The following is a 216123-nucleotide window of genomic DNA, read 5'->3' as shown; positions in this document are numbered from 1 at the left end:
GCCGCAACGAGTTTCTCGGGCCGGGTGCTCTTGAGCAAAAAGCCACTAGCGCCCTCCCGCAATGCGGCGATCACCATGTCGTCGGTGTCAAAGGTGGTCAGCACGATGACGGCGGTATCAGGGTGGTCGCGGGCGATCAGCGTGGTGGCTGCGATGCCGTCCAGCACCGGCATCCGGATATCCATCAGCACCACGTCAGGCCTAGTTTCGGCGACCAGGTCAACACCGGCGCGACCGTCGGCTGCTTGCCCGACAATCTCGATGTCCGGCTGCCGCCGAGCACCAACTCCAGGCCCATCCGGACCAGGTTGTCGTCATCAACTAGCGCGACTCGGATCTTGGCTTCACTCATCGTCGCGGCCCTCCCAGGGCAATCGGCCATGCACCACGAACCGGCCAGCTCGGTCGGTGCCGTGGGCTAACTTGCCGCCCGCTAACTCGACGCGCTCGGTAAGGCCCAGCAGGCCCATACCGGAGGATTCCGGTAGGTCACCTTCGTCTCCGTACGGCGCCGCATCACTGGTGATTTTGAACGCCAGACCGTATTCACGCCCTCCAGAGAGCGCGACAGCGACCGGCATGCCGGGGGCGTGTTTGCGGGCGTTGGTCAGTGCTTCTTGGACGACGCGATAGGTATGGCGGCCGGTGCTCGGGGCCATCGTGTCGACCGGTGGTCAAAGCTCATGCTCAGCGTCACGCTCGTGCCACTGGATTGCACCTCGGCGATGAGATCGGGCAGATCGGCAATTGAGTTTTGGGGTGTGTGAGCCTGACCGGGCTCATCGCTGCCACGCAAAATGCCCAGCACGTCGCGCAGCTCGCGCACCGCCTGATCGGCGTTGTCCCGCAAGAGCTGGGCTGTCTCTTTAACCTGGGCTGGGGGCAAATCATCGCGGTATGACAGTGCTCCGGCGTGCACAGCGATGAGAGAGATCCGGTGGGCCAGGGTGTCGTGCATCTCGCGAGCAATCCGTGCCCGCTCATCGGCGCGAGCCCGAGCGGCGCGACTGGCCAGTTCCTTCTCAGCACTCTCGGCCCGCTGCAGGAGAAGGTTGGCCGAGTCTCGGCGCGCGCCGATGTAGGCGCCGATACTGACCATGGCGATGTAGACGGCCAGCCCCATGACCGCCGTGGTGAGTGGAGTTGAACCCATAGCCAGCGGGTCAAGCCGATCAAAGGCTTGCCCCGCGGCCATGTAGAACGGTGCCACGATGAGAATCTCGCGCCACTGCCGTCGAGTGCCCAGCGAAACGATCGCCAGCGTCGAGATGATGCCAGCAGCCACAGAGAAGGCACTGGCCACGCTGATGAGGATGGCCACGACGACGGGCCAACGCCGACGCCAAAGGACCAGCGCCAACGAGGCCAAGCCAAGAATCGGTTCGGTGAAGGCCAACCAACCTTGAGCGGTAATTTCACCGTCTGGGCTGAGCGCAGGCCCGACTCCGACCAGCAGCACGACAAACACGAACGCTAAGAAACCAATGAGACCCAGCCGCCAGGCCTCTGCCCACCAAGGCAGGGGTTTGAACGTGGTGCGCATAACGCTGACTCTACGGCTGACATGCCACCCGAGGCGGCGTCATACCCAAAGATCAACCAAAAGGATGACCTAGGTCTAGCCGTCTGGCCGATGTGGGCGACCCCATTGACCAGAGATGGTTAATCCATGATCACCACACAGAACCTGGTTCGCCGCTATGGCGACTTCACCGCAGTCAACAATGTGAGCTTTACGGCTGAGCCGGGTCGCGTGACCGGGTTCCTCGGGCCGAACGGCGCTGGCAAGTCCACCACGATGCGTGTCCTGACTGGCCTCACCCCGGCCACCTCGGGCACCGCCACCGTGCTGGGCAAGCCCTTCAAAGAGTTGGTTAACCCCGGCCGCCACGTTGGTGTGCTGCTGGATGCCTCGGCCCAACACAACGGCCGCACTGGCCGCGAGGTGCTGATGATCAGTGCCAAGACAATGGGCCTGCCGGCCAAGCGCGTCGATCACATGATGGATGTCGTGGGCCTGACCCAAAAGGAGGGTAAGCGCCGCTTGGGCAACTACTCCTGGGTATGCGCCAGCGCCTTGGTTTGGCCAACGCACTGATGGGCGACCCGCGGGTCCTCATCTTGGATGAGCCGGCCAACGGGTTGGACCCGGCCGGTATTCGCTGGATGCGCTCGCTGCTCGGCAGTTATGCCGACCAGGGCGGCACCGTGTTGCTCTCGTCGCACTTGCTGAATGAGATCGAGCGGATCGCCGACGACATTCTGGTGATCGGCAATGGCGAGATCGTCGCCCGAGGCACCAAGGAAGAGTTGCTGCGACCGAACGGCACCGTTGGGAAAACCCCCAACAGTGATGTCCTCACCGAGGCGCTCACTTCGGCAGGTTTGGCTTTCACTGTCGCTGGCGATGGTGGCCTGCACGTGGAGGCAGAGCCGACCGACGTTGGCGTCTTGGCAGCCAACAACCGCGTCGTTCTCTCTGAATTGCGCCCCGGTGATAACCAGGGCTTGGAAGAAATGTTCCTGAACTTGACCGCAAGCAACGCCCGCACGGAGGCCGCAGCATGAGCACCCAGACCAGCACCGGAACACCCGTCGAGGCAGGCCGCGAGGCAGCAGTCGAGCTCAAGCAGAGCGACTTGGGGCCCATCAAGTCCATCCCGTTTACCTCCTTGCTTGGTGTCGAGTTCCGCAAGCAACTCGACACCCGGTCTGGTCAGTGGTTGCTGATCGCGGTTGCCGCCATCGCAGCCATCGTGATGGCCGTGACGATCTTTGTGGAGACTGGCATTGACCCAGCTGAAAGCTGGACCTGGATGACCTTCTTCAACAACACCAGTCAGCCGCTCCTGGCGCTGATCCCGATCATTGCGATCTTGGCGGCCACCTCTGAATGGTCAGCGAAGACGGCGATGACGACGTTCGCGCTGGAACCCCGCCGGGCTCGGGTCATTTGGGCCAAGATCATCAGTAGTTTCGTGATCGGTATGGGCCTGTTGACCTTCATCTTCTTGCTGGCCGCGCCGATGTCGTGGGTGGGGTCAATGGTCAACGGTGTCGACGCCAACTTCGAGATCAACAACTGGATGGTCCTTGGCTTCTTTGCCGCCATGGCGATCAGCATGCTGCTGGGCTCGGCCTTCGGTCTTGTGCTGATGAACGCGCCGGTGGCGATCGTGTCCTACTTCATCCTGCCCACGCTGTTAACCCTGGTGGGTTTCTTGATCACCTCGCTGGCCACCTTCATGAGCTGGATCGACGTCAACTCTGCGATCTTGCCGCTGATCATGGGGATGGAGCCGACGAGCGAAGAATGGCAAAAGATCGCCGTCTCCTCCGTCATCTGGATCGTCATCCCGATCGCGATTGGCTTCTGGCGCTCGATGAAGCGCGAAGTTAAGTAGCCAACTCGCTCAAGTGCCCCGTCACCACTTGGCCCACCGCTTCGGCGGTTCGGTGCCAAGAGGTGGCGGGGCCAAATCGTGCCGTGAGGTCAACGCAGGTCACGCCGTCCTGCTGAGCGGCGGTCGGGTGATCCTTGATGATTCCGGCGATCACGAGGACGGGCTTACTGCGGCTCGAGCCAACGCGATGACCTCGCCGACCACTTTGCCGTTGAAACTCTCCAGGTCGAGAGCGCCTTCGCCGGTCACGACGAGGTCAGCCCCTTCAATCGCGGCAGCCAAGTTGAGGTGTTCGGCGACCAGGGCAAAGCCTGGTTGCAGAGTTGCGCCGAGCGCCAGCAGGCCACCGCCCAGTCCTCCTGCGGCACCGGCGCCGGGCGCGTCGGTTAACCGCACGCCATACTCGCGGGCGTAGTGGTCTTGGAGTTCGGTCAGCCGGGTGGTCAGCGTGACGACGTCCTGCGCGCTGGCTCCTTTTGCGGGCCAAAGATTGCGGCGGCGTCAGTGAAGGCGGTGCTGACATCGCAGGCGGCGATGACCTCAACGCCCGCCTCGCGGGGTGTTTGCCCCAGCCCTTCCAAGACCGCGGTGACCGCACCAAAGCCCCATCGGTCATCGCCGATCCGCCCAGTCCGACAATGATTTTGCGTGCCCCACCCCGAACTGCGTCGACGATGAGTTGGCCGGTCCCGGTGCTGGTGGCGGCCAATGGGTCGTTGCCACTGGCTCCACCAGCCAGGGCCAAACCGGATGCTGCTGCTGACTCGATCACGGCGACCCCGTCATCACCCAAGCGCCAATCGGCAGTGATCATCGCTCCTTGGGCCCAGTCACTTCGCTGGTATGCGTCGCGCCACCGAGGGCTTCGACGAGCCCCTCGCCGCCATCGGCTAGGGGCATCAACACCGTGGACCAGTGGGCTTCTTGGGCGCCAGCCGCTATTGCTTCGGCTACTTCTGGGCCCGTCAGCGAGCCTCGGAACTTGTCCGGTGCGGCCAAAACAGTGCTCGGTGTCTTCATCGACATACTGGCACCGTACTTGGTCAGCCCGTCCGGGCTCGGCCGTTTCCGCTCGAGGTTTGGCTATTCGTGTTGGCAACCTCGCCAAGGTCGGCCGGGCGAAACTCAAGGTCACCGATCGCCCAGACATGGGTCAGGCGGTCTCGATCAACAGCTGGCCGGATCTGTTGGCCAATCTCGGTGAAGCCAACTTTTTCGGCGATCCTGCCTGACCCGGGGTTGTTTTCAGCGTGCAGCAGGAACACCGACTGCACGCTGGGCTCCATCAGCGCTACCTCGACCAGAGATTTCGTCACGGCTGTCGCGATGCCTTGGCCGGTGGCGTCGGTGCGCAACCAATAGCCGACCTCAAGCTGCCTTCACCTTGGCGACGCATCAGCCCACACATACCGACAATGGCGCCGTCGGGGGTGCGGATGCTCCAGTTGTACTCCTTGTCGGACTCCCACCAGTCCTCCGACAACTGCAGGAACACCAAAGCATCCGACTCGGCATAGTCCCTTGCACCCAATCCATGAAGGGCTCCAGCTCGGGCAGCGATGACTGGACTGCCCCCGCCACTGCGGCGACGTCCTCGAGTGTTGAACGCTCAAGTCGGTGTGGCTGAGCATTGCCCGGCAAAGCGAACTCAATCAACTCAGGAGGCTTGCCTTCGGAAGTCCACATATGGCGAGCATATGGTCACGCACCGACACGACCGCATACCCTGAGCAGGCAGGGCACACTCATTCAGCAAAGAAGGCAGGCAGACTGATGGGCATGAAGCGGATGAAGACCACCATGGGACTCGCGCTCACCGGGGCATTTCTCCTGACCGCATGCAACGCCGGAGCGAGCACCGATGGCGGTTCGGCCACCGGCGGCAGCGGCTCGGACGCACTCACCGTCGGCCTCTTTGCCGAGCCAGCCAGCCTGGACTTCACCACAGTGGACGGCGCCGCCATCCCGCAGGCGCTGTTGGACAACGTCTACGAGACCTTGGTGACCCTTGACCAAGAGGGCAATATCTTGCCCGCGCTCGCCGAGTCATACGAGGTCAGCGATGACGGTCTGGCCTACACCTTCCAATTGCAGCAAGGCGTGACGTTCAGCAACGGGGAAGACTTCACCGCCGCAGACGCAGTGTTTTCAATCAACCAAGTGAAGTCAGATGACTGGACCATTTCGCTCAAGTCGCAGATGGACGTGGTGGAGTCGGCAGAGGCCACCGGTGATCATGAGTTGACGGTGACGCTGAGCGAACCGAGCAACGCCTGGCTGTATTCGATGACAACACGCATCGGCGCAATGTTTGACGAAAACGGGACCGACAATCTGGCCGAAGAAGCCATCGGCACCGGCCCGTTTGTCTTTGATAGTTGGGACCGCGGCAACGAGATCGTGCTCAATCGCAACGATGACTACTGGGGCGAAGAGCCTTACTTCAACGAAGTGACGCTGCGCTATTTCAACGACGGCAACGCGGTGAACAACGCGATGCTGACCGGCTCCATTGACCTGATCGGCACGGTCCAGGCACCCGAATCGCTAGCCGAGTTTGAAGGCGACGACTTCCAGATCATTGAGGGCACCACCAACGGCGAGATTGTGCTGTCGTTTAACAATGGCCGGGCCCCGTTTGATGACCTGCGCGTGCGCCAGGCAGCCCGCTACGCCATCGATAACCAAGCGTTGATGGACACCTGCTGGGCCGGGCGAGGCGAGCTTATTGGCTCGATGGTCCCACCCACAGACCCTTGGTATGAGGACCGCACGGGCGACTATGAGTTCGACACCGAGCGGGCAGCCGCCCTGCTTGAAGACGCTGACGCCACTGGTGTTGACGTCGCTTTGCGGCTGCCTTCGCTGCCGTATGCGGTGGCGTGCGGCACCGTCGTTGAGTCCATGCTCGAAGACGCTGGCTTCAACGTCACCGTCGATGAGTTGGAGTTCCCAGCAGCCTGGGTTGAGACGGTCTTCACTGCACAGGACTACGACATGTCGATCGTCTCGCACGTCGAGCCTCGCGACCTGGGCAACGTCTTTGGCAACCCCGACTACTACACCGCTTACGGCACGCCCGAGTTGCAAGAGATCCTGGAGCGCGCCGACCGAGGCACCGTCGAAGAGCAGACCGCAGCAATGCAAGAAGCAGCAACGATGGTCTCTGAGGATGCTGCCGCTGAGTTCTTGTTCTTGCTGCCCAACTTGATGGTGGCCGAGCCTGGCATCACCGGTGTCCCGACCAACCTGATCGGTGAATCGCTTGAGTTGTCGAACCTGGCGCGCAGCGAGTGACGACCTGACGTGATCCTGTCGCTGGTCCGACGCTTCGGCGTGCTGGTCGCGAGTGTCGTGGCCAGTTCGCTGGTGGTATTTGCCTTCATGCAGGTTTTGCCTGGCAACCCCGCCCGCGTCGCCCTCGGGCTCAATGCCAGCGAGGGCGCCGTTGAGCGCATGACCACTCAGTTTGGTCTGGATCGGCCATTGCCGGTGCAGTACTGGGAGTGGGCGATCGGGATGCTGACGCTCGACCCCGGCATCGAATACATCTCAAAGGCGGCGATCGGCCCGCAGATCGCCGATCGATTGCTGATCACCTTGTGGCTGGTCGGGCTAGCGATGGCGCTTGCTGTTGCGATCGCGATCCCGCTCGGCGTCTGGATGGCGGTGCGGCATCGGCATGCCGATGGGGTTGTCCTGACCGCGGCCTCGCAGATTGGCGTGGCCATCCCGGCCTTCTTGGCCGGCATTGTCCTGATCTCGATCTTCGCCGTTCGGCTGCGCTGGGTGCCTTCCGGCGGGTGGGTCGCACCCGCTGAAGACCCAGTGCTTTTTGCCAAGTCAGTCGTGCTGCCAACGATCTCGCTAGCCCTGGTGCAGGGCTCGGTCCTGGCCAGGTATGTCCGATCCGCGGTGTTGGATGTGTTGCGTGAAGACTATTTGCGGACCGCTCGGGCGAAGGGGTTGACACCGATGCAGGCCTTGTGGCGGCACGGATCGCGCAATGCCGCGATCCCGGTCGTCACCGTGATGGGCCTGCAATTGGCAACTCTGCTTGTTGGCGCGGTCGTCATTGAACGGGTCTTTGTCATCCCCGGGTTGGGTTCGTTGCTGCTCGACTCGGTTTCCGACCGTGAACTGTTAACCGTGCAGAGCATCGTGATGGTGCTGGTCGTGGCGGTTTTGGTGATCAACTTCATCGTGGATGCCCTCTATTTGATGATTGACCCGCGGTTAAAGACTGGTGCCCGATGACACAACCTATTGAGCAGGAGATCACTCGTTCTCGGCGCCGTCCGATCAATGCCACCTTGATTGTCGGGGCGGTTTTAGTGGGCGTCATTGTGGCGATGGCTGCGGTCTCGCTGGTGTGGACGCCGCAGGCGCCGATGCGAGTGCTGAGCACTGAGGCCTATCAACGGCCCAACACGGAGTTTTGGTTGGGCACTGACCGCCTGCGACGTGATGTCTTCACTCAAATCTTGCTAGGGGCCCGCACGACCTTGCTCGTGGGCATCGTCGCCGTGGGGGTTGCAGCCCTGATCGGTGTGCCGTTGGGCATCCTGGCGGCGATGTCGCCGGGCTGGTTTGGCCAATTGATTATGCGGAGCAACGACATCTTGCTGGCCTTCCCCGCGCTGCTGTTGGCCATTATGTTTGCCGCGATTTACGGCGGATCCACCCAGTCGCCATGGTCGCGATCGGCATCGCGACCATTCCGTCGTTTGCCCGGGTGACCAGGGCCAGCGCGCTCGGCGTGCTGCGCACTGAATATGTGACTGCCGCGCGGGCCGCTGGTCGTGGGCCAGTCGCTATTGCGGTGCGGCACGTCTTGCCGAATGTGGCCAGCCTGGTGATTGTGCAGGCCTCGGTGGCCTTTGCGATCGCCATTTTGGCGGAAGCTGCCCTGGCCTATTGGGGCTCGGCACACCGACGGGTCAACCGTCGTGGGGCCGGATGCTCTATGAAGCGCAATCGACGCTGCGCTCGGCGCCGCACCTCGTGGTGATCCCCGGCATCGCGATTGCTTGGTCAGTCCTGGGCTTCAACCTGCTGGGTGATGGCTTGCGTGACTATCTCGACCCGAAGTTGGAGGACCGCTGATGAGTGTGCCGGTGCTCAGCGTCCAAGGTCTAGGGGTAGCAACGACCAGCACACCCTGCTGGCCGATGTCAGTTTCACCATTGACTCCGGCGAGCGCGTTGGCTTGATTGGCGAGTCCGGGTCCGGCAAATCTTTAACTGCCTTGGCCGTGATGGGGCTGCTCAGCGATGGGGTGCGGGCAACCGGCTCGGTCGAGCTGGGCAACGGGGGCGAAGGCAACCTGCTGGAGCGCTCTGAGCGAGAGATGGCCAAGATCCGCGGCTCGGAAATGGCGATGATCTTTCAAGAGCCGATGACTGCGCTCAACCCAACGATGCGGGTCGGTGCGCAGGTCGCTGAAGTCATGCGCATCCACGGCACCGAGCCGAGTAAGGCCGCAGCAAAATCACGAGCGGTGGAGTTGCTGGACAGCGTGGGCCTGCCTGATCCGGCCAACGTCGCGCGCTCCTATCCGCACCAGCTTTCCGGCGGCCAGCGTCAACGGGTGGTCGCGGCTATCGCCTTAGCCAATAGCCCGGACCTGCTGATTTGTGATGAGCCGACCACCGCTTTGGACGTCACTGTGCAGGCGCTAGTGCTCGACCTGATCGTCCGGCAAGTCGAAGAGCGGGATGCGGCGCTGTTGTTTATCACCCACGACCTAGCCGTCGTCGCGACCGTCTGCGAGCGAGTAGTGGTGATGTACGGCGGGCGCATCGTCGAGGCTGGGCCGGTGACCGGAGTCTTCACCGAGCCCCGACACCACCACGCAGGGCCTGTTGGCAGCTTCTGACCTGAGCATGCCTGACGGCAGTCGCCGAGAACGGCGTTCGCTGCCAACTATTGCCGGGTCCGTGCCGGGAGCAGGATATTTCCCTGATGGTTGTGTCTTCCGCAATCGCTGCGAGGCGGCCACCGAGACCTGCACCGAAGTGCCGACCTGGCATGAGCGCGGCGATGGCGCCGGGTATGCCTGCGTGCACCCGCTTGGCGCCGACTCGGCTCGTGTGCAGGGGCCACGCGATGACTGAGCCCATCCTCAAACTGACCGATGTGCGTCGTGAGTTTCGACGGCCCAGAACCTCGCTGCGCACGCCGCCGCCAGTCGTCCGCGCGGTCGGTGGTGTTGATCTCGAGGTGGCGCCAGGTGAGCGTCTCGGCATCGTTGGTGAGTCCGGCTCAGGTAAGTCGACTTTGCTCCGACTGCTGAGTGGTCTAGACCAGCCAACGTCCGGGCAGATTGAAGTGCAGGGCAGACGCGTCGATGGGCAAAGCTCACGCCAACTGAAGTGGCTGCGCGAGACCATGCAGTTGGTTTTTCAGGACCCGATGAGCTCGCTAGACCCACGAATGCGGGTGCGCGACATCATTGCCGAGCCGCTAGTTGCCGCCGGAATGAGTGCCGCAGACGAGCGAGAAGAGCGCGTAGTCACCTTGCTCGAAGCGGTCGGGCTGCCCAAAGACGCCATCGACCGCTATCCACACCAATTTTCAGGCGGGCAGCGTCAGCGCATCTCGGTGGCACGAGCCCTCGCTCCGCAGCCCAAAATCTTGGTGGCCGATGAACCCGTCAGCGCACTAGATGTCTCGGTGCGCGCTCAGGTGCTCAACTTGATCGATGATGTCGTTGAAGGCTTCGACCTCACCCTGATTTTTGTCAGCCATGACCTGTCGGTTGTTCGCCATGTCTGTGACCGAGTTGCCGTCATGCGACGCGGGGAGTTTGTCGAGGTCGCCGCCACCGAGGCGCTTTTTGCTGACCCACAACACGCATACACCAAGCAGTTGATCGCTGCGATCCCGACGCTGAGCGCGGCCCTGAGCGGCCGGACCGCGGCAGCTTTGGCCGATGAGGTTAATCAACAAGCAGGAGGCGAGAATCGTGATTGAAGACCCAGGCTGGCTGGCAGAGGCCGTTTTCACCCAACTCACGGACCGGGTGCCGGTCGATGAGCGCGAGCGCGTCAGCCTCGATCGGATTTTTGCCGAGTGGGACCTGCTCGATTCTCCCTTTAGCGAGGAGTCTGGGCCCATCCACTTCACCGGGTCTGCGCTGGTGATCGGCCCTCGCGGGGTGCTCTTGCACAAGCACCGGCGGCTGGGGATCTGGCTGCAGCCAGGCGGGCACATTGATGCCGATGAAACGCCCTGGGATGCCGCACTGCGAGAAACGGCTGAGGAAACCGGGCTGGAGTCGGAGTTTGCTGAGGTCGATAGCCAGGGCTCGCCAGTGCTGGCGCATGTGGATGTGCACGAAGGCGGACGAGGACATACCCACTTGGACCTGCGCTATGTGCTGGACGCGGGCACGGCCGACCCCAACCCGCCGCAGGGGGAGTCGCAGGAAGTCCGCTGGTTTAGCTGGGGTGAAGCGCTGGACATTGCCGACGACGGGCTACGCGGCATTTGGTAGCCCGCTTCCCCGACCTCGACGCGCAAAACCAGTGAGGTGAGTATGCAGGTAGACACCGATGGCGCTGTCGACTTCACGGCTGAGTTGGTGCGGATCCGCTCGGTGAATGACCCGGGCGCAGGCACCGCAGAGCAACAGGTCGCAGACCGAGTGGCGGAGCAAATGCGGACGTTTGGCTGGGACCCAGTGATTGACGACGTTGCGCCGGGTCGGCCCAACGTGGTCGCGGTCCTTGAAGGTGGCGCAGGCCCCGGGCGTACGTTGATGTTGGAGGGGCACACCGACGTCGTCACTGAAGGCGACCGTGGCGACTGGTCCTTCGACCCTATGCGGGCGACGTCGTTGATGGTTGGCTGCGTGGGCGTGGGTCGGCCGACATGAAGTCTGGTGTCGCCGCCATGCTCTATGCCGCGAAGGCGCTAGTCGACGCTGGGCCTTTCCGGGGCGGCTTGTGGTGGCCGCTCTGGTGGATGAGGAGGGCTTGATGCTCGGGGCCAAGCATTTTGCAGCGACCGAGTTGGCCGGATCAGTCGATGGCGCCATCTGCTGCGAGCCCGAAGAAGGTGAGATCTGCGCGGTCTCCAAGGGCGCGATTCGCCTTGCAGTGACCTTCACTGGGGCGATGGCACATGGCGCGATGCCGCAGCATGCGCGCAACCCGCTACCGGTGGTCGCTGACTATGTGAGCGCGGTGGCCGGAGTGGAAGCGCAGTTGCAGGCCGAGTTTGGCGAGCACGAGCATCTTGGTTTCGTCTATCTGACCCCAACGGTGATGCGTGCTGGCGACGCTGACCAGATCAATGTGATCCCCGGGCAGGCGTTGGCCTGCTTCGATATCCGCACGGTCCCCGGCGTTGAGCATGAGGCGTTGATCCAGCGATTGAGCGATCTGGCTGCGGTGACGGGTGCTGATGCAGGCGTCAAGGCCGCGGTGCAAGTTGTTGATAACCGGTCTGCTGTGGACACCCCGACCAGTGATCCGATGATTCAGGCGCTCGCCTCGGCACACGAGGACGTGACGGGTCAGCCGGCTGTGTATGGCGGCGTGCCGGGCGCTACCGACGGCACGATATTGACCGCTCACGCGGGCATCCCGACCGTCGTTTATGGCCCCGGTGGCAAGTGGATCGCCCACCAGGCCAATGAAATGGTCGAGGTGTCACAGATCGTCACCTGCGCACAGGTCTACGCACACGCCGCCCATCGCTATTTGCATGGAGGTTCGGCATGATTCGAGGTTCGGCATGATTTCAGGCCCCACTAATTCACTTGTCGATGTCGATGGACTGAGCGTTGGCCAATACGAGCGGACCGACGAAGGCTGGTTGACCGGCACGACGGTCATCCTCGCTGGCGACGACGGTGCAGTGGCAGGAGTCGATGTGCGTGGCGGCGGGCCAGGCACCCGCGAGACTGATGCCCTTGACCCAAAGAACTTGGTGCAACGGGCGCACGCCGTCGTCCTCTCCGGCGGTAGCGCATTTGGCTTGGCGGCCGCCGATGGCGTGATGCGTGAGCGGCACCGTGCTGGCGTCGGGATGCCGGTGGGGCCAGAAGGTAATGTGGTGCCGATTGTCCCGGCCGCGGTCATCTTTGATCTGGGTCGTGGTGGCGATTTTGCTTCGCTGCCGGATGCGGAGTTGGTGCCAAGGCAAGTGCAGCGGCGACGACTGAAACCCCTTATTGGGCTCTGTTGGCGCAGGCACGGGAGCACAGGCTGGCGGGTTGAAGGGTGGTGTTGGCTCGGCCAGTGTCACGTTGAGCGATGGGTCGACGTTGGCCGCCCTCGTGGTGGTGAACGCGGTCGGATCACCGGTCATCCCGCATACCGGAGAGTTGTGGGGTGCCCGCCATTTGTTGCCTGGCGACCTTGACGGACTCGGGCTGCCCGACGGCGTTGAGTTGGGCAGGCCCAACAAAGAGGAAGTGGAGCAGGCGGTCGCCGCTGCGCGGGCAAATCCGACGAGCGCAGTCCCGCGCACCCTGGCGACAACTATTGGGGTCGTCGCCACCGATGCAACGCTGACTAAAGCGCAAGCCGCACGACTAGCGGGCAGTGGTCACGACGGGATGGCGCGAGCGATCAACCCTATCCACACGATGTATGACGGTGACACGCTCTTTGGGTTGGCCACCGGCAAGCGCGACGAACCCAGCGCCGAGGCCTTCCACGAAATGCTCCTGGCTTCAGGGGAGTGGTGACTCGCGCAATCGTGCGAGCCATGTTGGCGGCGACCTCGGTCACGACCACAGATGGCACCTGGCGCGGCTATCGCGACGCCTTTGCGAGCGGGCTCAAGGGGTAGCTCAGCCCAGATATGCTGGTCGCGATATGACTGCTTCCGTGACCGACCATGTCCCCAGCAACCGGCCCACTGGGCGCGAGTTTGTGCTGACCGTTTCGTGCCCCGACCAGGTCGGAATCGTGCACGCTGTCTCCGGCGCCATGCTCGCCCAAGACTTGACGATCGTTGATAGCCAGCAGTTTGGCGATGATGTGGCGGGGGAGTTCCACCTGCGCATGCACTTGCGTCGAGCAGGCGAATCGGCGCTGTCGATGGCAGATTTGCAGGCAGCCTTTGAGCCGGTGGCCACTGAGTATTCGATGCACTGGGATGTCCGTGACCTAGCCGTGCCACACCGTGTCGTCATCATGGTCTCCAAAATGGGGCATTGTCTTAACGACCTGCTCTTTCGGGTGCGGACCGGCCAACTGGGGATCGAAATTGCCGCGATCGTGTCGAACCACGAAGATTTCCGTTCGCTCGCCCAGTGGCACGGCGTGGACTTCCACCACATCCCCGTCACGAAGGACACCAAGCCCGAGGCGGAAGCCAAATTGCGCAAGGTGGTCGAGCGAAGCGGTGCCGAGACGATCATCCTTGCTCGCTACATGCAGGTGCTCTCGGAGCAGATGTGCTCTGACTATTCGGGGCGCATCATCAATATCCACCACTCACTGCTGCCCAGCTTTAAGGGTGCAAAGCCCTACACCCAGGCACACGACCGCGGCGTGAAAGTGATTGGGGCCACGGCTCACTATGTGACGGCAGATCTCGACGAGGGGCCGATCATTGAGCAGGATTTCCGGCGCGTTGACCACCGGATGTCTCCGGCAGACCTGTCGCGCGTGGGCCAAGAGCAAGAGGCGGCAGCGTTGTCGCGGGCCGTTCGCTGGCACGCTGAGCAGCGGATCATCCTGCGCGGACATCGCACCATCGTTTTTGACTGATCCTGAGGGTAGGTTGATCTCACTGCGCACCGCCTGAGCAGGGTGCGCCTGGTGAAGGATTGCCCTGGTGGACTACGCGAATATGTTCCGGCTGGATGGCAAACACGCGGTCGTGATCGGCTGCGGTGGCATCGGCGCGGAAGTCGTGGCTGGGTTGGCGGCGCAAGGTGCCCGGGTCACCTGCCTTGATCAGCAGCAAAGTGTCGCAGAGTCTGCCCTGGTGTATGCCCGGGAGCAGGCTAGTTTTCAAGCGGCTCCTGAGCACGAGGCAGGCGTCGTCGATGTCACTGATCCGGACAGCCTGGCGCAGGCCGCAGAGCACGCTCATGATGTGGACATCGTGGTGCTCACAGCCGCCCGCAATGTGCGCAAGCGTCTGTTGGACTACTCGGCGGATGAGTTCGCTTCGGTCATCGATATCAACCTTGGTGGCACCTTTAACGTTGCCCGAGCCTTTGCGCCGCGGATGGCGTCACGAGGTGTGGGCTCCTTCATCGTTTTGGGCTCTATCCGCTCGGTGACTGTTGAGCCGGGTCAGGGTGGCTATGCAGCAACCAAGGCTGGCTTGTTGCAACTGATCCGCACCTTTGCCGCTGAGCTTGGGCCGCAGGGCGTCCGGTTTAACTCAGTAGCCCCCGGAGTGGTGGACACCCCGCTGACAAAGCCGATCCAAAGCGATGAGGCGTGGCAACAGGCATACGCCAATAAGAGTGCGCTGGCCCGGTGGGCGCAGCCGAGCGAAATTGTTGGTGCGGTGACCTATCTGGCCAGTGATGCGGCGAGTTTCGTCACCGGCAGTCAGATCGTGGTCGATGGCGGGTGGACCGCTATTGATGGCCGCTTCACCCCACCTACCCCGGCGAACTGAGGAGTGACATGACAAGTCACGGTGTGGCACCTGAAGACGCGCAACTCGACGGCACAGAGCGCGATGCTGAGATCCGTGCGCTCACGAAGAAGCACGTGTTTCAGTCATGGTCGGCGCAAGCGGAAGTGAATCCGACTCCGCTGGCTGGTGGTCAAGGTGCGTGGCTGTGGGATCACGCGGGCCATGAGTGGCTCGACTTTTCCTCGCAGCTGGTCAACGTCAACCTCGGATATCAACACCCCGACCTGACGGTGGCACTCAAAGAAGCCGCCGATGGCTTGGCGATGGTCTCACCGGCGATGGCTCAGAGTCGCGGGCCAAGGCTGCCGAGGCGATCGCCGGCCTGGCACCCGAGGGGATGAACAAGGTCTTCTTCACCAATGGTGGTCAGGACGCGGTTGAAAACGCCGTGAAGTTGGCCCGTGGCCGTACCGGGCGGCCCAAGGTGCTTGCGGCTTACCGCAGTTATCACGGGGCAGGGCGCTCTCGCAGACGCTGACAGGTGAGGCCCGCCGCTTGGCCGTTGAGCCAGGGGCTCCGGGGGTCGTGCATTTTTGGGGGCCGTATCTGTATCGCAGTGAGTTTGAATCGGCTACGCAGGAGCAGGAGGCCCAGCGTTCGCTACGCAATATTCGGCGAACGATCGAGGTGGAAGGCCCCGATCGAATCGCAGCGATCATCATGGAATCAGTCGTTGGCACCAACGGTGTGCTGGTGCCGCCGCCCGGTTTTTGGCCCGGTCTGCGGGAGTTGTGCGACGAGCACGGCATCATGTTGATCGTTGACGAGGTGATGGCTGGCTTTGGCCGCTGCGGTTCGTGGTTTGGCTTCCAGCGCTTCGACGTGGAGCCGGACCTGATTGTCTTCGCCAAGGGCGTGAACTCCGGTATGTCCCGCTCGGCGGGGTGATCATGACCGATGCCATTGCCGACACGTATGCGCACACCCTTTCCTGGTGGCCTCACCTATTCCGGGCACCCGTTAGCCTGCGCCACGGCCGTGGCGGCGATTGACATCATGCGGCGCGATGGGGTCGTGGAGCATGCCCGTGATGTCGGGGAAAACGTGCTCGGGCCAGCCTTAGCTGAGTTGGCGCAGCGCCATACGTGCATGGGTGAGGTGCGTGGTGTGGGTCTGATGTGGGCTGTTGAGTTCGTCAGCGATGTGGAAGCCAAGACGCCGTGGGATGCCGCGGCGATGGGGGCGCTCGTGCAGGCCTGTAAGGAGCAAGGCATGTGGCCCTTCATGGTGGCTAACCGCTTGCACATGGTGCCGCCGCTAGTGATCACCGCTGATGAGGTCCGGCAGGGAGTTGCGGCGTTGGATCGAGCGCTCGGTAGCCTGCCCTAGTGCGTCATCTGCCGATTATTGTTTTTCTGGGCCTGGGGTTTGTGTGGGGCAGCAACTTCATCTTTATGAAGTGGGCCGCTGAGGCCATTGATCCTGGTCAGATTGCCTTTTGCGGGTGCTGTTTGGGCTCGTGCCGGTCGTCATTTATGCGGCGATGACAAAGGCGATCAAACTGAGGCACGTCAAGCACATCCATCACTTTGTGGTGATGTCGCTGCTAGCGACGGCTATCTATTTGTATGCGTTCGCGGCTGGCACTTCGCTGTTGGAGTCGGGGATTGCCGGTGCTCTCAGCGGTGCCATCCCGCTGTTTAGCTTTGTCGCGGCCGTAGTGTTTTTGAAGGATGAGTCGATCAACCCGGTGCGGGTGTTTGGCGTCGTCCTTGGTTTTGCCGGGGTTGTGCTGGTCGCGCGGCCTTGGGACACCAGCACCTCGATCGACCTCGTCGGCGTCGGCTACATGATGGCCGGATCGCTGTCGGTCGGAGTGTCATTCGTCTACGCGAAGAAGTTTCTTGTCCCGTTGAAGATCGCCCCCGCCGCGCTCACGACATACCAAATGGCGTTGGGCTTGGGCTTTTGGCTCTGGTCACGAGCACCGAGGGGATGGCTGCGCTGGGGCAGGATCCCCGTGCGTTGTGGTCGCTGATCCTGGGCCTTGGTTTGTTGGGAACAGGCGTGGCCTACATCTTCTACTACTACATCGTCGACAAACTCGGCGCGATCACCGCTTCTAGTGCCACCTATATCCCCCAGTGGTGGCATTGGCCATTGGTGCGCTGCTGGTCGGTGAGCCGATTGGGTTGTTGGACGTGATGGCAGTGGGGATGATTATCGCGGGAGTTGTCGTGCTGCGAATTGGCCAAATGGGGCGCTTCGCCAAGGTGCCCCCGCCAGCTTGAAGCGATGCAGGGCCGTGGCCAGTGGTTTCGTCAGTCGGAGCGCGAAATGTTGGCTGGCGATGCCCGCGACGGGAGTTTGCCAGTGTGATGCCTGAATCAGGCGAGAGAGCGGGCGACGAGAATCGAACTCGCGTATTCAGCTTGGGAAGCTGATGTTCTACCATTGAACTACGCCCGCAGGCGCTCGAATGACGTGCTTCGAGACCGGGTCATCGTGGAGCAGGCGGAAAGAATCGAACTCCCGTATCCAACGTGGAACGTTGGCGTTCTACCACTGAACTACGCCTGCGACTGCTGCACCAAGACAATAGCCGATTCGTGGCCATTCAGCACAACCGGCGACCCGATAGTGTGGGTCTGTGCTGCTCTCTGATCGCGACATTCATGCCCAAATCAACGCTGGTCGAGTCAGCCTCGACCCGTGGGAGCCCTCAATGGTGCAACCCTCGAGCGTCGACATTCGACTGGATCGCTACTTCCGTCTGTTCGACAACCACAAATACGGCTTGATCGACCCGGCAGCTGACCAGCCAGACCTGACTCGCCTTGTTGAGGTTGAGTCCGACGACACCTTCATCTTGCATCCTGGCGAGTTTGTCTTGGGCTCGACCTATGAAGAGGTCACGCTCCCGGACGATGTTGCCGCTCGAGTGGAGGGCAAGTCTTCCTTGGGCCGACTCGGTCTGTTGACGCACGCCACGGCCGGGTTCGTGGATCCTGGCTTTACGGGGCACGTCACTTTGGAATTGAGCAATGTCGCGACGCTGCCGATCCGGCTGTACCCAGGGATGAAGATTGGGCAGTTGTGCTTTTCAATTGTCTTCGCCCAGCGATCACCCGTACGGCTCGGCCGAGAAGGGTTCGCACTACCAAGGGCAGCGCGGACCGACGGCGAGCCGATCGCATACCAACTTCTTTCAGACCAGAATCTGAGCGCCCGCTAGCAGTCGGGTGGAATGGTCACGTTGCATGACCCTCCGTTGATCGGTGGGGCGGAGTTGTAGGTCTTGGCGACGATGAGCGGGGAGTGCGCCCCTGAGAGGGTGTCATCATCACCGGCCGGATCCACTGTGTGGTCCCACGGCAGACCAACGGTAACTAAGACGCCACTGATGTTGGCGCTTTTGGAGTTTTCGCCAGCGATAAGGACCAGAGTCACGCTCCCGCCGGGTGCGAGCTCAATGGGGAATGGATAGAAAACGCCGTTGGCGGCCGCTGCCTCGAAGGCGAGGTTGAGCGTCGGGGAATTATCGGTAACGGTGACTGGATAACTAACAGTGTTGTAAAGACAAATTGTTTGCCCGGTGGTGTTCGTGACGAACGCTTCAAACACGTAGCCCTTCTTGAATACGGTGCCGCATGAATTTCCAGGCAATTTGCATGCGTCTCCTAGCGATCCGCTCGGGCCACTGCCTGACGCAGCCATGACAGGCGCGACCCTGGAGACGGGGGCACGGGAATGCTCCAAGCGGCACCGAGGACCAGGGTGCGACGAGGGGAGTCTGCTGGGGTTGGGGCCACAAGGGGGTCTTTTGGCGAAGGGGGCATGCTCACGGCGGAGAGAGGAGACGGGGGTCCTCGCTTCGGGATGCCTTGTCTCGCTTAGCAAATCAAGAAGAGGCTCTAGCGGCGATTGGTAGAGGCCGAAGAAATCACGGTGGCCATGAACAAACGCGAATGAGTAAACAATCATAAACTAGCGGAGTTGCAATCCTTGGTCGATGCTTTCGGGGAGATTCATTGGGCCGGCGAGAGGTGTGTCGGTGGCGCACTATAGGGTTGGCCACATGATCAGGCTCGAAGGCGTGACCAAGAGGTATGCAGATGGCACGGTTGCCGTCGACAACCTCAGCTTTGAAGCACCAGAGGGGAAAATCACGGTTCTGGTGGGGCCGTCGGGCTGTGGCAAGACCACATCTCTGCGGATGATCAACCGAATGATCGAGCCGACCGAGGGCAAGATCTTCGTCGACGGCAAGGACGCGTCCAGCCTGAAGCCGGCTGAGTTGCGCCGCAGCATCGGCTACGTCATTCAGCACGCGGGCCTCTTTCCGCACCGCACTGTGCTCTCCAACGTGCAGACCGTCCCCAACCTTTTGAAGTGGGACAAGAAGCGCGCCAAAGATCGTGCGATGGAGGTCCTCGAGCTTGTGGGACTAGGCGGCGACTTCGCCAAGCGCTACCCAGGTCAACTCTCGGGCGGTCAACAGCAGCGGGTTGGTGTGGCCCGTGCTCTCGCCGGGGACCCCACAGTGATGTTGATGGATGAGCCCTTTAGCGCTATCGACCCAGTCGTCCGCGAGGTGCTGCAAGACGAGTTTTTAAGCCTGCAAGAGCGGCTGGGCACCACGATCGTCATGGTCACCCACGACATTGACGAAGCCATCAAACTAGGGCACCGGATCGCCGTGTTGCGCGAAGGTGGCACGCTGGCCCAGTTTTCCTCGCCCGATGACCTGTTGGCTCACCCCAACGATGACTTCGTGGCTGGGTTCGTGGGCCGCGACCGTGGATACCGCGCCTTGAGTTTTCAACGCGCGGAGGTGCCGATTTATCCAGCTCAACCAGTCGAGCTGGGCGACCGACCTTTGCCTGACGAAGAATGGTCAATCGTCGTTGACGCAAATCGCCATCCCATCGGTTGGGTTGAGCGCGATGCAGTCGAGGGCCCCATCAGTCAGTCGGACCTGCAACTAGGTGGCACGCTCGCCGAAGAGCACGGCTCCCTGCGTGGATTCTTGGACGCCGCGCTCTCTTCCCCCAGCGGTCGAGGCGTCGTGGTCAACGAAGGTCGACTCGTTGGCACGCTTCGCCCACAAGAGGTGCTGCAGATCATCAGGAAGGCGCCACGACCCTCGGGTGACACCATCGCGGGGGATAGCGAATGAAGTTGTGGGGGGTTGACCTCGGCGAGCTCATCGAGTTGACCCTCGATCACATCTATTTGGCAGGCGTCCCGCTAATCGTGGGCTTGCTGCTGGCGATCCCGCTGGGATGGCTCGCCGTGCAGCGCAAGTGGCTCTATGGCCCGCTGCTGGCTGCGACTGGCTTGATGTACACCATCCCCTCGCTAGCCCTCTTCATTATTTTGCCCGGCATCCTTGGCACCCAGATCCTTGACCCACTCAACGTCCTCGTCGCGATGACGGTCTACACGATCGCGCTGTTGACCCGCACCGTGGCCGACGCGCTGCAATCGGTCCCCGATCACGTCAAACAAGCTGCAACAGCCATGGGTTATTCGCCGCTGCGCAGGCTCTTTGCCGTTGACCTGCCTCTCGGTGTGCCAGTGATTGCCGCCGGTATGCGGGTTGCTGCAGTGAGCAATGTGTCGATCGTCTCGGTCGCCGCCCTGGTCGGCGTCTCGCAACTCGGGATCCTGTTCACTGCCGGATTTAATCGCAACGCGATGGGGCCAATCCTCATCGGTGTCGTCGCCTGCCTGATCCTGGCCACGCTATTTGACGCCATCATTCTTAGCGTCAGCAAAGCCCTCACCCCGTGGCAGACCAGCAGGAGTGGCTCATGATCTCCTCTGTCTTTGACTGGCTGTCCAACCCGGCAAACTGGGAAGGCGATCGCGGGATTATCTCGCAAACGCTCACCCACCTCGAATATTCGCTCATTGCTTTGGTCTGCGCGGCGCTGATCGCCGTGCCGATGGGGCTCTACATCGGCCACACAGGCCGCGGCCGCGTTGTTGCGGTGAGCATCGCCGGTGGCTTTCGAGCCATCCCCAGCCTTGGCGTGCTGTTCATCGCCGTGTTGTTGCTGCTGCCCCGATTGCGCGGCGAGCTCGCCCTTTGCGCTGCCTAGCCTGATTGTCTTGGTGATCTTGGCCATCCCACCCATCTTGTCTGGTGTCTACGCCGGCATCGCTGAAGTGGATCCAGCGGCCCGCGACGCAGCCAAAGGCATGGGCATGACCGGCAGCCAGGTGCTTTGGCAAGTCGAGGTCCCCAACGCACTACCTCTGATGTTCTCGGGCATGCGTTCAGCCATGCTCCAGATCATTGCCACTGCCACCATCGCAGCCGTTGTTGGGCTGGGTGGTTTGGGGCGATTCTTGATCGACGGACAAGCGACTCGCGACTATGACGAAATGGCTGGTGGCGCACTTCTCGTGGCGGCACTAGCCCTTTTAGTCGATTTCGTGTTTGGCTTAGTCCAACGTTTCGTCGTGTCACCCGGACTGACGAAGACCGCCTAGTCCCGATCCGTTCCTCGGAAGGACCCCTCATGAAGCGCACATCTATCCTTGCTGCCACTCTGGCTGCCGGCCTCACGCTGAGCGCGTGCGGTGGAGACAGTGACCCGCTCGACGACTCTGGCGAAGAGTCGGGCAGCAGCAGCTCCGACACCATCACCATCGGCTCAGCAAGCTTCCCCGAGAACGTTTTGCTGATGGAAATCTACGCTGCAGCTCTCAGCGACGCAGGCGTTGACGTGGAAACCCGCGGCAACATCGGCCAGCGCGAGACCTACATTGCTGGGTTGGACGATGGCTCGATCGACATGATTCCCGAGTACACCGGCGCCCTGACGCTCTACTTGAACGCCGATGCCGAGGCCACCGATCCCGATGGCGTCTACGCCGAGTTGCAGGACGCGCTGCCCGAGAACCTCACCGTTCTCGAGCCGTCTGCTGCTGAAGACAAAGACTCGATTGTTGTCACAGCTGAGACTGCTTCGAGTACGACCTCACCGCCATTGGCGACCTCGAGCCAGTTGCTGGCGAATTGGTCTTGGGCGGACCGCCCGAGTTTGAAGAGCGCTTCACCGGCGTTCCTGGCCTCAACGAGGTGTACGGCCTCGAGTTCTCGGCCTTCCGTCCGCTGGCTGCTGGCTCGAACCTGACGGCACAGTCCCTGGCCAATGGCCAGATCGATGTCGCGAACATCTTCTCCACGGACCCCTCGATCTCAGAGAACGACTTCGTGGTCCTGGATGACCCGGACGCGCTGTTCGTCGCTCAGAACATCGTCCCGTTGATCACTACGGATGCTGTCAACGACGAGATCACCACGACGCTTAACGGCGTCTCCGCTGAGCTCGACACGGCGATCCTGACCGAGTTGCTTGCTCAGGTTGTCGTGGGTGGCGAAGCCCTGAGGATGTCGCTCGCGAGTTCGTCGACTCGATCGGCTGATCCGACTCAACAAATGCAAGCGGCCAGTCACCTCCCACGAGGTGACGGGCCGTTTCGCTGTCCGCGAGAGTCGCTTAGTGGCTACGACTGCTTTTGCGGTTGCACGGCTGCCAGCAGCATCTGAGCCACGTCGACAACCTCAACTTCTTCGCGGGCACCGGCGGACTGCTTTTCAGTCAAGCCGTCCGAGAGCATCACCCGGCAGAACGGGCAGCCGACGGCAATGCGATCGGCGCCAGTAGCCAGCGCTTCTTCGGTGCGGTTGACGTTGATCCGGGTGCCGAGCTTTTCTTCCATCCACATGCGTGCGCCACCGGCACCACAGCAGAACGCCTTCTCCGAGTTGCGCGGCATCTCGCGCATCTCGACACCAGGCAAGGCTCCCAGCAGTTCACGTGGAGGCGCATAGACACCGTTGTGTCGGCCCAGGTAGCACGGGTCGTGATAGGTCACGCTCTCCGCCGTGGAAGCCGGATTTTGCAGTTGAGTTTGGCCTGGACGCGACACCGGGGTCAGGCGCTTTTCGCGGACCAGTCGGTTGAGCAACTGGGTGTGGTGCAAAACCTCATAGTTGCCACCAAGCTGGGGGTATTCGTTCTTGATGGTGTTGAAACAGTGTGCACACGTGACGACGATCTTGGCCGCACCCGCTTCGTTAAGCACCTCAACGTTCTGCTGGGCCAACATCTGAAACAGGAACTCATTACCGGCGCGGCGAGCTGGGTCGCCGGTGCAGGTTTCACCATCGCCGAGCACTGCAAACTTCACGTCAGCCATGTGCAGCAACTGAGCTACAGCTCGCGTGGTCTTTTGGCACGGTCTTCGAAAGCGCCCGCACAGCCAACCCAAAACAGGTAGTCCATCTCGGCGAGGTCTTCGACATCGCCGCCCACCATTGGCACGTCGAAGTCGAGATCCTTAGCCCAATCGAGACGGGCGCGTGCCGACATACCCCACGGGTTTTGCTTGTTTTCGAGGTTCTTGAACAATCCACCTAGTTCGCTGGGGAAGGCCGACTCGATCAGCGTCTGATAGCGGCGCATGTCAACGATTGCGTCGACGTGCTCGATATCGACGGGGCACTGCTCGACGCACGCGCCACAGGTGGTGCAGGACCACAGAATGTCGGTGTCAATGACAGCGCCATCGTCGCCGACGAGGTCAATCGTGCCAGCGGCCAGCGCCTCTGCGGTGAGCACGCTGTGGTCGCCACTTTCAGCGGCCGTGCGCTGGTCCTCGGTAGCCAGCAGCCACGGGGCCTTGTCGTGGTGGTGATTGCGCAGCGCGGTGACCAGCATCTTGGGTGACAGCGGCTTTTCGGTGTGCCAGGCCGGGCACTGCTCCTGGCAGCGACCACACTCTGTGCAAGTGGAAAAGTCGAGCAGGCCCTTCCAGGTGAAGTCTTCAACCTTGCCGACGCCAAGGGCGGCGTCCTCGTCGAGCTCTTCAATTTCTTCAAAGTCGATGGGTTCGGCCTTGATCATGATGGGCTGCACCGCGCCAAGGAGGTCTGGCCCTCAGGGTGGCGCTTGAACCAGATGTTGAAGAACGCCAAGAAGCGGTGCCAGGCAACTCCCATGGTGGGGGTTAGCGCAATGGTGATCATCCAAGCCATGGAGATGAGGATCTTGGCCAAAGCGACGACGACGATGGCTGTCTCGAGGGCCCCAACGGACATGCCGCTCATCACCGAACCGAGCCATGCTGTGAGCGGGAAGTTGAGGGCGCTAGCCCACGCTTCGCCCTCAGCCTGGCCCAACGCATACTCAAGCGCGCAGCACCACGATGGCGATGCCAACGCCGAGGATGACAGCCTCCACGAAGTAGGCCTGCCAGGCGGTCGAGCCATAGAAACGACTCTTGCGGCCGGCCGAGCGGGGCTCTCCTTCTGGCGGATCCCGATGAGCACCAGAATGCCGATGATCGCGCCCCAGCCGAAGAGCTCAAAGAGCCACGCCAACGGGGTGAAGTGCGCCAACCCCCACAGGTCAAAGCGCGGGCTGAACAGCTGGCCGTAGGCGTTGACCAGAGTCAAAAGAGCAGACCGAAGGAGATCATCACGACCCAGTGGGCGACCGCGACGACTCTCTTGCGGCCCATCCGGGTGTGGCCCAGAACCTCACGGACCAGAGTGACCGTTCGGGCACCCGGCTCATCCGTGCGTCCAGGGGCGGGCTGGCCGAGCTGGAAGCGCTTTAGGAAACCGGCGATCATCTGCACGAAGAGTGCGATGGCCACCACGGTGACACCTAGGCCGACGACGATGGCGGCGATCTGTGCTGCTGTCATACCTGAATCTTACGGAGGCTGGCAAGGGTCCGCTCGCCCAGGTGCTTTCTGCGGCGCACTCGGTCTGGATTGAGCCTGCGGAATAACAAGAACTTGGGAAACGTATTACCGTCTGAGAGGCACGTCCGTACTGCGAACCCAACACACAAGGAGAAACCGTGGCTATCCACGACAACATCACGTCGGTGATTGGCAAGACCCCCTTGGTTCGACTGAACCGGATGACCGAAGGCATCGACGCTGAAGTCCTGGTGAAGCTGGAGTCGCAAAACCCGGCAGCCTCGGTGAAGGACCGGATTGGCAACGCGATCATTGACGCTGCGGTGGAGTCGGGAGACTTGCAGCCCGGCGGGACAATCGTGGAGGGCACCTCCGGCAACACCGGCATCGCGTTGGCCATGGCTGGTGCTGCCCGCGGCTACAAGGTCGTCTTGGCCATGCCGGAGACGATGAGCCTGGAGCGTCGCGCCCTCTTGCGCGCCTACGGTGCGGAATTGGTGCTAACCCCCGGCCCAGAGGGCATGAAAGGCGCTGTCGCCAAAGCTGATGAGCTTGCCGAGCAGACGGGTGCGGTGCGCGCTCGTCAGTTCGCCAACCCCGCCAACATTGCCGCTCACCGGGCCACGACCGGCCCCGAGATCTGGGAAGACACTGAAGGCAACGTCGACATCTTCGTCGCTGGCGTCGGCACCGGTGGCACCATCACCGGCGCTGGCGGCTATCTGCGCGAACAGAAGTCCGACGTGGGCCTCGTCGTCGTTGAGCCAGCCGACAGCCCCATCCTCAACGGTGGTCAACCGGGGCCGCACAAGATCCAGGGCTTGGGCGCCAACTTCGTCCCCGAAATCCTGGACACCGACCTCTACGACGAGGTCGTCGACGTCACCCTGGAAGACTCCGTCGCGACCGCTCGCGACCTGGCCACCAAGGAAGGCATCCTGGCTGGCATCTCCAGTGGCGCCAACGTGTGGGGTGCCCTGCAGATCGCCAAGCGCCCCGAAAACGCTGGCAAGACCATCGTTGTTATCGTCTGCGACTTCGGCGAGCGCTACCTGTCGACTGTTCTCTTTGAGGGCCTGACTGACTAATGCCGTTTTCGCTGCGGGGCTTCCTTCAAGGAGTCCGCGAAGACCTCGATGCCGGGTTGGCGCGTGACCCGGCGAGCACCAGCAGGCTAGAGATGGCGCTGGCCTCGCCGGGGCTGCACGCGCTCTGGGCGCATCGAGTCGCGCACCGCATCTGGCACAGCAGCGACGCTGGCAAGGTGCCCGCGCGTTTGGTGTCTCAAATGGCCCGCTCGCTGACCGGGGTAGAGATTCACCCGGCAGCCAAGATCGGCAAGCGGCTCTTTATTGATCACGGAATGGGCGTGGTCATCGGTGCGACCGCCGAAGTTGGCGATGACGTGATGATGTATCACGGGGTCACGCTGGGAGGCCGGTCAATGGAGCCGGTCAAACGGCACCCGACCATCGAAGACGGGGCCGTTCTCGGCGCTGGCGCTCGCATACCAGGGCCGGTGACGGTGGGAGCCGGTGCTCAAGTGGGCGCAAACGCCGTCGTCGTGAGGGACGTCCCGGTCTTGGCTGTGGCCGTCGGTGTGCCAGCAACAGTGCGGGTGCCTCATGAGCGGCAGTCTGCAGACCTGATGTATGCCGACCCTGCGCTCTGGATCTAAGCACGCCGCCGTCAGGGTTCGCGTAAGAGAGTCGTAGGTATAGCGAAGGCCGCACACCAATTGGGTGTGCGGCCTTCGTTTGTGCTCAGTGTGAGACTGAGATCACCTCTGGTCGTCGCCGTGGTCCAACACGTCTGAGTGCTCAGGCATGTCTGCTGGCGACGGGTGGTCCGACCCCTCCGAGGAGTGGTTGGACTCATCGGAGTTGCTGCTCAGTTTGTCTGAGGCGCTGCTGATAGCCGACTCGGCTTGCGAGGTGGCCTCGGGGGCAACCTCGGAGGCCTTGTCCTTGACGTTGGCAGCAACGGTGGCGGCGGCCTCAGAGGCCTTTTCCTTGACCTCTTCGACGCGGCTCTGGACGCGGGGGTCCGACCATGCCTTGCTGGCCTGGTCAGCAAAAGCTTCGTAACGCTCGCGACCGGCCTTAGCGCCCAGCACGTAGCCGATTCCGATGCCAACCAACAAAGTGATCTTGTGCATATCTCCTCCAGGAGAAGTAGGTACGCGGTGAGGCAGGTAGCCCCATCGGCTTGAACTTGCGGAGGGTGTGGGATTTGAACCCACGGAGGTTCCCTCGGGCGCTTTCAAGGCGCCTGCACTCGGCCGCTATGCGAACCCTCCTTTGGCACGAACGCTCGGTCCGTGGTGCGTGGACCATTGTTACATTAACCCGATCGTGGTTTCACCTGGGATTGCTGCTACGGTTATACCTGGTTGTAGTTGCAGTTCCTCGCAGTGAAGTACACGCCGTACCTTTCAGGTTTTTTGGCACGTCAACACAAACCGAGCATGACTCGGCGAGTGGGGGTTCAATATTCAGCCCACTCATCACGACCTGTGGTGAGTGTCGCAGACGTACAGCAGAAAGAGACACCCCCATGGCACAGGGAACAGTGAAGTGGTTCAACGCTGAAAAGGGCTTCGGCTTCATCGCACAGGATGGCGGTGGCCCCGACGTGTTCGTTCACTACTCGGCCATCGAGACCAACGGCTACAAGTCGTTGGACGAAGCACAGCGCGTCGAGTTCGAGGTCACGCAGAGCCCCAAGGGCCCGCAGGCCGACGCCGTTCGCCCCGTCTGAGAGCGAACTGCGACTCCTAGTTGAGTCTTAGCAGTTGAAGTAGCCCCCAAGCCTCTTGGCTTGGGGGCTACTTATTTTTGTGCCTAGCGCCTGGCTAGTTTGCTGAGCGGCTCAGCAGACCGTGCCCACGTCGACGAGTTCGTCGTCGGTGTTCAACTCTTCGGTGGTTGTTTCATCCGCCGTTGGCTCGGTGGTCGTGGGTTCGCTCGTCGTGGGCTCACTGGGGGTCGGCTCGCTCGTCGCGGTCGTCGCGGTCGTCGTGGGCTCAGGGGGAGCGATGGCCTCTTGGACCTGCTCGTGGAGGTCGTCAAAGTCAGGGTTGCTGACATTGGTGTTTTCGATCGTGAACGGCAGGCTAGTGATCTGTCCACCACCCTGCACGCGCAACACCAACTCGGCCCAGGCCGGCAATTCTTCCTGGGGGATGGAGGTATAAATGTTCTGGCCGGCAACATCGAGGATGTCGGTGTAGTTCGTCAGGATGGTGAAGGGGTTGACCTGTTCCACCAGGGCGCTGACAACACAACGTTGACGACGCATACGGCTGAAGTCGTCGGTGGTGACACGAGAGCGGGAATACCACATTGCCTCGTAGCCATCGAGGTGCTGTTCGCCCACCTCGAGCCAACCTGACTCGCTGTCCGGGACCAATTGCCCATTGACGGTCTTGCCGCCCATCGGCAGCCGCTCCTGGACGTTGATGTCGACACCGCCCATGGCGTCCACCAGGTCAGTGAAGCCCTCAAGGTTGACGACGGCGCTGTAGTCGACGGGGATGCCCAAAACTTCGCTGATGACCTCACGAGTCGCGGTCAGTCCCACATTGTCGTCAGGGTCGTCTGGATACCAGCCAGGGTTGTTGAGCTTGGCGTTTTCAGCCTCGGTCCAGATGGCGTTCATTAGGCATTCATCGCCACAGTTATAGCCGTCGGGATAGAGGTTGCTGAGCGGGTTGTCCTCTGGGATCGGCACGTTTTCGAGGTTGCGCGGGATCCCGAAGAGGACGCTGTCGCCGGTCTGCGTGTCGATGCTCGCCACCAGCATGGTGTCGGTGCGCACACCAGTGCGGCCATCGCCAGCATCAGAGCCGAGAAGAAGAACATTGACCCGGGGAGTGTCCTCCCACGGGTCATCAGCGCCTAGGTCGAGTGTCGACTGGTCGGTGTTGGCAAACATGGTGCCAACGGTGTCGGAGCTGGCATCGGCGTAGCGCAGGCCCACCGCTGTCGGGACAGCTAGGGCGAGGCACATGAGGCCCGTAAAGACCGATAGACCGGCCCGCTGGCTGCCTTGCAAGGGTTTGGGGCTGCTCACGATCGCAGTGAGCGCCACCGACCCCATCCAGATGACCATGCCGCCAGCTGCCAGCCAAGCGATCGCCTGCAGTCGTGCGGGGCGTGATCCAAGACCAGCGAGGGCTTGAATGGGGCCATTGGAGAACAGCCACCAGGCGGCCAAAAGCAGAATGCCAATAGCCATGCCCAAAAGGACGAGGCCAACGGTCCGGCGCTTGGTCATCGCTAGGCCAGCGCCCGGGAAGATCGTCCCCAACGCTGTCAGGCCATAGGCACGACGCATTTGCTCAACGCGTGAGACTGGGGGAGCTTGCTCGCGTTCCTGCTGCTCAAGCAGCTCGCGGTGCTGGCGTCGGGTTGGCGGGAAGAGGTCTCCGAACGCGTCATCAGACTCGCGGCGGTCGTCTGGACCGTCGCTTGGCGTTTGGGGCATATTCAACCTCTCGACACGTGAACAACGTCCATTCTGATGGAGCAACCTGAATGGCAGGTGGGTCTAGCGTCCCCCTGTTTGGTGAACGCTACCCCTTAAAGGTAGCCTGATCGTCGCCCGTTGGCAGTGGACAGAAGTTCACTCGAATAGGCGTGGAGGTGTCGCATAGTGGCCTAGTGCGCCCGCCTGCTAAGCGGGTTTGGGGTGATACCCCATCGAGAGTTCGAATCTCTCCACCTCCGCAGAACGTTTTGGCTAGTGCCAGGACAGTGGCTCCCGAAAGTGAGTCAGAGCCGCGACCGTTCCGAGCAATCGGATCGGTTGCGGTTCTTTGCGTTTGCGGTGAAGTGCCACCTTGGGATCATCGGGATGATCGTCGTGACAGGCTTCGTGACCATCTCCGCATTTGTCGCGGATAAGGTTGCCGTCGCGTTTCTCGATGACGACGATGCGGCTCTGGCCAGTGCGGCAGAAAGTGACCCCTGACGTGCGGATTTCACTAGTCGGTCAGTGATCCGGTAATGTTTCACGTCGTTGCCCCGGTAACGAAAAGGCGCCCGTAGCTCAACGGATAGAGCATCTGACTACGGATCAGAAGGTTGCAGGTTCGAATCCTGCCGGGCGCGCACTGTGTTGAGACAGTACAAGAACCCCCGACCTGCAGCGATGCGGTTGGGGGTTCTTGGTTTTACCAATGGCCTGCCATCGCGGGATCCGGCCATGCACGGCAACATTCCTTGGTTGCCTGACCCGTTCCCGCTTCAGCCGAATCTGCTCCGCTATCGAATCGGCGCGCTTCCGTGGCCAGCAAACACCACTGCTGGCTGGCCACGGGGATTAAAGAACAGCCAGACGATGTTGTGCCACTGAGACCCATGACGCTACTGCGCCGCAGAAGCGCTGCATTCTGTTCATCTCGATGTCTGAAGGAATAACATGTCACTTGCTTTTGAGCCCATTCGTGTTGGTCCTTGGGACCTGCCCCAACGCTTCGTCATGGCGCCCTTGACGCGTAACCGCGCTGGCGAGGGGATGGTTCCGACCGGGCTCAATGCGCAGTACTACGCTCAACGCGCGGGTGCTGGGCTGATCGTCTCTGAGGGCACCCAACCCAGCCTGGTGGGGCAGGGCTATCTGAACAGCCCCGGAATCCACACGCCAGAACAGGTGGATGGCTGGAGGTCGGTCGCCGATGCCGTGCACGCGCGGGGCGGTCGTATCGTGGTTCAGTTGATGCATGTCGGCCGCATCGCCGCCGCAGCAAACAAGCAAGGGCGCAGACTGTGGCTCCGAGCCCCATTCAGGCGCCGGGGAAGATGATCACGGCGCAAGGCCCTGTCGATCACGATGTTCCTCGGGAGATAGCCACCGACGAGCTCCCGAGCGTGCTGGATGAGTATGTGCAAGCCGCTCGAAATGCAGTTGAGGCTGGTCTTGACGGCGTGGAAGTCCACGCGGCCAACGGGTATTTGCTGCACCAGTTCCTCTCGCCCAATAGCAATGAACGCTCCGATGAGTACGGCGGCAGTCCGCAGAGGCGGGCTCGCTTTGTGGTGGAGGTTGTCTCGGCAGTTGCGCAGGCAATTGGTGCAGAACGAGTCGGCGTACGGATCTCACCTGGCCATCAGCTCAATGGCATCGCTGAAGTCGATGAAGGGGACATGGCCAGCACCTACGGCAGCCTGGTCGACCAGATTGCTGGTCTCAAACTGGCCTATCTTTCGATTCTCGCTGATCCGTCCGGACAACTTTTTGCTGATCTGAGTCAGCGTTTCTCCGGCAGTGTGATTGCCAACGACGGCTTCTCAGAAGTGACGTCGTTGATGTCGGTTGAACAGACCCTCAGCAGTGGGCATGCAGACGCTGTAGCCGTTGGTCGCCCCTACCTCGCCAACCCCGATCTGGAAGTGCGTTGGGCTCAAGGCGCCGAGTTGAATGAGCCCAACATGGATACCTTTTATGGTGGCGGGGCCGAGGGCTACACCGACTACCCCACGCTGGCGGAAGGTGCTTAATTAGTCGTTGCGCACCTAGCCAGCGCTGAATGTCGCTTCAATGTCTTCCTTGGTGAAACCAGTTTCGATTTCTGGGCGATACAACATTTCGATGATGGTCTCGTCAAGCTCCGAAAACTCCTGGACCTCGGAATATTCGCTATAGAAGATGCTGTTCGGGTGCTCGCCAGAGTCAATGGCCAGACCAAACGACTGGGTCAATTCTTCTCTGAGCAAGTGTGAACGCAGATCTTGTTCGATGCCATCGCTGCGCACTGCGATATCGGCTTTGTAGAGCTCTCCTTCTCCCTGGAACCAGAACCAGAAGAAGCCCCAATTTCCATCGACATATTCTGGGAAGTAGTTCTGAAACTCGTCCAACGGCACGAAGTAGACTTCAATGTCGGGGTCCGTGTCGACCACCTGGATATGCACCGACGGGGTTAGCGCGTTCAAATCGGCGACGACATCATCCACTGTCTGCAAATCGGCATCGGTGGGCTGTCCATTGAGGCGTATGTCAACGTCCGTGAGCCACTTCCGCACCGTCGCAGGCGAGTCTGTAAACTCTGACCCCAAAGCAACAGATACGAGGTAGTCGATCTCAGCTTGGGTATATGCCGGATCAGCCCCAGTGCGCTGCGTGTCGGCCGAGGTGGGCTCAGCGGTGGTTTCGGTGTCGGCCGAGGTGGGCTCAGCGGTGGTTTCGGTGGCAGCCGAGACCTCTGGGGTGGGGCCGTCGTTGGACGGGTCCTGCCCGTCGCTATTGGCGCACCCGGTAAACAGGACCGCGGCCGCGATTGGTGCAGCGAAGGTCTGACGGCGTTGGCTCATGATGTCCTTTGGTCCGGCGTCCAACTCACGTCACTGGGTTAGGTGGGGCTTGTCCTGCGAGAACAGCGTTCGTGTTTAGAGCAGCTAACATAGCCATGGCCGTGCGCGTTTCAACAGTGGCGGACCCGAGGTGGGGCAGCAAGACTGCGTTGTCAAGCTCGCTGAGGCCAGGGTGCACCGCTGGCTCTTCCTCAAAAACATCCAGACCAGCGCCCGCGATCTGACCGCTCTTGAGTGCTTTGAACAGGGCAGACTCGTCAACCATGGGCCCGCGCGCTGTGTTGATCAGATAGGCCGAGTCCTTCATGGCAGCCAATTGCTCGGCCCCGATCAGGTGGTGCGTGGCAGGTGAGTATGGCGCGTGCAGCGAGAGCACGTCCGACGTCGCCACCAACTCATCGAAGCCGAGCAAGGTCGCGTCCAACTCGTCCGCCAACTCAGGCTTGGGGCCGCTGCGCGAGGAATAGGCGATCTTCATGCCAAAGGCCTTGGCGCGACGGGCGGTAGCGGCGCCAATGCCGCCTAAGCCGACGATGCCCAGGGTCTTGCCCTGAAGCCCAGAGCCGAGCAGATAGAACATGCCCCACTTCCACGGCTCTTGGTTGCGGATCACGCGTTCACCCTCAGCGAGGCGTCGCGTGATCATCAGAATCAGGCCCAGGGCAATGTCTGCGGTCGCATCCGTCAGCACATCGGGGGTGTTGGTCACCACGACGCTGCGCTCTTTACAGGCGTCGACATCGACGTTGTTAAACCCGACGGCCACATTAGCGACGACCTTCAACTGAGGGCCAGCCGAGTCCAGCACTTCGGCGTCGATCTGGTCGGTCAGCAGCGACACGATCGCGTCCGCCCCCGCGACACGCCTGAGCAACTCAGCGCGCGGCATACCCGATGCGTCGTCCCAACTCACGACTTCGTGCTGCTCTTGCAAAGCAGCCAGACCATCTGCGGGTATGCGCCCGCTGACCACGACGCGGCTCATGCGGACTCCACCCAACCCTTGAGTTTGGTCAAGCCCTCGGTGATCTCGTCGGAGTTGATGCCGGAATAGGCCAAGCGGATGTAGTGCCGGTCTTCGCCGGGCTGAGGTCGACCGAAGTGTCGACGGGTGCAAAAGCTGACGCCGGTTTCGCGCAGAGCCTGACCAGCAAAGTCAGTGAGGTCAGTGATGCCCATGTTGTGCATCGTCTCTGTGACATCGGGGAAGACGTAGAACGTGGAGCGAGGCACCTCGACCGACATACCCGGCGTGCTATTAACGAAATCGCAGACCAAGTCGCGCCGGCCGCGCAGCGTGTCCAACATGTCCTGGACGGGTTGTTGAGTCCCTTGCAACGCCGCAATGCCGGCCCACTGAACATAATGCGTGGTGCAGGACTCGTCATTGGTGTTGAGCGTCGCGAAGATCTTGGCCATCGCCTTGGGGGCAACCGCGCAACCGAGACGAGAGCCGGTCATCGCAAACTTCTTGCTGAACGTATAGAGGATGACGGTGCGCTCGACCATGCCCGGAATCGCGGTGATCGAGGTGGACTCACCCTCGTAGCGCATCTCAAAATAGGCCTCGTCGGAGAGCACCCACAGGTCATGCTCAATCGCGATCTGGGCGATGGCCTCGCGCTCAGCCGCGGTGGACTCGGCGGAGATCGGATTTTGTAGGTCGTTGTAGATCAACGCCCTGGTGTTGGGCGTAATCAGCGACCGCAGTGATCCAGGTCAATGGCAAAACCATTGTCGGTCGGGACATAGCGATAGGCCTTGGCGACGCCGCCGAAATACTCGATCTGCGACTCATAGATCGGGAAGCCGGGGTTGGGGTAGAGCACCTCTTGGCCTGGATCCATCACGGTCTGGATGAACTTGGTGATCACGGGCTTGCCGCCAGTCATCACGACGACCTGCTCGGGGTCGAAATTCATGCCGCGTCGTGCGCCGATGTCTTCGGCCAAAGCAGAGCGCAGTTCGGGTATGCCAGCGCCGGGGCAGTACCCGGTCTTACCTGCGGAAATGGCCTGGTTCATCGCGTCAACGATGTGGCCACCCATCGGCAAATTGATATCGCCCAGATGGAACGGATAGACCTTGTGACCCTCGCTGGATCGGTCGGCTGCGGCCAGGGCTACCGCGAACGCGGTTTCGGTCCCTAGTTGGTCGAGACGTGCTGCGAACGGCATCGCTCACTCCTTTGTGATCGAGTTGCTTCACACCGTACGCGATCTGAGTAATACTCAGCCTGCAGGTGCGTAAAAAGCACACTGCCATCAGGGGGACTCTCTGATGTGGTGAAGCGGGGGCAGCGCTGCCTCGAAAGGAAGTGCACTCATGGCTGAAGTAGCGAAAGCGGCGGCCGGGAAAGATGACTACTACCTCGGAAGAGCAATCCATCTGGCGTCGGTAGCCGCCCTGGGTGGATTCCTGTTTGGGTTTGACACCTCGGTGATCAATGGAGCGGTCGGTGCGATTGGCACTGACTTTGAGCATCAGGGTTCTTCCTGGGCTTTATCGTCTCGTCGGCCCTGTTGGGTTGTGTTGCTGGTGCCTATCTCGCGGGTCGCATTGCCGACCGGTTTGGCCGCATCCGGGTCATGGTGCTGGCTGCAGCCCTGTTTTCGATCAGCGCCATTGGCTCTGGCCTGGCTTTTGGTGCCTGGGACCTCATCCTTTGGCGCGTTGTCGGTGGTGTCGGTGTTGGTGCCGCATCGGTGATCGCTCCGGCCTATATCGCCGAGATCGCACCAGCCTCGATCCGTGGCCGTCTTGGCTCGCTGCAGCAAATGGCCATTGTGGTCGGCATCTTCATCGCTCTCCTGAGCGACTACTTCCTGGCGAACGTCGCTGGTGGCGCCATCGAGCCGTTGTGGGGTCTACAGGCGTGGCGGTGGATGTTCATTGCTGAAATCATCCCGGCAGTTGCCTATGCTGCCTTCGCGTTGACGATCCCGGAGTCGCCACGGTTCTTGGTGGCCAACAAGCAAGACAAGCAGGCGCGGACCGTTCTCTCCAGCGTGATGAAGAGTGGCATTGACGAGCGGATGAAGGAGATCCGCCGCACGGTGATCCGCGAAGAGAAGGCTTCGTTGCGGGACATGCTGAACTCGGCGGGCAAGGTGTTGCCCATTGTCTGGATCGGCATCGCGCTGTCGGTCTTCCAGCAGTTTGTCGGCATCAACGTGATCTTCTATTACTCCGCGACGCTATGGCAGGCAGTGGGCTTCACTGAGGAAGACGCGCTCACGCAGACCGTGTTGACCTCGGTCACGAATATCGTGGTCACCATCATCGCGATCTTGTTGATCGACAAGATTGGTCGCCGATTGCTGCTGTCCATTGGCTCGGCTGGAATGGCCGTGACCTTGGGCACCATGGCATACATTTTGCTACCGCGCCCACCGAGATCGTTGACGGCGCTACGCAGCCAGTGCTGAGTGACAACGGGGCACTCATCGCCTTGATCGCAGCCAACGGCTTCGTCGTCTTTTTCGGTATGTCGTGGGGTCCCGGTGTTTGGGTGTTGTTGGGTGAGATGTTTAACAACAAGATCCGCAGCATGGCGTTGGGCATCGCGGCAGCTGCCCAATGGCTCGCCAACTTTGCTATCTCCACGTCGTTCCCCAGAATGGCAGAGGCTGGGCTGGGCTTCGCCTACGGCTTCTATACGTTCTTTGCTGTGGTGTCGTTCCTCTTTGTGCTGAAGTTTGTGCCAGAAACTAAGGGCAAGGAACTAGAAGACATGTAGCAAGAACTACGTCGGAGCGAGCGCAAGTGCCGTGACATCAACGTGAATCTGGGCGTGGCCAGCGTATTCGTGGGCCTCGTCCAGATTCACGGCGTCAAGGGTCAACGTGGCCCAGCCAACGATTCGCTGTGGGTGGCTTGGCAGCGTGGGGTAGGGGTTGTTGGTCGGAGTCCACTCGTTGATCGCGTCGTCCAAGATTTCCCAACGCTGCGCCGGGTCATCCCAACTGCCGCCGAGGACATCGCGCTCCACAGTCTCGTTCTCGGCCATGCTCATCACCAAACCGCCCTGCCCTTCAAAGCCAGGCAGCAAACCGTCGTTGTTGGCCCCGGCAATCACACCATCGCCGTCGGCATCGCCATAGTAGGGCTCTGAAGTGGCGGGTGCGGGCGTGGCCGGTGCTGATTCAGCCGGTTCTTGGGTTGGTTCATCACTCCCGCATGCCGCGAGGGCGACCAACATTAAGACGGCTGCCAGCAGAGCGGGAGTGCGCTTCATCCGTTAAACGTCCTCAGCTTTGGTTGTGCTTGGGTCCCACTTGGTGATGCCGGCGTCGGCCCAGCCTCGATCCTTAGAAGCTTCACGGGCTTCGCTCTTCCACGGGCCGGTGAGGCGATCAACATACAAGTAGCCATCAAGGTGGTCAGTCTCATGCTGAAGGCAGCGGGCAAACAAGTCTTCGCCCTCCAGGACGATCTCGTTGCCTTCGAGGTCGGTGCCGGTCACCCGAGCCTGCGGGAACCGCGCCAGCGGGAACCACTCTCCGGGGACTGACAAGCAACCTTCGCCGTCTTCTTCTTCATCCAACGGCGTCGGGGTGCCCAAACGTTCCAGGACGGGGTTAATCACCACCGCGCGCGTTCTCCTGGCCCGGGCGGGGGCAGTCGAAAACGAAAATCCGCAAGCGAACGCCGACCTGATTGGCGGCAAGACCGACCCCTTCGGCGGCGGCCATCGTGTCGAACATGTCGGCGACCAGGGTCCTGACCTCTGGGGTCACTTCCTTAACCTTCTTGGTGCGCTGGTGCAGGGCGCGGTGCCCCTGAACGGTGATGTCGCGGACTGCCATCGGTGTCGCCTTCAGTGTGGGTGGTTCTGGGTGTTAATCGGGAGTACCAGCATTTGCTGCCGCTCAATCTTAAGGCCCGTAGCGGTGGGCTCAGCCCGGGCCGTACCCTGCTCCTATGCCGTTCATTGAAATTGTTGGTTGGTTTGGGTCACTCATCTTGGTGATTTCGCTGTTGCAGACCCGTGTTTTGCGGCTGCGCATGATCAACCTGGTGGGCAGTTTGATCTTGCTTGCCTACAACGCGGCGATCATGGTGTGGCCGATGGTTGGCCTGAACACCGTGTTGGCGCTGATCAACATTTACTTCCTCTACAAGATGCTCAGCACTCGCCACGACGCCAAGGCCTACTCGGTGATCGAAGTCGGCTCGCGCGACGCATACTTTGAGCATGTTTTGTCGGTCCACGGGGATGACATCGCCGAGACAAACCCTGATTTCCGCCACGACGCGGCAGCCGATCGGCTGAGTTTCCTGGTGGTGCACGGTGACGAAACCGTTGGTGTGGTTGTTGCTGCAGACGCTGGTGGGGGCACGGCGCAGGTCTTGCTTGACTGGGTGACGCCGCGCTATCGCGACCTCACGCCGGGCGAGTTCGTCTATCGGACCTCCGAGGTCTTCACCTCGCGTGGCTTCACCCGGGTGCTCAGCCCGACGAACGTGCAGAAGCCCTACTACGACCAGGTTGGCTTCACCAAGGACGGCGATCGCTGGGCTTTGGATCTCGCTGCACCCGCACAAAACTAGTCGTGTCCTCACCCGAAACCTCATAGCTGCTCTCGGGCTCAGGGCGGGTGCCGCTCTCGCGCCATGAGTCGGGGCGCCACTCGTCTTCTAGCAGGTCAATTGCCTTGGCGTCCGGTGCCGGGAACTCCTCCGGTATGTCGTCAGCCTCGTCCTCAAACTCCGATATCGCATCGTCGGGGACGGGCGTGCCAGAACGTGTGGCTCGCTGACTTTCGTCATCTGAGTCAGTCGACGGTGCCTGCGCGTCGGCACCAAGGACGTTGGGGATTTCGCCGGTGATGTCTTCGTGTTCGTCGCTGTCGTCATAGCCGTCGTAGGGTTCGTCGTAGTCAGCCTCGTTGGCATCATCCGAGTCCTCGGCAAAGCCGTCATCCTCGTAGACGCTGGCCCGCTCTCGACGCTTTGCGGACCGGCGAGGCTTGACCGGGTGGCCCTTCGCCTGGTGCGACTGGCGGTCACTCTCGTCACGGTCATCGTCGCTGTCGTAGCCGTGATCGGGGCCAAAGATGGTGTCGACGATCGACTTGTAGGTGTTGTCGGGGTCGGGCACCCAGTTGATCTGACGCATCGCCTGCTCTTGGCCGGCCGACTCCATCGTGAAGGTGCCATAGCCCAGGATGCGGCCGGTGATCGAGCGGCCAAAGTTCATGTCGGTCACTTTGCCCAACGGCATCATCGCGACCTTGGTCGTGAACAAACCGTAGGTCAGCAGCAGGCGCTTATCGGTCGCCACAAACCACTCGTTGCGCCACTCCAGGAGTTTCCAGAGCAGGCGGCCCACCAGGAAGAGCCAACCCCACCACAGCCACAACACGGGATCGTTGAGGGCTTCTTCGATTTTGAGGCCGAGGTAGGCGAAAAGAGAAATCCGAGGACGACGGTGACGGTTGGCTCGGCCAGTTTGGCCCAGTGTTGTCGGGTCGCGACAACGATATCTTCGCCAGACAGCAGATACCTTTTCAGGATTCGGCTGCTGACCTTTGTCCCAGCCTCATCGACTGTGGACGATCCCAACATGGCTAGCTCATCAGCGCCCGGAAGAATTGAGCGATGTTCTGAACGCCGCCCCAGATGATGTCCCAAACGGCCTGCAGGATGTCTGCGGCGCGGTCCGGGTCAGTGAGCACCGCGTAGATCAAAAAGATAAAGAGCGCCCAGAGCAGGATCTGCTTGATCTTGGCTGGCATAGGGTGGCTCCTCAGGTGGTCTCACAGAACAACGTCATACTGTCAGGCAAAGGTATGTGTGCGCAGCCGCCACGCCGCAAGGCTGCGGGTGCGCGTCGAGCCGGTGACCTGACTTCACGATCATGCACCACCAGAGGCGAGGGGCCAAAGATGAAAGACGCACGCGCACAAGGGATTGCCTATGCCGTCGTGGCTATGGCGGTGATTGGCTTCTTTAGCTATTCGGATATTTCCAACGGAGGGGCTTCCACCCAAGAGGTGATGCTGCAATCGCTGGTCGTGGTCTGTGCTGGCGCACTCGGGTATGGGTGGGGCAACAAGAACGCGATCCCGGTCGTGGCGGGGGCATTGGTGGCGATCTTGCTCGCGGTCATCGCCTACTTTGCTGGGTCTGACCTCGTTTTCCGGCACGCGCTGCCGGTGGCCACGCTCAGTGTGATTGTCGGGACGTGGCTAGCTCTGCAGCAGTGGGGAAGCAGCAAGTCGGCTTAACGCCTCGGTGACTTCGGCGGTCGAGCCAGCGAAGCTAAACCGCATCATTCGATGGCCCTTGGCCGTGTCGAAATCGACGCCCGGGGTCAGCGCAACGCCGGTGGTCTCCAGCACTTCCGTGCACCACGCATTCGAGTCGTCGGTCAGGTGGCCGATGTCGCACCAGGCGTAGAAGGCACCATCGGGCGGCGCGCTACTCAGGCCCATGTCGGTCAGCGCGGCTTTGACGATCTCGCGATTGACGGCATACCGCTCTAAGTGGCTTTGCAACTCGGGCTTGGCGTCCTCACCAAAGCCGCCATCGCCGCATACTGAGTGATCGCGGGGGCGCAGATAGTCAGGTTTTGCGACAAGATTTCCATCGGCCGGCGCAGGTGCGGCGGGACGAGGGCCCATCCCAAACGCCACCCGGTCATCGAGAAGTATTTGCTGACTGACCCGATCACGACGCCAGCTTGGAAGTTTCCCAGGCGCTGCTGGCCGCACGGCCATAGGTGAGGCCGTGATAGATCTCATCGCTGATCAGCAGGCAGTCATTGGTTTCGCACCAGCGAGCAATCGCGGCCAGCTCGTCCGGGTCGATAACCGTGCCCGTCGGGTTGGAGGGGCTGGCGACGATGAGGCCCTTGGGGATTTCATCAAGGGCTTCGAGCTTCGCGACCGTCGGCTGGAAGCGGGTGTCTGCGCCACAGTCGATCTCAAGGACGTTGCAGCCCAGCGCCGAGAGGGTGTTGCGATAGGCCGGATAGCCGGGCCGAGTCATCGCAACCGTGTCGCCCGCCTCGAAGGCCGCCAGGAACAGCAGCGAAAAGGCTCCTGAAGAGCCGGTCATCACGACGACATCGTCTGCAGTGACGTCGATGTCGTACCAGTCGCGGTGGTGTTTGGCGATGGCTTCGCGCAACTCAGGGATGCCCGTCGCGTCGGTGTAACCCATGACCTGGCTATCGAGCACGGCGTGGGCTTGCTCGACGACAGCGCGAGGAGCCCCGGTTGAAGGCTGCCCCACGCACATCATCAGCGCATCGCCGTGCGAGCGTTGGCGGGCTGCCGCGGCTTTGAGCACCTCCATGACATAGAAGGGCTCGATTTCACTGCGTTGCGAAGCGTGCATCTGGTCGGTCAGACGACGCCGTAGAGGCGGTCGCCCGCGTCGCCCAGGCCAGGCACGATGTAGCCGTTTTCGTTCAGGCGTTCATCGACAGCGCCGGTGACCAGCGTGATCGGTGGGGTGATGTCTTTGACCTTTTCTTGCAGCGCCTCGAGGCCCTCGGGGGCAGCGAGCAACGTGATGACGGTGATGTCATCGGCGCCCAACTCGACGAGGTAGTGGATCGCCGCCGCGAGTGTTCCGCCCGTGGCCAGCATCGGGTCCAGAACGTAGCACTGGCGCTTGTCGAGGTCGTTGGGCAGGCGATGCGCATACGTGGTGGCCTCGAAGGTCTCCTCGTTGCGCTCCATGCCCAGGAAGCCAACCTCGGCGGTGGGCACCATGCGCATCATGCCGTCGAGCATGCCCAGACCGGCACGCAAGATCGGGACGACGAGCGGCCAGGGGGTGGCCAACTTGATGCCGGTGGCCGGGGCGACGGGAGTCTCGATTTCGCGAGGGGAGACGCGGACGTCGCGCGTGGCTTCGTAGGCAAGCAGCGTGACCAACTCATCGGTCAAACGGCGAAACGTGGGGGTGTCGGTCCCCTTATCCCGCAAATAGGTCAGTTTGTGGTTGATCAATGGGTGGTCTACAACGTGGACGCGCATACTGCGAAACTTACCGTGTGAGCGACTCCGAAACAGCCCCCGCCCCAGATTGGACCTGCCTGGTTGGGCCCAGCAGGGGTATGACGTGAGCATCGGCTCCGCTTTGCAGGTCGCCCGCCAGGCGCTCGCGTCGGGGGACGTGCCGATCGGGGCTGTAGTGGCTGGGCCGGATGGGGCCGTTGTGGGGCAGGGGCGAAATGTTCGCGAGGAAGCCCATGACCCGACCGGCCATGCCGAAATTGTGGCTCTGCGTGCGGCTGGCGAAGCCTTGGGTCGTTGGCGACTGGATGGCTGCACGTTGGTCGTCACGCTGGAGCCCTGTGTCATGTGCGCTGGGGCCATCGTGGCTGCTCGGCTCGATCGCGTCGTCTTTGGCGCTTTTGATGACAAGGCGGGCGCGACGGGGTCGGTGTGGGACCTGACCCGGGACTCAGCCGCGCTGCACCAAGTCGAGGTTGTTGGCGGCATACGGGCTGATGAGTGTGCTGCATTGCTGGCCGATTTTTTTAAGGAGCGCCGACTCAGGTAATGTCTCCCGCGGTGGCGTGTCCGAGCGGCCGAAGGTGCAACACTCGAAATGTTGTGTGGGTTTGCGCCCACCGTGGGTTCAAATCCCACCGCCACCGCCAAGTCTGAACAAGACTTTGAAAGCCCCTCATCCATTTGGGTGGGGGGCTTTCGCGTTGCTTGGGCTTCATATTTCTCGTCACGACAGGATTTCATTTAGGCGTTCAACTCGCTCCAGTTTGAGGGGCCATTGGCGTTGCCTTAAGGTATCCCGGGGGCCACGTGCGAAAACGTTCAGGCCGACCACATCAATCGTCGAATGAGATCGGGAAATACTGTGAGCGAATTAGGTCAACTCGTGCCAGCCGGACAGCCAAGCGGGACATATCGCGTCAACATCCACGGAGTGGAGCACGGGCCTTTCCCGATCCAGCATGTGCGGGACTTGGCGCGCCGCGGCGAGCTTTCGTCAGGTGACCCGGTCAGCTACGCCGGCCAGGCTTGGATCCCAGCCTCTAGCGCGCCGGGGATCTTTTCTGACAAGACGTATGTCGCTTCCATCCTGCTCTCGCTGTTCCTCGGTGGGTTTGGTGTCGACCGCTTCTATCTGGGCTACACAGGTCTGGGCGTTGCCAAGCTCTTGCTCAACTGGATGACCTTGGGGATTTGGGCATTGGTTGACTTCATCCTGATCGTGCTGCGCAAGGTGCCGGACTCGCAGGGCCGCCCACTGGCCTAGCCCGCCTAGCATTCGATCAAACGCGAAAGACCCCTCGCTCGAGGGGTCTTTCGCATTGCTTTGACAAGCCTCGCCTCACGAAGAGAAGCCTCACCACGCTGGCGAATGGGGCTCATCAGGAGGACTCTGGCTTCATGAGCGACGCACCGCACGAAGAGCATGGCAACAACGCCCGCACCTTGAACTGGCTACGTGCCGGAGTGCTGGGTGCCAACGACGGGATCATCTCCACCGCCGGATTGGTCATCGGTGTGGCTGCTGCAACCACCGACCGCACGGCGATCTTCACTGCGGGTATGGCTGGCTTGGTGGCCGGCGCGATGTCGATGGCCGTTGGTGAGTATGTCTCGGTCAGCACTCAGCGAGACAGCGAGAAAGCCCAACTAGCGTTGGAGAAGCGTGAATTGGCAGAAATGCCCGAGCAAGAACTGGTCGAGTTGGCGCAGATCTATGAAGGCAAGGGCCTGGAGCCCGAGTTAGCTCAAGAAGTAGCCGTGGCCCTGACTGAGCGCGACGCGCTCGCCGCCCATGCTGATGCCGAGTTGGGCATTGACCCGGATGAACTCACCAACCCCTGGCATGCCGCCTGGGCTTCATTGATTGCCTTCACGCTCGGCGCGCTCTTGCCGTTGCTAGCGATCGTCTTGCCGCCAGAGTCTTGGCGGGTCGGCGTCACTGGGGTCTCAGTGCTCTTAGCGCTGTTGCTGACCGGCTGGATTAGCTCAGGCTTGGGACGCTCGCCGCGAGGGCCAGCGATTGTCCGCAACGTGCTGGGTGGGTTCATCGCGATGGTCGTCACGTATGGCATCGGTGCGTTGGTTGGGACCCAGATTTAGGCCGATTGCATAGGCTGAGCGCATGAGACGACTACTCGCGGCGGCGACGCTGGTTGCCGCGTCCCTGTCTGTGACAGCCCCGCGCAAGCATCCTGCGTCGGGCCAGAGCTGACGGCGGTGCCCGATGCCGAGTCAGACGGCGAATCGTATGTCGTGTCCGGCGCTTACTTTGGTGACAACTGTTACGACACGTCAGAGCCACCAGAAGGCGAAGGCACGTTGGGCAATCCTGCCCAAGACATCGACATCTTTCTTGTTGAGCCGGGCGGCGATGACGGCCCGCTGGTAGCCAACGGTTGGGCGGATGGCGACTATGCTTTCAGCATCGTGCTCCCTGCGTCCGACATTGAGGGCACGGTGACAGTGCTGGCTAAAGCCGAAGGCATCGAGGTCTCCACGCCGCTTGTGATGAGCGAAGGGGACGGCTCGTTCATGCCGGCCGAATTGCCGCCACTGGCGTCCTTTGGTCAACCCGATCTGACCGCCAATGAGGCTGACTCTTCGATCCTGACACCGGTGCTGTGGGGCGCTGTCGGGGTTGCTGGCCTGGCCTTGGTCGTCCTCATCGTTCGGCGTCGACGAAGTAGCTAGCGGCCAAACATTTTGGCGAAAAGCCCTTACTGGTGTCAGCCTGGTGGCCCTCGCAACGCTGGGCGCGGGGGACGCCCTTCATGACCTGGTCAACATGCTGGCCGCAACCAGCCCACGTCGTATTGCCGCATTGCTTGCAGTCCACTTGACGGCACATATTCGCTCCTCGTTGATCCGCGCATACCCAATGGGGTATGTCTGTTGTTGCCACCACTATTACCCCTGGGGTATGATCGTCAAGTCGAAACACGCGGTGGACCGCGCCGTTCCCAAGCACGATCCGGCATCAGGAGAAAACATGGCTGCGCTCAACGAAGACGACATGACGCCTGTCCTCAACCGCCTGCGCCGCGCTCAGGGCCAACTCGGTGGTGTCATCAGACTCATTGAGGAAGGGCGCGACTGCAAGGACGTCGTCATGCAATTGGCTGCGGTCAACAAGGCCCTCGATAAGGCGGGCTTTGCGATCGTGTCCTCGGGGATGCGCGATTGTCTGACTGCCGAGAACGAACTCTCCGACGAAGATCTCGCGACGATGGAAAAGCTCTTTCTCAGCCTGGCTTAACCGCGAGCAATCGCCGCCGCGGCGATGGCCTCAAGGTCCTTCGTCATCGCCTTGGACGTCATCTTCATGCCCAGTTTGCCCATCGTGTTCGTGAGCACCTTTTTGAGGCCCTTTGCTCGGGTGCCTTGGAGCTGAAACTCATCGACAGGGTGGTCACCGTGCCAGCCTCGTTTGGCGTCAACTCAAAAACAGTGCGATAGGTGACGTCCCCGTTGACTGCCTCAACGACGGTCTTGCGGAAGGGTCGTTGTCCACGACCTCCATCTCCTCGCTGCCTTCCATCCCCATCATCTTGCGGGTTTCTCGCCAGCGGGTGCCCACGCCATACGCGCCATTGGTGAGCACTTCGATTTTGGTGATGTCTTCGACGACGCCAGCAAACTTGTCCAACTCAGTCAGGACATACCAAACGTTCTCGGGACGGCTGGGGATGGTGCGGGTTAAGTGCAGCGATTCGCCGGGCATGGGACAGGCTCCTGGGTTTTGCGGTTCACGGGGTAGTCACACCAGCGGCAGCGCTTAGCGATCGCGGGATTTGGCTCCCCGAAGGTTGTCGGATCGCTGATCGCAGCCAAGGCTTCGATGCCGTCCACGATTCGCGGACCCGGGCGGGCGTAAGAGGCGTTGGCATCGACGGCCCACACCTGAGGTGCTTCACCGTCCCAACTATCGAGGATGGTGCCCAACTCACCGGCCAACAATTCCTCAGTCAGCGCTACCGACGTGGGCAATTCAAAGCCGCACGGTGCGACCACGATGATCTCGGGCCGGGAGGCCACGATGGCATCCCAGGTGGTGCGCACTGATTTTTCGCCGGCGTCTCCGATCACGCTGCGGGCTCCGGCGATCTCGACCATCTCAGGCACCCAATGGCCCGGCGCAAACGGCGGATCGCTCCACTCCAGCACGGCGACGCGGGCGGCGTTGTTGGTCGGTGTGCCAGGCAGCGCGGCAAGCCGCTCACGCAACGAGGCGACCAAGTCGCTAGCCCCTGTGCGTGGCCTGTCTGCGCACCGATGCGCTCAATGCTGGCCAAGATTTCTTCGACGGTATGCGGGTCGGTCGTCAGCACTTCTGCCGTGCACCCCAAGAAGTCCAGGGCGTCATGCACTTCGCTGACATCGACGGCGCACACTGCGCAGAGGTCCTGCGTGACGATGAGATCCGCGTTGAGTTGTAGGAGCGCGTCGCGGTCGAGGTGATAGAGATCCTCACCGGCGGCCAACTTTTCACTGACAGCCGCGTCGATTTCGGCGGGGGTGGGCTGATAGCCATCACGGGCCGTCGGCAGCGAACTCGTCGAGACGATGGCCGCAGTCTCGCGAGCATGACTGGGCTCGTCGCACTCAAGGTCACGCCAACGACATCGTCACCGGCGCCCACGGCATACAAGATCTCTGTGGCTGAGGGCAGGAGGAAACGATGCGCATGTGACCTCAAGGGTCAAAGCTATTCGGTGGCTGAGGCGTCTTCGGTTGACTCAAGCTCGGGGAACTCGGTGAAGTCCTGGCCCAAGACGAGGTCAATCTCGCTGCCGGTGCGGGCGTCCTCGACGATCTCGGCGTCGGGCACCTGCTCTTGCAGGTATTCAGCAGCCTCGGCGCCACCAGTGCCGTACCGAATACGAGCGCCACCCTCAACGGTTTCGTTCTCCGGGTCATTTGCCACATTGACGACGTTGTAGCCACGTGCTTCGAGCGCATCGGAGGTGCGGCCGGCCAAGCCGGGGACGCCGGTCGAGTTATAAACGTTGACCGTGATGTCAGTTGGGCCGAAGGTCGGTCCGGCGGAGGTAGCGGCCGCAGTGTCGCCGGTGCTGTCGTCCCCACCGATCCACCCTTGGTTAAAGCTAAAGGCGATGAGCAGCGCAAGCACCAAGAACAGCAGGAGACCAGACATCACCAGCGCCGAACGGCGGCGTCGTCTGCGAGCTGCGGTGGACATGCCACCCGTGCGTACGTAAGCCATGTCTCTAGGTTATCGCTGGCTGCTCGGGGTCCAGGACGAGGACACGCCCGTGCACGACCGGTCGGCCACCAAGAGCCGCACGAAGGGCACGGTGCAAACCGTCTTCCAGGTATAAATCGCCCTTCCACTCAACAACGTGGCAAAAGATGTCGCCATAGAAGGTGGAGTCTTGAGACAGCAGGGCGCGCAGGTCGAGATTCGACTTGGTCGTGATGAGCTCTTCGAGCCGGATCATCCGCGGCGCCAGGTGAGCCCAGTCCTTGGGGTCATCGAGGTTATGGGAGGGTATGGCTTGCCCTCGCCGACGCCCTTAAAGATCACGCTCGCGACTATACGCGTTCACTGCGTGTGTCGGTGGGTTCAACTATGGTCGTGGTTGTGAGCGACGAAGCTAAGCAGACACAGATCGAAGCCATCACCCAGGGCTACACCTTTGAGGCGCCCAGCATTACCTTGGGCGCTGCCATTAAAGATGGCGAGTCGGTGCCTGAGGCGGTCGTCCGATTGCCGCTGGGCTCGATGAACCGACATGGGTTGGTGGCCGGCGCGACTGGAACCGGCAAGACGGTCACGTTGCAGTTGATGGCTGAGCAGTTGTCCGTGGCTGGCGTGCCAGTGTTCTTGGCCGACGTCAAGGGCGATTTGTCCGGCCTGGCCACCGAAAGCCCTGGCCACGCAAAGATTGATTCGCGTATGACGGGTCTCGCGCAAGAGTGGGCGGCCACCGCATACCCGGTGGAGTTTTTGAGCTTGGGCGATTCCGGTGGCGGCGTGCCGGTGCGCGCCACAGTCTCCTCGTTTGGGCCGATCCTGTTGAGCAAGGTTTTGGGGCTAAACGACACTCAAGAGTCGAGCCTGGGCCTGGTGTTCCACTACGCCGACAAGAATGGTCTGCCGCTGCTGGACCTCAAAGACCTGCAAGCCGTGGTCCAGCACCTGTTGTCTGATGAGGGCAAGGCTGATCTGAAGGGCTTGGGTGGTTTGGCTACTTCGACCGCCGGTGTGATCTTGCGTGAGTTGATCACCTTCTCCTCTCAGGGGGCTGAGAGCTTTTTGGTGAGCCAGAGTTTGATGCCGAAGATTTGTTGCGCGTTAGCGACGATGGCCTCGGCGTGATCTCCTGCCTCGAGTTGCCAACCGTGCGCGACAAGCCGGTCGTCTTTTCAACGTTCTTGATGTGGTTGTTGGCCGAGCTTTTCCAGGAGTTGCCGGAGGTCGGCGACCCTGACAAGCCCAGTTGGTCTTTTCTTTGACGAGGCGCACCTGCTCTTTAACGACGCGTCGAAGGCGTTCTTGGACGCGGTTGAGCAGGCCGTGCGACTTATCCGCTCTAAGGGTGTCGGTGTCTTCTTTGTTACCCAGACGCCGAGCGACGTGCCTGAGGGCGTGTTGGGGCAGTTGGGCAATCGGGTGCAGCACGCTCTGCGCGCCTTTACGCCAGGGGATGCCAAGGCGCTGAAGGCAACCGTGTCGACCTTCCCGATGAGTGAATACGACTTGAAGAAGCGCTAACCCAACTCGGCACTGGTGAGGCCGTGGTGACCGTGCTGTCGGAGCGCGGAGCGCCAACGCCCGTTGCGTGGACCATGCTGCGCGCGCCGCAGTCAAAGATGGGCCCTCTGATCCAGCGCTGATCGAATCAACCATTGAAGGCTCACCGCTGGCGCCGAAATACTCCGAAGCGCTGGACCGCGAGAGTGCCTACGAGAAGTTGACGACCAAGCTAGCCAAGGGCGCCGAGGCTGCCGATGCGCCTAAGGCTGATGGCGCCGACGTTGACGCCGAGTTGGAGCGGGCCGCCAAGAACGGCGATTGGGCAGAGACTGCGCCGTCGAAGCCCAAGGCTGCGCCTAAGCCGGAGAAGGATGAGCCATCCATGTTGGAGGCTGCCCTCGGCAACTCAGCGGTGAAGTCGATGCTGCGTTCAGCCGGGACCGTGTTGGGCCGCGAAATCACCCGTTCGCTGTTTGGCACCGCGCGTCGTCGCTAAGAGTCGTCGCTAAGGCGTGAGGTAGACCTGCCACGCAGAACGCCCGGCTACTCGCAAGGAGTAGCCGGGCGTTCTGGGAGGTGGAAGCTCCCTTGGGCGGAGGATGGGGATTCGAACCCCCGAGGGTTTTATCCCAACGCGATTTCCAATCGCGCGCACTAGGCCACTATGCGAATCCTCCGCAGCGAAGATTACCCGAGTGCTGCCCCGTGTCGAAATCGAGCCCTTCTCTGCAAGCCAATGCAGGCGTAGTGTTCGCGCATCATCGACGTTGAACGACGAGATCGGAGTTGAGATGCCGGGTAGCAAGGTCGCCGTCATTGGCGCAGGAGCGATGGGTGCCGCCACCGCCTGGCAGCTGACCGCGAGGGGGCATGATGTTGTCGTCTTTGAGCAGTTTGAACGACTGCACGACAGAGGCAGTTCACACGGGAGCGCACGGGTGTTTCGCCTGGCTTATCCGACCGCGCCGTGGGTTCAATTCGCGATCGAAGCGCTGACGCTGTGGCGTGATCTCGAGGGGGACGCCGGTGTGTCTTTGCTGGACCAGTTTGGTGCCCTGGACCACGGCATACCTGAATGCACGCAGTCGATTTCGGACACGCTGAGTGCGGCTGGTGTCAGCCATGAAGTGTTGTCTCAAGAGGCCGCTCAAGAGCGATTCCCTGGCATGAAGATCGATGGACAGGCGGTCTTTCACCCCAAGGTGGCGGAGTCAACGCCACCGCGACCGTTAACTCGCTGCTGACCGTGGCTGAAAGTCGGGGCGCGGACTTCAGGAGCGCGAGCCTGTTGAGCATCTGACGATCAAGTCGGACAGCGTCGTCGTGCACACCGCCAATGGTTCCGCGGAGTTTGATCGCGTGGTGGTGACCGCTGGCTCGTGGGTGCAAAAGCTGATCGGCAGCTCAGTCGACATCGGCTCCACGGTCGTGACGCAGGAGCAGCCCGCCACCTTCCAACCAACCATCGATGTCGACTGGCCAGCCTTCATCCACTACGCGCCGGGTCCGCCCAAGACGAACACGCTGATCGACCCGGTCTCGCACTACGGCCTGCCGACTCCCGAGGGTGGCTTCAAGATCGGTGAGCACCACACCGGCATCATCGTCGACCCAGATCAGCGGCCCGATGGCGCCGACCCCGCGCGGCTAGCCCGACTGCAAGAGCATGTGCAGGAGTGGTTCCCCGGCTTGGATAGCGCGTCGGCTGCCGTCGAAACCTGCCTCTACACAACAACGCCATCGACCGACTTCATCATTGAGGCGCACGGGCCAGTCATTGTCGGTGGCGGGTTTTCTGGTCACGGCTTTAAGTTCGTGCCCAGAGTCGGGGCCGCCCTCGCAGATCTCGTTGAGGGCAAGCCCGCGCCGCGGTTCCACTAGCAACACTCGCGTTGCGGCGAGCCGCTGAGTTTTAACTCCAGGGGCGACTCTGCCTAGAATGAGCGAAGGCCCCCATGTGGTGGTACCTCACTGAACTCCCCAGGGCAGGAATGCAGCAAGGGCAGGTGAGCTCTTCCAGGTACGTGGGGGGCCGCCTTATGCCCAAAAGCCGACGCGCATGGGTCTTGCTGGGTGGCGCCGGGCCTAGAGTGGCACCAATCCAATTAGTCGCCGCCACTTGGGAGCCCAACATACCCGTACCGTCTGAGCTTGGTGCTCGTCATCAGCAATTCGCCGAATCGTTCGCGGTCATCGTTGATGGCGTTGAGGATTGGGACGCGCAAACCCCAGTGGCCGAGTGGAACGCCCGTGGCGTCGTCGCTCACTTGGTTGGTTGGCTGCCCGGCGTGCTGGCTGCCTATGCCGATGTGGTCCTCAAAGATGCGCCCGACGTGCGAGTTGACCCCGCAGCGGCTTGGGACGCACGTGCCGCCGATGTGCAGCGGATTTTGATGACGCAGAGACGGCCGAGCGCACCCTAGATAAGGGACCCTTTGCAGGTCAGACGGTTGCTGAGTTGCTAGACCGGATCTACACGGCCGACCTGTTTATGCATACCTGGGATTTAGCCCGGGCGAGTGGCCAAGAGCCCAACTTGATGCTGACTATTGCGCGCAGATGTTGGCGGGCATGGAGCCGATGGCCGAGATGCTGCAGTCGTCGGGCCAATATGGCGAAAGTGTCGACGTCGCCGAAGACGCTGATGCCCAAGACAAGTTGATGGCCTTTGTCGGCCGCGATCCGCTGTTTCGCCCTGGCTCTGGCCGCGAGCGCTGAGCGAAACGGCAGCCGTTCGCAGAAATGCTCGGCGTTCGCATGTTTGGACACGCGAACACCGAGCATTAGTGCGAATCGCACTTTACCCGGGGCTGGGAGTTGGGGGGGCTGGGGGCTGGGTACCTTGGGCCTGGGGCAAAGAAGGCTAGCTAGGGCAGGAGCAGGGTCTTAATCGCCTGACGCTCATCCATGGCTGCATAACCCTCGGCGACCTGCGCCAGCGGCAGCGTCAGGTCAAAGACCTTCCCGGGGTCAATCTCGCCAGCGAGCACGTCATCCCGCAACTGCTCCAGGTATGCGCGGGCTGGGGCCACACCGCCGGCAATGTTGAGGTTGCGGCCGAACATCTTGCCAATCGGCAACTCGACATCGTGTGGCACACCGACATAGCCAACAAAGCCGCCGGGGCGAAGCACGCGGAAAGCGGTCTCCATCGACTCACGTGTGCCGACGCACTCCAACACAGCATCAGCGCCGACACTATCGGTCAATTCCTTGACCTTGGCCACGCCCTCATCGCCGCGCTCGGCGACAATATCGGTCGCGCCAAACTCGGTGGCAACCTTCTGGCGGGATTCGTGTCGAGACATCGCGATGATCCGCTCGGCACCGAGGCGCTTGGCTGCCAAAACGCCGCACAAGCCAACAGCGCCATCGCCGACAACGACGACGGTCATGCCTGGCTGCACTCGAGCGGACACGGCTGCGTGATAGCCGGTGCCCATCACGTCGCTGAGTGCCAGCATTGATGCCAGCTGGGAGTCTTCGGGCACCTCGGGAGTAGCCACGAGGGTGCCGTCGGCCAGCGGCACCCGGACATACTCACCTTGTCCGCCGTCAGCGAGGGCGCCATCGCGGTTGGGCTGACCCCACGCGCCGATGTGGTTGCAAGCCGAGGTGATGCCGGCCTGGCAATGCGGGCAGGTGTTGTCACTGATCGTGAACGGCGCAATGACGAAGTCGCCCACCTTGAGCGTCGACACCTGCGAGCCAGTCTCTTCGACGATGCCGACGAACTCGTGGCCGATCCGAGTCGGCTCCTTGATTTCGTTGATGCCACGGTAAGGCCACAGGTCAGAGCCACAGACACAACTTGCGGTCACCCGCACGATCGCATCGGTTGGGGTGTGCAGGGTCGGGTCGGGGACATCTTCGAGTCGGATGTCGCGGGTCGCGTGGAGAACTGTTGCCTTCATGGCGTCATCCTCGCATTTGGTGCTGAGTGACAAGATGGCGGGAGCGCGATTGAATTGCGCGAGAACTCATCGCAGAGAAGAGGACAGTCATGGCTTTGCACGTTGGCTCTGAAGTAGGTCGACTCCGTCAGGTGATTGTTCACCGTCCGGGTCTAGAAATGGACCGGTTGACTCCGTCGAACAAGGACCAGTACCTCTTCGACGAAATTTTGTGGCTGGAACAAGCCCAGCGCGAGCACGACGGATTCGTGAAGGTGATGGAAGACCGTGGGGTCGTCGTCCACCACTTCGACACTTTGCTGCGCGAAACCATCGCGATCCCCGAAGCACGCCAGAAGGTCATTGAGCTCTCGTTGGACAGCCGGATGGTTGGCCCGTTGGCCGCAGATGCCATGCGGGCCATGGTTGACGCGATGAGCAACGAAGAGCTGACCACCTATCTGATCGCGGGCATCACCAAGGGCGAGGTGCTGGAGCGCATCGGCAACCCGCACTCGATGTTGATCGATGGCTTGGCCGACCACGAGTCGCTGATGGCCCCGCTGCCCAATCACCTCTTTACCCGTGACACCTCCGCCTGGGTTTATGGCGGCGTCACCGTCAACTCCATGCACAAAAGGCACGTCGCCGCGAGACGGTGCACTACGAGGCGATCTACACCTACCACCCGATGTTTGCCAACGCAGGTATGTCGTGGTGGGACCACGGTCTTGAGGCTGGACCCGCGACGGCTGAGGGCGGCGACATTTTGGTGCCCGGCAACGGCATGGTGCTGATTGGTTTGTCTGAGCGCACGACAGCGCAAGGCGTTGAGCGGCTGGCCGGCAACATGCTCAAGACCGGCGAAATCGAGCAGATTATTGCGGTCGACATGCCCAAGGTTCGCTCGGCGATGCACCTCGACACCGTCATGACGATGGTCGACCAGGAGAGCTTCACCCGCTACAGCGAGTTGCCTGACCTGCGGTCGTGGACACTGCGCGCCGGCGAAGAAAAGAACGGCCAGTTGCGAGTCGACGTGCAGGCCAACCCGGCCGAGCAGATGGAGCAGGTCATCGCTCGCGGTCTGGGCCTGGACAAGTTGCGCATCCTGACCGCTGACCAAGACCCCAGCGCTGCCGCCCGTGAGCAGTGGGATGACGCTTGCAACGCTCTGGCGTTGGAGCCTGGTGTCGTCGTCGCCTACGAGCGCAACACCGTCACCAACAACTACCTGCGCGAGCAGGGCGTTGAGGTCATCGAGATCGAAGGTAGCGAGCTCGGCCGTGGCCGTGGTGGCCCCCGCTGCATGTCCTGCCCGATCGAGCGCGACCCGCTGAACTGAGCACATGCCGCCACGTCGACGGATAAAGCCCGACGAAGGGGCCAGCGCCCTGGGCCGATACGCCGCTGGCGAGCAAGACAAACAGGTGATCGCGACAGCCGTTCGCTACACCCTGGAAGAGTTGATGACCCGAGCGCCTGGCCGCTCGGTCGAGGTGCGGGTGCCGCCCTTCGGTGCTGTTCAATGCATCGAAGGGCCCACGCATACCCGAGGCACGCCGCCCAACGTTGTCGAGACCGACGCGGCGACCTGGCTGGGCTTGGTCACCGGCCAAACTGACTGGACGCAGGCTCGCGACCAGGGGCAATTCGGGCCAGCGGCAACCGCGCCGACTTAGACGACTATTTGCCCTCTTCGAGACGAAAGCCTGATCCAGTGCGCTACGGAATCTGCATCCTGCCCGAATACACCTGGTCAGAGGCCAAGCCGCTATGGCAAGAAGCGCAGGAGCGCGGCTTCGATCACGCGTGGACATACGACCACCCGGTGTGGGGCGGCCTGCCTGATTCGCCGTGGCACTCAACCGTCGCCACCCTGACGGCGGCCGCGATGGTCACCGACACCATTAAACTCGGCACCTTCGTCGCCTCACCCAACTTCCGGCACCCACCACGTTTGCCCGAGACATCATCACCCTCGATGACATCAGCGGCGGACGAATGCTGATCGGCCTCGGCGCCGGTGGTGACCGAGACTCACAAATCTTGGGGGCAACACATACCCGGGGCGAACGCACGAGGCGGTTCGCTGAGTTCACTGAACTGCTCGATCGCATCCTCACCACCGATCACGTCGACTTTGCCGGTGAGTTCTTCTCGACCGTCGATGCCCGCAACGCCCCGGGCTGCGTCCAACAGCCCCGCGTCCCCTTCGTGATGGCCGCCAACGGGCCCAAAGCGATGGCGCTCGCAGCACGCTACGGCACAGGTTGGTTGACCACAGGGCCGCCAATGGTCGGTCTCGGCGAGTCGCTCGACCTCGGTGATCGCAGCACGCAAGAGACCTGGTGGCAAGGCGTGGCTGCGTTGAGCGAGCGCTTCGGTGAAACACTAGACAAGGCCGTCGAGCAGGGCAGCCGCACGAGCGCGGATCTGCCAGATCGTCTCCTCGCCCTCGACGCAGCAGGCATCCCGGCTCTTTCCAGCCCGGACTTCTTTGCCGAGCAGGTCGGCCGGGCTGCTGACCTGGGCTTTACCGATGTGATCGTGCATTGGCCACGCAACTCCTCGCCATACCGGGCAGATCCTGACGTGCTTGACCGGATCACCCTGCAGCCCTGACGCAGGCTCGGCGTAGGCTAGAGCCGTGAGCAATAACAATCAGGTGCGACGTCCCAAACTGGTGCCCTTCTTGATCAGCGGCGGCGTGATTGGCCTCGTGCTCGGCGTCGCCTTCTCCATCTTTGGCCCAGCCTCCGGCGTCGCGTCAGCCGGTCAAGAGAACGTCATCTTTATGTTCATCGGCGCAATTGTTGGTGGATTTGTCGGGGCCCTGGCCTTCTTGGTCGCGGAGTGGACCACTCTGCGCTGAGGTTGCTCTCACGCACGTCACTGGCCCTGCGATCTATGGGACACTGAGTTAGTGGCCCGACCTGATGGACGCTTAAATCACGACCTGCTTCCGGACGAATCACTGCCCCAAGATGCCTGTGGTGTCTTTGGGGTGTGGGCGCCCGGTGATGAGGTCGCCAAACTCACCTATTTTGGCCTGTATGCGCTGCAGCACCGCGGCCAAGAGGCCGCCGGTATCGCTACCAGCGACGGCGAATCACTGCGCGTCTACAAAGACGTTGGCCTCGTAGCCCAAGTCTTTGACGAGTCCAGCCTTTCTTCGCTGCAGGGACACCTGGCTGTGGGGCACTGCCGCTACTCCACGACCGGGCGCAACTCCTGGGAGAACGCTCAGCCGACGCTCGGTGGCACCACCGATGGCACGGTCGCTCTGGCACACAACGGCAACCTGACGAACACGGCTGAGTTGCGCGACAAGCTTGGTGAATTGTTAGGCGGTGACTTCCGCTCGGCTCCCGGTGAGCTCAAGCGCGGCAACACCACCGACACCGCTGTTGTCACCGGCCTGTTGACGGCCAACCCCGAGTTGAGCCTCGAAGACGCCGCTCTGGAGGTCTTGCCCATGCTACGCGGCGCCTTCTCGCTGGTCTTTGCGACGAAACGACCGTGTACGCCGCGCGAGACCCACAGGGGGTGCGACCGTTGGTGTTGGGCCGTCTCGAGAACGGCTGGGTTGTCGCCTCCGAAAGCGCTGGCCTCGATATTGTCGGCGCTAGCTTTGTCCGCGAAGTCGAGCCGGGCGAATTGATCGCGATCGACGAAGAGGGTCTGCGCAGCAGCCGATTCGCCGAGGCTAAGCGCAAATCGTGTGTCTTTGAATATGTCTATCTGGCTCGTCCAGACACTTCGTTGGCTGGCCGCTCGGTCTATGAGTCCCGCGTCGAGATGGGCCGCCGACTGGCTCGCGAACACCCGGTCGAAGCCGACATGGTCATGCCGACGCCTGAGTCGGGCACCCCGGCAGCCATTGGTTATGCCGAAGAATCAGGCATCCCGTATGGCTCTGGCCTGGTGAAGAACGCCTATGTCGGTCGGACCTTCATCGCGCCGAATCAGACGATTCGCCAACTGGGCATCCGCCTCAAACTCAACCCGCTGCGTGAAGTCATCCGCGGCAAGCGCATCGTGGTGGTCGACGACTCGATCGTGCGCGGCAATACGCAGCGTGCCTTGGTGCGGATGCTGCGCGAAGCCGGGGCAGCCGAGATCCATGTGCGCATTTCATCCCCGCCGGTGCGCTGGCCCTGCTTCTATGGGATCGACTTTGCATCGCGGGCCGAGTTGATCGCGACTGGCCTCAACCCCGAAGAGATTCGGGCCATCTTGGGCTCTGACTCATTGGGATACATCAGCGAAAAGTCGATGGTCGAAGCCACCAACCAGCCTGCAGACAATCTGTGCACGGCCTGCTTCTCCGGGGTCTATCCAATCCCGCTGGAGTCTGAGCCTCGGCGCGGCAAAGATGTGCTGGAGTTGGAGTTCCCGCCGGCAGTTGAGCCACCGCGACCCGGCTCACCCGTCGACATCGACAATGTGCCGATTAGCGCGGGCAGTGGCGGGGCCGACGCGGTCCGACGCCCCTGACCTCGCATACCTTTGACACGAACACCCTTAGACCAGGACGGTTCCTGATGACTGACCAACCGATTACCTATGCCTCTGCTGGCGTCGACGTCGAAGCGGAGATCGCGCCGTCGATCTGATGAAGGAATCGGTGAAGCGGGCCCAACGACCTGAGGTGCTGGGCGGTCTAGGCGGCTTCGCTGGCATGTTCGATGCCTCAGCACTGAAGGGCATGGAGCGACCGGTGTTGGCCACCTCAACCGATGGCGTGGGCACTAAGGTCGCCATCGCGCAGGCCATGGGTGTGCACGACACGATCGGCATTGACCTGGTGGGCATGGTTGTCGACGACATCGTCGTGTGGCGCAGAGCCATTGTTTATGACCGACTACATCGCCTGCGGCAAGGTGGTCCCGGAGCGGATCGCGGCCGTGGTGCGGGGCATTGCCCGAGGTTGCCACCTGGCTGGCGTCGCTCTCGTCGGCGGCGAAACTGCTGAGCACCCCGGACTGCTGGACCCGGAGGAGTATGACGTGGCTGGCGCTGCGACGGGTGTCGTTGAGTATGACAAGGTGCTAGGGCCGCAGCGGGTGCGCGCAGGGGACGCTGTCATTGCGCTGGCTTCATCTGGGCTGCACTCCAACGGTTACTCACTGGTTCGCCGGGTCATCGCTGCCCAGGGGCTGAGCTGGGATGCGGAGATCCCTGAGTTTGGCCGGACTTTGGGTGAGGAGGCCCTGGTGCCAACCAGGATTTACACCAAGATGCTCCTAGACATGATCGCTACCGACGGCATCGATATCCATGCACTTTCACACGTCACCGGTGGCGGGCTAGCGGCCAACCTGGCACGTGTGCTGCCCGCTGGCCTGACAGCTTCGGTGGAGCGCAAGACATGGACCCCACCAGCCGTATTCTCTTCAGTGCAGCAGTGGGGCCAGGTGCCGCGCGAAGACCTGGAGCGAACACTCAACATGGGTGTCGGCTTCGTCGCGGTGCTGCCAGCCGAACAGGCTGACGCGGCCGTGCGGCGCAGTGAGGTCTTGGGCGTTCCAGCGTGGGTGCTGGGCGAAGTCAGCGATGGCGCACCTGAGATGACCGATGGAGAAGACGTGGTCCAGGGCGCCAAGGGTGTCGATGGCGGAGCCGTGCGCATGGTGGGCGACTACGCCTCCTAGCCACGGTCAGGCAAAATGCGACCGAGGCGCTAATTCAGCGCTTCAACCTCGGGTTCAGGGCCAACGAGGAGCACCAAACTTGTGCCATTCCCGGGCTGATAGCTGGTCTCCCAGACCAGGCCATCCCGCTCACCGCGCAAAGCGCGTCCAGGGACTGATTCCCGTGCCCGGGTGTCGGCGAGAACGATGCCCGAGGATGGGTTCTTCAGCGTCACCCGGAGGACTGCAGATGATGGGTCTTCGATCTGACTAGGGATCGAAACAGGCTCGGTGCCCTTGAGCCCCTCCACCTGCTGACCGTCAACGAGGACTTCGATCGTGGCGGGAACCTGCCCTGGTCGGCAGTTAGCGTTTTCGATCGCAGGAGTGACTGATCAATGCCGGGTTTGGCGCTACAGCGCCAGGCGTCGATTTCGACGGTGGAGGACCGTGTCAGCGCCCAGACTCCGACAGCAAGCAGGGCGATCACCAAGGCCATGATCCCGAGCGAGCGCCATGTTTGGCGACGCAAGGAAGAGGCGGTGTCGCCCTGATGCTGTTGAGGGTATGACGTCAACGGCCATCCGCGGCCCAAGAGCCGGGGGTGTCCTCATCGTCGTCATACGCGCTGTAGCGGTACTCGTCGTCGTCTTCCTCGACAGGTTCCGGAGAACTTGCCGCAACGTACGTCGGTCCGCCTTCACCCGAGCGTAGCTCGCGTTCCAGTGCGGTGAGGTCGGTCTCGGGACTGTAATACTTCAGTTTCCGAGCGACTTTCGTTTGCTTGGCTTTAGCCCGGCCGCGCCCCATGGCGTGACCCCTCGTGCGTCTGCCGGTGCAGCACCGCTAGCCCGCCTTGCGAACTAATCGCTAAGACCGACCCGCGCAGCTGGCCCGGGAATGTAATTTCTTCGTGGTCCTTACGGTACATGAGTCAAAGGGATGCCGTGGAACCGCGGCGCGGATTATCGCCGGGAAGCGGCTCGCCACCCGACGCCACCCAGTGCTGCGAGGGCGCCGCCCAGCACGAACCAGACCCAGATCGGCGTTCCTTCGCCGTCTTGGCTATTTTCCGGGACGACGGCCGCGTCACTGTTGGCCGTTGCTGGGGCCAAATCGTCGGTCGCGGTAGCCAATTCTTCATCCGCAGCGGGTGCGCTAGTCGCTGGTGCAACCTCCGTGGTCGCCTCTGCTTCGCCCTGGGCGGCGATGCCAGCGTCTTCAACTGTGTAGCCGAATGCACCCGAGATCGGATGGCCATCTTGGGACGTCACTCGCCAAACAACCTCATAGTCACCGGGAGGTGTGTCGGTGGAGATAGCCTGCACGACTTCGGTGCCGCGGACCTCAGGCGCGCCTTCGACGATGTCGTCGAGTCCACCGGTGAGGACAACTTCGGCTCCTATGTCAGCGATCTCGCCCGAGAAACTCAACGTGATCTCGCTGGGCGCGTCTGCTACCTCGGCGCCGTCGGCTGGCGTCGTGCCCAGCAGTTCGTCATGAGCGCTCGCCGGCACGGCCAATGGCGCGATGCTCAGCGCTAGGGCGGTCAGTGCGGCAGCGAGGGTCTTGCGAACAGAAATCGTCATGACCCCAGTTTAGGACTGAAGCGGCTGCGGCCATAGCGCGCGCCGCGGATAGTCTGCCTCCATGAGCGATGTATACATGACGGTGGCTGGACCGGTCACTGTGCAGACAGAGGAGAAACGCTCAGTATTTGAGGCCTGGGTGCGGCGGGTCAGCACTGAAAGCGAAGCCAAAGCCGTCATTGAAGAGGCACGGGCAACGCATCCGGGCGCAGGGCATCACTGCTGGGCCTACTTGGTCGGGCCAGGCCGCGAGATTTACCGCTCCAGCGACGACGGCGAGTCCGGGGGCACCGCTGGTCTGCCTATGCAAGAGGTCCTGCAGGAAGCCCCTACACCGATGTCGTGGCCGTGGTGACGCGCTGGTTTGGTGGGGTGCTGCTGGGCTCAGGAGGGCTGGTGCGCGCATACTCCGGGGCAGTGCGGGCGGCGTTGGATGAAGTGCAGCCATTAATCCGCGAGCGGGTGCAACTGGCCACAGCAGAGGTGGGGCATGACGTCGCTGGTCGGCTCGAGCACGATTTGCGGGCGCGTGGGATTGAGGTCCGCGATGTTGAGTACGGCGCCGGCGTTCGCTTCCAGACAGCAATCAGCCCCGCAGATCTTGAGGCAGCCAACGGATTGTTGGCGGCCATGACCGGCGGGGCGCAAGCGTGGGAGTTTGGTGAGACCGAATGGGTCGATCAGAAGCCTGACTCAGTGGGCTTGGGGTAGTACTTCGCGTACTTGCGGAACTGGTTAGCCCGGATCGCGTAGGTGTAGGCGCGACGCTTGAGGGTGTCCCGGTTGACCATGGGGTGGAAGACACCCTTGCGGGCGACTCGCTTGACCAGGGCCCTCATCTCCGGGTTGAGGTAGCGGCGCAGCAGCACCATCGGGACCACCGAATACAGGATTTCGTTGCGGACAACGACCTGCTCCATCGGGCGTTCCTCGATCAAGTCAGCGGTGATGAACTCGGCGACATTGGCGCCGGCCGCCGTCACGTAGTAGTTGTTTCGGCCGATCCGCGGGTTGACCTCAAAGAATTTACCCACGCCATCACGAGGGTCAACCTTGACGTCGAAGTTGGCGAAGCCGCGGTAGTTGACGTGCTTGAGCAGTCGCTCAGCCTGAGCCATCAGGTCCGGGTAGGGCGTGGTGATCATCGCGGCAGGGTTGCCGATCGCCAGTGGCGTGTGCTCCTGCAGCAGGACCTGTGCGGTGGCGAGCAGGGTGACTTCGCCACGCTGATCCACGTATGCAGTGATCGAGCGCATGGCGGTGTCGTCACCGGGGATGAGCTCTTGGACGACAAAACGGTTGCGGTAGCCACCGTCGCGGACCTGGTGGAAGATCTGCACGAGCTCTTCGGGGTCTCGACCTCGTAGATCTTCTTCTTGCCCTCGAAGCGCAGACCTTCAAACTCGCCACCCACGGCGGGCTTGGCGACGACCGGAAAGGTCAGGTCGACATCCTTGATTTCCCAATCGGGGCTGTCGGCATTGGCGAAGTCCTGGATCAGGGTGCGCGGGGTGGGGATGTCCAACTCGTCGCAAACCCGGCCGAACTCGATCTTGTCGGCCACGATGTCCAGCACGTCGTTGTTGATCGCGGTGACCACGAACCACTGAGACAGAAACTCTTCGTTGTCGGTGACCATCCGGGCAAAGCCATCGGAGTTGTACATCAATAGCGTCTTGCGGCCAGCAGCCTTGCGCTTCTCGCCTTGGCGTTGGATCTCGGCGAGGGTGTCTGCCCGCTCAGCCTGCTCGCCGATCTCGATGGTGTCGATGAACGAGGAGTTTTTGACCGGTCCGGCGACCACCTTGGCGATCAGCGTGGACGACATGCCGTAGCGCTCGTGGAAAGCGCGGGCCAGAGCGTACATACCGATGTCCGTCCCCAACAGGACTAAGTCAAAGTCGGGGTCGATCAGCGCGTTGCTCATATTTCTCCTGTGTGCCGGGTAAAGGACCTTCCACAACCCTACGGCAGCACGGGGGCCAGGTCTCTAGACTCTGGGTGTGAAGCGCCACACGATTACCTCTGTCGTGGCCGCCGTTCTTGTCGCGGCAGCCACCTCGGGTTGCCTGCGCCCTGAAGGTGTCGTGACCCCTGCGCCGGGGCGGCCCACTGTCGGGGAGCCCGCGTCTGGCCCAGGCGCGGAGCCGGAGCCGGAGCCATCGGCTCCAGCCTTGGACGAGGAGCTCGTCCAAGCAGAAGTGACACTGGCCGAGGCAGACGGCTTTATCAGCAGCGCCAACGCAGCCCTCGAGAGCGGTGATGATGCGCAGTGGGACACGTTGCTGTTTGTCGAGGGCGATGACTGGCACCAACAAGACGCCTGGTTTGACGGAGTGCAAGACGTCCCGATGAGCGAGCGGCGCTTTGACCTGATGAGCTCGTCAGCCGGAGATGACGGTGATTGGCGCGTCGAGTTCGTGCACCAAATCGACGGTGCTGACCGGGTGCCGGTGGTCGAGTCATATCGATTCACCCTGGGCAAAACGAGCGCGGGAGACGTGGGGATCACCGAGGTTGACGGCTTCGGTCGGGCTTATCCGCAACTCTGGGACATCGGTGCCATCGAGGTCGTCGTGGCTGACTCAACAGTGGTGCTGCATCAGGCTGACGCGGACATTAGCGATCAATTGCTGGCGGAGATCGACAAGGCGTCGGCGTTGACCCTGGAGCAATGGCCGGTGCCCGAGGTGGACACGATGGTGGTGGGGCTAGCTCCAACCGAGCAGATGACGGTGTTGTTCGGCGGCGATGACGTGGAGGCGGCGGGCTTCATGTCGCCGATTCAAACCGCCGAGCGTGAGGATGTCGGCGTGGGGCGGGTCGTGCTTGACCTGCCTTACAGCGTCAATGAACTGCGCTACTACGACCAAGTTGATGCTGGCTTGCCGTTGATGAGGCACGAGGGGCTGCACCTTGGCGCTGCAGTTGCAGACGGGCTTTTGCGGGGGCCCGAGTGGGCGATCGAGGGCTTGCCGACGTGGTGGGAAGGAGTCGATGACGAAGCAGTCGCCACCGACCTCTTCGACTATTCGGAGTACTCCAGCCGGATTAGCGGGCTCGAGCCGGCCTGGCCGCCAGCCGACGACAGCGAGTTTTTCAACGGGGACGACGAGGCTATCGATCGGTACTACACGGACTCGGCCCTCGTGTTTGCCTACATCGCGCAGACCTATGGCGAGCAAGCTGCGGTCGACCTCGGCAGCGAACTGAATGATGCTTCCGGTAGCACCGGTGAAGCGACAGAAATCGCTGTTCAGGAGTATTTGGGGATCTCTGCCGCACAACTTCAAGCTGATTGGGAAGCGTGGGCAGAAGAACTGGCCAAATAGGTCGGTGCCGGGGGTAGTGCCCACGTCCTTGCAGGGCTAGGGTTCGGGATGCAGGCGGGGCGCCAAGGGGCTCCCCGGTGTCTTGAAGGTGGGAGCAGTTCATGGAAGCAATGGAGCCGGTCTATAGCGCGGGGGTGCTGCTGACGATTGCTGCTGCAGCGGTTGCCTTCCTGCTCTTCCTAATCATCAAACTCAAGATGCACGCGTTCGTTGCCTTGGTCTTGGTCAGCTTCATCACGGCGATCGTCGCTGGCATCCCGTTGGCCGATATCCCTTCGGTCGCGGTGGGTGCCTTTGGCAGCACGCTGGGATCGGTTGCGTTGCTGGTTGGTCTGGGCGCCATGATCGGCCGCATCTTGGAAGTCACGGGTGGCGCACAGGTCTTGGCCGACACCCTGATCAGCAGGTTCGGCGAGAAGCGAGCGCCGTTTGCGCTCGGCATCGCTGCGTTGCTCTTTGGTCTGCCGATCTTTTTTGATGCAGGCCTCGTCGTCTTCTTGCCGATTATCTTCTCCGTAGCCCGCAAGTTTGGTGGCTCGGTGTTGCTCTACGGTCTGCCGACCGCTGGTGCGTTCGCTGCGATGCACGCCATCGTGCCGCCGCACCCCGGCCCGGTCACGGCTGTCACTGAGTTGGGCGGCAGCGTTGGCCTGACGCTGCTGGTTGGTCTGCCGGTGGCGTTTGTTGCTTGGTATGTCGGTGTCTACTTGGTGACTACCGCATACGCCGGCAAGGTGTTTGTCCCGATCAAGAGCCTGGTGAACGCAGCCACTGGTGGTGGCGCGGGCGGGAGTGGCGACAGCGACAGCGAAGAAGCCGAAGTCGTGCCGCCTAGCTTTGGCAGTGTGTTGGCAATCTTGCTGCTGCCCTGGTGCTGATTGCGATGAACACGACCCTGACGACATTGCGCACGACGGGTGCTGTTGCTGAAGAGGGAGGCCTCGTCGACTTCTTGATCTTGCTAGGCCAGACGCCGGTGGCCCTGCTCATCACCTTGCTGGTGGCGACTTACACCTTGGGCATCAAGGGCCGCTCGCTGGAGACGATTGAGAAGTTGCTTAACGACTCACTGGCGCCCATTTGCGCGATCATTTTGATCACTGGTGCTGGTGGCATGTTCGGTGGCGTGCTGCGTCACTCGGGTATTGGTGGGGCACTCGCAGACAGCCTGTCGGACCTGGGCTTGCCACTCGTCGTGTCGGCCTTCTTGATCGCGACGGTGCTGCGTGTGGCTCAGGGCTCGGCGACTGTCGCGCTGACGACGACGGCCGGATTGCTCTCCACGGGTGTTGCGGCAGCTGACCTCTCTGACCTCAAGATCGTCCCGCTGGTGCTGGCCATCGCCGCTGGCGCGACCGTGCTGAGCCACGTGAACGACTCCGGATTCTGGCTCGTCAGCCGATTCTTTGGGATGGATGTGAAGACGACCTTGAAGACGTGGACCGTCATTGAAACCACGTTGGGTCTGGCTGTGTTCGTGATCGCCCTCGGCCTTTGGTGGTGCTGCCATGAGTGATCAGCCGGTCACCCCGCAACGTCCCGACCCGCCTATCCACATCGTGGTGATGGGAGTGTCCGGCTGTGGCAAGAGCACGGTCGGTGTCCGAATCGCCGAGCGCCTGGGCTGGGAGTATGGCGAAGGCGATGACTTTCATCCCCGGGCCAATGTCGACAAGATGGCCAGCGGTCGACCTCTGCAAGATGAGGACCGTTGGCCCTGGCTTCACCTATTGGCTGACTGGACCAAGGAGCGAGGCGAACGCGGTGAGTCCACCGTTTTGTCGTGTTCGTCGCTCAAGTGGGCCTACCGCGACATCTTGCGCGGCGGTGGCGAGCGGACGTTCTTTGTGCACCTCGCCGGTGACAAAAACACGCTGATGGCCAGGATGGAAGGCCGTGAGCACTTCATGCCGCCCTCGCTGCTGGAGTCGCAGTTAGACGCACTAGAGCCATTGCGAGACGACGAGTTTGGGATGGTGCAGGACTTCAATAGCCCACCAGATCGGATTGCCCGTGTGGTGGCAGCGGAGTTGGATCTGAGCTAGACAAGGGTCCAAGCCGTCTAGGTATCCTTGTGCACCAGTGGTCCAGGTATTCATCAGTCGTTCAGGGGTGGGTTTTGCGGTTTCGAAGTTTGACTGCGTGTGTTTCGTTGGGTGTTTTGGGTTTGGTGGGCTGCTCGGGGGGAGGTTCGACGTCGCCTGACGTGGAGTCGTCGTCCTCAGGCGGGCGCGTGGCGGCGACCTCTGCTCCGTCAGGTTTCGAGTTGGCTGCCGTCCCGTGTGACGCGGTTGATCGTGAGCCGACGGACATGGAGGCGTCCTTGCTGCGAGAGGCTGGCCCGTTTGCTGGGGAGAAGTTCGATATCGATGCGGAAGCGGTAGCGGCCGCAGTGATGGCGCAGGATCCGAGCAGCGATGAAGAGGGGCCGAGGCGATTTCGGCGCAGATTCAGGGTGATTACGCCCAAACGACTTGCGAGATGATGCAGTTCAGCGCTGATTTGGGTGAGGCGGAGTCTGAGCCTACGGCTGGAGAGGAGCCGGAGGGGCAGTCGGTGGGGACGAACCACTTCGCGGTGGTCTTGGATGCGTCTGGGTCGATGGACGAATCTGCTGGGTCTGGTTCGCGGATGAGTGAGGCGAAGGGTGCAGTTGAAGCATTTGTGAGCGAGTTGCCGGCTCGTGCGACGGTGAGTTTGCGAGTGTATGGGCAGGGCGGTGACAACACTGACGCGGGCAAGGCAGAATCGTGCACTTCGTCCGAGGTGGTCTTTTCGGGTGACCCGAGTGACGAGGCCTTCGGGGTGGCGTTGGGTGGAGTAGAACCCGTGGGGTGGACTCCGTTAGCGAAAGGCATCGCCGATGCCCAGGGTGACATTCCCGATGGGACGACGGACGCGGTGATGTACGTCGTTTCTGATGGCCTAGAGACGTGTGGGGGTGATCCAGTGGTGGCGGCTCAGGGTGTTGCTGATTCAGGGGTGGAGCCCGTCATTAACGTGATTGGCTTCCAGGTTGATGATGCTGACCAGGCGGCGTTGCAGGCTGTTGCGGATGCTGGTGGTGGCGAGTATTCGACGGTGGAGTCTGGTGCGGAGCTCGAAGCATATTGGGCCGCTGAGAAGGATCGGTGGCGCGAGGCCTGGGTCGGGTGGCGCGATGCTGAGGTCGAGCGGTTGCAAGACACGAGGGAGGCTAAAGTCGATGAGGTGAACGACCTAGACGATGCGCTGCGGGATGAAATTAATGATCAGAAGTTTGCCGGGCCCATCGTTGTTCGGGAATTGAATGGAGAGGGCGTTTTTCAGGAGGGGGAGCGGGCCGCTGTGTTGGGGTTGCTGTCGGAGCAGACCCAGGGGCGGCTCGACTATGCGAATGAGTTCAGTGACCTTTCCTTTGTCGTGGGCGACAACTACCTCACCGATGTCACCGACGTTTATGGCTCGGCCGATAACCGGTGGATCGAGCTCTACCAGGACAGCCAGAACAACAACTCCTAACGAAGCTCTAGCCCTTCAGCGACCACGGCCCCCGCGTGGATCACGGTGCGGTCGCTGCTGCGATCCATTACGGCCGAGGCCACCGTCTCGCCAGCGATCAGGTTGAGGTGGGCTGGGTCGCCGACGGCCAGGCCAGGCCGATCGGCTCGGCCAGCCAAGCGCGGGATTGAGCGGTCCATGATGCTGGCTCCACCCATGGTGGCTACGGCTGTGCTGTGCTCAATCAACTCATCAGCACGGAATCCGCTGGTGAAAGCTGGTTGCCAGGTGCGGTCCAACATGTCCGCATTGCCATAGGGCGACCAGTAGTCGCGCTGGCCGTCTTCGCCGAGGCCCACGCGCACGCCTGCGTCGGTGAGGGCAGCCAGCGGGATAGCTGTGCCACCGGGAGCAATGGTGGCTGTTGCAATATCGGCTTCGGCCATCGCCGCCACCAGGTTGGCAACTTCAGTGTCGGTGCCTTGCCACATGCCATAGCCGTGCGAGATGAGGACGTTTCCTGCATACTCAAGGCTTTTGTGCGCTCGATGATCAGGTCGGCGCTGAATCGGCCCAAGGCGCCCGGCTCATGCAGGTGAATGTCGATCGGCTTTTGATACTTCTCGGCCAAGCCAAAAACGACGTCGAGGTGCTTGACCGGGTCGCGGTCTAGCGTGCAGGGTCAATCCCGCCGACAACATCTGCCCCGGCGCGAAGTGCCGCTTCGAGCACCTCCGCCGAGCCAGCCTCGCGGAGCAAGCCAGCCTGCGGGAACGCGATGATCTGCACGTCGGCCCGAGCCGCATGCTTCTCCCGGCCAGCGACCACGGCTTCCAGACGCTCCAACCCAGCATCGGCATCGACCTGGGCGAAACTGCGCATCCGGGTAGTGCCGCGGGCAATCATCATCGACATCGCGAGGTCAACACGTTCGGTGATGCTGACCTCGGCGTCGCGCCAGTTTTGCCGGTCGTTTTGCATCATCGTCCACACGCCAGGCCCACCGGTATGCGGCCGGAACGGCAACCCGAGGCGCGTTGAGTCGAGGTGGACGTGCACATCGGCGAATGTGGGGAGAAGGAGTCGACCATTGCCCTCGACGATCGAGTCTTGCGCATCGGATGCCCGGCCGGCGGCGGGGCGGACGGCACTGATTGACCCGTTGGTGATCTCGACATCGCTGAGGTTTCCACCCCACGGGCGGCAATTGGTGATCAACATGCTCTGAGCCTAGAGGCTGTCGTTTTGCGCGGCTCGGCAGGTGCTTGAGATCTATCGCTCTATCTGTTTGGTTTGAAAGAGGCGGTAGCTCTTTTAAGGCGCATCAACTAGAGGAGTTGGGCATGAAGCAGGCAGGGTCGAAGGCGCTCGCATGGTTGGGTCTCCATCCAGATTCGGAGGGGCCTCGCGTAACACCCGATGAGCGAAGGCAAGCAGGGGCGAACCTGCTAGCTCTAGGCTTAGGCGTACTGGCCTATTTTTTGCTGAGGGCAGAGATGCCAGCCGAAGACGGCTTTGGCGGCTACATCCCACTCATCTTGGCAGTTTCAGTCTCTGCCAATGCCGCGCTCATGGCGAGCTTCCTGCGACGCGGCACGGCCAGAGCCTGAACAACTAGCCTCAGCAGGCTAGTTATGCCGGGGGAGTGCCGCCTGCGGGCCGGGTGTTGCGCTCGGCCTCGGCTGCCGCGCTGGCAGCCTCCTCGCGGGCCCGCCGTAAGGCGTCCTGTGGGTCCTCAAGTTGCGGGCCGTCAATGTCAAACTCGTTGTCCTGTGGGTCTTGGGCTCCCAGAGAGGGGCCATCGAGCGGGTTATCGCCACCATCGCCGTCGCCGCCCAGAGCCTGACCGATGCCCTTCAGTGCCTGGGTCAACTCACTAGGGATCACCCACAACTTATTGGACTCGCCCTGGGCGATCTGCGGCAGCGTCTGCAGGTATTGGTAGGCCAACAACTTGCTGTCCGGGTTGCCCTTGTGGATCGCGTCAAAGACCTGCAAGATCGCTCGTGCTTCACCTTGAGCCTCCAGGATGGCCGACTGCGCGGTTCCTTCGGCCCGCAAGATCTGGGCCTGCTTCTCGCCTTCGGCTTCCAGAATGGACGACTGCTTCACCCCTCGGCATTCAAAATCGTCGCTCGACGGTCGCGCTCAGCGCGCATCTGCTTCTCCATCGAGTCCTGCACGCTCGAGGGCGGGTCAATGGCCTTGAGTTCAACGCGGTTAACGCGGATACCCCAGCGACCGGTGGCCTCATCAAGCACCCCGCGCAGTTGACCGTTGATCTGATCACGACTGGTCAGTGTCTGCTCAAGGTCAAGCGAGCCGATGACGTTACGCAAAGTGGTGACCGTCAACTGCTCGATGCCCTGGATGTAGTTGGCGATCTCATACGTCGCATCCTTGGGATCGGTCGGTTGGTAGTAAATGACCGTGTCGATCGAGACCACCAGGTTGTCGCTGGTGATCACCGGCTGCGGTGGGAAAGATACAACCTGTTCGCGCAGGTCAACGTTGGCTCGGGCCTTGTCGATAAAGGGCACCAAGATGTGCAGGCCAGCGTCGAGCGTGCGGCTGTAACGGCCCAATCGCTCAACGATCACGGCGGTGGCTTGCGGGACGATCCTGATGGCCTTGGCGATGGCGGTCGCAGTAAAGAGGACCAGCAGGATCAGAACGATATAGAGCGCCAGCGTCTGTGGTGACGGCATGTGGGCCTCCTAAGCCGGTGGTTCGGCGGGTGTGGGCAACGGGCGTGGTGCAACGACCGCGGTGGCTCCGTCGATGCGGATCACATCAACGATGAGTCCTACTTCTAACGCTTGGCGGGGGCTTTCCGTTCGCGCAGTCCAGGTTTCGCCGCGCAACTTCACCAGGCCATCGCGATCGGTGACGGTTTCCAGCACTTCAGCGGTGTGACCGACATTGCCGTCCGCGTTGGTGCGAGGTGCCTCGCCATCGAGTTTGAGCCGACGCAATAACACCGGGCGCAACAACACGAGCAGTACGAGCGCGGCCACGACGAAGACGACGACTTGGATAGGGAAGCCAAGCCCGATTGCTGCGCCCCCGGCAGCGGCTAGCGCTGCCACAGCCAGCATGCTGAACACCAAATCCAGCGATGCGACTTCGATCAGGCCAAGCACCAGGGCAGCGCCCACCCACCACAGCCATTGAGTCTCTTTAATCCAGTCCATGGAGTCCCTTCCCTAGGGACTCATCGTATGTCGTGCGTCACAATTTCCCGCGTCGGGGCCGAAACGGAAATCCGTGTCGGATAGAGCGTGCGGCTCACCAAAGCAAAGACTGGCTCAGTTTCGATCAGGAAGGCGTCATGGCCATACGGAGAATTGATCGTGGTGAACTCCACGCACGCGGGGAGTTTGCCAGGGCTGCGCCGTCGGCCGCGGTGAAGAGCCGGTCTGAGTCAATAGACAACACGCGCAGTTGCCCCGTGATCCGCCGCAGCGCCATCTCGACGCCGCCGCGGCCGCGACCGATGTCATGACTGTTCATCGCCTCGGTCAGGGTGAGGTAGGCGTTGGCATCAAACCGGCGCACCAACTTGCGTCCGTGGTGCTGCAAGTAGGACTGCACGGCATACCGGCCGCCGTTCAGTGGTTCTTCACCCAGTTGCGGCGCGGGACCAAATCGTTCATCCAGGTCACCCGCCGCGCGGTATGTCGTGTGCGATTTGGCGGGCCACCTCCAGGCCGTTTCGTGGTCCAGGGCCGGGGTAGTAGTCGCCGCCATTGAAGCCAGCGTCCCCGCGAATGGCGTGGATCTGCGGCGTAGCCCAGGCAATCTGGTCGGCGGTTGCCACCGCGCAGGAGGCGATGACGGCCGTGTTCTTGACCCGACCGGGATAAGACACTGCCCACTCAATCGCTCGCATGCCACCCATCGACCCACCGAAGACGGCAGCGAACGAACTGATCTTGAGCGAGTCAGCCAGCAGCGCTTCAGCGTTGACCTGGTCTCGGATGGTGATGTGCGGGAACGAACTGCCATATGGTTTGCCATCATCCGCTGATGTGCCCGGGCCGGTGCTGCCGCGGCACCCGCCAAGCACGTTGGGGGCAACGACGAACCACTCATCGGTGTCGATCGGGCAACCTGGCCCGATCAGCCCAGGCCACCAACCGGCTGTCGGCTGTCCCGGCCCGACTCACCGACGACGTGGGAGTCGCCGGTGAGGGCATGGAGGACCAAGACAGCGTTGTCGCCAGCTTTGTTGAGGCGCCCCCAGGTTTGATATGCCATCCGCACATCGCTCAGCAACTCGCCCGACTCGGTGCGCAGGTCGCCGACAATGGCGCTGCGCTTGCGCGAAGGTGCAGCGCTGGCACCAGGGTTGGGGGCGCTCGACATTAGCTGGCCGATCCAGCGTTGGCTGACCCGGCGGCGGCGAACCCCAGCTCGAGGTCGGCAATGATGTCGTCGATTGATTCCAACCCCACCGAGAGACGCACCAATCCCGGCGAAACTCCAGCCGCAGCCTGCGCCTCGGGAGTGAGTTGGGAGTGCGTGGTCGAGGCTGGGTGGATGACCAAGGAGCGAACATCGCCGATGTTGGCCACGTGGAGTGCAACTCCAACGCTGAGACAAAAGCCTTGCCAGCCTCGGCGCCGCCAGCGATCTCAAAGGTGAACACGGAGCCAGCGCCTTCTGGCAAATACCTAGCGGCCAGCTCACGCGATGGGTGGCCAGGCAACTCGGCGTAGTTGACGCTCTCGACCTGAACCTGGTGCCCGAGCCATTCGACAACCTTGCGGGCGTTTTCGACGTGGCGCTGCACACGAAGTGACAGGGTCTCGATGCCCTGAGCGATGAGGAAGGCATTGAGCGGTGAGGCGGCCGGTCCGAGGTCGCGCAGCAACTGGACTCGCGCCTTGAGGATGTAGGCCAAGTTGGCGCCGAGCACCCCGTCAGGTCCAAGATCGCGGGCATAAACCAAGCCGTGATAGCTCGGGTCCGGAGTGTTGAAGTTGGCGAAGCGCTCTTGGTGGTCGCCGAAAATAAAGTTGCCGGAGTCGACGATTGCGCCCGCGATCGCTGTGCCGTGGCCGCCGAGGAACTTCGTGGCCGAGTGCACCACGATGTCGGCGCCGTGCTCGATCGGGCGGCAAAGGTAAGGGGTGGCGATCGTGTTGTCGACGATCAACGGGACACCGACCTCATGGGCGACCGCGCTGACGGCTTCGATGTCGAGGACTTGACTGCTCGGGTAGAAATCGACTCCCCGAAGAAAGCGCGGGTCTTGTCGGTTGCGGCCGAACGCCAAGATTCTGCGTCGGTCGGGTCTTCGACGAAGGTGACCTGGATGCCGAGCTTGGGCAACGTGTGCTCAAACAGGTTCTGCGTCCCGCCATACAGGCTGGGTGAAGCGACGATGTGGTCGCCGGCTTCGGCCAGGTTGAGGACGGCCAACGTCGTCGCGGACTGGCCCGAGGCGACGAGCAAAGCGCCGAGTCCGCCTTCGAGGTCGGCAATCCGGTTTTCGACGACCTCGGTGGTGGGATTGTTGAGTCGGGTGTAGATCGGGCCCAACTCGGCCAGCGCGAAGCGGTTGGCGGCTTGCTCGGCGCTGTCGAAGACGAAGGATGTCGTCTGGAAGATGGGTAGTGCTCGTGCACCAGTGGTGGGGTCGGGGCTCTGTCCGGCGTGAATCTGGCGAGTGTCAAAAGACCAAGTCATCGATGGCTCCTGTGCATGTCAACGGTGGTGGTCGCTGGCTCACAGGGAGCGAGCCCGCGCTTGCTGTCGGCCCCCACGGGAGCGGTCGACAGCCTGGTCATCATCCGGGGCACCCCACCGCGGTGGAGGGTTGCCGCCCAGCCAGCCGGCGCTTAACGCTGAGTCTCATGACCACCTACAAGAGTCACGCTAAGCGGGCGCATGAGTGAAGTCAATGCGGCGAAGAGTGCCAAAAACCCCGCAGAAATGAAGATTCTGCGGGGTCCGAGTTAGTTTCCCGTTGGGCTACTTTGCGACCGCAGGTAACTCAAGCCGCCGATGGCCAGGGCAATCACGCCGAAGGCGATCAGGGTGCCAGCGAGGATGCCCACCAAGGGGACGGCCGGCAGAAAGGCGAAACCGAAGGCTCCGGTCGCCCACTCCAGAGCTATCGCGCCAAGGACCGCGACAAACAATGTGCATAGACCATAGGTCACGGTCAGCCATGATGTGCCTTCGGGGGCCTGAGGCGCTTCTGGCTCGACGTACGGCACCACCTCGGTGCCTGTGCCAGTCGGGTTGTTACTCATCGCTGCTCTCCCTCATCTGTCGTGATGGCGTCAATCTGGACGGTTCCGGCCGTCACATCAACGCTCAGGTCATATCCATCACCGGTGCCGATGACGAAGGTCCGGTCTACAAACACGCCGCCAGTGCTGCCATCAACGTCTTCGCCGAAGCCGCTGGCGAAGACCTCACCAGCCGAGACCGCCACGTTGACGGTGCCGGCCTGCTCGGCTGGAAGCATGATGAGGACATCTCCTGCGCTGACATCGAGCGTCGGCTCGTAACCCTCCAACTCAGAGGGGCTGAGACCGGTCAGATCGAGGACGACGTTGCCGGCGCCCGACTGGAAGGATTTTTCGCTGGGGTCACTCGGGACAAAGATCGAGTCGGCGGTGTTGACGTAGAAGCCTTCGCTGTTGAATTCAGTGACAAAGTCAGCCTCATAGCGATCAAAGCTGTAGCCGCCCATGACCGCTGGTGGTGCCACGAGTAGTCCGGTTCCGGCTACGAAACCCAGGAAGCCTGCGCGGCGCCCTTGGATGCCCAAGATGACCAGGGCGGTGCCGACAACCACTAGTCCAGCAAGTCCACCAAGCGCCAGCCCGACCAAGGGTTGAGAGGACAACGCAAGGACGATGGCTCCGGCAGCGATGACAGCGAGGCCAAGAACTGCCAGGGTGATGGGGCCACCGGGGCCCTTGCGCCGCGGCGTTCGGGGTGGAGGAGAGGAAACGGGCGAGCCGACATACCGACGTGATCCGGGGAGGGTCGGCCAGCATCTCCTCGGACGGGATCTGCCATGACATCAGTGCTGGGCGGGGGCGGCGGCGAGTAGGCCCGTTGGGAAACGGCGCCGGTTTCGGGTCGCCTTGTCCAGACGTACCAAAGAGCCCAGCCGATCACCAGTGTGACCGCGATATCCGCGAAGCTGAAATTGCTCCATCCGAAGACTCCGGTCGTGAGGCCGCCCAGCCCCACCAGCACGGTCACCACGAAGAGGAAGATCGAACTGCCGCGACCGCCGCGCAGCCCCATCTCGGCGTGGGTCTGCTCATTGCGGTCGGGGATCAAAAACCACGCCAGCAAATAGGCCAACAGGCCCAAGCCGAAGAAGATGCCCAGCAGCACTGCTCCAGCTCGGATCACGAGCGGATCCAGCCCGACTCGATGCCCCAAACCCGCGCACACCCCGCCAACCCAGCTGTCTGAGGTGCGCCGCATGTCGACACGGCGCAACTTAGTAAAGAAGTCGTCCTTGGGCCTATTGGTCTGCTCTGGGCCCGGTTCGTCGACCGATGCCTGCGAGCTTTGCGTTGTCATGCCTTCACTCTCCGGTGACACGAGGGCCCCTCGCTATGAGGGGCGACCCTGATTCAACCCTGAGTTTGCCCTGATTACCCCGAGATTGTCGGACATGGGGATATCAGGTGCGACAAGATGCAGGTATGGATAGCGCTTCGACCCCCACGTTGCAGCGGCCGCAAGAGGGCCGTTGGCTGGGTGGAGTATGCGCTGGCCTGGCTGAGCACCTGGCAATTTCAGTCGTGCTGGTGCGAACCGTGATGGTTGGCCTGGCGCTGCTGAATGGGGCCGGGGTGATCGCCTATCTCTTTCTGTGGGGATTCGCGCCGAGCGATGATTCCGAGCCCAAGACATTCGCGGGGGTACTGACACTGCTGCGATTTGGCGCGTTCCTGACCGCTGGTGGGCTCGTCGTCGCTGGGTTGGACGCGACGGGCCAGTCACCTTCCCTGGGCTGGGTCGCCGCTGGCCTTATCGCCCTCGGGGCGCTCGCCGTGTGGTCACAACTTGCGGCCAGCACCCAGGCCCCACCCAGTGGCAGTCGGTGGAGCCAAGCTTGGGTGGGGGCACGCCTGGTCTTGGGGCTCGCGATCGCTGCGGTCGGACTCATTCTGCTGGTCACGCGAGGAGATTCCTGGCGAGAATGGATCGAATTGCTGGCGGTGCTGGGTGCCGTCCTGGCGGGTTTGGCGCTCATCGCGACCCCCGCGGTGAGCAGGGTGTGGCAGCAACTTCGCACGGAGCAGGCGGCCAGAGCGCGGGAATCTGAGCGAGCCGATATCGCCGCCCACTTGCATGACTCCGTATTGCAGACACTGGCTTTGATCCAACGTAACTCGGACAACTCTGAAGTCACCAGGTTGGCGCGGGCCCAAGAGCGTGAGCTGCGGCAATGGCTGTTTGCCGGCTCTCCGCAAGAGCAATTGACGTTGGCCGCGGCACTCGCGGCAGTGGCGGGGAGGTCGAAGATCGCCACGGCATACCTCTAGAAGTTGTGGTTTCCGGGGATCGTGCGATGAGCGACGCTGGCCAGGCCGTTGTGTCTGCAATGCGCGAAGCGTTGGTGAATGCATCAGTGCATGCGGCACCGCCGATCTCGGCCTACGTCGAAATCGGCCCGCAAGGGTGTCGGCTTTCGTCCGTGACCATGGAGCCGGGTTCGAGATCGCTGAGATAGCCGAAGACCGGGGCGGCGTGAACGGGTCGATCAGGGACCGGATGGCTCGACACGGCGGAGCTGCGACATTCCGGCGCCGCGACCCGGGTATGGAAGTGGAGCTCGAGATGCCGATGGCGCGTGAGAACAGCGAGATCAGGGAGACGTCATGAGCGAGGAGTCGCAGTTCCGGGTGGTCCTCGTTGATGACCATCGCATCTTTCGGGCGGGGGTGCGAGCTGAATTAGCGCAGATGTCCCAAGACCTTGAGATCGTGGGCGAGGCTGGCAACGTCGAGGCCGCCATCGACGTCATCGCTCAGACGCAGCCCGATGTGGTCTTGCTCGATGTGCACCTGCCTGGTGGTGGCGGGCATGGCGGTGCTGACGTGTTGAAAGGCAGCGGCGGGGTGCGAAGCCTGGCCGGTCAGCCAGTGCGATTTTTGGCGCTCTCGGTCTCAGATGCCGCCGACGACGTGATCACTGTCATCCGCTCTGGCGCTCGCGGTTATGTCACCAAGACGATCAGCTCGGGCGATTTGGCGTCGGCGATCGTGCGGGTGGCCGAGGGCGATGCGGTGTTTAGCCCACGGTTGGCCGGGTTTGTTCTGGACGCCTTTGGCGCTGCGGCGGGAGAGATCGCTGAGGTCGACGAAGAATTAGATCGACTCAGCAAGCGAGAGCGCGAGGTGATGCGGTTGATCGCTCGCGGCTACCAATACAAAGAAGTGGCCAAAGAGTTGTACATCTCAGTCAAAACGGTGGAGACCCACGTGTCGGCGGTGCTGCGCAAACTGCAGTTGTCATCCCGACATGAGCTCACCGCCTGGGCGATGGACCGGCGACTTCTCTAGACCCATGGTTGCGGTCTGCGGGTCGGTAAGCGATAGTCGGAATTGGCCCGCAGAGCAACGATGCTTTGTGCGCGGCAGGGGCCGGTGACGACGAGGTTGTAGGCAGGGGTTAGTCCATGAGTTCAATTGCGTTGGCGCTCATCGGTATCGGCATGATCATCACGGGATACGTGCTGTATTCGCGGTTCTTGGCCACCAAGGTTTATGCCCTTGAGCCCGATGGAGTGACACCGTCGCACGAACTTGCGGACGGCGTTGACTTCGTCCCGACCAACAAATTTGTCCTCTGGGGTCACCACTTCACCTCCGTCGCCGGCGCGGCGCCCATTGTGGGCCCTGCCATCGCCGTGATTTGGGGTTGGCTGCCTGCTTTCTTGTGGGTCACGATCGGCACTGTCTTTTTCGCCGGCGCACACGACATGGGTGCGCTCTGGGCCTCCAGTCGCAACAAGGGGAAGTCGATGGGGGCGCTGTCTGAGCGCTACATCGGCAAGCGTGGAAGCCGCCTATTCTTGGTCGTGATCTTCCTACTGTTGCTGATGGTCAACGCAGCCTTTGCCGTGGTGATCGCTGGCTTGCTGGTCTCAACGCCGACCGCGGTGATCCCGACTTGGGGCGCCATTGCCGTGGCAATTGTGATTGGTCAAGTGCTGCGACGCGGCTGGGGCGGACTTGGCCTGGCCTCGGTGGTCGGTGTACTCGCGCTGTATGCCCTGATCTTGCTGGGAAACGCCGTCCCGATCTCGCTGCCGGACTCGACATTTGGCCTGCCAGCCAACTCGGTCTGGATCATCTTGCTCTTCCTCTATGCCGGGGTCGCTTCGGTGCTGCCGGTGTGGATGCTGCTGCAGCCGCGCGACTACATCAACGGCCTGCAACTGTTCGTCGCGCTTGGCCTGCTGTATGCCTCGGTCCTCATCGCATCGCCGACCATCGTCGCTCCAGCCATCAACCAGAATGTCCCCGAAGGCACCCCGGGCATTGTTCCGCTGCTGTTCGTGACGATTGCCTGTGGCGCCATCTCCGGATTCCACGGGATGGTCTGCTCCGGCACAAGTTCTAAGCAGTTGGACAAAGAACCTGATATTCGGTTCGTCGGTTACTTCGGGGCAGTTGGCGAAGGCTTGTTGGCCCTTGGTGCGATCCTGGCCACTACGGCAGGTTTCGCCACCCTCGAAGCGTGGCAAGCGACATACAGCGAGTTTGGTGCGGGCAGTGTTGGTGCCTTCGTGCAGGGTGGCGGCGCGATTGTCGAGAGCGGCCTGGGGCTGCCTGCCTCGTTGGCCAACACGATTTTGGCGACGACGGCCATCCTGTTCGCTGCCACCACCATGGACACCGGGGTGCGACTGCAACGCTTCGTCGTCCAAGAGATGGGTGAAGTTGCTGGCGTGAAGCTGGGCAAGGGCTCCTCGACGATTATTGCGCTGATCGTTGCCGTTGGCCTGACCTTCGGTGCTGGCTCGGACGGCTCCGGTGGCATGTTGATCTGGCCGCTGTTTGGCACGACCAACCAGTTGATGGCTGGCCTGACGCTCTCGGTTGTTGCGGTCATGGTGCTGCGACGAGGCCGTAGCGCAATGCCACTGATTATCCCGTTGGTGTTTGTGCTGAGTATGTCGGTGTTCGCTCTGTTTGTGCAGATGGGCACATTCTGGAACGACCAAAACTGGCTGCTCCTCGGCCTCGACATCGTCATTTTGGTATGCGCGGTCTGGATCATCATCGAAGCCACCTCGGCGATGCGCAGTGCTCAGGCCGATGGGCCCGATGTTGACTGGGCGCAGGAGCGGGCGCGCGAGAAGGCCCCGCGCTAGGGGCTAAGGCCTAACCGCCTGGCACGAAAAACTCCACAGCGGTGCCGTCGAGGTCCGACACGGTGATCGCTAGGTGGTCGATTCCAAGAGTTTGGGCATGACTCGAGTGAGCACCCACCTGACACAAAGTGATGGCCGCCCCGGCAAACCGGGACGGCCATCACTTCGTTAAGCGTGACTCAGAAGTTGATCATGTGCCCCGCGATGCCGTGCACTGCTTCCTTCACGGACTCACCCAAGGTCGGGTGAGCAAAGATGCTGCGTGACACCTCATCGGCCGTCAGGTCCCAACGCTGTGCCAGGTTCAAGACCGGCAGCAACTCGGTGACGTCGGGGCCAATCATGTGCGCACCGATGATCTCGTTGTGCTCGGCGTCCGCAATGACCTTGACGAAACCGACGGTCTCACCCAGGCCGGCAGCCTTGCCATTGGCAGCAAACGGGAACTTGGCGACTTTGATCTCGTGGCCGCGCTCCTTAGCCTGCTCCTCGGTGTAGCCCATTGAGGCGATCTGCGGGTGGCAGTAGGTCGCGCGCGGGATGAAGTCATATTCGATCTCCATCGTCTCAGCGTCGGCGATGGTCTCAGCAGCGACGATGCCCTGAGCCTCAGCTGTGTGGGCCAACATCAATTTGGCGGTCACATCGCCGATGGCGTAAACGCCGTCAACGTTGGTGCGGCCACGGCCATCGATCTCGATGGCGCCGCGGTCGGTCAACTCCACGCCTGCAGCCTCAAGGCCAAAGCCTTCGGTGCGCGGCTTGAAGCCAATGGCCTGCATGACCTTGTCGGTCTCCAAGACCTTGGAGTCGCCGCCATCAGCGGGGGAGACGGTGACCTTTACCTTGTCGCCGGAGTCGTCAATCGACTCGACCTTGGTGGACGTCATCAACTTCACGCCGAGCTTTTGTACTGCTTGTGCAACTCCTTGGAGACCTCGGGGTCTTCGAGCGGCACGATGCGGTCGAGGAACTCAACGATGGTGACGTCGACGCCGAAGTTTTTCATGACATACGCAAACTCCACGCCAATGGCGCCGGAGCCAGCAATGATGATGCTCTCGGGCAGTTCGTCGGTGAGGATCTGCTCTTCGTAGGTGACAACGCGGTCGGACAACTCGGTGCCCGGGATGAGGCGCGTCGTGGCGCCGGTCGCGATGATCAGATCGTCGAAGGAGAGGTCTTGGGTCCCGCCGTCGTTGAGCTCGACGCTCATGGACTTGGCATCCTTGAGGGTGCCCCAACCATCGATCTCGGTGATCTTGTTCTTCTTCATCAAGAAGTGAACACCCTTGACGATGCCAGCAGAAACCTGGCGGCTACGGGCATGTGTCGGGCCGTACGACATGGTCGCGTCGCCCTCAATGCCGAACTTCTTCTTGTCGTGGGTCAGCGTGTGCGCCAACTCGGCGTTCTTCAGAAGCGCCTTGGAAGGGATACAGCCAACGTTGAGGCAGACACCACCCCAATACTTCTTTTCCACCACAGCAACGCTCTTCCCCAGTTGGGCTGCGCGGATTGCCGCGACATACCCACCGGGGCCAGCGCCAAGGACAACAACGTCATAGTGATCGACCATGCGGCTAGTATGCCGTGTGCGGTCAAATGTGCCTAGGCGGGCTCACCAGTTGACGGAACCGAGTGGGCGAAGAGTGTCCAACTGGTAGTGGTTAAGCCCGTTGGCGGTCACCGTCCAGAGCGTGTCCCCAATGACCATGGTTCGCTCGATGCCTTCCTGGTGGGCCGAGGTCCCTAGTGGCGCTCCTTCGATGAGCGATTCGCCCTCAATCGTGAAGGAGACGCCGGTGGACATCACGGGGTAGGCGCTCTCCTCGGCAAGCGGGTCAACCATGGGGGTGTAGGTCCAGGTCGGTAAGAACGCCTGGCCGGTCTGCGGCCAATAGGTGAAGGCGTGGTGGTCTGACTCTGCCAGCGAGCTAGCGCCGGGCCACATCAGTTGATCCACGAGCTCAGGGTTTGCGAGGTTGCTGATGTCGAAGAGGGACGCCTGGAGGCCCTGCTCAATGCCTGTTGAGGGGTCCGCGTCTTGGCCGATCCCCAGGAGATGGTCGTCGCCAATGGGGTGTAGGTAGGCGGAGTAGCCATCGATCTTCAGCTCGCCGCGCACGACGGGGTCTGCCGGCTCCGATGTGTCGATCAAATAGAGCGGGTCCGTCTGGCGGAACGTCACCACCGCGGCCAAGTCAGGCGACAGGTAGCGCACCGACTTGATCTCCTCGGTGACACCTAAGTCCTCGACGCTGCCGAGGACGGTGAGGTCGGCACCGTCCCTGGCCAACGTGAAGAGGGTCGAGGACGATGCTGGGCCATCCCACTGGCCTTCGCTCGTAGTGGCCACCCGGATGATGCCCTCGCTCTCGCTGAGAGCGAATTGGTCGACGATGCGCCCTCGCACCTGGCCAGAAGCCGCATACTCAGCTGGGGCAGTGCTGCCAATATCAAAGGTATGCAGGTTGGTGGCGTAATCATTAGCCTCGCTCTGCCATTCGCTACCCGCGACAACGAGTTGGTCGGTTGAGGCATAGATCGTGCCTGGGCTAGCGACCAGCGCTACCGACGACGAGCTAGCTTCGGCCGGATTGGCTGCCTGCATGGTCGTCACCGCCACAGTCCCAAAGCCGCTGAACTGGGCTGGCCTGACAGTTTCCTCGCAATCTGCCACTGAGCCCGGCACCCATTGCGACAAGGTCGAATTGGTGATGATCTCGCGATTGGCCGTGGTCGCTCGGCGCCGATCCCACCAGGAGTCACTGTCGGGGTATTGGAAGCGCAAGGTCGGCTCAGCGCTAGTGACCAGCCGGACCGTGCCCTGGACCATCCGAGCTGACTCATATTGGCCGCTGATGGTGTGTGATCCGAGGATTTGCGGTGCGACTGGGTCCGAAACGTCCACCTGAATGATGGTGGTGCTGGGCGAGGTAGGTGCGGAGACGATAACCACGAGGGTGTCGGCATCGAGTAAGAGTTTGGTCTCCCGGGGAGGAGGTGTTCATCCAACGCAGTGCTGGAGCGCAGGCTGGCGCTCGCAGCATCGACGACCTTCAGTTGCCCATCTGCCACGGTGAAGATCGACGTCCCGTTGGTTTGGACGAGGTCGGGCTCAAGCACTCCAACTTCTTGCACGTTGGTCGTGGAGTAGGGCTGCGCTGCCTCTGCGCCACTGGCATCCGCGCCGTCCTCGGCGAACATGATGTCCTCCTGGCCCTGGTGAAGCCCCAGGCCATAGGGCCCGACCTGATCAAGGGCATTGCTGACGTAGTAGTCGAGAAGTTCGTCGCACGAAGCAAACATTGCGCCCGGCATGCTCGGGGAGTTGGGTTGCTTGGCGACAGGGGCGGCGCAGCCCAGCAGCAAAGTAAGGGCAATGCAGAGAGTCCGGCGTTGCATGATCGTCCCGTTTCATCGGCTTGCGGTGTAGGGCGATGGGACGAGCGTTAGTTGTCGACGGTTCCCTCTACTGCTGGGTTGAGGCCTCTATGAGAGGCACGATCTCCTCACTCAAGGGACGAGTCATTCCTTGAGAGAACGTGTCTGAGATATGCGATCCCTGCCGATACATCAGGACGTTTCGGAAGACTGGCTGGCAGGTGCCCCCGGGACAGACGTAGGCGTTCATGTCGACGAAAGTTGCTTTAGCCACGGCGTCGGCGGCTGGTTCTAACACCCGGTTTCCCAGAACGCGACTGTCAGAAAAGGCGCAGTCTTCATTGGGCGTGTCCAGGTTGTCAGCCACGCACTCATACACCGAGGGATAGCCGTAGTCCTCAAGGTTAGGGAACTGGGGAGTGTCCGAGAGGGCAACAATCACCGTGCCCTGGTCAGCCAATTCTTGCCAGTACGAAATCGTGCCGTCGATCACTGGCTGGGTATCGACGCTCCCATCCTCAGCGCGGGCGTTGATGGAAAGAGCGCTGGTAACCACGACATCCGGCGGGTCTGCCATCAAAATCTCGCGCACCTGATCGTTCCAGGCGCGGCACTCCACATAGTCGAGATCGTCTTTAATCAGCATCGCGTCAGCGTAAGAACAAGCCGACTTGGTGTAGGACACCAGCGACCAGTTGTTGTCGGCTGCGACCGTCTCCAGCGGCGTCCACCACTGCCCGGCCTTGGAGTCACCAAGAAGCACGACGTCTAGGTCGTCGCCGGTCGCAGTGTCGCTAGTGCAAGGGGTCGCATCAGTGCCTTCAAGAGACACGCTGCAGCCCATCGCATAGATCGCTGGCAGATCAGTGGTGACGACGGTGGGGTCAGGGGTGATGACGTCAAAGAGCGGAGAAGTGTCGACAGGCTCATCAACGGGTTGCTGAGTCGACTCAGCGTCATCGGCGGTCGACTCTGCGGGATCTATATTCGTCAAAGAGACTGGCTCATCGGGTGAGGACTCGGCCGTGCTTGAGGTGGCGGTGAGGAGGAGTAGTCCGGCGATGACGCCGATGGCGGTGAAGTTGGCGCCGAGGGAGAGGGAGAATTTTGGTGAGGCGGAAATGGTTTTGGAGTAGCGGATGGGTTTTTCGACGAGTTGGTAGCCGATCCAGGCAGGGAGGAAGGAGAACGCGACGATGGCGAGGCCTTGGTAGGGGCCTTGTTCGCCGAAGATCCATTCGCCGGTGCGTAGGAGTGGCCAGTGCCAGAGGTAGAGCGAGTAGGACAGGCCGCCGATCCAGACGAGGGGTTTGAGGCCTAGGAGGGTGACGGGGCCGGTGGGGCCGCTGGAGAATCCGCCGATGATGACCATGCTGGTGGTGATGACGGGGATCAGGGCGGCGCTGCCTGGCCAGGCTGTTTCGGTGGTGATGATGAGCATGGAGATCACGAGCCCAGCCAGGCCGGTCCAGGCGATGATAGTGGCGATGCGTGAGGGGAGAAGTTTCCAGGTGGGCGCGAGGACGGCGACGAGGGCGCCGAAACCCAACTCCCAGAGACGGGTCGTGGTGACGAAGTAGGCCTGTTCGGGGGATGTTTGGGTGTAGTAGATCGACCAGGCGAGCGAGGGCAGCACGACCAGCACTAAGAGTCCGCCAGCAAGGACGGCTCGTCTGGGGATGGGGGCGGAGCGTGATCCTGATCGTCGCTTTGCCAGTGTGGTCGCGAGGGTGGCGAGGCCGATGATCAGGAGTGGCCAGATGACATAAAACTGCTCTTCGACGGCGAGGGACCAGAAGTGTTGCAGGGGTGAGGGTTGGGCGTCTTCGGCGAGATAGTCGACCGAGCGTGAGGCGAAGACCCAGTTCACGACGTACAGGGATGATCCGACGATGTCGGTGCCGATGTTTGACCATTGGACTCGCGAGGCGAAGGCCCAGGTCGAGATTGCGGTGAAGATGAGGACCATTCCCGCGGCGGGTAGGAGGCGTTTGGCTCGGCGGGCGTAGAAACCGGGCAAGTTGACGGTGCCGGTGCGTTCGACTTCTTTGATGAGTTGGGTGGTGATGACGAAGCCAGAAACGACGAAGAACATGTCGACACCCGCGAAGCCGCCTGGCAAGAGGGTGGCGCTGGCGTGGTGGAGCAGCACGAACCCGACCGCAAGCGCCCGCAGCCCCTCAATGTCAAGCCGAAACCGGTGCTGCGGCTGCACGGGAGCTTGCTGGGCGGGGGCTGTCACGATTGGAATCTTTCCACACGTGTTCATCTCGGCGGGGTGTTCCAGATCACTCCCGAACTTGACGCGGGGGAAATCGTGGCGCATTCCTACTTCTATGCAGTCTCAACTCGTACTTATTGCTAAAGGGCGCGTCGTCCTCTGAATCTCCACTGATGCGTCATCCCCTCGCTTGCCTCATCGGCCGAGGGGTTCTTTAATGCCCACCTGTGACGACCAGCACCACCTTGAGACAAGGACATCATCGACATGAGCACGGTCACTTCAGCCGCAGCCAGCACTTCGACGCCTGAGTGCCGCCGTCGTTGAGCTCGACGCTCATGGACTTGGCATCCTTGAGGGTGCCCCAACCATCGATCTCGGTGATCTTGTTCTTCTTCATCAAGAAGTGAACACCCTTGACGATGCCAGCAGAAACCTGGCGGCTACGGGCATGTGTCGGGCCGTACGACATGGTCGCGTCGCCCTCAATGCCGAACTTCTTCTTGTCGTGGGTCAGCGTGTGCGCCAACTCGGCGTTCTTCAGAAGCGCCTTGAAGGGATACAGCCAACGTTGAGGCAGACACCACCCCAATACTTCTTTTCCACCACAGCAACGCTCTTCCCCAGTTGGGCTGCGCGGATTGCCGCGACATACCCACCGGGGCCAGCGCCAAGGACAACAACGTCATAGTGATCGGCTTCGGAGCCAGGGCCGGTGCCAGGACAGCAGGATCGGTTGGCGCGGAATTGCATACGCCAGCCGCGCGTTCTGGGTATGCCAGGCATTCGCTGGCATACGTCAACGAAGGAGAAAACGTGAGCAACATCCTTTTCGTGGTGACTGGAGCAGACCACTGGACGCTCAAGGACGGCTCGCAGCATCCCACAGGCTACTGGGCCGAAGAGTTAGTGGTGCCGTTCCGTACCTTCACCGGCAACGGTCATGAGGTCATCATCGCGACCCCAGGCGGGGTGCAGCCGGTAGTCGACGCAGGCAGCCTCGCCGCCGAGGTTAACGGAGGGCAGGAACGCGCCGACGAGCTTGAGGCCGAAATCGGACGGATCGCTCAACTCACTCAGCCACTACGGCTTGAAGACGTGGACCCCGACGCCTACGACGCGGTTTTCTACCCCGGTGGGCACGGGCCCATGGAGGACCTCAGTTCCAACGCGGCGTCCGCGCACGTGCTCACCAGCACGCTGGCCTCGCAGAAGCCGTTGGGCATTGTCTGTCACGCGCCCGCCGCGCTGCTGGCCACCGAGGACTCAGAGAACGGGTCCCCTTTCGCCGACTACCGCCTGACCGGCTTTACCAACACCGAAGAGTCGCAGGCTGGCCTGGCTGACAACGCCCCTGGCTGCTGCAGGACCGACTAGTGGCGCTTGGCGCCGATTTCCAGTCGGGTGAGGCCTGGGCCCGTACGTGGTGACCGACCGCAACCTGTACACCGGGCAAAACCCGGCGTCCTCGGGACCGCTGGCCCAAGAGATGCTGGCGGCCCTGCGCTAAGTGGATCGCTGAGCGGACGCAAAATGGTGGCGCAAACGACGATGTCGTCTGCGCCACCATTGATGTGGGTGAACAGTTGTCTACTTGACGGCTCCCATGGAAAGCCCTCGGACTAGCTGCTTCTGTGCCACCCAGCCAGCGATGACCACGGGCAGGCAGCCATGGTCGCAGCGGCGGACAGGGTGGAAAGGAACTGGCCACGACCATCAACAAAGCTGCCCAAGAACGGTGGTGCCGTCCGAGCATCAGCACTCGTCAAGATTGTCGCGAAGAAGTACTCGTTCCACGCAAAGATAAAGGAAATCAAGGCGGCAGCCGCGATACCCGGTAAGACCAGCGGAAGCACGATGCGCACGACGCCTTCGGAGTACCGCCAACTCGATCTGGCCGACCGGACCACGACACAACCATTGAGTATGAATGTCCGTGCGCCGGGCGTCGAAGAGTCTTCCTAGGGGGCCTCAGGCGGCAGTGAGCACCTTGAGCACAGGAAAGTACCGAATAGATGTGTTTTTAGTATCAATGGGCGTCCTGGGGCTGCATTGCGGTCGCGCCGACAGGCCAGCCTGGGCTGAGGTCGCGTGGTGTAGGTCACTCCCGAACTTGACGTGAGGGAAATCGTGGCGCATTCTTACCTCTATGCAGTCTCAACTCGTACTTATTGCTAAAGGGCGCGTCGTCCTCTGAATCTCCACTGACGCGTCCTCCCCTCGCTTGCCTCATCGGCCGAGGGGTTTTTAATGCCCACCTGTGACGACCAGCACCACCTTGAGACAAGGACATCATCGACATGAGCACGGTCACTTCAGCCGCAGCCAGCACTTCGACGCCATCGGCACCCCTCACGGGCGCCGAGACTCTCGTTGAAACGCTGAAGCGCGTAGGTGTCGAGCACATCTTTGGGCTGCCAGGGGCTGCATCCTTCCGCTCTACGATGCGCTCTACGAAACGCCTGGCCTGCGCCACATCCTGGTGCGCCACGAGCAGGGCGCCGGCCACGCCGCCCAGGGTATGCAGCTGCGACCGGCAAGGTCGGTGTCTGTATGGCTACCTCTGGTCCGGGCGCAACCAACCTGGTTACCCCGTTGGCCGACGCCAACATGGACTCCATTCCGATCGTGGCGATCACGGCCAACGTGCCCAGCGCTGCGATGGGTTCGGATGCTTTCCAGGAAGCCGACATTCGCTCCATCACGATGCCGGTGACGAAGCACTCCTTCTTGGTGACCGACCCCAACCAGATTGAGGCGACGATCGCCAGCGCCTTCCACTTGGCGGCAAGCGGTCGGCCAGGGCCGGTCCTGGTTGACGTCAGTAAGGACGCCTTGACCGCGTTGGTGACCGGTGATGCCCCGCTGCAGTTGGCCTTGCCGGGTTACCACCCGCGTACGACCGCCGCACCAGAAGCTGTCAGCGACGCGATCGACTTGATGCTGAAGGCGCAGCGCCCCGTGTTGTATGTCGGTGGCGGCACGGTCCGCTCTGGCGCACACCAAGAGGTGTTGAGGTTGCTGAGATCACCGGCATCCCAGTCGTCACCACCCTGATGGCTCGCGGCGCTTTCCCGGACAGCCACCCGCAGCACATGGGGATGCCCGGTATGCACGGCACGGTGACCGCGGTTGCGGCTCTGCAGCGCTCTGACCTCATCATCAGTCTCGGTGCTCGCTTTGATGACCGGGTGACTGGTGCTCGCGACTCGTTCGCGCCGCACGCTCAGGTCATCCACGCGGACATCGATCCGGCTGAGATCGGCAAAAACCGGGTCACCGCGGTTGGCCTAGTCGGCGATGCGCAAGAGACGATTCGCCAGTTGATCAACGAGTTCGCCGCGCGCAAGGCGGCTGGCGAGGCCTACGACTATTCGGACTTCGTCGAGCGTTGCAACATCATGCGTGAGCGTTACCCGCTGGGCTTCGATGAGCCCGAGGACGGCTCGCTGTCGCCGCAGTATGTGATCCAGCGGTTGGGCGAGATCGTCGGCTCGGAGGCTATCTATACCTCCGGCGTGGGCCAACACCAGATGTGGGCCAGCCAATTCATTAAGTACGAGCAGCCCAACAAGTGGATTAACTCTGGAGGCCTCGGCACGATGGGGTATGCGGTGCCAGCCGCGATGGGCGCCAAGGTCGCCTGCCCCGATCAGATTGTGTGGGCTGTCGATGGCGATGGCTGCTTCCAGATGACCAACCAAGAGTTGGCCACCTGTGCGGTCGAAGGCATCCCGATCAAAGTCGCGATTATCAACAACGCGGCACTGGGCATGGTGCGCCAGTGGCAGACGCTGTTCTACTCCGAGCGCTACAGCAGTTCGCAGTTGCCCTCGATGCAGGTGCCCGACTTTGTCACGTTGGCGCAGGCCTACGGGTGTGTCGGACTGCGCTGCGACAATCCAGAAGATGTTGACGCGACGATCGCTCGCGCAATGGAGATCAACGACCGCCCCGTGGTGGTGGACTTTCGCGTCCACCAAGATGCCATGGTGTGGCCGATGGTCCCGGCCGGCACCAGCAATGACGCGATCCAGTACGCCCGCGATTTAGCCCCGAACTTTGGAGATGACGAGTGAGCCCGCACAACAGCGCAGACCACGGGCAGTCTCCAAGCGGAGCTGCCAGCAACCAGAACAACCAACCCCGGAAGGCCTCAACGATGAGCCGTCACGCACTTTCAGTCCTGGTCGAGAACAACCCCGGCGTTCTGGCCCGAGTTTCGGTCCTCTTCGCCCGCCGCAGCTTCAACATCGACCACCTGGTGGTCGGTCCCACCGAAGACCCCAAGGTTTCCCGCATGACGATCGTGATCAACGTCGACTCTGAGCAGCTGCACAAGGTGACCAGCCAGCTCGACAAGTTGATCGAGGTCATCCACATCGAAGAGTTGGATGACGCCACCGCGATCCGCGAAAAGTTGTGGGTCATCAACGACAACGGGCCCCGGCCGGTTGGCGCGATGGCTAACTCCTGGGCTTAGGCTCAGCCGGGCTGCGCCCAAACCGCACTAAAAACGCTTCACCCCACTACCGCATACAGCGAACCACTCGAGGAGAACACCTGATTATGGCCACCATGTTTTATGACGCCGATGCCGATCTGAGTCTCATTCAGGACCGCGCTGTCGCCGTTATTGGCTACGGAAGTCAAGGCCACGCCCACGCACTGTCGCTGCGTGACTCCGGCGTTGACGTCCGCGTTGGCTTGGCCGAGGGCAGCAGCTCGCGCGCCAAGGCTGAGGCCGAGGGTCTGCGTGTTGTCACCGTCGCCGAGGCTGCCGCCGAAGCCGACCTGATCATGCTGCTGGTGCCCGACCACGTCGCGCGCCACGTCTACACCGAGTCCATTGAGCCCCACCTCGAAGAGGGCGACGCGCTCTTCTTCGGTCACGGCTTCAACATTCGCTTTGACTACATCAGGCCGCCAGCCAACGTTGACGTCTGCATGGTTGCGCCCAAGGGCCCCGGCCACTTGGTGCGCCGCGAGTATGTCGATGGCCGCGGTGTCCCCGTGCTCGTCGCCGTTGAGCAGGATGCTTCGGGACAGGCCATGAACCTGGCGCTCGCCTACGCATCCGCCATTGGTGGCCTGCGCGCTGGTGGCATCAAGACCACCTTCACCGAAGAAACCGAGACCGACCTGTTCGGTGAGCAGGCTGTGCTCTGTGGTGGCGTTTCCGAGCTCGTGATGAAGGGCTTCGAGACCCTTACCGAGGCCGGCTACCAGCCCGAGGTTGCCTACTTCGAGTGCTTGCACGAGCTCAAGCTGATCGTTGACCTGATGTACGAGGGTGGCATCGCCAAGCAGCGTTGGTCGGTCTCCGACACCGCTGAGTACGGCGACTACGTCTCTGGCCCCCGCGTCGTTGGCGACCAGGCCAAGGAGAACATGCAGGCTGTCCTCACCGACATCCAGAACGGCAAGTTCGCCCAGCGCTTCATCGATGACCAGGACGCTGGCGCCCCGGAGTTCAAGGGTCTGCGTGACAAGGGTGCTGCTCACCCGATCGAAGCCGTTGGCAAGGACCTGCGCGGCATGATGGCCTGGGTCCGCTCCGGCGACGACGACTACGTGGAGGGCTCCGCCGCACGATGAGCGATATCAAACCACGCTCGCGCGTTGTCACCGACGGTCTGGAAGCCACCGCCTCGCGCGGCATGCTTCGGGCTGTCGGGATGGGCGATGAGGACTTCGCTAAGCCCCAAATTGGGGTTGGCTCGTCCTGGAACGAGATCACCCCGTGCAACCTGCCACTGGATCGACTCGCGAAGTCGGTGAAGGAAGGCGTGCACGCTGCTCAGGGGTATCCGCTGGAGTTCGGCACGATCTCGGTGTCGGACGGCATCTCGATGGGCCACGAGGGTATGCACTTCTCGTTGGTTTCCCGCGAGGTCATTGCCGACTCCGTTGAGACCGTGATGTCCGCAGAGCGGATGGATGGCTCGGTGCTTCTGGCCGGTTGCGACAAGTCGCTGCCCGGCATGCTGATGGCTGCTGCTCGGTTGGATTTGGCTTCGGTGTTTGTCTACGCCGGGTCGATCTTGCCTGGTCAGGCCAAGTTGTCTGATGGCACCAGTCGCGAGGTCACCATCATCGATGCTTTTGAGGCTGTTGGTGCCTGCCGCAAGGGCTTGATCTCTGAGGCCGACGTCGACGCTATCGAGCGGGCTATCTGCCCAGGTGAAGGTGCCTGTGGCGGGATGTACACAGCCAACACGATGGCTGCGGCTGCTGAGGCTCTCGGGATGGCGCTGCCTGGATCGGCTGCTCCGCCCGCGACAGATCGTCGTCGCGATGGCATTGCTCGCAAGTCGGGCGTTGCTGTGGTCGAGATGCTGCGCCAAGGCATCACGGCTCGCGACATCCTGACCAAGCCGGCTTTGAAAACGCGATCGCCGTCGTGATGGCCTTGGGTGGTTCCACCAACGCGGTGCTGCACTTGCTGGCCATTGCTAACGAAGCTGAGGTCGAGCTGACCTTGGACGACTTCGCTCGCATCGGCGCGAAGGTGCCGCACCTGGCCGACGTGAAGCCATTCGGTCGTCACGTGATGACCGACGTTGACCGCATCGGTGGTATCCCGGTCGTCATGCAGGCTCTGCTCGACGCCGACCTGCTCAATGGCGATGTGCTGACGGTGACTGGCAAGACTCTCGCCGAAAACCTGACTGAGCTCAACCCGCCAAAGCTGGATGGCACGGTGTTGCGTGAAATCAGTAACCCGATCCACGCCAGCGGTGGCCTGACCATCCTGCACGGATCGTTGGCTCCTGAAGGTGCTGTGGTGAAGTCGGCCGGCTTTGACTCCGACATCTTTGAGGGCACGGCTCGTGTCTTTGAGGGCGAGCGCGCTGCCCTCGACGCCTTGGCTGACGGCACCATCGTCGCCAATGACGTTGTCGTGATCCGCCAAGAAGGCCCCCGCGGTGGCCCCGGAATGCGCGAGATGCTCGCCATCACCGGTGCGATCAAGGGCGCTGGCTTGGGCAAGGACGTTTTGCTGATCACCGACGGTCGCTTCTCTGGCGGCACGACCGGCCTTTGTGTCGGTCACATCGCGCCAGAGTCTGTTGATGGCGGGCCAATTGGCCTGGTCGAGGACGGCGACAATATCGTGCTCAACGTGGCTGATGGCACGCTGGACGTGTTGGTCGATGAGTCAGTGTTGGCTGATCGCCTGACCCGTTGGACGATGCCGCCACGGCCTGAGCGGGCTCGTCGCGGTGTGCTCTCAAGTATTGCCGCACCGTCGGCTCTGCAGCCCAAGGCGCGGTCACGCACTAGCGCGTTGCTGAAGTTCGGCTGATCTGCGAGCCTAGCTGTCGGCATACTCAAGCGTCCGTCTCACCACGGTGGTGAGGCGGACGCTTTGTCTGCGGATCAGCATCTATTGACGATGCTGGTTTGGCAGCGCACTATTCGAGGTATCTCATGCATGGCCAAGCGAAAGTGGGACAGGTGCGCGCTCAGACGCTCCGCAGGGGAACGCTCCTGGTTTGTCTGGCATTGCTTGCCGGGTGCTCCGAATCGGGGTCGAACCCGCCGTATTCCAGCGAAGATCAGCTCCTGTGGCCAGCCTTCCCTGCCGCTGACTCGATGATCGTTGCGCGCGACCAGATCGTGGCGGGCGAAGATTTGGCTTACGTCGTAAGTGTGTGTTTACCGACTGACGCCCGAGTGAAGATCACGAGCGTAGAGGTCGAGGACTCCACCAATGGCAGCCTGACCGACCATTTCGTGGTTAGTCTCGAATCGCCCAGTGACGAACTAGGTGCGGCCCTTTCTGGGGAAGAGATCCAACAGGCTCACGCCTTTGACCCACCCGAGCCACTACAGATTGAAGCTCAATGTGATCAAGAGTGGCCCAGTGATGGAGTTGTTGTTGCTGTGACGCCCGAAGATCTCGATCAGGAGGCCATACTCTCTGGGTTCCACATTGCCTGGGAGGAGGTCGGCGGTGAGGGGCGCTCGGGGGATAGCTATTTCCCGACCGCACTTGTTTCATGTCCGGTTGGCGCAGACGACACGTGTAGCGAGGACGTCCCACTGCCGAGGCCGATTGACTCCGGCTAGGCACGATTCGCAGAAACTCTCGCTGATCGCCCTTCCAAACACGCGAATCGCGACATATTGTGCGAACGGAAGCTCCTCGCCATGTGCCGATTCACTCGCCAGCGACCAGAAATTCTCGTCACACCGCAGATGAAAGGCGCATGGCCCAGACGTGAAAGAATCGGCCCATGTCTGCCTACCCGCTGCTCGACCGTGTCCTCGCCGACCCCACCGGGCTGGCTTGGGCAATCTTGGTGCGGGAAGGCCATGAGCACGCCGAGGTTATCGTCGGCGAGATCCGCGACATCGACGTGTTGACTGATATCCCTAGCGCACAGCCTGATTTGCCGGTCCTGACGCTCGTCCCGTTCCAGCAAATCCAGGAGCGGGGCTTTGACGCCCACGATGACGGCACCCCGCTGCGCGTTCTGGCTGCCACCCAGCTCGAGCGCATTCCTCGCGAAGAGGTGCACGCGCTCCTGCCAAAGATCGACGTCAACGTCACTAACGACCGCTTCAGCGTCTCGGATGAGGACTATGCGCAGATCGTCTCGCGGGTCATCGACGATGAGATCGGCAACGGTGAGGGCGCCAACTTTGTGATCCGCCGAGACATTCTTTGCGATGTCGACACCGAGCCGGCCTTGGCCGCTCTGACCTGGTTGCGCACCCTGCTGAGCGACGAGCGCGGGGCTTATTGGACCTTTGCGGTTAACACCACGGGGCACACCCTCGTTGGTGCCACCCCCGAGCGGCATGTCAGCGTGCAAGATGGCCGCGTGCGAATGAACCCGATCTCGGGCACCTTCCGGCACCCCCACGATGTCGCCGAGCTTGAGCCCAACTTCCGCGCCTTCATCAAGGACACCAAAGAGACTGAAGAGCTTTTTATGGTCGTTGACGAAGAGATGAAGATGATGGCTCAGATCTGCACCGATGGCGGCCGCATCACCGGGCCCTATCTCAAGCAGATGGCGCACCTGACGCACACCGAATATTTGCTCGACGGCCGCAGCGACGCCGACCCACGCGACGTCCTGCGGGCGACGATGTTCGCTCCGACAGTGACCGGCTCGCCGATGGAAAACGCCTGCACCGTCATCAAGCGTCACGAGCCAGCCGGCCGCGGCTATTACGCAGGCGTGCTGGCCCTGCTGGAGCGTGACGAGATGGGCGCCGAGCACCTAGACGCCCCCATCTTGATCCGCACGGCACACCTCACCGCCGATGGCCAGGTCCGAGTTAGCGCTGGTGCGACCTTGGTGCGGGACAGTGACCCGGTCTCCGAAGTGGCTGAGACGACAGCAAAAGCCAGCGGTATGTTGGCCGCCCTTGGTCTGCGCCCGCGCCGCGAACTGAAGTATGCCGTGCAGTTGCGCGACCTGGATCAGGTCACCGAGGCGCTGGAAGCCCGCAACGAGACATTGGCGCCGTTCTGGTTGTCACCGCAGGAGCCACGCCCTGACCCAGACCTGCTGGGCAAGCGCGTGCTGATTGTTGATAACGAAGACACCTGGACCCAGATGCTGGCCCACCAGGTCCGTCACTTTGGCCTGGATGCCGAAGTGCAGCGCTGGAGTGACGTGAGCCGCGAGGGCATGGATGACTTCGACCTCGTACTGTTTGGCCCCGGCCCGGGCGACCCTGGCGACGCCAGCGATGAGCGGATCACGCATACCCGAGCCTTGATGGAAGCGCGATTGAGCGAGGACCGGCCCCTGCTCGCGGTATGCCTGAGTCACCAAGTGTTGGCTGATATCGCGGGTATGACCCTGGTCAAGTTGCCCAAGCCCAATCAGGGAGTGCAGATCCCCGTCGACTTGTGGGGCGATCAGGCAAAGATTGGCTTCTACAACACGTTCGTCGCACGGCCCGGCGATGCGACGCTGCCTAGCGGGGCGCCGCTGGAGGTCGCCGTAGACCCGATCCATGATGCCGTTGTTGCGCTGCGGGGCCCCAAGACCGCCAGCTTGCAGGGGCACGCGGAGTCAGTGCTCTCGCGCGATGGGCTCACCACTTTGCATGGGTTAATCCGGCACTCAGCCTTGGGCTAGATCGCAACAGCGCTAGCGGGGGCAATTACCGCTCCGCCTTTACCGCGAAATTATCGCGGCAAGCGCTCAGTTTGGCAAGGGTTTTTAGTCGCGTGCTCATTAATGTGACCGCATCGTTTCGTGATCGTGACGTGATTGGTGCTCAAGTTGAAAACCCTGGTCACGCGTGTAGTCATAAAAGAAAGCCGCCACGGCCTGTGACGCCGAGACGGCGAATTGTGGCAGCCCTCAAGCTGACTGTAGGAGACGAATGGACTTCCTTGATTACCTAAGTCGGAGTGGGGATAACCTTTTTGAACTGTCTTTGGAGCACATCAACCTTGTGCTGATTTCCATGGGCTTGGCTATCCTCATTGGTGTCCCCTTGGGCATCACTGCGCACCGAAAAACTCGCTGGAACCCCATCATCCTGAGCGGTGCGGGCATCATGCTGACCATCCCGTCGCTGGCTTTGTTGGCTATCTTCGTGCCGATCTTTGGACTGGGTGCACCTCCAGCCATTGCTGGCCTGACCCTGTACGCCCTGTATCCCATCATCAGCAACACGGTGGCCGGTCTGCAATCAGTGAGTCCAGCCATCGTCAAGGCTTCTCGCGGTATGGGGATGGGGTCTTGGCGTCGGCTCGCCAAGGTCGAACTTCCGCTGGCCTGGCCAGTCATCATCACCGGCGTTCGGGTCTCCACCCAGGTCGTCGTCGGAATTGCCGCCATCGCCGCCATTGTTGGTGGCCCTGGCCTGGGCAACGAAATCTTCCGTGGGTTGCGCTCTCTTGGCTCCCCGGGCGCGGAGAACCTCGTCTACGGAGGCACTTTGGCCGTTGTCATCGTGGCCTACCTGTTTGACGCCGCCTTTATCTTGATCCGCCGCTTCACCACCCCGCGAGGTATTCGATGAGCACTAACTCCACTTCCGAAGTGATGATTGAGCTCGACGAGCTCACCAAGACATTCCCTGGCCAGAGCGTGCCGGCAGTCGACAAGCTGTCGTTGACCATCCAGAAGGGCGAAATCGTCGTCTTTGTTGGACCCTCAGGTTGCGGCAAGACCACCTCGATGGAGCTCATCAACCGGTTGATCGAGCCGACCTCGGGTCGGATCATCCTTGAAGGCGAAGACGTTACGGACGCCCAGGTCGATAGCCTGCGTCGCCGCATCGGGTATGTTATCCAAGAGACGGGCCTCTTTCCGCACCGCACCATCGCCCAAAACATTGCGACCGTGCCGGGCATGATCGGCTGGAAAAAGGGCCGGATGGATGAGCGGGTCGATGAGCTGCTCGGCCTGATTGGCATGGAACCAAGCCAGTATCGCGACCGATTCCCTAAGGAACTCTCTGGTGGCCAACGTCAGCGCGTGGGTGTGGCTCGCGCAATGGCAGCCGACCCGCCCGTGATGTTGATGGATGAGCCGTTCGGTGCCATCGACCCCATCACTCGTGAGCGCCTGCAAAACGAGTTTTGCGTTTGCAAGCTCAGATCCAAAAGACCGTTGTCTTCGTCACCCACGACATCGACGAGGCCATCAAGATGGGCGACAAGATTGTCGTGCTCAAGGAGCAGTCTCACATCGCGCAGTTCGCTAGCCCGGAAGAGATCTTGAGCAGCCCGGCTGATGACTATGTTTCGGACTTCATCGGTCAGGGCGCATCGCTGAAGCGTCTCAACCTGACGCGTATCCGCGACATCGAAATGGCCACCGACACACCAACCGGCACTGCGCACGAAGAGTTGTCGACCCTGCGCCAGCGACTCGCGGAGTCGCCCTGGTCAACGATGATGATCTTGGACGACCAGCGTCGCCCGCTGCGTTGGGTTGGCGCCCGGGACCTCAGTCGTGCGCATGCTGGCGAAGACATCGCCAAGTTGGGGCTGCCAGCGACGGCCACGGTTGAGCCACAGGCCACCTTGTCGGATGCGCTCAACGAGCTGATTACCTCCAACGGTGGCGTCGCCATCGTGGTGGATGGGTCGGGCGTGTTCCAGGGTGTTGTCGACATTGAGTCGATCTTGACGGCAGTCCGGACGATGCGCGAGGAGAACAGCAAGTTCTACTTGGCGCAGAAGGAGTTCACGGAGGCGATCGACTGATGGCCGTTGCTCCCGCTCCTGTCGTTGAGACAGAAGGCCAGCAGTCTCAAACACGCAAGAAGTTAGCGCTCTTTGGGACGCCGATTTTCATCATCACAGTCTTGCTCGCTACCTACCTTTGGATTAGCAGCCTGGAACTGGACAGCATTGAGATGCGCGTTCTCAACAAGGAGGTGTTGACCGAGAGCCTGATGGAACACCTCTACCTGACGGGCATCTCAACAGCCTTGGTGATTTTGATCGCGATCCCGCTGGGCATTCTGGTGACACGGCCATCCCTTAAGCGAGCGACGCCGTTCGTCTTGGGGCTGGCAAACGCCGGTCAGGCAATCCCGTCCTTTGGATTGTTGACGATTGTGGTCATCTGGTTTGGCATCGGCGTGCAAGGCGTTATTTTTGGCCTGGTCGCATACTCAACACTGCCAATTTTGCGCAACACCATGGTCGGCATCCAGCAGGTCGACAAGAGCCTGATTAAGGCTGCTCGTGGCATGGGTATGTCGAGTCGCCAAGTGTTGGCTCGCGTCGAGATGCCGCTCGCGGTGCCGGTCATGCTGGCTGGTATCCGCACCGCCCTCATTATCAACGTTGGCACCGCCACGTTGGCCACCTTTTTGGTGCTGGTGGACTCGGCTTTGTGATCTTTAACGGGATCCAGCTGAACCGTGACCCAGTGCTGGTGACGGGAGTCGTGATGGTTTCGGCCCTCGCTCTGACCGTCGACTATCTTGCCGGCGTTATTGGACGTCTGGCATCTCCCCGCGGGTTGTGATCACTATCAACTCGCACCACGAAAGGAACCATATGACCAGCAAGAAGATCACCGCACTGAGCATGGCGGCAGGACTCACCTTGACCGTGGCCGCTTGTGGTGGAGACGACGCGTCTTCGGGCGGCGGCGAAGGCTCGCTTGAGGGCGTCTCGATCACCGTTGGCTCCAAGGACTTCGACGAGCAGCTCATCTTGGGCAACATCAGCAAGATCGCTCTGGAAGAAAACGGCGCCGACGTCACCGACCAGATCAACACTGGTGGCACCGACATCACCCGCGCAGCACTGACCAGTGGTGAGATCAACACCTACTGGGAGTACAACGGCACCGCGTGGATTAGCTTCTTCGGCGAGACGGACCCGATCCCGGACCGCATCGAGCAGTACGAAGCAGTCCGGGACCGCGACCTCGAAGACGAGGAACTGGTGTGGATGCAGCCGGCCGAGTTCAACAACACCTACGGCATTGCCTTCCCGACCGAAGCGGCCGACGAGCTGGGCAACCCCACCAAAATCTCAGACCTGGGCGCTTTGATCTCAGACGACCCGGACATGGCCACCTTGTGCGTTGAGAGCGAATTCTCGACTCGCGATGACGGTCTGCCCGGCATGGAAGAGGCCTACGGCTTCGAGTTCCCCGGTGACAACGTCACCGTGCTCGACACCGCTCTGGTCTACACCCAGGCTGACCAGCGCGACCCTGCAACTTTGGTGAGGTCTTCACCAGCGATGGCCGCATTGCAGGCCTGGACCTGACCGTGTTGGAAGACGACGAAGCGTTCTTCCCGCTCTACAACCCGAGCCCGGTCTTCACCCAGGATGTCTACGACGCCAACAGCGCTGAGTTGGACGCCATCTTTGACCCGATCTCGGCAGCGCTGACTCAGGATGCCATCAACGACATGAACGCTCGCGTTTCCGTTGACCTGGAACAGCCTGAAGATGTTGCTCGTGACTTCTTGAGTCGAACGACCTGCTCGGCTGATTAGTTCTAGCTCAAACGAATGCCCCGCCAAGGTCTCTTGGCGGGGCATCGTGTTGTGGTTTTGTCGGTGAGTTCTAGCCCAAGAAGTCCAGCAAAGCCTTGTTGAACTCGTCCGGATGGGTGGCATTGACACCGTGCGGGCCGCCCTCGATCAACACCGTCTGAGCGCCATCGATCGTCGCGGCAGTGCGCTGTCCTGACCCTTCAAACGGCACGATCCCGTCGGCATCACCGTGCAACACCAGGGTCGGTACGGTGACGTCTTTGAGGTCCTCGCGGAAATCGGTGGTGCCAAACGCGTCAATGCACGCCAACGCGGCATCTTGATCCGATTGCAGGCACATCGCGATGCTGTCGTTAACGACAGCGCCGCTGGCCACCATCTCGTCTCCCGCGGTGTAAAAGTTCTGCACAAAACCAGGGAAGAACTCATCCCGGCCAGCGCTGAGCGATTCCTTCATGCCCTTGCCTGCTTCGGGGAGAAGGGCCCGTCCGGGTTGTCATCACGAGTGAGCATGAATGGCGGCACTGCTGAGGCAAAGACCACGCTGCGCAGGCGGTTTTCCCCGTGGCGTTGGATATAGCGGGCTACTTCACCGCCGCCCATTGAGAAGCCAACGAGCGAGACATCTCGCAGATCGAGCGCAACCAGCAGGCCAGCCAGATCGTCGGCCAGGGTGTCGTAGTCGTATCCCTCGGCCGGCTTGTCGGATTCACCAAAGCCACGGCGGTCATAACGAACCACGCGATAGCCAGCGTCCGTGAGTGCATCGGCTTGGGCATCCCAAGCGTGGTGTGTCAGGGGCCAACCGTGGATCAAGACGACGGGGCGACCCGCACCGCCAGAATCACTGACCTCAAGGTTGAGTGGCATCCCAAAACTGGAAATTTCAACTGTGCTCATGTCTTCCAGTCAATCAAACGGACCCCAAATCCGCAGCCCCAATCGAGCAAAGATCTCACTAAATCATTTGCCATCGGCATAGCAGTCAACGACAGCAACGCTCAGCGGGAATTCCACGGCAAAGTCGCCAAACATCAGCTGGCCGGCGGCCGTTGCTGCATCGCGCACAAGACCTGCTACCTCGTCAGCCAGTTCTACAGGGGTATGCACCACAATTTCGTCGTGCACAAAGAACACCAGGTGCGGGTGGTTGTTGAAAGGCGCAGGTGCCGCTCCAGGAGCCGCGAGTTCAGGACTCGAGTAACCGGTCACAACCAATGCGTTCAGTTGTCCGCGCAAGATCGCCATCCACGACATGGCCCATTCCGCCGCGCTGCCCTGCACCACGAAATTGCGAGTGAAGCGACCCCAACTGCGCCCGGCCGTCCGGGCGGCCGACTCTTCCGTGGGCCACACTGCGGGTTGCGGCGAAGTTCGACCCCACCAGGTCATCACCGACTCCCGGCGCTCGCCTGCGGCCGCGGCAGCAGCGACATACTCAAGAGCGGTGGGGAAGGCGCGGCGCAGGTGTGGCATCAGGTCAGCGCTGGCTCCGGTGGTGGCGCCGTACATGGCTCCCAGCAGGGCTGGTTGGCTTCTTCACGGGTGCTGAGCGCGCTGGTGGCCACGATGCCGCTGTAGAGGTCGCCACCCCGCCCCGCAGCCGCCATAGCTTCATCGCGGGCCATGCCAGCCAACACCCGAGGCTCGACCTGCGCTGCGTCCGCGACGACGAAGGTCCAGCCAGGGTCGGAAAGGACAGCACGACGGATTTGGCGGGGGATCTGCAGGGCTCCGCCGCCGGAGGTCGCCCAGCGTCCGGTGACAACGCCACCGACGACGTAATCCGGGCGGAAACGGCCACCGCGCACCCAGGTATCGCACCAGGCCCAACCATTGGCGGTCAGCAGGCGAGACAACTTCTTGTAGCGCAAGAGCGGTTCAATCGCTGGATGCTCGATGCGCTGCAACTCCCAGGACCGAGTGCTTTCGACGTCAATCCCAGCCTCGCGTAAAGCTCGCAACAACGAGACCGCGGAGTCAGGGTTGAGAGAGGACTGCCGAGGGCTTGCGCGACCTCGATCCGCACGTCCTCAAGGACGGCCGGTCGGTCGCCGAGTCGCGGGCGAGGGCCAAGCGCTTCGGTGAGGAGGGCGTCGTGCTCCTGAGCGCTCCACGGCAGCCCGGCGTGCGACATCTCGGCGGCAATCAAGGCACCAGCAGACTCAGCCGCCACCAGCATCGAAAGCCGCCCGGCCGCGGGGCTACCCAAGATCGCATCCTGTTGAGCCGCGAACTCACCCAACACGTCGACGTCAGCGAAGGCGAGGCCGCCAAAGGCGTCATCGGGAGCCGCAAAGAGGGCTTCGGGAGCGTCAAAGAGGGCTTTGGGAGGGCTAGCGGGAGTGGCCCGGTCCCAGAAGTCCTCACCGCGGCCAGCGAGGTGGCTATCGGCGGTCAGCGACGACCCGCGGATGATGCGCCGAGTCAAGCGCAAGTCGCGGCAGCGCTCAATCCGCAGGCCAGCGGCGAGGAGCGTGGGATACCAGCGGGTGGTGTCGGCCCAAACCCACCGCAAGTCCGCTGGCGAATTCACAGTATGCCGAGCGTTTAGGGTGCGGACGAGGTCCGGCAAGCCATCGCGGTTAATGACGTCAGGAGGGCCGAGCGGCTGCAGATCCTGGCCCACGAGTTGCACGCTGGCACCATCTTGAGTGGCGCTAAGCACGGCATACATGGGCGGTCTTTCGCTGGGGTGACCGGTGAAACGCACGGCGGGCAAACGAAAGCCGCAAGTGCATCAGGGGGCAGACTCGCGGCTTTCGTGAGTGGCCAGGGCGGGGTCGAACCGCCGACCTTTCGATTTTCAGTCGAACGCTCGTACCAACTGAGCTACCTGGCCAGATAGCGACAACCGCTATATTGCCTCCCGAAGAAGAACAATACAGCGGTGCATCACTGCGACCCCGACGGGACTCGAACCCGCGACCTCCGCCGTGACAGGGCGGCGCGCTAACCAACTGCGCTACGGGGCCTTGGTAGGCCTTGCGTGTGGCGTCATACCGAAGTGTTTCGCCTTGAGAAGTATGCCTTATTTCTTCTCGTATCCCCAACGGGATTCGAACCCGTGCTGCCGCCGTGAAAGGGCGGAGTCCTAGGCCGCTAGACGATGGGGACCTAGTCTCGAGAAAACCGACTTGCCGAGGCATTTCAGTCTCCCTGAGGACAGACAGGAACGATACGGCAGATTCAGCCGATCTACAAAACGGAATCTTTACGGGTTGGCCCAGGCCCGCAAATCGGGCAGGTCCCAGGTATTAATTACCCGGTCAGGGGGCAAGCCGAGACGTACTGCCCGCTCGCAGCCATACGCCTGGAAGTCGAGTTGGCCAGGGGCGTGGGCGTCCGTATCGATGGCGAACAAACACCCGGCTTCGATCGCCAAAGCTAGAAGGTCATCGGGTGGGTCGCAACGCTCGGGGCGTGAATTGATCTCGACGGCTGTGTTCGCTTCCGCGCAGGCTGCAAAGACCGCCTCCGCATCAAAGGTGCTCTGGGCTCGGGTCCCTCGAGAGCCCTCAACCAATCGCCCGGTGCAGTGCCCCAAGACGTTGGTATGCGGCAGGCGCACGGCCGCGACCAGCCGTCGGGTCATCGGGGCCGACTCCATCTTGAGTTTGAGTGGACCGAGGCAACGCGGATATCGAGTTGGTCCAGCATGGTGGCGCTTTGGTCGAGTGCGCCGTCGTCCAAGATGTCGACTTCTATGGCCTTTAGCAGGGTGAAGGCATCGCCCAGTGCTCCGTTGATGGAGTCGATGATGCCAATCTGGCGTTGCAGGCGCTCGGCAGATAGCCCATTGGCCACCTTGAGCCGGGGCGAGTGATCGGTCAGCGCAAGATAGTCGTGTCCGATCTCCATCGCCGTTGCGACCATCTCTTGGATCGGGGAGCCGCCGTCAGACCAATCCGAGTGGCTGTGTAGGTCCCCACGCAACAATTTGCGCATCGACTCCCCGCCGGTCGCCAGTGGGCCCGCAACAGTATCTTCTAGCTCGGCCAACTTGTCGGGAATGCTGCCTGCCACGGCTTGCTCGATCACGGTGGCGGTTGAGTCACCTATGCCCGGCAATTGCTTGAGCGTGCCCTTGGCGACCCGCTCGGGGACCTGATCCTCTGGCAGGCCCAGCAGGGTTGTGGCAGCCTCGCGATAAGCCTTCACGCGGTAGGTCGAAGCGTGAGAACGTTCTAGCAAGAAGGCGATCCGCCGCAGTGCGTCGACAGGTTCGATGCTCATGCTGATCATTTTACCGGCTAGCATTCCTGGCATGACTGAGCACGAGATCCAGCGCAGCCACATCACGCAAATCGCCCCAGAGACGATGTATGAGCTGTTGCGCTTGCGAGTGGACGTCTTCGTCGTCGAGCAGGAGTGCCCCTACCCCGAGCTGGACGGTCGCGACCTTGACGCAGATGCGCAGCAGTGGTGGATTGAGGCTGAGGGCGATATCGCCTCAACCGTGCGCACCCTGAGAGATAACGTTGGCACCCCGGAGCAGGGCTGGCGCATCGGTCGAGTTGCCACCCATGCCAACCACCGCGGCCAAGGGTATGCGGCTGTGCTCATGCGGGCAGCCATCGAGCATTGCTCGGATGCCCCGATCAACATCGAAGCTCAGGCTCACCTGGAGCAGTGGTATGCGAAGTTTGGCTTTGCTCGCTGCGGCGACGATTTCCTTGAAGACGGCATCCCGCACCTGCCGATGCGGCTGGAGCACGCTAACTAGTGCGGAGCAACAAAAACCAGTAGCGAGGTCGTTAGCAGGATCCCAAAAGCGATGGCCAACTCAGCGCCCATCGCGACCGCGAGGCTATGCATACCCGGGCCGCCTTTAGCCAGCTTGTCGTGGTTAATCTTGGCGTCTTTTGAAGCTCGGGCAGCCGCCGCCGCGCAACGCTACCCCGTTTGCATACTTGCGGCCGTGGTTGCCCATCAAGAGCATGGCGCCAAAGATTGCCACCTTGATGAAGAACACCAGGCCGTAGTCAGAGGTCACTAACTCTTGAAACCGATGACTCGCGCTTCTGGGATGACGACTGGTTGCTCGCCCACGCTGACTTGCACTGAGGTTGCTTCAGGGCGAGCGAAGCCAAATTGGCTGTCGGCACGGGAGATGTCGGCCGGAGCCAAGGTCAAGGTCGTGGTTGGTTCGGTCAGCATGACTTGCTCGGAGACGTCCCAGGTGCCATCGGATAGTGGCGCAGCAATCAGCAGCAATCAGCCGCAAGCCAGCTTCAGTGACTCCTGGGCCCTCGCTCGGCAATTCAACTCCCGCAGCTGTGGGCTCGGGCGTCGCGGTCGCGAGTGCCTGATCAACGGGCACGTCCGTTGCTGCCGCAGTATCGCTGGCGTCAGCGGCGTTCACTGGAAGCGGCTCCGGCGTGCCGTCGTAGATAGCGACCGCGGTCACGAGAAAAGCAGTGACCACACACGCGCCTGGCGACCCCATCGTGACCACGTTCGACAACGACCTATCTGCAGTTCAGGCTGACAAGGCGTCGTTGACGGTGGCCCATACGGCAGCCGTTCCGCCAGCCGACGTGCTAGTTAACGGAGACGTGCTTTTGCCAACATTGCGAATGGGGAATCGCTGAATCTGGTCGTCCCGGTCGACACCTATGAGGTCCAAATTGTCCCTACGGGTGAAAGTGCGCCGGTGATCTTGGGCCCACTGGACTTCCAGGTCACTGGCGGTACCCTCAACCGGGTCTTCGCGGTTGGTGACCCAGAGGCTCAAACGATGAATGTGGCCGTCCATGTCATCGAAGTCGACGAATCTGGCTCCGAGGCACCAACTGTCGTGAACACTGGCACCGGCGGTTTCTTTGGTGTCCTGCACCCAGCGAATAGCTTCTTAGCTCTGTCTTGCGTTGAGTCGGGCGCCAGCTCACCGAACCGTGCGCGGTAGCCACCGCGCACGCTCGGTCGCGCGCCGCACCCCGGCCGCCCTGATCGTGGGGTTGGCCACCGTTGGCACTATCGGCACAGGTTGGATTGGCGGGCAGGTCATGACCGGCACGCCAAGTGCAGCGGAGGCGTCCGGCCTGGCCAAGGTCCAAGGCAGCATCACCGTGTCCTCGCAGGAGCCAGTCTCGGATGCCAGCGACCTACCCGCAGCCCAGCAGGGCACTGAGGCGGCAAGTGCCACGACCCGCTTCGTGCCAACTGACGTGACTCTGCCGAGCGAGCAGACAGCGTCTGTCCACCCAGCCATGACTATTGGCGGCGAGCTAGTGGTCCCCGAAAATGCAGACGATATCGGCTGGTGGGACGGCACCGCGTATGCCGGCGACCCCTTTGGCAACACTGTGCTCGCCGGGCATGTGACGACCCCGGTGGGCCCGGCTTCTTTGGCGAACTGCTCTCGGTCAGCACTGGTGATGTGATCACGGTGAGTGACGGCGCGGCGGTCATCGACTACCAAGTCACCGAGATCAACGAAATCGACAAGGACGCGCTCGCCTCCGACACCGACACCTTCGATCAGACCGGTGAGCACCAACTGGTGATGATCAACTGCTCAGGGCTTGGCAGCCAGACCTCAACAGCTATGTCAACAACACCATGGTCGTCGCTGAGCAGGTCAGCGGCAGCTGAGCATCATCGGAGCAATATCGGCCTTCGCCTTGCCCTGACGCGAACACGAAGGTGGCGGCCCCCAAACGGAGACCGCCACCTTTTAGCGCCTACGCCGGCGCGTCGAACTAGCCGTTGTTCTTGTTGGCCTTGCTGATCTGCGGCAGCAACTGAGCCATCAGCAACGTCGACAGCGCCGAGTTGTCACTCGAGCCACCGTCGGTGTGGACGATAACCGGACGAGGTGCTGACTCAGCCAGCGCGGTGCCGACCTGCAGTCGGCGGCGAGCCAATTCATACCCGAGCACTGCGCGGTTGTCGCGGTATGCGGTGGCCAACTCTTCCTGAGCTTTGGCTTCACCCTGGGCGGTGACCAGGTTCGTGCGGGCCCGAGTCTCAATCTGGTACTTGACCTTTTGAGCCTCGGTCTCGCGCTCTTCAAGCATCTGCGCGACGTCCTTGCGGGCCTTATTCAAGGCGGCCTTAACCTCAATGATGCGAGCGTCGCGGACCTTCTTGAGCGCTCGATCTCGATCAGCAAGTTGTCGATGCGACGCTTGCGGATAAGTTCCCATTCCTGTTCGTACGCCGACAGTTCCTTGGCCACGCGCTCGCGGGTGGAGAGGTGGTTGCGGTACTGGTCGGGCAGCTGCACATCCGGGATGTTCGAGCCCATGATCTGCACGCCATACCGAGTCAGTTGCCGGTTCAAGATGTCCTGCATGTCCTTGACGTCCGAGCCGCGAAGGTCATAGGCCTGCTCGGTGCGAACCTGGCGGCTACGCTGGCGGATCGCGTCCTGCACCGCGTTGGACAGCACCAGGTCAAAGTTGCCGGCACCGATGGTCTGCACGAAGCGGATCGCGTCAATGATGCGGAATCGCAGGAAGAACTCGATCGACTTCAACGGCACGTTCTCGGCCGTGGGGCTGGAGAGCACTGGTGCCGAGTAGGGGATTTCGGTGGTGACGTCGACGACGTAGGCAACCTGAGCCCAGGGGTGCCACAGGTAGTGGCGTCCCGGAGTCAGGCCACGGCCGCTGATGGCGCCAAACTTGGTCAGCACGCCGATGGTGCCTTCCTCGATCTCGACGATCGAGGAGCGCCACCACCACAGGCCAGCGAGGGCTAGAAGCAGGATCGACACGATGATTGCGGTGACGCCCAGGCCGCCGTGGTCTGAGCTGAACAAGAAGATCGCGCTGATCAGACCCCAGACCGCGATCCAGACAAAGGTCAGCCAGCGTAGGCCCCGTGAGTCCTTGGGGATGACGACGGGGACGAGTGAGCCACCTTCGCCGCCGCGCAGCAGCGCTGCAACGTCGCCCCAACCAGCGAGGGCTTCCTTGATGGAGGACATGCCGTGGCCGTGGGCGGCTTGGGCTGGGCTAAAGGATTGCTCAGACATTCTGCTCATCCTCACGGTGCTTAGGGCTGGTCTGGGTGGCTACTTCGCCGGGGTCACCGGGCTCGGCGACCGACCTGCGAATCTCTTCCATCCGGTCTTCGCCGGGGATGTGGGAGGAGTCCTCAGACTCGGGAACAATCTCCACCTGTGTCTCTTGCGGAGCTTCTAGGAGTCGATCAATAGCGTCCTTGCGGCTAGCCACCCGGTCCTTGATGGCGTCCTTGCGCGACTGAATGTCGGCCATGTCGGCATCGGAGAAGAGCGGGGCGTCTGCGTCGCCAATCAACTGACGGGCAACCTGCAAGAAGTCGACACCATTGGTGTCGTCGCCCACCCGGACGATCTGCGGCAGCGATTCGGCCAACGACTCCAACTGGGTCAGCATGTCCTGCTGGTAGCGGTAGTCGAGGATCTCCGGCGCCAAGGCGGCGCTCATGGCGCGGATGTCGAGTGCCTGGGCTTCCAGGGTTGCTGCGTTGGCGTTAGCCGTGGACTCAGCCTCAACGAAGCGCTGAGTGGCCAAAGCATCGGCGCGGTTTGTCTCGCGCTCCAGGGCCGTGTCCATCTGCGCTTGGTAGCGCGCGATGTCGGCCTGGATCGAGGACAACGTCTCATTCAACGACGCGAGGTCCTTGTTAAGGTCACCGTCGTTTTGCTCTTTGCGCAACTGCAGTTCGTATTCGTATGTGTAGGCCTCTTTAGCGACTCGGATCATCTCCGGCGCCGCGAGGTCCATCCGGTAGCCCTGGTTGGCAGGCTCAGCGTGCGTGATGTTGGCCGTGGTCAACTGCACTGCCGGGGCAAACTGCGCGTTCAACTGCTCAAGCAGTCCCTGGGTGCTCTCACCCACGAGGTCATAAATGCCAGCGGCCTCTTGCTCATAAATCAGCGAGCGAGTGGTCTCCGAAATCGCGTTGTTTAGCTTGTCCTGGAAGCCCTGAACAGCACCCAACACGAAGACGAACTCGCGGGCGTTGATGATCCGGAACTGCAAGAACAGGTCAACCGAGGCCTGGACGCCCGACTTGGTCGGGGCCTGACGGATCGGTGCGTTAAAGGGGTATTCGCGGGTCACGTTAATGATGTAGGAGACGCGCTTCCACGGGTTGATCAGCGTGACCAGCCCGGGCCCGACCTCGGCTTCGACCTTTCAAAGCGAGAAATTAAGGCAACGCAGCCCTCGGGGACCATCACCATGCCAGCACGCCACCACATAAAGAGAGCAGCAACGATCACCAGCGCCACATAGTGCGGTCCGAAGACCGCGAACGATAGGTCAAACGGGAGGAGGACGATGCTGCCCACAATGCCAACGATCACCAAGATGACGGCGGGAAATAGCGCGCGAACTCGGGTGCCCTTGGGCATCACCATGGGGGTGATGACGTGCACCGGCCCGTTGGGCCCCTGCTCATAGTTGCTTCGGCTCAGGTGCTCAGCCGAATCCCCAATGGAGCAACTGGTCGCCTGAATCCTAGTGCCGGGCGAAGCCGCTTGATCGCGCGCCGAGGGAAAGTCTCGAGCATCAAGGTCGAACTCGTCCTCACCGCGGTTCTCATTGCGGCGCCGATTGTCCTCACCCCCGCCACTGCCTCGGTTGGCCGCGCCGCCAGCTGCCTGCTGCGCCGCTTGCCCGCCCTGCTGTGCCATCGAGCTGGCCATCTGGCGCGCGTCGGCGCCACCAGCGACCTGTCTCGCAGCATTCATAAACTGCTCTGCTCTGCTCACGTTCTCCCTGCCGATCTCGTGAATGGGGACCGTCACGACGGTCCGAAACTCGCGTTTCTCTCTGGCGAGAATCGCACACCAGGTGGACGCGGGCTAGAGCCACGCGGTTCCCTGGCATTTCCCAGACTAGGCGCGGACGTAGATCTCTTTCCGGTTCAGCGCAAAGGCGAGGGCTGCCCAGGCAAGGACAGCGAGCGCAGGCATACCCCAGGTGGCCACGGCGCCGGAAGGGAACAGCGTCACGAAGGCGTCAAAAAGACCGGAGCGGCGCAGTAAGGAATTGAGCACATGCGAGCCGAAATACACTAGCAGGGAGTTGCGACCCAGCGCTATGAGTGGCTCTAGCGCTTTCGCTTGCTGACTCTGAAGGCTGGCCCGCCCACCGCATACTCCGTCATGATCGTGCTGACCCGGGGCGAAGAATCAGGTGCCTGTGCTGACGTCGGGGGATGTGGAGCGAGGCCTGTGCGGAAACTCGCCTCGAGGCCTGGACTGATTTCTTTACCCAGATGTCGCTAGAAGATCCGTCCATCCCTGGTGACTTCGCCGAGGCCATCACGGTTGACCTCAGTAGGCACGATCCGATCACCGAACGAGACGACGGCGGGGAGTTGGTCCACGACCCCACTGCTCAGGTATGGCTCGATGAGCCAGGTCGTGGAGCACTGGTGGCCTTTAATGCGGGCGACGGCGACCTCACGAGCGATGAGACTCAGTGGGCCCTTGACCTCGTCCTGCAGGAACCCGAATTGTTTGGCCTACCCAACATCGACGGGCCGCAGGAGGTCTGGGGTCGTATTGGTATGCGGGCGACACGACCGAGTGCGCGGTCTATCCACACCCTGACCATCGGGCGATCGCTGACTATCTGACGCAGGTCAGCGGCCTATGACTGGCTGGGCGAATGGCCGTTCTCTGAGGGGCAAAGCGAGTTGTTCCATCGGGATCAGGCTTTCGTGCATACCCACTCAGGCTGAGCAGCGGACGCGGGCCTATCGTGAAGGTATGAGCGCCAATCCGGCAAAAGAGATCGAAGTTTTCGCACCACGTGAGGTGCCCCTTGGCGGCCCGCGCGCGATGAAAGTGCGCCGGACATTGCCCTCACGCGGCCGCTCGTTGATTGGGGCTTGGTGCTTCGTCGATCACTACGGCCCCGACGACGTGACCCAGGACCGGCCCGGGATGGTCGTGGCGCCACATCCACACATTGGTCTGCAGACGGTTTCGTGGCTCTTTGCTGGTGCAATTGAGCACCGCGACTCGATCGGCAGCCATGCGGTGGTGCGCCCTGGTGAACTCAACCTGATGACGGCTGGCTTTGGGATTAGCCACTCAGAAGTCTCGACTCCCGAGACCACCGTGTTGCATGGCGTGCAGTTGTGGGTGGCTCTGCCCAAAGGCCGAGCGCAGATGAACCCCGACTTCGCCCGGTATGCCGCCAGTCCTGTTCCGGTCGCCGGTGGCCAGGTCACTGTGTTCCTGGGGGAGTTGTCGTGGCTCGACGAGGACGCAGCCACGCATACTCAGTCTTCTCCGGTGCCCACCCAGACGCCCTTGCTGGGAGCTCAGATTGACCTTGACGCAGGAGCCTCGTTGCACCTCACGAGCGACGCGGCGTTTGAGCACGGAGTGCTGGTCGACACCGGCTCGGTGACTGTCAACGGGCAAGTTGTGCAGGCCGGTGAGCTTGCGTTCTTGCCATCTGGTGCCGACAGCATGGTCATTGACACGCCAGAGAAGGCTCGGATTTTGGTATTGGGCGGACCACCCTTTGGCGAAGAAATACTCATGTGGTGGAACTTCGTCGGGCGCTCCCAGAGTGAGATCGAGCAAGCCAGGGCGCGATGGGAAAAGGAATCCAATGGTGTTGCGCCGCAACGCTTTGGCCAAGTTCGGGGAGGCATGGAGCGCATACCGGCCCCCGCATTACCGGGAGTAAATCTCAAACCCCGTAAGTAGTTGACCGGCGCAAAGCCTAGAAATGGCCAAAAACGGAGCGCACACTGGGAGTTTCCCCGAAAATCGTGCACCCGTTTTAAGGAAGTCCCTCCCATGCGCAGAATCGCTACCGCCGCAAGCCTCGTGACGGCACTCGTTTTCGGCGCAGGTTCGGCCTGGGCAACACCGATGGACATCGCACAGCGGCCAGTCCAAGACGACCTCGTTACGGATGAGCAAGACCGTCGCCAATCTGTCACGTTGACCGAAATCAGCGAGCCAGCCAGCGTCATTGACGGCGGCGACTCTGCGACGACGCACGAACATACCGAGTCTGAAGGCGCCCACCTGCAGGGCGGTGCCGCGATTGACACTGAAGTCGCGATCGTCGGAGTCACCTGGCCCGGTGCCGAAGCCGGCCACGTCCTGGTGCGTAGCCGCACCGGGGATGCGTGGTCGCCCTGGCAAGAAGGGAAGCAAGCACCGCGCCAGTTGCCACTGGCGGTGATGAGCCTGAGTTGCCTGGGGCCGTGGAAGTCACCACCGGAACCGAGGGCGCCATCATGATCGGGGTCGATGAGGTTGAGTTTGATGTTGTTGGTCCCAACGTCCCGGTTGTGCTGGATGTCTGGGAAGTCGCCAGTCGGCCTGAGGACCTGACCGACGTTCCGCGCGTTGATGGCAAATCAGCGCAGAGCACGGAGGCCATCACGCCTGAGGCCGTCACCCAGGCCTACGGTGTCAATGGCCCCGTCATCGGCACTCGCCAAGACTGGGGCGCAGATGAGTCCATTCGTGAATTCAGTCCGAACTACACCGAGTCGGGCCTGGGCGTGACGATCCACCACACGGCTGGCTCAAACTCCTACACCTCAGGGCAGGTCCCAGCCATCTTGCGCGGAATCTACGACTTCCATGCACAGAGTCGTGGCTGGGGTGATGTCGGCTACAACCTGCTGGTCGACAAGCACGGGCGTGCCTGGGAGGGGCGCCGCGGTGGCGCCAACGAGGGCTTGCGAACCGCCCACGCCAATGGGATGAACTATGCGACAGCAGGTATCTCGATCCTGGGTGACTACAGCGTCAGCCAGGTGCCCAGTTCGGGCTTTGAAGCGATGGCAGCCGTGACCGCTTGGCGATTGGACGTCAACGACCTCGCGGCCCAAGACACCTTCCGTTACGAAAACACTTTGAAGGCTGGACTCGCACGCTGCCAATTGTTCACCGGCACCGCGATGTCAATAGCACCTCATGCCCTGGCAATTACTTCGCCAACAGACTGGGGAATTCACCGATCGGGTGGAGTCTTATCAGACCCGCAACCTGATCGCTGTGCAGAAGTACGCAGGCGAGAGTCGGTATGAGACGGCTGGGGACCTTGCTGAAGCTTCACACCCCTTCGGTGCGGAGACGGTCTATGTTGCCAGTGGGAATTCAATCCCGGATGTGCTCGCGCTGGGGCCCCTAGCCGCGGTTAACGACGATGCCGTGTTGTTAGTGAAGCCAACTGGTATCCCCTCTAGCGTGCAGCGGAGGCTAGCGGAACTGGATCCGCAGCGGGTCGTCGTCGTGGGCGGCACGTCGGCGGTCAGCCCAGGTGTGCAGCGTTGGCTCGGGGATCAGGGCTACGACGTGAGTCGCATCTCAGGCGAAACCCGGTATGAGACTGCTCGGGCTCTGACTGGTGAGTTCGATCAGGTCAGCACTCTGTATTTGGCATCGGGACAAGAACCCGCCGATGCCCTTGCCGGTGGAGCGGCTGCTGCAGCCAACAACGATGCAGTGCTACTCGTGAACGGGGCCACTGACCTCGACGTCGAGACGACAACGGAGATCGCTCGGCTTTCGCCCGAGCGAATCGTGTTTGGGCGGATCAACGCACATCACCGATGCCTACCGAGACCAGGTTCGCTTGGCCATGCCAGGCACGGCTAACTCGCGAATTGGCGGCGATGATCGGTTCGAAACATCAGCCATGCTGGCTCGGGCAACCTGGACGGGGGCGCTGGAAGTGCGTTGATCGTGGATGGCGGCGCGTCCATCGATGCAGTCGCTGGAACGCAACTCGCGGACTATCAAAACGCTCCAGTTTTGCTAGCAAGGCCGACCTGTATGCCGGCGCCAGTCCGCATCGCGACGTCCGTGCTCGACACAAACCTGAGCACGGTTCTTGGCGGCGGGATGAGCCACTCAGCAGGCACGACCCGCTGCTGATCTGTTGAGAGTGTCTGCCCTCGCGCCTAGGGTCTAAATAGCACTCAACGAGATCAGGGGAGTCTTGTCGTCTGACGAAGGCCACGGAGGCGGCGCGCTCTCAAGCGTGCGCCCCAGCCTCCGTCGCGCCCGATCGGGTGGAGGCCTGCTACTCAGTGTGTTTGTGCTGATCGCAGTCACCACGGCGATCATCACAGGAACCGTCGGGTATTCGCTGGCGGCGGCGACGGTGTCCGCTCGCCAAGCCATTGTTGAGGTTTAGAGCCCAACAGAAGCCGGGTTGCAGGTGCTGACCCGTCAGCAGCAGGACGCGCCGGCCCAGGACGCTGCTGCGAGGCAGTTGTTTGAGCAAGCGTTTGCGCCTGCGGAAGTCATCGTCCAACGTTCGCTCCTCAGCGATCCGCGACCAGTGGACGGTCGCGAAGAGCGGCTCGTGGTGATCGCCGACGACACGGTGGTGCCAGGGAGGCTGGCCTCGTGGATGTTGTCGACGGCGCGTGGCCAGCGGTGGGCTCAATGCCGATACAGGGCGCACTGCACGTCGAAGCCGCTGCAGTTTGGGGCCTTACCCAGGGTGATGAGATTTCCGTCGATGGGCAAGACGTGCAGATTTCGGCCCTCTGGCGACCGACAGACCCGGCAGCTGCCTATTGGTTTGACGACCCGCTGGCAAGGGCCGGTCAGGCTGACGGAGAAGTTGGGCCATTGATCGTTGCCACTGAGGAGATAGCCGCTTTCAGCGATCCACCCTTTGTGCGCTGGACGATTCAGCCAGACGCGGATGCTCTGCAGCCTGATGATCTGGCTCCGATCGCCTCAGCGGCACAAACCTTGCGCTCAACCCTGAAGTCGAGTGACGTGGAACTGCGCGGAGTTCAGGTCGACGGCGATTTGGCACCGACAGCCGCGGCGGCCGCCCAGAATCTTGCCATCGCCCGAGCTCTTGGAGTGGTGCCGCTCCTCTTGCTCTTTGGGGTCTGCCTGATTGCTCTGGTGCAGCTGGCCAGGTTGTTGGTGGTCTCCAGGACCAGTCAGTTTGGGTTGTTCTTGGCCCGGGGCGCGGCTCGCCGTCAGGTGATTGGCTGGTCCGTGCTGGAAGCCCTGGCTCTCTCGGTAACGGGCGGCGGTGTCGGCGTGGTTGCAGCCGGCCTCGTCCTCGCCGTGTCAGTTCCTCAGGCTCAGTTGACCCAGTGATCGTTATCGCCGTGGGCGCGCTCACCGGTGTGGCTGTGGTCGCTGTGCTGACGGCCGTATCGGTCACCCATGTCCGCCAACTGGCCACCCGCCAGCGCTCTGATCTATCAGGGCGCCGTCGTGGTGGCGGCTGGCGTGGTTGTTGTCGCCGTCCTCGGGCTGGCCGGGCTCTCGTGGTGGCAATTGCAGCGCTATGGGTCTCCCTTGATCCGGGACGCGCAGGGAGTTGAGCACGGACTTGTTGGCGGGCTCGGCGCCGACATTCTTATTGACCGCTTGCGCGGTGATTGCACTGGCGGCCCTGGGCCCGCTTTCTCGACTGGGTCAAACAGTGGCGCGGCGTCATGGGTTAGCCGGTCACCTGGCTGCAACGCAAGTATCCCGTCAGTTGTCAGTCTATGCCGTGCCAGTCGTGTTGATCGTCCTGTCGATGGGCACGGCGACCGTCGCTGGAATGTATGCCGCCACGTCGAGCGACCTGCGGGCCAGCGTCGCCGACTTGGGCAAGGATCCGATGTCCGCGTCGTGCTGGAGCAAACGGGTGCGGACGAGAGAGACCGCCGCGCGATTTCGGAGGTCTCTGGGGTTGAGGCCGTTTCGCCAGTGTGGGTGGCAGACACTCAAGTTGGAGCCACCGATGCCCAGGCCATCGTGGCGCCGATGGCTCGCTGGGGAGCCGTGACCGACGTGCCCAACGGCGCGGCAGACCCGGCCGAGTTGGCCGACGTGCTTAGCCCTGGCCCAGCCGAAGGAATCCCGCTGCCGACTGGCGCCGAAACGGTGCAGGTTGATGTTGACTGGCAGGTGGTCATGCCACCGGCAGCGGCAGAGGCCATCGAGAGTGAGTTTGCGTCGTTGTATGAAGGGTTGTCGCAGCAAGCAGGGGTGCCAGCGGATGAGGCGCTCGCGATAGCACTGGAGGGTTTGGCGGCCAGGAGGGTGGGTTTGAGTTGACCCTCGCCCTCAGAGACACGGCTTCGGGACGAATCTCTACCTTCGATGCGGGCTCTACCACCAGCGCTTTTCGGTTGACGCCGAGACTCCCGAGGACGTGCAGATCGACATAACCCCACAGTCCACCTCCGTGGTGCTTGAGTTGCTGCCTGACACCGCATACGAAGTTGTGGCGCTCGATGTGTCGACACCGATCGTTTTCACCGGGTCAGCGGATCCTGTCACCTCCAGCGCGGACATCACGATGAATGCTAGTGACGAGGCCATTTCATTGACTCGGGCTGCGGATGACTGGGCTCAGACGTCTGAATCAGAGGACATCTTGGTCGAGCAGTCTGAAAGCGGCCTGCTCATCGACGTAGTCGACGCACCGAGCCTCTCGGGGGCTGATGGCCGCGTGGACTCATCCCTTGCCGCCTTCGATCCCGGAGGCCAGGTGCCTGTTGCCCTCAGCACCGAATTAGCGCAAGCGAACAGCCTCAGTGTTGGCTCGCGTGTCGACCTTGAGTCCTTTGGCGCGGTGGTCGGTGCTGAAGTTGTGCAGATCGTCGATGCTGTGCCTGGCTTCTCAAGCCCCCGCCTCATCGTGGCCGACTCTGCGGCGCTGAGTGTGGCGCTTTATGCCGAAGGCGCCACACCGCCTGCTGCAGATGAGGTCTGGGTTTCGTCTGCGCAGCCAACGCAGACGGCGGCCGAAATGCCGCGCTGCCGGGCATTGTGTCTGCTGAGCCAGGCCAGGCGCTCGAAGTGACCGACCCGGCTAGGGCGGTTCGGCTGGTGTTTTGGGCTGCCTCAGTCGGAGCAGTTCTGCTTGCGGGTATCGGTGTTGCGGCCGTTGCCGTGAGCAATGTTGCCGCTCGGCGCGCAGAGGTGGCTGTGCTCCGAGCGCTCGGCATGACTCCGCGAGCCCAGGCCCGATCAAGGCTCACTGAACTGGTGGGTGTGCTGGTCGCTGCCACGGTGTTTGGTGGATTGGCCGGTTGGGCGGTGTCGCTGTTGGTCGTGCCAGATTTAGCGCGGTCAACAATTCCTCAGGGCGTAGCGAGTATCCCGGCGACCCTGGCTTTGACGGTGGGGCCGTGGCTGGCCGTGCTGGGCCTGATGGTTGCCATCCTTGTGCTCGTCGGGTCTGTCTTGGTGGCGCGCGTGCGAGCCCAGGCCCTGGACGCGGACTACCGGGAGGAAGTCCGATGACGCACCGACTGCGCCGGGCCCCCGGGGCTGCCACGCTGGCCCTCAAGCAAGTGCGCAAAGATCCCGGAGTTTCGCTGCTTCTTGCTGTCTTAGTGCTGGTGATGGCTTTGCTGGCAACAATTGCGCCCCGGCTATTGACCGAGATGAATGCCCGTCAGGCCGATTATTCGATTAACCGTCTCAGCGTCACTCAGCGAGACCTCAGCAGCACAACCCCGCTGGCCTTTTCACGGTATTTCGTGGACGGCAGCGGAGCGCGGTTTCCTGGGCCGGAGGTGACGTGGGAGGCGCTGTCGGCAGGTTTGAAGCACATCGTGTCGGACAACCCGAGCCTTTGCGCTCGTTGCTGCAGCCAGCCGGGTTCTACGTCGACGTCGGCAGCCCGACTGTTGTGCCAAACGACCCAGCGAGCGACATCGCCGAGATCACGTTGCACTATCGCGTCGATCCGCAGATCAAAAACCTTGTCACGCTGGTCGAAGGAGATTGGCCGACCCCACCATCCCCGTCTTTGATGGCGATGGCAGGGTGAACGCTGAAGCGGAGATCTTGCTGAGCCAAGATGCAGCAGAGCAGTTGGAGTGGGAGGTCGGTGAAGTGCGAGCCGGAGCGGTCCCGACCCGGCTTAGCGGCACCTATCAGGTCAATGACGAGACGGACTCGCACTGGGCACATAGCGATTACGCCACAGAATTATCTGTCCTTGATGATCTTGACAAGGGTCTGCTGGCCAACGCCGCGGCTTATCTGGCACCCGGCAATCCGGGCGTGACTGAGCCTGGAGACGCCCGTTTGCTCAACGCCTGGTATCCGCTCAACGCGTCAAGCATCGCTGGGGACGATGTCGCGACGCTGACCGCGCAACTGTCCGGTTTTACGGCTGGCTCAGTGCCGCTCGTCGCCGCGGACAGCGCGGATGCTGTTGCCGTCGAAGAACCAGTCAACTTTGAAGCTCAGTTTTCGACTGAATTGTTCAACACCCTGGAAGCGTTGAGCGGCCAGCAGCGTGCGACCGCCTCCATCGCGGCCGTCGTCGCGGCTGGACCCATCGAGTCGCCGTCGCTGTCCTTGCTTTGGGCGCCCAACTCATCGTGACGCGTCGATCCAACACACTGGCCCTTGCCTCGGCACGTGGCGGCTCGGTGCTGCAGATCCGAGGGTTGCTAGCCCTCGAAGGCCTCCTGATTGGTTTGCCCGCGGCCCTGATCGGGTATGCGGCGGCGGGTCTCATCGTCGGGCCGCTCAACCGTGGCCGTGGGGCAGCATCGCTGTCGTGCTGATCATTGGACTGACCCCGGCTTGTGCCTTGGGCCTGGTTTCGACACCCGGCTCGCTCAATGCGGCTCGCTCAGACCTGGGTGGTCAGCGCAGCAAAAAGCGACGTCTGCTGGAAGCGTCGATCTTCGCCGTCGCAGCGATAGCACTCTGGCGCCTGTTGACGCGTGGCCCGGCCACCGATGGCGTTGGAGTTGACCCACTCATCGCCGCGACGCCGGCACTGCTGCCCTTGCGATTGCGCTCCTCACCCTGCGCTTGATGCCGGTGCCATTGCGGGCTCTGACGCGGAGGCTGCATACCCGCACCGGGCTGGCTCCGTTTGTCGGCGTGGCACGGGCAGTGCGCGACTCCGCAGGTGGGCTCCTGCCGATTGTTGTCGTCGTTCTTGGCGTCTCGGTGGCCACACTCAGCACCATGTTGGCTTCGACGATTGACCAAGGCGCTCAAGAGTCTGCTTGGAACGATGCCGGAGCGCAGATCAGGATAAGCGGGCCTAGCATCACCGACGACGTCGTTGAGGACTTGTCTGCTGTCCCTGGTGTGGCTGCTGTGGCCCGGGTGGCCCAGACCCGCACTGAATTTGAGTCAGAAGGCCGACAAACGCCAGTCACTGTTTACGTCGTTGACGATTCGCTGCAGGCAGTTCAGGAATCGGCCCCACTGGTGACTCCACTCCCAGGTGCGCTGTACTCCGGCGGTGATTCCATGCCGTTGATGGCAGGCGGCAGTCTTGAAGCTGCGGGCTCAGCGCTCCTGCCCAACGACACCTCAGCTCAGATTGTTGGCTCGATTGACCGGCTTCCTGGCGTGCGAACCGACTCGCAGTTTTTGGTGACGACCAGGTCCGCCTGGGAAGCGAGCGATCGAGATGTGCCAACTGGCAATGTTGCGTTGGTGGCCATCAATGAAGGCGCCGATCCAGCAGCAGTGAGGGCGGCCGTCAGTGGCGTCTTGCCGAATTCGCTGGTCGACACCCCTCAGGCGGATTTGCAGGTGTTGTTGGAGGCTCCAGCCACTTCTGGCCTGACTATAGTGCTGATCGCTGCCTCAGCACTGACCACCGCTCTGACTGCAGTGGCCATCGTCCTTGGCCAGGCCCTGGGCGCCCGCAGCCGAGTGCGACTGTTGGCAATCTTGCGAACGATGGGAGCCAGCCGAAGCCAGGTCCGCTCGCTGGCCAGCTGGGAAGCAGCGCCAGGCATCGTGGCGGCCTTCCTGACCGGCGGCTTGCTCGGCGCCTGTATCCCTGGTTGTTGCTCCAAGCCCTTGATCTGCGCACTCCACCGGTGGGGCCTGGCAGCCCGGTCTAGCGGTGAACCCGCTGTGGCTCGCGCTGGTCGTGCTTTGGGTGTTGGCATCTCTCGCGATCGCCGTAGCGCTTTCCACCGCGGTCGCTGCCCGCACTGATCTTGCCCAACACCTGCGCCTTGGCGAGGAAAGGTAGTCCTATGACTCTGCAAACGGAGCAGTCTGCTCCCCAACAACGCTCCGAGCCAGACATCGTGTGCGAAGACCTGGTGCGGATTTACTCCACGGAGGGCATTGAGGTGCAGGCCTTGCAGGGGCTCAATCTGCAGGTGGACGCGGGTGACTTGGTGGCCCTCGTTGGGGCATCCGGCTCGGGCAAGTCGACGCTGCTCAACATCCTGTCGGGCCTCGATGCGCCGACTGGTGGCCGGGCTCAAGTGGCCGGAGTCGACCTGGGCGCGATGACGCGCAAGCAACGAGTCGCATACCGCAGGAGCAGCGTGGGGTTTGTCTGGCAGCAGACTTCGCGCAACCTGCTGCCCTTCCTGACCGCAGCCGAGAATATTGCCCTGCCGATGCTGATCGCATCGCGCAAAGGTCGCAGCGAGCGGGTGGATGAGTTGCTTGACTTGTTGGAGATCAGTGACGTGCGTGACCGGTGGCCGCGTGAAATGTCGGGGGTCAGCAACAGCGGGTGGCGATCGCCACGGCGCTGGCAAATGACCCAACCGTGCTGTTGGCCGATGAGCCAACGGGGAGTTGGACGACGAGATGTCGGCCAAGGTGCTGGGCGCCATGGCGCAGACATCGGCGACCTTGGGCGTGACGGTTTTGATCGTCACGCACGATCCCACGGTGGCCGACCATGTGGGGCGCACAGTGCAGATTCGCGACGGGCGCACCTCAACCGAGGTGATCCGCCGAGAAGAGCTGGACGATGAGGGCCAGGGTCGAGTGATAGCCGAGGAGTTCACGGTGATCGACCGGGCCGGCCGTCTGCAGTTGCCCGACTCCCACGTCCAGAGCTTGGGGTTGCAGGACCGGGTTCGACTGGAGTTGGAGCCTGATCACGTGGGCATCTGGCCGGATGGGACGCATGACCTGGTGGGCGAAGGGAAGAAACATGAGCGCGGAGTATGCCCTGGCCGGGCGCGGATTGCACCGACAGTTCGGCAGCGGAGCCAACGAGGTGCACGCTTTGGCCGGTGTCGATTTCGAGGCCAAACCAGGCGCGTTGACGGTGGTGCGCGGCCCCTCGGGGTCGGGAAAGACGACGTTGCTCAATCTCCTGGGCGGGCTTGATCGGCCAACGAGCGGTCAGGCGGTGCTGGGCGATGGGAGAGTGCTGTCGGATCTGTCTGAATCAGAGGTTTTGGCTATTCGACGAGAGTCGATTGGTTATGTCTTTCAATCGTTTGGCCTTATCCCGGTGCTTTCTGCAACAGAGAACATCGAAGTGCCGTTGCGGTTGCTGGATACCCCGGCAAAGGAGCGCGACGAGCGAGTCGCGGAGGTGTTGGATCTGGTGGGGTTGGGGCGCCATGGCCATCAACGGCCCTATGAGCTATCGGGTGGTCAGCAGCAGCGTGTCGGCATTGCGCGTGCCTTGGTGTCCCGTCCCCGGATTGTTATTGCTGATGAGCCAACGGGACAACTGGATTCGACGACGGCAGCCACGATCATGGATCTGCTGACCCAACTCACGCACCAAGAGTCCATCGCTGCGATTGTCGCCACGCACGACACATTGCTGATCGACCGGGCAGACGAGGTTATTGAACTGCATCAAGGCGAGCGGGTGAGCGGCTAATCGGCTTGGTCGAGACCAACTGCGGTCACCTCAACGTGTCCGCCGTGGCGCCAGACAAAGTGGAGCGCCGGTGGCCGATCCTCATCGCTGCGGTCATAGCGCTTGAGAGTCACTGACGAAGTCATCATGGCCTTGGCCATAGGAATGAGCCCGCCAGACGCATGCGTTTTGGCCAGCACAATCACGCCATTGGAAAAGCAGATACGAGCGACCGACGGGGCAGGGGAGCTGCGGATCGCTCGCACTGGGACCTGGCGCCGAATGACATCGCGCAACCTCACCTCAAGCAACTCGATGAGTTTGTCGGCGATTTCGGCATCAACAGCAGCAAACAAGTGGTCGATTTCGGTTTGATCGGTGGCAGCAAGACTCGGATCCGGCTTGGGAACCGGGGTTGGCTTACCGCCAGGTTTGGCCGCCTGCTTGCTCTCGGGCGCAGGCTGATCGGCATTGCCCCGACGGTTGCGTGACACGCCTAGGGCAATCACAGCCAGGGCCACTACACCCAGCAGCACCCACTCCATACGCTCCAGTGTCGCTGTTCGAGTGGAATATCGCAGTAGTTCTGAACGCTGCCCTTGATATGACGATTCCAAACATTGTTCTAAACAACGGCGTCGAGATCCCCCAGGTTGGGTTGGGAGTTTTCCAGATCCCCGACGATGAGACCCAGGTCGCGGTTGAGTCCGCGCTTGAGGCTGGCTACCGCCACATTGACACGGCTGCGGGCTACCAAAACGAGGCTGGCGTTGGTGCCGCGCTCAAGGCCAGCGGCTTGCCAGAATCGGATGTCTTCGTCACCACCAAGTTGCGCAATGGCGAGCAGGGCTTTGAAAAGACCCTGCAGGCCTTTGAGAACAGCCGCCGCGAGTTGGGCGTCGACGTGATCGACCTCTACCTGATCCACTGGCCCGTCCCCGCCTGGGGCAAGGCCGCGGACACCTGGAAGGCGATGGAGAAGTTGTATGCCGAGGGCGCAGTCCGCGCGATCGGCATCTCCAACTTCCTGCCCGACCACGTCGAAGATCTGATGAAGGGCGTGGAAGTCACCCCGGCGGTCAACCAGTTCGAGTTGCACCCCAGCTTCCAGCAGCCAGGCACCCAGGCTGCCTCGACCAAGCACGGCATTGCCGTTGAGGCCTACGCGCCGATTGGCCAGGCCAAGGACTTGTCGTTGCCCGCTATCAAAGAAATCGCTGCTGCACACGGCGTCTCCGAGGGCCAGGTCGTGCTGCGCTGGCACCTGCAGAACGGCACCATCATCATCCCGAAGTCGGTCACCCCAGAGCGCATCCGCTCCAACATTGATCTGTTCGGCTTTGAGTTGTCGGCGGACCAGATGGCCACGATCACCGGCTTGGACACCGACGAGCGGATGTTCCCGGACCCGCAGACCGCAGACTTCACCATGATGTGATCGCGTCCGCTCTGGTCCATGCCATAGTGCGGTGATGGACCAGAGCATCAGCCCTCTACGCTTGCTGGGGGACTGGACATTTGAGCGCACCGTTGTCGACCAAGCCGCAGATATTCATGGCACGGTCGTCGGCACCATGACCCCCAAAAGCACCCCGATGGTCACGTCGATTGGCGTGAGGTCGGGGTGCTTTTGTGGAATGGCCAGCAGCACGAGATACACCGAAATCTGCGGATTGTGCGCGGTGATCATGGTGCTTGGGACGTCACTTTCGACGATGGTCGCCCGTTCCACCCGTGGCTGCCAGGTGAGTATCTCGATCACCCTTGCCGGGATGACCGCTATCGGGGTTCAATCGACATCGCTGCAGACGCGGAGCCCGTCACGCAATGGTCGGTGATCTGGGAGGTCCGCGGACCGCAAAAAGACCACCGCTATGAAACGAAGGTCCGACGTGACGCAGACATCTAAGCCCGAAGAGTTGGCCGACGTGATCGTCTGGGAGAACGTCGAGATCCCCTGCTTGATGGGGCCGTGCTGGCGGCACGAATATGGCTACCAGAGTCGGCCCTGCGCAGCCCCGTTCCCGCGATCCTCGAGTACCTTCCCTACCGCAAACGCGACGGCACAGCAGTCCGCGACGAACTGACATACCCTATTTCGCAGCACGCGGGTATGCGGGGGTGCGGGTCGACATGCGTGGCAACGGCGAGTCGACGGGCCTGATGCTTGATGAGTATTTAGCTCAAGAGCAAGATGATGCCCTCGAAGTTATCGACTGGATTGCGGCTCAGCCCTGGTGCACCGGCGCCCTCGGGATGATGGGCATCTCGTGGGGCGGCTTCAACTCTTTGCAGTTGGCCGCGCTGCGCCCAGAGCCGTTAAAAGCAATCATCACCTTGTGCTCCACCGATGACCGGTTCGCCGACGACGTGCATTACAAGGGTGGCGTCTTGATGAACGAAAACCTGGGCTGGGCGGCCACCATGCTGTCGTTCAGCGCTGCCGTGCCCGACCCGGCCCTAGTGCCCGACGCCAAGGATCGCTGGATAGAGCGGCTGGAGTCGATGCCGCTGTTGGCGAAGAACTGGATGGAGCATCAGACCCGCGACGACTATTGGCGACACGGCTCGGTCTGCGAGGACTACAACGACATCGAGATTCCGGTCTTCGCCGTTGGCGGTTGGGGTGACTCCTACAAAAACACCATTGCGCGCCTGATGGAGCACCTGACCGGGCCACGCCAAGCGCTTGTTGGCCCCTGGATTCACAAGTACCCGCATTTCGCGGTGCCGGGGCCGGCTGTGGGCTTTTGCAAGAGGCGCTGGCCTGGTGGGATCGCTGGCTTGCGGACGGGCTTAACGAAAACGGTGACGGCGAGCGTCAACCAACGGAGTCAGCAGGCCGCTATTACATCCAAGAATCCGTGCCGCCAGCGCCGATGCACGCCTACCGGCCAGGGCGTTGGGTGCAGACGAGTTCCTGGCCAAGCGCTGATGTGCACGCCACGAACTTCAGCCTGGGGGACCGAGGGCAGTTGAGTAGCAAACTTGATCCGCTAACGGAGCAGGTGCCGGTTTGCACACCACTGACCGCAGGGGTGGGGCAGGGCGAATATTGCGCGATCTGGACCGGCCCGGACCTACCCACCGACCAGCGGGCAGACGAAGCCTTCGCCGCAAACTGGACCACCGATCCCTAGCTGAGGCCATCGACATCTTGGGCCAGCCACAGGTTGACCTGACTGTCGCTAGCGCGACCAACGCTGGCCAGGTCACGGTGCGTTTGAGCGATGTCCGGCCCGATGGTGGGAGTGCCTTAATCACCTACGGCGTGCTCAATCTGCGACTGCGCGATGACCCAGCCCGGTTGAGCCCAGTGCAGCCTGGGGAGCCGATGGAGATCACCGTGGGCCTCGATATGACGGGGTATCGACTCGGCGTCGGCCACCGCCTTCGGGTGTCGATATCGTCGGCCAACTTTCCGTTGTTGACACCGCCACCGGTCCGCTCGGACCTGCAGGTTCTGCCGGGTGAGCCGCGCTTGACGCTGCCGGTATTCACCGGTCAAGACCTCACCGATCCGCTCTCAGAGCCAGAAGCAGCGGCTGGGGCACATGTGACCACGCACCGTGCCGCCTCGCCGCGGCGCACTGTCAGCACCGATATTGCAACGGGCCTCACGACCGTCACCATCGAGGATGACCTGGGTGACGTGACCTTTGAGGATCACGGTTTGCGGGTGGCCCAACAGTGCCGCGAGGAGTACACCGTGCACCCAGATGATGCCAGCCGATATGAGGCCAACATCTCTTGGCGCTACCAGGTGGGGCGCGACGGGGCATTTAACGCAAGCGTGATTAGCGGCTATCGGCTGACCTGCGATGAGGACACCTTTATCTGCAGGCCCAGCAAACGGCTCGTTGGGATGGCGAGACGGTGCAGCAGCGAGTCTGGGACGAGCAGATCCCACGGGTGGCCTCCTAGGTCAGGGGGCGCTTAGCTGTTGAGCACCACGATCGATTCCCACGGGCTGAGGTTCGGGCGGACCTCAGTGCGGCCATCGGTGGAGAGCAAGATTTGGCCATCGAGCAGGCCAGCGTCCTCGCCGAGGTCGACGGTGACGTGCTCATCCGAGAAGTTCGCCAGCACCAGCAATTGCTTGCTTTCGAGAGAACGCACGTAGGTAAACACCTGCTCGTCCTGCGGAAGCAACAGTCGGTAGTCGCCGTCCACGATCACATCGTGTGTGCCGCAGGTTGATCAACTGCCGGTGGTGGTGGAACACGGAGGTGGGGTCGGCGACAGCGGCCGCGGCGTTAATATCGACATAGTTGGGGTTGATCGCCAGCCACGGCTGCCCCGTGGTGAAGCCGGCTTTGTCGGAGGCATCCCACTGCACGGGGGTACGCGCGTGGTCGCGGCTCTTGACGCTCAACGCGAAGGTGATCTCCTCAGTGCTCCAGCCCTCCTGCGCGGCCTGCTTCGCCCAGTTGAGGGACTCGATGTCCTGATACTCATCGACGGAAAAGAAAGGTGAGTTGGTCATACCGAACTCTTCGCCTTGGTAGATGTAGGGCGTGCCGCGCATCATGTGCAGGACCGTGGCCAGGGTCTTCGCGCTGGCCACGCGGTGCTCGCCATCGTTGCCAAAGCGGGAGACGGCCCGCGGCTGGTCGTGATTGTCCCAGTAGAGAGAGTTCCAACCCGTTTCCATCAAGCCGGTCTGCCAGGCCGAAAGGTTTTTCTTCAGGTCCGGTAGGTAGAGGTCCTTGTGGCCCCACTTGTATTGGCCCGGGATCGTGTCAAGGTTCATGTGCTCAAAGGTGAACACCATGTTGACCTCGTCGCGCGTCGGGTCGGTGTAGTTCTGCGCCTCTGCGATGGTCACGCCAGGGGTTTCTCCCACGGTGACGAGGTTGCGGCCAGCGAGGACTTCACGGTGCATTTCTTGCATGAACTCGTGTATCCGCGGGCCATCGACGTAAGAGTTTTCAGCGCTGTCCAGCGAGCCGTCGGCGTTGAACTTCTTGGAGATCAAGTTGATGACATCCATCCGGAAACCGTCGACACCCCGATCCAGCCACCAGCGCATCATCTCGTAGACAGCCTCGCGGACCTGCGGGTTCTCCCAGTTCAGGTCGGGCTGTTTGCGCGAAAAAGGTGCAGGTAGTGACTGTCGGTGGTTTCGTCGTGCTCCCAGACCGAACCGGAAAAGAACGACTCCCACTCGGTTTCGGGCTCATCGCGCCACCAGTACCAGTCGCGCTTGGGGTTGTCGCGACTGGAGCGAGACTCAACAAACCAAGGGTGCTCGTCGCTGGTGTGATTGACCACGAGGTCCATCACGAGTTTGATGCCGCGTTCATGCAGCCCAGCGATCAAGACGTCCATGTCTGTCAAGGTCCCAAATGTGGGATCCATCTCCTGGTAGTCACTGATGTCATAGCCGTTGTCGTCCTGCGGCGACTGATAGGCCGGAGACATCCAGACCACGTCGACACCCAGCTCAGCGAGGTAGTCAAGTTTGCTGATGATGCCGGGCAGATCGCCAATGCCGTCGCCGTTGCTATCCGCGAAAGAGCGGGGATAAATCTGGTAAACAACGGCTGACTTCCACCAGTCGTTGGTGGGTCGGAGGTCACTGGCAACAGGTGTGGATGGCATGACACAAGCCTAACGAGAGGCGCGCGGAGTGACGACCATCACATACAAGGTAACGAGCAGTTGAACAATTGCTGACCTCGCCTGAACAATCCCTGGAAGCGGTGTTCGAGGCGTCTTGCAGCCGCTAGGTTTTGAGTGTGACCAATCAACAGCGACTGATGCAGCGGGGCTAACAATGACGACCCCACGCGATACGACGCCTGAGCAAGCGGCTCAGATGGCTCCAAACCAATTCGACCTGGCCCAGATCGATGAAGGCCACGTCGAGGTGGATCTCACACCAGCGGGCAAGGTTGTTCGCTGGGTTGGCGTCGCGACGATGTTCTTCTTCCTGATCACTTTCATCGAGATCATTGGTGATGGTTTCAAAGGCGCAACCGGGGGCCAGGCTGAGCAGTTGTTCGCCTTTGCTGAGAACCCGTTTGTCGGCTTGATCATCGGCATTTTGGCCACCACCTTGATCCAGTCCAGTTCCACGACGACCTCCATCATCGTCGGCTTGGTGGCCGGCGGTTTGCCGGTCAGCATCGCTGTCCCCATGGTGATGGGTGCCAACATCGGCACCACCGTCACCAACACGCTGGCGAGCTTGGGCACAGTTGGGCAAAAGAGCCCTTCCGTCGTGCGTTTGCTGCTGCCACGATTCACGACTTCTTCAACTTGACCGCGGTGGCCATCTTTTTACCGCTTGAGATCGCGACCGGCTTTTTGGCCAAGAGTGCGGCCTGGATGGCTGGCTTGTTTGAAGGCGCGGGCGGTGTCGATACCGGCAAGGTTGACTTCCTCGATACGGCGACTGCCCCTTCGTTGGTATCGCCGAAACGGTTGTCGGTGCAGTAGCCAGCAACGAGATCGTGCAAGGCGTCCTGCTCGCCTTGGTTGGTGCTGTTGGCATTTTGCTCGTGATCCGCTACCTGGGGATCATCCTGGGACAGTTGATGGTCGGCCGGGCCAAGGACCTGCTGCACAAAAGTATCGGTCGCGGGCCTATCACCGGTATGGCCTCGGGTGCGGCCGTCACGGTTGTCGCGCAGTCGTCCTCTGTCACCACCTCGTTGATGGTGCCGTTGGCTGCTGCCAATACGATCACCCTGCGACAGATCTACCCCTTTACCCTTGGCGCCAACATCGGCACCACGGCTACCGCGCTGATCGCGTCTATGGCTGCTGATGAGCACGCCGAGGCGGCATTGACCATTGCGTTCGTGCACCTCCTCTTCAACGTCTTCGCCACAGTGCTCATTTACGGAGTGCCGTTCTTGCGGAGGATCCCACTACTGGGTGCCGAGACCTTGTCGAACCTCGCCACGGAGAACAAGATGTATGTAGTGGCGTGGGTCTTAGGTGTGTATTTCCTGCTACCGGGCCTGATCATCGCCGCCTCGGTCTTTGTCTTCTAAAGACTTAGCAAAGAGAAGAGAATCCACATGATTGAGCAACAGAATTTTGCCCACCCCGACCTCGATGCCTTGCCCGAAGATGTCCTGGAGCAGATGCTGGTCGACGCCGAGCGGACCCTGCGCGACATCCGCGGCGAGTTGCGCAACCGTCGCACGGTCGCCCATACGGGGATTGACCTGGACCTGCCTCAGCATGACCTCAATGAGGCTCGTGGCCGTTGGACCTACTTCATCGAGTTTATCCGCGAGATGAACGAGCGCGACGCTGAAGCCAAGGCCAACCAGCGAGACGACGATGGTGAGCAGGGGCACCTCATCTAACTTCCTTCCCATCCTGACACGAAGTGCGCCGTACCCCTGAGGGTCGGCGCACTTCGTGATTCTGGGACAATGGCTGATGTGAACTTCTCCTCGTTACCCGCCAAGGCAGAGATTTTGGTCGTTGGAGCTGGCCCCGCCGGGCTCTGCCGCTGCGGCTTGGGCTGCGCGTATGGGCCACGATGTCGTGTTGGCGGATGCTGCTGTTTTTCCTCGCGACAAGAGTTGTGGCGATGGTCTGACGCCGCGTGCGATTGCCGAGTTGGACCGGCTGGGGCTCAAGGAGTGGACCAATGATCACGTGGTCAACAAGGGTCTACGGGCGCACGGATTTGGCCAGGTGCTTGAGCTGGAGTGGCCCGATGGCAACCTGCCCAAGACCGGGTCGGCAGTGCCGCGAACCGAGTTGGATGACCGGATTCGCGCCGAGGCGTTGGAGTCGGGTGCTCAAGGGGCTGAGGGTGCACGCGCAGTCGAGGTGCTGTGGGATGGCGACAAGGTTGAGGGAATCGTTTTTGACCATGAGGGGGAGCGCAAGTCGGTCCGCTGCCAGCAGTTGATCGTTGCGGACGGGGTCCGCTCACAACTTGGCCGGCTACTGGGCCGCGAGTGGCACCGCGACACGGTTTATGGGGTTGCTGCTCGCTCATATTTGTTGTCTGAGTGCTCCGAAGACCCGTGGATCAGCTCGCACCTGGAGCTGCGCGGCTTAGAAGGTGAGCTGCTGAGTGGGTATGGCTGGATCTTCCCGCTAGGTGGCGGACAGGTGAACGTCGGTGTTGGCACGTTGGCAACTCTCAAGCGGCCGGCGAATGTGCAGTTGCGTCCCTTGATGCAGTTCTACGCTGACCAGCGTAAGGACGACTTCAAGCTGTCTGGCGATCTGCAGGCGCCCAAGTCAGCGATGCTGCCCATGGGTGGTGCAGTCTCGGGTGTCGCTGGACCCAACTGGGCCCTGATTGGCGACTCGGCTGGATGTGTGAACCCGCTGAACGGTGAAGGTATCGACTACGGCATGGAGACTGGCCGAATGGTGGCTGAGTTGATCCATGAGGGTGGATCGCTGGATCATGCCTGGCCACAACTGCTCACAGATCACTACGGCGAGGCGTTCTCGATCGCTCGTCGATTGGCCGGTCTCGTCACCATCCCGCGCCTGCTCCCGGCTGTTGGCCCGATCGGCATGCGCTCCAACTGGATGATGATGTTGGCGCTGCGCTGGATGGGCAACTTGATCACTGACGAAGACCGGGATGCTGCGGCGCAAGTATGGCGTTGGGCGGGCAAAGCGTCGGTCAAGGTCGACGCGCGACCGCCATTTAGTTGAGTGCCGCGTAGTTATCCGAGCTACTGTCGGACCTGCCTCGTAGTGTGTAGGTATGGGACGCCAGCGAACAGCAGTCGGCACGACTCGCGCCACACCAGCGCGCAAGGCAACACAGCACGTAGGGGGACTGGCGGCTATTGCCGTCCTGGGCCTCACGGCCTGTTCCGGTGACGACGCTTCTGTGGGATCGGATGACGGCAGCACCGCAGACATATCCTCCGCCCCGGCTCAGGCCAGGGTTCTTCCCGCCGAAGACGTGGTTGAGGCGGATCCGGTTTTCAACATCGATCCCAGTGGCACCTTCGCGACGATGCCGCTCACGACCACTATCGATATGGCTTGCGCTATTGTCTTCGGCGAGACCGAAGAGTTGGGCCTTATCGCCACCGACTCCGATATGGCAGGCGGCGTGCACAGAGCACATGCCCTTGCTTGAGGGGCTCCAGCCTGACACCGAATACTTCTATCGGCTACAGGGCACCGGTATCGACGGCAATCTTTATCAAAGTCAGATGTACACCTTCACGACTCCGGTCGCAGCAGAAACCGATGAGTTGGGGCCGAACGCCGCGCTTGATGCAACGGTCGTCGAGGTCAGTTCAGAGTTCTCCGAGGACTTTGCCGGAGCTTTAGCGATCGATGGCAACCCGACTAGCGAATGGTCGACCGATGGCGACGGCGACGATGCCAGCATCACCATTGATCTTGGAGCCTCGACGGACATCGTGGGTGTGGGCTATCGGACCCGCTCGATGAGCGATGGCACCGCAGTCGTTGAGAGTTATACGGTCAGTGTTGACGGCGAAGAGTTTGGGCCATTCGAAGTTGGCCAGGGGTTGGCCGTCGAGGAGTTGAGCGCTATGGGCCAAGAGGTCACCTTTGCTGCCGACACCACCACCGGCGGAAACACCGGTGCCGCCGAGATAGAGGTTTACACCGCACCATGAATCGTTTTTGCAGTTGCTGTTGCTCTCGATTAAGGCCTCTCGTGGAGCCTCGTGTGGGCTTCTCGATGTCGGCCGGTTAAACCTGTGGGTGCGACCAACTGACCTTGATGCCCTCGGCCACATGAACAACGGAATCTATTTTTCGATCATGGACTTGGGCCGAGTCGACTTGATGATCAGGTCCGGGATGGCCAACGCGCTCAAGCCACACGGGGTTTACCCGGTGGCGGCTCAGGAATCGATGACTTTTCGTAAGTCACTCAGCCCCTTCAAAAGTATGTGTTGGAGACGCGAGTTGCTGGGTTTGACGAGCGTGGCGCATACATGGAGCAGCGGTTTGTTGTCGATGGCGAAATCTATGCTCAAGCGTTCGTCCGGGCCCGGTTTATCCGCAAGAGCGGCGGCACGGTGATGATGGCTGAGTTGCTGGACATGTTGGGCGTGGAGCCAGGCACGGCGATCCCTGTCGTGCCCGAGTGGGCGGTGCAGTGGGCTGAGGCAACCCGGTTGCCCTCAACCCGTAGCGACGCACCGAGCGTGTGGAAAGAGGTTGCACCGGTTGTGCCCGCCAGCGACGAGGCCACCCACTAAGCGAGCGTAAGGTCTAAACACCAACGAACAGTGAGGATGAGGCAATTGACTAGCCCAGCAGAGCAGATTGTGTCCGAGTCGATGGTGATCAACGCCCCGGCGTCCGCGATTTTCAACATCGTGGCTGACCCGCGTCAGCATTCGCGCATTGATGGGTCAGGCACGGTGAAGTCGGTCACCCTGGGGCCCGAGCGGTTAAGCCGTGGGGCGGAGTTCGGCGCGCAAATGAAAATGTTTGGCGTGCCCTACAAGATCAGCAACCGAGTGGTGGAATTCGAAGAGGGAACCCTGATAGCTTGGCGCCACTTTGGCGGGCACCGCTGGCGCTATGAACTGCGTCCTATTGGGGAAAGCGAAACGGTCGTGACGGAGTCTTTCGACTACTCCCGCTATAAAGGCTTGCCCGCGAAGATGTTGGAGAAGGCAAACTTCCCGACCAAGAACCGTGCCGGGATTGTTGAAACGTTGCGCAAACTCAAGCTCGCGGCCGAGGAAGATACCGCCTAAAGGTGATGAGTTTCCCTGGCCGCCAGCCGCTGCTCGGCGCCTAGGGAGTGACGATGTTGAAGTTGTCGTCACCCGGGTCAAGCACAGACATCAGTTGCGAGAGTGAATCGTCTCCTTCGGCGTCAATGCCGGGGGAGGTGGCGTCGCCAGCAACGAGGGCGAGGAGGCGCGACTTCTGCAGCCGAATGGTCGCAGCCGCGTCCTCGCGGGCTTCCTGCTCGAGGTAGACCAAAACGCCATTGCGCAGCGTCACCCGATAGTTGGTTTCGGTATCCAAAATCGTGATGTCCAACACGAGATCAAGATTCCAAGCCGCTGGCCCGTTCACCGCTACCGCAATCGCGTCAAAAAGTTGCGTGGCGCTGAGTTGAGCCATGATGGCTGGCGCATCCGTCTTCGTGGGCGTGCCAAAGTTGCTGCCGCGCAGCTCAGTGGATCCGGAGAGGAAGAAGTTTCGCCAACTGCCATTTTCCGACCCATAGCCGAGCTGCTCCAACGTGTCGGCATACAGATCACGGGCAGCCTGATGGTGTTCATTGGTGAAGATCGCGTGATCGAGCAAGGTGGCGGCCCACCGGAAATCGCCGGCGTCAAAGGCGGTCTGGGCTAGCCCCACGACACGGTCGAGGCCACCGATCGCCTCGACATAGCGCGAGGAAAGCTCGGCCGGCGGGTGTGGCCACAGGCGTGCAGGGTTGCCATCAAACCAGCCGAGATAGCGTTGATAGATCGCCTTGACGTTGTGGCTGACCGATCCGTAATAGCCATGTGCGTTCCAAGCCTGCTCTAGCGCCGGCGAGAGGGTGAACATCTCGGCAATTTCACTGCCGGTGTGGCCTTGGTTGGCCAGCCGAAGCGTCTGGTCATGCAGATAGGCGTAGAGGTCGCGCTGGGTGGACAGGAAGGTATCGACCCGGTCCTGACCCCACGTCGGCCAATGGTGGGATGCGAAAGCGACATCGGTGCGGCCGCTGAAAGTCGCAATCGCTTCGGTGAGGTAGGCAGACCAGACATGTGGATCGCGGACAACTGCACCACGAAGTGTGAGCACGTTGTGCAAGGTATGCGTGGCATTCTCGGCCATGCACAGTGCGCGGAACTCGGGGGAAGTAGAAGTGCATCTCACAGGGGGCCTCGGTGCCGGGCGCCATCTGAAATTCGATCTCCACGCCATCAATGGTGTGGTTTTCGCCCGTGGTGCTGATGTCGAGCGTGGGGACGATCAAGCCGGCCTGCCCAGTGGAGGTGGTTTGCCCCAAGCCTGCCCCGACTGCTCCCTGCGGGCTCCGCTCAAGCGCGGCCCCATACATATAGCCAGCACGTCGGCCCATGGCGGTGCCAGCGAACACGTTCTCGGCCACGGCTTCTTCAACGAGGCCCTCGGGAGCAATAATCTGAATGCGCCCCGCGTCGACGTCATCTTGAGAAGCGACACCGAAGACGCCCCCAAGTGGTCGATATGGCTGTGCGTATAGATCAGCGCACGGACCTCACGGTCTCCGCGGTGCTGGCGATAGAGCGCGAGGGCAGCAGCAGCCGTTTCAGTCGAGATCAGCGGGTCAATGACGATGATGCCCGAGTGGCCTTCGATGAAAGTCACATTCGACAGGTCAAACCCACGGACCTGATAAATGCCCTCAACGACTTCGTAGAGGCCTTGCCTGGCAACGAGCTTGACTGCCGCCAAAGGCTGGGGTTAACGGTGTCTGGGGCATCTCCGTCAAGGAAGGCATAGGTGTCGTTGTCCCACACGACCTGCCCGTCGGCGTTGCGGACAACGCCTGGCTCAAGTGCTGCGACGAACCCGCGGTCAGCGTCCTCGAAATCCTGGGTGTTGTCGAAGGGCAAAGAGTCCAGAAGGGCGTTGTTGCTGTCGACAATCGGCTGGGTTGCGTTCTTGTGGCTGCTCACGAGAACTCCATTCTGGGCGTTGGCCGTGGGTGAATACTGCTCCGTGCAGCCATATGCACCATGGAAAAGAGAAGGTATGAGTGGGCTTTTGGTGCCGGTAAATGAATACCTTTGTGCCCCAACAGAATCATTCAGTGCATTGGTTCGAGACTGCACGAGCCCTTCGGCGGAGTGCTCCCGGTCGCAAAAATCTCCTACGGATTGGCGCTTGGCCCCTAGTTGATCGTGCGGGGAGTGACGTTGATGACGAAGTATCTGCTGGAAGATGCCGATTATATCGTTACCAATGCGTCTAATCCGCTAGTAATTGTCAAGTGAACGCATAATCTGCGCCTAGACTCGTTTATGCCTGACACCGCCCGGCGCGCTTTGCCTCATCAACGGGGAGAGACAAGCGTGCCAACAACTCAACGGCGGGCAGGCACTACCGAGAGGATCGTCATGTTTGCTGTTCGTCGCCCAATTTTCCGTCGCTCGTTGGTGGCTGCCACCGTTGGAGTCCCCGTGATGGCGATGGTCACAGCTTGCGGTGGCACCTCGACAGACGACACCGCAGCAGAAGGCACGGCGGACAATCCGGTCACGGTCGGTGTCGTGGGTGCTTCAGATCCGTATTGGGCGACTTTCACCGATGCCGCCGAGGCTGAAGGCATTTCGGTCGAGATCGTGGACTTTGCCGACTACAACCAGCCCAACCCGGCACTTTCCGAGAACGAGATCGACCTCAACCAGTTCCAGCACATCGTCTACTTGGCCGAATACAACGTCACGGCCGAAGCCGACCTGCAGCCGATCGGTTCGACCGCGATTTACCCGCTTCCGCTGTATTCGACACAGTATGACTCCGTCGAAGCCATCCCGGACGGCGCCGAGATTGCGATTCCCAGCGACCCGTCAAACCGGGCTCGTGCCCTTTGGTGCTCCAGTCTGCCGGGCTTATCGCCCTCGAGGGCGGTGGCTCTCCTACTCAACTCCCGCCGACATCATCGCTGATGACTCCAAGGTCGAGGTCACCGAACTCGACCCTGCATTGGTGGCGACTTCCTTGCCTGATGTCGCTGGCGGTGTGATCAACAACGACTTCGCGGACAAGGCGGGCTTGACTGGCGATGACATCCTGGCCTCGGATGACCCGACGGACCCGGCTGCTCAGGGCTACATCAACGTCTGGGCCTCCAACGCTGACGATGTCGACAACGAGACATACCTCAAGTTGGTTGAGCTCTATCAGAGCAACGATGAAGTGCAGGCAGGAGTTGTCGAAAACTCCGGCGGCACTGCGGTGATGTTGACCACTCCGGTCGATGAACTGGTCGACAGCCTTGCTCAGACCGAGGCCGACAACGCGGCTCAGGGCTAAGCGCCGATGGCTCTCGTCAACCACAACGAAGCCGTCGGCGATCACCAACCCTCGTGAGTCTTCGTGGCGTCACGAAGAGGTTTGCTGCCCAGCGTCGCACATCGACCAGTGTGCTCGCGGTCGACGATGTGTCACTTGATGTTGCCGCTGGTGATGTGCGGAGTGATCGGCTATTCGGGTGCCGGCAAGTCCACGCTAGTCCGGCTCATCAATGCTCTGGAGCCCATCAACGAGGGCCAGATCCTGGTCGACGGCCAAGACATCGCTGCGTTGAGCGGCAAGCAGTTGCGGGTCGCCAGACGCAACATCGGGATGATCTTTCAGCAGTTCAACCTGTTCGCGTCGCGCACGGTGCTTGGCAACGTGGCCTTCCCACTACGCCAATCGGGTATGTCTGGTGCGAGCGCTCGGGCACGTGCCCAGGAGATGCTTGATTTTGTCGGCCTAGCCGACAAGGCGAGCAACTACCCCGAGCAACTTTCTGGGGGCCAAAAACAGCGGGTCGGCATTGCGCGGGCGTTGGCGCCGAATCCGACCTTGCTGCTGGCCGATGAGGCCACCAGCGCTTGGATCCGGAGACCACCAGCGAGGTCTTGGAGTTGCTGCGCCGAGCCAACACCGATCTGGGGATCACCATGGTGCTGATCACGCATGAGATGGAAGTGATTCAGTCGCTGGCCACCCACGTGGCGGTGATGGAAGCAGGCCGGGTGGTCGAGCATGGCGAGGTCTTTGACGTGTTTGCTCACCCGCAACATGCAGCGAGTCGCAAGTTTGTCGGCACGGTCGTGAAGGGCGTGCCAACCGCCGGCGAAGCGGCAATGCTGCGCGACCGGCATACCGGCACGTTGGTGACCGTTTCGTTCACCGACGGTGCCGCCTCCCAAGGTGAGGTCTTCCAAAGTTGGGCGCCGCAGGTGTCCAGTTCGAGTTGGTTTTCGGTGGGATCAACGAGGTGCAGGGCCGGCCCTTCGGGCATTTGACGATGGCGCTGCAAGGCTCAGATGCCGAGATCGCGGGTGCGTTGACTGCCATTCGCGCAGTCGCAGAAGTCACAGAGGTGGCCTGATGGAATCGCTCCTTGAACTGCAGCCGTTGTTTTGGCAGGCGGTCCTTGAGACGCTCAAGATCGTCTCGATCTCACTTGCTTTTGGTGGGCTTGGTGGCCTTTTGGTTGGGCTCGCGCTGTACACCACGAGGGCTGGCGGCGTGCTGCAGCAGCGCGCGGTCAACACCGTCCTCAACGTGCTGGTCAACACCTTCCGACCGATCCCTTTCATCATCTTTATCGCAGCCGTCCAGCCGCTGGCTCGTGAGGTGGTGGGCACGGGAATTGGTGACCCGGCAGCCATTTTTGCGATTTCGCTGGCCGCCACCTTTGGTATTTCCCGGTTGGTGGAGCAAAACCTGGTGTCGGTGCCCGAGGGCGTCATTGAGGCTGCTCGGTCGATGGGGTGCAGTCCATTGCGGATCATCTTCACGGTGCTGATCCCCGAGGCTCTCGGGCCGCTGATCTTGGGCTATACGTTCGCCATTGTCGCGGTGATCGACATGTCTGCGGTTGCTGGATTTATCGGCGGTGGCGGCATCGAAACTTCGCCATCCAGTATGGCTATCGCCAGTACGACTATGTCGTGACCTGGGCAGCGGTCATCGCCATCATCGTGATCGTGCAGTTGGTGCAGTTCTTTGGCAACTGGCTGGCGCGCAAGGCTCTGCGGCGATAGGCCACCCAGGTTGCCGCTCATGGCTAGGGTGGCGGAATGGCGATCAAGTTTCCGCGACCGTTAGCCCCCGGCGACACCATCGGCGTGACCGCGCCATCATCGGGTGTGGGCGAACCTTTCCGCCCGCGCATGGAGTTTGCGATGGAGGGACTGCGAAAGCGTGGGTATGAGGTCAGGCTGGGTGAGTGCTTCTACGGCGGGGGTGTGACCAGCGCTCCGGCTGCAGATCGAGCGGCCGAGCTGATGGAGATGATGACCGACCCGGCAGTGCGGGCTGTCGTGCCGCCGTGGGGTGGGGCTTTAGGCACCGACCTGCTGCACCTGCTCGACTTTGAGGCGCTAGCGGCTGATCCGACCTGGCTCGTGGGTTACTCAGACACCTCGACACTGACTTTTCCGCTGACGGTTCTTGGGGGCGTGGCATCGCTGCATGGGTCAAACCTGGCCGAAACCCCTTTGATCCGCCGCTGCCGCTACGGCATTGGCTCGACATGGTGAGCGCTGAGCCAGGCGCAACCGTTAAGCAAGGGGCAGCCCCGGCATACAAAGAGCATGGCTGGGATGATTTCCGCGCCCACCCGAGTCTTTCGGAGTTCGCGCTGCACACGCCAAACGAGTGGAAGCGACTGGATGGCGAGGGCGACGTTGAAGTGAGCGGTCGCCTGATCGGTGGATGCCTCGAAACCGTCGCCAATTTGGCCGGCACGGCGTATGGCGATGTCGCTGCCTTTGCGCAGAGGTATGCGTCCGATGGGTTAATCATCCACTTGGAAGCTTCCGAAGCAGACTCGGATGAGGTCGCTCGCAGGCTGTTGGGGCTGCGCTTGGCTGGTTGGTTCGATCGCGTAAACGGTGTTGTCATTGGCCGGACGAGGGGATCGGGCAGCGAACAGTTGTCGCAGCACGATGCTGTTCGGCATGCCCTCGGTGATCTGGAGATCCCGATTGTGGCTGATGTTGAAGTCGGTCACATCGCACCGTTCATGCCACTGGTTGAGGGTTCCCAAGCGACGCTCCGCAATGGGACGGCGGGCTCGTCGATCACCCAGACGCTGGCTTAGCCCAATGGGAGCGCGCACTGTGCCGACCTCTGAATTTGATGACCCAGGATTGCTGAGATCTATGACATCGAAGAGGGGTTTCGCGATGATCTGGTGATTTATGCCGACTTGCTTGATGAGTTGGGGGGCTCGCTCGGCTCTGGACGTGGGCTGTGGCACCGGGGTATTGGGGCACATGCTGCTGGAGCGCGGCTATCGAGTAGTGGGCGTTGAGCCTGCTGGGGCAATGATTGAGCGCGCTCGCCGTGTTCCAGGCGCTGACCGGGCCCGATGGGTGCACGGCTATCTCGAAGATGCGCTGCCGGTCAAGGTCGATGCCGTGACCATGACCGCCAACACCGCGATGGTCTTTGCCGATGATGACCAGTGGGCCGGAGTGCTTCAGCGTTGCCGGGCAGCGCTGGATGTTGGCGGGCACCTGGTGTTTGAGGCGCGGATTCGGGAGGTCGAGGCCTGGCGGTCCTGGGGCGAGAAGGGCCTGCCCCATCAGTTTGATGCCGGGCACTATGGCCAGGTTTCGTCGTCCACCACGATCGATGAGGTGACACATCGTGCTCAAGTGGATCTGGTGACGTTCACCAACATCGACGAGTTGTCGTCTGGCGAGCAGATCCGCGCCGTCTCAACGTTGGCTTTCCGGTCACGGTCATCGATCGAGGCTGCCTTGGGCGTTGCCGGGTTTGACGTCAGCGAAGTGCGCGACGCCCCAGATCGACCTGGGCGGCAATGGGTCTTTGTCGCACGCGCGATCTGAATCGCGAGCCAGACTGGGCGCTAGAGTCGAAGGCATGGCGACGAAAATCCCGGCCGGACCAGTGCATGAACTCCCTGATGATCTGCGGGCTGACCTAGAAGCTCACCCGAGCACGCTGGAGTTGTGGCTCGACATCACGCCACTGGCCCGCAACGAGTTCATCTGTTGGGTCGAAGACGCCTAGCAAGCCAAAACGCGTGAGCGTCGCATCCGCCGGACCCGCGAAGAACTTGACGAGGGCAAGCGGCGCCCGTGCTGCTGGCCCGGTTGTAGCCACCGGGACAAGAACGGTTCCTGAACTGCCCTAGTGCGAGTGTTCGACTGGCTGACGCAGGATGGTCTTCAGTTTTTCCGGGGCCGAGTTGGAATCGCCGGGCCCGCCAACCATCAAGAACTGCATAGCTGGCACCTCGACAAGGTCAAACCTGCCCAGCCTGGTGGCATAGGTGGGCATCTGCTGCGTGAGGTCGACCTTGTCCATAGTGACTCCTGTGTCGATAGGTCAGAGGACGTAGACGTAGATCATTACGTATTGCAGCGCGGAGGCGACCAGCACGAGCAAATGCCAGATCTCGTGGAAGCCAAAAACACCCGGCACGGGATTGGGCTTTCGATGATGAAGATGACAAAGCCGACGCTGTAGAACAGGCCACCGGCAGCCATCAGCGCCAGCGCGCCAATCGGGAGGTCGACGCCGCTAAACACCAGCACCGAAGGCATCCAACCCAGCACAATAAACAAGGTGTTGGTGACCCACTGGGCACGTCACGCCATACCGAGCGCCCGACGATCCCGGCAATTGCGACAAACCAGACGGCGCCCAACACGGCCCAGCCAAACGAGTCGCGCACTAAGACCAGCACGATGGGCGTGACCGTGCCGGCGATCAAAAGAACACGGACGTGTAGTCCAGGGTGCGCAAAATGTCGTTGACGAGTGGCCCGCGATCGAGCCCGTGGTGCAGGGTGCTGCAGACAAACAGGATGATCAGCGAGGCGCTGTAAATGCTGACGCCGACGATCTTCCACGGGTCACCGTCGGCGGCCGCTTGGCTGATCAGCAGTGCAGCGCCAAGAACCGCGAAGCAGGCACCCACCAGGTGGGAGATGGTGTTGATCCGTTCGTCCGTGACGTGGACGCTGTGATCTCTGCTCGTCGCCGTCATGTGGTTGATCTTTCCAGATTAGGCGGGATTAGTTGGTGTCGGGCAGGGACTAACGCACCCACTCCATGGCCGCGCGCCTGCGTTTGGTGAGGGCTTGTTGTCGTGGTTCAGGCGCTGGATGATCACGCTATGGAGATTCCGGAGGCGATCGACATGGTGGTTGATGGCGAAACCTTTAGGGCAGTCGCCGACCCAGACCAGCCAGGTGCGTGGCACGTGGACTGGACGAGTGGCCCACATGCTGGCTACGGCTTCTCGACGAGACGCTCGGACGAGGTGTGGGGGCCACGGGCTGAACTCGAAGCGGCTACGCGCAACTTTTTGGAGCAGGTGGACCCGGCCACGGGGTACATCGAGGATTAGTGGTCGGGGAAACCGCGTGGGTTTGCGAAAAAACACTCCTCGGTGACTTAGTGATGGCCTTCCGACGCTCTGTTCTAGATAAACAAGGTAAACGTGCCTTCCTCGTTAGGGTTTAAGCAGTCAATCGCGGCTTTGGTCGGGGCAGGTGGCATTAGCCAGGCAGGTTGAGGACGAACTCGGCTGAACCGTCAGGCGAATAACACGCGCCAGCAACTCGAGAGCTGGGGTCGTTCGGATAGACGTAGCACTCCCAGCCGTTTGCATTAGTTATTGGGCTCTCAAACGATGGTGGGGAGTTCTCCGAAGCGCTGTACCACTGATTGGCGGCTTCGTCGCAGGAGACGTTGCGCAAGGGCTCTGCGAACGTCGCACCATATTGCTCGGTGGGGATGACACAGTCATCCACTGGCGCGGCATCCTCGTCCGATGGATACATCTCGTCACACGGGAGGAAATCGCGGACGACTGCTGGCGGTGCACCCGTCTCTGTCAGTTCTTCACGGCAAGTCATTGAACCCATACCAGCGACATTGACCCACTGTCCGCCCTGTTGTTGGGCCACGAACTCGGCGTCCCCATCGCCGCCTACGTAGTAGGCATAGGCCCATCCGCTCTCACAGGTAAAGATCCCTATGCCACCTGAATAACCCAGTAGGTCGTTGCTGAGGGTGTCGGGGGCACACGGGTCGGTCACCTGCTCTGGCTCTGGCGTCGGCTCAGAAGTCTCCGTCGGGGAGCTCGCGGTAGGCGTGGCCTTGGCAGTGGCATCTGACGCGCTCGACAATCGAGGCTGTGGGCTGGACTTTGGGGTGACCGTCTCAGCAGCAGAATCGGGTGCCGAACTCGTGGCAGCCACTTTTTCGCTGGACGATTGATCATCTGATGCTGAGCATGCGGGTAATGTGAGGATAATTGCGACGATCGCAAGGCCAGACTTGTTCATTCCTGCATTATGGTCGGGGCAAGCGCCAGGTGCTCCTATGACGCGGCGTATTCGTCGCGAATGCCCTCTGAATCCATCACGGTCAACTCGCCGTTTCAGGCCGTGCTGCAGCAGGTAAACCAGCAGGCACTGCACTCAACCGAAGAGATGAACGGGACTTCTCTTGGGTAAGCCGACGTTGGGCAGCCGAGAATGGACCGGGCACCGTGGCCTCATCAAGCCCTCGCGAATCGGCCGGTGCAAGACTGGTCGTGGGGTCTACGTATGCTCTCCGGATGGCAACTAAATGGTGGACGTTGATCGCAGTCTGCACAGGCTTATTCGTCCTTCTCCTTGACGTCACCATCGTCAATGTTGCCCTGCCAGACATTCAGCGTGACTTGGATGCTTCGCTATCTGATCTGCAGTGGGTCATCGACTCCTATGCCCTGGTGCTGGCCGCCCTAGTGCTCACTGCGGGGTCGCTCGCTGACCTGTATGGCCGCAAGCGGGTTTTCGCGATTGGGGTGGGCATGTTTGGGTTGGCGTCGCTGGCCTGTGGCTCGGCGCCCAATATCCTCTCGTTGACCCTGGCTCGAGGAGCGCAGGGGATCGGTGGCGCGGCGATGTTTGCGACGGCGCTCGCAATTTGGCAGCGACCTTCTCCGGCCGCGAGCGGGGCATTGCCTTCGGTGTCTTCGGCGCAGTCACCGGCGTTGCAACCGCGCTGGGCCCGGTCCTAGGGGGCGTGCTCACAACGGGGCTGTCGTGGCGCTGGATCTTTTGGGTGAATCTGCCGATCTGTATTGGCGCGATCTTGGTTGTGGTGTTCAAGGTTGATGAATCTCGCGACCCGAACGCAGGCAAACCTGACTGGATCGGATTTGTCACCTTTAGCGCCGCGTTGGCCTTGCTCGTCTATGGCCTGATCGAAGCGGGTATTCGAGGCTGGACGGACTCGTTAATCCTCGCCTGCCTGGCCGGATCGGCCGTGCTGCTGGGGCTCTTTGTCGTGAGCCAGGCTAAACAGAAGCAGTCAATGTTTGATCTGAGCCTGCTGCGCAAGCCCACATTTGTCGGTGGGCTGATCGCTGCCTTCGCGGTCTCGGCATCAATCTTTTCGCTGCTGGCCTACCTCGTCATCTATCTGCAGAACGTGCTTGGCTACTCAGCTGTCGAGGCTGGGGTTCGGCTGCTGTTCTTGTCGGGTGCCTCGTTTATCGCCGCTACTGTTGCCGGCCGATTGACCAGCAAAGTGCCGACCAAATGGTTGATCGCGCCCGGGTTTGCGATCTTGGGGGTCGGACTGAGCCTGTTGTTGCTGATCACCCCAGAGAGCACGTGGAGTGTGTTGATCCCCGGGTTGCTGGTCTGCGGTGTCGCTATCGGGATGATCAACGTGCCGTTGGCATCGACCGCGGTTGGGGTGGTCGCCACAGAGCGTGCCGGCATGGCCTCGAGGCCAACTCAACGTTCCGCCAAGTCGGCATCGCCACCGGCATCGCAGCCTTGGGCTCCATCTTTAGTCGTGTTGTCACGATCGACATCAGTAACGAACTGGCCGGCACCCCGGCGGCCGGTCAAGCCGATCAGATTTCAGCCGCTGTCACCGGCGGGCAGATTGAACGGGTCGTGCAGATGGCACCAGATGGAGCAAAGGACTTGATCGAGCAAGTCGCCACGATCGGGTTTGTCGATGCCTTGAATCAGATCACTCTGATCGCCGCCGTAACTGCCTTCGTTGCGTCCGTCTTGTGCTTTTTCCTGGTCCGGCAAAAAGACTTTGTGAACTGATCTGGAGGGGACTGGGTTTAACTGCGCGCAAGCACCGAGACTGCGGCGCGAAAAGCACCTGGCATGGCCACCGCCGCACGTAGAGTCACGCGACGTCCCCATGTCGGTTGGGTTGCGACCATCAGCCCGCGAGTTAGCGCCGTGCTGCGCCACGTCACTTTCCGCGCCCAGCGAGGGTATGCCGCGGGCTCATCCAATAGCGCCGCTTGCACAGCCACCTCTGCCTGGGCGAAGCCGACCGCCAGCCCTCTCCGGTGAGCGCGTCGACGTAGCCACCAGCGTCGCCGACCAGCAGCACCCTGCTACCGGAGTCGGCGCAGAACACGCCCGAACCCCCGTCATCAAACTCATCGACGGACTCCACGCCCGCATCATCCACGCTGCCACCGGAGAACTCCTCAGAGAACTCATCATCGACCCCACCCGCGACTACCAGGCACTCGGAAGACCACCCGGACCAAAACCCGGCACAACGCGAAAAGCCGGACCCATTAAGGGTCCGGCTTGTCCGGTATGACCTGCCAGATCACACAGTGGGCCCCCCGGGACTCGAACCCGGAACCTACGGATTAAAAGTCCGCAGCTCTAACCATTGAGCTAGAGGCCCGGATCCCTCATCTGAGGAGCAGACGAAGGATCGCGGCTGCCATGTTACGTGGAATCGGTCCGTGAGTGTGAATGAGGGGCGGTAACCTGGGGGTGCGAAGTCATTCGGGCAGGGCCAGATGACCGCGACAAGGGAACACAAGGAGCACATCAAGCATGGTGAGCCGACGACGTTTAGCGGCTATCGCGTGGGCCTCTGGCCTGCAGTACTTTGTGGCTGAGGTCATCACCGCTCGGGGATGGAAAGAGCCAAAGTTTGATTGGCAATACAACTTCATCTCCGACTTGGCCTCGACGACCATCGGTGAAAACGAAGGACGAGTGATCAACTCCCCGCGCCACGCCGTGATGAACGCCGGCTTCGGCACCCTCGGCGTCCTCACCCCACTGGGCGCATACCTCTTCGCGCCACACATCCCCGACAAAAAGTGGCGCAATCGCTGCCTGCGACTGGCGACCTATCACGGCATCGGCGCCCTCGGCGTGGCCATCGTCCCCACCGAGCCAGGCGTGAGCGAACTGCGCCGAGACATCCACTTCGCCTCCGCTGCAGCCGCCATTAGCGGCGGCAACCTGCTCATGCTGCACGCCGCGGCCGCCATGGCGAAGCGCCGCCCGTTCGCCGCTGCAGTCACCGCCACGATGGGCCTGGTCGCCACCGGCGCGAGCGTCTATTCACTCGTTGGCCCGGTCACCAAACCCGGCATCAGCGAACGCCTCTCCACCTGGCCCGTCACCATCTGGACGGCCGGCACCGGCATCGTTGTCCTCTTTGAAGACATCGTCCTGGCCCGTGCGCTCGAAGGCCACGGCGAAGAGTTCTCCCAGAGCTCCACCCCAACGCCTAAATCACGCCAAAGCAACCCAAAATCACCCGGCGCGCAGCACCGCCAGCAGCGCCATCGCATACGCATTCTCCGCGTCCTGATGATCAAACTGGTGTCGCTGCCCCTCAATCGTGACCACCACGACATACCCGCCTTCGGTCGCCGCCAACCCAGCAAACGAAAGCCCCAGCACTGCGCGCATCTGATCCTCGCGCGGCAGCCACAGCGTCTCCTCCAGATCCACCGAATCCAGCGCCCACTCGGCAACCCCGTTAAAGCCGATCACCGCGCCGCCGACGAATTGCTGCACGTCAACGGTCATATCGGCCAGATAAAACACGTCATTGGCCATCCCGTCGGTCGCCACAACAAACCGATCCCCGGCCAGCGGCGACCAGATCAGGCCAGCATCTTGCAGGTCACGGGCTAGGTCGACGGTGATCATGGTGTGAGTCTGCCCTACGACTAACCTGGACCGCATGCGGGCTATCCAATATCTCGAGTATGGCGGTGCGCCCGTTCTCACCGACCTGCCCCGACCCGCGTGCCCCAGCGATGGGGTTGTTGTCCAGGTGGCCGCAACCGGTGTCTGCCGCTCGGACCTGCACGCCTGGAAGGGCGACGATCCGGTGCCGTTGCCGATGGTGCCCGGACACGAACTCGCCGGGGTCATCGACGAGGTCGGCCCCGATGCCACCCGGTGGCATGTGGGTGATCGGGTCACCGTCCCGTTCGTTTCAGGCTGCGGGCAGTGCGAGGTATGCGGGCGCGGCGATGCACAGGTCTGTCCGGATCAGCGTCAGCCCGGCTTCACCGACAACGGCTCGTTCGCTGAGTTCGTTGCTCTGGTCGCTGCCGACACGAACCTGATCGCCATCCCTGACGGGATCGACATGGTCACCGCTGCGTCGCTGGGCTGCCGGTTTGCCACGGCATTTCGAGCGCTGCATGTGCATGGCCGGCCGCAGTCCGATGACCTGGTCGCGATCTTTGGCTGCGGGGGAGTCGGCCTGTCCGCGGTGATGATCGCCAAGGCGCTCGGCGCTCGCGTCGTTGCCGTCGATGTGTCCGACGCGGCTCTGGCTAAGGCAGTCGAGGTCGGCGCCGACATCGCCATCAACTCACGCGCCAGCGACCCGGTGGCGCAGATCCAAGACCTTGGCGGAGCTCGCGTCTCTATCGATGCCCTTGGCCGACCCGAAACTGCCCATGCGTCGGTGCTGTCTTTGCGCCGACGAGGCCGCCACATTCAGGTCGGCTTGCTCCTTGGCGAAGCAGCGACCAGCGCCATCCCGATGGATCGGGTCGTCGCCCACGAGCTCGAAATCTATGGCTCGCACGGCATGGCGGCCGCCGACTACCCAGCGATGCTTGATCTCATCGCCTCCGGTGCACTGCGACCCCAAGACTTGGTTGGCACCAAAATGGTCTCGAAGAGGCAGGCGAGGCGCTGATGGCACTGGACCACCCCGCCTCCTCAACCGGCATGACCATCATCGAAATCCCCGGAGTTGATGCGTGAACGCCAAGATCCCCGGCCTGCTGGCTGCCGCCGCAGCGGTCATCGTCGCCTGGCTGCTCAGCTTGATCATCCCCGGCGTCCCACTGCTGACCGCGGCCGTCGCCCTCGGCATCGTGCTCGCGCAGGTCCCGGCGGCCAGGCGCATTTTCGACGGCAAACTCGCGCCCGGCTTGGGCTTTGCCGCCAAAACGCTGATGCGGGCCGGTGTCGTGCTGCTGGGGCTCAAACTCAGCCTGGGCGACATTGCTGACCTTGGGTGGCTGGCGATTGTCGCCATCGTCGCTCTGGTGATCCTGACGTTCGTGGGCACCTGGTGGCTGGGCCGACTGTTCAAGCTGCCCGGCGATCAGCCCATCCTGATCGCTGCTGGGTTCGCCATCTGCGGCGCCTCGGCGATTGGCGCCGTCGCAGCGGTCACCGGCAGTAAGCGCGAAGAGCAAGCAACCCCGGTCGCCCTCGTCACGCTGTGCGGCACGTTGGCGATCATCCTGCTCCCGCTGTTGCAGGTTCCTCTTGGCCTGAGCAACGAAGAGTTTGGCCACTGGGTCGGCGCTGGCGTGCACGATGTCGGCCAAGTCGTCGCGACCGCCCAAATCGCCGGACCAGCCGCCCTCGCTATCGCTGTCGTGGTGAAACTGACCCGAGTGTTGATGCTCGCCCCGGTGGTTGCTGGGGTTTCCTATGGTGTCCGCCGCAAGGCTAGCCAGTCACCGAGCGCCGGAACCACTGCGACCGCAACCAAGGCCAAGCGACCGCCGCTCGTCCCGCTATTTGTCTGGGGCTTCATCGGCGCGGTCCTGCTCAACTCAGCTGTCGACATACCCGAGCCGGTGTTGGCGACTGCAGATCTGACTCAGACCCTGCTGTTGGCTGCTGCCCTCTTTGGACTGGGTACTGCCGTGCGGTTTGGCACGCTCATCCGCACGGCTGGCCCGGCTGCCATCGTTGGTGGACTCTCCTGGTTGCTGGTTGCCACCTTGGCGCTCGCCGCGGCGCTCTGGACCTAATCACTCCCCAGCGCCGCTGTGCGCTAGCTGTTCTTCCCCGGCAGGTTGTGAACGTCTGAGATAGCGAAGACCTCCGTGCAGGATGTGGGTTACCACACTCACTGTCCAAACACGGAGGTCTTCGTGACTCACGCTAACGCTCCTTGACGCCGGAAGGGCGTCGTCGTCTCGCGGTCCTGATCGTTGATCGGGGTTGGTCCCTTCGTCGGGCCGCGGAACGGTTTCAGTGTTCACCGGCGACGGCGAAACGGTGGGCCGACCGCTATCGGGTCGGGGCATCCTTGGTCGATCGCAGCTCCCGACCCCGGACGTCGCCCTCGCGTCTCCCGCAGCGCGTCGAACGGCGAATCGTCGGATTGCGGGTCAACCGCCGGTGGGGACCGCACCGGATCGCGTTTCATCTCCGGCTGCATCGATCAACTGTCGGACGGGTCCTCGCCCGCTTTCGGATGCCGTTGCTGACCCATATCGATCAGTCGAGCGGTGTCCGGGTGCGGAGGGCGAAGCCGATCCGTTACGAGCTCGCTGAGCCGGGTCAGCTCGTGCACGTGGATATCAAGAAGCAGGGCCGCATCCCCGACGGGGGCGGGCATCGCATGTTGGGGCGGCAAGCCGGGAACCGCAACAACAAGAAGAAGGGACGCGGCTACGCGTTCCTCCACCACGCCGTCGACGACCACTCCCGGCTGGCCTATTCGGAGATCCTCGACGACGAACGCAAAGAGACCGCCTCCGCGTTCTGGGAACGCGCCAACGCGTTCTTCCAAGCCGCGGGGATCACGGTGACGGCCGTGATGACCGACAACGGCTCCTGCTACCGCTCCCGCGACTTCGCTGCTGCGCTCGGCACGATCAAACACCGATGGACTCGGCCCTACCGGCCCCAGACCAACGGCAAAGTCGAACGCTTCAACCGCACCCTCGCTGCCGAGTGGGCCTACGCCGCCTCATACGCGAGCGACGAAGACCGAGCAGCGACCTACCAAGACTGGATCCATCACTACAATCACCACAGACCCCACACCGGCATCGACGGCCAAACACCCTCAGACCGCGTTCACAACCTCACGGGGAAGAACAGCTAGCCCTTGACGTCACACTTGGTTCTATGGTTCTTTAGTTGTGTAAAGAACCACAGAAGGGAGGCGCAGCATGTTTGACGGACGAGAACCGATCTACCAGCAGATTGCTGAAGCGATTCGCGGTGAGATCCTCTCCGGCGCCCTGACCGAAGGCGACCAAGTGATGTCCACGACGCAATACGCCTCTACCTACCGGATCAATCCAGCCACCGCAGCCAAAGCCTTCGCGGCCCTGGAGTCCGAAGGCATCCTGCGCAAACAGCGCGGCATGGGCACTTTCGTCGCCGACGGCGCCCCCGAGCAATTGCGGACCAGTCGGCGCCAGTCGTTCTTTGCCGAACGCGTCGACCCCTGCTGCGCGACGCCGAAGTGCTGGGCATCAACGCCGAAGATTTAGCCCGCTGTCTGCGAGCCAGCGCCGACACTGCGGGCAGCGCCACCACCACAGACCAGAACAACGCCGAGGAGCCGTGATGAGCGGATACGGAATCACCACCACAGACCTGTCCGTCCGCTACGGGAAGACCACAGCGCTCGAAGCCGTCAACCTCGACCTAGCGCCCGGTCGCATCCACGGACTGCTGGGCCGCAACGGCACCGGCAAGACCACCTTGCTGTCCGTGCTCGCCTCGCTGCGCCAACCGCATACCGGATCGGTTGTGGTTGACGGGCAAAACCCTTCGAGCGGGAATCCTTGATGGAGAACATCTGCCTGATCCGCGAAAGTGGCGACGTGATTGGTGACGCTCCCGCCACCAAGATGCTGGACTTTGTCGAGATGGCCAGGCCCACCTTTGACCGTGAGTATGCCGACGCTCTCGCCCAGTCCTTCGGGCTCGACGTGAGCGTCAAACCAGCAGCGATGTCGCGCGGGCAGCGCTCGGCACTCGGTGCGGTGATCGGTCTGGCTTCGCGCGCAGAAGTCACCATGTTTGATGAAGTGCACCTGGGGATGGACGCGCCGACAAGGCAGAAGTTCTATGACGAGTTGATCGCCGACTTCGCTGAGCACCCGCGCACGATCATTTTGTCGAGCCACCTGATCAGCGAGATTGAACCGTTGGTTGAGACCGTCACGATCCTGGCAGGCGGCACCGTTCTGCTCAGCGAAGAAGCCGATGACCTGCGCCGTCGTGGCGTCACCCTGACCGGCCCAACTGCTGCAGTCGACCAGAGCGCAGCCAGTCAAACCGCGCTGGGTCACACGGTCGTGGGCTCCCGCGATCTTGGCCCAACCCGCCAACTCACGCTCTACGGCGACCTTGATCAACAGGCCCTGGTCGACGCCGAGCGAGCGGGGTTGCAGATCGGCCCGGTGCCGCTGCAAGACCTCTTCATCCACCTCACCGACGCTTAGGAGTCGAGTCGTTATGACTACCGCAACCCAGTCTCAAACCTCGATTTCCCGACGTCCTGCGCAGTGGCAGCGCGCAGCCAAGATCCAACTTGGGCTCCTTCTTAACCGAGGGATGTGGTTTTTTCGATAGCCACGTTCTTCATGGCTTTGTCGATTGTCGTCGTCAGCAGATTCGGTGACCCGAGCCTGTCCTTCGTGCAGTTCGCTTATCAAGGCACGCTGTGGTTTCAGTTCGCCATGATGGTTGCCGTGTTCGTTTGGTATGCAACGGTGCACGTGGCCAATGGCCTGACCCGGCGCTCTTTGACGATCGGTAGCCTCTTGGCGGGTCTTGGATCAGCGCTGTTCTACGCCAGCACGATCACGGCACTGTTGCTGATCGAGCGTTTCGTCTTCGACCAGTTTGGTTGGTCCCACCTGGCGGCAGATGGCAGTGGCGAGGTGCTCGCCGACGGTGCCTGGGCATACTTCTATGGTGCTTTTCTGATGTTCATTGCCAGCAACCTCAGCGGATTGCTGGTCGTTGCGACGTACTACCGAGTGGGTGGCTGGCGCGGAACGCTCTTCTTGCCGCTCACCGTCTCGCCCCTGCTTCTGATGCCACTCTTCGTGACCAGCGGGGCCGGACAAATGTCGTTCTTTGACAGGTCTGTCTTTGACCTCGGTGTGTTGGGCCCGGTGATTGCTCTCGCGATCATCGCCATCTCAGCCTGGGCCTACTTTGGGCTGCTGCGTCGGATCCCGATCAAGGCTCAAACTGCCTAGCCGCCTTGGTCTGACTCGCGCTCGAGTCGGGCCTTGCGTGCGGCAGCCACCTTGGCGGCTCGTTTGCGATGCAACCGCGCGATCGGGTCTTTGTCATCACTGAGTTGAGCAGGGCCATAGACCGTCAGACCAGCGACTTTGATGCGGTGCATGATCCGGTAGCCCAGGCTCAGGCCCTCGCGGTCTTCCTTTTTGCTCACGTGCGTGCCTCGGTCCCGGTTGCTGGATGGTCCAGCAACTATACGTGTGCCCTTGATAGGTTGAGGGTTCTTGAATTCGGGGAGGGGTTTGGATGGCGAAGAAGAATCAACCACAGTCGAGGCACTTGTCGTAGGTCTGGACGTTCGTGGCGGTGATGTCAGCCGCACACATCGCCGTCGTGTTGCCCATCATCGATGAGGGACGATCTCTAGTGTCCGCGGTCTTGGCGGCGCTCATGCTGCTGACGTCCGCGACCTTTGCGATTCGCTCGTGGCCCGACAGCAACAGCAGTTAGCCTCGGTCGAATGAAGAGCGAGCAAAAGCCCGTCGCACACTGCGGCGCCCAGGTGTGGCATGCACCCCGCCCACTTGTATGACCGGGACGGGGTGCCCACGATGTGCCCCGGCAGCGGGGCCTGAAACTCTAGTGCTAACTGGACTGTGCCCAGCGCACCAACCGCGGAAGGTCACGGCCACCGGCGCAGTAGTTTTCTCCACTGCTGACGCTGTGCGCAGAAACAACTGCGACCACGTAGGGTCCGTCGCTCCACCAAGCAAACATCGGCCCGCCCGAGTTGCCGGGATTGAGATCGGCGTCCGTGTCCATGGATCGACCGCTGCCGAAGTCCCAAGCGTGCTCATCTAGCCACTTGCTCCGCTGCCACGTTGGCCAGCGAGTGTTGCCGACATCGCCCGGGTGTCCGACGTTGTACCAGAATGCATCGCCGTCCCACCCTGAGCTGTAGGTCCGGGTGCCCAGCCAGCCGTATCGGTTTCCGAGATTGTCGTCCAACTCGAGGACTGCGTAGTCCTCGTCGAGTTGTGACCACGGGACGCCACTGCCGGTGACCTGGGTGAACGCGAAGACTCGGTTGATTCGTGACGTTGCACGCACAGAGGCGCCTGCGCGGTGAACTTCGACGGAGCCGTTGACACCTCCAGGCACACTCCAGTTCACGACGTGGCTAGCGGTGAGTACGTGGCGTGGGCCGATCAGAATGCCGCTGCCGACTCCTGCGCTTGTCACCACTCGACAGATGCAGCCCCACGGGTAGCGGCGGTCGTTGTAGCGGCGGCGCTCATCGGTGCCCTGGACCACAAGTGGGTCCACCGGCTCGTTCCCAAGCCGCATTTCAGGGCGAAACTTCTCGTATTCGATTGCTCGCTCGGGTCTGACGGAGACCCCTTCCCACTCAGGGATCATGCTCTTCAGTGGCTCGGCCGAAAACTTCTCGAGCTCCTGCGGTGAAGCCACCAGGATCTTGTAGGGCTTGAGTTCGGGATTGTCCTCGATCCCCGCGACATCCCTGGGGATCTTCTTGCTGGCCTTCCGCTGGAACTTCTTCAGGCTCTTCTCGTCAAGGGGACGGTCAGCGTCATCTGCTGGTTCTGGGCACATGTTTAAACCTCCTGGTGGATGCGCGACTTCTTCACGCATTGCCTGAACCAAGAGTTGTTTGGTGATGTCTAGATCCATCAAGTGGGGTGTGTCGGATGAGTGAGGGATAATCGCTGGCGATGGCTTCCCAGACGAAATCCTGCCCAGCAAACCCGCCGATCCCGACTCGCTGTACGAGTTGTTCGCCGGGTGGGCCAGCGACGCCGGGACTCAGCTCTACCCGCACCAAGACGAAGCGATCATCGAGTTGTTCGGGGGCAGCAACGTCATCCTCGCGACGCCGACCGGATCAGGTAAGTCGCTGGTCGCGACGGCGGCGCACTTCTTGGCCCTGAACGATGATCGCGTTTCGTTCTACACCGCGCCGATCAAGGCACTGGTCAGCGAAAAGTTCTTTGCGCTCACGGCCATCTTTGGCCCCGAAAACGTCGGCATGGTCACCGGCGATGCCTCGGTTAATGCCGACGCGCCGATCATTTGCTGCACGGCTGAGATCTTGGCCAACATAGCGTTGCGCGAGGGCGACCAAGCTGACGTTGGGTTGGTCGTCATGGACGAGTTCCACTTCTATTCCGAGCCAGACCGCGGCTGGGCCTGGCAGGTCCCGTTGCTGCAGTTGCCGCAGGCTCAGTTTTGCTGATGTCGGCCACGCTGGGCGACGTGAGCGGTTTTGTCGAAGACATCACCGCGCGCAATGGCCGCGACACCGCCGTGGTCGATGACGCCGAGCGCCCAGTGCCGCTGAGTTTTTCCTGGGCGATGACGCCGATCACCGAAACCATCACCGAGTTGCTGGAGACGCATCAAGCGCCGGTCTACATCGTGCACTTCACCCAAAAGATGCCCTCGATCGTGCCCAATCGCTGACCTCACTCAAGATCGCTACCCGCGAAGAAAGGACAAGATCGCCGAAAAGATCGGCGCCTTCCGGTTCAGCGCAGGTTTTGGCAAGACGTTGTCCAAGCTGATCCGCGTCGGCATCGGCGTGCACCACGCCGGGATGCTGCCGCGCTATCGGCGTCTGGTCGAGCAGTTGGCCCAAGATGGCCTGCTCAAAGTCATCTGCGGCACCGACACCTTGGGGTCGGCATCAACGTGCCGATCCGCACGGTGCTCTTCACCGGCCTGACTAAATTCGACGGCACCAAGCAACGAGTCCTGCGCACCCGCGAGTTTCACCAGATCGCTGGCCGGGCCGGGCGCGCTGGCTTTGACACATCTGGGTATGTCGTGGTGCAGGCTCCGGAGCACATCATCGAAAACGCTCGGGCCCTGGCCAAAGCGGGGATGACCCCAAGAAGCAGCGCAAGGTCCAACGTAAAAAGCCACCGGAAGGCCAGGTGTCCTACACCGAGGAGACCTACGACAAACTCGTTGAAGGTGCCCCCGAGCCGCTGCGTTCGCGGATGCGCATCGACCACTCAATGATCCTCAACGTCGTTGCCCGCGCCGGTGACCCTTTCACTCACCTGCGCAGTCTTTTGCGAGACAACCATGACGATCGGCGCTCGCAGGCCAAATTGGCCAGACGCGCTATCAGCCTGACCCGGTCCATGCTCGAATCTGGCGTGTTGCAACGCCTCCCCGAGCCGGAAGCCTCCGGTCGCCAAGTCGTTATCAACCCCGAGGTGCAAGATAACTTCGCCCTCAATCAGGCCCTGGCTCCGTTCGCGCTGGCCACTTTCGACGTGCTCGACCCGGACGACGCGGCATACCACTTGAACGTCGTCTCGATCGTTGAGTCGGTGCTCGACGATCCACGCCAGGTGCTCTTTGCCCAACGCTCCAAAGCTAAGGGCGAAGCCGTCGCCGAGATGAAGGCGGACGGCATTGAATACGAAGAGCGCATGGTGCTGCTCGATGACGTCACCTGGCCGATGCCCCTGCAGGAGTTGCTGGAAGCGACGTTGGCCATCTATCGGCAAACCCACCCGTGGGTTAGCGAAGACGCACTGAGCCCCAAGTCCGTGGTCCGGGACATGTACGAGCGCGCGATGAGTTTCAGCGAATATGTCAGCTTTTATCAAATCTCGCGGGTTGAGGGTGTGCTGTTGCGCTACCTCACTGATGCCTACCGGACGCTGCGACAAACCGTCCCGGACAGCGCCCGCCAAGAGCCCCTTGAAGACCTAATCGCCTGGCTCGGCGAAACCATTCGGCAGACCGACTCCTCCCTGTTGGAGGAGTGGGAGGCCCTCACCGACCCAGACCTCGTCGCAGAAGCAGCGAGGCGAGCCGCCGAAGGCGCCCCGATTGCCACGGCTCGCCCGGTCACCGGCAACGAGCGAGCGTTTAAGGTCATGGTCCGCAAGGCCATGTTCCGGCGGATCGAGTTGGCCGCTGCCGACCAATGGAACTCTCTGGGTGCGCTCGAAGCCAGCGTGGCCGCCTTGCCCGATAACCCCATCGAACCGCCGATGGCTCCGCAAGACTGGGACGACGCCCTGGCCGATTTCTACGACGAACATGACGAGATTTCCCTGACGCAGATGCCCGCGGCCCACAACACCTGCGGATCAAAACCGAGGGCCGCACCTGGGAGATCAGCCAAACCGTTGTTGATCCCGACGGCAATAACGACTGGATCATCGAAGCGACGGCAGACCTCGATGTATCTGACGAAATCGGCGAAGCCTTTGTCCCAGCAACAGCGATGCGCAGGCTGTAGGCGTAAATATCCTCGCCAACTGAGAGTTATCACTTCACTGACCGGTGATTATGCCGATTTCAACCAGTGGCTCATTGTCATCGATTCCACTAGATTCATTCAGCGATTGCACAGAAACTGCGATGCCCTCCCGTGATGAAAGACTCCGATGAAGATTCGTCAGACCGCGGCCCTTAGCCTGACTGCCGCCGCTGCCCTCGTGTTGAGTGCCTGCAGCACCAGCGCCCCTACCGCCGAAATCGGCGACTGCATGGACTACGCCGGCCTGACCGGCGAGGTCTCGGAGTTGCCGACCGTCGATTGCACTGAGGCTCATGACGCTCAGGTCTTCCACAAGTTCGACCTGCCCGATGGAGATTTCCCCACGGAAACCGAATACGTCGCTGCGCTTGAGGCCGAGTGCTTGCCAGCCTTCGAGTCCTTCGTGGGCATCAACTACGAAGAGTCCAGTCTCTTTATCAGCGACCTTTCACCCCAAGAAGAGGGCTGGGACGCTGGCGACCGCGAGACGATCTGCATCGCTTACACCGAAGATGGCGACGTGACTGAGTCCTTCGAGGGCTCAAACCTCTAAGGGGCATTCGATGAAATCAGCGATCACAACCCGTAGCCGTCTGGCCGTCTTCGCGATGGCCTCGGCCCTCGTGCTGAGTGCCTGCGGCTCCTCCGAAGACGAGACCCCCGTCGTTGTCGAAGCCGAACCCAGTGACGACATCACCGAAGAGGCAACCAGCGAAGCCGCTGAGGCTGAAGCGGACGCCGAAGAGGTCTCCGCAGATTTGCCCGAGGCCGACGTCACCGACGACCCTGACTTTTCCTTTGGACCCAAATGGCCGCGCGAAGGCGAATGCCTGATTGACGCCGAGGTCGAGGCAGCAGTCTCCGACGAGCAATTGTCCGAGATGCCGACGGTCGACTGTTCTGAGGAGCACGACTCTCAAGTTTTCCGGGTGTTTGACCTTCCCGATGGCGCGTTCCCCTCCGACGATGAATACTCGGCCGCACTAGAAGACGAGTGCCTGCCCGCATTCGAGGACTTCGTTGGCGTTGCCTATGAAGACTCAGAGTTGTTCATCTACGACGTTGGCCCACTCGAAGTGGGTTGGGAGATGGGCGACCGTGAGGTCATTTGTGTTGCGTACTTTGATGACGGTCAGATGACGAACGAGACCTTCGAAGGCTCCAACCTCTAATCACCGCGACAATCACAGCTCCAAGGGCAGCCCCGAGCGTGTTGGCCACCAGGTCAACCACCTCGGGGCTGCGCCCTGGCAGTAGCGTCCACTGGGCGACCTCCACGGCCAGACTGAGCCCGAATCCCGCCGCGCCGACATGCCACCACCGCAGCCGAGGTAGCGCTAGCGACAAGAACGCGCCAACCGGGATAAAGATCAGGCAGTTGAGCGCCACCGCGACGTCTTCTGGAGTTGCCCACTGTGGTCCGCCGGTGCGCCGCAAAAGACATAGACATCAACATTGATGCGGTTTAGCGCCCATCCGTCGGGCCAGAGCAGCAGGACCGTGCCGACCCCGGCATACGCCACCAGCACTGTGAGCCAAAGCCCCGAAGTGCCAAATCTGCCTGTCCTGCCTTCGCCCACAAGGCCTCCTCTGCTGATTGGCTAACCCCAATTGTCGCCCAAACGTGCCATTATCGGCGATACCTTGGCACAATGGCCGACGTGACTGATGCCACAGCAGACCTTCGCCCGCTCGCTTCGACCTACCGGTTGCAGCTGCACAGCGGTTTCACCTTTGACGATGCAGCCAAGATCGTCCCCTACTTGGCTGAACTGGGGGTGACTCACCTCTACCTCTCGCCGATCCTCACCGCAGTGCCCGGATCCCAGCACGGGTATGATGTGGTCGACCACTCGCAGATCAATCGCGAGTTGGGTGGTCGCGAAGGTTTGCTCCGCCTCTCGGACGCCGCGCACCAATATGGCCTCGGCATCATCGTCGACGTCGTGCCCAATCACATGGCGCTTGTCCCGCCGATGTGGCACAACGCCCCGGTCTGGGAAGTGCTGAGCGAAGGCAAAAACTCAGCCAAAGCGCACTGGTTTGATGTCGACTGGGACTATCTCGATGACGAGTTTGGCCTCCCGGTCTTGGGAGCCCCGCTGGGGAGGTCCTGGCGAATGGCGAAATCACGCTAGACATCGGTGGGCCTGATGATGGCCTCGCCGAAGGCCGACCGGTTGCCCGCTATTACGACCACATTTTCCCCATCGCCGAAGGTAGCGTGGGCGATGACCTTGGCTCGGCAAATGTCGAGAAGGTCCTAGCCAAGCAGCACTATCACCTGGCCTCCTGGAAGGAAGCCGATGAGGTGCTCAACTACCGCCGTTTTTTTGAGGTCGACCAACTCATCGCCGTCCAGGTTGAGTTACCGGACGTGTTCGAAGCCACCCACCGGGTGTTGCTAGACCTGCACCACGCTGGTGCCATCGATGGTTTCCGCATTGATCACCCGGACGGCCTGGCTGACCCGGCTGGCTATCTCGAAATGCTGGCCGACCACCTCAAGCCGGGCGCTCCGGTCTGGGTCGAAAAGATCTTGGACCGCAACGAGACCCTGCCCACCACGTGGAAGTCCGCTGGGACCACGGGTTATGACGCCAACGCTGCCCTCAGCCTGGCGCTTGTTGACCCGCACTCTGCCGAAGAAGTGGCTCGCTGCTGGGCTTGGGTTGGTGGCACCCCTGACTTTGATGACGTCATCGAGATGGCCAAGGTCGAAGCCGTTGAAGAGTTGCTGCAGCCCGAAGTCAAGCGCCTGCACCGGCTCGCCATCCAGGTGCTGCCCAAGCAAGACAAGGACGAGTTGAAGGTGGCGATGGCGGCTATCCTGGCCAGCTTTGAGGTCTACCGCGCCTACGTGCGCCCTGGCCACGAGGAGCCCAGCCCGGATGCGATGTCGCACCTAGATGACGCTGTCCGCCGCGCTAAGCGCGCATCTGAGGGTGTGGACGAGACGATTGACGCCTTGGCTGAAGTGCTGGCCAATCCAGATGCTGGGGTTGCGGACCCGAGCGCCGCATACGAGCTAGCCGTTCGTTTCCAGCAGACCACCGGCCCGGTGCTGGCCAAGGGTGTTGAAGACACTGCGTTCTATCGCTGGCACCGGATGGTCGCGCTGAATGAGGTCGGTGGACACCCATCGCGTGGCGCGCACCCCAGCACTCAACCGCTGGTCGAATGGGCCGAAAACCAAGCTATGCACTGGCCCCAAGGCATGACTGCGCTGAGCACCCACGACACTAAGCGCTCCGAAGACGTGCGCGCCCGACTGCTAGCGATCTCTGGTGATGAAGAGGCCTGGGGTGCCTGCATTCGAGCCGCTGTCGAGATGGCCACCCAGGTCTGGCTCAGCGCTTCGGCCGCTGACCTGGTCACGCAGACTCTCCTCGGGGTCGGCGAGATTAGTGAAGAGCGCCTCGATGCCTACCTCACCAAGGCCATGCGCGAGGCCAAACTCAACACCAACTGGGTCGAGCCCGACACCGAATATGAAGGTGCTGTTATCGGCTTGGCTCACGAGGCTCAGACCTCGGGTGAACTGCATGACGCCATCGAAGAGGCGATCGCTGGCAGTGAGCAGCAGATCCGCTCAATGATTTTGGGTCAAAAGCTGTTGCAGTTGACGCTGCCTGGGGTGGCCGACACCTATCAGGGCACCGAGTTGGTTGACCTGTCGCTGGTGGACCCGGACAACCGACGCCCGGTCAACTACCGCCGTCGCATTGAGGCTTTGGCTCGACTCGATGGGGGCGCTGCGCCAGCCGACTTGTCTGAGGAGAAGTTGCTGGTCACCGCTCGGACTTTGCGCCTGCGCGCCAGCCGATTTGAGGTGTTTGGACCCGATGGTTCCTACCGCGCGCTGAAGGGCAGCGAGCACGTTGTTGGTCACGTCCGTGGCGAGCAGGTGGCCGCACTGGCGATCCGCGACCCGCACTTTGTTGCCGAGCACGGCTTCGAGAATCATCACGTTGACCTGCCCGCCGGTGTCTGGGTGGATGAACTCACTGGCCGCCGCGTCGAGGTGGGCGAGCCTGGCTTGCCGGTCGACGAGGCCTTCGCGGTCGCGCCGGTCGCGCTCCTGGTCAAGGAGGCCTGAAACAATGAGCAACCAGCACCGGTATGCCGTGTGGGCACCCACCGTTGACTCGATGGCCGTGGTGATTGGTGCCGATGGTGGCCAGCGACACGAGATGACCCGGCTAGATTCTGGTTGGTGGGAAGTCGAAGCCGATCAAGGTGATGGCCGCTATGCGTTCAGCATCAACGGCAAGGACCCGCGCCCTGACCCGCGCTCTTTGAGCCAACCCGATGGGGTGCACGCTGCCTCAGAGCTGGTCGACCTGTCGTCGTTTGAGTGGACCGATGATGGCTGGGAGGGCGTTGAGATGCCCGATGCCGTCGTCTACGAGATGCACATCGGCACCTTCACTCCCGAAGGCACCTTCGACGCCGCCATCGTGCACCTCGACTACCTGCGCGACCTCGGTGTCACCGTCCTGGAAATTCTCCCGGTCGCTGCCTTCCCGGGCAAGGCTGGCTGGGGCTACGACGGCGTCAACCTCTACGCGGTATACGCGCAATACGGGGCGCGGAAGCCTTCGCCCGCTTCATCAACGCAGCTCACGAGCGTGGCCTGGCCGTCTGGCTCGACGTGGTCTACAACCACTTGGCCCCAGCGGCAACTACCTGAAGGAGTACGGACCTTACTTCACGCAGGCCTATCACACGCCGTGGGGCGAGGCCGTCAATCTCGATGGCTTCGCTAGCGACGGAGTGCGCGCCTTCATCCTCGACAACGTCGCGATGTGGTTAGGCGACTTCCACCTGGACGGTTTGCGCCTTGACGCCGTGCACGAGTTGCACGACCGGCGGGCCATTCACATCCTTGAGGAAATGGCAGCCCTGGCCGATGAGGTCACCGAGGAAACCGACATACCTCGGAGTTTGATTGCTGAGTCAGACCGCAACGATCCGGCTACGGTCGCTGCCCGCGGCAATGGTGGCGTCGGTGGATTTGGTCTGCACGGGCAGTGGGCTGATGACGTCCACCACACTCTGCACGTGCACCTGACGGGCGAGACTCAGGGCTACTACTCTGACTTCGCGGACCCCGAGGCCCTCGAAAAGGTGCTGAGCCAGACCCCGTTCTTCCACGACGGCACCTATTCGAGTTTTCGGTGCGCACGCACGGCACCAAGATTGACCCGTCAGTCACGCCTGGCTATCGCTTCGTTGCCTCACTGCAAACGCATGACCAAATCGGCAACCGCGCTGTCGGAGACCGACTCGCGCACCTGACGTCTGATGGTATGGCTGCGATTGGTGCTGCATTGCTGTTGACCTCGCCCTATACACCGATGTTGTTTATGGGCGAGGAGTGGGCGGCGTCCACCAAGTGGCAATACTTCACTGATCACGCCGAAGAGTGGCTGGCTGAGGCGATTCGTGAAGGCCGAGAGGCCGAGTTTGCCGCGCACGGGTGGTCTGATGATGTGCCAGACCCGCAAGACGAGAGCACGGTCGAGGCCTCAACGCTCAACTGGCATGAGGTGACCGCTGAGTCGCACGCGCGAATGCACGACTGGTATCAAACGCTGTTGCGCTTGCGCCGCGAAGTGCCTGCCTTGCGGGACACGCCGCTGGGGGAGTCGCGCGTCGAGCACAACCGTGAGTTGCGGACCATCATTGTGCAACGTGGCAACGTGAGCGTCGTGGCCAACCGCGATGAGGCTGAGCAGGTCATTGAGTTGCCCGGCGACACCGAGGGCCAAGACGTCTTGGCGGCCTGGGGATCGGCCACGGTTGACCGATCCAGCACGCCCGCCACCATCACCCTCGGTGGACATGACGTGGCAGTGATCGGCGTAGTCTGAGCAGCAATGAAGCATCACAAGCCAGCACTTTTTGACCCTGCGCTGTTTGACCAAACGGCTGAGTAGCAATGACCCGCACGAGGTGGCTGAAGCCGCACATCGCACGGCCGCGATTGTGGTGGGCCGCGGCCGCGAGTCTGATGACCCTGAGGTCAACGAAAAGCTGATCGGCCTGATCAAAGAGCTAGGGCTGGGCACGCTGGCCGAGATGTGGGCAGATCGCCCGGCACGCTCATTGCCGGGAGCTTTGTGGCGACTCTACGTCCTGCACGAATGGGTGCAGCGCCAGCCTCGCGAGGTAGCCGCCGCATTTGCGGCCGGCTCAACCCATGCCGAAGTGTCTCGGGTGATCGCTGGCGTGGCCGAGCCGCCGAGCCCCGAAGATCTGATGGAGTTAACTCGCCAGATTTTGGCCGGGGTATTCTCGGGCGATGTGGCCACTGCGCTAGACCGCGCATCAGCCTTTTGTCACGTGATGGCCGTCGGACTCATCGACCCCAGTGCCCACCACGAAGACGTCAGCAAAGATCAGATCGCGCAGGCTTCACGGATGCACACGACGGCTCAAGACCTGCACCAAAGCGCTCGATTGTGGCGACAAGGCAGCCTGGTCTAACTGAGGGCGCGCGCCCGATTGCTGCTCATGTGTTGGGGAGCGTGTCGGGCCGGAGCGCCTCTCGGCGTACGGCCGCTCGTAGCGGCTAAAGGTGGAGCCCGGGCTTCGCGACCCGACACGCAACTATTGTAACCAGCCACCTTCGCTGAGCATTCCCTCGATGGGTGACAACCCGCATACCTGGATTTTTGGGTGATGTGTCGGATCTCAGCAGACATTCAGCGCTCGTTCACGCCTCGTTAACCATCGGCCACCAAACGGGCCACTTAGCCTCCTTAGCGTGCGGAGCAGTTGGCAAAGCAGCCAGCCTGCGCCGCTCGATCCCGACAACAGTCGGCTCAGATCGAGCCCAGCCATCTCATCCGAACTTGTGAAAGGTTTACCCGTGAAGCTTCAGCGCTTGGTTCCACCCTTGCGATCGCGATGGCAGCAACTTTGACTTTGGCCGCGTGCGGCAACGATGACCCCACCGCCGCCGGCGGCGACACCCCGCGTCCTCTGAGGCTGGCGACCTTTCTGGTGCTCTGTCAGCTTCGGGCTCCAGCGCGCAAAACTCCGCGATGACCGCCTGGATCGCTGGCTACCAGGGTGTCCAGAGTGGCGTCACCGTGACCTATGACGCCATCGGCTCCGGTGGTGGACGCGAGAACTTCCTGGCCGGCGCCGTGCCACTGGCAGGCTCCGACGCCTACCTCGACGAGGCTGAGCAGACCGCAGCAGTTGAGGTTTGTGGCGATGGCGGGGCCTTCAACATCCCCGTCTACATCTCGCCGGTCGCTGTGCCCTACAACTTGCCCGACGTCGGCACCCTGAACCTCACGCCCTCGGTGTTGGCCCAGATCTTCGACCAGCAGATCGCCAACTGGAACGACCCGGCGATTGCCGCTGACAACCCTGACGCCGAGTTGCCGGACATGGACATCACCGTGGTCAACCGCTCGGATGAGTCGGGCACCACGGAGAACTTCATGGAGTATCTCTCGGCCACAGCCGCTGACGACTGGTCCTATGAAGCAGACAAGGCCTGGCCGGTTGCCGGTGGCGAAGCTGCTGCTCAGACCACTGGCGTCATCGAAGTTGTCGGCTCCACCGAAGGCGCCATTGGGTATGCAGACGCGTCCGCTGTTGGTTCGCTGTCCACCGCCATGATTGGGGTCGGCGACGAGTTCGTGGGCTACTCAGCTGAAGCTGCCGCGAAGGTTGTCGATGCCTCTGAACTCGTTGACACCGGCGTAGAGGGCGACCTTGCGCTTGACTTGGCGCGCGACACCACCGAGTCGGGCGCATACCCGATCGTGCTGGTCAGCTATCACATCGTCTGTTCCAACTATGACGATGCTGCCACGGCTGACATCGTGAAGAACTTCGTCGGCTATGTCATCTCCGAGGAGGGTCAGAACACCGCGGCTGAGGCTGCTGGTTCCGCCCCGATCTCTGAGGATCTGCGCACGCAGGCACAGGAAACGATCGACCTGGTCGGCAGCAACTGAATCTGAACAGGCTCGCGTTAACGCGCGAGCAGTGAGACCAATGAGATGACGGTGGCTCGGCTCCGTTCGGGTCACCGTCATCTTGCCATTGGGGCCCAACAGCCCCGTGCGGGAGGAAATCGATGAGTTCATCAACCGGAGGCGCTGGTTCCGCGACCGAGCAAAGCGCCCCCGATGCCGTGCCGAAGTCACCGCGTCGCCTGGGCGATGTGGTGTTCAGCGGCGCCTCGCTTGGCTCGGGCATCCTGATCCTGATCACCCTCCTTGGGGTGGCTCTCTTCCTCGTGATGGAAGCGCTCCCGGTGCTCACCGCAGCACCCGACGCGATCACTGGCGGCGCGGGCTTCTTTGCCTACGTTTGGCCATTGGTGTTGGGCACTCTGATGGCCTCGGCGATTGCGTTGCTGGTGGCGACCCCGGTCGCTGTCGGTATCGCCCTCTTCGTTTCGCACTACGCGCCACCCAAACTGGGCAATGCGATCGGCTTCGTCATTGACCTGCTCGCAGCAGTGCCCAGCGTTGTCTTTGGTATGTGGGGGCTGCAGGTTTTCGCCCCAGCGCTAGGTGGTTTGTACCAATGGCTCGAGGACTACATGAGTTGGTTGCCGTTCTTCACCGAAGCGTCCAACACCGGCCGCACGCTGATGACCGCTTCCCTCGTCTTGGCCGTGATGATCTTGCCGATCATTACCTCCGTGTCACGCGAAGTGTTCTTGCAGACCCCAGTTGCACGAAGAAGCAGCTTTGGCGCTCGGCGCGACGAAGTGGGAAATGATCCAGACCGCGGTGTTGCCGTTTGGCAAGCCAGGTGTCATCGGCGGCACGATGCTCGGCCTTGGCCGGGCGCTTGGCGAGACGATGGCCGTGACGATCATCCTCTCGCCTGGGCTTTTCACGTTGAACCTCATCGGCTCCGGCAATGCGACGATCCCATCGGAGATCGCGCTGAACTTCCCCGAGGCTTCGGGTCTGCGCCTATCTGAGTTGATCGCAGCCGGCCTCGTCCTCTTTGTCATCACCTTGGCGGTCAACTTGTTTGCCCGATGGATTGTGGATAAGCGATCCGAGTTCTCAGGAGCTAACTGATGAGCACCTCAACGCACAAGCGTTCGCAGCGCTCGACGCCCATTGAAGGCATTGAGCCCTCAGAAGTTCGCACCGCGCCACAGCATCTCGTCTGGGTCGCTGTCGGAGTTGGCTTGGCCGTTGCGTCCATCGCCGGATTCGCCTTGAACTTGGCCCTGGGCTTGGTGTTGGGCTACCTGGCTTACTTGCTCACCGCATACCTAAGTTTTAGGGCGACAGCCGGCAGCCGCGTGGGCCTCGATCAGTTGATGCGCGGTCTGATCTATGGCGCGTTTGCTATCGCGTTGTTGCCGCTGATCTCGCTGCTGTGGACGGTCGTCTCGAATGGCGCGATGCGGGCGTTTAGCTCGGCGTTCCTCAATCAGACGATGAATGGCGTGACCGGTCTCAACGACCAAAACTATTTTGACGGCAATGCGGATTTTATCGGTGGGGCCTATCACGCGATCATCGGCACGCTGGAGATCACGGCGATCGCGACAATCATCTCGGTGCCGATTGGCATGTTCACCGCGATCTACCTTGTGGAGTATGCGCAGGGGACCCGGCTGAGCAAGGCGATTCGGTTCTTTGTCGATGTGATGACCGGCATTCCTTCGATCGTGGCTGGGCTGTTTGCTTTTGCGCTGTTTGGCTCGATCTTTGGGGTGGGCACCAAGAACGGCATCGCGGGGGCCATCGCCCTGGCTGTGCTGATGATGCCGACCGTCGTGCGCAACAGCGAAGAGATGCTGCGAATTGTGCCGAACGAGTTGCGTGAGGCTGCGCTGGCGCTGGTGTGCCGAAGTGGCGGGTGATCTACAAGGTCGTGCTGCCGACGGCTGCCTCCGGGTTGGCCTCGGGGATCACCTTGGCCATCGCGCGCGTTATCGGTGAGACGGCGCCCCTACTTGTCGCCGTGGGCGGGTTCTACGCCCTCAACACCAACCCGATCTCTGGGCCGATTCAGACGCTCGCCGTCTATGCCTACGAGATGTTCACCAAGCCACTCAACCCCGGATTCCGCGACCCGAGCTTGGAGAGAGCTTGGGCTGCCGCGTTGATCCTGGTGCTGATTGTGGTCACCCTCAACCTCACCGCACGCCTCATCGCCAGACTCTTCGCTCCGAAGAAGTCCGGCCGCTAGAACCCCTGGGAGACTGACACTTATGTCGAAGCAGATTGACGTCAACGACCTAAACATCTTTTATGGCAATTTCCACGCCGTTCAGGACGTCAGCATGACCATCGAGGCACGCTCGGTGACGGCTTTTATTGGCCCATCGGGTTGTGGCAAGTCAACCTTTTGCGCACGCTGAACCGGATGCACGAAGTCATCCCCGGCGGCCGGGTGAAGGGCCAAGTGCTCGTCGACGGCAAGGACCTTTATGCCCGTGGCGTGGACCCCGTGGATGTGCGCCGCCAGGTCGGAATGGTCTTTCAGCGGCCCAACCCGTTCCCGACGATGTCGATCAAAGAGAACGTGCTCGCTGGTGTGAAGCTCAACAGCAAGCGCATCTCGGTCGCTGCTGGCGATGAGTTGGCGGAGAAGTCGCTGCGCGGAGCCAACCTGTGGGGTGAAGTCAAGGATCGGCTCGACAAGCCAGGCTCTGGCCTCTCGGGTGGTCAGCAGCAGCGCTTGTGCATCGCGCGTGCGATCGCGGTGCAGCCGCAGGTGATCCTGATGGATGAGCCCTGCTCGGCTCTCGACCCGATCTCGACGCTGGCCGTTGAGGACCTGATCGATGAGTTGAAGCAGGAATATACGGTCGTCATCGTCACGCACAACATGCAGCAAGCCGCCCGGGTGTCTGACCGCACTGGCTTCTTTAACCTCGAAGCCACCGGCAAGCCCGGCCAGCTGGTCGAGATGGGGGACACTCAGCGCATCTTTAACAACCCGGCTGAGAAGGCCACCGAGGACTACATCTCCGGCCGCTTCGGCTAGCCCCGCCCACGCATACCCACCTGGCCCCGCGCCCACGCATACCCACCTGGCCCCGCGCCCCGCATACCCACCAGCCCATACCCACATACCCGCCAGCCCATACCTACCAAAAGCGCGATTCGCATTTTCGCGCGCGATTCGCCGGTTCAATCGCGCGATCAGTGAGCATTTGTGCGATTCGCCACTGGTTCGTTGTGGATAGCCGAAACGGTGCAGTGTGGCTACCCGGCACAGTGGACTGATGGATTCGAACGTTCGAGATTGGCTTGCGAGCCATGGTCACTTGATCACGACAGCAGAGCTAACTCGACTCGGCCTTGATCGAAATGCAGTCCGCAGACTGGTGCGGTCCCAGCAACTCGAGCGGCTGCGGGCTGGCGTCCTTGTCGGGGCTGCCCACTGGCATGAGCTTAAGCCGTCTCAGCGACACCGGGTGCGGGCTGAGGCAGCATTGATATCTAAGCCGGCTGGAACGATTGCGCTCAGCCATCAGTCATCCCTAGCTATGCGCGATGTGCCGCTCTTCGGGGTCAGCGATCGCACACATACGTTGCTTCTTCATGGTGCCCGCAATCACTCGACCGCCCGCCACGCCTTTCATGTGCCGGTGGACAGAGACCAGCTCGGGGTATGCGGGGAGCAGTGGCGAGTCAGAGATGCGTTGGCAGCGCTACAAGTTGCAGATGCCTATGGTGTCGAGGCAGGCCTAGTGAGCGCTGATTCTCTCGCAGCCTCGGGCATACAGCGCGCCACTTTCGTCGAGGCGCTCAAGGCCGGGCGCTTTGAACGAGGCCTGGCTCGGCCACGCCAAGTTGTCGAACTCGTCGATGGGCGGATGGAATCTCCAGGGAGTCGCGGTGCCGGTGGTTGCTCCAGGGGCTGGGATTTTCCGAGTTCGAGCCGCAAGTCACGTTCCGCCTCGACAACGGTCGACTAGCCAGAGTTGACTTCTATCTGCGTTCGCAGCGGACCGTTATCGAGTTCGATGGCCTGGTGAAGTACGCAGACAACGGCGGCAATGGCCTCGTTGCTGAAAAACTCCGCGAGGACGGCCTGCGCGCGCTGGGACTCGAGATGGTGAGGCTCACTTGGGCCGATCTATCGAGGCCAGCAGAAGTGCGAGCTGCGATCCATGCGGCCGCACAGCGGGCCGCCGGTCGAGTTCAGTCTCGCCGGATCGCATGAATGCGTGCGATTCGCATGTTTGGAGACGCGATTTGAGCGCTAAAGTGCGAATCGCGCTTTTGCCAAGGGGGGCCCGCGGGATAGCGCTGCTGGGGGCTGAGGGCTGGGGCGGTTAGCGGGTGGCCTGCGGGATAGCGCTGCTGGGGTTGTTAGGGCTGGAGCTAGCGGGGATGCGATGTCGGCGGACGGCAACAATCTGCGCAGTGGGGCCCTTGCCGACGACAGTGCAGGCCAGGATTTCGCCCTTATCCATATTCGTCGCGGTTAGCCGCTTGAGCGTTCGAGTGACCAGTGGGTCTTCTGAGCGAGGCTTCAGCTGGTCAAGCACTGCTTCCAAGACGGGCCCGTGCGTGCAAAAGGCAATCGTACGACCGCGCTCAAAGGTCATCCGGACGTGTTTGGCGACCTTGTCCGGAGCGGCGTCATAGCCTTCCTCGGATAGCCCACGCTTGGTGCGCAACGGGATAAAGGCTCGCTGTGCGAACGGAGCCACCGTGTCGTGGCAGCGCGTTGAGGTTGAGCTAAGCACTTGTTCCGGGCCATATGCGGTCAAGATCGGGATGAGCTTTTCGAGCGGCGCTTGCCCACGGCGTTAAGCGGACGCAACATGTCAGGCCCGCCCTTCCAGTCTTTGCGATTGACGGCGAGCGCGTGCCGAACCACCACAAAGGTCCACACGTCCAGCATGTCCTCAGCATCAGCCGCAACCAGCGCATCCAACTGCTCTCGATCGCGTTGATAGGTCAGTCGAGCACGGGCCTTCTCTGGCTTCAGCCACTTGACCTCATCAACCTCGTGGAGAAGTTGGCCGGAGCCACCGACAACGGTGGCCGCCCAATACTCGACACGCTTGCTGAGCGACCGGCTACCTTTGACCATTTGATAGTTCGACAACGGCAATGGCAGACCTAAGCGGACCCGATAGCCGGTCTCTTCAAAGGCTTCTCGCTCAGCGGCAGCCGCCGAATCTTCACCGCGATCCAGCTTGCCCTTGGGCCAAGACCAGTCGTCATATTGCGGGCGATGCACGACGGCTACCCGCAAGCCAGACTTTTGCGCTTCCAGATCAACACCCCGGCGGCCCGCACCGCGGCAGCAGGCTCAACGACTGAGCCAGCCTTGGCGGCCTTGGCTGGCTCGGTGGCCTGCGCTAAGGCGGCGGCTCGGCTCATCACTGAACTCACCGGCGGCGTCCGGGCTTGCGGCGTGCTCCATAACGTTCAATTAACTCAGTTTGCAGATCGACGAGTGGCTCACCATCCTCGCCCAGATGGACTCGGTTCCACTGGCCTTCCGCATTCAACTGCCAACTGCTGACCTCATCGCTAAAACCCCGATCCATCAACTTCGTCAGCGTCTTAACCTGCACCGGGTCACTAATCGGCACTAGGGCCTCAACGCGGCGATCGAGGTTGCGGTGCATCATGTCGGCCGACCCGATGTAGATCACGGGCTCGCCACCATTGCCAAACGAGAAGATCCGCGAGTGCTCCAAAAAGCGGCCCAAGGTCGAGCGCACTTGGATGTTCTCGCTCAGCCCCGGCACGCCAGGCTTCAGAGCACAGATGCCGCGCACCCAGATGTTGACCTTTGCCCCAGCACAGGACGCGTGATAGAGCGCGTCGATGGTTCTTTCGTCGACAATTGAGTTGACCTTGATGCCGATCTTGCCCTCAGACCCCAACGCAGCTTCGGCTTCGATCCGGTGAATCAACTCGCTGCGCACGGAACGCGGGGCCACCAGCAGTCGCTTAAACTTCGCCTTGGGAGCCATCCCGGACAGCATGTTGAACAACCGGCTGAGGTCTTCGCCAATGCTGTCATCCGAGGTCAACAGGCCAAGGTCTTCGTAGAGGCGAGCCGTCTTGGGGTTGTAGTTACCCGTGCCGACGTGGCAATAGCGCCGCAGCCCGCCAGACTCTTGTCGCACCACCAGGGCCAACTTGAGTGCGTCTTGAGCCCGACCATGCCGTACACAACGTGCACCCCAGCACGCTCCAACTTCCGCGCCCACGAGATGTTGTTTTCCTCGTCGAAGCGGGCCTTGATCTCCACAACGGCCAGCACCTGCTTACCGACGGCAGCCGCCTCGATCAAGGCATCAATGATCGGGCTATCACCGCTGGTGCGATAGAGCGTCTGCTTGATGGCAAGCACCTGCGGGTCGGCGGCAGCCTGTTCAATAAAGGCCTGCACCGAAGTTGAGAAACTGTCATAGGGGTGGTGCAGCAAAATGTCTCGATTGCGCATCGCGCCGAGAACATCCGGCGGAGCGGCGCGCTCAACTGGCGCCAACTCAGGGTGCGTCTTGGGCACAAAGTTGGGGAAGCGCAACTCGGTGCGGTCCAGGTCAGCCAGGGTATTGAGGCTGGTCAAGTCCAGTGGAGCTGGCAGCCGGTAAACCTCGCTGGGGTTAACCCGCAACTCGCGTGCCAGCAGGTCCAGCACATGCTCGCCGATGTCTTCGACGACTTCGAGTCGCACGGGCGGGCCAAACCGGCGACGGGTCAACTCGCGCTCAAGCGCCGTCAGCAGGTTTTCGGCGTCATCCTCTTCGACCTCAAGGTCTTCGTTGCGAGTGACGCGGAAGGTGAAAGTCTCTTGGACCTCCATGCCCGGGAACAGCTGATCGAGGTGCGCAGCGATCAGCTTTTCCAGCATGACAAAGCGGCTGGTGAACATACTGTCGCTGGACTTGAGCCGGATAAACCGGGGCAGCAACGGTGGCACCTTCACCCGGGCAAAGTGCTCCCGCCCGGTGCGGTGGTTGATCAGGATGACCGCCAGGTTGAGCGATAGCCCGGAGATGTAGGGGAAGGGTGCGCCGGGTCCACTGCCAGCGGCGTCAGCACCGGATAGACGGTGCTGCGGAACAGCTCTGCCAACTCTTCGCGCTCTTCGTCCGTGGTGTCATCCCACGGCACGATGGTGACGCCTTCTTCAACCAGTTGCGGGGCGATGACCTCGGCAAACATGGCTGCGTGCAAATCCATCAACCGGTGTGCGCCGACGCTGATCTCTTCCAACACCTCGCGCGGTTCGAGGCCGGCGGCTGAGCGCCCAGCGATGCCGGTGGCGATCCGCCGCTTGAGACCAGCAACCCGCACCATGAAGAACTCATCGAGGTTGCCGCCGAAGATCGCCAAGAAGCGGGCGCGCTCCAGCAGCGGCAAGTTGGGGTCAGCCGCCAATTGGAGCACACGCTCATTGAATTGCAGCCACGAGACTTCGCGGTCCAAGAAGCGCCCATCAGGCAAAACATCCGGGTCTGACTCGGACTCGGGCTCTTCAGCCTTGACGAATCTGCCGTTCGCCCCGCGTTGAGTTTGCGCCCGGCCCTGGGGAGCAGGCACAACGCTGGAGGCCATCATGGCCTCAGGGTCAGTGATCTTCTCTTCGGTCGGAGTTGAGGTACTGCCGCTGTCTGCCGAGGCGGTGGTCATGCCTATATCTTGCCATTTCCACGCGCCGTGGCAAGACGCTCGTCAGAATGATGGTGGGCAATCATTCACTGGCGGACGGCGCATACATCACGTCTAGCGCACTGCGCTCAAACCCAAGCTTGGTGTATGTCGCCACAGCAGCTTCGTTGTCGCCGTCCACATAGAGGTTGGCTGCGGGCAGGCGGCAGGCCTGCAAATGGTGCAGCCCAGCCAAGGTGGCCGCTTTGCCGAGCCCCAGTCCTTGATAGTCAGGGTCGACGCCCACGACGTAGACCTCGCCATCGGCAGGCTGACTCGAGCCTGGCTCGGCTGCTTCTACCTTGGTCCAGTGAAACGCAGCCAGCCGTGCGGCCGATTGGTTGCCGTCTTCGATCAACAGGAAGCCGTGTGGGTCAAACCAGGGCTCAGCGATCCGATCCTTGAGGTCGCTCAGGGTGACTCGGCCCTGCTCAGGGTGATCGACAAACGCCGCGGCGTTGACCGCTAGCCAGTGCTGCTCATCGCGGCCGACCTCAAAGGAGCGCACAGAAAATCCGTCAGGCAATGACACCTCCGCCAAGGGCGGCGCATCGGCCCCAGCGGCCTGGACATTTGCAGCAATTCGCGCACTACCTGCAGGTCAAAGTGTTCGGCGAAAGCCTTTGCAGCATCGGTCTGACCGTGCGACCACACTCGGACCTTCGGGGACAACTCACGCAAAGCCTTCAGCAACGCACCGCCGTGCCCCTGACGTCGGTGATCTGGATGCACCACGATTTCAGCGCTCGCGGCCTCACCCTCGCCACGCTCAAGGTGGGCATAGGCCAGGACCGAGGCATTGATTTCACCTGGCTGGTCAACGACGACCAAGTGCCGGTTTTGCGCATCACTGGCAACCTCAGCAGGCATCCGGCCGATATCTAAGACTGTTTGCTCGGACAGTGGCTTGACCCCATCAAAGGTGGCGGCACGAACGGCCACGGACAAGACATCGGCGCCGACCTTGGGCTCTAGAGCGGATTCGGTGAGGATTTCCATGCGTACTCCTTTGGGCTGCGCTGGGCGGGACTACTCGACAGAGCGAGAGCCAGCAAAGCGATAGCCAACGTTGCGGATGGTGCCGATTAGCGATTCGCGTTCAGAGCCGAGTTTCGCCCGAAGGCGACGAATATGCACATCGACGGTGCGAGTGCCGCCGTAGTAGTCCATGCCCCAAACCTCTTGTAGCAACTGCTCACGAGTGACCACTCGACCTGGGTGCTGGACCAAGTACTTCAACAACTCGAACTCCTTAAAAGTTAGGTCAAGGGGTTGGCCACCGGCGCGAACGGTCCAGCTGGACTCATCGACGACGACATCGGCCACCTTGATGGGGCCAGTTGGGTCAGCGTTTCGAGTTGACGTGCCGGATCGCCTACTGGCCAAGCGCAGGCGGGCTTCAACCTCGGCGGGGCCAGTTGAGGTGAGCAAGAGGTCGTCAACGAACCACTGGTCATCCACCACCATCAGCCCGGCCTCTTGAAAAACACCCAACACGGCGTCCCACGTGCCCATGGTGTTGATCGTGCGCAGCGCAGATCGGGCCGCAGTCAGGTTGGTGGTGGCATCGATCAGGATGAAGTCTGGCTCGGGGCCGTGCAGCAAGGTGGCGGGATCCAAATTCTCCACGCGGACCCGGTGTGGCAGTAAGTCCAGGGCAGGCAGAACTCGCAGCACCGCACCTTCAGTGCTGCCTGGTGTGAGGAGAGCCATTTCGGCCATGTGCTCCAGGATAGTGCTCCAAGCACCTCGCTAGAACGTGCCCAGTAGCCAATCCAGGCTTGATGTGACCAATAATGGGGGCGTGTCCGAACCAACGTTGACCAAGTCCACCGGGCTGCAGATCGCCATAGGCACTGCCGTTTGGGGCGCTTTGCTGGCTGTTAGCGCCTTGGCGGGACCAACGTTTCTGGCTCTGACCTTGGGTCTCGGGGTGCTGGTCATGGCTTGGGGTGGGCTGGGGCATCATCGCTGCCAACCCCTCGCGGCACCCGCGGTGTCCTCCTCCTGGGTGGGGCAGTGCTGATCTACAGCGTGTGGACCCGAGAAGAACACCCCTATTTGCTGTGGGTGCCAGCTGCACTCTCCGTCTCGATGATTGCTGCTCTTGGGCACCAATTGCTGCGGCGCGATGGTCGTCCTCGGGTCGTCGAATCAGTCAGCGGTGTGGTGTTAGGCCTGGTCATCATCACCGCTTCGGTCCTGATGTTGCCGCTCACTTTGACTGAAGAGGGCGCGGTAGTGGTGGCTGCCGCTGCAGTTGCAGCAGGCCTTTGTGGCGGAGTCGACTTGCTGCTTCGGTTGCGGTGGAAGTCTGACTGGACCGTGCCAATCGGTCTGGCGCTCGGTGGGGCAATCGGCGCCGGTGTCGGCTATCTGGGCGATGCAGACTGGACGGCCACCTTGCTCGTCGGCGTTTTGGCCGCCGGAGTTAGTCACTCCATGCGCTCCGTCTTGGTGGGGTTGCCGACGATGTCGACGGCTCGGCCCAAACTGGTCTTAATCGTCACCTCGGTGATGATCATCGGACCGCTGCCGTATGCAGTGGGGCGCGTTCTCGTCCCCGACGCCCTGCCCTAGCCCTAGACTGGTCCAATGCCTTTGAGCTAGACCCCAACATGCACCCTGACCTCGCCCCACTGGCCTGGATGATCGGCCGCTGGGAGGGCGCTGGCGTTGTCGGCTATCCCACGATCGAGTCAGCCAACTTTGGCCAGGTCATCGAAGTGACCCACGACGGTCGGCCCTTCTTGGAGTGGAAGTCGCACACCTGGATCCTTGACAGCGAGGGCAACCAGACCACCCCTCTGCCACCGAGTTGGGATTCTGGCGTCCACTCCCCGGCGGCGAAGTGGAACTGCTGCTGACCCACCCGACGGGAATTGTCGAGATGTACTACGGCAAGACCAGCCCGGCCAAGGTCGAGATGAAGACTGATGGCGTGCTTCGCAGCCCTTCAGCTAAGGAGTATTCGGCAGCGACGCGCCTCTACGGCAACGTCAACACCAACCTGCTGTGGGCGATGGACATGAGCGCCGTTGGCGAGTCCAACGCTAGCCACGTCTCGGCCGAGCTCAAGCGGGTTGGCTAGCCACCGAAGCCTGAGGTGGGCGACACTGGGTCGGAGTAGTCCTCCATGGTGTCGTTCGCTAAGTGCTCCTGCAGCACTTCCAGTTGATCCGGGGCCGGGTTCACGATTGAGCCCGCAAACGAGCTTTCCCCGATGCCACTCCACGGCGCGGTGATGAAGTTGATGTCATCGCCACGGACACCGCGCATGTCAAACGCCAACGAGCGCATTTCGCCCATGTCGAGGCTCTCGTCAACGGTCAGGTTGTTGGTGGCTGCGTCAACGAAGTTGGCAAGCTTGACCGGGTTGCCTAAGGTGTCAGCGCTCAGGGCCTTCAGCATGATCGCCTTGATGAATGCCTGCTGGCGCTGACCACGAGAAATATCGCCCTGGCTCAGCGCATAGCGCTCGCGGACGAAGGCCAAGCCGGTTTCGCCGTCCATCTCCATCTCGCCGACCGGATATCCGGGGCTGGCTTCTGCGACGTTGACCGTGACCCCGCCAATGGAGTCGGTCATCGCCTGGAACGACTCAAAGTTGACGATGACAACACCATCGATCGGCACGCCAAGTTGCGGTTGCAGCGTCTCCACGAGCAGCGGTGCGCCGCCGAAGGAGTACGACGCATTGATCTTGTTTTTGTCGCCCGAGCCCGGGATGTCGACGAAGTAGTCGCGCGGGAAGTGAATCAGGTCGACCCGGTCGCGCTCGTCCGAGACGTGCGCGACGACAATGACGTCGGAGCGGCCGCGCTCTTCGTCGAGGTCGCGGCTGTCTGAGCCGATGATCAGGTAGTTGAGCGCATCGCCGGCGCTAGCGGGGCGCTCCATCGGAACAGGCAAGACCTTTGCGCCATCCTCGCCGGTCATTTCGTCGTCCGGTAGCAGCCGGTCGTAGGCGATGTTGTCGTTGACTCGCCAGTTCAGGAACGCCAAATAACCGGCTGCGGTGCCGACGACACCCAACGCCAAAACGGTGACCAAGATAATGGCCGTTCGGCGCAACCGACGCCGAGGGCCCCGCGTGCGCCTGCCTGCTTCACTCATACCGCGATTGTAGGTTCCTGCCTGGGAGTAGGCTGTGTGAACAGGATGGTTGTGGGCTGTTAGGGCGGCTACGGTGGGATGTGTGTCGCACTCCCCAGATCTACCTAGCCCCTCAAAAGAGGCGCTAGAAGCGGTATACGGGCAGGTCAGCGAATCGGGGCTGCGCTTGACTCAGCCTCGGCGTCGGATCCTGAGTGCCCTGCTAAATGTGGGGCACGCGACACCGGAGCAACTGACAGCTTCGGTCAATCAGGATGGTGAAACGCCACTACCGGCCTCCACGGTCTATCGAAATCTTGAGGCCTTGGCCAGCGCCGACCTGGTGCGCCACACCCACCTTGACCATGGCGCTCCATCCTTCAACCTGCCTCATCATGGCGAACACCTGCACCTGGTATGCCGGGAGTGCGGAGCGGTGATTGAGGCCGACCATCAGATCGCTGATGACTTCGTGCGGAATCTTTGGACCCGATTTAGCTTTGAAGCAGATGTAACCCATATGGCAATTCACGGCCGATGCCGCGATTGCCAAGCATTAACCACCGAAAGGCCCTCGTGAACGACCCTGCCGTAGAAGCCCCCGTCCGTCGCTCACCCCTGCTCAACCGCCCTGGTGCCGTCGAAGACGTGGGCACCGATGCTGGCGTCGCGGCACACTATGGCGACCCGCACCGCGAGCAGCGAGTTCTCGAAGAGGGCCTGGCCTGTGTCGACCTGTCGAACCGCGGGGTCTTGACGATCACCGGTCCGGATCGGCTCAGTTGGCTGCACTCGTTGACCACTCAGATGTTGACGAATCTGCCAGCTCGCACGAGTGCTGAGACGCTGATCCTGTCGCCCAAGGGCCACATTGAGCACGCCCTGCATGTGGTCGATGATGGTGAAAATACGTTGTGGATGACCACCGAGCCCAACGCTGTCCCTGCCGTGATGGAGTGGCTCAACAAGATGCGCTTCATGTTGCGTGTTGAGATCACCGACGTCACCGATGACTACGCCGTGTTGGGCGAACCGATGGGCGCTGAGTCGGTGGCGGGGGAGTCGATGGCCTGGGTTGATGCCTGGCCGCGGATCGTTGGCGACAGCGTCGCGTATGGGCCCAGCGAAGCCGAGCATCCGGCCGCCGGGCGGATGTGGCGTGAGTTGATCGTGGCGCGTGAGCAACTGGAGCAGGCTGTTGGCGAGCGGCCGTTGGCTGGACTGTGGGCTGCCGAAGCGCTGCGCATTGAGGCCTACAGACCCCGCGTCGGCGTGGACACCGATCACCGGACCATCCCGCATGAACTCGACTGGCTGCGCACCGCCGTTCACCTGCACAAGGGTTGCTACCGGGGTCAAGAGACGGTGGCCCGCGTGCACAACTTGGGCCGCCCACCCCGCCGACTGGTGTTTTTGCACCTGGATGGGTCCGGGCATACCTTGCCGGATGCGGGAGCCGAGCTAACCTCCGGCGATCGCACCATTGGGCGACTGACGACGGTGGCACGACACCACACCGATGGGCCGATCGCGCTCGCCGTGGTCAAGCGCAACCTCGACCCCGAGTTGGAGTTGCTTTCGGACGCCACCAGCGCGGCTCAAACCGTGATCGTCACGCCCTAAACCCAGGGGCAGCGTCGCAGATCACCTGCGGTGTGTCGGGCGCTGGTGGTATGCAAGGGGTATGTCCGCGTCAACGATGATCACGGTGGCCCCAACCGGGGCTGAGACCGCCAAGAGCGATTTCCCGCAGTTGCCGACCACTCTGCAAGAAATCGTCGAGACGGCGATCTCTTGCCAAGCCGCCTGCGCGACGCTGATCCATCTGCACATTAGAGATGCCAACCATCAGCCCACGCTGGATCACGGCTATCTCAAAGCGGCAGTCGACGCGGTCCGAGAGAGCACCGACCTGATCGTCCAGTTATCGACCGGTGGCTCGGTGCACGACCCCTTGAAGACCGACTGAAGGTGCTCGACGCCGAGCCAGACTCGTGCAGCCTCACCTGCGGCACCGTAAATTTCGGCAATGGCGTGTTTATGAATCCCTACCCTTCATCAGCGAGTTGTATGTGCAGGCCCAAGAGCGTGAGGTCGTGCCGGAGTTTGAGCTGTTTGACCTGGGCCATGTTGCTGCCCTGCGCCGCCTGATTGACGCTCACGGCTTGCCATATGGCGGCAAGGTGCACGTCGACTTTGTCACCGGTGTGCCAGGCGGTATGCCGGGGACGGTGCAAGCGCTTGCCGCCGGAGTGGCCGCTCTGCCAGCCGAAGTGACGAGTTGGTCTGCCACCGGGATAGGCCGCGCCCATCTGCCCATCGTGGCTGGTGCGCTCGCTATGGGAGGGCACCTGAGAGTCGGGATGGAAGACAACCTGATGTTCATGCGGGGCCGCCAAGTTGATCACAACATGGAGTTGGTTGCCCGAGCGGCCCACATTGCCCACGAGTTGCAACGCCCACCGATGTCGGGTGCGCAAGCCAGAGAAATGTTGGGCATCAAGGATCGCCGGTCGGCAGCGAGGGCAGACTGATTTAGGGTGGGGTCGTGACCGAGACAACGATGTCCCCCGCACACGATGACAACGGGCTTTCCGCCGAGGCAGTGACCAGTTTGTTGGCCCGCGCACCAGTGGTCGCCACGTACAGCAGGTCTGGCTTTGTCGAGTCCGTACATCACGGCCTGGTGGTGGCTACAGACCCTGAAGGCGGTGTCACGCTGGTCCGGGGCGAGGCTGACGTGCCGATCTTTCCCGGTCTTCCAACAAACCGATGCAGACCGTCGCCATGCTGCGGGCCGGTCTGAAACTCACCGATGAGTTGCTGACTTTGGCTTCCGCGAGCCACAACGGTGAAGATTTCCACCGCGAGGGCGCTCGGCGCATCCTGGCCACCGTTGGCCTCGAGGAGTCTGCTCTGCAGAACACCCCAGATATCCCCGGCTATGAGCCAGCCAAGCAAGAGTGGCTCGCCGCTGGCCGCGAGCCAAGCTCGGTTGCCCAAAACTGTTCGGGCAAGCATGCCGCCATGTTGGCCACGTGCGTCATCGCGGGGTGGGACCTCAAGACCTATCGCGACCCGTCGCACCCGTTGCAGCAGTTGATGGCACAGACCCTGACTGAGTTGACCGGCGAGGCCATTTCGGCGATCGGAATCGACGGCTGTGGTGCCCCGGTGATGGCCTTGAGCCCGTTGGGCCTGGCTCGTGGGTTCGGGACCTTGGCGGCTGCCGATCCGGAGTCGGATGAGGGCCGCGTTGCTGACTCGATGCGCCAACATCCTTTGTGGCTTTCTGGCACTGGCCGCGATGTCGCTGAGTTGATTAGCGGGGTGCCTGGACTCATTGCCAAGGATGGCGCCGAAGCGGTCTATGCCGTTGGTCTGCCCGATGGGCGCGGCTTGGCGGTCAAGATCGCTGACGGCTCACACCGGGCTCGCACGGTTGTCACGATGGCAGCCTTGCGCGCCATGGGCCTCGAAGACCCCGACGGTGTCTTGGCCAAGGTTGCCGATGAGCCAGTGATGGGTCACGGCGAGCGAGTCGGTGCCGTCGAAGCCTTCGACCTGTAACGATGCGCAGCGTTATTCAGCGGGTCACCCGGGCCCGCGTTGTTGTTGAGGGCGACGTCGTCGGGGAGCTGCCCGGCCCTGGGCTGGTGGCGCTCGTTGCCGCCGCCCACGACGATGGGCCCGAAGATGTTGCGACAACAGTGCGCAAGATCGCCGAGTTACGGATCATGCCGGGCGAGCTTAGCGTCACCGATGCAGGTGCCGGCGTGCTGGTGATTAGCCAATTCACGTTGTACGGGCAGACGACCAAGGGCCGCCGTCCCTCCTGGGGGCTTGCAGCGCCTGGAGACGTCGCTGAGCCTCTCGTGGACGCGGTGGCTGATCAACTACGCGCTCGCGGCCTTGACGTTGCCACCGGGGTCTTTGGCGCGGACATGCAGGTCGAGTTGGTCAACGATGGGCCATTCACTGTCATCGTGGATAGCTAGTGGGGCAACGTAGGCTAGGAGCATGAGTCTCATCGGTAGCGCCCAAAGCCTCGTCATCCTTGTCCTGGGAGCGGCCTTTTGGGGTTAGAGCTATGGGCACTTATTCATGCCGCCACCCAGCGCGCGGATGCCTTCATCGCCGCCGGAAAGCTGTCTAAACCCAAATGGGTGGGGATCACCGGCCTCGGTGCGATCTTCGGATTTTTGACGGTCTTCAGCCCGCTCAACCTGTTTGGCTTGCTAGGTGTGGTCGCCGCTGCTGTCTATTTAGCAGACGTGCGGCCCGCGGTCAGCGCAGCCAGTGGCCGTGGTGGCGGTCAAAACAACGGCCCATACGGGCCCTGGTAGTCACCCCGCAAGAAGTAGTCACCCCCGCAGAACGGCCCTTAGGAGCTCGGCTCGACCGCTGACCAGGCAAAGGTGATCTCACCGTTGCGCCAGCGTTTCGGCCCATCTAGCACCGGCCACCCCGCGTCGCGCATCGCCTGGGCGGTCGCTATGAACCGCTGTTGCACGGCATAACTGGCCATCGGCGCTGACCGCTCCCACATCTGATCGATCGCCTGCATCACGCGATGGATCGGCTCGCCAGGCACATTTCGGTGAATCAGGGCTTTCGGCAACCGCTCGGCAATCATCGACGGCGCGGTGATGCGCTGATCAGCAAGTGACTTCAAGTGCCAGGCCAAACTCAGCGAGACTGCCTCGGCCGCAACCTGATCGGTCGCCCTGGGGCGGCCGCACGCAAGTGCACCCACGTCGACAGGCGGCCAATCTCATCGCAGGTGCCTTCGACGACGGCGCCACCTGGAGCCAACCGAGCAACCATCTGGTCCCAGGCTGCGCGAACTTGCGACTCGTCATACTGACGAAGAACGTTGAAGGCCCGGACCAGGAGTGGCCGTTCGCCGTGTGGCATCGGGATCTCAAAGCCGCCCACCGCAAATTGTCGCGCCGGCGGGTCCTGGGCCCAGTTCGCATCCTTCACGCGTTGCGGGTCAATCTCTAAGCCGAGCAACCGCACATCGTGGCGCACGGCGCGCATCCGCCGAGCCAACTCCACCGCGGTCACCGGGGACGCGCCATACCCCAGGTCCACGACCCACGGCGGGCTGCTGGCCTGGCGCAAGAGGGCGCGAACGCATACTCCATCCACCGGTCGACGCGTCGCAGCCGGTTGGGATTGGTGGTGCCCCGGGTGATGGTTCCCAGGGGCCGAGAAGGACCGCTCATTAGTCCAGATTAGTGCCGTGCGAAACTTAAAACGTGATTCAGCAGACGAATTCGGGGTGCCCCAAGCGGGTCGCGATGCTGAGCGTCCACACGTCTCCACTGGAGCAACCGGGCACGGGGGATGCCGGCGGGATGAACGTGTATGTCGTGGAGACGGCCCGCAGGCTGGCTCAGCGCGGCGTGGAAGTCGAGATCTTCACCCGGGCGACCGATGGTGCCCAAGACGAAGTTGTGGAGCTAGCACCCGGGGTTTTGGTGCACCACATCCCAGCCGGTCCCTATGAAGGATTGGCCAAAGACGATTTGCCCGGCCAACTGTGCGCCTTCGCCGCAGGCATGATGCGCACCGCAATGGCCCAACCCGAGCACTGGTATGACCTGGTGCACTCGCACTACTGGCTCTCGGGCCAGGTGGGCTGGCTGGCGGCCGACCGGTGGAACATCCCGCTGGTCCACACCATGCACACGATGGCCAGGGTGAAGAATGCGGAACTCGCTGAAGGTGACCGTGCCGAGCCGATGGGCCGCGAAATTGGTGAGGCTCAAGTCGTTCAAGCGGCCTCCACGATGGTTGCCAACACCAACCTCGAAGCCTCACAACTCATGGACCTGTATGACGCTGATCCGCTGCGCGTGTACGTGGTCCACCCAGGTGTCGACCTGGAGGTCTTTACCCCGGCGACCAACGCACTGCCCGCGAGCATCTCGGCCTCAATCACGATGACGTGGTTTTGCTGTTTGTTGGCCGCATCCAGCCGCTCAAGGCCCCCGACGTGTTGGTGCGGGCAGCCGCAGAGTTGCTCAAGCGGCAGCCGGAACTGCGCGACCGTCTTGTCGTGGCCATCCTTGGTGGCCCATCTGGCTCTGGCCTCGAGCACCCCGAGTCGTTGCAAGAACTCGTCGCCGAGCTGGGCTTGAGCGACAACGTTCGTTTCCAACCGCCAGTCTCGCGGCCTGAGTTGGCGCGGTGGTATCAATCCGCAGACTTAGCGATCGTGCCTTCGCACAGCGAGTCGTTTGGCCTCGTTGCTATAGAAGCCCTGGCCAGTGGCACTCCAGTGATTGCGGCCCGCGTGGGTGGTCTGCCTATCGCCGTCGGCGACGCCGGAGTTTTGGTTGATGGTCACAACCCGCAGGACTGGGCTCGGGTCATTGGCGAAACGCTCGCTGACACCGACAAAATGGCAGCCCTCGCAGCCCGGGCGCCCGAGCATGCCGCCGAGTTTGGCTGGGATCGTTCGGTCGATGACCTGCTGGCGGTCTATCGCTTGGCCTGCGCTGAACGCGCTGGTGCGCCCATTAACGGCTCTGCTTCCCTTACCGATATCCCGACGGCGGTGGTTCCATGACCGAGGCAAATGTTGCAGTTCATCTAATCCAAGAACATCTCACTGAGTTGGGCGTGGAGTGGGAGGCAGGCTCACGCACCGGTGAAGTGGTCGCGATTCTGCCGGGCGAGCGCAAACTCAAGACCGTGGTCTCGCTCCTCGTGCGTCGCCGGATCATGCGGGTGCGGGCTTTTGTGATCCGCAACCCGGATGAGAACCACCTGGGGGTCTACAGCTATTTGATGCGTCGCAATCTGCGTCTGCCTGGTTTGGCCTATGCAATCGACAGCACAGGGGATGTCTATCTGGCCGGGCAGATGCCGATCACCTCGGTTGATGCGCGTTCCCTTGACGAACTGCTCGGCGCGGTCCTCAGCGCCTGTGACGAGCCGTTTAACGAGTTGCTGGCCTTGGGCTTTATGTCTGCGATGCGCACCGAGTGGGTGTGGCGGACCTCCCGGGGAGAGTCGAAGGCCAATCTCGCGGCATTCGCGCACCTGCTGAGCGAGGAAGGCGAGTCTGACTAGACTTGCCTGCATGACTGCGGAAGCAACCCACACCTCATCCTCCTTCGCCACGGCGAAAGCGAGTGGAACGCCAAGAACCTCTTCACCGGTTGGGTCGACGTCGAACTGTCGGACACCGGCAAGGAAGAAGCCGCGCGCGCTGGCGAACTCCTGGTAGCCGAGGGCATCCTGCCCGACGTGCTGCACACCTCGCTGCTTCGTCGTGCGATCAACACCGCTAACTCGGCGCTGAACTCTGCGGACCGACACTGGATTCCGGTGCGTCGCAGTTGGCGGCTGAACGAGCGTCACTACGGCGCTCTGCAGGGCCTGGACAAGGCAGCCACCCGGGACAAGTACGGCCAAGAGCAATTCATGCTGTGGCGTCGTTCGTTCGACACACCACCGCCGGTCATCGAGGCGGACTCGGAGTTTTCCCAGGCCAACGATCCTCGGTATGCGGACCTCGGCGACGACCTGCCCGGCACCGAGTGCCTCAAGGACGTCATCGTCCGGATGTTGCCCTACTGGGAGTCCGACATCACCACCGACCTCGCTGACGGCAAGGTCGTCATGGTCGCAGCCCACGGCAACAGCCTGCGCGCCTTGGTCAAGCACTTGGACGGGATCAGCGACGACGAAATCTCTGGCCTGAACATCCCCACCGGCATCCCGTTGGTGTATGAGTTGGATGCAGACTTTAAGCCGGTCACCCCCGGCGGTCGCTACCTTGACGCCGACGCTGCCGCAGATGCCATCAAGGCAGTCGCCAACCAGGGCAAGTAGTCCCTGGCTGAGCTAGACAAAGAATGAGCCCCGGTGGAAATCCACCGGGGCTCATTCTTGTGTTCTGGTTTACGCAGTCTCAAACTTGTAGCCCAAACCGCGGACCGTCACAATCAACTCCGGATTGGACGGGTCGACTTCGATCTTGGCCCGCAACCGCTTGACGTGCACATCCAGGGTCTTGGTGTCCCCGACGTAGTCGCTGCCCCAGACTCGATCAATGAGTTGCCCCCGGGTCAGGACGCGACCGGTGTTGCGCAACAGCATCTCCAGGAGTTCAAACTCCTTGAGGGGCAGTGAGACATTCTCTCCGCGCACGCTCACGTGGTGCCGATCAACATCCATCCGGACCGGCCCACTCTCGATGGTGGCTGGCACCAACTCTTCAGGCTCAACCTGACGGCGCAACACAGCTTTGATCCGAGCGAGCAACTCACGGCTCGAATAGGGCTTGGTCACGTAGTCGTCAGCGCCGATTTCGAGACCGACCACCTTGTCGATCTCACTGTCCTTAGCGGTCAACATGATGACCGGCACGGACGACTTTTGGCGCAGCGCACGGCATACATCGACTCCCGACAGGCCCGGCAGCATGAGGTCAAGCAAGACGAGATCTGCGCCATTGCGGTCGAAATCTTCCAGGCCGGCTGGTCCGGTCTCGGCGACTGAGACGTCGTAGCCTTCCTTGCCGAGCAAATACGAAAGTGGGTCGGAAAACGATTCTTCGTCTTCCACCACCAAGATGCGGGTCATCTGTTCATCTTCCGGCCAGGGGACAGGGGAACAACGGACGTCAACTGTGACGAAGTGCGGTTGGGGTCAGCGCCGACTTCGGCACTAGGGACCAGGGTGACACCAGGGCGTGAGTGCGGCGGTGCTGCGGCACCCACCTCGCGATCATCATTGACGATACCGGGCAAGCGCAAGGTGAAGGTCGAACCATGTCCTTCTTGACTCCACACCACCACTTCGCCGCCATGGTTCGAGGCAATGTGCTTCACGATCGATAGGCCCAAGCCGGTGCCGCCGGTTGCCCGGGAGCGGGCCGGGTCCACACGATAGAAGCGCTCAAAGATTCGCTCCAGATCCCGCTCCGGTATGCCGCTGCCCTGGTCTGACACCGCAACCTCCACTGTGTCGTCGACGCGCCGAGAGACAACCGAAATACGAGTGCCATCCGCTGAATAGGCGACAGCGTTGGTGACGAGGTTGCGGATAGCGGTCGAGATCAACTCGGCATCTCCATAGACACGCAGCCCTGCTGAGGGGGTAGCGCACACCGCACTGATGCGCCGTTTGGAGGCGACCAGACGCGTATCGTCCGCGGCCTCTCGGGCGCACGCTGAGACATCGACAATGACCAGCGGATTCATCAGGTCTGCGGTCTGCAACCGTGACAAGTTCACGATTTCGCTGACCAAGCGAGAGAGCCTCTTCGTCTCGCGTTGCATTCGCTTGGCGAACCGCTTGACCGCTTCGGGGTCTTCGTTGGCTTCGGCGACCGCCTCGGCGAGCAGCGAAAGACCGCCAACAGGTGTTTTGAGTTCATGGCTGACGTTGACGACAAAGTCGCGCCTTGCTTCTTCGACTCGACGAGCCTGGGTATGGTCTTCGACCAGCATCAGCACCAGGCCATCGGGCAGCAGCGCGGCCCGAACTCCTGCCAGCAGTCGACCCTGGCCAAAGGACCGCGGGCGAGATCCAATTCGGTCTCGCGAGTTTGCCCATCGGCGCTCACTTCGCGTGCTAGCTGCTTTAGCTCGAGTGCACCAAGTTTGGGCCGTGCACCAAACCGTAGGCCCGGGCTGCAGATGTGGAGGTGAGCGCGCGTCCGGTGGAGTCAACCACGAGCCCGCCGGTCGAGAGGGCGTCGAGCACTTCGGTCACGCCGGCTGGCAGCGGATCGGGGTTTCGCCAGATTCGGCGGGCGACTCGTTACGCTGGCCCCGAATGAGGATCAGCAAAAGAGCGCCCAAGATGGCGCCAACCAGCACGCCTAGCGCGGCGGCGGTCCATGGAGTCATACGATCACCATACGACCCAATAACGACGGATTTCGCTCTGTGGCCGCCTAGCCTCCACCTCGTATCCGAGAGTTCACTTAGCGTCGGCATCTCGTTCACGTGCCCCTGACACGGTGCGTTACGTCGATATTCGAAAGGGAGCACCATGCGTACGGCATTTCATGAAGAGTTGGCCTTTATCTCTGATCAGTTGGTCGAGATGACCCGTCTGACTGCATCAGCTTTGAACCGCGCGACTCAGGCTCTGATGGACGCCGATTTGGAGCTCGCCGAGAGCGTCATCACTGCGGATGAGCACATTGATGCCATCCGTCGGGATCTCGACAACCGAGCGGTGGACACTTTGGCGCGTCAACAGCCGGTCGCCACCGATCTGCGCATCCTCGTCACGTCCATGCGTATGAGCTCGGACTTGGAGCGGATGGGCGACCTGGCTCGGCATGTCGCCAAGGTTGCTCGGTTGCGCTACCCAGAGTCATCCATCCCGCCAGCACTGCGCGGAGTTTTTTGGAGATGGCGTCCATCGCCGAGCAGATGGTGATCAAGACTGGTGCCATCATCGCCAGCAACGATCTGGCTGGGGCCGCCACATTGAAAACCCAGGATGACCGGATGGATGAGTTGCATCGAGAGGTCTTCCGAGTGCTCTTATCTGAGGAGTTCACCTCGGGCACCGAGGCTGCCATCGACGCCACTTTGCTCAGTCGTTACTACGAGCGATTCGGTGACCACGCGGTCTCGGTGGCACACCGCGTTGTCTACTTAGTGACCGGCGAGTGGCACGACGAGGTCAATCTGGATGAGGCTCTGGAGATGCGCACAGCAGCCAGCGCGCGTGGCACCGCCCCGGTGCGCGACAGCTGATAGAGAACGCACGAGCCCTCAGGAGTTTCTGAGGGGACAAAAAAACCGGCTGCCGCACGATGCGGTGGCCGGTTTTTGTATGCCAGGCAGCCCCTTAGCGGTCTTCCCCAGCGCCCTCTTCCTCGACCGGCGCCTCATAGCCCAGTGCTTCTGCGTAGACCTCGAATGGGCCTTCCGGGAGCAGCACGGGGATCCGGGCTGAAGCGATCTCGCCGGTAGACGTTTCGAACTGTGCTTCGACCAGGGTGCCCGGGATGACGTCGACCGAGTCAACTGCGACGGCGTTAGCGAAGTCGCCGCTGACATCGTCAAGCCGTTGCAGCGAATGCGGCCCCACCTCGACCGTAGGCTCCAACTGCATGGGGCCGTCCTGCGAGGTGAGCGAAATGACGATTGAAACGTCCTCGTCGGTTTCGTTAACGGCCGCACCTGCGAGGATGCCAGCAGACCCAGAACCTGCGCTGATGATAGCCATCCCATCAATAGAGACGCCCTCGGTTTGCAAGTTTGGGCCATCGGCTGCTGCGTATTGCAGGTCAGTGGTGATGGGTGAGTTCACCTGGCAGGCGCTCAGGCCCAAAGCCATGACCAGCGACGATGTCACGGCAATGAAACGAGCGCGCGGGCTGGAAGCAGTGGATTTCGAGGTCACGGACAATACCTTACCGGGTCGAGGCCTGCTCCCGCAGCGGGGCGTTGACCTGCCTAAATGACAGTGATGTTATTTAGTGATCTACTTCACGCGTGTTATTCTTGGGGTCCGCGAAAGGGGCTAACTAAAGATGACATTCAAGGTCGGCGAGACGGTCGTATACCCGCACCACGGTGCGGCTCTCATCGAAGAAATGAACACCCGCACCATTAAGGGCGAGGAGAAGTTATACCTCAAGCTCAAGGTAGCCCAAGGGGACCTCACCATTGAGGTCCCAGCAGATAACTGCGATCTCGTCGGAGTCCGGGACGTCGTCGGCCGTGAGGGCCTCGACAAGGTCTTTGAGGTTTTGCGCGCAGAGCACACGGAGGAACCGACCAACTGGTCGCGCCGCTACAAGGCAAACCTCGAAAAGCTTGCTTCTGGTGATGTCGTGAAGGTCGCCGAGGTCGTTCGCGACCTCTGGCGTCGCGACAAGGACCGTGGGTTGTCCACTGGTGAGAAGCGCTTGCTGAGCAAGGCGCGTCAGATTCTGGTGTCAGAGTTGGCGCTCGCGGAAAAGACCAATGAGGACAAGGCAGAGGCCACGCTTGACGAGGTTCTCGCGTCCTGAGCGTTGGAGTCATCCTGGTCGCAGCAGGCCAGGGCACTCGACTAGGTGCTGGCAAACCCAAGGCTCTTGTTGAGCTAGCCGGAGTCAGTCTGTTAGTCCGGGCAGTCCACGGCATCACTCATGTCGCGGACGTCGCATACATTGTCGTCGTAGCCCCCAGGGGCGTCTGGATGAATTCCAGGCGCTGCTCGGGGGCTTCGTCGCGTCCGGGGCCGAGATCACTGTGGTCGCAGGCGGCGACGAGCGGACCCCTCTGTGCGCAATGGCCTGGCGGCAATGCCAGAAGGGGTGGAGGTGGTCCTCGTGCACGATGCGGCGCGCGCACTCACCCCGCCAGCCGTGTTTGACCGGGTGATCACCGCGGTCCGGGCAGGGGCACCCGGTGTCGTGCCGGTGCTGCCGGTCGTCGACACGATCAAATCCGTCCGCGGGCCAGAGCACGATGAGATCAAAGGGACCGTTGACCGCAGCACCTTGCGCGCCGTGCAAACCCCGCAGGGTTTCAAGGCTGCGGTGCTGCAGAGCGTTTATGCGCAAGACATCAGGGTGACGACTGACGATGCCGGTCTGCTAGAGATGGCTGGTTACTCGGTACGCGCCGTGCCGGGGATGCGCGAGCCATGAAGGTCACCACGCCTCACGACCTCGCCGTCGCGGCACTCTTCCTGTGATGAACTGCTGACATGCAGCCTCTCGTCCGCGTTGGCCAAGGATTCGACGTCCATCCGTTTGCCGAGGAAGCCCGTCCGCTCTTGCTGGGCGGCCACCTGGTCGACGAAACGGCAGGTTTGGCTGGCCATTCAGATGCCGACATCGTGGCGCATGCGGTGACTGACGCCTTGCTCGGCGCTCTGGCGCTCGGCGACCTCGGCTCGTTCGTCGGTGTCGACACCCCCGAAGTGGCAGGTGCCGAATCGATGGGCTTTGTTGCCGCAGCCCTACGAGAGGTGAGTGACGCTGGCTATGGGGTCGCCAACGTCGATGTCACCGTGATCGCGCAACGGCCGCGGATTGGCCCCCATGTCCTGGCCATTCGGCAGGGTTTGGCGAAGGTCTTGGCTTGCGACATCTCTCAGATTTCCGTCAAGGCAACGACGACCGACAAGTTGGGCTCAATCGGAGGAGGCGAAGGGATAGCCTGTTTGGCGAACGCCACCCTTGAGCGTGGATTCGGCCAACCTGCTCCCTAGCCATTGCCCTCGCGGTGCAGGAGCGACCAGGTCCGAAAATCGCTCTACGCCACAGCTTTTGGGTCGCCAGAGGAATTTCCGAATGTCGCGCCACCCCGGTATGCCGCCGGGGCGCTGATCGGCAGTACGGTGGAGGGACCCCAAAGAGCCTCAGAGAGGACTGTTCATGCCAAGCACAGTGAAGGGCGTCATCGCGCGTAGCAAAGGCGCAGACGTCGAGACAGTCGACATCATCGTGCCGGACCCGGGACCAGGCGAAGCAGTCGTTGCCATTGAGGCATGCGGCGTTTGCCACACCGACCTGCACTATCGCGAAGGTGGCATTAACGACGAGTTCCCGTTCCTGCTGGGCCACGAAGCGGCAGGCACCGTCGAAGCCGTCGGCGAAGGGGTCACCGATGTTGCGCCGGGAGACTTCGTCATCCTCAACTGGCGCGCAGTCTGCGGGCAGTGCCGAGCTTGCGCCAAGGGTCAGCCCTGGTATTGCTTCAACACTGCCAACGCAAAGCAAAAGATGACCTTGACCGACGGCACTGAGTTGAGCCCGGCGTTGGGCATTGGCGCCTTCATCGAAAAGACACTGGTTGCCGCCGGGCAGTGCACCAAGGTGGACCGGGAAGCTTCGGCCTCTGCTGCTGGCCTGTTGGGCTGTGGCGTGATGGCCGGGTTCGGTGCCGCAGTGAACACCGGCGGGGTGACCCGCGGAGACTCCGTCGCCGTGATCGGCTGCGGAGGTGTCGGCAACGCCGCCATCGCCGGTGCCGCATTGGCCGGAGCAACCAAGGTCATCGCCGTTGACGTGGACGACCGCAAACTGGAGGGCGCTAAGAAGTTTGGTGCCACGCATACCGTCAATTCCAAAGAGGCTGACCCCATCGAGGCGATCCGCGAATTGACCGATGGCAATGGCGCAGACGTCGTGATCGAAGCGGTTGGCCGCCCAGAGACCTACAAGCAGGCGTTCTATGCCCGCGACTTGGCTGGCACCGTCGTGCTGGTCGGCGTACCGACGCCTGAGATGCAGGTCGAATTGCCGCTGCTCGACGTTTTCGGGCGGGGTGGCTCGCTCAAATCGAGTTGGTATGGCGACTGTTTGCCTTCGCGTGACTTCCCGATGCTGATCGACCTGTATCAGCAGGGAAAGTTCGACCTGGATGCCTTCATCACCGAGCGGATTGGCTTGGGTGATGTCGAGGCAGCGTTCGACAAGATGCACTCCGGTGACGTGCTGCGATCGGTGGTGGAGATCTGATGACTGCTCGTATTGATCATGGCGTGACGTCAGGCACCTTCAGTCTCGACGGTGGGACCTGGGATGTCGACAACAACGTGTGGGTCATTGGTGACGACGAAGAGTGCATCATCATCGACGCGCCGCACGATGCGGCTGGCATCGAGAATGTCGTCAAGGGCCGTGCCGTCACGGCGATTTTGCTGACGCATGCGCATGATGACCACATCGGCGCGGCGGTGGCGATGGCCTTCAGCACGGGTGCACCGATCTATTTGCACTCTGCTGACCGGATGTTGTGGGATCGCGTTCACGAGCACGCGCCAGACCAAGAACTGTCCAACGGAGACAGCCTCAGCGTTGCTGGGGTCACTATCCAGGTGCTGCACACGCCAGGGCATTCACCCGGCTCGTGCTGTTTCTATGTGCCTGAACTGTCGACCGTCTTCACCGGCGACACCCTGTTTGCCGGTGGCCCAGGCGCAACCGGCCGCTCGTTCAGTGACTTCGACGACATCGTGGATTCGATCACCGAGCGGTTGCTGACCTTGCCGGCGGCGACCACCGTCAACACTGGACATGGCGATTCAACGACGATCGGTGCCGAGGCGCCGAACCGTCAGGAATGGATCGACCGCGGCCACTAAAGGCTGATGTTCTGGCTCACGGCTGGCACGCCGGTAGCCTAGGGAGCGTGAGTTTGCGCCTCTATGACACTGCCAGCCGTGAGATCCGGGATTTCGAGCCACTCGAGCCAGGTAAGGCCAGCATCTATATCTGCGGTCTGACCACTCAAGGTGAGCCGCACATTGGGCACGTCCGCTTTGCGGTTGCCTTCGATATTTTGCGCCGCTGGATGGTCCGCGGGCACGGCCTTGACGTCACCCTTGTCCGCAATGTCACCGACATTGACGACAAGATCTTGCGCAAGTCGGCCGAGAATGATCGGCCCTGGTGGGCTTGGTCCTATCTGCACGAGCAGGCCACCAGCGAAGCGTTGCGCACTCTCGGGGTGCTTGACCCAACCTATGAGCCACGCGCCACGGGTCACATCACCGAGATGGTCGAGTTGATCGAGACGCTGATCGAACGCGGTCACGCCTATCCAGCGACCGATGGCAGCGGCGACGTCTACTTTGATGTCCGCTCCTACGCCGACTACGGCTCCCTGACCAGGCAAAAGATCGACGACATGGAAGCCGCCGCCGACGCCGATCCGCGCGGCAAGCGCGACCCCCGCGACTTCGCGTTGTGGAAGGGCGTCAAGCCCGAAGAGCCCAGCACCGCCAGTTGGCCCCTCCGTATGGCCGCGGCCGCCCGGGTTGGCACCTTGAATGCTCCGCAATGGCCCGCAAGTATGTCGGCGACTCCTTCGACATCCACGGCGGCGGCGTCGACCTGCGCTTCCCGCACCACGAAAACGAGCAGGCCCAGTCACGTGCAGCCGGGTTGGGATTTGCCCAGTTCTGGTTGCACAACGCCTGGGTGACGCTCAGTGGCGAAAAGATGAGCAAGTCGCTGGGCAACACATTGACCGTGGGCGCCCTCACGGAGACCGTCGCGCCCCTGGTCTTGCGCTTCTACCAGGCTCGGTGCACTACCGCTCCACCGTCGAGTATGGCGAGGACTCCCTGGCTGAGGCAGGTGCGGCGGTCGATCGGATCACCGGCTTCATCACCCGCGCTCAGGAAGCGCTAAAGGGCGATGTCGCTAGCACAACGCCTGCCTTGAATGACCGCGCCGACTCCGTTGATTTGCCGGATGCTTTTGTCACTGCGCTCGATGATGATCTCAACGTCTCCGAAGCACTCGCTGTCATCTTTGGCTCGGTGCGCGAAGGCAACCGACTGCTGGAGTCTGGCGGATCCGACCCGGCGACTTTGCTGCATACCCTGGAGCAGGTCATCGGCATGACCCAGGTGCTCGGGGTCAACCCACTGGACCCACAATGGTCGAGCGCAAACGCTGGCTCCGGTGCCGCTGACGTCTTGGCTGCCTTAGTTGACCAGCGACTGAACGCCCGGGCGGCGGCCCGTGCGGAGAAGGACTTTGCCGCGGCCGATGCCATCCGCGACGAGCTGACCGCGCTCGGCGTTGAGATTGAAGACACTCCTGCTGGTGCGCGCTGGTCGCTGGCAGCAAGGTAATCTGGAAGGCGTTCGCTCCACGTGGAGTAGTCGTCGCAAAAACGTAAGGCTTGTCATGCCCGGTAATTCGCAGCGCCGAGGCGCAGTTCGCAAGTCCAGCAAGAAGGGCGCGACCGTCGGTAGTGGCGGTCAGCGTCGCCGCGGTCTTGAAGGTAAGGGCCCGACCCCTAAGGCTGAAGACCGCACCAAGCACGTCAAGCGCGGCAAGACCGACCAGGCGAAAAAGGCCAAGGCTCGTCAGAAGGACCGCCGCGAAGGCCGTTCTGCTAGCGAGGTCGTTGCCGGTCGCAACTCGGTGCTGGAAGCTCTGCGCACTCACATCCCGGCCTCCACTTTGTATGTCGGAGCCCGGATTGACTCCGACGATCGGGTGAAAGAGTCGATCAGTCTTGCGACTGAGCGCGGCATCCCGGTCCTCGAAGCACCCCGTGGCGAGTTGGATCGACTGACCGATGAGGCCTCGCACCAAGGACTCGCGCTGCAGATCCCGCCGTACGAATATGCCCACCCCGAAGACCTGATGGATCAGGACCTACCTGGTGTGCCGCTGATCGTGGCCCTCGATGGGATCACTGACCCGCGCAACCTGGGTGCGATCATCCGCTCGGTGGGCGCATTCGGTGGACATGGAGTCGTGGTGCCCGGGCGCCGCTCGGCAGGGATGACCGCCACCGCGTGGAAGACCTCCGCCGGTGCCGCCGCTCGCATCCCGGTCGCCCAGGCCACCAACCTCACCCGCACGCTGGAGGCCTACCGCAAGGCTGGCTTCTTTGTGATCGGCCTTGATGGAGACGGAGACGTGTCGCTGACTGGCTTGGAACTGGCCGACCAGCCACTCGTGGTCGTGGTCGGCTCTGAGGGCAAGGGCTCTCACGTCTCGTCAGCGAAACCTGCGACCAGATCGTCTCGATCCCGATTAGCTCGGTAACCGAGAGCCTCAACGCCGGCATCGCGACTGCGGTCACGCTTTATGAGATCGCGCGCAACCGGGCTTAACGCAACACTCCTGGCCGGGGCGATCGTAGCCCTGGCTGGCTGCAGCGCATCTTCAGACGAGCCACGTGAGGTGCCGGACACCGATCTGCCGGTCACCGAGGTGCTTAGTCGTCCCGACGGCTTCACCCAGGGCTTTGAAGTGCTCAGCGATGGCCAGTGGCTGATGGGCACCGGCGGATATGGCGAATCGCAAATCCAGGTGGTCGACGCCGATGGCAAGGTCGTCGAATCCGCCAACTTGCCGGACGAAGAGTTCGGTGAGGGCACCACGGTCATCGGCGACACCGCATACCAATTGACCTGGCAGTCCGGCGTGGTGCACACCTGGACGCTGCCGGACTTTCAGCCCGGTTCCAGCCAGAGCATTGAGGGCGAAGGCTGGGGCTGTGCTCCGACGAAGCCGCCGGTGGGTTGTGGCTCTCGGATGGCACGCCGACGCTGTCTCTGGTCGATGCCGAGAGCTTTGACACCATTTCGCAAGTACAAGTGAGCGATGCGAATCAACCCGTCTTTAACCTAAACGAGTTGGAGTGCATCGACGGGGCGGTCTGGGCCAATGTCTGGCAGACCAACGACATCGTGGTGATTGACCCCAGCACCGGTGACGTGACGCGCACCTACGACTTCAGCGACCTCGCTGCCGATCAGGACACCAGCGAGCCTGGGCACGTCCTCAACGGCATCGCGTACGACGACAGCTCAGACTCGCTCCTGATCACCGGCAAGGAGTGGGACGCCGTCTATCGACTCGACTATGCCGAGTTGATTGAGCAGTAGCGCACCACCAGCAGTAGCGCTCTCCGGGAGCGCATCCCAGGGGCGCTTAGCCTTTGCGGCCAGCGTCGATGTCGGCCACGATCGGCATCTCCTGGGTGTCGAGGCCGACGACCGCGTCCTCATCAGGCTTATTTGGCAAAACCGTCGCGACATAGTCGGCCACCGCGTCCATGATGTTGACATCGTTGCCGCTGAACTCCGACATGTACCAGCGGTGCTCGAGCACTTCGTGGAACAGCTCGGCGGGCTCAATCTTGCGTCGCAGCGACCGCGGGGCTGCCAACGTGACGGGGGTGTAGACCTCTGAGACCCAGTCGTGGGCGACCTGAGCCTCATCGTCATTCTGCCGATCGGTGGATGCTGAGTAGGCATCGAGGTCGTTGAGGAGTCGGCGGGCCTGGTTTTCTTCAACATCAAGGCCGGTCAGCTCCATCAGGCGCCGCGAGTGATAGCCCGCGTCCACGACCTTCGGTTGGATCTGGATGTGCGTGCCATCAATGTCGGTGGTGATGTCGAGCTCGTCGACGTCGAAGCCGAGGTTGTTCAGCCGGCGGATGCGATCTTCAACCTTCCACCGCTCGGTGCTCTCAAGCGCTCGGTCGCAGTGAGTTCTTCCCACAGCAATTCATAGCGGTGGATGATGCGGTCGGCGATCTCGATGGGGTCGACGCCTTCCTCGAGATGGCCGCCCGCCTCGAGGTCCATCAGCTCGCCTGCGATGTTGCCGTGCGCGATAACAGTGTCGTGCTCTCGCTGGCCGTTGCTCAATTGTTGATGCACGGCGGCCGTCTCCGCGTCGACGAGGTAGGCAGCGAAGTCGCCAGCATCACGGCGGAAGAGGGTGTTTGAGAGCGAGACATCGCCCCAGAAGACTCCGCTGATGTGCAGGCGCACTAGCAGCACAGCCAACGCGTCCAGCACTCGTCGGGTGGTGTCTGGCCGCATCTTTTGGCTGAAGACGGCGCGGTAGGGCAGGGAGAATTTGAGGTGCTGAGTGACCAAGCAGGCGTCGAGTGGCTCGCCATCGGCCGTCTTGCGGCCAGAGATGACCGCTAGCGGCATCACGGACGGCTGGTCGAGACGGTTCAGGATGCGCAGAGTGTCGTATTCGCGACGGGCCAGGTCAGCGTGGATCTCTTTGATCGCGACGACCTTGCCCGACAGCTTGACGAAGCGGACGATATGCCGCGAGATGCCCTGGGGCAGCGCTGCCAGCAGGTCCTGAGGCCAGTCCTCCAGCGGAAGCTCCCACGGCAGGTCCAAGAGGGCCGGATCGAGGCGTGCGGCAGTGATATCGAGAGCCATGAGTTCACCTTATGGGGCCAGAGGGGGTAGGCAGAGCAACGTGCCGCCCACTGCAAGCAGCGGGCGGCACGTTGTTTAGTTCAAGCTGAGGGTGCGATCAGCCGTTGAGACGCAGACCGGTCTCGGGGTTGAACAGGTGGATGTGGTCAGCCTTGGGCGTGAAGTAAATCGTGTCGCCCTTCTTTGGCGGGTGTGCGACCGTCAACACGGGCAACGAAGGGCTTGTCCGTGTCAGCAGCGCCTTCGACGGAGCCGTAGATGTAGGCGTCGGCGCCGAGCTCTTCCACGACGTCGATTTCGACCGGGAGGCCGCGACCGCTGTCGTCCAGCTCAACGTCTTCGGGGCGAACGCCCGCGATGATGGTGTCGCCAGTGTTGGACAGCACGTCGGCGTCAACCGGGTGGGTGACGCTTCCGAACTTCACGCCACCGTCAGCGACGGGCAGCGTCATCAGGTTCATGGCGGGGGAGCCGATGAAGCCAGCGACGAAGACGTTGTCCGGGTGGTCGTACATGCGGCGGGGTGCGTCGCACTGCTGCAACTCGCCATCCTTGAGGACCGCAACGCGGTCGCCCATCGTCATGGCTTCAACCTGGTCGTGCGTCACGTAGACGGTGGTGACACCGAGGCGACGCTGCAACGAAGCGATCTGCGTACGAGTCTGAACACGCAACTTGGCGTCCAAGTTCGACAGCGGCTCATCCATCAAAAAGACCTGGGGCTGACGCACGATGGCGCGACCCATGGCAACACGCTGACGCTGACCACCGGAGAGTGCCTTCGGCTTGCGGTCCAGGAACGCGGTGAGGTCCAAGATCTTGGCGGCCTCTTCAACGCGCTTGCGGATCTCGTCCTTGGGCGTGCCAGCAATCTTGAGCGCGAAGCCCATGTTGTCGGCCACGGTCATGTGCGGGTACAGCGCGTAGTTCTGGAAAACCATGGCGACGTCGCGGTCCTTGGGCGGAAGCGAGGTGACGTCGCGGTCACCGATCAGAATGCGGCCGCTGTTGACCTCTTCGAGGCCGGCCAGCATGCGCAGGCTGGTGGACTTACCGCAGCCCGAGGGGCCAACGAAGACGAGGAATTCGCCGTCTTCAATCTCGATGTTCAGCTTGTCGACCGAGGGAGTTGTTGCTCCGGGGTAGACGCGCGAAGCGTTTTCATAAGTGACTGTTGCCATGGTTGATCCCATCCTTCACCGGCAGGTACGTGCCGGACGATCCGTTGTAAAGGTCCCTCCCGGCGGACGCCGCGAGAGCAACTCGGGCGGCTAGCCGGACAGTGGTGGTTTCCCCATGTCAAGGCGACGCTGCCAAAGGTTACGGACTGGGCTGCACTTGAGCCGGGGCACAATGCACCTCAATCGGTAGGTTGATTGTTCCACCTCTAAGTGCGTGCGTCTAGTGACGTGTATCACTTATATGGGCCTTGTGGCCTTAGTGGATACTGAAGGCATGGCTGAAAACCGGCGGCAAGTCTCACAAGGTGTATGCCGAGGAGTTGGGCGGGACTGACTTCATCAGCGCCAACCTCTATTTGGGCGGAACCGAGGAACACTTACGCCCGTGCGAGATGCCTGCGGCTAAGGTCGTCGCGTTCCTTAAAGGCTTCGCCACTCACGAGCCAGATCCGGCGACCGAGAGTGCCCGCGCTCGGATTGAGAGTCCAGCTTTGGGAGAAGACTGATCAAGGCTGGATAATGGGGTGAGTGTATGACTCCGAACAGTTGGCCGCCCGCGAACGATTGATTGCAGCGACCCAGTTGTTGCGGGACATCGCCGACGACGGCGAGGCGCTCGACCTTCTCAGCGACGAGGAACGCATCGCTTTGGTTAATGCAGCGGGCGACATCTTTGCTCCTGATCCTGCCGAGCGTCGCCGCCAACTCAAGTTGCGCACCGCAAAGCGCAAGCAGGCTAAACGCCAGCGCGACCGCGACACCTTGGACGAAACGGGCATCCGGAGTCTGCGCGCACAGAGTGTCTTCACCACGCCAAACCAGTTCGCGCCGGTTGGTTTTGAGCAGAGCGACCAAGAGCAGGCAGAGTTCCGGGAGACCGTGGAGCCGCAGCACTGTTATATCTGCAAGCAGCGCGGCACCGAGGTGCACCACTTCTATGACCAAATGTGCCCGTCGTGCGGCGACTTCAACTACGCCAAGCGTGGGAAGTTGGCTGACCTCAGCGGCACTGTCGCTTTGCTGACCGGTGGGCGTTAAAGATCGGCTATCAAGCAGGGATCAAGTTGCTGCGCAGTGGCGCCGAACTGATCGTCGCGACCCGATTCCCGCGCGATGCCGCGGCTCGTTATGCCGCCGAGCCTGACTTTGCCGAGTGGGGCGATCGTCTCGAGGTCTTCGGGCTGGACCTGCGGCACACCCCGAGCGTGGAAGCGTTTTGCTCGCACATCTTGGATACGCGCGATCGACTCGACTTCATCATCAACAACGCCTGCCAGACGGTTCGCCGTCCGCCAGGTTTCTACGCCCACATGATGGATGTCGAGACCGCCCACTTGGCCGATTTGCCTGAGCCCGTGCTGAAGTTGGTCGGCAAGCAAGAGGGGCTGCGCGGCTATCACATGCTGAATGCCGACCCCGATGATGCAACGCAGAGTGCCGCGGCCACGACGGACGTTCCAGGGTGACCCGAGCCGCGGAAATGTCCCAAATCCCGCTGGTGCCTGAAGACCTGGCCTCCGGTGACCTGTTCCCGGCTGGGCGGCTTGACCAAGACCTTCAACAGGTTGACTTGCGAGAGCGCAACTCATGGCGGCTTCTGTTGCATGAAGTGTCGTCGGTGGAGTTGTTGGAAACGCAACTGGTCAACGCCGTTGCGCCTTTCATTATTAACGCTCGTCTGCGGCCGTTGATGGATCGCACCGAGGGCAGTCACAAGCACGTGGTGAATGTGTCAGCCGTGGAAGGGCAGTTCTACCGGCGGTTCAAGACGACCCGTCACCCGCATACCAACATGGCCAAAGCCGCGCTCAACATGATGACTCGCACGGCCGCGACCGACTATCGACAGAGCGGGATCCACATGAACAGTGTGGACACGGGATGGGTGAGCGATGAGGACCCAAGGGCGGTGGCCTCTCGCAAACGCGAAGAACACGGCTTCCACCCGCCGCTCGACATCGTGGACGGGGCTGCCGGATTGTTGACCCCATCATTGATGGCGTTAACACCGGCAATCACCTGTGGGGCCAGTTCCTGAAGGACTATCGAGCAACCGATTGGTGACGCAGGGTGAGCAACTCCTGCAGCATCTCCACGACGGCTAGTTCGTTGCCTACGCGATAGAGCGCCTTGGTCTCACCGAGTCCGACTTTGACGGTTACATCGTCTGCGGACAAACACTCAAAGGCCAACTCGTCCGTGGTGTCATCACCGGCAAACAAGATGGCCCCGGCGTTGACCTCTTGGGCCAAGTCCAGTAGCGCTGGGCCCTTGCCGACATTGGCGACGGCAAACTCCAACACGTCCTTGCCCGCCGTCACGGTGAAGTGCTCGTGGCGATCGGCCAAGGCCATCCCGGCCGCGTTGATATCGGCCGCCAGCGCTTCCGCCAAGCCGCGGGTGTGCAGCACCCGGGCTGATGGCTTCTCTTCGATGCGGGCCAGCGGATGTTGGGAGCGCAACTCTTCAACGTCGTTGTCGAGTGCATTCAGGGCGTTCTGCTCCGCGGAGGTCAGGCGATGCCCTTCGGCGGTGGAGTCCCAGGAGGGCTCCGCGCCGTGACTGCCGACCAGCACGAGGTCGTCAGGATGGCCCGTCAGGATGCGCAGGGAGGCTAAGTCTCGGCCCGAGACCACGGCGACGGTGGTCTGGGGGAGTGCGGACAAGTCAATGAGGACTTCAAGCGCGCCGGGCACTGCGCGGGCATCCATGGGTTGGTCAGTGAAGGGGGCCAGGGTGCCATCAAAATCGACCGCCACCAGGACATGCGGCTGGTCAGCGAATGCGCGCAGCGCAGTAAGAAGCACGGCGGGCGCCGAGGGGGTCATAGGTCTGCTCCAGGGGCGGGTGTCACAGGCGGACAGGCTTTTCGGGGGCTGCTGCCAAGCTGCGAGATAACGATGCGCCCACGAGTGCACGTCGTGAGCGCGAACGCGACGGCGCAGGCTGCGCATCCGGGCTCTGCGATCTTGGGGATCGTCGTTGATGGCCCGCAGGATGTTTTGCTTCATCCCCACGATGTCGTGCGGATTGACGGTGTAGGCCTGCGTGAGCTCTTGGGCCGCGCCAGCGAACTCGCTCAAGACCAACGCGCCGCCAAGGTCGTGGCGGCAGGCGACATACTCTTTAGCTACCAGATTCATCCCGTCGCGAAGGGGCGTAACCAGGAGCGCATCGGCGGCCAGGAACAGGGCTGCCATCTCCTCACGGGGATAGCTTTGATGCAGATAATGCACGGCTGTCGAGCCCAGCCCGGCGTGGTCGCCGTTTATGCGCCCCACCAGGCTCTCGACCTGCGTGCGCAACTCCCGGTATGCGGCCACTCGCTCGCGACTTGGCGTCGCGATTTGGACCATGGTCGTGCTGGGAGTCGTGATCTCGCCATCTTGGAACAGCTCAGTGAGCGCCCGCATCCGATGTCGGATGCCCTTGGTGTAGTCGAGTCGATCAACGCCGAGCAGCACAGTCTCAGGGTTGCCCAGCGAGGTGCGGATCTCTTTGGCTCGCGCCTTCACTGCAGGCGTTTTGGCTAGGGCTTCCAAGCCAGTGAAGTCGACAGAGATTGGCACCGCTGCGCAGCGCACGACACGAGGGTCTTCGTCAGCGAGCACCCCGCTGGGGTTAGTGGCTGTCTTGTTGTGCGCATATTCGCTGCCCGGTTGGTAAGTGACGACATCGCCCTTATTGCTGGTGCCAAGCAACTGACGACAAGCACGGGTGAAGTTGCCAGCGTCGGTGGTGCGCTGGAAGCCGACGAAGTCAGCCCCCAGCAACCCGCGCAGCAAGTGCCGACGCCAAGGAAGCTGAGCAAATAACTCAACTGGCGGAAAGGGGATGTGATTGAAAAACCCGATCCGCACGTCGGGACGCAACTCGCGCACCAACGCCGGCACTAACTGCAGTTGATAGTCATGGATCCACACGGTGGCCCTCTGCGCGGCCACTTCAGCGATCGCGCGAGCGAAACGCTCATTCACGGTGCGGTAAGAAGCCCACCACCGGCGGTGAAAGGTCGGCTCAACGATCACGTCGTGATAAATCGGCCACAGCGTTTCGTTGCTGAAGCCCTCGTAGTAATCGCGGAACTCGCGCTCACTCAAGCTGACGGGCTGCACGTCGAGGCCGCCCTCGGTGGTGAACGGCTCGGGTGCTTCACCGGCCTCGCCAGCCCAGCCCACCCATACCCCGGTCCGGTCTTGCATGACCGACTCCATAGCCGTCACTAGACCGCCTGGGCTGGTGCGCCACTCCTGCGTGCCGTCCGGATGCACGATCCGGTCCACGGGTAGGCGGTTAGCGGCAATGATGAAGTCCGCTTGCTTGTTTGACATGCCACTCCCTCCTGGTGTTGTCACCGAGCCTACGTCAGCGCGCTGACAGGCCTCCTTGCTGCATTCAGCGAACTTCCAGCCGAAAAGCCCTAACGTGGGGTGTGTGAATGCCCAAAGCACCGCTCCCAATGAGCCAGAGGAACCTCGCCGCATCGGCGACTATGTCCTCGGGCCATGTTTGGGTGAGGGCGGCATGGGTGTTGTGTACCGCTCAACAGACAGCCAAGACCGCGAAGTGGCGATCAAGGTGCTGCGCCCGCATATCGCCGGTGACCAGCAGGCCCGCGAGCGCCTGCGTCGTGAAGTCGAGACCCTCGAGCGCGTGGACCACCCGCGGGTAGCCGCAGTCCTTGATGCCGACGTCGACGGGCCCTTCCCGTACATCGTCACTGAATACGTCCCGGGCGTGCCGCTCGATGCGCTGGTGGAAGAAGAAGGCGCGCTGAGCCCTGAGGGCCTGGTCCAACTTGGCCGCGGCCTCACCGAAGCGCTGTCGGCCATTCATGGCGTGGGGATCGTGCACCGCGACCTGAAGCCAGGCAATGTTCTGATGAACGGCGGCGACCCGGTCGTCATCGACTTTGGGATTGCCCAGGTCGCTGACGATGTCCGCCTCACGATGACCGGCATGGTGATGGGCACACCCGGCTACCTGGCGCCCGAGATTGTCGAAGGGGCTCAAGTCACTGAGGCCACCGACTGGTGGGGTTGGGCAGCACTGCTCGCGTATGCCGCGAGCGCCAAGCCACCGTTTGGTCGCGGTCCCATGAGCGTCGTTCTCGACCGCGTCATTCGGGGCGCTCGCAACTGGGCGGAGTCGATGAAGAGTTGCGCCCGTTGCTTCAGGCCGCCTTGCAGCCTGACCAGTCAAAGCGGCCAGACTCCACTGAAGTGATGAACGCGCTGCAGGCCTATGCCGAGCATCGTCCAGTCACCGCCGAGTTGACTCGGGCCATTCCCGTGCCCAAGCAGGGCAACACGCCGGATCAACCGTGGCCAGCGCGCGCGGCTTTCACTGACGATGCCACTCAAATGCATCCGATCATCGATGCCACCACTGTGCAGCCGATTGCGTCGACCCGCATGCAGCCACAACAGATTCGGCCGCAGCAGCCCAGGCCGCCGCAGGCTCGGGGCAACCAGCCCGGCATGCCCCTAGCGGTCCGCCACAGCCGCGACACCCTCAACAAATGCCGCCACCGTATGCGTCGCAACCGTATGGGGCGCAGCAGGGCCGCCAGCCAACCGACTATCGCCAGCAGCCCCCACCGGGTGGCTGGCCTCAGCAGCAACCGGGCCCAGCCAACCCCTATCTGGCTCCCGGGCAGCGGCCCCAGCAACCACCCCAGCGCTACACGCAGCAGGGGCAGCCGATGAATCCGGCTGGACAGATGGCGCGACCGAACCCGATGCAACCGGGCATGCAGCCTGGGCAGCAGCAACCGCTGGCCCAGCGCCCACAGGGTGATCCGCGCATTGGGCGACCGATGCGGACCGGCACGCTTGCTGCGCTGCTTTTGCTCTTTGTGGCGCTATCAATGGTGGCGCCATTTGTCGCGTGGGGCTGCTTGGCGATCTGGTCAGTCTTGAGCCGTTGGGTGGATCGCACGCTGACTGGTTTGGTCTTGCGCCGCCACGAGGCTGGCCCACGGGGCAGCGACGTGCCGATGGCAATGTTGGCTGCGCCGTGGCACCTGGTGACGGCTGTGCTGACCGGTGGACTTTCGTTAATCTTGCCGGCCGCATTCGCTGCGGTCGCCGCTGGTGGCGCGGCCTTTGGCTTGCAAGTGTCTGGACAACTAGCTGACGCGGCCTATCACCCGATCCCGGTAGCCATTGGCTCTGCGCTCGGGGCCATGGTCGCGTGGTGGGGCCCGGGTGGGGTCTCTTTGCGCCGCGGATCGCGCACGATGATTCGCGCTGTCCTGCCTTCGGGGCCGGCTGCCACGATTGGTGGAGTGTTCATTTTGGTGGGTGGCGGAGCCCTGATGGTGATGGCCTTACTAGAGGGGCAAGACGTCTCCCTGTGGCCCTGGGACGCCTCTTCAATCCCCATCCTCAGCGACTTAAAAAACCTGAACGTGCCCTAGCGAGGGTCTTCTAGGGGTTGGGCAATCGGTCAAAAAGACGTAGCGTGGTCAACCCCTGCGTCATGATCGGAAGGTTTTCCTGATGAGTTCGACTGCAAAACACCGCGCGTCGTCGCGTCGCGGCCCAGTAATTCGTAAGGTCACGACAGCCACAGCGGCTGGTGCCACCATTGCCGGCGGAATGATGTTGACTGCGGCTCCAGCCCAGGCCGACACCGTCTGGGACCGCCTTGCGGCCTGTGAATCTAGCGGCAACTGGAGCATCAACACCGGCAACGGCTACTACGGCGGTGTGCAGTTCTACCAGCCGACCTGGGTGGGCTTCGGCGGCCAGGAGTACGCCTCGTATGCGCACCAAGCCACGAAGGCGCAGCAGATCGCGATCGCACAGCGCGTGCTGGCTTCTCAGGGCCCCGGCGCTTGGCCGGTTTGCTCGGTTAAAGCTGGGCTGACTCGCTCCAACGGTGGTGCTGACCCCAACGCCCAGGCTGGTGGCTCGAGCGGTTCCTCGGGTGGCAGCTCGTCGAGCAGCACCGTCACGCGGTATGTCTCGGCCAACGTTGCAGCCAATGTCCGCTCTGGTCCGAGCACCGGCTACCGCGTGGTCGACACCATCGCTCGTGGCGAGAAGGTGACCGGCACGCTGCAGAACGGTTGGCTCAAGCTCTCCAGCGGTCGCTACATCGGTGGCGCTGTGTTGTCTTCATCGTCTGTGGGCGGCGGTTCCTCGGCTGGCTCCGGCTCGAGCGCCTCACTGAAGGTTGACGGCATCCGTGGCCCGAACACCACTCGTGCGGTGCAGGCCTGGGTCGGCACCACACAGGACGGCAAGTTGGCCCGAACACGACGCGTGCCTTGCAGAGCAAGGTCGGCACCTATGCCGACGGCGTGTGGGGCCCCAACTCGCAGGCTGCCCTGCAGGACTACCTCGGCATTTCTCGCGATGGCTCGACCTACATGAACTCGCGCACCGTCGCGGTGTTGCAGCGGCACTTGAACGCTCGCTGACCTGTAGGACTTACACAAACACCCTCCTGGCGGATTGCCGGGAGGGGTTTCGTGTTGTCGTGAGCCGCTCGATTTTTGGGCCGATCAGTGTTTGGTTAGACTCGGCTGGTCGATCCGCGTGATTGGCGTGCTGGCGTGGCGCAATTGGTAGCGCACCTGTCTTGTAAACAGGTGGTTGAGGGTTCGAGTCCCTTCGCCAGCTCTCCATTTCACCAGGGACTATAGCCCTCTGACCTGCGAAGACACACCTCCGTCCCCGTCACGACTAGCGTCAGGCGTTGACACGCATGCCCACGAAGTCACACCCTTAGTGCACGTATGATGCACGAAATGGGGCTCGCATGGTGACGAGACGAGGCTTCGGGACGCTGCGGCGGCTGCCTTCCAAGCGGTGGCAGGCGACCTACATCGGACCCGACCTGCAGCGGCACGGTGCACCACACGTTCACCTCCAAGATGGACGCCGAGGTGTGGCTGGCACATGAACGGGCGCTGGCCGAGAGCGATGACTGGACGGCGCCCAAGCGTCGGGTCGAGGTCGCCGAGCGGTTGGCTCCGCCGACCTTCGGCGAGTACGCCCGCCAGTGGCTGGCCGACCGGCCCCTCAAGCCGCGGACGGTGGAGGGTACGAGCACCTGCTGCGGCGCTACATCGAGCCGGAGTTCGGTGAGCTCCTCGTGGCCGACCTCACGCCGGCCCTCGTGCGCCGGTGGTGGGCGGGCCTGGCCCCGGAGCACCCGACGGTCAACGCCCGCGCTACGCGCTGCTGCGGGCAATCCTGTCGACCGCGGTGACGGATGAGCTCCTGGCCACCAACCCGTGCCGCATCCGGTCTGCCTCCAACCCTCCCACCAAGAAGGAGATCCGGCCGGCGACGGTGGACGAGCTGGCGGTCATCGAACGTGAGATGCCAGCGCGTCTGCGCGCCCTGGTCTGGCTCTGCGCGTGGTGCGCCCTGAGGTCGGGGGAAGTGCTCGAGCTGCGGCGACGTGATCTTGACCTGGACCGTGGCGTCATCAAGGTCACCCGGGCGGTCTCCTGGGTCAAGGGACAGCCGATCATCGGCACGCCGAAGTCGGCCGCCGGCACCCGTGAGGTGAGCGTGCCGCCGCACATCGTCCCCGCCCTGGAGCAGCACCTGGAGAAACACGTGCGGCCCGGAGCAGGTGTCTTGCTCTTTCCCTCGATGCGCGACCACGAGCGCCAACTGCAGCCGACGGTGCTGCACACGGCTTGGCGCAAGGCCCGAGCCGCTGCCGACCGCGAAGACCTGAGGATCCACGACCTCAGGCACACCGGAGCCACCATGGCCGCCATGACCGGCGCCACGCTTGCCGATCTCCAGGCCCGACTCGGACACTCGACAGTCGCGGCAGCGCTGCGCTACCAGCACGCCGCACAGGGTCGTGACGCCGAGATCGCGGCCAAGCTTTCCGAACTCGCCCACCCTCCGCAGGAGTGAGTGGGGAGCCAGAGGTCCCGACTGGGAGGGGCGTCACATCACGCCCAGGCGCCGAGGGGCCGTTCAGCGAAGTTCCCCGGGCGATCGCTCCCCGATGCGTCACTTCGCCCAGATTGATGCACAATGCCTAGATCAACGACACGCTCGTATCGTTGGATACTCATCTTGTTCATACTTGTGCCCACCGGCTTGTGCGACGCCGGAGTGGCGAGGAGGCAGTGAACGCAGATGCCTGACCCGCTGACAATACAGCCCCGAATCGGGTTTCTGGTCGACGGCGACCCCGACACCGAACTCATGACCGCGCTCTACGAGCACGACAGCCTCGGTGTCCGCGTCAGGGTTCCGTACCACGTGTGGAGCGCCGATCTGAGGGGCCGCTGGTGGAGTCAGGAACGATGTTCGCGGACGACCCCGACCGCACCAAGCACAGTTACAGCCCCCGAGCGAACTCGACTACTACGACAACAAGGGGACCGTCGGCCTCATCGGCTGCCGAAGCGGGCCATCAACGCAGAGGTTCGGCAGCAAAAGTCCCGACGCGGGAGTCGGAATGATCCGTGCGTCCTTTGCCATTGAGGGCGCCGGCTTGGCGAAGCACTATGTCAAGCCCAACGGCCTCCGCTCGGAGATCGACGGTCTGGCCTACTGGCTTGGGTACTCAGCTCTCAGGTCCACCGTCACCTTCAAGAAGGACGGCTCCGGCCGTGCGATGACTACCAGCGCCACTCCTGTCGACGACATGGAACTTGGTCGAGCGCTGAACCTACGGGCAATGGCCCGGGCTACCAGCTCTGGACAGCAGACCCTGGAGGTAACCTATCGGAGCCTGGTGTTTCTCCAGACCTTCGCAGAGGCTCCACGCGAGTGGAGCGATCACCTCACCCTGCATTTTGGAGTACGGGACCTGTTGCGGATCGCCGCGTGGAAGCCCCTGAACTTCCAATCCCACGAGGCCGCAAGCACCAAGGAGACCTTCACTTTGAGCGGGGTGGAGCGGCAGCCTTGGTACGCTGTTAGGACGGCCATGACCTCCATGTCGAAGGCGACCTGGACGGTCAACGACCGGTTCCTATTCAACTACGCTGACATCGGCCGAGTGGGGGTAGGGCGTTGGCTCAAGCTCGCAAAGCAGTACACGCGTGGCATCGACCCCTTGGTGCGCCTACTCGATCTTGCGGGAGCGACTGTCGATGCCCACATGATGCAGTTGGGCATCGCAATGGAGGCGGTCGGCTACCAAGCACTGATCGATTCTGGGCGTTCACCTGCCTCAGCTAACTCTACAAGCGTCAAGAGTCGAGTCGAATTCCTCTTGGTGGAGACGGGCAGTGCTGTCACGTTCAACACGACCAACTTCGCTCAGGACTTCGCCGACTCGTACAACTCCGTAAAGCATGCGAACCGCGCACCCGTCGCTCCCGCGACGAAGGCTGAGCACTACCAACAGGGGGTCCAACTGCTCCGTGCCTGGATCGCTTTGCGACTCGGACTCAAAAGGCGGTCCTCAGAGATCGCTGGTAAACGTGCTCATATTCTCGGAGCCTAACCTCGGCTCCGCCCGATTTTACCGTGACCTCACCAACTCGGCGGTGGTCGGGTCGCAGCGGAATGATCTTGGCCCATACCGCCGCGTTTGACACACCCCGCGCGGTGATCCCTTGACGGCTTGTGGCCTTGTGCCCGGTGGTGAGCACCGTGGTGGTTGCACGTCGTAGCGTCGGTAATGATGCCGTCGGGGTTGCCCTGTACTTGAAGGAGTCATCGACGTCCCCGACGCAGGTGCAGCTTGTCGCTCCGAGCGCGGTAGGCGGCGATGACTCGGGCCAGAGCCGGCTCTATCTCGGCCAGGTCGTCGAGTTCCATGCGGTTGGTCTGCAGCGCCCAGTCGAGTCGGTTCAGCACGTCAACCCACCCCGCGCCGACCGAGGGGACCGGGGCACGGGCACCTGCACACGACGCTCCTCGACGACCTTCTCGACCTTCACCACCTCGACCACGCGGTCGACGACTTCGACTGCGGCGAGGCCGGCGTCGGCGGCACGCCGTTGCTCCCACGCGCGGTGGCGGCAGGAGCTGGAGCACCACTTCGGGACGCGCCCGCGGGGAGGAACGGGCACTTCTGCCCGGCACCATCCGCAGACGACCTTCTGCCCCAATCTGCGGGGCGTTGTGGGCGCGTCCCCAACGCTGGGGACGTTGCTGGCAGGGGGGTCCATCTGCGTCTCCGGTGAGTCGCTACTACACGGTTCCCTATCGTGCCAACGATATACCCTACTGGTGGACAGCCCTATCGGAACCAGTCCTTATAGCTGGCCTGAAGCAGGCGACGCCCCGCAGGTCAGGCGCCCGGAATGGGAGGCGTCACGCTCCGTCGTTCGGCGCTTCGTAGGGTCCCGGTTTGTCAGAGTCCGAATGCGCCGCCGCTGACGAGGACGGCTATGCCGAGGCCGATCAGGACGATCGGGAAGAGCACGTGTTCCCATCGCTCGAGCACCTCGGCGATAGGCCTGCGGGTGGCGACATACCTGGCGAGAAGGACCAGCACGCCGACGAGCAGCAGGAACACGACGCAGAAGATGACCACGGTTGCCGTGCTGACGTTCAGGAACACCGGGACGTAGACGCCGATGTTGTCTCCGCCGTTGGCGAAGGTGACCGCGGCGACAGTCAGGATGCCGACCTTCTTGCCCTCGACCTTCTCGTCGTCGTCGTCACCGTCGCCTCGCCATGCCTGCCACGCCGCCCAGATACCGAGCGCCAGGGGATGAGCCCGAAGTAGGGAATGGCGCTGGAGGGCAGGATGAGTCCGGCTCCCCAGGCGACCAGCAGCGCAGCGCCGAGGATGGCGGTGAACCCCAGGTACTGCCCCAGCGCGATCCTGGTGGTGGTGCCTCGTTGGCCGGCGCCTCGGGCAAAGAACAGGGAAAGAATGATGATGTCATCGATGTTGGTGGCCATGAACAGCCCGATCGCCTGCAGGACCGTGGTGAGGATCACCGGCTGACCTCGCAGCCGGCGACGGGGCACTGCGGATCCAGGCACGGGGCGTCCTCGTTCACGGCGAGGGTCACCTTGACCAGCGCGAGCAGCGCGTTGGTGAGGTGGGGGTCGGCGATCGCGTAGAGGGTGTCGTCCCTGCGGTTCGGCCACGACGATGCCGCAGTCGCGCAGGCAGGTCAGGTGGTTGGACACGTTGGGCCGCGTCAGGCCGAGGTCCTGGGCAAGTCCAGCAGGGTAGGCAGGTTGTTCGAGCAGCGAAAGCAGGATCCGGGCCCGCGTCGGATCTGCCAGGGCCCGGCCGATCCGGTGCATCGCGTCCAGCCTGGAGGGAGAGTCAGCATGCGCTGAACTATACAGTATTTGCTGAACCGTCCGTGAGCTCGGGGTGCAACGGGAAGTCGTCAGCTTCGGCGTCGGAGGTGGGTGTCGCGTTGGGCGGTGTAGGTGCTCCAGTCTCGTGCGGCTAGGGCGGCCCACCGGGTGGCGGTGTTGGGGGCGAGGCCGAGGATGTCGGCGAGGATCGGGGTGGGCATGCTCGCGGCGAGCTGGAACATGGCGGCGTTGCGGGCTGCCCTGGGTTGGATGCCGCGTTCGACGAGTTGGGCGCGGACGTTCTCGGTGGCCAGGTGCTTGCCGGGGATGCCGCCGGGGAAGAGCCAGGTGTCGGGACGGCTGACGTAGGAGGCCTGCCCGCGACGGGTCAGGTGGGTGCGGACGAGGCGGTCGAGCGGGTCGGGCAGCTCGACGGGGAAGGTGTCGAACGTGGCTGTGGTGACGCCGTCGGGGTGGACGGTGATCTGGTGGGCGCGCATGCGGGCGACCCGGGCCAGGGGTTGGGCGTAGAGCAGGACGAACAGGCCGGCGACGCGGGCGTAGAGGCGGATCGTGTCGTCGTGCAGGAGCAGCTGGATGTGTGCCCACCTGTCCTCGTCGGAGAGGGTGACGGCGGGCTGGGTGGTGGGGCGGGTGGCCACGGACAGATCCCCTCCGAGGCCGGTGCGGGCGCGCCAGGCCAGGAACGGTCGCAGCGCGAGGGCGCGGGCGCGGTGCTGCTGCGCGTACCGGTCCAGGTCGTCCTGTTCGATGTCGGTCAGGACGGTGCCGTCCTTGGTGAGCCAGTTCATGAAGCGGGCGGTGACGACGATGGTGGCCCGCGCGGCGGAGATCGCGCCGTGGGTGAGGGTCCCGTGCTGCTCCTGGCGGCGCAGCCTGCTCAGCACCTGCCAGCGGGCGAACCGGGCCAGTACCTCGGACTGCCCGGCCGGCAGGGTGCTCAGCAGCTCCTCCAGCCAGGGGCTGACCCGCTCGAGCTCGGCGTGGAAGGGCGGCAGGACGCCCAGGGCGGTGAGCAGGTCGCGCAGGTAGGTGTTGGTCCTGTCGGCCGGGAGCGTGTCGAAGGTCGCGTGGGAGATTTCGAGCTCGTCGCGGGCCATCGCGCCCAGGGTGGCCGGGCCGGTGGAGCGGGTGAACCAGTACAGGGTGCTCTGTGGTCGCGGGCCCGAGATCAGGGCTTCGTACACCGGCCGCAGTCGCGGGTTGATGCCGCCGTCGGGGCCGGACAGCAGCGCGGTGGCCTTCTCCTTCAGGGCGCAGTGCCCGCACAGCCGGCCCCACGGGGAGTCCTCCTCCCGCAGGCGGTGCAGGCGTAGACGGCCTCGTTGCCGGTGCAGGGCGCGCACGCCGGCCGGCGGTCGGCGTCGTAGAAGGCCAGCACCCTGATGTTGGCGCAACCGGGGCAGGGTTGGGCGGTCCGGGCGAAGCGCAGGGTGCAGCGCTGGCAGACCGCCTCCTCCAGGACGATCCGGGTGCACCGGTCGTGTCGCCCGCAGTGCGCGCAGTCCTGGCGCGGCAGCCGCGCCCTTGGGCTCATCCGTCCTCGGGCGGGCGGCGGACCCGGCCCGGATCGGGCGCAGGTCAGCGATCCCTGGACCGCGGTCCCCGGTGCCGGTCTTGGCGGGTTGGTCCTCGACGACGGTGGGGACCAGCAGGTCGTTGGGTTCGCAGTCCAGGATGTCGCACAGCGCAGCGAGGACCTCCATGTTCAGCCGTTGCGGGGTGCGGGCCACCAGCCGGTAGACGTGCTCTCGGGACAGGTGGACCCCGCGCTCGGCCAGCAGCGGGACGAGCTCGGAGGTCTGGTACATGCCGTGGGTGGCCATCACCTGGCGCAGGTTCCACCCCATCACGGTGCGGACGGTCATCCCTGGTCCTCCTGATCGGTGGGTGCGTAGACGCGGGCCAGCGCGGCCTTGAGGGTCTTGTCCTTGAAGTCGTTGCTGACCGAGGCGTAGATCGCGGTGGTCGAGGCGTAGGCGTGCCCGACCTGTTCCTGGACGAACCGTTCGGGGTAGCCGAACTCGACCAGGTGGGTGACGTAGGAGTGGCGCAGGCAGTGCAGCGACAGCGCCGGGTCCAGGCCCGCCTGGTTGCGGACCGTGGCGAAGCGGGCGTCGAAGTGGCGCAACGACCCGGGAGAGCCGCTCGGTCACCCACAGGGCCGGGTGGCCAGGCACGCCGAACAGCGGCCTTGCCTGCTCGACCCACTGGCGCATCCCCTCGATGGCCCAGTCGAACTCGGGCACCGCCAGGACCGTGCGGCGCCGCGGGTACCGCCGCGAACGGCCTTGCCGTAGCGGACGTGCACCGAGCCGTAGGTACCCCACCGGGGCACGTGCGGGTTGGGCCGCAGGTCGGCCACGTCCAGGCGGCACAGCTCGTTGCGGCGCAGGCCGAACGCGTAGGCGGTCTTGAAGACCTGCGCGTCGCGCAACGCGCTCAACGCTCCTTGCGGCCCGAGGACGCGGCCCGTTCGACCTGGGCGTCCAGGTGGTCGAAGAGATCCTGCAGCTCTCCGTAGGTCAGCGGCCGTCGTGCCGGGCGGCCCTCGTACTCGTTCGGGTGCGCCACCGTGTTCCACTCGTGGCACACCTGCGAGGGCACAGAGCCGAACCGGTCGCGACACTGACGGGGCCACTCGTACCGGGCGTCGGTCAGGTAGTCGCAGAACATCCGCAGCGCCAGGTGGTACCCGCGGATCGTCGAGGGTGACCGCCGACCGTCCCCGCTGGCCAGGGAGACGGTGAAGTCCTCCACGTCCCCAGGGCCCCACGCCCACGGGTAGGACTCGGCGAACTCGGTGAACCGACGGACCACCCGGACCCGGTCGCCGATGGTCTTCTCACCCAGCAGCCGGGAGGCCTGCTGGCGTCCCCACCCGGTCAGCATCGCCTCGAAGACGGCGCTCTCCTCGTTCAGATGAGCCACGCCGGCGATCAGGACGAGCCCCGCTGATCCGGGTATGCCGACCATCAGGACCGCCGATCCGTCGTTGCCGCAGAAGCCATATTGTTGCTCCTGACGTTACACCCAGTTGAGCGTCCCTGGTCAGCGGACACGCCTGGGGACGTCGAAGTCTCTACTAATCCGCAGACCACCCCGCTGGTGTGACTTCTGATGCTCGCTTACTCCGGCAATGCAAGAGGTGTGGGACATGACCGACTTGTTTTCTGTCATGTCCGGTGGTGCTGAATGTGCGCGGGCGGTGCACGGCTGGGAACCGGTGGCCGTGCGTCGGGTGGTGCTCGGCTCTTCTCCAATGAGGAACTGGTGGGGGGCTTCGTGAGTCCGGGGGATGTGTCGTGTCCATCGGGGTGCCAGCGGTCCTGACTGGGCTCCAATGAGGCCACGGTGCAGCAGACGGGTAGCAGCAGGCGCGGGCGGCGCCCGGGCTCGCGTTACGGGCCGGGGCGCAACAAAGAGAGCCCGTGGCCGGGGCGCGAGGGGCGCTGCTCGGCACTACGTGCGGCTACGGGCCAGCGCGGCCCCACGCCCCGGGCATTGGCGATCTCATGCTGCCGCTGGAGGACTGCGTGCCCTCGCTCGTGTGCGGCGGCGTAGACGCGCATGCAGGCTGTGTCTCCAGACAGCAGGCAGTCAGGCAGGGGTCGGATGTGGCACAGGACCTAGAATTTTGGATTCTGGACTAGTTACATGGGTGCAAGTCGTTGAGACTGTGACGCACCAGGGGAGACCTCGAGCCACATCGGAAGGATCCGCAGACGTGAGACAGGAAGCACCCGAGCCGTGGGGCGGCCCGGTAAGTTCCGCGTTGGGAGGGCGACCTTCGATCCGGCCGTTGGGCATGGCTTCTCGTGCAGTGACCGATACGCGCTCGCGGCCGGACGCCGCTGTGCACGAGGTGCCGTGGTTCGTCCCAGCCCTAACAGTGTCGACGGCGTGGGGGCCCCAGGAGGGCTCGGGCTGCGGTACGCGGAAGCATCGCGGGCGCTGGACAACCCTCATCGGCGCAATGATCGAGCCCGAAGTCGGTGATGGGCTCGGACAGCAGCCCACACCCATAGATGATGCAAGGGAACTCGTCGCCAATCTGCGCGAGCTCGACGCCGAAGCGAGCTGGCGAGCGCCCGCCAGGGAGGCACACCGCCCCAACACCTTCGCGGCTGGGCAGACGGAGCAGAAGTCGCGCGGGTGCCCTTCGCGAGCAGCCAGGCCCGGAGGCGGGTGGGTAGCCATCACACGTACGGCAAAGGCGGAGGGGGCGCGCATGGCGCCGGCGCCTGAAGGTCGAAGGCCCATGACAGCGAAGCAGGCCCGGGCCCAGTGGAACGGAGCGCTTCGTGATGAGGTCGTGCGCATCATCAGACGCGGCTGGCAGGTGGTGGCCGAGGGCAAACACTACCGCGCCTACTGTCCCTGCAAGCACGGAACGGCTGACTTCCAGATCGCAGGGACACCCAAGGACGACGATGTCTGGGCAGACAGAGTCAGGAGGGATGCGAGCAAGTGTCCCAAGAACCACGCGATCCTGCTCGCCCGCAAGCGTGGCCCTGGAGTTCCTCCGCCCTCAGCGTAGCCACTGGCGCCGACGCAGCCGGTTGTGTTTACATATGTCAACAGGCGGAGCGCCGATCGCCACCAGGAGGGGATCCTCCTTGCGGCGCGACCGCCTTGAGAGGGAACTATCGTGAACCACTATGAGGTCAACGTCACTGTCGACCATGTGAGCCCCGAACTCGCTGAGAAGATCGTTGATGAGCTGGACGGGACCAGCGGGCATGACCATGCGGGTGCTCCCTACATGTCCGCCGTCTTCAGTGGCGACACGTATCTCGATGCACTCCGAGCGGCTGCGAGGTGGCTCGAGGACAACGGGGCGCATTGCCTCCGTGTGCATGAAGACCTTGTCACTAAATCAGACATCGCTAGCCGACTGTCGGTCACTCGCCAGGCGGTTCATCAGTGGGTTACGGGCAAGCGCGGACTAGCTGGATTCCCTGCTGCCTCAAATCCGGTCAGTGGGGGCGTGTGGCTGTGGGGTGACGTGCAGCGTTGGGCAATGTCGAAGGGGTCCATGCGACCGAATGCGCCTCTCCATCCTCTACTTGAGGACATCGATGAGGGCAATGCGTGTTTGCGCGAGCGGGCGGCGCGTCATCGTGCGAACGCCGACCTTGGCCGCGTGATGGGCGTGAGGCTGCGCTCGTGGGCGGGCGAACCTGCGCCACGCAGCGCGGCAGATCGGCCGGAATGGGGTCACTTGGCCGTGCGCACGTCGAACGCTTACGAGAAAGATCCCGCTCGATGAGCGAGCCAGAAGGCCGAACCGCTCCGTCCATCGAGGACATCGCACGCGTCATTGACCTGCGCGGGATACGGGAGATCGAGCTATACGCGACCGTGCGTGCTGAGAAAGATACTGGAGAGAAAGACGGCTCCATTCAAGTCGATTTCCTTATCCAGCAACCGGAGGAGCTCGATCAATTCAGCGTAGTAGTCACTACGACCGCGCGCAATGACAATGTCCTGCTTCGCGTTGTGCACGAGTTGAAATACGGGCTTGAGGCGCCGGTTGGCCTAGAGGAAGAAAGCCTGCGTCAAGAGTTGCTGAACCGAATGGTGATATTCCACGTCACGCCATATATACGAGAAGCGCTGCAGAGTCTTGAAGGCGTTTAGAGATCGACCCTCCGCACGTGCCGTTGCTTAAGGTGAACGACGTGTCGATAGGTCCTCGCTCGCAAGAGTTGGGGCAGGAAGATCCGAGCGAGTGACGCGGCGCCCCAGGCGCCTCCGTAGGGCCCACGTCTACGTTCTCGCAGTCGTGGGTCAGGCCCACGACGATGTACGTACGCGTCTTTAGGTCACACCACGCTGATAGGCGGACTGCGGCTGAACCCTTGGACTTCTGCGCCGCCCACCGACCGACGTCTGCACGCGACGTTGACTACGCCGCCACGGGACATCTGGGCCGCCCACCGACCGACGTCTGCACGCGACGTTGACTACGCCGCCACGGGACATCTGGGGGTAGGGCTTGGCAACGAAGGACATCCTCCAGCGACGCCTCAGCCTCACGGATCAGATGTCATCTACCTTGGCAGCAATCCTGCCCAGGGGCTGAACGCTTTGGACGCAACGGTCAGAACGGGCCACGAGGGGGCACGCCTGATGCACGTATGTTGCATCAAACGGTCCAAACAACCCTGCCACGTGCAATATCCGCAGGTCAGCGAGTTTCATCCGGGTGTCTTGTAAACAGGTGGTTGAGAGTTCGAGTCTCTTCGCCAGCTCTGTTATTTGTCCGGGCGCACGTAGGGGCTTAAGCGCTTAACCCCCACGCCCAGAGCGAAGGTGATCAAGGCCAAGCCGATGACCACCGAGGGCCGCACCGTGGCCTCATCGTTGAAGAATGACGGGATCAGCAAGAGAAACGCGCCGCCTGCCAGTGCGAATCCGATTAGGCACAAGATAAATGGCCAGTGCTTTCTTGTCATCCTCCGACTCCAGCATGATTTGGCCCGGTCTTCAACTCTGCAGGTCTGCCGTCAAACTGGTGGCCATGGGAACCCACGATGCGCAGCCGGTGTCAGTGAAGGTGGGCGGGCTATCCCGCGACGATCTCCGTCAAGCGTTGGATTCTGCGGGTGTGCGACACTGCCGCAGATCTTTGCGGCGGCATCTGCGCAAGGTTTGGGGTTGTGCCCGCTGGCGACCGCGCCATACTTGCGGCTTGTTTTGACTGACCAAGAGCCTGCTGGGGATGCCGACTTTTCCCAGGGGCGTGCGCCGAGCGGCTCGCTGACGGTCGCGTCACTGCCTATCAGCGAAGATCATCAGATCCCGAAGGGTTTCTATCTAAGGGCCGCCGACGGGGTGCTGTGGCTGCGTGGCTATCGATGTGATGATCTGCACGTTCATCAGCCTGAGGTGCGTTTTGTGTTCCACCGGCCCTGCTCCACGCGTTAGTTCTGTGGCGTTGTCGTGACCGTCAGCAGCGCAAAGCAATCGGTGATCGCTTCAAGATGGTGTGACCTTTGCGGGATCTGGACGAGGGAACCAGTTTCCAGGGGCTGTCGGCCATCGCCGGCAACAAGGACGACTTCACCGGTCAGCACGTGAAGGCAGGCTGCGGGCGGGGCCTCGTGCTTGGGCAATTCGCTGCCCTGGGTGAGAGCGATCGCCATGACTCGTTGGCCAGGCTGATCGATCAGTTTGTTGACGGCAAGCCCGTTTGGTTGCGCATGGGCTTTTGCAACAGCACCTGCTCTTCGGTGGTGAGGTCAATCGTTGGTCGTTCAGGCATGGGTGCTCCAGTGCTTTGTTGGCGAGTTTGAACGTAGAGTGCCGCCATGATTGAAGCATGGGTGCGGGCTCATCAGCAGGGGCAAATGGTGGGGTGGGACTTCTCGCGCCTCGGGGATCGGATGCAATCCAACACGCCGCCGTGGGACTTCGAAGGCGAGTGCGCGCAGGCATTGTCGGCTGCGTCGCAGGTGCTCGACATGGGGACGGGTGGTGGGGAGCGACTGATGGCACTGCTGGATCGGACCGAAGGTGGGCAGGTCAAGCCGCACATCACCGCGACGGAGGGATGGGCGCCAATATGCCGCGTGCTCGGGAGGCGCTCAGTCCACTGGGCGCCGAGGTGGTGGCTCATGGACCCGGATGTCGCGGCTCGCCTGCCCTTCGCAGATGACACATTTGACTTGATCATGAATCGGCACGAGGCCTACGACCCAGCCGAGGTATGTCGGGTGCTGAGTCCTGGGGGACTGTTCCTGACCCAGCAGGTCGACGGCCGAGACGCGCAAGAGTTGCGTGAATGGTTTGGTGGCGAGACGGCATACCCGGACAGCGTCCTCGAGCAGCACCGAGCCCGCGCCCTCGGGGCAGGCTTGGTGATCGACGCAGCCGACGACTGGTCAGGGTCGATGGTGTTTGACGACGTTCAGACCCTTGTTGAATACATGGCTCTGGTGCCGTGGGATGTTCCAGATTTTCACGTGCGCGATCACGAGAAAACTCTGACCGGCCTAGAGCTGGCCAGGCCAATCGCGGTCACCCAACGTCGGTTTCGTCTGACAGCCCGTAAGCCCAACGCCACAACAGGAGCGCGATGAAGGCCGATGACGCCAACCTGTGGCAGCGCATCCACGAGGCCCGCCGCAGCCTGGCCGCTGACCTAGCGACCTTGACTGATGAGCAGTGGCACGAGCCGACCTTGTGTGGTGATTGGGATGTTGAGCACGTGGTGGCGCACTTGAGTACAGCAGCCAGCGTGGGACCTTGGCGGTGGATTGCCAGCATTGTTGGGTCTGGGTTTCGTCCAGCCGTGCACAACGAGCGGCGCCTGCAGGAGCAGATGGGGGCGATGCTGCACGAAACACTGCAGCGATTTGAGGGTTTGGTCAATGCGACGGTTGCACCTTCGGGGGACACAGCGGCATACCTGGGGGAGGTGCTGGTGCACAGCGAAGACATCAGGCACCCGTTGGGGCTGCGCGATGAAGGCAACGTCGCGGCGTGGGCAGCAGTTGCTGATTTTTATGCCAGTCGAGACTTTGCGGTGCCCAGCAAGTCTCGAGTCAAAGGGCTGTCGTTGAGCGCCACCGACAGCGCATTCGTCTCTGGCGAAGGCGACGAAGTGACCGGCCCAACTCGGGCATTGGTCATGGTGATGGCTGGTCGGTCGATTTTCCTAGAAGAACTCAGCGGACCGGGCGCCTCGCATCTCGCTGAACGGCGCACCTGACCGAACCGAATCCGTGATCGTCTCGCCGCCTGGATATAGTGCAATGGCTGCTTCTGGAACGGCCAGGGCTCAACGACAGGAACGGCATGATCGCAATACCGGCTTTGGCCAGTCTCGTTATCGTTGGTCTGCTGCTCGGGCGGTCAATGGGCCAGTCGAGCGTGCGAGGGGACACGTGGCTGCTGGTGTTGAACGCCTTGGCCCTGGGGCTGCCAATGCTCCTGCTGTGGTCGCTCACCGGTTGGTGGTCGGGGTTGTTCTTTGAGGCTGGCTGCTCGGCGCTTTTGGGGAGCCCGTGATGAGCGCGAGGTCGTGCTGCGCCTTCAGCGCCTTGCTGGTGAGTAGATAAGGTCCCACTACCCACTCGCCGTGAGACATCATCCCGGCGACCTGCTCGGCGACGTCGTCCCAAACCACCAGGTCAGCCCATTGACCAGGAGTCAGTTCGCCGACTTCGCCGAGGCCTAGTGCCTTCGCTGGAGTGCTGGACATCAGCGCAGAGGCACAGACCAAGGGGTATGCGGTGCTAGCGTTTGCCCGCAGCGCGCTCCGTATCAACTCCGCCCCAGTCGTGGTGCTGCCAGCGATCGTGCCATCGGTCAGCGTGGCCTTTCCGTATCTGACCGAGACCTCAGGCGCACCTCAGCAACGATCTCAGGATGCAGATTATGACCGTCGGCGATCACGTTTCCGGCAGGTGAGATCATCACACACTGACGCCATGTGCCCGCAGGGTTCTTGGCCAGTGAGCAAGGCGATGTGTGGGGGTTCACGAGCTCGCCGCGCTGGAGTAGCGAACGTGGCGATATGTTGTCTGGACCATGAGCAAAACCAAGAATTGTGTCGCATGCGGTCGCACTATTGAGTGGCGCAAAAAGTGGGAGCGCAATTGGGACGATCTCCGCTATTGCGGTGAGAAGTGTCGCCGCAATCGGCTCACCGACGCCGATCATGAGTTGCAGTCGGCCATTGTTGATCTGCTGAGCGCTCGGGCGCGCACGTCGACGATCTGTCCCTCAGAAGCAGCGAAGGCTGTCGACTCCGACGGTTGGCGTGACTTGATGCCGCAAGCCCGCAACGCCGCCCGCCGACTGGTCGACGCTGATGAGGTCGTTATCACGCAAGGCGGGAGGGCCGTTGACCCATCGACGGCCAAAGGGCCGATCCGAATCGCCCGTGCGTCAGGCTGGAGCGCCAACTGACCGTGTGGGGCGGGCCCGGCAAAAAGTGCGAATCGCAGTTCTTCCCGCGGGCCGCACGAAATTGCGTGCGATCAGCGGCAAAGAGTGCGAACAGACGGGTGAAGGAGGGGCAACGCGAAGCCCTATTGCCGGGGAATCATGTGCAACCAGGGCCGATTGAGGTCAAACTCTCGCCCGGTCACCTCAGTGACGTCAATCCCGACGACGTTGTATTTGGGTGAACTAACCCACGGCCGCAGAGGCAGGTGGTCAGCATCGCGAGCCTCTTGACCCTCAAGCTGTCGGGCTTGGCCGCGCGCCACTACGCTCCAGGCGTGCTCACCGTCAAAGCTATCAATCTCAAAAGCTACGTCGCCGTGCATCACCACCCCGAGCAACTTGCTGCCCTCGGCAGTGCGGAAGAGTAGGCGGTGCCCGGGCGCGGCCGCGTAGTTAATGGGCACGATATGCACCTCGTCGATGAGGTGGTAGGCCAGCCGACCGAACTCGTTGGCTTTGAGTCGTTCCCAACACTCCAGCTCGGGTAACTCGGTGATCGGTTCGTCGATGCTCATACTTTGACCCTAATGAGCCCTGGCCTGACGACCAGGGTCTTTAGTCCCTGTGGTAGCCAAGAATGAGACCGGTGCTCATCGGTGCCGTCGGTAGTGTCGTTCTCTATCCTGAGGAGTGAGCCCGCCCCAAATTCCGTACGGTTCGTGAGTGCGCAACGCGTAGTCGCGGCACTGGAGCAGGACTGGGCAAGACGCGCAAACGCCCTTGGCCACGTTCTCGAAGGCAGTCAGCGCGGGCCCGCGCTGTGAACCGACATAAAAAATCTCGGTGTCGAGTTCGGCACAAGCTCCTAACTCTTGCCAGCGCAGTGAGCGGTCCTCCTGCGCCAGCAGGAAGGGGAGGTGGCCAGGCTCATGTCGATATCTCCATCGGTTAGTCATGTTCGCGCTTCTCGTGTTCGCGCATTTCTTAGACCCCGCGAAAGGCGAAACGCGCAGTGTTCTTACGCTGTAAACCGCAACCTTACAACGTAATCAAAGATGAAGGAAAGTGCGTCGCACCTGGGGCACATAACTGAACTAGGGGGTTGCGCGGGTCTGATACATGCCATACGTTTACATCGTAAGGTTGGACTTACGCCGTAAGACCGACCAGAATCGAAAGGAATACTGATGATTACGACCGATGAGATCCAGGCCCTCGCGAGTGATGGCGTAGTGATTGACCAAGACGGCGACAAGGTGGGCAAGGTAGGCCAGATCTACCTCGATGACACCAGTGGGGAGCCCTCGTGGGTGACGGCAAGCACAGGGTTTTTCGGCACGTCGCAGTCATTCGTGCCGTTGCAGGGTGCCCACGTGCAGGGCAGTGAAGTCCGTGTGGCTTACGCCAAAGACGTGATCAAGGATGCTCCTCGAGTAGATGAGGACGCCAGCATCTCGCCCGAAGAAGAGCGCACACTCTTCCAGTACTACGGGATTGGTGGACATCACGGCAACGACGAGAATCACGATCGCGACCCCGGTCACAGTGATCTTCATGGTCGGGAAGCAGCCAATACTGACGACGGTGTTGATGGTGTTGGGCACGTTGGACAAGACCGTGCGCACACAGATGAAGGCCCAAGCATGACCCGTTCTGAAGAGCAGGTTCAGGTCGGCACCGAGAAGGTCAATGCTGGCAAGGCACGACTGCGCAAGTATGTCGTCACGGAGAATGTCACCAAGACAGTTCCCGTGCAGCGCGAAGAGGTTCGTATCGAGCGTGAGCCAATCGCGGAGGGCGATCGCAGTCAAGCGTCCTCACCTGGCGGGCTCGGTGATGACGAACAAGAAGTGTCGCTAAGCGAAGAGCGGGTCGTGGTGGACAAGGAGACTGTGCCAGTGGAAAGGGTCAAAATGGACACCGACACCGTCACTGAGGATCGCCAGGTCACCGAGGAGGTCCGCAAAGAGCAAGTCGACACCGACCTGCCCGAGAGTGAGCAAGGTCTAACTGACGAAAATCGTCACTAGCAGTAAACCTCGCGCAGTGAGCAAGGCACTCGGCCCCGCCTAGTAATAGTCGGGGCCGAGTGCCTTGCTCATGCCAGTTGGCTGCAGCAGGTCGCGAGAAGGTTGCGTA

General features: G+C 62.1%; 251 protein-coding genes, 12 tRNA genes, 1 other RNA gene, 53 pseudogenes and 1 riboswitch (1 of these 318 only partly in view). Of the genes and pseudogenes, 199 read left to right on the top strand and 118 right to left on the bottom strand.

Annotation, left to right across the window (positions count from 1 at the left end):
- The 4 genes in view from L0A91_RS10970 to L0A91_RS10960 are tightly spaced (each overlapping or abutting the next) and all read right to left on the bottom strand, a layout consistent with a single transcriptional unit that may run on beyond the window.
- A protein-coding gene (locus L0A91_RS10970) for a response regulator transcription factor (RefSeq protein WP_311198162.1) crosses the window boundary here: on the bottom strand, positions 1-218 show its 5' end (the start). Its footprint begins 319 nt before the window's first position; the window shows 218 of its 537 coding nt (coding positions 1-218); the start codon lies at positions 216-218; the stop codon falls past the left edge of the window.
- Positions 185-352: a hypothetical protein gene (locus tag L0A91_RS19040; RefSeq protein ID WP_311197787.1), complete on the bottom strand. Its 168-nt coding sequence runs from the start codon at positions 350-352 to the stop codon at positions 185-187. Before L0A91_RS19040 ends, L0A91_RS10970 begins: the two co-directional genes overlap by 34 nt.
- The gene (locus tag L0A91_RS10965) at positions 345-659 is read right to left on the bottom strand and encodes a sensor histidine kinase (protein WP_235244477.1); all 315 of its coding nucleotides are present in this window, start codon (positions 657-659) and stop codon (positions 345-347) included. The genes L0A91_RS19040 and L0A91_RS10965 overlap by 8 nt, the downstream gene beginning before the upstream one ends.
- Positions 608-1543 carry a histidine kinase dimerization/phosphoacceptor domain-containing protein gene (locus tag L0A91_RS10960; RefSeq protein WP_235244476.1) on the bottom strand — a complete coding sequence of 312 codons (936 nt, stop codon included), beginning with the start codon at positions 1541-1543 and terminating at the stop codon, positions 608-610. The genes L0A91_RS10965 and L0A91_RS10960 overlap by 52 nt, the downstream gene beginning before the upstream one ends.
- A gap of 126 nt (positions 1544-1669) precedes the next feature.
- Between L0A91_RS10960 and L0A91_RS19035 the strand changes: the two genes are divergently transcribed.
- The 3 genes from L0A91_RS19035 to L0A91_RS10950 are packed head-to-tail and all read left to right on the top strand — an operon-like array spanning position 1670 to position 3404.
- A complete protein-coding gene (locus tag L0A91_RS19035; protein WP_311197786.1) occupies positions 1670-2098 on the top strand; it encodes an ATP-binding cassette domain-containing protein in 429 nt (142 codons plus the stop codon).
- A complete protein-coding gene (locus tag L0A91_RS19030) occupies positions 2065-2568 on the top strand; it encodes a hypothetical protein (RefSeq protein WP_311197785.1) in 504 nt (167 codons plus the stop codon). Before L0A91_RS19035 ends, L0A91_RS19030 begins: the two co-directional genes overlap by 34 nt.
- Entirely contained in the window at positions 2565-3404 is an 840-nt protein-coding gene (locus L0A91_RS10950) for an ABC transporter permease (protein WP_235244475.1), read from the top strand. Before L0A91_RS19030 ends, L0A91_RS10950 begins: the two co-directional genes overlap by 4 nt.
- Here L0A91_RS10950 and L0A91_RS10945 read toward each other — a convergent pair.
- The 7 genes and pseudogenes from L0A91_RS10945 to L0A91_RS10920 all read right to left on the bottom strand — a co-directional run bounded on the left by L0A91_RS10945 (position 3397) and on the right by L0A91_RS10920 (position 4935).
- Positions 3397-3558 carry a hypothetical protein gene (locus L0A91_RS10945; RefSeq protein WP_235244474.1) on the bottom strand — a complete coding sequence of 54 codons (162 nt, stop codon included), beginning with the start codon at positions 3556-3558 and terminating at the stop codon, positions 3397-3399. The genes L0A91_RS10950 and L0A91_RS10945 overlap by 8 nt on opposite strands.
- Entirely contained in the window at positions 3555-3839 is a 285-nt protein-coding gene (locus L0A91_RS10940; RefSeq protein ID WP_235246604.1) for a glycerate kinase, read from the bottom strand. The genes L0A91_RS10945 and L0A91_RS10940 overlap by 4 nt, the downstream gene beginning before the upstream one ends.
- A gap of 8 nt (positions 3840-3847) precedes the next feature.
- Entirely contained in the window at positions 3848-3985 is a 138-nt protein-coding gene (locus L0A91_RS10935) for a glycerate kinase (protein WP_235244473.1), read from the bottom strand.
- An 83-nt stretch (positions 3986-4068) separates the two neighbouring features.
- Positions 4069-4218 (bottom strand): annotated as a pseudogene (locus L0A91_RS19925) (glycerate kinase); the annotation flags it as partial.
- Positions 4215-4430, bottom strand: coding sequence for a glycerate kinase (locus tag L0A91_RS10930; RefSeq protein WP_235244471.1), 216 nt, complete (start codon positions 4428-4430; stop codon positions 4215-4217). The pseudogene L0A91_RS19925 and the gene L0A91_RS10930, both read right to left, overlap by 4 nt.
- Before the next feature lie 17 nt (positions 4431-4447).
- Positions 4448-4759, bottom strand: a complete 312-nt coding sequence (locus L0A91_RS10925; protein ID WP_235244470.1) for a GNAT family N-acetyltransferase — start codon at positions 4757-4759, stop codon at positions 4448-4450.
- Entirely contained in the window at positions 4717-4935 is a 219-nt protein-coding gene (locus L0A91_RS10920; RefSeq protein WP_235244469.1) for a hypothetical protein, read from the bottom strand. Before L0A91_RS10920 ends, L0A91_RS10925 begins: the two co-directional genes overlap by 43 nt.
- A gap of 155 nt (positions 4936-5090) precedes the next feature.
- Between L0A91_RS10920 and L0A91_RS10915 the strand changes: the two genes are divergently transcribed.
- The 18 genes and pseudogenes from L0A91_RS10915 (at position 5091) to L0A91_RS10840 (ending at position 17254) form a co-directional block, all read left to right on the top strand.
- On the top strand, positions 5091-6701 hold the full coding sequence (locus L0A91_RS10915) for an ABC transporter substrate-binding protein (protein WP_235244468.1): 1611 nt from the start codon (positions 5091-5093) through the stop codon (positions 6699-6701).
- Positions 6702-6710: 9 nt separating this feature from the next.
- Positions 6711-7661: an ABC transporter permease gene (locus tag L0A91_RS10910; RefSeq protein WP_235244467.1), complete on the top strand. Its 951-nt coding sequence runs from the start codon at positions 6711-6713 to the stop codon at positions 7659-7661.
- Positions 7658-8510 (top strand): annotated as a pseudogene (locus L0A91_RS10905) (ABC transporter permease). Before L0A91_RS10910 ends, L0A91_RS10905 begins: the two are co-directional and overlap by 4 nt.
- Positions 8476-9282, top strand: a complete 807-nt coding sequence (locus L0A91_RS10900; RefSeq protein WP_311197784.1) for an ABC transporter ATP-binding protein — start codon at positions 8476-8478, stop codon at positions 9280-9282. Before L0A91_RS10905 ends, L0A91_RS10900 begins: the two are co-directional and overlap by 35 nt.
- 7 nt (positions 9283-9289) lie before the next feature.
- Positions 9290-9520 carry an oligopeptide/dipeptide ABC transporter ATP-binding protein gene (locus L0A91_RS10895; protein WP_235246603.1) on the top strand — a complete coding sequence of 77 codons (231 nt, stop codon included), beginning with the start codon at positions 9290-9292 and terminating at the stop codon, positions 9518-9520.
- Positions 9513-10379 carry an ATP-binding cassette domain-containing protein gene (locus L0A91_RS10890; protein ID WP_235244466.1) on the top strand — a complete coding sequence of 289 codons (867 nt, stop codon included), beginning with the start codon at positions 9513-9515 and terminating at the stop codon, positions 10377-10379. Before L0A91_RS10895 ends, L0A91_RS10890 begins: the two co-directional genes overlap by 8 nt.
- Complete coding sequence (locus L0A91_RS10885; RefSeq protein WP_235244465.1) at positions 10372-10902, top strand: NUDIX hydrolase; 531 nt, start codon at positions 10372-10374, stop codon at positions 10900-10902. The genes L0A91_RS10890 and L0A91_RS10885 overlap by 8 nt, the downstream gene beginning before the upstream one ends.
- 42 nt (positions 10903-10944) lie before the next feature.
- On the top strand, positions 10945-11283 hold the full coding sequence (locus L0A91_RS10880; RefSeq protein ID WP_235244464.1) for a hypothetical protein: 339 nt from the start codon (positions 10945-10947) through the stop codon (positions 11281-11283).
- A pseudogene (locus L0A91_RS10875) lies at positions 11280-12133 on the top strand (M20 family metallopeptidase). The gene L0A91_RS10880 and the pseudogene L0A91_RS10875 overlap by 4 nt, the downstream one beginning before the upstream one ends.
- Positions 12045-12452: pseudogene (locus tag L0A91_RS17555) on the top strand (P1 family peptidase); the annotation flags it as partial. The pseudogenes L0A91_RS10875 and L0A91_RS17555, both read left to right, overlap by 89 nt.
- A 133-nt stretch (positions 12453-12585) precedes the next feature.
- Entirely contained in the window at positions 12586-13104 is a 519-nt protein-coding gene (locus L0A91_RS17550; RefSeq protein ID WP_260115196.1) for a P1 family peptidase, read from the top strand.
- Between the two features lie 130 nt (positions 13105-13234).
- Entirely contained in the window at positions 13235-14134 is a 900-nt protein-coding gene (gene purU, locus L0A91_RS10865; RefSeq protein WP_235244463.1) for a formyltetrahydrofolate deformylase, read from the top strand.
- 67 nt (positions 14135-14201) lie between these two features.
- Positions 14202-15002 (top strand): SDR family NAD(P)-dependent oxidoreductase, encoded by an 801-nt coding sequence (locus L0A91_RS10860; RefSeq protein ID WP_235244462.1) that lies wholly within the window; start codon positions 14202-14204, stop codon positions 15000-15002.
- An 8-nt stretch (positions 15003-15010) separates the two neighbouring features.
- Positions 15011-15501: pseudogene (locus L0A91_RS17545) on the top strand (aminotransferase class III-fold pyridoxal phosphate-dependent enzyme).
- Positions 15502-15548: 47 nt separating this feature from the next.
- Positions 15549-16352: pseudogene (locus tag L0A91_RS17540) on the top strand (aminotransferase class III-fold pyridoxal phosphate-dependent enzyme).
- A 115-nt stretch (positions 16353-16467) separates the two neighbouring features.
- A complete protein-coding gene (locus L0A91_RS10850) occupies positions 16468-17001 on the top strand; it encodes a DMT family transporter (RefSeq protein WP_235244461.1) in 534 nt (177 codons plus the stop codon).
- Positions 16959-17168 carry a hypothetical protein gene (locus tag L0A91_RS10845; RefSeq protein ID WP_235246689.1) on the top strand — a complete coding sequence of 70 codons (210 nt, stop codon included), beginning with the start codon at positions 16959-16961 and terminating at the stop codon, positions 17166-17168. The genes L0A91_RS10850 and L0A91_RS10845 overlap by 43 nt, the downstream gene beginning before the upstream one ends.
- Positions 17111-17254, top strand: a complete 144-nt coding sequence (locus tag L0A91_RS10840; RefSeq protein WP_235244460.1) for a hypothetical protein — start codon at positions 17111-17113, stop codon at positions 17252-17254. The genes L0A91_RS10845 and L0A91_RS10840 overlap by 58 nt, the downstream gene beginning before the upstream one ends.
- Positions 17255-17361: 107 nt before the next feature.
- Here the strand turns inward: L0A91_RS10840 and L0A91_RS10835 are convergent.
- Both L0A91_RS10835 and L0A91_RS10830 read right to left on the bottom strand, forming a co-directional pair.
- Positions 17362-17432: transfer RNA gene (locus tag L0A91_RS10835), tRNA-Gly, on the bottom strand.
- Positions 17433-17469: 37 nt separating this feature from the next.
- Positions 17470-17543, bottom strand: a tRNA-Gly gene (locus tag L0A91_RS10830).
- A 70-nt stretch (positions 17544-17613) separates the two neighbouring features.
- Between L0A91_RS10830 and dcd the strand changes: the two are divergent.
- A pseudogene (gene dcd / locus L0A91_RS10825) lies at positions 17614-18187 on the top strand (dCTP deaminase).
- Between the two features lie 7 nt (positions 18188-18194).
- Here dcd and L0A91_RS10820 read toward each other — a convergent pair.
- Entirely contained in the window at positions 18195-18587 is a 393-nt protein-coding gene (locus L0A91_RS10820; RefSeq protein ID WP_235244459.1) for a hypothetical protein, read from the bottom strand.
- Between the two features lie 454 nt (positions 18588-19041).
- On the opposite strand from L0A91_RS10820, the gene L0A91_RS10815 reads away from it, so the two are divergent.
- The 5 genes and pseudogenes from L0A91_RS10815 to L0A91_RS19920 all read left to right on the top strand — a co-directional run bounded on the left by L0A91_RS10815 (position 19042) and on the right by L0A91_RS19920 (position 22527).
- The gene (locus L0A91_RS10815) at positions 19042-20142 is read left to right on the top strand and encodes an ABC transporter ATP-binding protein (protein WP_220121973.1); all 1101 of its coding nucleotides are present in this window, start codon (positions 19042-19044) and stop codon (positions 20140-20142) included.
- Complete coding sequence (locus L0A91_RS10810; protein ID WP_235244458.1) at positions 20139-20783, top strand: ABC transporter permease; 645 nt, start codon at positions 20139-20141, stop codon at positions 20781-20783. The genes L0A91_RS10815 and L0A91_RS10810 overlap by 4 nt, the downstream gene beginning before the upstream one ends.
- Positions 20780-21070: a hypothetical protein gene (locus L0A91_RS10805; RefSeq protein ID WP_235244457.1), complete on the top strand. Its 291-nt coding sequence runs from the start codon at positions 20780-20782 to the stop codon at positions 21068-21070. The genes L0A91_RS10810 and L0A91_RS10805 overlap by 4 nt, the downstream gene beginning before the upstream one ends.
- A 13-nt stretch (positions 21071-21083) precedes the next feature.
- Complete coding sequence (locus L0A91_RS10800) at positions 21084-21464, top strand: ABC transporter permease (protein WP_235246602.1); 381 nt, start codon at positions 21084-21086, stop codon at positions 21462-21464.
- Positions 21465-21493: 29 nt separating this feature from the next.
- Positions 21494-22527: pseudogene (locus L0A91_RS19920) on the top strand (ABC transporter substrate-binding protein).
- On the opposite strand, the pseudogene L0A91_RS10785 reads toward L0A91_RS19920, so the two are convergent.
- A pseudogene (locus tag L0A91_RS10785) lies at positions 22485-24692 on the bottom strand ((Fe-S)-binding protein). The pseudogenes L0A91_RS19920 and L0A91_RS10785 overlap by 43 nt on opposite strands.
- A gap of 158 nt (positions 24693-24850) precedes the next feature.
- Here L0A91_RS10785 and cysK point away from each other — a divergent pair.
- Positions 24851-25780: a cysteine synthase A gene (gene cysK / locus L0A91_RS10780; protein WP_235244454.1), complete on the top strand. Its 930-nt coding sequence runs from the start codon at positions 24851-24853 to the stop codon at positions 25778-25780.
- Positions 25780-26370 (top strand): serine O-acetyltransferase EpsC, encoded by a 591-nt coding sequence (epsC, locus tag L0A91_RS10775; protein ID WP_235244453.1) that lies wholly within the window; start codon positions 25780-25782, stop codon positions 26368-26370. Before cysK ends, epsC begins: the two co-directional genes overlap by 1 nt.
- Positions 26371-26472: 102 nt before the next feature.
- Here the strand turns inward: epsC and L0A91_RS10770 are convergent, their stop codons facing one another.
- Both L0A91_RS10770 and L0A91_RS10765 read right to left on the bottom strand, forming a co-directional pair.
- Positions 26473-26850, bottom strand: coding sequence for a hypothetical protein (locus L0A91_RS10770; RefSeq protein ID WP_235244452.1), 378 nt, complete (start codon positions 26848-26850; stop codon positions 26473-26475).
- Positions 26851-26909: 59 nt separating this feature from the next.
- Positions 26910-26991, bottom strand: a tRNA-Ser gene (locus L0A91_RS10765).
- Between the two features lie 257 nt (positions 26992-27248).
- On the opposite strand from L0A91_RS10765, the gene L0A91_RS10760 reads away from it, so the two are divergent.
- Positions 27249-27452 carry a cold-shock protein gene (locus L0A91_RS10760; protein ID WP_220121964.1) on the top strand — a complete coding sequence of 68 codons (204 nt, stop codon included), beginning with the start codon at positions 27249-27251 and terminating at the stop codon, positions 27450-27452.
- A gap of 111 nt (positions 27453-27563) precedes the next feature.
- Here the strand turns inward: L0A91_RS10760 and L0A91_RS10755 are convergent, their stop codons facing one another.
- On the bottom strand, positions 27564-29180 hold the full coding sequence (locus tag L0A91_RS10755; protein WP_235244451.1) for an LCP family protein: 1617 nt from the start codon (positions 29178-29180) through the stop codon (positions 27564-27566).
- Positions 29181-29334: 154 nt separating this feature from the next.
- Between L0A91_RS10755 and L0A91_RS10750 the strand changes: the two genes are divergently transcribed.
- The 3 genes and pseudogenes from L0A91_RS10750 (at position 29335) to L0A91_RS10740 (ending at position 31195) form a co-directional block, all read left to right on the top strand.
- Positions 29335-29422 (top strand) — tRNA-Ser (locus tag L0A91_RS10750).
- 311 nt (positions 29423-29733) lie between these two features.
- Positions 29734-29806: transfer RNA gene (locus L0A91_RS10745), tRNA-Arg, on the top strand.
- Between the two features lie 310 nt (positions 29807-30116).
- Positions 30117-31195, top strand: a pseudogene (locus tag L0A91_RS10740) (alkene reductase).
- Between the two features lie 15 nt (positions 31196-31210).
- Here the strand turns inward: L0A91_RS10740 and L0A91_RS10735 are convergent.
- From L0A91_RS10735 to L0A91_RS10725, 3 genes and pseudogenes are all read right to left on the bottom strand, one after another.
- Positions 31211-32008: a DUF2927 domain-containing protein gene (locus L0A91_RS10735; RefSeq protein ID WP_235244450.1), complete on the bottom strand. Its 798-nt coding sequence runs from the start codon at positions 32006-32008 to the stop codon at positions 31211-31213.
- A 25-nt stretch (positions 32009-32033) separates the two neighbouring features.
- Entirely contained in the window at positions 32034-32993 is a 960-nt protein-coding gene (locus tag L0A91_RS10730; RefSeq protein WP_235244449.1) for a D-glycerate dehydrogenase, read from the bottom strand.
- Positions 32990-34185: pseudogene (locus L0A91_RS10725) on the bottom strand (pyridoxal phosphate-dependent aminotransferase). Before L0A91_RS10725 ends, L0A91_RS10730 begins: the two are co-directional and overlap by 4 nt.
- A gap of 148 nt (positions 34186-34333) precedes the next feature.
- Here L0A91_RS10725 and L0A91_RS10720 point away from each other — a divergent pair.
- Positions 34334-35747 (top strand): annotated as a pseudogene (locus L0A91_RS10720) (sugar porter family MFS transporter).
- Positions 35748-35753: 6 nt separating this feature from the next.
- On the opposite strand, the gene L0A91_RS10715 reads toward L0A91_RS10720, so the two are convergent.
- Both L0A91_RS10715 and def read right to left on the bottom strand, forming a co-directional pair.
- Entirely contained in the window at positions 35754-36245 is a 492-nt protein-coding gene (locus tag L0A91_RS10715) for a hypothetical protein (protein WP_235244448.1), read from the bottom strand.
- A gap of 3 nt (positions 36246-36248) precedes the next feature.
- Positions 36249-36816: pseudogene (def, locus tag L0A91_RS10710) on the bottom strand (peptide deformylase).
- A gap of 115 nt (positions 36817-36931) precedes the next feature.
- On the opposite strand from def, the gene L0A91_RS10705 reads away from it, so the two are divergent.
- Positions 36932-37561, top strand: coding sequence for a hypothetical protein (locus tag L0A91_RS10705; protein ID WP_235244447.1), 630 nt, complete (start codon positions 36932-36934; stop codon positions 37559-37561).
- Here the strand turns inward: L0A91_RS10705 and L0A91_RS10700 are convergent.
- Together L0A91_RS10700 and L0A91_RS10695 are read right to left on the bottom strand one after the other, a co-directional pair.
- Complete coding sequence (locus tag L0A91_RS10700) at positions 37506-38375, bottom strand: PH domain-containing protein (RefSeq protein WP_235244446.1); 870 nt, start codon at positions 38373-38375, stop codon at positions 37506-37508. The two genes, L0A91_RS10705 and L0A91_RS10700, sit on opposite strands and share 56 nt — an antisense overlap.
- 205 nt (positions 38376-38580) lie before the next feature.
- Positions 38581-38748 (bottom strand): hypothetical protein, encoded by a 168-nt coding sequence (locus L0A91_RS10695; RefSeq protein ID WP_220121951.1) that lies wholly within the window; start codon positions 38746-38748, stop codon positions 38581-38583.
- Between the two features lie 150 nt (positions 38749-38898).
- Between L0A91_RS10695 and L0A91_RS10690 the strand changes: the two genes are divergently transcribed.
- Positions 38899-39240 (top strand): hypothetical protein, encoded by a 342-nt coding sequence (locus L0A91_RS10690; protein ID WP_235244445.1) that lies wholly within the window; start codon positions 38899-38901, stop codon positions 39238-39240.
- On the opposite strand, the gene L0A91_RS19025 is transcribed toward L0A91_RS10690, so the two are convergent.
- Genes L0A91_RS19025 through upp form a run of 4 tightly spaced genes read right to left on the bottom strand, consistent with a single transcriptional unit; the run spans position 39202 to position 41001 of the window.
- On the bottom strand, positions 39202-39510 hold the full coding sequence (locus tag L0A91_RS19025) for an aminotransferase class I/II-fold pyridoxal phosphate-dependent enzyme (protein WP_311197782.1): 309 nt from the start codon (positions 39508-39510) through the stop codon (positions 39202-39204). The two genes, L0A91_RS10690 and L0A91_RS19025, sit on opposite strands and share 39 nt — an antisense overlap.
- Positions 39495-39656 (bottom strand): aminotransferase class I/II-fold pyridoxal phosphate-dependent enzyme, encoded by a 162-nt coding sequence (locus L0A91_RS19020; RefSeq protein ID WP_311198161.1) that lies wholly within the window; start codon positions 39654-39656, stop codon positions 39495-39497. Before L0A91_RS19020 ends, L0A91_RS19025 begins: the two co-directional genes overlap by 16 nt.
- A 26-nt stretch (positions 39657-39682) precedes the next feature.
- Positions 39683-40354, bottom strand: coding sequence for an aminotransferase class I/II-fold pyridoxal phosphate-dependent enzyme (locus tag L0A91_RS19015; protein ID WP_311197781.1), 672 nt, complete (start codon positions 40352-40354; stop codon positions 39683-39685).
- Positions 40355-40362: 8 nt separating this feature from the next.
- A complete protein-coding gene (gene upp / locus L0A91_RS10680; RefSeq protein ID WP_235244444.1) occupies positions 40363-41001 on the bottom strand; it encodes a uracil phosphoribosyltransferase in 639 nt (212 codons plus the stop codon).
- Positions 41002-41092: 91 nt separating this feature from the next.
- On the opposite strand from upp, the gene tadA reads away from it, so the two are divergent.
- From tadA to L0A91_RS10645, 6 genes are all read left to right on the top strand, one after another.
- Positions 41093-41530, top strand: a complete 438-nt coding sequence (tadA, locus tag L0A91_RS10675) for a tRNA adenosine(34) deaminase TadA (protein WP_235246601.1) — start codon at positions 41093-41095, stop codon at positions 41528-41530.
- 10 nt (positions 41531-41540) lie between these two features.
- A tRNA-Ser gene (locus L0A91_RS10670) sits at positions 41541-41630 on the top strand.
- Between the two features lie 236 nt (positions 41631-41866).
- On the top strand, positions 41867-42247 hold the full coding sequence (locus L0A91_RS10665) for a TM2 domain-containing protein (protein WP_235244443.1): 381 nt from the start codon (positions 41867-41869) through the stop codon (positions 42245-42247).
- A gap of 134 nt (positions 42248-42381) precedes the next feature.
- Positions 42382-43083, top strand: a complete 702-nt coding sequence (locus L0A91_RS10660) for a VIT family protein (protein WP_235244442.1) — start codon at positions 42382-42384, stop codon at positions 43081-43083.
- Positions 43084-43200: 117 nt separating this feature from the next.
- Positions 43201-43674, top strand: coding sequence for a hypothetical protein (locus L0A91_RS10655; RefSeq protein ID WP_235244441.1), 474 nt, complete (start codon positions 43201-43203; stop codon positions 43672-43674).
- A gap of 298 nt (positions 43675-43972) precedes the next feature.
- Positions 43973-44239 (top strand): metal-sensitive transcriptional regulator, encoded by a 267-nt coding sequence (locus L0A91_RS10645; RefSeq protein ID WP_235246600.1) that lies wholly within the window; start codon positions 43973-43975, stop codon positions 44237-44239.
- A 177-nt stretch (positions 44240-44416) separates the two neighbouring features.
- Here the strand turns inward: L0A91_RS10645 and L0A91_RS10640 are convergent, their stop codons facing one another.
- Positions 44417-44704, bottom strand: coding sequence for a hypothetical protein (locus tag L0A91_RS10640; RefSeq protein WP_235244437.1), 288 nt, complete (start codon positions 44702-44704; stop codon positions 44417-44419).
- Positions 44680-45219 carry a hypothetical protein gene (locus L0A91_RS10635; protein ID WP_235244436.1) on the bottom strand — a complete coding sequence of 180 codons (540 nt, stop codon included), beginning with the start codon at positions 45217-45219 and terminating at the stop codon, positions 44680-44682. Before L0A91_RS10635 ends, L0A91_RS10640 begins: the two co-directional genes overlap by 25 nt.
- A 17-nt stretch (positions 45220-45236) precedes the next feature.
- Between L0A91_RS10635 and L0A91_RS10630 the strand changes: the two genes are divergently transcribed.
- Positions 45237-45419, top strand: a complete 183-nt coding sequence (locus tag L0A91_RS10630; RefSeq protein WP_235244435.1) for a hypothetical protein — start codon at positions 45237-45239, stop codon at positions 45417-45419.
- A gap of 269 nt (positions 45420-45688) precedes the next feature.
- Here the strand turns inward: L0A91_RS10630 and L0A91_RS10625 are convergent, their stop codons facing one another.
- Positions 45689-46207 carry a LytR C-terminal domain-containing protein gene (locus L0A91_RS10625; protein WP_235244434.1) on the bottom strand — a complete coding sequence of 173 codons (519 nt, stop codon included), beginning with the start codon at positions 46205-46207 and terminating at the stop codon, positions 45689-45691.
- Positions 46208-46211: 4 nt separating this feature from the next.
- Positions 46212-46528 (bottom strand): annotated as a pseudogene (locus L0A91_RS10620) (type II toxin-antitoxin system VapB family antitoxin).
- A 45-nt stretch (positions 46529-46573) separates the two neighbouring features.
- On the opposite strand from L0A91_RS10620, the pseudogene L0A91_RS10615 reads away from it, so the two are divergent.
- A pseudogene (locus L0A91_RS10615) lies at positions 46574-48197 on the top strand (helicase HerA-like domain-containing protein).
- Between the two features lie 93 nt (positions 48198-48290).
- Here L0A91_RS10615 and L0A91_RS10610 read toward each other — a convergent pair.
- A tRNA-Ser gene (locus L0A91_RS10610) sits at positions 48291-48379 on the bottom strand.
- Positions 48380-48492: 113 nt separating this feature from the next.
- Here L0A91_RS10610 and L0A91_RS17535 point away from each other — a divergent pair.
- From L0A91_RS17535 to L0A91_RS10590, 5 genes are all read left to right on the top strand, one after another.
- The gene (locus L0A91_RS17535) at positions 48493-48945 is read left to right on the top strand and encodes an FAD-dependent oxidoreductase (RefSeq protein WP_260115195.1); all 453 of its coding nucleotides are present in this window, start codon (positions 48493-48495) and stop codon (positions 48943-48945) included.
- A 79-nt stretch (positions 48946-49024) separates the two neighbouring features.
- Complete coding sequence (locus tag L0A91_RS17530) at positions 49025-49582, top strand: FAD-dependent oxidoreductase (RefSeq protein ID WP_260115194.1); 558 nt, start codon at positions 49025-49027, stop codon at positions 49580-49582.
- Positions 49583-49645: 63 nt separating this feature from the next.
- Positions 49646-49742: signal recognition particle sRNA small type (gene ffs, locus L0A91_RS10600), an RNA gene on the top strand.
- A 49-nt stretch (positions 49743-49791) separates the two neighbouring features.
- The gene (locus L0A91_RS10595; RefSeq protein WP_235244433.1) at positions 49792-50124 is read left to right on the top strand and encodes a maleylpyruvate isomerase N-terminal domain-containing protein; all 333 of its coding nucleotides are present in this window, start codon (positions 49792-49794) and stop codon (positions 50122-50124) included.
- A gap of 136 nt (positions 50125-50260) precedes the next feature.
- The gene (locus L0A91_RS10590) at positions 50261-50419 is read left to right on the top strand and encodes a hypothetical protein (RefSeq protein WP_235244432.1); all 159 of its coding nucleotides are present in this window, start codon (positions 50261-50263) and stop codon (positions 50417-50419) included.
- Between the two features lie 149 nt (positions 50420-50568).
- On the opposite strand, the gene L0A91_RS10585 is transcribed toward L0A91_RS10590, so the two are convergent.
- Positions 50569-51615, bottom strand: coding sequence for a zinc-dependent alcohol dehydrogenase family protein (locus L0A91_RS10585; protein WP_235244431.1), 1047 nt, complete (start codon positions 51613-51615; stop codon positions 50569-50571).
- Positions 51616-51704: 89 nt separating this feature from the next.
- On the opposite strand from L0A91_RS10585, the pseudogene L0A91_RS19915 reads away from it, so the two are divergent.
- The 6 genes and pseudogenes from L0A91_RS19915 (at position 51705) to purM (ending at position 57251) form a co-directional block, all read left to right on the top strand.
- Positions 51705-52939: pseudogene (locus L0A91_RS19915) on the top strand (arginine deiminase).
- 4 nt (positions 52940-52943) lie between these two features.
- Positions 52944-53276 carry a sterol carrier family protein gene (locus tag L0A91_RS10570; RefSeq protein ID WP_311197779.1) on the top strand — a complete coding sequence of 111 codons (333 nt, stop codon included), beginning with the start codon at positions 52944-52946 and terminating at the stop codon, positions 53274-53276.
- 38 nt (positions 53277-53314) lie between these two features.
- Positions 53315-54219, top strand: a pseudogene (locus L0A91_RS10560) (LLM class flavin-dependent oxidoreductase).
- A 25-nt stretch (positions 54220-54244) separates the two neighbouring features.
- A complete protein-coding gene (locus L0A91_RS10555; RefSeq protein WP_235244426.1) occupies positions 54245-54469 on the top strand; it encodes a hypothetical protein in 225 nt (74 codons plus the stop codon).
- A 51-nt stretch (positions 54470-54520) separates the two neighbouring features.
- Positions 54521-56094 (top strand): annotated as a pseudogene (gene purF / locus L0A91_RS10550) (amidophosphoribosyltransferase).
- 47 nt (positions 56095-56141) lie between these two features.
- A pseudogene (gene purM / locus L0A91_RS10545) lies at positions 56142-57251 on the top strand (phosphoribosylformylglycinamidine cyclo-ligase).
- A gap of 29 nt (positions 57252-57280) precedes the next feature.
- Here the strand turns inward: purM and L0A91_RS10540 are convergent.
- From L0A91_RS10540 to L0A91_RS10530, 3 genes are all read right to left on the bottom strand, one after another.
- On the bottom strand, positions 57281-57541 hold the full coding sequence (locus tag L0A91_RS10540; protein ID WP_235244425.1) for a hypothetical protein: 261 nt from the start codon (positions 57539-57541) through the stop codon (positions 57281-57283).
- Between the two features lie 262 nt (positions 57542-57803).
- A complete protein-coding gene (locus tag L0A91_RS10535; protein ID WP_235244424.1) occupies positions 57804-58040 on the bottom strand; it encodes a DUF3073 domain-containing protein in 237 nt (78 codons plus the stop codon).
- A gap of 155 nt (positions 58041-58195) precedes the next feature.
- Positions 58196-58819 (bottom strand): copper resistance CopC family protein, encoded by a 624-nt coding sequence (locus tag L0A91_RS10530; RefSeq protein WP_235244423.1) that lies wholly within the window; start codon positions 58817-58819, stop codon positions 58196-58198.
- Between the two features lie 61 nt (positions 58820-58880).
- On the opposite strand from L0A91_RS10530, the gene L0A91_RS10525 reads away from it, so the two are divergent.
- A complete protein-coding gene (locus tag L0A91_RS10525) occupies positions 58881-59174 on the top strand; it encodes a YigZ family protein (protein ID WP_260115193.1) in 294 nt (97 codons plus the stop codon).
- Entirely contained in the window at positions 59162-59530 is a 369-nt protein-coding gene (locus tag L0A91_RS17525) for a DUF1949 domain-containing protein (protein ID WP_260115192.1), read from the top strand. The genes L0A91_RS10525 and L0A91_RS17525 overlap by 13 nt, the downstream gene beginning before the upstream one ends.
- On the opposite strand, the gene L0A91_RS10515 is transcribed toward L0A91_RS17525, so the two are convergent.
- Entirely contained in the window at positions 59500-60075 is a 576-nt protein-coding gene (locus L0A91_RS10515) for a hypothetical protein (protein WP_235244422.1), read from the bottom strand. The two genes, L0A91_RS17525 and L0A91_RS10515, sit on opposite strands and share 31 nt — an antisense overlap.
- Positions 59961-60746, bottom strand: coding sequence for a hypothetical protein (locus tag L0A91_RS10510; protein WP_235244421.1), 786 nt, complete (start codon positions 60744-60746; stop codon positions 59961-59963). The genes L0A91_RS10515 and L0A91_RS10510 overlap by 115 nt, the downstream gene beginning before the upstream one ends.
- 76 nt (positions 60747-60822) lie before the next feature.
- Here L0A91_RS10510 and L0A91_RS10505 point away from each other — a divergent pair, with 76 nt between their 5' ends.
- From L0A91_RS10505 to L0A91_RS10485, 5 genes and pseudogenes are all read left to right on the top strand, one after another.
- The gene (locus L0A91_RS10505) at positions 60823-62151 is read left to right on the top strand and encodes a hypothetical protein (protein ID WP_235244420.1); all 1329 of its coding nucleotides are present in this window, start codon (positions 60823-60825) and stop codon (positions 62149-62151) included.
- 101 nt (positions 62152-62252) lie between these two features.
- Positions 62253-63667, top strand: a pseudogene (locus L0A91_RS10500) (GntP family permease).
- A complete protein-coding gene (locus L0A91_RS10495; protein WP_235244419.1) occupies positions 63660-64196 on the top strand; it encodes a gluconokinase in 537 nt (178 codons plus the stop codon). The pseudogene L0A91_RS10500 and the gene L0A91_RS10495 overlap by 8 nt, the downstream one beginning before the upstream one ends.
- Positions 64197-64384: 188 nt before the next feature.
- Positions 64385-64636 carry a hypothetical protein gene (locus L0A91_RS10490; RefSeq protein WP_235244418.1) on the top strand — a complete coding sequence of 84 codons (252 nt, stop codon included), beginning with the start codon at positions 64385-64387 and terminating at the stop codon, positions 64634-64636.
- Positions 64633-65652, top strand: coding sequence for a VWA domain-containing protein (locus tag L0A91_RS10485; protein ID WP_235244417.1), 1020 nt, complete (start codon positions 64633-64635; stop codon positions 65650-65652). The genes L0A91_RS10490 and L0A91_RS10485 overlap by 4 nt, the downstream gene beginning before the upstream one ends.
- Here L0A91_RS10485 and L0A91_RS10480 read toward each other — a convergent pair.
- Positions 65649-66852: pseudogene (locus L0A91_RS10480) on the bottom strand (amidohydrolase family protein). The gene L0A91_RS10485 and the pseudogene L0A91_RS10480 sit on opposite strands and share 4 nt — an antisense overlap.
- A gap of 260 nt (positions 66853-67112) precedes the next feature.
- On the opposite strand from L0A91_RS10480, the gene L0A91_RS17520 reads away from it, so the two are divergent.
- Complete coding sequence (locus L0A91_RS17520) at positions 67113-67241, top strand: hypothetical protein (RefSeq protein ID WP_260115190.1); 129 nt, start codon at positions 67113-67115, stop codon at positions 67239-67241.
- Between the two features lie 22 nt (positions 67242-67263).
- Here the strand turns inward: L0A91_RS17520 and L0A91_RS10475 are convergent.
- The 9 genes and pseudogenes from L0A91_RS10475 to L0A91_RS10435 all read right to left on the bottom strand — a co-directional run bounded on the left by L0A91_RS10475 (position 67264) and on the right by L0A91_RS10435 (position 73191).
- A pseudogene (locus L0A91_RS10475) lies at positions 67264-68339 on the bottom strand (SPFH domain-containing protein).
- Positions 68340-68348: 9 nt separating this feature from the next.
- Positions 68349-68825, bottom strand: a complete 477-nt coding sequence (locus L0A91_RS10470) for an NfeD family protein (RefSeq protein ID WP_235244415.1) — start codon at positions 68823-68825, stop codon at positions 68349-68351.
- Positions 68826-68949: 124 nt separating this feature from the next.
- Positions 68950-69225, bottom strand: coding sequence for a hypothetical protein (locus L0A91_RS10465; RefSeq protein WP_235244414.1), 276 nt, complete (start codon positions 69223-69225; stop codon positions 68950-68952).
- A 67-nt stretch (positions 69226-69292) separates the two neighbouring features.
- A complete protein-coding gene (locus L0A91_RS10460; RefSeq protein WP_397333705.1) occupies positions 69293-69700 on the bottom strand; it encodes an alpha/beta fold hydrolase in 408 nt (135 codons plus the stop codon).
- A gap of 53 nt (positions 69701-69753) precedes the next feature.
- Entirely contained in the window at positions 69754-69999 is a 246-nt protein-coding gene (locus L0A91_RS10455; RefSeq protein ID WP_235244413.1) for a hypothetical protein, read from the bottom strand.
- Positions 70000-70097: 98 nt separating this feature from the next.
- Positions 70098-71325, bottom strand: a pseudogene (locus L0A91_RS10450) (O-acetylhomoserine aminocarboxypropyltransferase/cysteine synthase family protein); the annotation flags it as partial.
- A 51-nt stretch (positions 71326-71376) separates the two neighbouring features.
- A riboswitch (SAM riboswitch) is annotated at positions 71377-71498 on the bottom strand.
- A gap of 96 nt (positions 71499-71594) precedes the next feature.
- A complete protein-coding gene (locus tag L0A91_RS10445) occupies positions 71595-71894 on the bottom strand; it encodes a hypothetical protein (protein ID WP_235244412.1) in 300 nt (99 codons plus the stop codon).
- A complete protein-coding gene (locus L0A91_RS10440) occupies positions 71891-72445 on the bottom strand; it encodes a hypothetical protein (RefSeq protein WP_235244411.1) in 555 nt (184 codons plus the stop codon). The genes L0A91_RS10445 and L0A91_RS10440 overlap by 4 nt, the downstream gene beginning before the upstream one ends.
- Positions 72445-73191: a PspC domain-containing protein gene (locus tag L0A91_RS10435; RefSeq protein WP_235244410.1), complete on the bottom strand. Its 747-nt coding sequence runs from the start codon at positions 73189-73191 to the stop codon at positions 72445-72447. Before L0A91_RS10435 ends, L0A91_RS10440 begins: the two co-directional genes overlap by 1 nt.
- A 125-nt stretch (positions 73192-73316) precedes the next feature.
- Between L0A91_RS10435 and L0A91_RS10430 the strand changes: the two genes are divergently transcribed.
- From L0A91_RS10430 to L0A91_RS10415, 4 genes are all read left to right on the top strand, one after another.
- Positions 73317-74162, top strand: coding sequence for an ATP-binding protein (locus L0A91_RS10430; RefSeq protein ID WP_235244408.1), 846 nt, complete (start codon positions 73317-73319; stop codon positions 74160-74162).
- Positions 74163-74188: 26 nt separating this feature from the next.
- Positions 74189-74350, top strand: coding sequence for a hypothetical protein (locus L0A91_RS10425; RefSeq protein ID WP_235244405.1), 162 nt, complete (start codon positions 74189-74191; stop codon positions 74348-74350).
- Positions 74351-74498: 148 nt separating this feature from the next.
- The gene (locus L0A91_RS10420; RefSeq protein WP_235244404.1) at positions 74499-75182 is read left to right on the top strand and encodes a response regulator transcription factor; all 684 of its coding nucleotides are present in this window, start codon (positions 74499-74501) and stop codon (positions 75180-75182) included.
- A gap of 116 nt (positions 75183-75298) precedes the next feature.
- Positions 75299-76999 (top strand): carbon starvation protein A, encoded by a 1701-nt coding sequence (locus tag L0A91_RS10415; RefSeq protein WP_235244402.1) that lies wholly within the window; start codon positions 75299-75301, stop codon positions 76997-76999.
- A 179-nt stretch (positions 77000-77178) separates the two neighbouring features.
- Here the strand turns inward: L0A91_RS10415 and lpdA are convergent.
- The 5 genes and pseudogenes from lpdA to L0A91_RS10390 form a co-directional block, all read right to left on the bottom strand.
- Positions 77179-78518: pseudogene (lpdA, locus tag L0A91_RS19910) on the bottom strand (dihydrolipoyl dehydrogenase).
- A gap of 102 nt (positions 78519-78620) precedes the next feature.
- Positions 78621-79961, bottom strand: a complete 1341-nt coding sequence (locus L0A91_RS10400) for a beta-propeller domain-containing protein (protein ID WP_260115189.1) — start codon at positions 79959-79961, stop codon at positions 78621-78623.
- 107 nt (positions 79962-80068) lie between these two features.
- A pseudogene (locus tag L0A91_RS19905) lies at positions 80069-80209 on the bottom strand (beta-propeller domain-containing protein); the annotation flags it as partial.
- A gap of 265 nt (positions 80210-80474) precedes the next feature.
- A complete protein-coding gene (locus tag L0A91_RS10395) occupies positions 80475-82628 on the bottom strand; it encodes an acyltransferase family protein (RefSeq protein WP_235244399.1) in 2154 nt (717 codons plus the stop codon).
- Positions 82629-82914: 286 nt separating this feature from the next.
- Positions 82915-83360 (bottom strand): annotated as a pseudogene (locus tag L0A91_RS10390) (FAD-dependent oxidoreductase); the annotation flags it as partial.
- A 63-nt stretch (positions 83361-83423) separates the two neighbouring features.
- Here L0A91_RS10390 and L0A91_RS10385 point away from each other — a divergent pair.
- A complete protein-coding gene (locus tag L0A91_RS10385; protein ID WP_235244396.1) occupies positions 83424-83984 on the top strand; it encodes a type 1 glutamine amidotransferase domain-containing protein in 561 nt (186 codons plus the stop codon).
- Positions 83985-84197: 213 nt separating this feature from the next.
- Here L0A91_RS10385 and L0A91_RS10380 read toward each other — a convergent pair.
- A pseudogene (locus L0A91_RS10380) lies at positions 84198-84469 on the bottom strand (carbohydrate ABC transporter permease); the annotation flags it as partial.
- A 438-nt stretch (positions 84470-84907) separates the two neighbouring features.
- On the opposite strand from L0A91_RS10380, the pseudogene L0A91_RS10375 reads away from it, so the two are divergent.
- From L0A91_RS10375 to L0A91_RS10320, 13 genes and pseudogenes are all read left to right on the top strand, one after another.
- Positions 84908-86686: pseudogene (locus L0A91_RS10375) on the top strand (acetolactate synthase large subunit).
- A gap of 83 nt (positions 86687-86769) precedes the next feature.
- Entirely contained in the window at positions 86770-87090 is a 321-nt protein-coding gene (gene ilvN, locus L0A91_RS10370; protein WP_220121905.1) for an acetolactate synthase small subunit, read from the top strand.
- An 86-nt stretch (positions 87091-87176) separates the two neighbouring features.
- Positions 87177-88205 (top strand): ketol-acid reductoisomerase, encoded by a 1029-nt coding sequence (gene ilvC / locus L0A91_RS10365; RefSeq protein ID WP_235244394.1) that lies wholly within the window; start codon positions 87177-87179, stop codon positions 88203-88205.
- Positions 88202-89894: pseudogene (gene ilvD, locus L0A91_RS10360) on the top strand (dihydroxy-acid dehydratase). Before ilvC ends, ilvD begins: the two are co-directional and overlap by 4 nt.
- 312 nt (positions 89895-90206) lie before the next feature.
- Positions 90207-90683 carry a hypothetical protein gene (locus L0A91_RS10355; RefSeq protein ID WP_235244393.1) on the top strand — a complete coding sequence of 159 codons (477 nt, stop codon included), beginning with the start codon at positions 90207-90209 and terminating at the stop codon, positions 90681-90683.
- Between the two features lie 167 nt (positions 90684-90850).
- Entirely contained in the window at positions 90851-92716 is a 1866-nt protein-coding gene (locus tag L0A91_RS10350) for a chorismate-binding protein (RefSeq protein WP_235244392.1), read from the top strand.
- 304 nt (positions 92717-93020) lie between these two features.
- Entirely contained in the window at positions 93021-93611 is a 591-nt protein-coding gene (locus L0A91_RS10345) for an ABC transporter permease (RefSeq protein WP_235244391.1), read from the top strand.
- A complete protein-coding gene (locus L0A91_RS10340; protein WP_235244390.1) occupies positions 93608-94315 on the top strand; it encodes an ATP-binding cassette domain-containing protein in 708 nt (235 codons plus the stop codon). Before L0A91_RS10345 ends, L0A91_RS10340 begins: the two co-directional genes overlap by 4 nt.
- A complete protein-coding gene (locus tag L0A91_RS10335; RefSeq protein WP_235244389.1) occupies positions 94243-94803 on the top strand; it encodes a CBS domain-containing protein in 561 nt (186 codons plus the stop codon). The genes L0A91_RS10340 and L0A91_RS10335 overlap by 73 nt, the downstream gene beginning before the upstream one ends.
- Complete coding sequence (locus L0A91_RS10330; protein ID WP_235244387.1) at positions 94803-95444, top strand: ABC transporter permease; 642 nt, start codon at positions 94803-94805, stop codon at positions 95442-95444. Before L0A91_RS10335 ends, L0A91_RS10330 begins: the two co-directional genes overlap by 1 nt.
- A complete protein-coding gene (locus L0A91_RS17510; RefSeq protein ID WP_260115187.1) occupies positions 95441-95575 on the top strand; it encodes a hypothetical protein in 135 nt (44 codons plus the stop codon). Before L0A91_RS10330 ends, L0A91_RS17510 begins: the two co-directional genes overlap by 4 nt.
- A 32-nt stretch (positions 95576-95607) precedes the next feature.
- Positions 95608-96330 carry a glycine betaine ABC transporter substrate-binding protein gene (locus L0A91_RS10325; RefSeq protein WP_235244385.1) on the top strand — a complete coding sequence of 241 codons (723 nt, stop codon included), beginning with the start codon at positions 95608-95610 and terminating at the stop codon, positions 96328-96330.
- A gap of 2 nt (positions 96331-96332) precedes the next feature.
- The gene (locus L0A91_RS10320; RefSeq protein ID WP_235244383.1) at positions 96333-96563 is read left to right on the top strand and encodes a glycine betaine ABC transporter substrate-binding protein; all 231 of its coding nucleotides are present in this window, start codon (positions 96333-96335) and stop codon (positions 96561-96563) included.
- Between the two features lie 70 nt (positions 96564-96633).
- Here the strand turns inward: L0A91_RS10320 and L0A91_RS19010 are convergent, their stop codons facing one another.
- From L0A91_RS19010 to L0A91_RS10290, 9 genes and pseudogenes are all read right to left on the bottom strand, one after another.
- On the bottom strand, positions 96634-97020 hold the full coding sequence (locus L0A91_RS19010; RefSeq protein WP_311197777.1) for a hypothetical protein: 387 nt from the start codon (positions 97018-97020) through the stop codon (positions 96634-96636).
- Complete coding sequence (locus L0A91_RS19005) at positions 97017-97463, bottom strand: alpha/beta hydrolase (RefSeq protein WP_311197776.1); 447 nt, start codon at positions 97461-97463, stop codon at positions 97017-97019. Before L0A91_RS19005 ends, L0A91_RS19010 begins: the two co-directional genes overlap by 4 nt.
- 63 nt (positions 97464-97526) lie before the next feature.
- Entirely contained in the window at positions 97527-98075 is a 549-nt protein-coding gene (locus L0A91_RS19000) for a DNA polymerase (RefSeq protein WP_311197775.1), read from the bottom strand.
- Positions 98039-98437 carry a hypothetical protein gene (locus L0A91_RS18995; RefSeq protein ID WP_311197774.1) on the bottom strand — a complete coding sequence of 133 codons (399 nt, stop codon included), beginning with the start codon at positions 98435-98437 and terminating at the stop codon, positions 98039-98041. The genes L0A91_RS19000 and L0A91_RS18995 overlap by 37 nt, the downstream gene beginning before the upstream one ends.
- A complete protein-coding gene (locus L0A91_RS18990) occupies positions 98407-99240 on the bottom strand; it encodes a hypothetical protein (protein ID WP_311197773.1) in 834 nt (277 codons plus the stop codon). Before L0A91_RS18990 ends, L0A91_RS18995 begins: the two co-directional genes overlap by 31 nt.
- 91 nt (positions 99241-99331) lie before the next feature.
- Positions 99332-99406 (bottom strand) — tRNA-Phe (locus tag L0A91_RS10305).
- A 58-nt stretch (positions 99407-99464) separates the two neighbouring features.
- Positions 99465-99538, bottom strand: a tRNA-Asp gene (locus tag L0A91_RS10300).
- A 69-nt stretch (positions 99539-99607) separates the two neighbouring features.
- Positions 99608-99680, bottom strand: a tRNA-Glu gene (locus L0A91_RS10295).
- 97 nt (positions 99681-99777) lie between these two features.
- Positions 99778-100799, bottom strand: a pseudogene (locus L0A91_RS10290) (PHP domain-containing protein).
- A gap of 31 nt (positions 100800-100830) precedes the next feature.
- Here L0A91_RS10290 and L0A91_RS10285 point away from each other — a divergent pair.
- Entirely contained in the window at positions 100831-101289 is a 459-nt protein-coding gene (locus L0A91_RS10285; RefSeq protein ID WP_235244381.1) for a GNAT family N-acetyltransferase, read from the top strand.
- Between the two features lie 123 nt (positions 101290-101412).
- Here the strand turns inward: L0A91_RS10285 and L0A91_RS10280 are convergent, their stop codons facing one another.
- Positions 101413-101559: a hypothetical protein gene (locus L0A91_RS10280; protein WP_235244379.1), complete on the bottom strand. Its 147-nt coding sequence runs from the start codon at positions 101557-101559 to the stop codon at positions 101413-101415.
- Entirely contained in the window at positions 101559-101723 is a 165-nt protein-coding gene (locus tag L0A91_RS10275; protein ID WP_235244378.1) for a hypothetical protein, read from the bottom strand. Before L0A91_RS10275 ends, L0A91_RS10280 begins: the two co-directional genes overlap by 1 nt.
- Before the next feature lie 496 nt (positions 101724-102219).
- Between L0A91_RS10275 and L0A91_RS10270 the strand changes: the two genes are divergently transcribed.
- From L0A91_RS10270 to L0A91_RS10260, 3 genes are read left to right on the top strand one after another with little or no spacing between them, the layout of a single operon-like run.
- A complete protein-coding gene (locus L0A91_RS10270; RefSeq protein WP_235244375.1) occupies positions 102220-102471 on the top strand; it encodes a hypothetical protein in 252 nt (83 codons plus the stop codon).
- Positions 102461-102949, top strand: coding sequence for a hypothetical protein (locus tag L0A91_RS10265; protein WP_235244374.1), 489 nt, complete (start codon positions 102461-102463; stop codon positions 102947-102949). Before L0A91_RS10270 ends, L0A91_RS10265 begins: the two co-directional genes overlap by 11 nt.
- Before the next feature lie 5 nt (positions 102950-102954).
- The gene (locus L0A91_RS10260; protein ID WP_235244370.1) at positions 102955-103296 is read left to right on the top strand and encodes a hypothetical protein; all 342 of its coding nucleotides are present in this window, start codon (positions 102955-102957) and stop codon (positions 103294-103296) included.
- Here L0A91_RS10260 and L0A91_RS10255 read toward each other — a convergent pair.
- The 5 genes from L0A91_RS10255 to L0A91_RS10235 all read right to left on the bottom strand — a co-directional run bounded on the left by L0A91_RS10255 (position 103268) and on the right by L0A91_RS10235 (position 106563).
- Complete coding sequence (locus L0A91_RS10255; RefSeq protein WP_235244368.1) at positions 103268-103615, bottom strand: hypothetical protein; 348 nt, start codon at positions 103613-103615, stop codon at positions 103268-103270. The genes L0A91_RS10260 and L0A91_RS10255 overlap by 29 nt on opposite strands.
- Positions 103612-104547 (bottom strand): SPFH domain-containing protein, encoded by a 936-nt coding sequence (locus L0A91_RS10250; protein WP_235244366.1) that lies wholly within the window; start codon positions 104545-104547, stop codon positions 103612-103614. The genes L0A91_RS10255 and L0A91_RS10250 overlap by 4 nt, the downstream gene beginning before the upstream one ends.
- Positions 104540-105628: an SPFH domain-containing protein gene (locus tag L0A91_RS10245; protein WP_397333873.1), complete on the bottom strand. Its 1089-nt coding sequence runs from the start codon at positions 105626-105628 to the stop codon at positions 104540-104542. Before L0A91_RS10245 ends, L0A91_RS10250 begins: the two co-directional genes overlap by 8 nt.
- 29 nt (positions 105629-105657) lie before the next feature.
- Positions 105658-106311 (bottom strand): hypothetical protein, encoded by a 654-nt coding sequence (locus tag L0A91_RS10240; RefSeq protein WP_235244363.1) that lies wholly within the window; start codon positions 106309-106311, stop codon positions 105658-105660.
- Positions 106312-106401: 90 nt separating this feature from the next.
- Positions 106402-106563, bottom strand: a complete 162-nt coding sequence (locus L0A91_RS10235) for a hypothetical protein (protein WP_235244362.1) — start codon at positions 106561-106563, stop codon at positions 106402-106404.
- Positions 106564-106784: 221 nt separating this feature from the next.
- Here L0A91_RS10235 and L0A91_RS10230 point away from each other — a divergent pair, with 221 nt between their 5' ends.
- From L0A91_RS10230 to L0A91_RS10155, 16 genes and pseudogenes are all read left to right on the top strand, one after another.
- Entirely contained in the window at positions 106785-107147 is a 363-nt protein-coding gene (locus L0A91_RS10230; RefSeq protein WP_235244360.1) for a hypothetical protein, read from the top strand.
- Between the two features lie 133 nt (positions 107148-107280).
- On the top strand, positions 107281-108234 hold the full coding sequence (locus L0A91_RS10225; RefSeq protein ID WP_235244357.1) for a pirin family protein: 954 nt from the start codon (positions 107281-107283) through the stop codon (positions 108232-108234).
- Positions 108235-108357: 123 nt separating this feature from the next.
- Positions 108358-108780, top strand: a complete 423-nt coding sequence (locus L0A91_RS10220) for a hypothetical protein (protein WP_235244355.1) — start codon at positions 108358-108360, stop codon at positions 108778-108780.
- Complete coding sequence (locus tag L0A91_RS10215) at positions 108732-109577, top strand: N-acetylmuramoyl-L-alanine amidase (protein WP_235244353.1); 846 nt, start codon at positions 108732-108734, stop codon at positions 109575-109577. The genes L0A91_RS10220 and L0A91_RS10215 overlap by 49 nt, the downstream gene beginning before the upstream one ends.
- Complete coding sequence (locus L0A91_RS10210; RefSeq protein ID WP_235244351.1) at positions 109546-110148, top strand: cell wall-binding repeat-containing protein; 603 nt, start codon at positions 109546-109548, stop codon at positions 110146-110148. Before L0A91_RS10215 ends, L0A91_RS10210 begins: the two co-directional genes overlap by 32 nt.
- A gap of 87 nt (positions 110149-110235) precedes the next feature.
- A complete protein-coding gene (locus L0A91_RS10205; protein ID WP_235244349.1) occupies positions 110236-110427 on the top strand; it encodes a cell wall-binding repeat-containing protein in 192 nt (63 codons plus the stop codon).
- A gap of 477 nt (positions 110428-110904) precedes the next feature.
- The gene (locus tag L0A91_RS10200; RefSeq protein WP_235244347.1) at positions 110905-111621 is read left to right on the top strand and encodes a hypothetical protein; all 717 of its coding nucleotides are present in this window, start codon (positions 110905-110907) and stop codon (positions 111619-111621) included.
- A gap of 69 nt (positions 111622-111690) precedes the next feature.
- The gene (locus L0A91_RS10195; RefSeq protein ID WP_235244345.1) at positions 111691-112575 is read left to right on the top strand and encodes a hypothetical protein; all 885 of its coding nucleotides are present in this window, start codon (positions 111691-111693) and stop codon (positions 112573-112575) included.
- Positions 112576-112672: 97 nt separating this feature from the next.
- Positions 112673-113326, top strand: a complete 654-nt coding sequence (locus tag L0A91_RS10190) for a hypothetical protein (protein WP_235244342.1) — start codon at positions 112673-112675, stop codon at positions 113324-113326.
- A complete protein-coding gene (locus L0A91_RS10185; protein WP_235244341.1) occupies positions 113293-113769 on the top strand; it encodes an FtsX-like permease family protein in 477 nt (158 codons plus the stop codon). Before L0A91_RS10190 ends, L0A91_RS10185 begins: the two co-directional genes overlap by 34 nt.
- Complete coding sequence (locus L0A91_RS10180; protein ID WP_235244338.1) at positions 113766-114284, top strand: hypothetical protein; 519 nt, start codon at positions 113766-113768, stop codon at positions 114282-114284. The genes L0A91_RS10185 and L0A91_RS10180 overlap by 4 nt, the downstream gene beginning before the upstream one ends.
- Positions 114256-114864, top strand: coding sequence for a hypothetical protein (locus L0A91_RS10175; protein WP_235244336.1), 609 nt, complete (start codon positions 114256-114258; stop codon positions 114862-114864). The genes L0A91_RS10180 and L0A91_RS10175 overlap by 29 nt, the downstream gene beginning before the upstream one ends.
- Positions 114861-115049: a hypothetical protein gene (locus L0A91_RS10170; RefSeq protein ID WP_235244334.1), complete on the top strand. Its 189-nt coding sequence runs from the start codon at positions 114861-114863 to the stop codon at positions 115047-115049. Before L0A91_RS10175 ends, L0A91_RS10170 begins: the two co-directional genes overlap by 4 nt.
- Positions 115043-115306 carry a hypothetical protein gene (locus L0A91_RS10165; protein ID WP_235244331.1) on the top strand — a complete coding sequence of 88 codons (264 nt, stop codon included), beginning with the start codon at positions 115043-115045 and terminating at the stop codon, positions 115304-115306. The genes L0A91_RS10170 and L0A91_RS10165 overlap by 7 nt, the downstream gene beginning before the upstream one ends.
- The gene (locus tag L0A91_RS10160) at positions 115306-116454 is read left to right on the top strand and encodes an FtsX-like permease family protein (protein WP_235244330.1); all 1149 of its coding nucleotides are present in this window, start codon (positions 115306-115308) and stop codon (positions 116452-116454) included. Before L0A91_RS10165 ends, L0A91_RS10160 begins: the two co-directional genes overlap by 1 nt.
- A 41-nt stretch (positions 116455-116495) precedes the next feature.
- Positions 116496-117121, top strand: a pseudogene (locus tag L0A91_RS10155) (ABC transporter ATP-binding protein).
- Between the two features lie 77 nt (positions 117122-117198).
- Here L0A91_RS10155 and L0A91_RS19900 read toward each other — a convergent pair.
- Positions 117199-117420, bottom strand: coding sequence for a hypothetical protein (locus L0A91_RS19900; RefSeq protein WP_397333703.1), 222 nt, complete (start codon positions 117418-117420; stop codon positions 117199-117201).
- Between L0A91_RS19900 and L0A91_RS10150 the strand changes: the two genes are divergently transcribed.
- Positions 117419-118105 carry an ABC transporter ATP-binding protein gene (locus tag L0A91_RS10150; RefSeq protein WP_235244326.1) on the top strand — a complete coding sequence of 229 codons (687 nt, stop codon included), beginning with the start codon at positions 117419-117421 and terminating at the stop codon, positions 118103-118105. The two genes, L0A91_RS19900 and L0A91_RS10150, sit on opposite strands and share 2 nt — an antisense overlap.
- On the opposite strand, the gene L0A91_RS10145 is transcribed toward L0A91_RS10150, so the two are convergent.
- Positions 118102-118629, bottom strand: coding sequence for a hypothetical protein (locus tag L0A91_RS10145; RefSeq protein ID WP_235244324.1), 528 nt, complete (start codon positions 118627-118629; stop codon positions 118102-118104). The two genes, L0A91_RS10150 and L0A91_RS10145, sit on opposite strands and share 4 nt — an antisense overlap.
- A gap of 59 nt (positions 118630-118688) precedes the next feature.
- Between L0A91_RS10145 and L0A91_RS10140 the strand changes: the two genes are divergently transcribed.
- The 6 genes and pseudogenes from L0A91_RS10140 to L0A91_RS10110 all read left to right on the top strand — a co-directional run bounded on the left by L0A91_RS10140 (position 118689) and on the right by L0A91_RS10110 (position 122024).
- A complete protein-coding gene (locus tag L0A91_RS10140; protein ID WP_235244322.1) occupies positions 118689-119522 on the top strand; it encodes an aldo/keto reductase in 834 nt (277 codons plus the stop codon).
- Positions 119523-119699: 177 nt separating this feature from the next.
- A pseudogene (locus tag L0A91_RS10130) lies at positions 119700-119993 on the top strand (DUF6314 family protein); the annotation flags it as partial.
- Positions 119977-120171 (top strand): hypothetical protein, encoded by a 195-nt coding sequence (locus tag L0A91_RS10125; RefSeq protein WP_235246686.1) that lies wholly within the window; start codon positions 119977-119979, stop codon positions 120169-120171. The pseudogene L0A91_RS10130 and the gene L0A91_RS10125, both read left to right, overlap by 17 nt.
- A pseudogene (locus tag L0A91_RS10120) lies at positions 120093-121063 on the top strand (CocE/NonD family hydrolase). Before L0A91_RS10125 ends, L0A91_RS10120 begins: the two are co-directional and overlap by 79 nt.
- Positions 121060-121224: a hypothetical protein gene (locus L0A91_RS10115; protein WP_235244319.1), complete on the top strand. Its 165-nt coding sequence runs from the start codon at positions 121060-121062 to the stop codon at positions 121222-121224. Before L0A91_RS10120 ends, L0A91_RS10115 begins: the two are co-directional and overlap by 4 nt.
- 17 nt (positions 121225-121241) lie before the next feature.
- Positions 121242-122024 carry a CocE/NonD family hydrolase C-terminal non-catalytic domain-containing protein gene (locus L0A91_RS10110; protein ID WP_235244318.1) on the top strand — a complete coding sequence of 261 codons (783 nt, stop codon included), beginning with the start codon at positions 121242-121244 and terminating at the stop codon, positions 122022-122024.
- Here L0A91_RS10110 and L0A91_RS10105 read toward each other — a convergent pair.
- Positions 122021-123688 (bottom strand): annotated as a pseudogene (locus L0A91_RS10105) (alpha-glucosidase). The gene L0A91_RS10110 and the pseudogene L0A91_RS10105 overlap by 4 nt on opposite strands.
- A 175-nt stretch (positions 123689-123863) precedes the next feature.
- On the opposite strand from L0A91_RS10105, the gene L0A91_RS10100 reads away from it, so the two are divergent.
- From L0A91_RS10100 to L0A91_RS10055, 10 genes and pseudogenes are all read left to right on the top strand, one after another.
- Entirely contained in the window at positions 123864-124352 is a 489-nt protein-coding gene (locus L0A91_RS10100; protein ID WP_235244316.1) for a Na/Pi symporter, read from the top strand.
- Positions 124349-124528 (top strand): hypothetical protein, encoded by a 180-nt coding sequence (locus L0A91_RS10095; protein WP_235244314.1) that lies wholly within the window; start codon positions 124349-124351, stop codon positions 124526-124528. The genes L0A91_RS10100 and L0A91_RS10095 overlap by 4 nt, the downstream gene beginning before the upstream one ends.
- A gap of 14 nt (positions 124529-124542) precedes the next feature.
- Positions 124543-125088, top strand: coding sequence for a Na/Pi symporter (locus L0A91_RS10090; protein WP_235244313.1), 546 nt, complete (start codon positions 124543-124545; stop codon positions 125086-125088).
- A 27-nt stretch (positions 125089-125115) separates the two neighbouring features.
- A complete protein-coding gene (locus L0A91_RS10085; protein ID WP_235244312.1) occupies positions 125116-125409 on the top strand; it encodes a hypothetical protein in 294 nt (97 codons plus the stop codon).
- A 121-nt stretch (positions 125410-125530) separates the two neighbouring features.
- Positions 125531-126733 carry a geranylgeranyl reductase family protein gene (locus tag L0A91_RS10080; RefSeq protein ID WP_311197772.1) on the top strand — a complete coding sequence of 401 codons (1203 nt, stop codon included), beginning with the start codon at positions 125531-125533 and terminating at the stop codon, positions 126731-126733.
- A gap of 52 nt (positions 126734-126785) precedes the next feature.
- Positions 126786-127169 carry a hypothetical protein gene (locus L0A91_RS10075; protein ID WP_235244311.1) on the top strand — a complete coding sequence of 128 codons (384 nt, stop codon included), beginning with the start codon at positions 126786-126788 and terminating at the stop codon, positions 127167-127169.
- Positions 127156-127680 carry a discoidin domain-containing protein gene (locus L0A91_RS10070; protein WP_235244310.1) on the top strand — a complete coding sequence of 175 codons (525 nt, stop codon included), beginning with the start codon at positions 127156-127158 and terminating at the stop codon, positions 127678-127680. Before L0A91_RS10075 ends, L0A91_RS10070 begins: the two co-directional genes overlap by 14 nt.
- Before the next feature lie 121 nt (positions 127681-127801).
- Positions 127802-127894: pseudogene (locus tag L0A91_RS10065) on the top strand (4-hydroxybenzoyl-CoA thioesterase); the annotation flags it as partial.
- 68 nt (positions 127895-127962) lie between these two features.
- Entirely contained in the window at positions 127963-128271 is a 309-nt protein-coding gene (locus L0A91_RS10060) for a hypothetical protein (RefSeq protein ID WP_235246685.1), read from the top strand.
- 45 nt (positions 128272-128316) lie between these two features.
- Complete coding sequence (locus tag L0A91_RS10055) at positions 128317-128778, top strand: SRPBCC family protein (RefSeq protein WP_235244308.1); 462 nt, start codon at positions 128317-128319, stop codon at positions 128776-128778.
- A 40-nt stretch (positions 128779-128818) separates the two neighbouring features.
- On the opposite strand, the gene L0A91_RS10050 is transcribed toward L0A91_RS10055, so the two are convergent.
- The 3 genes from L0A91_RS10050 to L0A91_RS10040 form a co-directional block, all read right to left on the bottom strand.
- The gene (locus tag L0A91_RS10050) at positions 128819-129862 is read right to left on the bottom strand and encodes an alkyl sulfatase dimerization domain-containing protein (protein WP_235244306.1); all 1044 of its coding nucleotides are present in this window, start codon (positions 129860-129862) and stop codon (positions 128819-128821) included.
- 138 nt (positions 129863-130000) lie between these two features.
- Positions 130001-130378 (bottom strand): MBL fold metallo-hydrolase, encoded by a 378-nt coding sequence (locus L0A91_RS10045; protein ID WP_397333701.1) that lies wholly within the window; start codon positions 130376-130378, stop codon positions 130001-130003.
- Positions 130375-130689, bottom strand: coding sequence for a hypothetical protein (locus L0A91_RS10040; protein ID WP_235244302.1), 315 nt, complete (start codon positions 130687-130689; stop codon positions 130375-130377). The genes L0A91_RS10045 and L0A91_RS10040 overlap by 4 nt, the downstream gene beginning before the upstream one ends.
- A gap of 441 nt (positions 130690-131130) precedes the next feature.
- Here L0A91_RS10040 and L0A91_RS18985 point away from each other — a divergent pair, with 441 nt between their 5' ends.
- From L0A91_RS18985 to L0A91_RS10005, 10 genes and pseudogenes are all read left to right on the top strand, one after another.
- Positions 131131-131682, top strand: a complete 552-nt coding sequence (locus L0A91_RS18985) for a MetQ/NlpA family ABC transporter substrate-binding protein (RefSeq protein ID WP_311197771.1) — start codon at positions 131131-131133, stop codon at positions 131680-131682.
- On the top strand, positions 131597-132049 hold the full coding sequence (locus L0A91_RS18980) for a MetQ/NlpA family ABC transporter substrate-binding protein (RefSeq protein WP_311197770.1): 453 nt from the start codon (positions 131597-131599) through the stop codon (positions 132047-132049). The genes L0A91_RS18985 and L0A91_RS18980 overlap by 86 nt, the downstream gene beginning before the upstream one ends.
- 138 nt (positions 132050-132187) lie before the next feature.
- A complete protein-coding gene (locus tag L0A91_RS18975; RefSeq protein ID WP_311198160.1) occupies positions 132188-132694 on the top strand; it encodes an ATP-binding cassette domain-containing protein in 507 nt (168 codons plus the stop codon).
- Complete coding sequence (locus L0A91_RS18970; protein WP_311197769.1) at positions 132649-133032, top strand: hypothetical protein; 384 nt, start codon at positions 132649-132651, stop codon at positions 133030-133032. Before L0A91_RS18975 ends, L0A91_RS18970 begins: the two co-directional genes overlap by 46 nt.
- Complete coding sequence (locus L0A91_RS18965; protein WP_311197768.1) at positions 133005-133118, top strand: NIL domain-containing protein; 114 nt, start codon at positions 133005-133007, stop codon at positions 133116-133118. The genes L0A91_RS18970 and L0A91_RS18965 overlap by 28 nt, the downstream gene beginning before the upstream one ends.
- A pseudogene (locus L0A91_RS10025) lies at positions 133118-133776 on the top strand (methionine ABC transporter permease). The gene L0A91_RS18965 and the pseudogene L0A91_RS10025 overlap by 1 nt, the downstream one beginning before the upstream one ends.
- 36 nt (positions 133777-133812) lie before the next feature.
- A complete protein-coding gene (locus L0A91_RS10020; protein ID WP_235244301.1) occupies positions 133813-134274 on the top strand; it encodes an LD-carboxypeptidase in 462 nt (153 codons plus the stop codon).
- Positions 134268-134837: a hypothetical protein gene (locus tag L0A91_RS10015; protein WP_235244296.1), complete on the top strand. Its 570-nt coding sequence runs from the start codon at positions 134268-134270 to the stop codon at positions 134835-134837. The genes L0A91_RS10020 and L0A91_RS10015 overlap by 7 nt, the downstream gene beginning before the upstream one ends.
- A gap of 100 nt (positions 134838-134937) precedes the next feature.
- Positions 134938-135591: a bifunctional 2-polyprenyl-6-hydroxyphenol methylase/3-demethylubiquinol 3-O-methyltransferase UbiG gene (locus L0A91_RS10010; protein WP_235244294.1), complete on the top strand. Its 654-nt coding sequence runs from the start codon at positions 134938-134940 to the stop codon at positions 135589-135591.
- 34 nt (positions 135592-135625) lie between these two features.
- Positions 135626-135775: a YdeI/OmpD-associated family protein gene (locus tag L0A91_RS10005; RefSeq protein WP_235244291.1), complete on the top strand. Its 150-nt coding sequence runs from the start codon at positions 135626-135628 to the stop codon at positions 135773-135775.
- 120 nt (positions 135776-135895) lie between these two features.
- Here L0A91_RS10005 and L0A91_RS10000 read toward each other — a convergent pair whose 3' ends face one another.
- The 3 genes from L0A91_RS10000 to L0A91_RS09990 form a co-directional block, all read right to left on the bottom strand.
- Positions 135896-136072, bottom strand: coding sequence for a hypothetical protein (locus L0A91_RS10000; RefSeq protein ID WP_235244290.1), 177 nt, complete (start codon positions 136070-136072; stop codon positions 135896-135898).
- A gap of 44 nt (positions 136073-136116) precedes the next feature.
- A complete protein-coding gene (locus tag L0A91_RS09995; RefSeq protein WP_235244288.1) occupies positions 136117-136332 on the bottom strand; it encodes a hypothetical protein in 216 nt (71 codons plus the stop codon).
- 145 nt (positions 136333-136477) lie between these two features.
- The gene (locus L0A91_RS09990) at positions 136478-136756 is read right to left on the bottom strand and encodes a hemolysin III family protein (RefSeq protein ID WP_235244286.1); all 279 of its coding nucleotides are present in this window, start codon (positions 136754-136756) and stop codon (positions 136478-136480) included.
- A gap of 129 nt (positions 136757-136885) precedes the next feature.
- Between L0A91_RS09990 and L0A91_RS09985 the strand changes: the two genes are divergently transcribed.
- Positions 136886-137119, top strand: coding sequence for a hypothetical protein (locus tag L0A91_RS09985; RefSeq protein ID WP_235244282.1), 234 nt, complete (start codon positions 136886-136888; stop codon positions 137117-137119).
- A gap of 151 nt (positions 137120-137270) precedes the next feature.
- On the opposite strand, the gene L0A91_RS09980 is transcribed toward L0A91_RS09985, so the two are convergent.
- Entirely contained in the window at positions 137271-138062 is a 792-nt protein-coding gene (locus tag L0A91_RS09980; protein WP_235244281.1) for a hypothetical protein, read from the bottom strand.
- A 275-nt stretch (positions 138063-138337) separates the two neighbouring features.
- Here L0A91_RS09980 and L0A91_RS09970 point away from each other — a divergent pair.
- Positions 138338-139707, top strand: a pseudogene (locus L0A91_RS09970) (MFS transporter).
- Positions 139704-139835, top strand: a complete 132-nt coding sequence (locus L0A91_RS17505; RefSeq protein ID WP_260115185.1) for a hypothetical protein — start codon at positions 139704-139706, stop codon at positions 139833-139835. The pseudogene L0A91_RS09970 and the gene L0A91_RS17505 overlap by 4 nt, the downstream one beginning before the upstream one ends.
- Before the next feature lie 154 nt (positions 139836-139989).
- On the opposite strand, the gene L0A91_RS09965 is transcribed toward L0A91_RS17505, so the two are convergent.
- Positions 139990-140214, bottom strand: a complete 225-nt coding sequence (locus L0A91_RS09965) for a hypothetical protein (protein WP_235244274.1) — start codon at positions 140212-140214, stop codon at positions 139990-139992.
- Between the two features lie 155 nt (positions 140215-140369).
- Positions 140370-140442: transfer RNA gene (locus L0A91_RS09960), tRNA-Lys, on the bottom strand.
- Between the two features lie 155 nt (positions 140443-140597).
- Here L0A91_RS09960 and L0A91_RS09955 point away from each other — a divergent pair.
- The 8 genes and pseudogenes from L0A91_RS09955 to L0A91_RS09920 all read left to right on the top strand — a co-directional run bounded on the left by L0A91_RS09955 (position 140598) and on the right by L0A91_RS09920 (position 147001).
- Positions 140598-141698, top strand: a complete 1101-nt coding sequence (locus tag L0A91_RS09955) for a DUF998 domain-containing protein (protein WP_235244272.1) — start codon at positions 140598-140600, stop codon at positions 141696-141698.
- Between the two features lie 49 nt (positions 141699-141747).
- Positions 141748-142722 carry a zinc-binding dehydrogenase gene (locus tag L0A91_RS09950; RefSeq protein ID WP_311197767.1) on the top strand — a complete coding sequence of 325 codons (975 nt, stop codon included), beginning with the start codon at positions 141748-141750 and terminating at the stop codon, positions 142720-142722.
- A 64-nt stretch (positions 142723-142786) separates the two neighbouring features.
- Positions 142787-143797: a YeiH family protein gene (locus L0A91_RS09945; protein ID WP_235244270.1), complete on the top strand. Its 1011-nt coding sequence runs from the start codon at positions 142787-142789 to the stop codon at positions 143795-143797.
- Between the two features lie 123 nt (positions 143798-143920).
- A pseudogene (locus L0A91_RS09940) lies at positions 143921-144882 on the top strand (IS481 family transposase).
- A 67-nt stretch (positions 144883-144949) separates the two neighbouring features.
- Positions 144950-145276, top strand: a complete 327-nt coding sequence (locus tag L0A91_RS09935) for a GntR family transcriptional regulator (protein ID WP_311197766.1) — start codon at positions 144950-144952, stop codon at positions 145274-145276.
- 76 nt (positions 145277-145352) lie between these two features.
- A complete protein-coding gene (locus tag L0A91_RS09930; RefSeq protein WP_235244264.1) occupies positions 145353-145577 on the top strand; it encodes an ATP-binding cassette domain-containing protein in 225 nt (74 codons plus the stop codon).
- Positions 145577-146236, top strand: a complete 660-nt coding sequence (locus L0A91_RS09925; RefSeq protein ID WP_235244262.1) for an ABC transporter ATP-binding protein — start codon at positions 145577-145579, stop codon at positions 146234-146236. The genes L0A91_RS09930 and L0A91_RS09925 overlap by 1 nt, the downstream gene beginning before the upstream one ends.
- A gap of 114 nt (positions 146237-146350) precedes the next feature.
- The gene (locus L0A91_RS09920) at positions 146351-147001 is read left to right on the top strand and encodes a hypothetical protein (RefSeq protein ID WP_235244261.1); all 651 of its coding nucleotides are present in this window, start codon (positions 146351-146353) and stop codon (positions 146999-147001) included.
- Here the strand turns inward: L0A91_RS09920 and L0A91_RS09915 are convergent.
- The 3 genes from L0A91_RS09915 to L0A91_RS09905 all read right to left on the bottom strand — a co-directional run bounded on the left by L0A91_RS09915 (position 146998) and on the right by L0A91_RS09905 (position 148679).
- On the bottom strand, positions 146998-147201 hold the full coding sequence (locus tag L0A91_RS09915; RefSeq protein WP_235244259.1) for a hypothetical protein: 204 nt from the start codon (positions 147199-147201) through the stop codon (positions 146998-147000). The two genes, L0A91_RS09920 and L0A91_RS09915, sit on opposite strands and share 4 nt — an antisense overlap.
- A gap of 106 nt (positions 147202-147307) precedes the next feature.
- Positions 147308-147487 carry a hypothetical protein gene (locus tag L0A91_RS09910; protein ID WP_235244256.1) on the bottom strand — a complete coding sequence of 60 codons (180 nt, stop codon included), beginning with the start codon at positions 147485-147487 and terminating at the stop codon, positions 147308-147310.
- Positions 147488-147632: 145 nt separating this feature from the next.
- Positions 147633-148679 carry a serine protease gene (locus L0A91_RS09905; RefSeq protein WP_235244254.1) on the bottom strand — a complete coding sequence of 349 codons (1047 nt, stop codon included), beginning with the start codon at positions 148677-148679 and terminating at the stop codon, positions 147633-147635.
- A gap of 31 nt (positions 148680-148710) precedes the next feature.
- On the opposite strand from L0A91_RS09905, the pseudogene L0A91_RS09900 reads away from it, so the two are divergent.
- The 3 genes and pseudogenes from L0A91_RS09900 (at position 148711) to L0A91_RS09890 (ending at position 152462) form a co-directional block, all read left to right on the top strand.
- A pseudogene (locus tag L0A91_RS09900) lies at positions 148711-151269 on the top strand (DEAD/DEAH box helicase).
- Between the two features lie 148 nt (positions 151270-151417).
- Positions 151418-151843, top strand: coding sequence for a septum formation family protein (locus tag L0A91_RS09895; RefSeq protein WP_235244252.1), 426 nt, complete (start codon positions 151418-151420; stop codon positions 151841-151843).
- A 10-nt stretch (positions 151844-151853) separates the two neighbouring features.
- A complete protein-coding gene (locus tag L0A91_RS09890; RefSeq protein ID WP_235244249.1) occupies positions 151854-152462 on the top strand; it encodes a septum formation family protein in 609 nt (202 codons plus the stop codon).
- Here L0A91_RS09890 and L0A91_RS19895 read toward each other — a convergent pair.
- Together L0A91_RS19895 and L0A91_RS09885 are read right to left on the bottom strand one after the other, a co-directional pair.
- The gene (locus L0A91_RS19895; protein WP_397333700.1) at positions 152395-152679 is read right to left on the bottom strand and encodes a VanZ family protein; all 285 of its coding nucleotides are present in this window, start codon (positions 152677-152679) and stop codon (positions 152395-152397) included. The two genes, L0A91_RS09890 and L0A91_RS19895, sit on opposite strands and share 68 nt — an antisense overlap.
- Positions 152661-152870, bottom strand: coding sequence for a hypothetical protein (locus L0A91_RS09885; RefSeq protein ID WP_235244247.1), 210 nt, complete (start codon positions 152868-152870; stop codon positions 152661-152663). Before L0A91_RS09885 ends, L0A91_RS19895 begins: the two co-directional genes overlap by 19 nt.
- A gap of 72 nt (positions 152871-152942) precedes the next feature.
- On the opposite strand from L0A91_RS09885, the gene L0A91_RS09880 reads away from it, so the two are divergent.
- The 12 genes and pseudogenes from L0A91_RS09880 to L0A91_RS09830 all read left to right on the top strand — a co-directional run bounded on the left by L0A91_RS09880 (position 152943) and on the right by L0A91_RS09830 (position 163470).
- The gene (locus L0A91_RS09880) at positions 152943-153428 is read left to right on the top strand and encodes an alpha-amylase family glycosyl hydrolase (protein WP_235244244.1); all 486 of its coding nucleotides are present in this window, start codon (positions 152943-152945) and stop codon (positions 153426-153428) included.
- Entirely contained in the window at positions 153404-155389 is a 1986-nt protein-coding gene (treY, locus tag L0A91_RS09875; protein ID WP_311198159.1) for a malto-oligosyltrehalose synthase, read from the top strand. The genes L0A91_RS09880 and treY overlap by 25 nt, the downstream gene beginning before the upstream one ends.
- A 4-nt stretch (positions 155390-155393) precedes the next feature.
- A complete protein-coding gene (locus tag L0A91_RS09870) occupies positions 155394-156059 on the top strand; it encodes an alpha-amylase family glycosyl hydrolase (RefSeq protein ID WP_235244242.1) in 666 nt (221 codons plus the stop codon).
- Positions 156060-156066: 7 nt separating this feature from the next.
- Positions 156067-156591 carry a hypothetical protein gene (locus tag L0A91_RS09865; RefSeq protein ID WP_235244240.1) on the top strand — a complete coding sequence of 175 codons (525 nt, stop codon included), beginning with the start codon at positions 156067-156069 and terminating at the stop codon, positions 156589-156591.
- Positions 156592-156602: 11 nt separating this feature from the next.
- Positions 156603-157166 (top strand): DUF3459 domain-containing protein, encoded by a 564-nt coding sequence (locus tag L0A91_RS09860; protein ID WP_235244238.1) that lies wholly within the window; start codon positions 156603-156605, stop codon positions 157164-157166.
- 46 nt (positions 157167-157212) lie between these two features.
- Positions 157213-157782 carry a hypothetical protein gene (locus L0A91_RS09855; protein WP_235244235.1) on the top strand — a complete coding sequence of 190 codons (570 nt, stop codon included), beginning with the start codon at positions 157213-157215 and terminating at the stop codon, positions 157780-157782.
- A gap of 560 nt (positions 157783-158342) precedes the next feature.
- Positions 158343-159272 (top strand): phosphate ABC transporter substrate-binding protein PstS, encoded by a 930-nt coding sequence (gene pstS / locus L0A91_RS09850; protein WP_311197765.1) that lies wholly within the window; start codon positions 158343-158345, stop codon positions 159270-159272.
- Positions 159273-159394: 122 nt separating this feature from the next.
- Positions 159395-160358, top strand: a pseudogene (gene pstC / locus L0A91_RS09845) (phosphate ABC transporter permease subunit PstC).
- Positions 160358-161484: pseudogene (pstA, locus tag L0A91_RS09840) on the top strand (phosphate ABC transporter permease PstA). Before pstC ends, pstA begins: the two co-directional pseudogenes overlap by 1 nt.
- Positions 161485-161506: 22 nt before the next feature.
- Positions 161507-162285, top strand: a pseudogene (gene pstB, locus L0A91_RS09835) (phosphate ABC transporter ATP-binding protein PstB).
- A gap of 241 nt (positions 162286-162526) precedes the next feature.
- Positions 162527-162604: pseudogene (locus L0A91_RS19890) on the top strand (hypothetical protein); the annotation flags it as partial.
- A 548-nt stretch (positions 162605-163152) separates the two neighbouring features.
- Complete coding sequence (locus L0A91_RS09830; protein ID WP_235244234.1) at positions 163153-163470, top strand: hypothetical protein; 318 nt, start codon at positions 163153-163155, stop codon at positions 163468-163470.
- Between the two features lie 112 nt (positions 163471-163582).
- Here the strand turns inward: L0A91_RS09830 and L0A91_RS09825 are convergent, their stop codons facing one another.
- The 7 genes and pseudogenes from L0A91_RS09825 to L0A91_RS09795 all read right to left on the bottom strand — a co-directional run bounded on the left by L0A91_RS09825 (position 163583) and on the right by L0A91_RS09795 (position 168653).
- Positions 163583-164023, bottom strand: a complete 441-nt coding sequence (locus tag L0A91_RS09825; RefSeq protein ID WP_235244232.1) for a hypothetical protein — start codon at positions 164021-164023, stop codon at positions 163583-163585.
- Positions 164020-164514: an NUDIX hydrolase gene (locus L0A91_RS09820; protein ID WP_235244230.1), complete on the bottom strand. Its 495-nt coding sequence runs from the start codon at positions 164512-164514 to the stop codon at positions 164020-164022. The genes L0A91_RS09825 and L0A91_RS09820 overlap by 4 nt, the downstream gene beginning before the upstream one ends.
- Entirely contained in the window at positions 164505-164642 is a 138-nt protein-coding gene (locus L0A91_RS09815; protein ID WP_235244228.1) for a hypothetical protein, read from the bottom strand. Before L0A91_RS09815 ends, L0A91_RS09820 begins: the two co-directional genes overlap by 10 nt.
- Positions 164643-164650: 8 nt before the next feature.
- Positions 164651-166913 (bottom strand): annotated as a pseudogene (locus L0A91_RS09810) (RNA degradosome polyphosphate kinase).
- 61 nt (positions 166914-166974) lie between these two features.
- Positions 166975-167439 carry a mycothiol synthase gene (mshD, locus tag L0A91_RS09805; RefSeq protein ID WP_235244227.1) on the bottom strand — a complete coding sequence of 155 codons (465 nt, stop codon included), beginning with the start codon at positions 167437-167439 and terminating at the stop codon, positions 166975-166977.
- On the bottom strand, positions 167397-167930 hold the full coding sequence (locus tag L0A91_RS09800; protein WP_235244225.1) for a GNAT family N-acetyltransferase: 534 nt from the start codon (positions 167928-167930) through the stop codon (positions 167397-167399). The genes mshD and L0A91_RS09800 overlap by 43 nt, the downstream gene beginning before the upstream one ends.
- A gap of 30 nt (positions 167931-167960) precedes the next feature.
- Positions 167961-168653: a response regulator transcription factor gene (locus tag L0A91_RS09795; RefSeq protein WP_235244224.1), complete on the bottom strand. Its 693-nt coding sequence runs from the start codon at positions 168651-168653 to the stop codon at positions 167961-167963.
- A gap of 82 nt (positions 168654-168735) precedes the next feature.
- Here L0A91_RS09795 and L0A91_RS09790 point away from each other — a divergent pair, with 82 nt between their 5' ends.
- The 3 genes and pseudogenes from L0A91_RS09790 to L0A91_RS09780 all read left to right on the top strand — a co-directional run bounded on the left by L0A91_RS09790 (position 168736) and on the right by L0A91_RS09780 (position 170022).
- Positions 168736-168957 (top strand): hypothetical protein, encoded by a 222-nt coding sequence (locus L0A91_RS09790; RefSeq protein ID WP_235244222.1) that lies wholly within the window; start codon positions 168736-168738, stop codon positions 168955-168957.
- Positions 168951-169511 carry a hypothetical protein gene (locus tag L0A91_RS09785; protein WP_235244220.1) on the top strand — a complete coding sequence of 187 codons (561 nt, stop codon included), beginning with the start codon at positions 168951-168953 and terminating at the stop codon, positions 169509-169511. The genes L0A91_RS09790 and L0A91_RS09785 overlap by 7 nt, the downstream gene beginning before the upstream one ends.
- A gap of 38 nt (positions 169512-169549) precedes the next feature.
- Positions 169550-170022, top strand: a pseudogene (locus tag L0A91_RS09780) (FABP family protein).
- Here L0A91_RS09780 and L0A91_RS09775 read toward each other — a convergent pair.
- Positions 170019-171047 carry an LCP family protein gene (locus L0A91_RS09775; protein WP_235244219.1) on the bottom strand — a complete coding sequence of 343 codons (1029 nt, stop codon included), beginning with the start codon at positions 171045-171047 and terminating at the stop codon, positions 170019-170021. The pseudogene L0A91_RS09780 and the gene L0A91_RS09775 sit on opposite strands and share 4 nt — an antisense overlap.
- A 73-nt stretch (positions 171048-171120) precedes the next feature.
- On the opposite strand from L0A91_RS09775, the gene L0A91_RS19885 reads away from it, so the two are divergent.
- The 8 genes from L0A91_RS19885 to L0A91_RS09745 all read left to right on the top strand — a co-directional run bounded on the left by L0A91_RS19885 (position 171121) and on the right by L0A91_RS09745 (position 175372).
- Entirely contained in the window at positions 171121-171606 is a 486-nt protein-coding gene (locus L0A91_RS19885; protein ID WP_397333699.1) for a Fur family transcriptional regulator, read from the top strand.
- Positions 171603-172649 carry a folate-binding protein YgfZ gene (locus L0A91_RS09765; RefSeq protein ID WP_235244215.1) on the top strand — a complete coding sequence of 349 codons (1047 nt, stop codon included), beginning with the start codon at positions 171603-171605 and terminating at the stop codon, positions 172647-172649. The genes L0A91_RS19885 and L0A91_RS09765 overlap by 4 nt, the downstream gene beginning before the upstream one ends.
- Positions 172650-172710: 61 nt before the next feature.
- Positions 172711-172995: a 3-keto-5-aminohexanoate cleavage protein gene (locus tag L0A91_RS17500; protein ID WP_260115183.1), complete on the top strand. Its 285-nt coding sequence runs from the start codon at positions 172711-172713 to the stop codon at positions 172993-172995.
- Between the two features lie 25 nt (positions 172996-173020).
- Complete coding sequence (locus L0A91_RS17495; protein WP_260115182.1) at positions 173021-173560, top strand: 3-keto-5-aminohexanoate cleavage protein; 540 nt, start codon at positions 173021-173023, stop codon at positions 173558-173560.
- A 14-nt stretch (positions 173561-173574) separates the two neighbouring features.
- Positions 173575-173832: a hypothetical protein gene (locus L0A91_RS18960; protein ID WP_311197764.1), complete on the top strand. Its 258-nt coding sequence runs from the start codon at positions 173575-173577 to the stop codon at positions 173830-173832.
- Entirely contained in the window at positions 173799-174596 is a 798-nt protein-coding gene (locus L0A91_RS09755; protein ID WP_311197763.1) for an asparaginase, read from the top strand. The genes L0A91_RS18960 and L0A91_RS09755 overlap by 34 nt, the downstream gene beginning before the upstream one ends.
- A gap of 2 nt (positions 174597-174598) precedes the next feature.
- The gene (dtd, locus tag L0A91_RS09750; protein ID WP_235244202.1) at positions 174599-175024 is read left to right on the top strand and encodes a D-aminoacyl-tRNA deacylase; all 426 of its coding nucleotides are present in this window, start codon (positions 174599-174601) and stop codon (positions 175022-175024) included.
- A gap of 78 nt (positions 175025-175102) precedes the next feature.
- The gene (locus L0A91_RS09745) at positions 175103-175372 is read left to right on the top strand and encodes a DUF2516 family protein (RefSeq protein WP_235244199.1); all 270 of its coding nucleotides are present in this window, start codon (positions 175103-175105) and stop codon (positions 175370-175372) included.
- Positions 175373-175410: 38 nt separating this feature from the next.
- On the opposite strand, the gene L0A91_RS19880 is transcribed toward L0A91_RS09745, so the two are convergent.
- Together L0A91_RS19880 and L0A91_RS19875 are read right to left on the bottom strand one after the other, a co-directional pair.
- Entirely contained in the window at positions 175411-175713 is a 303-nt protein-coding gene (locus L0A91_RS19880) for a hypothetical protein (protein WP_397333698.1), read from the bottom strand.
- Between the two features lie 2 nt (positions 175714-175715).
- Positions 175716-176153, bottom strand: a complete 438-nt coding sequence (locus L0A91_RS19875; protein ID WP_397333697.1) for a hypothetical protein — start codon at positions 176151-176153, stop codon at positions 175716-175718.
- Positions 176154-176332: 179 nt separating this feature from the next.
- Here L0A91_RS19875 and L0A91_RS18955 point away from each other — a divergent pair.
- From L0A91_RS18955 to L0A91_RS09725, 4 genes and pseudogenes are all read left to right on the top strand, one after another.
- Positions 176333-176863, top strand: a pseudogene (locus L0A91_RS18955) (glycosyltransferase); the annotation flags it as partial.
- A 119-nt stretch (positions 176864-176982) separates the two neighbouring features.
- Positions 176983-177606, top strand: a complete 624-nt coding sequence (locus L0A91_RS18950) for a glycosyltransferase (protein WP_311197762.1) — start codon at positions 176983-176985, stop codon at positions 177604-177606.
- Complete coding sequence (locus tag L0A91_RS09730; RefSeq protein ID WP_235244198.1) at positions 177603-178112, top strand: YbjN domain-containing protein; 510 nt, start codon at positions 177603-177605, stop codon at positions 178110-178112. Before L0A91_RS18950 ends, L0A91_RS09730 begins: the two co-directional genes overlap by 4 nt.
- A 6-nt stretch (positions 178113-178118) precedes the next feature.
- Positions 178119-178877, top strand: coding sequence for a phosphoglyceromutase (locus tag L0A91_RS09725; RefSeq protein WP_235246590.1), 759 nt, complete (start codon positions 178119-178121; stop codon positions 178875-178877).
- A 69-nt stretch (positions 178878-178946) separates the two neighbouring features.
- Here L0A91_RS09725 and L0A91_RS09720 read toward each other — a convergent pair whose 3' ends face one another.
- The 4 genes from L0A91_RS09720 to L0A91_RS09710 all read right to left on the bottom strand — a co-directional run bounded on the left by L0A91_RS09720 (position 178947) and on the right by L0A91_RS09710 (position 180901).
- Positions 178947-179630, bottom strand: a complete 684-nt coding sequence (locus tag L0A91_RS09720; protein WP_235244196.1) for a response regulator transcription factor — start codon at positions 179628-179630, stop codon at positions 178947-178949.
- Positions 179627-180499, bottom strand: coding sequence for a cell wall metabolism sensor histidine kinase WalK (locus tag L0A91_RS09715; RefSeq protein WP_235246589.1), 873 nt, complete (start codon positions 180497-180499; stop codon positions 179627-179629). Before L0A91_RS09715 ends, L0A91_RS09720 begins: the two co-directional genes overlap by 4 nt.
- A 133-nt stretch (positions 180500-180632) precedes the next feature.
- A complete protein-coding gene (locus L0A91_RS17490) occupies positions 180633-180764 on the bottom strand; it encodes a hypothetical protein (protein WP_260115181.1) in 132 nt (43 codons plus the stop codon).
- Positions 180761-180901: a hypothetical protein gene (locus L0A91_RS09710; protein WP_235244194.1), complete on the bottom strand. Its 141-nt coding sequence runs from the start codon at positions 180899-180901 to the stop codon at positions 180761-180763. The genes L0A91_RS17490 and L0A91_RS09710 overlap by 4 nt, the downstream gene beginning before the upstream one ends.
- Before the next feature lie 145 nt (positions 180902-181046).
- On the opposite strand from L0A91_RS09710, the gene L0A91_RS18945 reads away from it, so the two are divergent.
- Positions 181047-181442, top strand: a complete 396-nt coding sequence (locus L0A91_RS18945) for a PhoU domain-containing protein (protein ID WP_311197761.1) — start codon at positions 181047-181049, stop codon at positions 181440-181442.
- Positions 181415-181765, top strand: coding sequence for a PhoU domain-containing protein (locus tag L0A91_RS18940; RefSeq protein ID WP_311197760.1), 351 nt, complete (start codon positions 181415-181417; stop codon positions 181763-181765). The genes L0A91_RS18945 and L0A91_RS18940 overlap by 28 nt, the downstream gene beginning before the upstream one ends.
- A 94-nt stretch (positions 181766-181859) precedes the next feature.
- Here the strand turns inward: L0A91_RS18940 and L0A91_RS09700 are convergent, their stop codons facing one another.
- On the bottom strand, positions 181860-182417 hold the full coding sequence (locus tag L0A91_RS09700) for a hypothetical protein (protein ID WP_235244190.1): 558 nt from the start codon (positions 182415-182417) through the stop codon (positions 181860-181862).
- Between the two features lie 130 nt (positions 182418-182547).
- Between L0A91_RS09700 and L0A91_RS09695 the strand changes: the two genes are divergently transcribed.
- From L0A91_RS09695 to L0A91_RS19870, 9 genes and pseudogenes are all read left to right on the top strand, one after another.
- On the top strand, positions 182548-183030 hold the full coding sequence (locus tag L0A91_RS09695) for a CarD family transcriptional regulator (RefSeq protein ID WP_220121802.1): 483 nt from the start codon (positions 182548-182550) through the stop codon (positions 183028-183030).
- Entirely contained in the window at positions 183027-183377 is a 351-nt protein-coding gene (locus L0A91_RS17485; protein ID WP_311198158.1) for a 2-C-methyl-D-erythritol 4-phosphate cytidylyltransferase, read from the top strand. Before L0A91_RS09695 ends, L0A91_RS17485 begins: the two co-directional genes overlap by 4 nt.
- Positions 183286-183654: a 2-C-methyl-D-erythritol 4-phosphate cytidylyltransferase gene (locus L0A91_RS17480; protein ID WP_260115180.1), complete on the top strand. Its 369-nt coding sequence runs from the start codon at positions 183286-183288 to the stop codon at positions 183652-183654. Before L0A91_RS17485 ends, L0A91_RS17480 begins: the two co-directional genes overlap by 92 nt.
- Positions 183655-183713: 59 nt before the next feature.
- Positions 183714-184220: a 2-C-methyl-D-erythritol 2,4-cyclodiphosphate synthase gene (gene ispF / locus L0A91_RS09685; protein WP_235244188.1), complete on the top strand. Its 507-nt coding sequence runs from the start codon at positions 183714-183716 to the stop codon at positions 184218-184220.
- 166 nt (positions 184221-184386) lie between these two features.
- Positions 184387-185472 carry an S-(hydroxymethyl)mycothiol dehydrogenase gene (locus tag L0A91_RS09680; RefSeq protein ID WP_235244185.1) on the top strand — a complete coding sequence of 362 codons (1086 nt, stop codon included), beginning with the start codon at positions 184387-184389 and terminating at the stop codon, positions 185470-185472.
- Positions 185472-186098, top strand: coding sequence for an MBL fold metallo-hydrolase (locus L0A91_RS09675; protein WP_235244183.1), 627 nt, complete (start codon positions 185472-185474; stop codon positions 186096-186098). Before L0A91_RS09680 ends, L0A91_RS09675 begins: the two co-directional genes overlap by 1 nt.
- A gap of 47 nt (positions 186099-186145) precedes the next feature.
- A pseudogene (cysS, locus tag L0A91_RS09670) lies at positions 186146-187598 on the top strand (cysteine--tRNA ligase).
- A gap of 295 nt (positions 187599-187893) precedes the next feature.
- Positions 187894-188594: pseudogene (gene rlmB, locus L0A91_RS09665) on the top strand (23S rRNA (guanosine(2251)-2'-O)-methyltransferase RlmB).
- Positions 188569-189371 (top strand): annotated as a pseudogene (locus tag L0A91_RS19870) (glutaminyl-peptide cyclotransferase). The pseudogenes rlmB and L0A91_RS19870 overlap by 26 nt, the downstream one beginning before the upstream one ends.
- 46 nt (positions 189372-189417) lie before the next feature.
- On the opposite strand, the pseudogene L0A91_RS09650 reads toward L0A91_RS19870, so the two are convergent.
- A pseudogene (locus L0A91_RS09650) lies at positions 189418-190676 on the bottom strand (DUF4032 domain-containing protein).
- A 97-nt stretch (positions 190677-190773) separates the two neighbouring features.
- Positions 190774-191857: pseudogene (locus L0A91_RS09645) on the bottom strand (ABC transporter ATP-binding protein).
- A 305-nt stretch (positions 191858-192162) separates the two neighbouring features.
- Between L0A91_RS09645 and L0A91_RS09640 the strand changes: the two are divergent.
- From L0A91_RS09640 to L0A91_RS09625, 4 genes are read left to right on the top strand one after another with little or no spacing between them, the layout of a single operon-like run.
- On the top strand, positions 192163-192363 hold the full coding sequence (locus L0A91_RS09640) for a hypothetical protein (RefSeq protein WP_235244176.1): 201 nt from the start codon (positions 192163-192165) through the stop codon (positions 192361-192363).
- Between the two features lie 22 nt (positions 192364-192385).
- Complete coding sequence (locus L0A91_RS09635; RefSeq protein ID WP_235244174.1) at positions 192386-192895, top strand: hypothetical protein; 510 nt, start codon at positions 192386-192388, stop codon at positions 192893-192895.
- A 26-nt stretch (positions 192896-192921) separates the two neighbouring features.
- Positions 192922-193323, top strand: a complete 402-nt coding sequence (locus tag L0A91_RS09630; RefSeq protein WP_235244172.1) for a hypothetical protein — start codon at positions 192922-192924, stop codon at positions 193321-193323.
- Entirely contained in the window at positions 193320-193895 is a 576-nt protein-coding gene (locus tag L0A91_RS09625) for an SDR family oxidoreductase (protein WP_235244170.1), read from the top strand. The genes L0A91_RS09630 and L0A91_RS09625 overlap by 4 nt, the downstream gene beginning before the upstream one ends.
- A gap of 4 nt (positions 193896-193899) precedes the next feature.
- Here the strand turns inward: L0A91_RS09625 and L0A91_RS09620 are convergent, their stop codons facing one another.
- A complete protein-coding gene (locus L0A91_RS09620) occupies positions 193900-196188 on the bottom strand; it encodes a bifunctional alpha,alpha-trehalose-phosphate synthase (UDP-forming)/trehalose-phosphatase (RefSeq protein ID WP_235244168.1) in 2289 nt (762 codons plus the stop codon).
- 103 nt (positions 196189-196291) lie between these two features.
- On the opposite strand from L0A91_RS09620, the gene L0A91_RS09615 reads away from it, so the two are divergent.
- The 8 genes from L0A91_RS09615 to L0A91_RS09580 all read left to right on the top strand — a co-directional run bounded on the left by L0A91_RS09615 (position 196292) and on the right by L0A91_RS09580 (position 202297).
- On the top strand, positions 196292-197083 hold the full coding sequence (locus L0A91_RS09615; protein ID WP_235244167.1) for a serine/threonine-protein kinase: 792 nt from the start codon (positions 196292-196294) through the stop codon (positions 197081-197083).
- Complete coding sequence (locus tag L0A91_RS09610) at positions 197083-197565, top strand: hypothetical protein (RefSeq protein ID WP_235244166.1); 483 nt, start codon at positions 197083-197085, stop codon at positions 197563-197565. The genes L0A91_RS09615 and L0A91_RS09610 overlap by 1 nt, the downstream gene beginning before the upstream one ends.
- Positions 197562-198278, top strand: coding sequence for a hypothetical protein (locus L0A91_RS09605; protein WP_235244165.1), 717 nt, complete (start codon positions 197562-197564; stop codon positions 198276-198278). Before L0A91_RS09610 ends, L0A91_RS09605 begins: the two co-directional genes overlap by 4 nt.
- 82 nt (positions 198279-198360) lie before the next feature.
- A complete protein-coding gene (locus L0A91_RS18935) occupies positions 198361-199239 on the top strand; it encodes a transglycosylase family protein (RefSeq protein WP_311197759.1) in 879 nt (292 codons plus the stop codon).
- A 176-nt stretch (positions 199240-199415) separates the two neighbouring features.
- A tRNA-Thr gene (locus L0A91_RS09595) sits at positions 199416-199488 on the top strand.
- Between the two features lie 230 nt (positions 199489-199718).
- The gene (locus tag L0A91_RS09590) at positions 199719-200087 is read left to right on the top strand and encodes a hypothetical protein (RefSeq protein WP_235244164.1); all 369 of its coding nucleotides are present in this window, start codon (positions 199719-199721) and stop codon (positions 200085-200087) included.
- A complete protein-coding gene (locus L0A91_RS09585) occupies positions 200077-200748 on the top strand; it encodes a site-specific integrase (RefSeq protein ID WP_235244162.1) in 672 nt (223 codons plus the stop codon). Before L0A91_RS09590 ends, L0A91_RS09585 begins: the two co-directional genes overlap by 11 nt.
- A 487-nt stretch (positions 200749-201235) precedes the next feature.
- Entirely contained in the window at positions 201236-202297 is a 1062-nt protein-coding gene (locus L0A91_RS09580) for a HEPN domain-containing protein (RefSeq protein ID WP_235246588.1), read from the top strand.
- Between the two features lie 212 nt (positions 202298-202509).
- Here the strand turns inward: L0A91_RS09580 and L0A91_RS09575 are convergent, their stop codons facing one another.
- The 6 genes and pseudogenes from L0A91_RS09575 to L0A91_RS09550 all read right to left on the bottom strand — a co-directional run bounded on the left by L0A91_RS09575 (position 202510) and on the right by L0A91_RS09550 (position 207060).
- Complete coding sequence (locus tag L0A91_RS09575; protein WP_235244155.1) at positions 202510-202653, bottom strand: hypothetical protein; 144 nt, start codon at positions 202651-202653, stop codon at positions 202510-202512.
- Between the two features lie 499 nt (positions 202654-203152).
- Positions 203153-203748: pseudogene (locus L0A91_RS09570) on the bottom strand (cadmium resistance transporter).
- Positions 203745-204063, bottom strand: a pseudogene (locus tag L0A91_RS09565) (ArsR/SmtB family transcription factor). The pseudogenes L0A91_RS09570 and L0A91_RS09565 overlap by 4 nt, the downstream one beginning before the upstream one ends.
- Positions 204064-204152: 89 nt before the next feature.
- Positions 204153-205952: a helix-turn-helix transcriptional regulator gene (locus L0A91_RS09560; RefSeq protein ID WP_235244153.1), complete on the bottom strand. Its 1800-nt coding sequence runs from the start codon at positions 205950-205952 to the stop codon at positions 204153-204155.
- Positions 205949-206215, bottom strand: a complete 267-nt coding sequence (locus tag L0A91_RS09555) for a tyrosine-type recombinase/integrase (protein WP_235244152.1) — start codon at positions 206213-206215, stop codon at positions 205949-205951. The genes L0A91_RS09560 and L0A91_RS09555 overlap by 4 nt, the downstream gene beginning before the upstream one ends.
- A 311-nt stretch (positions 206216-206526) precedes the next feature.
- On the bottom strand, positions 206527-207060 hold the full coding sequence (locus L0A91_RS09550; RefSeq protein ID WP_235244150.1) for a hypothetical protein: 534 nt from the start codon (positions 207058-207060) through the stop codon (positions 206527-206529).
- 1285 nt (positions 207061-208345) lie between these two features.
- Between L0A91_RS09550 and L0A91_RS09545 the strand changes: the two genes are divergently transcribed.
- From L0A91_RS09545 to L0A91_RS09535, 3 genes are all read left to right on the top strand, one after another.
- Positions 208346-208624: a hypothetical protein gene (locus L0A91_RS09545; RefSeq protein WP_235244148.1), complete on the top strand. Its 279-nt coding sequence runs from the start codon at positions 208346-208348 to the stop codon at positions 208622-208624.
- 111 nt (positions 208625-208735) lie between these two features.
- Positions 208736-209356 (top strand): hypothetical protein, encoded by a 621-nt coding sequence (locus tag L0A91_RS09540; protein ID WP_235244145.1) that lies wholly within the window; start codon positions 208736-208738, stop codon positions 209354-209356.
- A complete protein-coding gene (locus L0A91_RS09535; protein WP_235244144.1) occupies positions 209353-209727 on the top strand; it encodes a hypothetical protein in 375 nt (124 codons plus the stop codon). Before L0A91_RS09540 ends, L0A91_RS09535 begins: the two co-directional genes overlap by 4 nt.
- 617 nt (positions 209728-210344) lie before the next feature.
- Here the strand turns inward: L0A91_RS09535 and L0A91_RS17475 are convergent.
- Both L0A91_RS17475 and L0A91_RS09530 read right to left on the bottom strand, forming a co-directional pair.
- Positions 210345-210476: a hypothetical protein gene (locus tag L0A91_RS17475; RefSeq protein ID WP_260115178.1), complete on the bottom strand. Its 132-nt coding sequence runs from the start codon at positions 210474-210476 to the stop codon at positions 210345-210347.
- A gap of 537 nt (positions 210477-211013) precedes the next feature.
- Positions 211014-211235 (bottom strand): hypothetical protein, encoded by a 222-nt coding sequence (locus L0A91_RS09530; RefSeq protein ID WP_235244141.1) that lies wholly within the window; start codon positions 211233-211235, stop codon positions 211014-211016.
- 165 nt (positions 211236-211400) lie between these two features.
- Here L0A91_RS09530 and L0A91_RS09525 point away from each other — a divergent pair, with 165 nt between their 5' ends.
- Together L0A91_RS09525 and L0A91_RS09520 are read left to right on the top strand one after the other, a co-directional pair.
- Positions 211401-212171, top strand: coding sequence for a class I SAM-dependent methyltransferase (locus L0A91_RS09525; protein WP_235244139.1), 771 nt, complete (start codon positions 211401-211403; stop codon positions 212169-212171).
- Positions 212168-212803, top strand: coding sequence for a maleylpyruvate isomerase family mycothiol-dependent enzyme (locus L0A91_RS09520; protein ID WP_235244138.1), 636 nt, complete (start codon positions 212168-212170; stop codon positions 212801-212803). The genes L0A91_RS09525 and L0A91_RS09520 overlap by 4 nt, the downstream gene beginning before the upstream one ends.
- Before the next feature lie 234 nt (positions 212804-213037).
- On the opposite strand, the gene L0A91_RS09515 is transcribed toward L0A91_RS09520, so the two are convergent.
- Complete coding sequence (locus L0A91_RS09515) at positions 213038-213361, bottom strand: amidohydrolase family protein (protein ID WP_235244137.1); 324 nt, start codon at positions 213359-213361, stop codon at positions 213038-213040.
- Between the two features lie 263 nt (positions 213362-213624).
- Between L0A91_RS09515 and L0A91_RS09510 the strand changes: the two genes are divergently transcribed.
- Complete coding sequence (locus L0A91_RS09510; protein ID WP_235244135.1) at positions 213625-214005, top strand: DUF2256 and DUF3253 domain-containing protein; 381 nt, start codon at positions 213625-213627, stop codon at positions 214003-214005.
- A 122-nt stretch (positions 214006-214127) separates the two neighbouring features.
- Here the strand turns inward: L0A91_RS09510 and L0A91_RS09505 are convergent, their stop codons facing one another.
- Both L0A91_RS09505 and L0A91_RS09500 read right to left on the bottom strand, forming a co-directional pair.
- Positions 214128-214559, bottom strand: coding sequence for a pyridoxamine 5'-phosphate oxidase family protein (locus L0A91_RS09505; RefSeq protein ID WP_235244133.1), 432 nt, complete (start codon positions 214557-214559; stop codon positions 214128-214130).
- Positions 214560-214634: 75 nt separating this feature from the next.
- On the bottom strand, positions 214635-214940 hold the full coding sequence (locus L0A91_RS09500; RefSeq protein WP_235244131.1) for a WhiB family transcriptional regulator: 306 nt from the start codon (positions 214938-214940) through the stop codon (positions 214635-214637).
- Positions 214941-215171: 231 nt separating this feature from the next.
- Here L0A91_RS09500 and L0A91_RS09495 point away from each other — a divergent pair, with 231 nt between their 5' ends.
- Positions 215172-216014 (top strand): DUF2382 domain-containing protein, encoded by an 843-nt coding sequence (locus tag L0A91_RS09495; RefSeq protein WP_235244129.1) that lies wholly within the window; start codon positions 215172-215174, stop codon positions 216012-216014.
- Positions 216015-216123: the final 109 nt, after the last annotated feature.

The organism is Ornithinimicrobium sp. INDO-MA30-4, assembly GCF_021535045.1.
Lineage (GTDB): Bacteria > Actinomycetota > Actinomycetes > Actinomycetales > Dermatophilaceae > Ornithinicoccus.
The sequence above is the reverse complement of the archived record's forward strand: the minus strand, read 5'-3'. Positions and strand labels throughout refer to the sequence as shown.

Coding starts and splice junctions, on each gene's coding strand:
- L0A91_RS19040 (WP_311197787.1), bottom strand. CDS start 352: ATGAGTGAAGCCAAGATCCGAGTCGCGCTAGTTGATGACGACAACCTG.
- L0A91_RS10965 (WP_235244477.1), bottom strand. CDS start 659: ATGGCCCCGAGCACCGGCCGCCATACCTATCGCGTCGTCCAAGAAGCA.
- L0A91_RS10960 (WP_235244476.1), bottom strand. CDS start 1,543: ATGCGCACCACGTTCAAACCCCTGCCTTGGTGGGCAGAGGCCTGGCGG.
- L0A91_RS19035 (WP_311197786.1), top strand. CDS start 1,670: ATGATCACCACACAGAACCTGGTTCGCCGCTATGGCGACTTCACCGCA.
- L0A91_RS19030 (WP_311197785.1), top strand. CDS start 2,065: ATGCGCCAGCGCCTTGGTTTGGCCAACGCACTGATGGGCGACCCGCGG.
- L0A91_RS10950 (WP_235244475.1), top strand. CDS start 2,565: ATGAGCACCCAGACCAGCACCGGAACACCCGTCGAGGCAGGCCGCGAG.
- L0A91_RS10930 (WP_235244471.1), bottom strand. CDS start 4,430: ATGTCGATGAAGACACCGAGCACTGTTTTGGCCGCACCGGACAAGTTC.
- L0A91_RS10915 (WP_235244468.1), top strand. CDS start 5,091: ATGGCGAGCATATGGTCACGCACCGACACGACCGCATACCCTGAGCAG.
- L0A91_RS10895 (WP_235246603.1), top strand. CDS start 9,290: ATGCCTGACGGCAGTCGCCGAGAACGGCGTTCGCTGCCAACTATTGCC.
- L0A91_RS10890 (WP_235244466.1), top strand. CDS start 9,513: ATGACTGAGCCCATCCTCAAACTGACCGATGTGCGTCGTGAGTTTCGA.
- L0A91_RS10880 (WP_235244464.1), top strand. CDS start 10,945: ATGCAGGTAGACACCGATGGCGCTGTCGACTTCACGGCTGAGTTGGTG.
- purU (WP_235244463.1), top strand. CDS start 13,235: ATGACTGCTTCCGTGACCGACCATGTCCCCAGCAACCGGCCCACTGGG.
- L0A91_RS10845 (WP_235246689.1), top strand. CDS start 16,959: ATGGCTGCGCTGGGGCAGGATCCCCGTGCGTTGTGGTCGCTGATCCTG.
- L0A91_RS10815 (WP_220121973.1), top strand. CDS start 19,042: ATGATCAGGCTCGAAGGCGTGACCAAGAGGTATGCAGATGGCACGGTT.
- L0A91_RS10810 (WP_235244458.1), top strand. CDS start 20,139: ATGAAGTTGTGGGGGGTTGACCTCGGCGAGCTCATCGAGTTGACCCTC.
- L0A91_RS10805 (WP_235244457.1), top strand. CDS start 20,780: ATGATCTCCTCTGTCTTTGACTGGCTGTCCAACCCGGCAAACTGGGAA.
- epsC (WP_235244453.1), top strand. CDS start 25,780: ATGCCGTTTTCGCTGCGGGGCTTCCTTCAAGGAGTCCGCGAAGACCTC.
- L0A91_RS10770 (WP_235244452.1), bottom strand. CDS start 26,850: ATGCACAAGATCACTTTGTTGGTTGGCATCGGAATCGGCTACGTGCTG.
- L0A91_RS10760 (WP_220121964.1), top strand. CDS start 27,249: ATGGCACAGGGAACAGTGAAGTGGTTCAACGCTGAAAAGGGCTTCGGC.
- L0A91_RS10755 (WP_235244451.1), bottom strand. CDS start 29,180: ATGCCCCAAACGCCAAGCGACGGTCCAGACGACCGCCGCGAGTCTGAT.
- L0A91_RS10735 (WP_235244450.1), bottom strand. CDS start 32,008: ATGAGCCAACGCCGTCAGACCTTCGCTGCACCAATCGCGGCCGCGGTC.
- L0A91_RS10730 (WP_235244449.1), bottom strand. CDS start 32,993: ATGAGCCGCGTCGTGGTCAGCGGGCGCATACCCGCAGATGGTCTGGCT.
- L0A91_RS10715 (WP_235244448.1), bottom strand. CDS start 36,245: ATGAAGCGCACTCCCGCTCTGCTGGCAGCCGTCTTAATGTTGGTCGCC.
- L0A91_RS10705 (WP_235244447.1), top strand. CDS start 36,932: ATGCCGTTCATTGAAATTGTTGGTTGGTTTGGGTCACTCATCTTGGTG.
- L0A91_RS10695 (WP_220121951.1), bottom strand. CDS start 38,748: ATGCCAGCCAAGATCAAGCAGATCCTGCTCTGGGCGCTCTTTATCTTT.
- L0A91_RS10690 (WP_235244445.1), top strand. CDS start 38,899: ATGAAAGACGCACGCGCACAAGGGATTGCCTATGCCGTCGTGGCTATG.
- L0A91_RS19020 (WP_311198161.1), bottom strand. CDS start 39,656: ATGACCGGGTGGCGTTTGGGATGGGCCCTCGTCCCGCCGCACCTGCGC.
- L0A91_RS19015 (WP_311197781.1), bottom strand. CDS start 40,354: ATGCACGCTTCGCAACGCAGTGAAATCGAGCCCTTCTATGTCATGGAG.
- upp (WP_235244444.1), bottom strand. CDS start 41,001: ATGCGCGTCCACGTTGTAGACCACCCATTGATCAACCACAAACTGACC.
- L0A91_RS10660 (WP_235244442.1), top strand. CDS start 42,382: ATGAGCGACGCACCGCACGAAGAGCATGGCAACAACGCCCGCACCTTG.
- L0A91_RS10645 (WP_235246600.1), top strand. CDS start 43,973: ATGGCTGCGCTCAACGAAGACGACATGACGCCTGTCCTCAACCGCCTG.
- L0A91_RS10640 (WP_235244437.1), bottom strand. CDS start 44,704: ATGCCCGGCGAATCGCTGCACTTAACCCGCACCATCCCCAGCCGTCCC.
- L0A91_RS10625 (WP_235244434.1), bottom strand. CDS start 46,207: ATGGCTTACGTACGCACGGGTGGCATGTCCACCGCAGCTCGCAGACGA.
- L0A91_RS17535 (WP_260115195.1), top strand. CDS start 48,493: ATGCCGGGTAGCAAGGTCGCCGTCATTGGCGCAGGAGCGATGGGTGCC.
- L0A91_RS10590 (WP_235244432.1), top strand. CDS start 50,261: ATGTTGGCGGGCATGGAGCCGATGGCCGAGATGCTGCAGTCGTCGGGC.
- L0A91_RS10585 (WP_235244431.1), bottom strand. CDS start 51,615: ATGAAGGCAACAGTTCTCCACGCGACCCGCGACATCCGACTCGAAGAT.
- L0A91_RS10570 (WP_311197779.1), top strand. CDS start 52,944: ATGCCGCCACGTCGACGGATAAAGCCCGACGAAGGGGCCAGCGCCCTG.
- L0A91_RS10535 (WP_235244424.1), bottom strand. CDS start 58,040: ATGGGGCGCGGCCGGGCTAAAGCCAAGCAAACGAAAGTCGCTCGGAAA.
- L0A91_RS10530 (WP_235244423.1), bottom strand. CDS start 58,819: ATGACGATTTCTGTTCGCAAGACCCTCGCTGCCGCACTGACCGCCCTA.
- L0A91_RS10525 (WP_260115193.1), top strand. CDS start 58,881: ATGAGCGATGTATACATGACGGTGGCTGGACCGGTCACTGTGCAGACA.
- L0A91_RS10515 (WP_235244422.1), bottom strand. CDS start 60,075: ATGCGCTCGATCACTGCATACGTGGATCAGCGTGGCGAAGTCACCCTG.
- L0A91_RS10510 (WP_235244421.1), bottom strand. CDS start 60,746: ATGAGCAACGCGCTGATCGACCCCGACTTTGACTTAGTCCTGTTGGGG.
- L0A91_RS10495 (WP_235244419.1), top strand. CDS start 63,660: ATGAGTGATCAGCCGGTCACCCCGCAACGTCCCGACCCGCCTATCCAC.
- L0A91_RS10485 (WP_235244417.1), top strand. CDS start 64,633: ATGATGCAGTTCAGCGCTGATTTGGGTGAGGCGGAGTCTGAGCCTACG.
- L0A91_RS10470 (WP_235244415.1), bottom strand. CDS start 68,825: ATGGACTGGATTAAAGAGACTCAATGGCTGTGGTGGGTGGGCGCTGCC.
- L0A91_RS10455 (WP_235244413.1), bottom strand. CDS start 69,999: ATGTCGAGCGCCCCCAACCCTGGTGCCAGCGCTGCACCTTCGCGCAAG.
- L0A91_RS10445 (WP_235244412.1), bottom strand. CDS start 71,894: ATGAGTAACAACCCGACTGGCACAGGCACCGAGGTGGTGCCGTACGTC.
- L0A91_RS10435 (WP_235244410.1), bottom strand. CDS start 73,191: ATGACAACGCAAAGCTCGCAGGCATCGGTCGACGAACCGGGCCCAGAG.
- L0A91_RS10430 (WP_235244408.1), top strand. CDS start 73,317: ATGGATAGCGCTTCGACCCCCACGTTGCAGCGGCCGCAAGAGGGCCGT.
- L0A91_RS10425 (WP_235244405.1), top strand. CDS start 74,189: ATGAGCGACGCTGGCCAGGCCGTTGTGTCTGCAATGCGCGAAGCGTTG.
- L0A91_RS10420 (WP_235244404.1), top strand. CDS start 74,499: ATGAGCGAGGAGTCGCAGTTCCGGGTGGTCCTCGTTGATGACCATCGC.
- L0A91_RS10415 (WP_235244402.1), top strand. CDS start 75,299: ATGAGTTCAATTGCGTTGGCGCTCATCGGTATCGGCATGATCATCACG.
- ilvN (WP_220121905.1), top strand. CDS start 86,770: ATGAGCCGTCACGCACTTTCAGTCCTGGTCGAGAACAACCCCGGCGTT.
- ilvC (WP_235244394.1), top strand. CDS start 87,177: ATGGCCACCATGTTTTATGACGCCGATGCCGATCTGAGTCTCATTCAG.
- L0A91_RS10355 (WP_235244393.1), top strand. CDS start 90,207: ATGATCGTTGCGCGCGACCAGATCGTGGCGGGCGAAGATTTGGCTTAC.
- L0A91_RS10350 (WP_235244392.1), top strand. CDS start 90,851: ATGTCTGCCTACCCGCTGCTCGACCGTGTCCTCGCCGACCCCACCGGG.
- L0A91_RS10340 (WP_235244390.1), top strand. CDS start 93,608: ATGAGCACTAACTCCACTTCCGAAGTGATGATTGAGCTCGACGAGCTC.
- L0A91_RS10335 (WP_235244389.1), top strand. CDS start 94,243: ATGGGCGACAAGATTGTCGTGCTCAAGGAGCAGTCTCACATCGCGCAG.
- L0A91_RS10330 (WP_235244387.1), top strand. CDS start 94,803: ATGGCCGTTGCTCCCGCTCCTGTCGTTGAGACAGAAGGCCAGCAGTCT.
- L0A91_RS10325 (WP_235244385.1), top strand. CDS start 95,608: ATGACCAGCAAGAAGATCACCGCACTGAGCATGGCGGCAGGACTCACC.
- L0A91_RS19010 (WP_311197777.1), bottom strand. CDS start 97,020: ATGAAGGAATCGCTCAGCGCTGGCCGGGATGAGTTCTTCCCTGGTTTT.
- L0A91_RS19005 (WP_311197776.1), bottom strand. CDS start 97,463: ATGAGCACAGTTGAAATTTCCAGTTTTGGGATGCCACTCAACCTTGAG.
- L0A91_RS19000 (WP_311197775.1), bottom strand. CDS start 98,075: ATGTACGGCGCCACCACCGGAGCCAGCGCTGACCTGATGCCACACCTG.
- L0A91_RS18990 (WP_311197773.1), bottom strand. CDS start 99,240: ATGTATGCCGTGCTTAGCGCCACTCAAGATGGTGCCAGCGTGCAACTC.
- L0A91_RS10285 (WP_235244381.1), top strand. CDS start 100,831: ATGACTGAGCACGAGATCCAGCGCAGCCACATCACGCAAATCGCCCCA.
- L0A91_RS10275 (WP_235244378.1), bottom strand. CDS start 101,723: ATGCTGACCGAACCAACCACGACCTTGACCTTGGCTCCGGCCGACATC.
- L0A91_RS10250 (WP_235244366.1), bottom strand. CDS start 104,547: ATGTCTGAGCAATCCTTTAGCCCAGCCCAAGCCGCCCACGGCCACGGC.
- L0A91_RS10230 (WP_235244360.1), top strand. CDS start 106,785: ATGTCGCTAGAAGATCCGTCCATCCCTGGTGACTTCGCCGAGGCCATC.
- L0A91_RS10225 (WP_235244357.1), top strand. CDS start 107,281: ATGAGCGCCAATCCGGCAAAAGAGATCGAAGTTTTCGCACCACGTGAG.
- L0A91_RS10195 (WP_235244345.1), top strand. CDS start 111,691: ATGTCCGCCAACTGGCCACCCGCCAGCGCTCTGATCTATCAGGGCGCC.
- L0A91_RS10180 (WP_235244338.1), top strand. CDS start 113,766: ATGACGCACCGACTGCGCCGGGCCCCCGGGGCTGCCACGCTGGCCCTC.
- L0A91_RS10160 (WP_235244330.1), top strand. CDS start 115,306: ATGCCGGTGCCATTGCGGGCTCTGACGCGGAGGCTGCATACCCGCACC.
- L0A91_RS10150 (WP_235244326.1), top strand. CDS start 117,419: ATGAGCGCGGAGTATGCCCTGGCCGGGCGCGGATTGCACCGACAGTTC.
- L0A91_RS19900 (WP_397333703.1), bottom strand. CDS start 117,420: ATGTTTCTTCCCTTCGCCCACCAGGTCATGCGTCCCATCCGGCCAGAT.
- L0A91_RS10145 (WP_235244324.1), bottom strand. CDS start 118,629: ATGGAGTGGGTGCTGCTGGGTGTAGTGGCCCTGGCTGTGATTGCCCTA.
- L0A91_RS10140 (WP_235244322.1), top strand. CDS start 118,689: ATGACGATTCCAAACATTGTTCTAAACAACGGCGTCGAGATCCCCCAG.
- L0A91_RS10100 (WP_235244316.1), top strand. CDS start 123,864: ATGACGACCCCACGCGATACGACGCCTGAGCAAGCGGCTCAGATGGCT.
- L0A91_RS10085 (WP_235244312.1), top strand. CDS start 125,116: ATGATTGAGCAACAGAATTTTGCCCACCCCGACCTCGATGCCTTGCCC.
- L0A91_RS10075 (WP_235244311.1), top strand. CDS start 126,786: ATGGGACGCCAGCGAACAGCAGTCGGCACGACTCGCGCCACACCAGCG.
- L0A91_RS10070 (WP_235244310.1), top strand. CDS start 127,156: ATGCCCTTGCTTGAGGGGCTCCAGCCTGACACCGAATACTTCTATCGG.
- L0A91_RS10050 (WP_235244306.1), bottom strand. CDS start 129,862: ATGGCCGAGAATGCCACGCATACCTTGCACAACGTGCTCACACTTCGT.
- L0A91_RS18985 (WP_311197771.1), top strand. CDS start 131,131: ATGTTTGCTGTTCGTCGCCCAATTTTCCGTCGCTCGTTGGTGGCTGCC.
- L0A91_RS18975 (WP_311198160.1), top strand. CDS start 132,188: ATGTTGCCGCTGGTGATGTGCGGAGTGATCGGCTATTCGGGTGCCGGC.
- L0A91_RS10020 (WP_235244301.1), top strand. CDS start 133,813: ATGGCGATCAAGTTTCCGCGACCGTTAGCCCCCGGCGACACCATCGGC.
- L0A91_RS10015 (WP_235244296.1), top strand. CDS start 134,268: ATGGTGAGCGCTGAGCCAGGCGCAACCGTTAAGCAAGGGGCAGCCCCG.
- L0A91_RS10010 (WP_235244294.1), top strand. CDS start 134,938: ATGCCGACTTGCTTGATGAGTTGGGGGGCTCGCTCGGCTCTGGACGTG.
- L0A91_RS10005 (WP_235244291.1), top strand. CDS start 135,626: ATGGCGACGAAAATCCCGGCCGGACCAGTGCATGAACTCCCTGATGAT.
- L0A91_RS10000 (WP_235244290.1), bottom strand. CDS start 136,072: ATGGACAAGGTCGACCTCACGCAGCAGATGCCCACCTATGCCACCAGG.
- L0A91_RS09990 (WP_235244286.1), bottom strand. CDS start 136,756: ATGACGGCGACGAGCAGAGATCACAGCGTCCACGTCACGGACGAACGG.
- L0A91_RS09985 (WP_235244282.1), top strand. CDS start 136,886: ATGGAGATTCCGGAGGCGATCGACATGGTGGTTGATGGCGAAACCTTT.
- L0A91_RS09980 (WP_235244281.1), bottom strand. CDS start 138,062: ATGAACAAGTCTGGCCTTGCGATCGTCGCAATTATCCTCACATTACCC.
- L0A91_RS09955 (WP_235244272.1), top strand. CDS start 140,598: ATGGTGAGCCGACGACGTTTAGCGGCTATCGCGTGGGCCTCTGGCCTG.
- L0A91_RS09950 (WP_311197767.1), top strand. CDS start 141,748: ATGCGGGCTATCCAATATCTCGAGTATGGCGGTGCGCCCGTTCTCACC.
- L0A91_RS09935 (WP_311197766.1), top strand. CDS start 144,950: ATGTTTGACGGACGAGAACCGATCTACCAGCAGATTGCTGAAGCGATT.
- L0A91_RS09930 (WP_235244264.1), top strand. CDS start 145,353: ATGAGCGGATACGGAATCACCACCACAGACCTGTCCGTCCGCTACGGG.
- L0A91_RS09925 (WP_235244262.1), top strand. CDS start 145,577: ATGGAGAACATCTGCCTGATCCGCGAAAGTGGCGACGTGATTGGTGAC.
- L0A91_RS09905 (WP_235244254.1), bottom strand. CDS start 148,679: ATGGATCTAGACATCACCAAACAACTCTTGGTTCAGGCAATGCGTGAA.
- L0A91_RS09895 (WP_235244252.1), top strand. CDS start 151,418: ATGAAGATTCGTCAGACCGCGGCCCTTAGCCTGACTGCCGCCGCTGCC.
- L0A91_RS09890 (WP_235244249.1), top strand. CDS start 151,854: ATGAAATCAGCGATCACAACCCGTAGCCGTCTGGCCGTCTTCGCGATG.
- L0A91_RS09880 (WP_235244244.1), top strand. CDS start 152,943: ATGGCCGACGTGACTGATGCCACAGCAGACCTTCGCCCGCTCGCTTCG.
- L0A91_RS09870 (WP_235244242.1), top strand. CDS start 155,394: ATGAGCAACCAGCACCGGTATGCCGTGTGGGCACCCACCGTTGACTCG.
- L0A91_RS09860 (WP_235244238.1), top strand. CDS start 156,603: ATGGCTGCGATTGGTGCTGCATTGCTGTTGACCTCGCCCTATACACCG.
- pstS (WP_311197765.1), top strand. CDS start 158,343: ATGACCGCCTGGATCGCTGGCTACCAGGGTGTCCAGAGTGGCGTCACC.
- L0A91_RS09815 (WP_235244228.1), bottom strand. CDS start 164,642: ATGAGCCGAGCCGCCGCCTTAGCGCAGGCCACCGAGCCAGCCAAGGCC.
- L0A91_RS09800 (WP_235244225.1), bottom strand. CDS start 167,930: ATGGAAATCCTCACCGAATCCGCTCTAGAGCCCAAGGTCGGCGCCGAT.
- L0A91_RS09795 (WP_235244224.1), bottom strand. CDS start 168,653: ATGGCCGAAATGGCTCTCCTCACACCAGGCAGCACTGAAGGTGCGGTG.
- L0A91_RS09775 (WP_235244219.1), bottom strand. CDS start 171,047: ATGAGTGAAGCAGGCAGGCGCACGCGGGGCCCTCGGCGTCGGTTGCGC.
- L0A91_RS17500 (WP_260115183.1), top strand. CDS start 172,711: ATGTCCGCGTCAACGATGATCACGGTGGCCCCAACCGGGGCTGAGACC.
- L0A91_RS09755 (WP_311197763.1), top strand. CDS start 173,799: ATGCAGACCGTCGCCATGCTGCGGGCCGGTCTGAAACTCACCGATGAG.
- dtd (WP_235244202.1), top strand. CDS start 174,599: ATGCGCAGCGTTATTCAGCGGGTCACCCGGGCCCGCGTTGTTGTTGAG.
- L0A91_RS09730 (WP_235244198.1), top strand. CDS start 177,603: ATGACCGAGGCAAATGTTGCAGTTCATCTAATCCAAGAACATCTCACT.
- L0A91_RS09720 (WP_235244196.1), bottom strand. CDS start 179,630: ATGACCCGCATCTTGGTGGTGGAAGACGAAGAATCGTTTTCCGACCCA.
- L0A91_RS09715 (WP_235246589.1), bottom strand. CDS start 180,499: ATGCTGGTCGAAGACCATACCCAGGCTCGTCGAGTCGAAGAAGCAAGG.
- L0A91_RS09710 (WP_235244194.1), bottom strand. CDS start 180,901: ATGACTCCATGGACCGCCGCCGCGCTAGGCGTGCTGGTTGGCGCCATC.
- L0A91_RS18945 (WP_311197761.1), top strand. CDS start 181,047: ATGCGTACGGCATTTCATGAAGAGTTGGCCTTTATCTCTGATCAGTTG.
- L0A91_RS18940 (WP_311197760.1), top strand. CDS start 181,415: ATGGCGTCCATCGCCGAGCAGATGGTGATCAAGACTGGTGCCATCATC.
- L0A91_RS09695 (WP_220121802.1), top strand. CDS start 182,548: ATGACATTCAAGGTCGGCGAGACGGTCGTATACCCGCACCACGGTGCG.
- ispF (WP_235244188.1), top strand. CDS start 183,714: ATGCAGCCTCTCGTCCGCGTTGGCCAAGGATTCGACGTCCATCCGTTT.
- L0A91_RS09680 (WP_235244185.1), top strand. CDS start 184,387: ATGCCAAGCACAGTGAAGGGCGTCATCGCGCGTAGCAAAGGCGCAGAC.
- L0A91_RS09675 (WP_235244183.1), top strand. CDS start 185,472: ATGACTGCTCGTATTGATCATGGCGTGACGTCAGGCACCTTCAGTCTC.
- L0A91_RS09620 (WP_235244168.1), bottom strand. CDS start 196,188: ATGTCAAACAAGCAAGCGGACTTCATCATTGCCGCTAACCGCCTACCC.
- L0A91_RS09610 (WP_235244166.1), top strand. CDS start 197,083: ATGAACGCGCTGCAGGCCTATGCCGAGCATCGTCCAGTCACCGCCGAG.
- L0A91_RS09605 (WP_235244165.1), top strand. CDS start 197,562: ATGAATCCGGCTGGACAGATGGCGCGACCGAACCCGATGCAACCGGGC.
- L0A91_RS18935 (WP_311197759.1), top strand. CDS start 198,361: ATGAGTTCGACTGCAAAACACCGCGCGTCGTCGCGTCGCGGCCCAGTA.
- L0A91_RS09560 (WP_235244153.1), bottom strand. CDS start 205,952: ATGACCGTCCGCACCGTGATGGGGTGGAACCTGCGCCAGGTGATGGCC.
- L0A91_RS09550 (WP_235244150.1), bottom strand. CDS start 207,060: ATGGTCGGCATACCCGGATCAGCGGGGCTCGTCCTGATCGCCGGCGTG.
- L0A91_RS09545 (WP_235244148.1), top strand. CDS start 208,346: ATGACAGCGAAGCAGGCCCGGGCCCAGTGGAACGGAGCGCTTCGTGAT.
- L0A91_RS09535 (WP_235244144.1), top strand. CDS start 209,353: ATGAGCGAGCCAGAAGGCCGAACCGCTCCGTCCATCGAGGACATCGCA.
- L0A91_RS09530 (WP_235244141.1), bottom strand. CDS start 211,235: ATGGCGATCGCTCTCACCCAGGGCAGCGAATTGCCCAAGCACGAGGCC.
- L0A91_RS09525 (WP_235244139.1), top strand. CDS start 211,401: ATGATTGAAGCATGGGTGCGGGCTCATCAGCAGGGGCAAATGGTGGGG.
- L0A91_RS09520 (WP_235244138.1), top strand. CDS start 212,168: ATGAAGGCCGATGACGCCAACCTGTGGCAGCGCATCCACGAGGCCCGC.
- L0A91_RS09510 (WP_235244135.1), top strand. CDS start 213,625: ATGAGCAAAACCAAGAATTGTGTCGCATGCGGTCGCACTATTGAGTGG.
- L0A91_RS09505 (WP_235244133.1), bottom strand. CDS start 214,559: ATGAGCATCGACGAACCGATCACCGAGTTACCCGAGCTGGAGTGTTGG.
- L0A91_RS09500 (WP_235244131.1), bottom strand. CDS start 214,940: ATGACTAACCGATGGAGATATCGACATGAGCCTGGCCACCTCCCCTTC.
- L0A91_RS09495 (WP_235244129.1), top strand. CDS start 215,172: ATGATTACGACCGATGAGATCCAGGCCCTCGCGAGTGATGGCGTAGTG.